At 37.2% G+C, this 230,686-nt stretch carries 215 protein-coding genes and 1 pseudogene (1 of these 216 only partly in view); 99 read left to right on the top strand and 117 right to left on the bottom strand.

Annotated features, from left to right (window positions below; all coding sequences use genetic code 11):
- Positions 1 to 2,447 carry the 3' portion of a cyclic nucleotide-binding domain-containing protein gene (locus CH354_RS12380; RefSeq protein WP_100766497.1) on the top strand. It extends 91 nt beyond the left edge of the window, so only the last 2,447 of its 2,538 coding nucleotides appear in the window; its start codon lies off the left edge, out of view; its stop codon occupies positions 2,445 to 2,447.
- Positions 2,448 to 2,485: 38 nt separating this feature from the next.
- Positions 2,486 to 3,388, top strand: a complete 903-nt coding sequence (locus CH354_RS12375) for an NAD(P)/FAD-dependent oxidoreductase (protein WP_100726982.1) — start codon at positions 2,486 to 2,488, stop codon at positions 3,386 to 3,388.
- Here the strand turns inward: CH354_RS12375 and CH354_RS12370 are convergent, their stop codons facing one another.
- Positions 3,389 to 4,075, bottom strand: coding sequence for a hypothetical protein (locus CH354_RS12370; RefSeq protein ID WP_100717704.1), 687 nt, complete (start codon positions 4,073 to 4,075; stop codon positions 3,389 to 3,391).
- Positions 4,076 to 4,158: 83 nt separating this feature from the next.
- On the opposite strand from CH354_RS12370, the gene CH354_RS12365 reads away from it, so the two are divergent.
- Both CH354_RS12365 and CH354_RS12360 read left to right on the top strand, forming a co-directional pair.
- Complete coding sequence (locus CH354_RS12365) at positions 4,159 to 4,563, top strand: hypothetical protein (protein ID WP_100717703.1); 405 nt, start codon at positions 4,159 to 4,161, stop codon at positions 4,561 to 4,563.
- Positions 4,544 to 5,059: a hypothetical protein gene (locus CH354_RS12360; protein ID WP_100726983.1), complete on the top strand. Its 516-nt coding sequence runs from the start codon at positions 4,544 to 4,546 to the stop codon at positions 5,057 to 5,059. Before CH354_RS12365 ends, CH354_RS12360 begins: the two co-directional genes overlap by 20 nt.
- Here CH354_RS12360 and CH354_RS12355 read toward each other — a convergent pair.
- The 15 genes from CH354_RS12355 to CH354_RS12285 all read right to left on the bottom strand — a co-directional run bounded on the left by CH354_RS12355 (position 5,056) and on the right by CH354_RS12285 (position 21,426).
- Positions 5,056 to 5,541 carry a tetratricopeptide repeat protein gene (locus CH354_RS12355; protein WP_100717701.1) on the bottom strand — a complete coding sequence of 162 codons (486 nt, stop codon included), beginning with the start codon at positions 5,539 to 5,541 and terminating at the stop codon, positions 5,056 to 5,058. The genes CH354_RS12360 and CH354_RS12355 overlap by 4 nt on opposite strands.
- Before the next feature lie 64 nt (positions 5,542 to 5,605).
- The gene (dxs, locus tag CH354_RS12350) at positions 5,606 to 7,495 is read right to left on the bottom strand and encodes a 1-deoxy-D-xylulose-5-phosphate synthase (RefSeq protein ID WP_100717700.1); all 1,890 of its coding nucleotides are present in this window, start codon (positions 7,493 to 7,495) and stop codon (positions 5,606 to 5,608) included.
- Positions 7,496 to 7,502: 7 nt separating this feature from the next.
- A complete protein-coding gene (locus tag CH354_RS12345; RefSeq protein ID WP_100717699.1) occupies positions 7,503 to 9,830 on the bottom strand; it encodes an adenylate/guanylate cyclase domain-containing protein in 2,328 nt (775 codons plus the stop codon).
- Between the two features lie 90 nt (positions 9,831 to 9,920).
- Entirely contained in the window at positions 9,921 to 10,721 is an 801-nt protein-coding gene (gene trpA / locus CH354_RS12340; protein WP_100726984.1) for a tryptophan synthase subunit alpha, read from the bottom strand.
- Positions 10,718 to 11,908 (bottom strand): tryptophan synthase subunit beta, encoded by a 1,191-nt coding sequence (trpB, locus tag CH354_RS12335; RefSeq protein WP_100726985.1) that lies wholly within the window; start codon positions 11,906 to 11,908, stop codon positions 10,718 to 10,720. Before trpB ends, trpA begins: the two co-directional genes overlap by 4 nt.
- A gap of 195 nt (positions 11,909 to 12,103) precedes the next feature.
- Entirely contained in the window at positions 12,104 to 13,864 is a 1,761-nt protein-coding gene (locus CH354_RS12330) for a proline--tRNA ligase (protein WP_100726986.1), read from the bottom strand.
- A 48-nt stretch (positions 13,865 to 13,912) separates the two neighbouring features.
- Positions 13,913 to 15,619 (bottom strand): site-2 protease family protein, encoded by a 1,707-nt coding sequence (locus tag CH354_RS12325; protein WP_100726987.1) that lies wholly within the window; start codon positions 15,617 to 15,619, stop codon positions 13,913 to 13,915.
- On the bottom strand, positions 15,616 to 16,776 hold the full coding sequence (gene dxr / locus CH354_RS12320) for a 1-deoxy-D-xylulose-5-phosphate reductoisomerase (protein WP_100726988.1): 1,161 nt from the start codon (positions 16,774 to 16,776) through the stop codon (positions 15,616 to 15,618). Before dxr ends, CH354_RS12325 begins: the two co-directional genes overlap by 4 nt.
- A gap of 31 nt (positions 16,777 to 16,807) precedes the next feature.
- The gene (locus tag CH354_RS12315; RefSeq protein WP_100726989.1) at positions 16,808 to 17,719 is read right to left on the bottom strand and encodes a phosphatidate cytidylyltransferase; all 912 of its coding nucleotides are present in this window, start codon (positions 17,717 to 17,719) and stop codon (positions 16,808 to 16,810) included.
- Positions 17,716 to 18,429, bottom strand: coding sequence for an isoprenyl transferase (locus CH354_RS12310; protein WP_100717692.1), 714 nt, complete (start codon positions 18,427 to 18,429; stop codon positions 17,716 to 17,718). Before CH354_RS12310 ends, CH354_RS12315 begins: the two co-directional genes overlap by 4 nt.
- Positions 18,430 to 18,435: 6 nt before the next feature.
- Entirely contained in the window at positions 18,436 to 18,987 is a 552-nt protein-coding gene (gene frr / locus CH354_RS12305; protein ID WP_012389553.1) for a ribosome recycling factor, read from the bottom strand.
- Positions 18,977 to 19,723 carry a UMP kinase gene (gene pyrH / locus CH354_RS12300; RefSeq protein WP_100717691.1) on the bottom strand — a complete coding sequence of 249 codons (747 nt, stop codon included), beginning with the start codon at positions 19,721 to 19,723 and terminating at the stop codon, positions 18,977 to 18,979. The genes frr and pyrH overlap by 11 nt, the downstream gene beginning before the upstream one ends.
- Positions 19,713 to 20,309, bottom strand: a complete 597-nt coding sequence (gene tsf / locus CH354_RS12295; protein ID WP_100717690.1) for a translation elongation factor Ts — start codon at positions 20,307 to 20,309, stop codon at positions 19,713 to 19,715. Before tsf ends, pyrH begins: the two co-directional genes overlap by 11 nt.
- Entirely contained in the window at positions 20,309 to 21,190 is an 882-nt protein-coding gene (gene rpsB, locus CH354_RS12290) for a 30S ribosomal protein S2 (RefSeq protein ID WP_100717689.1), read from the bottom strand. The genes tsf and rpsB overlap by 1 nt, the downstream gene beginning before the upstream one ends.
- Before the next feature lie 2 nt (positions 21,191 to 21,192).
- Positions 21,193 to 21,426: a hypothetical protein gene (locus tag CH354_RS12285; protein WP_100726990.1), complete on the bottom strand. Its 234-nt coding sequence runs from the start codon at positions 21,424 to 21,426 to the stop codon at positions 21,193 to 21,195.
- Positions 21,427 to 21,917: 491 nt separating this feature from the next.
- On the opposite strand from CH354_RS12285, the pseudogene CH354_RS12275 reads away from it, so the two are divergent.
- The 3 genes and pseudogenes from CH354_RS12275 to CH354_RS12265 form a co-directional block, all read left to right on the top strand.
- Positions 21,918 to 22,967, top strand: a pseudogene (locus CH354_RS12275) (adenylate/guanylate cyclase domain-containing protein); the annotation flags it as partial.
- 255 nt (positions 22,968 to 23,222) lie between these two features.
- Entirely contained in the window at positions 23,223 to 23,432 is a 210-nt protein-coding gene (locus CH354_RS12270; protein ID WP_100726992.1) for an ATP-binding protein, read from the top strand.
- Positions 23,433 to 23,613: 181 nt separating this feature from the next.
- Positions 23,614 to 24,327: a hypothetical protein gene (locus tag CH354_RS12265; protein WP_125172401.1), complete on the top strand. Its 714-nt coding sequence runs from the start codon at positions 23,614 to 23,616 to the stop codon at positions 24,325 to 24,327.
- A 33-nt stretch (positions 24,328 to 24,360) separates the two neighbouring features.
- Here the strand turns inward: CH354_RS12265 and CH354_RS12260 are convergent, their stop codons facing one another.
- From CH354_RS12260 to CH354_RS12250, 4 genes are read right to left on the bottom strand one after another with little or no spacing between them, the layout of a single operon-like run.
- Complete coding sequence (locus CH354_RS12260; protein ID WP_100726994.1) at positions 24,361 to 24,831, bottom strand: DUF3291 domain-containing protein; 471 nt, start codon at positions 24,829 to 24,831, stop codon at positions 24,361 to 24,363.
- Entirely contained in the window at positions 24,828 to 25,205 is a 378-nt protein-coding gene (locus CH354_RS18545; RefSeq protein WP_420843832.1) for an SDR family NAD(P)-dependent oxidoreductase, read from the bottom strand. Before CH354_RS18545 ends, CH354_RS12260 begins: the two co-directional genes overlap by 4 nt.
- Positions 25,160 to 25,300, bottom strand: coding sequence for an SDR family NAD(P)-dependent oxidoreductase (locus CH354_RS18475; protein ID WP_243396067.1), 141 nt, complete (start codon positions 25,298 to 25,300; stop codon positions 25,160 to 25,162). Before CH354_RS18475 ends, CH354_RS18545 begins: the two co-directional genes overlap by 46 nt.
- Positions 25,297 to 25,740: a DUF2141 domain-containing protein gene (locus CH354_RS12250; protein WP_100726996.1), complete on the bottom strand. Its 444-nt coding sequence runs from the start codon at positions 25,738 to 25,740 to the stop codon at positions 25,297 to 25,299. The genes CH354_RS18475 and CH354_RS12250 overlap by 4 nt, the downstream gene beginning before the upstream one ends.
- A gap of 261 nt (positions 25,741 to 26,001) precedes the next feature.
- Here CH354_RS12250 and CH354_RS12245 point away from each other — a divergent pair, with 261 nt between their 5' ends.
- On the top strand, positions 26,002 to 27,606 hold the full coding sequence (locus CH354_RS12245) for an LA_3751/LA_3752 family putative glycosyltransferase (RefSeq protein WP_125172403.1): 1,605 nt from the start codon (positions 26,002 to 26,004) through the stop codon (positions 27,604 to 27,606).
- 79 nt (positions 27,607 to 27,685) lie between these two features.
- Here the strand turns inward: CH354_RS12245 and CH354_RS12240 are convergent, their stop codons facing one another.
- Positions 27,686 to 28,156 carry a nuclear transport factor 2 family protein gene (locus CH354_RS12240; protein WP_100717679.1) on the bottom strand — a complete coding sequence of 157 codons (471 nt, stop codon included), beginning with the start codon at positions 28,154 to 28,156 and terminating at the stop codon, positions 27,686 to 27,688.
- Between the two features lie 98 nt (positions 28,157 to 28,254).
- On the opposite strand from CH354_RS12240, the gene CH354_RS12235 reads away from it, so the two are divergent.
- The 4 genes from CH354_RS12235 to CH354_RS12220 all read left to right on the top strand — a co-directional run bounded on the left by CH354_RS12235 (position 28,255) and on the right by CH354_RS12220 (position 32,880).
- On the top strand, positions 28,255 to 28,854 hold the full coding sequence (locus CH354_RS12235; RefSeq protein ID WP_100717678.1) for a TetR/AcrR family transcriptional regulator: 600 nt from the start codon (positions 28,255 to 28,257) through the stop codon (positions 28,852 to 28,854).
- 58 nt (positions 28,855 to 28,912) lie between these two features.
- The gene (locus tag CH354_RS12230) at positions 28,913 to 29,752 is read left to right on the top strand and encodes an SGNH/GDSL hydrolase family protein (protein ID WP_100727128.1); all 840 of its coding nucleotides are present in this window, start codon (positions 28,913 to 28,915) and stop codon (positions 29,750 to 29,752) included.
- A gap of 232 nt (positions 29,753 to 29,984) precedes the next feature.
- Positions 29,985 to 31,565 (top strand): methyl-accepting chemotaxis protein, encoded by a 1,581-nt coding sequence (locus CH354_RS12225; protein WP_100726998.1) that lies wholly within the window; start codon positions 29,985 to 29,987, stop codon positions 31,563 to 31,565.
- 112 nt (positions 31,566 to 31,677) lie between these two features.
- A complete protein-coding gene (locus CH354_RS12220; RefSeq protein ID WP_100726999.1) occupies positions 31,678 to 32,880 on the top strand; it encodes a diguanylate cyclase in 1,203 nt (400 codons plus the stop codon).
- Between the two features lie 5 nt (positions 32,881 to 32,885).
- Here CH354_RS12220 and CH354_RS12215 read toward each other — a convergent pair whose 3' ends face one another.
- Positions 32,886 to 33,239, bottom strand: coding sequence for a rhodanese-like domain-containing protein (locus CH354_RS12215; RefSeq protein WP_165780344.1), 354 nt, complete (start codon positions 33,237 to 33,239; stop codon positions 32,886 to 32,888).
- Between the two features lie 145 nt (positions 33,240 to 33,384).
- Here CH354_RS12215 and CH354_RS12210 point away from each other — a divergent pair, with 145 nt between their 5' ends.
- The 4 genes from CH354_RS12210 (at position 33,385) to msrA (ending at position 35,791) form a co-directional block, all read left to right on the top strand.
- A complete protein-coding gene (locus tag CH354_RS12210) occupies positions 33,385 to 34,101 on the top strand; it encodes an MBL fold metallo-hydrolase (RefSeq protein WP_100727000.1) in 717 nt (238 codons plus the stop codon).
- Complete coding sequence (locus tag CH354_RS12205) at positions 34,098 to 34,463, top strand: TSUP family transporter (protein WP_100717674.1); 366 nt, start codon at positions 34,098 to 34,100, stop codon at positions 34,461 to 34,463. The genes CH354_RS12210 and CH354_RS12205 overlap by 4 nt, the downstream gene beginning before the upstream one ends.
- 48 nt (positions 34,464 to 34,511) lie before the next feature.
- Entirely contained in the window at positions 34,512 to 35,033 is a 522-nt protein-coding gene (locus CH354_RS12200) for a hypothetical protein (RefSeq protein WP_100727001.1), read from the top strand.
- Between the two features lie 65 nt (positions 35,034 to 35,098).
- Positions 35,099 to 35,791, top strand: a complete 693-nt coding sequence (msrA, locus tag CH354_RS12195; protein WP_100727002.1) for a peptide-methionine (S)-S-oxide reductase MsrA — start codon at positions 35,099 to 35,101, stop codon at positions 35,789 to 35,791.
- 61 nt (positions 35,792 to 35,852) lie between these two features.
- Here msrA and CH354_RS12190 read toward each other — a convergent pair whose 3' ends face one another.
- Both CH354_RS12190 and CH354_RS12185 read right to left on the bottom strand, forming a co-directional pair.
- Positions 35,853 to 37,373, bottom strand: a complete 1,521-nt coding sequence (locus CH354_RS12190) for an HDOD domain-containing protein (RefSeq protein WP_100717671.1) — start codon at positions 37,371 to 37,373, stop codon at positions 35,853 to 35,855.
- Between the two features lie 193 nt (positions 37,374 to 37,566).
- Positions 37,567 to 38,190 (bottom strand): trimeric intracellular cation channel family protein, encoded by a 624-nt coding sequence (locus tag CH354_RS12185; RefSeq protein ID WP_100727003.1) that lies wholly within the window; start codon positions 38,188 to 38,190, stop codon positions 37,567 to 37,569.
- A gap of 173 nt (positions 38,191 to 38,363) precedes the next feature.
- On the opposite strand from CH354_RS12185, the gene CH354_RS12180 reads away from it, so the two are divergent.
- Positions 38,364 to 41,351, top strand: a complete 2,988-nt coding sequence (locus CH354_RS12180; protein ID WP_243396066.1) for a hypothetical protein — start codon at positions 38,364 to 38,366, stop codon at positions 41,349 to 41,351.
- Positions 41,352 to 41,357: 6 nt separating this feature from the next.
- Here the strand turns inward: CH354_RS12180 and CH354_RS12175 are convergent, their stop codons facing one another.
- The 17 genes from CH354_RS12175 to CH354_RS12095 form a co-directional block, all read right to left on the bottom strand.
- Positions 41,358 to 42,398: an SMP-30/gluconolactonase/LRE family protein gene (locus tag CH354_RS12175; RefSeq protein WP_100727005.1), complete on the bottom strand. Its 1,041-nt coding sequence runs from the start codon at positions 42,396 to 42,398 to the stop codon at positions 41,358 to 41,360.
- Positions 42,395 to 43,273: an acyltransferase gene (locus tag CH354_RS12170; protein WP_100717667.1), complete on the bottom strand. Its 879-nt coding sequence runs from the start codon at positions 43,271 to 43,273 to the stop codon at positions 42,395 to 42,397. Before CH354_RS12170 ends, CH354_RS12175 begins: the two co-directional genes overlap by 4 nt.
- Position 43,274: 1 nt before the next feature.
- Positions 43,275 to 44,519, bottom strand: coding sequence for a PP2C family protein-serine/threonine phosphatase (locus CH354_RS12165; RefSeq protein ID WP_100727006.1), 1,245 nt, complete (start codon positions 44,517 to 44,519; stop codon positions 43,275 to 43,277).
- Between the two features lie 38 nt (positions 44,520 to 44,557).
- A complete protein-coding gene (locus tag CH354_RS12160; protein ID WP_243396065.1) occupies positions 44,558 to 44,893 on the bottom strand; it encodes a cupin domain-containing protein in 336 nt (111 codons plus the stop codon).
- 1 nt (position 44,894) lies between these two features.
- Complete coding sequence (locus CH354_RS12155) at positions 44,895 to 45,752, bottom strand: SDR family NAD(P)-dependent oxidoreductase (RefSeq protein WP_100727007.1); 858 nt, start codon at positions 45,750 to 45,752, stop codon at positions 44,895 to 44,897.
- Positions 45,749 to 47,530 (bottom strand): sensor histidine kinase, encoded by a 1,782-nt coding sequence (locus CH354_RS12150; protein ID WP_100727008.1) that lies wholly within the window; start codon positions 47,528 to 47,530, stop codon positions 45,749 to 45,751. The genes CH354_RS12155 and CH354_RS12150 overlap by 4 nt, the downstream gene beginning before the upstream one ends.
- Before the next feature lies 1 nt (position 47,531).
- Positions 47,532 to 47,900 (bottom strand): bactofilin family protein, encoded by a 369-nt coding sequence (locus tag CH354_RS12145; RefSeq protein WP_100717662.1) that lies wholly within the window; start codon positions 47,898 to 47,900, stop codon positions 47,532 to 47,534.
- Between the two features lie 5 nt (positions 47,901 to 47,905).
- Complete coding sequence (locus CH354_RS12140) at positions 47,906 to 48,127, bottom strand: tetratricopeptide repeat protein (RefSeq protein ID WP_207762691.1); 222 nt, start codon at positions 48,125 to 48,127, stop codon at positions 47,906 to 47,908.
- On the bottom strand, positions 48,127 to 48,510 hold the full coding sequence (acpS, locus tag CH354_RS12135; RefSeq protein WP_100717660.1) for a holo-ACP synthase: 384 nt from the start codon (positions 48,508 to 48,510) through the stop codon (positions 48,127 to 48,129). Before acpS ends, CH354_RS12140 begins: the two co-directional genes overlap by 1 nt.
- 8 nt (positions 48,511 to 48,518) lie before the next feature.
- Entirely contained in the window at positions 48,519 to 54,233 is a 5,715-nt protein-coding gene (locus CH354_RS12130; RefSeq protein ID WP_100766496.1) for a protein kinase domain-containing protein, read from the bottom strand.
- Positions 54,234 to 54,242: 9 nt separating this feature from the next.
- Positions 54,243 to 55,007: an SDR family NAD(P)-dependent oxidoreductase gene (locus tag CH354_RS12125; RefSeq protein WP_100717658.1), complete on the bottom strand. Its 765-nt coding sequence runs from the start codon at positions 55,005 to 55,007 to the stop codon at positions 54,243 to 54,245.
- Entirely contained in the window at positions 55,004 to 56,263 is a 1,260-nt protein-coding gene (locus CH354_RS12120) for an AfsA-related hotdog domain-containing protein (RefSeq protein ID WP_100727130.1), read from the bottom strand. Before CH354_RS12120 ends, CH354_RS12125 begins: the two co-directional genes overlap by 4 nt.
- 102 nt (positions 56,264 to 56,365) lie before the next feature.
- Positions 56,366 to 56,797 carry a universal stress protein gene (locus CH354_RS12115; protein ID WP_100717656.1) on the bottom strand — a complete coding sequence of 144 codons (432 nt, stop codon included), beginning with the start codon at positions 56,795 to 56,797 and terminating at the stop codon, positions 56,366 to 56,368.
- Between the two features lie 130 nt (positions 56,798 to 56,927).
- Positions 56,928 to 57,731 carry an ABC transporter permease gene (locus tag CH354_RS12110; protein WP_100727012.1) on the bottom strand — a complete coding sequence of 268 codons (804 nt, stop codon included), beginning with the start codon at positions 57,729 to 57,731 and terminating at the stop codon, positions 56,928 to 56,930.
- A complete protein-coding gene (locus tag CH354_RS12105) occupies positions 57,721 to 58,638 on the bottom strand; it encodes an ABC transporter permease (RefSeq protein ID WP_100717654.1) in 918 nt (305 codons plus the stop codon). The genes CH354_RS12110 and CH354_RS12105 overlap by 11 nt, the downstream gene beginning before the upstream one ends.
- A 10-nt stretch (positions 58,639 to 58,648) precedes the next feature.
- Positions 58,649 to 59,674, bottom strand: coding sequence for an ABC transporter ATP-binding protein (locus tag CH354_RS12100; protein WP_100717653.1), 1,026 nt, complete (start codon positions 59,672 to 59,674; stop codon positions 58,649 to 58,651).
- Positions 59,675 to 59,709: 35 nt separating this feature from the next.
- Positions 59,710 to 60,879 (bottom strand): ABC transporter substrate-binding protein, encoded by a 1,170-nt coding sequence (locus tag CH354_RS12095; RefSeq protein WP_100727013.1) that lies wholly within the window; start codon positions 60,877 to 60,879, stop codon positions 59,710 to 59,712.
- Between the two features lie 138 nt (positions 60,880 to 61,017).
- Between CH354_RS12095 and CH354_RS12090 the strand changes: the two genes are divergently transcribed.
- Genes CH354_RS12090 through CH354_RS12075 form a run of 4 tightly spaced genes read left to right on the top strand, consistent with a single transcriptional unit; the run spans position 61,018 to position 66,564 of the window.
- Positions 61,018 to 62,475 (top strand): NAD-dependent succinate-semialdehyde dehydrogenase, encoded by a 1,458-nt coding sequence (locus tag CH354_RS12090; RefSeq protein ID WP_100766495.1) that lies wholly within the window; start codon positions 61,018 to 61,020, stop codon positions 62,473 to 62,475.
- On the top strand, positions 62,472 to 63,761 hold the full coding sequence (gene gabT, locus CH354_RS12085; protein ID WP_100717650.1) for a 4-aminobutyrate--2-oxoglutarate transaminase: 1,290 nt from the start codon (positions 62,472 to 62,474) through the stop codon (positions 63,759 to 63,761). The genes CH354_RS12090 and gabT overlap by 4 nt, the downstream gene beginning before the upstream one ends.
- A 7-nt stretch (positions 63,762 to 63,768) precedes the next feature.
- Entirely contained in the window at positions 63,769 to 65,214 is a 1,446-nt protein-coding gene (locus tag CH354_RS12080; RefSeq protein WP_100766494.1) for a gamma-aminobutyraldehyde dehydrogenase, read from the top strand.
- Between the two features lie 42 nt (positions 65,215 to 65,256).
- Complete coding sequence (locus tag CH354_RS12075) at positions 65,257 to 66,564, top strand: DUF389 domain-containing protein (RefSeq protein WP_100766493.1); 1,308 nt, start codon at positions 65,257 to 65,259, stop codon at positions 66,562 to 66,564.
- A 46-nt stretch (positions 66,565 to 66,610) separates the two neighbouring features.
- On the opposite strand, the gene CH354_RS12070 is transcribed toward CH354_RS12075, so the two are convergent.
- Positions 66,611 to 67,258 (bottom strand): LIC_11490 family protein, encoded by a 648-nt coding sequence (locus CH354_RS12070; RefSeq protein ID WP_100727018.1) that lies wholly within the window; start codon positions 67,256 to 67,258, stop codon positions 66,611 to 66,613.
- 85 nt (positions 67,259 to 67,343) lie between these two features.
- Between CH354_RS12070 and CH354_RS12065 the strand changes: the two genes are divergently transcribed.
- A complete protein-coding gene (locus tag CH354_RS12065) occupies positions 67,344 to 68,585 on the top strand; it encodes a hypothetical protein (RefSeq protein ID WP_100717646.1) in 1,242 nt (413 codons plus the stop codon).
- Entirely contained in the window at positions 68,585 to 69,049 is a 465-nt protein-coding gene (locus tag CH354_RS12060) for a chemotaxis protein CheX (RefSeq protein WP_015677686.1), read from the top strand. Before CH354_RS12065 ends, CH354_RS12060 begins: the two co-directional genes overlap by 1 nt.
- 42 nt (positions 69,050 to 69,091) lie before the next feature.
- On the opposite strand, the gene CH354_RS12055 is transcribed toward CH354_RS12060, so the two are convergent.
- From CH354_RS12055 to CH354_RS12045, 3 genes are read right to left on the bottom strand one after another with little or no spacing between them, the layout of a single operon-like run.
- Entirely contained in the window at positions 69,092 to 70,108 is a 1,017-nt protein-coding gene (locus tag CH354_RS12055) for a tetratricopeptide repeat protein (RefSeq protein ID WP_100766492.1), read from the bottom strand.
- The gene (locus tag CH354_RS12050; RefSeq protein WP_100717644.1) at positions 70,105 to 70,833 is read right to left on the bottom strand and encodes an LIC_11485 family protein; all 729 of its coding nucleotides are present in this window, start codon (positions 70,831 to 70,833) and stop codon (positions 70,105 to 70,107) included. The genes CH354_RS12055 and CH354_RS12050 overlap by 4 nt, the downstream gene beginning before the upstream one ends.
- Before the next feature lie 4 nt (positions 70,834 to 70,837).
- The gene (locus tag CH354_RS12045; protein ID WP_100727021.1) at positions 70,838 to 72,694 is read right to left on the bottom strand and encodes an OmpA family protein; all 1,857 of its coding nucleotides are present in this window, start codon (positions 72,692 to 72,694) and stop codon (positions 70,838 to 70,840) included.
- Between the two features lie 50 nt (positions 72,695 to 72,744).
- Between CH354_RS12045 and CH354_RS12040 the strand changes: the two genes are divergently transcribed.
- Entirely contained in the window at positions 72,745 to 74,385 is a 1,641-nt protein-coding gene (locus CH354_RS12040) for an ATP-binding cassette domain-containing protein (RefSeq protein WP_100717642.1), read from the top strand.
- Here CH354_RS12040 and CH354_RS12035 read toward each other — a convergent pair.
- The 5 genes from CH354_RS12035 to ompL47 all read right to left on the bottom strand — a co-directional run bounded on the left by CH354_RS12035 (position 74,382) and on the right by ompL47 (position 78,300).
- Positions 74,382 to 75,431, bottom strand: a complete 1,050-nt coding sequence (locus CH354_RS12035) for an Lsa36 family surface (lipo)protein (protein WP_238761548.1) — start codon at positions 75,429 to 75,431, stop codon at positions 74,382 to 74,384. The genes CH354_RS12040 and CH354_RS12035 overlap by 4 nt on opposite strands.
- A gap of 106 nt (positions 75,432 to 75,537) precedes the next feature.
- Positions 75,538 to 76,134 carry an RdgB/HAM1 family non-canonical purine NTP pyrophosphatase gene (gene rdgB, locus CH354_RS12030; RefSeq protein WP_100727022.1) on the bottom strand — a complete coding sequence of 199 codons (597 nt, stop codon included), beginning with the start codon at positions 76,132 to 76,134 and terminating at the stop codon, positions 75,538 to 75,540.
- Entirely contained in the window at positions 76,131 to 76,481 is a 351-nt protein-coding gene (locus tag CH354_RS12025; RefSeq protein ID WP_100717640.1) for an STAS domain-containing protein, read from the bottom strand. Before CH354_RS12025 ends, rdgB begins: the two co-directional genes overlap by 4 nt.
- On the bottom strand, positions 76,459 to 76,965 hold the full coding sequence (locus CH354_RS12020) for a ComF family protein (protein WP_243396062.1): 507 nt from the start codon (positions 76,963 to 76,965) through the stop codon (positions 76,459 to 76,461). Before CH354_RS12020 ends, CH354_RS12025 begins: the two co-directional genes overlap by 23 nt.
- Before the next feature lie 252 nt (positions 76,966 to 77,217).
- Positions 77,218 to 78,300: a multi-beta-barrel domain surface protein OmpL47 gene (ompL47, locus tag CH354_RS12015; RefSeq protein ID WP_100727024.1), complete on the bottom strand. Its 1,083-nt coding sequence runs from the start codon at positions 78,298 to 78,300 to the stop codon at positions 77,218 to 77,220.
- Positions 78,301 to 78,364: 64 nt separating this feature from the next.
- On the opposite strand from ompL47, the gene CH354_RS12010 reads away from it, so the two are divergent.
- Both CH354_RS12010 and CH354_RS12005 read left to right on the top strand, forming a co-directional pair.
- On the top strand, positions 78,365 to 79,006 hold the full coding sequence (locus tag CH354_RS12010; RefSeq protein ID WP_100727025.1) for a flagellar assembly protein FlaA: 642 nt from the start codon (positions 78,365 to 78,367) through the stop codon (positions 79,004 to 79,006).
- A gap of 94 nt (positions 79,007 to 79,100) precedes the next feature.
- Positions 79,101 to 79,550, top strand: coding sequence for a hypothetical protein (locus tag CH354_RS12005; protein ID WP_238761551.1), 450 nt, complete (start codon positions 79,101 to 79,103; stop codon positions 79,548 to 79,550).
- A 23-nt stretch (positions 79,551 to 79,573) separates the two neighbouring features.
- Here the strand turns inward: CH354_RS12005 and CH354_RS12000 are convergent, their stop codons facing one another.
- The 5 genes from CH354_RS12000 to CH354_RS11980 all read right to left on the bottom strand — a co-directional run bounded on the left by CH354_RS12000 (position 79,574) and on the right by CH354_RS11980 (position 85,235).
- A complete protein-coding gene (locus CH354_RS12000; RefSeq protein WP_100727026.1) occupies positions 79,574 to 81,100 on the bottom strand; it encodes a hypothetical protein in 1,527 nt (508 codons plus the stop codon).
- Positions 81,081 to 82,853 carry an apolipoprotein N-acyltransferase gene (gene lnt, locus CH354_RS11995; RefSeq protein ID WP_100727027.1) on the bottom strand — a complete coding sequence of 591 codons (1,773 nt, stop codon included), beginning with the start codon at positions 82,851 to 82,853 and terminating at the stop codon, positions 81,081 to 81,083. Before lnt ends, CH354_RS12000 begins: the two co-directional genes overlap by 20 nt.
- A 24-nt stretch (positions 82,854 to 82,877) precedes the next feature.
- Positions 82,878 to 83,915: a PIN/TRAM domain-containing protein gene (locus tag CH354_RS11990; RefSeq protein ID WP_100717634.1), complete on the bottom strand. Its 1,038-nt coding sequence runs from the start codon at positions 83,913 to 83,915 to the stop codon at positions 82,878 to 82,880.
- 40 nt (positions 83,916 to 83,955) lie between these two features.
- Entirely contained in the window at positions 83,956 to 84,537 is a 582-nt protein-coding gene (locus tag CH354_RS11985) for a CarD family transcriptional regulator (protein ID WP_004785733.1), read from the bottom strand.
- A gap of 83 nt (positions 84,538 to 84,620) precedes the next feature.
- Positions 84,621 to 85,235, bottom strand: a complete 615-nt coding sequence (locus CH354_RS11980) for a hypothetical protein (protein ID WP_100727028.1) — start codon at positions 85,233 to 85,235, stop codon at positions 84,621 to 84,623.
- Between the two features lie 319 nt (positions 85,236 to 85,554).
- Between CH354_RS11980 and CH354_RS11975 the strand changes: the two genes are divergently transcribed.
- Complete coding sequence (locus CH354_RS11975; RefSeq protein ID WP_243396061.1) at positions 85,555 to 86,088, top strand: class I SAM-dependent methyltransferase; 534 nt, start codon at positions 85,555 to 85,557, stop codon at positions 86,086 to 86,088.
- A gap of 6 nt (positions 86,089 to 86,094) precedes the next feature.
- Here CH354_RS11975 and CH354_RS11970 read toward each other — a convergent pair whose 3' ends face one another.
- The 6 genes from CH354_RS11970 to CH354_RS11945 all read right to left on the bottom strand — a co-directional run bounded on the left by CH354_RS11970 (position 86,095) and on the right by CH354_RS11945 (position 92,906).
- Complete coding sequence (locus tag CH354_RS11970; RefSeq protein ID WP_100727030.1) at positions 86,095 to 88,047, bottom strand: PP2C family protein-serine/threonine phosphatase; 1,953 nt, start codon at positions 88,045 to 88,047, stop codon at positions 86,095 to 86,097.
- A 66-nt stretch (positions 88,048 to 88,113) separates the two neighbouring features.
- Positions 88,114 to 88,710: a cytochrome C oxidase subunit IV family protein gene (locus CH354_RS11965; RefSeq protein WP_100721105.1), complete on the bottom strand. Its 597-nt coding sequence runs from the start codon at positions 88,708 to 88,710 to the stop codon at positions 88,114 to 88,116.
- A 13-nt stretch (positions 88,711 to 88,723) separates the two neighbouring features.
- The gene (locus CH354_RS11960) at positions 88,724 to 89,497 is read right to left on the bottom strand and encodes a cytochrome c oxidase subunit 3 family protein (protein ID WP_100721107.1); all 774 of its coding nucleotides are present in this window, start codon (positions 89,495 to 89,497) and stop codon (positions 88,724 to 88,726) included.
- The gene (locus tag CH354_RS11955) at positions 89,484 to 91,097 is read right to left on the bottom strand and encodes a cytochrome c oxidase subunit I (protein WP_100721109.1); all 1,614 of its coding nucleotides are present in this window, start codon (positions 91,095 to 91,097) and stop codon (positions 89,484 to 89,486) included. Before CH354_RS11955 ends, CH354_RS11960 begins: the two co-directional genes overlap by 14 nt.
- Before the next feature lie 9 nt (positions 91,098 to 91,106).
- Entirely contained in the window at positions 91,107 to 92,069 is a 963-nt protein-coding gene (coxB, locus tag CH354_RS11950; RefSeq protein ID WP_100721111.1) for a cytochrome c oxidase subunit II, read from the bottom strand.
- Positions 92,070 to 92,906, bottom strand: coding sequence for an SCO family protein (locus CH354_RS11945; RefSeq protein ID WP_100727031.1), 837 nt, complete (start codon positions 92,904 to 92,906; stop codon positions 92,070 to 92,072).
- A 294-nt stretch (positions 92,907 to 93,200) separates the two neighbouring features.
- Here CH354_RS11945 and CH354_RS11940 point away from each other — a divergent pair, with 294 nt between their 5' ends.
- The 4 genes from CH354_RS11940 to CH354_RS11925 are packed head-to-tail and all read left to right on the top strand — an operon-like array spanning position 93,201 to position 96,567.
- Entirely contained in the window at positions 93,201 to 94,082 is an 882-nt protein-coding gene (locus tag CH354_RS11940) for a COX15/CtaA family protein (protein WP_100728897.1), read from the top strand.
- The gene (gene cyoE, locus CH354_RS11935) at positions 94,082 to 94,936 is read left to right on the top strand and encodes a heme o synthase (protein ID WP_100716545.1); all 855 of its coding nucleotides are present in this window, start codon (positions 94,082 to 94,084) and stop codon (positions 94,934 to 94,936) included. Before CH354_RS11940 ends, cyoE begins: the two co-directional genes overlap by 1 nt.
- 45 nt (positions 94,937 to 94,981) lie before the next feature.
- Complete coding sequence (locus CH354_RS11930; RefSeq protein WP_239671150.1) at positions 94,982 to 95,647, top strand: TPM domain-containing protein; 666 nt, start codon at positions 94,982 to 94,984, stop codon at positions 95,645 to 95,647.
- Positions 95,647 to 96,567, top strand: coding sequence for a TPM domain-containing protein (locus CH354_RS11925; protein ID WP_100727033.1), 921 nt, complete (start codon positions 95,647 to 95,649; stop codon positions 96,565 to 96,567). Before CH354_RS11930 ends, CH354_RS11925 begins: the two co-directional genes overlap by 1 nt.
- Positions 96,568 to 96,574: 7 nt before the next feature.
- On the opposite strand, the gene CH354_RS11920 is transcribed toward CH354_RS11925, so the two are convergent.
- From CH354_RS11920 to CH354_RS11895, 6 genes are all read right to left on the bottom strand, one after another.
- Positions 96,575 to 98,599 (bottom strand): SpoIIE family protein phosphatase, encoded by a 2,025-nt coding sequence (locus CH354_RS11920; protein WP_100766501.1) that lies wholly within the window; start codon positions 98,597 to 98,599, stop codon positions 96,575 to 96,577.
- A 76-nt stretch (positions 98,600 to 98,675) separates the two neighbouring features.
- A complete protein-coding gene (locus tag CH354_RS11915) occupies positions 98,676 to 99,956 on the bottom strand; it encodes a citrate/2-methylcitrate synthase (RefSeq protein ID WP_100716548.1) in 1,281 nt (426 codons plus the stop codon).
- A gap of 56 nt (positions 99,957 to 100,012) precedes the next feature.
- A complete protein-coding gene (locus CH354_RS11910; RefSeq protein ID WP_165780345.1) occupies positions 100,013 to 100,363 on the bottom strand; it encodes an STAS domain-containing protein in 351 nt (116 codons plus the stop codon).
- Between the two features lie 42 nt (positions 100,364 to 100,405).
- Complete coding sequence (locus CH354_RS11905; RefSeq protein WP_100766491.1) at positions 100,406 to 100,627, bottom strand: hypothetical protein; 222 nt, start codon at positions 100,625 to 100,627, stop codon at positions 100,406 to 100,408.
- Between the two features lie 50 nt (positions 100,628 to 100,677).
- Positions 100,678 to 101,082: a c-type cytochrome gene (locus tag CH354_RS11900; protein WP_100716550.1), complete on the bottom strand. Its 405-nt coding sequence runs from the start codon at positions 101,080 to 101,082 to the stop codon at positions 100,678 to 100,680.
- A 63-nt stretch (positions 101,083 to 101,145) separates the two neighbouring features.
- Positions 101,146 to 102,060 (bottom strand): TIGR01777 family oxidoreductase, encoded by a 915-nt coding sequence (locus tag CH354_RS11895; RefSeq protein ID WP_100727133.1) that lies wholly within the window; start codon positions 102,058 to 102,060, stop codon positions 101,146 to 101,148.
- A 73-nt stretch (positions 102,061 to 102,133) separates the two neighbouring features.
- On the opposite strand from CH354_RS11895, the gene CH354_RS11890 reads away from it, so the two are divergent.
- Genes CH354_RS11890 through CH354_RS11860 form a run of 7 tightly spaced genes read left to right on the top strand, consistent with a single transcriptional unit; the run spans position 102,134 to position 109,836 of the window.
- On the top strand, positions 102,134 to 102,715 hold the full coding sequence (locus CH354_RS11890) for a hypothetical protein (protein WP_100716551.1): 582 nt from the start codon (positions 102,134 to 102,136) through the stop codon (positions 102,713 to 102,715).
- Entirely contained in the window at positions 102,712 to 104,289 is a 1,578-nt protein-coding gene (locus CH354_RS11885; protein WP_100727034.1) for an AAA family ATPase, read from the top strand. Before CH354_RS11890 ends, CH354_RS11885 begins: the two co-directional genes overlap by 4 nt.
- Positions 104,286 to 105,224 (top strand): hypothetical protein, encoded by a 939-nt coding sequence (locus tag CH354_RS11880; RefSeq protein ID WP_100727035.1) that lies wholly within the window; start codon positions 104,286 to 104,288, stop codon positions 105,222 to 105,224. The genes CH354_RS11885 and CH354_RS11880 overlap by 4 nt, the downstream gene beginning before the upstream one ends.
- Positions 105,225 to 106,871: a vWA domain-containing protein gene (locus CH354_RS11875; RefSeq protein ID WP_100727036.1), complete on the top strand. Its 1,647-nt coding sequence runs from the start codon at positions 105,225 to 105,227 to the stop codon at positions 106,869 to 106,871. It begins immediately after the preceding gene.
- Positions 106,846 to 107,397, top strand: coding sequence for a hypothetical protein (locus CH354_RS11870; RefSeq protein ID WP_100716555.1), 552 nt, complete (start codon positions 106,846 to 106,848; stop codon positions 107,395 to 107,397). The genes CH354_RS11875 and CH354_RS11870 overlap by 26 nt, the downstream gene beginning before the upstream one ends.
- A gap of 4 nt (positions 107,398 to 107,401) precedes the next feature.
- Positions 107,402 to 108,811, top strand: a complete 1,410-nt coding sequence (locus tag CH354_RS11865) for a phenylacetate--CoA ligase family protein (RefSeq protein WP_243396059.1) — start codon at positions 107,402 to 107,404, stop codon at positions 108,809 to 108,811.
- Complete coding sequence (locus CH354_RS11860; protein WP_100727038.1) at positions 108,808 to 109,836, top strand: AAA family ATPase; 1,029 nt, start codon at positions 108,808 to 108,810, stop codon at positions 109,834 to 109,836. The genes CH354_RS11865 and CH354_RS11860 overlap by 4 nt, the downstream gene beginning before the upstream one ends.
- On the opposite strand, the gene CH354_RS11855 is transcribed toward CH354_RS11860, so the two are convergent.
- From CH354_RS11855 to lmtA, 3 genes are read right to left on the bottom strand one after another with little or no spacing between them, the layout of a single operon-like run.
- Positions 109,799 to 110,653: a hypothetical protein gene (locus CH354_RS11855; protein ID WP_100727039.1), complete on the bottom strand. Its 855-nt coding sequence runs from the start codon at positions 110,651 to 110,653 to the stop codon at positions 109,799 to 109,801. The two genes, CH354_RS11860 and CH354_RS11855, sit on opposite strands and share 38 nt — an antisense overlap.
- A gap of 29 nt (positions 110,654 to 110,682) precedes the next feature.
- On the bottom strand, positions 110,683 to 110,937 hold the full coding sequence (locus CH354_RS11850) for a hypothetical protein (RefSeq protein ID WP_100716559.1): 255 nt from the start codon (positions 110,935 to 110,937) through the stop codon (positions 110,683 to 110,685).
- A 6-nt stretch (positions 110,938 to 110,943) separates the two neighbouring features.
- Positions 110,944 to 111,705, bottom strand: coding sequence for a lipid A Kdo2 1-phosphate O-methyltransferase (lmtA, locus tag CH354_RS11845; RefSeq protein WP_100727040.1), 762 nt, complete (start codon positions 111,703 to 111,705; stop codon positions 110,944 to 110,946).
- 47 nt (positions 111,706 to 111,752) lie between these two features.
- Between lmtA and CH354_RS11840 the strand changes: the two genes are divergently transcribed.
- The 10 genes from CH354_RS11840 to thiE all read left to right on the top strand — a co-directional run bounded on the left by CH354_RS11840 (position 111,753) and on the right by thiE (position 120,648).
- Positions 111,753 to 113,009 carry a 1-acyl-sn-glycerol-3-phosphate acyltransferase gene (locus CH354_RS11840; protein ID WP_100727041.1) on the top strand — a complete coding sequence of 419 codons (1,257 nt, stop codon included), beginning with the start codon at positions 111,753 to 111,755 and terminating at the stop codon, positions 113,007 to 113,009.
- Positions 113,009 to 113,656 carry a hypothetical protein gene (locus CH354_RS11835; RefSeq protein ID WP_100716562.1) on the top strand — a complete coding sequence of 216 codons (648 nt, stop codon included), beginning with the start codon at positions 113,009 to 113,011 and terminating at the stop codon, positions 113,654 to 113,656. Before CH354_RS11840 ends, CH354_RS11835 begins: the two co-directional genes overlap by 1 nt.
- A 31-nt stretch (positions 113,657 to 113,687) precedes the next feature.
- Positions 113,688 to 114,323 (top strand): rubrerythrin, encoded by a 636-nt coding sequence (locus CH354_RS11830; RefSeq protein ID WP_100727042.1) that lies wholly within the window; start codon positions 113,688 to 113,690, stop codon positions 114,321 to 114,323.
- A gap of 83 nt (positions 114,324 to 114,406) precedes the next feature.
- Positions 114,407 to 117,637 carry a SpiroCoCo family coiled-coil protein gene (locus CH354_RS11825; RefSeq protein ID WP_100766490.1) on the top strand — a complete coding sequence of 1,077 codons (3,231 nt, stop codon included), beginning with the start codon at positions 114,407 to 114,409 and terminating at the stop codon, positions 117,635 to 117,637.
- An 11-nt stretch (positions 117,638 to 117,648) separates the two neighbouring features.
- Entirely contained in the window at positions 117,649 to 117,852 is a 204-nt protein-coding gene (locus CH354_RS11820) for a hypothetical protein (RefSeq protein ID WP_002978419.1), read from the top strand.
- Between the two features lie 3 nt (positions 117,853 to 117,855).
- Positions 117,856 to 118,611 (top strand): type I methionyl aminopeptidase, encoded by a 756-nt coding sequence (gene map, locus CH354_RS11815; protein ID WP_100716565.1) that lies wholly within the window; start codon positions 117,856 to 117,858, stop codon positions 118,609 to 118,611.
- A gap of 58 nt (positions 118,612 to 118,669) precedes the next feature.
- Positions 118,670 to 118,801, top strand: a complete 132-nt coding sequence (locus CH354_RS18505) for a hypothetical protein (protein WP_265360421.1) — start codon at positions 118,670 to 118,672, stop codon at positions 118,799 to 118,801.
- Positions 118,802 to 118,805: 4 nt separating this feature from the next.
- Complete coding sequence (locus CH354_RS11810) at positions 118,806 to 119,201, top strand: response regulator (RefSeq protein WP_100716566.1); 396 nt, start codon at positions 118,806 to 118,808, stop codon at positions 119,199 to 119,201.
- Positions 119,202 to 119,222: 21 nt separating this feature from the next.
- Positions 119,223 to 120,026, top strand: coding sequence for a hydroxyethylthiazole kinase (gene thiM, locus CH354_RS11805; RefSeq protein WP_100727044.1), 804 nt, complete (start codon positions 119,223 to 119,225; stop codon positions 120,024 to 120,026).
- Positions 120,016 to 120,648: a thiamine phosphate synthase gene (thiE, locus tag CH354_RS11800; protein WP_100727045.1), complete on the top strand. Its 633-nt coding sequence runs from the start codon at positions 120,016 to 120,018 to the stop codon at positions 120,646 to 120,648. Before thiM ends, thiE begins: the two co-directional genes overlap by 11 nt.
- 8 nt (positions 120,649 to 120,656) lie before the next feature.
- On the opposite strand, the gene queG is transcribed toward thiE, so the two are convergent.
- Positions 120,657 to 121,622, bottom strand: a complete 966-nt coding sequence (gene queG / locus CH354_RS11795) for a tRNA epoxyqueuosine(34) reductase QueG (protein WP_100727046.1) — start codon at positions 121,620 to 121,622, stop codon at positions 120,657 to 120,659.
- Here queG and CH354_RS11790 point away from each other — a divergent pair.
- Positions 121,621 to 122,007, top strand: coding sequence for an LIC_11502 family protein (locus CH354_RS11790; RefSeq protein WP_100727047.1), 387 nt, complete (start codon positions 121,621 to 121,623; stop codon positions 122,005 to 122,007). The genes queG and CH354_RS11790 overlap by 2 nt on opposite strands.
- A 121-nt stretch (positions 122,008 to 122,128) precedes the next feature.
- Here the strand turns inward: CH354_RS11790 and CH354_RS11785 are convergent, their stop codons facing one another.
- Both CH354_RS11785 and CH354_RS11780 read right to left on the bottom strand, forming a co-directional pair.
- The gene (locus CH354_RS11785) at positions 122,129 to 122,524 is read right to left on the bottom strand and encodes an acyl-CoA thioesterase (protein ID WP_100727048.1); all 396 of its coding nucleotides are present in this window, start codon (positions 122,522 to 122,524) and stop codon (positions 122,129 to 122,131) included.
- Between the two features lie 71 nt (positions 122,525 to 122,595).
- A complete protein-coding gene (locus CH354_RS11780) occupies positions 122,596 to 122,922 on the bottom strand; it encodes an OmpA family protein (RefSeq protein WP_165780346.1) in 327 nt (108 codons plus the stop codon).
- A 222-nt stretch (positions 122,923 to 123,144) separates the two neighbouring features.
- Between CH354_RS11780 and CH354_RS11775 the strand changes: the two genes are divergently transcribed.
- Together CH354_RS11775 and CH354_RS11770 are read left to right on the top strand one after the other, a co-directional pair.
- A complete protein-coding gene (locus CH354_RS11775; RefSeq protein ID WP_100727050.1) occupies positions 123,145 to 125,445 on the top strand; it encodes a hypothetical protein in 2,301 nt (766 codons plus the stop codon).
- A 116-nt stretch (positions 125,446 to 125,561) separates the two neighbouring features.
- Positions 125,562 to 127,877, top strand: coding sequence for a hypothetical protein (locus CH354_RS11770; protein WP_100727051.1), 2,316 nt, complete (start codon positions 125,562 to 125,564; stop codon positions 127,875 to 127,877).
- A 9-nt stretch (positions 127,878 to 127,886) separates the two neighbouring features.
- Here the strand turns inward: CH354_RS11770 and CH354_RS11765 are convergent, their stop codons facing one another.
- Positions 127,887 to 128,816, bottom strand: a complete 930-nt coding sequence (locus CH354_RS11765; protein WP_100727052.1) for a patatin-like phospholipase family protein — start codon at positions 128,814 to 128,816, stop codon at positions 127,887 to 127,889.
- Between the two features lie 105 nt (positions 128,817 to 128,921).
- Between CH354_RS11765 and CH354_RS11760 the strand changes: the two genes are divergently transcribed.
- Together CH354_RS11760 and CH354_RS11755 are read left to right on the top strand one after the other, a co-directional pair.
- Positions 128,922 to 129,482, top strand: coding sequence for a hypothetical protein (locus CH354_RS11760; RefSeq protein ID WP_100727053.1), 561 nt, complete (start codon positions 128,922 to 128,924; stop codon positions 129,480 to 129,482).
- A 100-nt stretch (positions 129,483 to 129,582) separates the two neighbouring features.
- Positions 129,583 to 130,716, top strand: coding sequence for a DUF1577 domain-containing protein (locus tag CH354_RS11755; RefSeq protein WP_100727054.1), 1,134 nt, complete (start codon positions 129,583 to 129,585; stop codon positions 130,714 to 130,716).
- Positions 130,717 to 130,720: 4 nt separating this feature from the next.
- Here the strand turns inward: CH354_RS11755 and CH354_RS11750 are convergent, their stop codons facing one another.
- Positions 130,721 to 131,035: a HepT-like ribonuclease domain-containing protein gene (locus tag CH354_RS11750; protein WP_100727055.1), complete on the bottom strand. Its 315-nt coding sequence runs from the start codon at positions 131,033 to 131,035 to the stop codon at positions 130,721 to 130,723.
- 117 nt (positions 131,036 to 131,152) lie between these two features.
- On the opposite strand from CH354_RS11750, the gene CH354_RS11745 reads away from it, so the two are divergent.
- The 4 genes from CH354_RS11745 to CH354_RS11730 all read left to right on the top strand — a co-directional run bounded on the left by CH354_RS11745 (position 131,153) and on the right by CH354_RS11730 (position 133,900).
- Complete coding sequence (locus CH354_RS11745) at positions 131,153 to 131,509, top strand: FKBP-type peptidyl-prolyl cis-trans isomerase (RefSeq protein ID WP_420843831.1); 357 nt, start codon at positions 131,153 to 131,155, stop codon at positions 131,507 to 131,509.
- A 112-nt stretch (positions 131,510 to 131,621) separates the two neighbouring features.
- Positions 131,622 to 132,533, top strand: coding sequence for a YHYH protein (locus CH354_RS11740; protein ID WP_420843830.1), 912 nt, complete (start codon positions 131,622 to 131,624; stop codon positions 132,531 to 132,533).
- Positions 132,505 to 133,140, top strand: a complete 636-nt coding sequence (locus CH354_RS11735) for a toxin-antitoxin system YwqK family antitoxin (RefSeq protein WP_125226283.1) — start codon at positions 132,505 to 132,507, stop codon at positions 133,138 to 133,140. Before CH354_RS11740 ends, CH354_RS11735 begins: the two co-directional genes overlap by 29 nt.
- Positions 133,141 to 133,168: 28 nt before the next feature.
- Positions 133,169 to 133,900, top strand: coding sequence for an SCO family protein (locus CH354_RS11730; protein WP_243396058.1), 732 nt, complete (start codon positions 133,169 to 133,171; stop codon positions 133,898 to 133,900).
- Between the two features lie 53 nt (positions 133,901 to 133,953).
- Here CH354_RS11730 and CH354_RS11725 read toward each other — a convergent pair whose 3' ends face one another.
- The 3 genes from CH354_RS11725 to CH354_RS11715 are packed head-to-tail and all read right to left on the bottom strand — an operon-like array spanning position 133,954 to position 137,131.
- Positions 133,954 to 134,715 (bottom strand): ABC transporter permease, encoded by a 762-nt coding sequence (locus tag CH354_RS11725; protein WP_100727058.1) that lies wholly within the window; start codon positions 134,713 to 134,715, stop codon positions 133,954 to 133,956.
- Entirely contained in the window at positions 134,712 to 135,638 is a 927-nt protein-coding gene (locus tag CH354_RS11720) for an ABC transporter ATP-binding protein (RefSeq protein WP_100766486.1), read from the bottom strand. Before CH354_RS11720 ends, CH354_RS11725 begins: the two co-directional genes overlap by 4 nt.
- A complete protein-coding gene (locus CH354_RS11715; protein WP_100727059.1) occupies positions 135,635 to 137,131 on the bottom strand; it encodes an ABC-F family ATP-binding cassette domain-containing protein in 1,497 nt (498 codons plus the stop codon). Before CH354_RS11715 ends, CH354_RS11720 begins: the two co-directional genes overlap by 4 nt.
- 186 nt (positions 137,132 to 137,317) lie before the next feature.
- Here CH354_RS11715 and CH354_RS11710 point away from each other — a divergent pair, with 186 nt between their 5' ends.
- Complete coding sequence (locus tag CH354_RS11710) at positions 137,318 to 138,067, top strand: adhesin OmpL37 family surface protein (RefSeq protein WP_100727060.1); 750 nt, start codon at positions 137,318 to 137,320, stop codon at positions 138,065 to 138,067.
- Positions 138,068 to 138,109: 42 nt separating this feature from the next.
- Here CH354_RS11710 and purT read toward each other — a convergent pair whose 3' ends face one another.
- From purT to CH354_RS11680, 6 genes are read right to left on the bottom strand one after another with little or no spacing between them, the layout of a single operon-like run.
- On the bottom strand, positions 138,110 to 139,288 hold the full coding sequence (purT, locus tag CH354_RS11705; RefSeq protein ID WP_100727061.1) for a formate-dependent phosphoribosylglycinamide formyltransferase: 1,179 nt from the start codon (positions 139,286 to 139,288) through the stop codon (positions 138,110 to 138,112).
- Positions 139,289 to 139,333: 45 nt separating this feature from the next.
- Positions 139,334 to 139,804 (bottom strand): ankyrin repeat domain-containing protein, encoded by a 471-nt coding sequence (locus tag CH354_RS11700; RefSeq protein WP_100727135.1) that lies wholly within the window; start codon positions 139,802 to 139,804, stop codon positions 139,334 to 139,336.
- A 12-nt stretch (positions 139,805 to 139,816) separates the two neighbouring features.
- Entirely contained in the window at positions 139,817 to 140,629 is an 813-nt protein-coding gene (locus CH354_RS11695; RefSeq protein WP_100728711.1) for a helix-turn-helix domain-containing protein, read from the bottom strand.
- Between the two features lie 33 nt (positions 140,630 to 140,662).
- On the bottom strand, positions 140,663 to 142,867 hold the full coding sequence (locus CH354_RS11690; RefSeq protein WP_100728717.1) for a heavy metal translocating P-type ATPase: 2,205 nt from the start codon (positions 142,865 to 142,867) through the stop codon (positions 140,663 to 140,665).
- Positions 142,851 to 143,054, bottom strand: a complete 204-nt coding sequence (locus CH354_RS11685) for a heavy-metal-associated domain-containing protein (RefSeq protein WP_100716588.1) — start codon at positions 143,052 to 143,054, stop codon at positions 142,851 to 142,853. The genes CH354_RS11690 and CH354_RS11685 overlap by 17 nt, the downstream gene beginning before the upstream one ends.
- Complete coding sequence (locus CH354_RS11680) at positions 143,047 to 143,472, bottom strand: hypothetical protein (protein ID WP_100728712.1); 426 nt, start codon at positions 143,470 to 143,472, stop codon at positions 143,047 to 143,049. The genes CH354_RS11685 and CH354_RS11680 overlap by 8 nt, the downstream gene beginning before the upstream one ends.
- A 132-nt stretch (positions 143,473 to 143,604) precedes the next feature.
- Here CH354_RS11680 and cueR point away from each other — a divergent pair, with 132 nt between their 5' ends.
- On the top strand, positions 143,605 to 143,994 hold the full coding sequence (cueR, locus tag CH354_RS11675; protein ID WP_100728713.1) for a Cu(I)-responsive transcriptional regulator: 390 nt from the start codon (positions 143,605 to 143,607) through the stop codon (positions 143,992 to 143,994).
- Positions 143,995 to 144,004: 10 nt separating this feature from the next.
- On the opposite strand, the gene CH354_RS11670 is transcribed toward cueR, so the two are convergent.
- Positions 144,005 to 145,120: a GDSL family lipase gene (locus CH354_RS11670; RefSeq protein ID WP_100728718.1), complete on the bottom strand. Its 1,116-nt coding sequence runs from the start codon at positions 145,118 to 145,120 to the stop codon at positions 144,005 to 144,007.
- 45 nt (positions 145,121 to 145,165) lie between these two features.
- Here CH354_RS11670 and CH354_RS11665 point away from each other — a divergent pair, with 45 nt between their 5' ends.
- On the top strand, positions 145,166 to 146,584 hold the full coding sequence (locus CH354_RS11665; protein ID WP_100728714.1) for an LA_3751/LA_3752 family putative glycosyltransferase: 1,419 nt from the start codon (positions 145,166 to 145,168) through the stop codon (positions 146,582 to 146,584).
- A 52-nt stretch (positions 146,585 to 146,636) separates the two neighbouring features.
- On the top strand, positions 146,637 to 147,551 hold the full coding sequence (locus CH354_RS11660) for a hypothetical protein (protein WP_100728715.1): 915 nt from the start codon (positions 146,637 to 146,639) through the stop codon (positions 147,549 to 147,551).
- Here the strand turns inward: CH354_RS11660 and CH354_RS11655 are convergent.
- On the bottom strand, positions 147,548 to 147,853 hold the full coding sequence (locus tag CH354_RS11655; protein WP_100716592.1) for a hypothetical protein: 306 nt from the start codon (positions 147,851 to 147,853) through the stop codon (positions 147,548 to 147,550). The genes CH354_RS11660 and CH354_RS11655 overlap by 4 nt on opposite strands.
- 61 nt (positions 147,854 to 147,914) lie before the next feature.
- Between CH354_RS11655 and CH354_RS11650 the strand changes: the two genes are divergently transcribed.
- Complete coding sequence (locus CH354_RS11650) at positions 147,915 to 148,247, top strand: STAS domain-containing protein (protein WP_100716593.1); 333 nt, start codon at positions 147,915 to 147,917, stop codon at positions 148,245 to 148,247.
- Positions 148,248 to 148,338: 91 nt separating this feature from the next.
- A complete protein-coding gene (locus tag CH354_RS11645; RefSeq protein ID WP_100727067.1) occupies positions 148,339 to 149,457 on the top strand; it encodes a hypothetical protein in 1,119 nt (372 codons plus the stop codon).
- A gap of 12 nt (positions 149,458 to 149,469) precedes the next feature.
- Here CH354_RS11645 and CH354_RS11640 read toward each other — a convergent pair whose 3' ends face one another.
- The 5 genes from CH354_RS11640 to CH354_RS11620 all read right to left on the bottom strand — a co-directional run bounded on the left by CH354_RS11640 (position 149,470) and on the right by CH354_RS11620 (position 157,501).
- Positions 149,470 to 150,723 carry a hybrid sensor histidine kinase/response regulator gene (locus tag CH354_RS11640; protein ID WP_100727138.1) on the bottom strand — a complete coding sequence of 418 codons (1,254 nt, stop codon included), beginning with the start codon at positions 150,721 to 150,723 and terminating at the stop codon, positions 149,470 to 149,472.
- Between the two features lie 126 nt (positions 150,724 to 150,849).
- On the bottom strand, positions 150,850 to 153,978 hold the full coding sequence (locus CH354_RS11635; RefSeq protein ID WP_100727068.1) for an HAD-IC family P-type ATPase: 3,129 nt from the start codon (positions 153,976 to 153,978) through the stop codon (positions 150,850 to 150,852).
- A gap of 111 nt (positions 153,979 to 154,089) precedes the next feature.
- A complete protein-coding gene (locus CH354_RS11630) occupies positions 154,090 to 154,467 on the bottom strand; it encodes a hypothetical protein (RefSeq protein WP_100716662.1) in 378 nt (125 codons plus the stop codon).
- 57 nt (positions 154,468 to 154,524) lie between these two features.
- On the bottom strand, positions 154,525 to 155,322 hold the full coding sequence (locus CH354_RS11625; RefSeq protein WP_100727069.1) for an SDR family NAD(P)-dependent oxidoreductase: 798 nt from the start codon (positions 155,320 to 155,322) through the stop codon (positions 154,525 to 154,527).
- Between the two features lie 169 nt (positions 155,323 to 155,491).
- On the bottom strand, positions 155,492 to 157,501 hold the full coding sequence (locus tag CH354_RS11620; protein WP_100727070.1) for a neutral/alkaline non-lysosomal ceramidase N-terminal domain-containing protein: 2,010 nt from the start codon (positions 157,499 to 157,501) through the stop codon (positions 155,492 to 155,494).
- 223 nt (positions 157,502 to 157,724) lie between these two features.
- Between CH354_RS11620 and CH354_RS11615 the strand changes: the two genes are divergently transcribed.
- From CH354_RS11615 to CH354_RS11595, 5 genes are all read left to right on the top strand, one after another.
- Complete coding sequence (locus CH354_RS11615) at positions 157,725 to 158,048, top strand: DUF3817 domain-containing protein (protein ID WP_100727072.1); 324 nt, start codon at positions 157,725 to 157,727, stop codon at positions 158,046 to 158,048.
- A 3-nt stretch (positions 158,049 to 158,051) separates the two neighbouring features.
- A complete protein-coding gene (locus tag CH354_RS11610; protein ID WP_100727073.1) occupies positions 158,052 to 159,587 on the top strand; it encodes a lipid A deacylase LpxR family protein in 1,536 nt (511 codons plus the stop codon).
- Between the two features lie 95 nt (positions 159,588 to 159,682).
- The gene (locus CH354_RS11605) at positions 159,683 to 161,011 is read left to right on the top strand and encodes an MFS transporter (RefSeq protein ID WP_100727074.1); all 1,329 of its coding nucleotides are present in this window, start codon (positions 159,683 to 159,685) and stop codon (positions 161,009 to 161,011) included.
- A 1-nt stretch (position 161,012) separates the two neighbouring features.
- Positions 161,013 to 162,701 carry a glycoside hydrolase family 2 protein gene (locus CH354_RS11600; protein ID WP_100727075.1) on the top strand — a complete coding sequence of 563 codons (1,689 nt, stop codon included), beginning with the start codon at positions 161,013 to 161,015 and terminating at the stop codon, positions 162,699 to 162,701.
- Between the two features lie 7 nt (positions 162,702 to 162,708).
- Positions 162,709 to 163,848 carry a YheT family hydrolase gene (locus CH354_RS11595; RefSeq protein ID WP_100727076.1) on the top strand — a complete coding sequence of 380 codons (1,140 nt, stop codon included), beginning with the start codon at positions 162,709 to 162,711 and terminating at the stop codon, positions 163,846 to 163,848.
- A 26-nt stretch (positions 163,849 to 163,874) separates the two neighbouring features.
- On the opposite strand, the gene CH354_RS11590 is transcribed toward CH354_RS11595, so the two are convergent.
- The gene (locus CH354_RS11590; RefSeq protein WP_100716603.1) at positions 163,875 to 164,423 is read right to left on the bottom strand and encodes a DUF4334 domain-containing protein; all 549 of its coding nucleotides are present in this window, start codon (positions 164,421 to 164,423) and stop codon (positions 163,875 to 163,877) included.
- A gap of 272 nt (positions 164,424 to 164,695) precedes the next feature.
- Between CH354_RS11590 and CH354_RS11585 the strand changes: the two genes are divergently transcribed.
- The 3 genes from CH354_RS11585 (at position 164,696) to CH354_RS11575 (ending at position 168,220) form a co-directional block, all read left to right on the top strand.
- On the top strand, positions 164,696 to 165,106 hold the full coding sequence (locus tag CH354_RS11585) for a CoA-binding protein (protein WP_100727139.1): 411 nt from the start codon (positions 164,696 to 164,698) through the stop codon (positions 165,104 to 165,106).
- A gap of 155 nt (positions 165,107 to 165,261) precedes the next feature.
- Positions 165,262 to 167,640, top strand: a complete 2,379-nt coding sequence (locus CH354_RS11580) for a TonB-dependent receptor (RefSeq protein ID WP_100727077.1) — start codon at positions 165,262 to 165,264, stop codon at positions 167,638 to 167,640.
- A gap of 16 nt (positions 167,641 to 167,656) precedes the next feature.
- Entirely contained in the window at positions 167,657 to 168,220 is a 564-nt protein-coding gene (locus CH354_RS11575) for an LIC_11695 family lipoprotein (protein ID WP_100727078.1), read from the top strand.
- A gap of 33 nt (positions 168,221 to 168,253) precedes the next feature.
- On the opposite strand, the gene CH354_RS11570 is transcribed toward CH354_RS11575, so the two are convergent.
- Positions 168,254 to 169,339 (bottom strand): PepSY-associated TM helix domain-containing protein, encoded by a 1,086-nt coding sequence (locus tag CH354_RS11570; RefSeq protein ID WP_100727079.1) that lies wholly within the window; start codon positions 169,337 to 169,339, stop codon positions 168,254 to 168,256.
- A gap of 155 nt (positions 169,340 to 169,494) precedes the next feature.
- On the opposite strand from CH354_RS11570, the gene CH354_RS11565 reads away from it, so the two are divergent.
- Positions 169,495 to 170,688, top strand: coding sequence for a putative sulfate/molybdate transporter (locus tag CH354_RS11565; protein ID WP_100727080.1), 1,194 nt, complete (start codon positions 169,495 to 169,497; stop codon positions 170,686 to 170,688).
- A gap of 16 nt (positions 170,689 to 170,704) precedes the next feature.
- On the opposite strand, the gene CH354_RS11560 is transcribed toward CH354_RS11565, so the two are convergent.
- Positions 170,705 to 174,214 carry a nitrate reductase gene (locus CH354_RS11560; protein ID WP_100727081.1) on the bottom strand — a complete coding sequence of 1,170 codons (3,510 nt, stop codon included), beginning with the start codon at positions 174,212 to 174,214 and terminating at the stop codon, positions 170,705 to 170,707.
- Between the two features lie 419 nt (positions 174,215 to 174,633).
- Between CH354_RS11560 and nirB the strand changes: the two genes are divergently transcribed.
- The 7 genes from nirB to CH354_RS11525 all read left to right on the top strand — a co-directional run bounded on the left by nirB (position 174,634) and on the right by CH354_RS11525 (position 184,252).
- On the top strand, positions 174,634 to 177,153 hold the full coding sequence (nirB, locus tag CH354_RS11555; protein WP_100727082.1) for a nitrite reductase large subunit NirB: 2,520 nt from the start codon (positions 174,634 to 174,636) through the stop codon (positions 177,151 to 177,153).
- Positions 177,154 to 177,166: 13 nt separating this feature from the next.
- The gene (nirD, locus tag CH354_RS11550) at positions 177,167 to 177,547 is read left to right on the top strand and encodes a nitrite reductase small subunit NirD (RefSeq protein ID WP_100727083.1); all 381 of its coding nucleotides are present in this window, start codon (positions 177,167 to 177,169) and stop codon (positions 177,545 to 177,547) included.
- Positions 177,544 to 178,335 carry a uroporphyrinogen-III C-methyltransferase gene (gene cobA, locus CH354_RS11545; RefSeq protein ID WP_100716611.1) on the top strand — a complete coding sequence of 264 codons (792 nt, stop codon included), beginning with the start codon at positions 177,544 to 177,546 and terminating at the stop codon, positions 178,333 to 178,335. Before nirD ends, cobA begins: the two co-directional genes overlap by 4 nt.
- 9 nt (positions 178,336 to 178,344) lie before the next feature.
- Entirely contained in the window at positions 178,345 to 179,259 is a 915-nt protein-coding gene (moaCB, locus tag CH354_RS11540; protein WP_100716612.1) for a bifunctional molybdenum cofactor biosynthesis protein MoaC/MoaB, read from the top strand.
- Positions 179,256 to 180,446: a molybdopterin molybdotransferase MoeA gene (locus CH354_RS11535; RefSeq protein ID WP_100727084.1), complete on the top strand. Its 1,191-nt coding sequence runs from the start codon at positions 179,256 to 179,258 to the stop codon at positions 180,444 to 180,446. The genes moaCB and CH354_RS11535 overlap by 4 nt, the downstream gene beginning before the upstream one ends.
- Before the next feature lie 200 nt (positions 180,447 to 180,646).
- On the top strand, positions 180,647 to 182,002 hold the full coding sequence (locus CH354_RS11530; RefSeq protein WP_207764242.1) for an MFS transporter: 1,356 nt from the start codon (positions 180,647 to 180,649) through the stop codon (positions 182,000 to 182,002).
- Between the two features lie 93 nt (positions 182,003 to 182,095).
- On the top strand, positions 182,096 to 184,252 hold the full coding sequence (locus CH354_RS11525; protein ID WP_100728442.1) for a molybdopterin-dependent oxidoreductase: 2,157 nt from the start codon (positions 182,096 to 182,098) through the stop codon (positions 184,250 to 184,252).
- On the opposite strand, the gene CH354_RS11520 is transcribed toward CH354_RS11525, so the two are convergent.
- Positions 184,249 to 185,325, bottom strand: a complete 1,077-nt coding sequence (locus CH354_RS11520) for a HesA/MoeB/ThiF family protein (RefSeq protein WP_100728443.1) — start codon at positions 185,323 to 185,325, stop codon at positions 184,249 to 184,251. The two genes, CH354_RS11525 and CH354_RS11520, sit on opposite strands and share 4 nt — an antisense overlap.
- Positions 185,326 to 185,451: 126 nt before the next feature.
- Between CH354_RS11520 and CH354_RS11515 the strand changes: the two genes are divergently transcribed.
- The 5 genes from CH354_RS11515 to CH354_RS11495 are packed head-to-tail and all read left to right on the top strand — an operon-like array spanning position 185,452 to position 188,273.
- Positions 185,452 to 186,393: a GTP 3',8-cyclase MoaA gene (locus tag CH354_RS11515; RefSeq protein ID WP_100766485.1), complete on the top strand. Its 942-nt coding sequence runs from the start codon at positions 185,452 to 185,454 to the stop codon at positions 186,391 to 186,393.
- Positions 186,394 to 186,636 carry a MoaD/ThiS family protein gene (locus CH354_RS11510; RefSeq protein WP_100728445.1) on the top strand — a complete coding sequence of 81 codons (243 nt, stop codon included), beginning with the start codon at positions 186,394 to 186,396 and terminating at the stop codon, positions 186,634 to 186,636. It begins immediately after the preceding gene.
- An 11-nt stretch (positions 186,637 to 186,647) separates the two neighbouring features.
- Positions 186,648 to 187,073, top strand: coding sequence for a molybdenum cofactor biosynthesis protein MoaE (locus CH354_RS11505; RefSeq protein WP_100727088.1), 426 nt, complete (start codon positions 186,648 to 186,650; stop codon positions 187,071 to 187,073).
- On the top strand, positions 187,054 to 187,686 hold the full coding sequence (gene mobA / locus CH354_RS11500) for a molybdenum cofactor guanylyltransferase (protein ID WP_100727089.1): 633 nt from the start codon (positions 187,054 to 187,056) through the stop codon (positions 187,684 to 187,686). The genes CH354_RS11505 and mobA overlap by 20 nt, the downstream gene beginning before the upstream one ends.
- 35 nt (positions 187,687 to 187,721) lie before the next feature.
- Positions 187,722 to 188,273 carry an HAD family hydrolase gene (locus CH354_RS11495; RefSeq protein ID WP_338092388.1) on the top strand — a complete coding sequence of 184 codons (552 nt, stop codon included), beginning with the start codon at positions 187,722 to 187,724 and terminating at the stop codon, positions 188,271 to 188,273.
- Positions 188,274 to 188,279: 6 nt separating this feature from the next.
- On the opposite strand, the gene CH354_RS11490 is transcribed toward CH354_RS11495, so the two are convergent.
- Positions 188,280 to 189,218, bottom strand: a complete 939-nt coding sequence (locus CH354_RS11490; RefSeq protein WP_100728447.1) for a sensor histidine kinase — start codon at positions 189,216 to 189,218, stop codon at positions 188,280 to 188,282.
- A 369-nt stretch (positions 189,219 to 189,587) separates the two neighbouring features.
- Positions 189,588 to 190,577 carry a M14 family zinc carboxypeptidase gene (locus CH354_RS11480; protein ID WP_100728449.1) on the bottom strand — a complete coding sequence of 330 codons (990 nt, stop codon included), beginning with the start codon at positions 190,575 to 190,577 and terminating at the stop codon, positions 189,588 to 189,590.
- 183 nt (positions 190,578 to 190,760) lie between these two features.
- On the opposite strand from CH354_RS11480, the gene CH354_RS11475 reads away from it, so the two are divergent.
- Positions 190,761 to 191,789: an alpha/beta hydrolase gene (locus CH354_RS11475; protein ID WP_338092387.1), complete on the top strand. Its 1,029-nt coding sequence runs from the start codon at positions 190,761 to 190,763 to the stop codon at positions 191,787 to 191,789.
- Between the two features lie 81 nt (positions 191,790 to 191,870).
- On the opposite strand, the gene CH354_RS11470 is transcribed toward CH354_RS11475, so the two are convergent.
- Positions 191,871 to 192,251 (bottom strand): nuclear transport factor 2 family protein, encoded by a 381-nt coding sequence (locus tag CH354_RS11470; RefSeq protein ID WP_100716625.1) that lies wholly within the window; start codon positions 192,249 to 192,251, stop codon positions 191,871 to 191,873.
- A gap of 77 nt (positions 192,252 to 192,328) precedes the next feature.
- Positions 192,329 to 192,766, bottom strand: a complete 438-nt coding sequence (locus CH354_RS11465) for a MarR family winged helix-turn-helix transcriptional regulator (RefSeq protein WP_100728450.1) — start codon at positions 192,764 to 192,766, stop codon at positions 192,329 to 192,331.
- 242 nt (positions 192,767 to 193,008) lie between these two features.
- On the opposite strand from CH354_RS11465, the gene rnk reads away from it, so the two are divergent.
- The gene (gene rnk / locus CH354_RS11460; RefSeq protein WP_100727094.1) at positions 193,009 to 193,425 is read left to right on the top strand and encodes a nucleoside diphosphate kinase regulator; all 417 of its coding nucleotides are present in this window, start codon (positions 193,009 to 193,011) and stop codon (positions 193,423 to 193,425) included.
- A gap of 36 nt (positions 193,426 to 193,461) precedes the next feature.
- Here rnk and CH354_RS11455 read toward each other — a convergent pair whose 3' ends face one another.
- Entirely contained in the window at positions 193,462 to 194,082 is a 621-nt protein-coding gene (locus CH354_RS11455; RefSeq protein ID WP_100728451.1) for a glycosyltransferase family protein, read from the bottom strand.
- A 41-nt stretch (positions 194,083 to 194,123) separates the two neighbouring features.
- Positions 194,124 to 194,894 (bottom strand): OmpA family protein, encoded by a 771-nt coding sequence (locus tag CH354_RS11450; protein WP_100728452.1) that lies wholly within the window; start codon positions 194,892 to 194,894, stop codon positions 194,124 to 194,126.
- 174 nt (positions 194,895 to 195,068) lie between these two features.
- Here CH354_RS11450 and CH354_RS11445 point away from each other — a divergent pair, with 174 nt between their 5' ends.
- From CH354_RS11445 to CH354_RS11430, 4 genes are all read left to right on the top strand, one after another.
- The gene (locus CH354_RS11445) at positions 195,069 to 197,312 is read left to right on the top strand and encodes a hypothetical protein (RefSeq protein WP_100728453.1); all 2,244 of its coding nucleotides are present in this window, start codon (positions 195,069 to 195,071) and stop codon (positions 197,310 to 197,312) included.
- A 119-nt stretch (positions 197,313 to 197,431) separates the two neighbouring features.
- Positions 197,432 to 198,643 carry an NAD(P)/FAD-dependent oxidoreductase gene (locus CH354_RS11440; protein ID WP_100728461.1) on the top strand — a complete coding sequence of 404 codons (1,212 nt, stop codon included), beginning with the start codon at positions 197,432 to 197,434 and terminating at the stop codon, positions 198,641 to 198,643.
- Positions 198,644 to 198,739: 96 nt separating this feature from the next.
- The gene (locus tag CH354_RS11435) at positions 198,740 to 200,761 is read left to right on the top strand and encodes a sensor histidine kinase (RefSeq protein ID WP_100728454.1); all 2,022 of its coding nucleotides are present in this window, start codon (positions 198,740 to 198,742) and stop codon (positions 200,759 to 200,761) included.
- Between the two features lie 57 nt (positions 200,762 to 200,818).
- Entirely contained in the window at positions 200,819 to 204,511 is a 3,693-nt protein-coding gene (locus CH354_RS11430; RefSeq protein WP_100728455.1) for a LamG-like jellyroll fold domain-containing protein, read from the top strand.
- Positions 204,512 to 204,561: 50 nt separating this feature from the next.
- Here CH354_RS11430 and CH354_RS11425 read toward each other — a convergent pair whose 3' ends face one another.
- Both CH354_RS11425 and CH354_RS11420 read right to left on the bottom strand, forming a co-directional pair.
- Positions 204,562 to 205,287 (bottom strand): DUF4386 domain-containing protein, encoded by a 726-nt coding sequence (locus CH354_RS11425; protein WP_100728456.1) that lies wholly within the window; start codon positions 205,285 to 205,287, stop codon positions 204,562 to 204,564.
- 9 nt (positions 205,288 to 205,296) lie between these two features.
- Positions 205,297 to 205,779 carry a hypothetical protein gene (locus tag CH354_RS11420; protein ID WP_100728457.1) on the bottom strand — a complete coding sequence of 161 codons (483 nt, stop codon included), beginning with the start codon at positions 205,777 to 205,779 and terminating at the stop codon, positions 205,297 to 205,299.
- A gap of 51 nt (positions 205,780 to 205,830) precedes the next feature.
- Between CH354_RS11420 and CH354_RS11415 the strand changes: the two genes are divergently transcribed.
- Positions 205,831 to 206,988, top strand: coding sequence for a helix-turn-helix domain-containing protein (locus tag CH354_RS11415; RefSeq protein ID WP_243396056.1), 1,158 nt, complete (start codon positions 205,831 to 205,833; stop codon positions 206,986 to 206,988).
- A gap of 58 nt (positions 206,989 to 207,046) precedes the next feature.
- Here the strand turns inward: CH354_RS11415 and CH354_RS11410 are convergent, their stop codons facing one another.
- Together CH354_RS11410 and CH354_RS11405 are read right to left on the bottom strand one after the other, a co-directional pair.
- Positions 207,047 to 208,183 (bottom strand): MFS transporter, encoded by a 1,137-nt coding sequence (locus CH354_RS11410; RefSeq protein ID WP_100727102.1) that lies wholly within the window; start codon positions 208,181 to 208,183, stop codon positions 207,047 to 207,049.
- A gap of 18 nt (positions 208,184 to 208,201) precedes the next feature.
- Entirely contained in the window at positions 208,202 to 208,702 is a 501-nt protein-coding gene (locus CH354_RS11405) for a DUF2938 domain-containing protein (RefSeq protein WP_100727103.1), read from the bottom strand.
- A gap of 155 nt (positions 208,703 to 208,857) precedes the next feature.
- Here CH354_RS11405 and CH354_RS11400 point away from each other — a divergent pair, with 155 nt between their 5' ends.
- Positions 208,858 to 209,451 carry an ArsR/SmtB family transcription factor gene (locus CH354_RS11400; protein WP_100716668.1) on the top strand — a complete coding sequence of 198 codons (594 nt, stop codon included), beginning with the start codon at positions 208,858 to 208,860 and terminating at the stop codon, positions 209,449 to 209,451.
- Between the two features lie 75 nt (positions 209,452 to 209,526).
- Here the strand turns inward: CH354_RS11400 and CH354_RS11395 are convergent, their stop codons facing one another.
- The 4 genes from CH354_RS11395 to CH354_RS11380 all read right to left on the bottom strand — a co-directional run bounded on the left by CH354_RS11395 (position 209,527) and on the right by CH354_RS11380 (position 216,224).
- Positions 209,527 to 209,790: an RNA recognition motif domain-containing protein gene (locus CH354_RS11395; protein WP_100716636.1), complete on the bottom strand. Its 264-nt coding sequence runs from the start codon at positions 209,788 to 209,790 to the stop codon at positions 209,527 to 209,529.
- A gap of 257 nt (positions 209,791 to 210,047) precedes the next feature.
- Positions 210,048 to 211,964, bottom strand: a complete 1,917-nt coding sequence (locus CH354_RS11390) for a 7TM-DISM domain-containing protein (RefSeq protein WP_100727104.1) — start codon at positions 211,962 to 211,964, stop codon at positions 210,048 to 210,050.
- Positions 211,964 to 212,623, bottom strand: a complete 660-nt coding sequence (locus CH354_RS11385; protein ID WP_100727105.1) for a response regulator transcription factor — start codon at positions 212,621 to 212,623, stop codon at positions 211,964 to 211,966. The genes CH354_RS11390 and CH354_RS11385 overlap by 1 nt, the downstream gene beginning before the upstream one ends.
- Positions 212,613 to 216,224 (bottom strand): adenylate/guanylate cyclase domain-containing protein, encoded by a 3,612-nt coding sequence (locus CH354_RS11380; RefSeq protein WP_100728458.1) that lies wholly within the window; start codon positions 216,222 to 216,224, stop codon positions 212,613 to 212,615. The genes CH354_RS11385 and CH354_RS11380 overlap by 11 nt, the downstream gene beginning before the upstream one ends.
- Before the next feature lie 319 nt (positions 216,225 to 216,543).
- On the opposite strand from CH354_RS11380, the gene CH354_RS11375 reads away from it, so the two are divergent.
- Both CH354_RS11375 and CH354_RS11370 read left to right on the top strand, forming a co-directional pair.
- Entirely contained in the window at positions 216,544 to 216,732 is a 189-nt protein-coding gene (locus tag CH354_RS11375; RefSeq protein ID WP_100727107.1) for a hypothetical protein, read from the top strand.
- 122 nt (positions 216,733 to 216,854) lie between these two features.
- Positions 216,855 to 219,122: a fatty acid desaturase gene (locus tag CH354_RS11370; protein ID WP_100727108.1), complete on the top strand. Its 2,268-nt coding sequence runs from the start codon at positions 216,855 to 216,857 to the stop codon at positions 219,120 to 219,122.
- A 23-nt stretch (positions 219,123 to 219,145) separates the two neighbouring features.
- On the opposite strand, the gene CH354_RS11365 is transcribed toward CH354_RS11370, so the two are convergent.
- Positions 219,146 to 219,712 carry a TetR/AcrR family transcriptional regulator gene (locus CH354_RS11365; RefSeq protein WP_100716642.1) on the bottom strand — a complete coding sequence of 189 codons (567 nt, stop codon included), beginning with the start codon at positions 219,710 to 219,712 and terminating at the stop codon, positions 219,146 to 219,148.
- Positions 219,713 to 220,021: 309 nt separating this feature from the next.
- Between CH354_RS11365 and CH354_RS11360 the strand changes: the two genes are divergently transcribed.
- A complete protein-coding gene (locus CH354_RS11360; RefSeq protein WP_243396055.1) occupies positions 220,022 to 221,506 on the top strand; it encodes an NADP-dependent isocitrate dehydrogenase in 1,485 nt (494 codons plus the stop codon).
- Between the two features lie 71 nt (positions 221,507 to 221,577).
- Here the strand turns inward: CH354_RS11360 and CH354_RS11355 are convergent, their stop codons facing one another.
- The gene (locus CH354_RS11355; protein WP_100727144.1) at positions 221,578 to 222,177 is read right to left on the bottom strand and encodes a hypothetical protein; all 600 of its coding nucleotides are present in this window, start codon (positions 222,175 to 222,177) and stop codon (positions 221,578 to 221,580) included.
- A 167-nt stretch (positions 222,178 to 222,344) separates the two neighbouring features.
- On the opposite strand from CH354_RS11355, the gene CH354_RS11350 reads away from it, so the two are divergent.
- Positions 222,345 to 223,562, top strand: coding sequence for an FAD-binding domain-containing protein (locus CH354_RS11350; RefSeq protein ID WP_100727109.1), 1,218 nt, complete (start codon positions 222,345 to 222,347; stop codon positions 223,560 to 223,562).
- Between the two features lie 3 nt (positions 223,563 to 223,565).
- On the opposite strand, the gene lsa20 is transcribed toward CH354_RS11350, so the two are convergent.
- The 3 genes from lsa20 to CH354_RS11335 all read right to left on the bottom strand — a co-directional run bounded on the left by lsa20 (position 223,566) and on the right by CH354_RS11335 (position 226,645).
- On the bottom strand, positions 223,566 to 224,174 hold the full coding sequence (gene lsa20, locus CH354_RS11345) for an LIC11469 family lipoprotein adhesin Lsa20 (protein WP_100727110.1): 609 nt from the start codon (positions 224,172 to 224,174) through the stop codon (positions 223,566 to 223,568).
- A gap of 22 nt (positions 224,175 to 224,196) precedes the next feature.
- Positions 224,197 to 225,669 carry an NADase-type glycan-binding domain-containing protein gene (locus CH354_RS11340; protein WP_100727111.1) on the bottom strand — a complete coding sequence of 491 codons (1,473 nt, stop codon included), beginning with the start codon at positions 225,667 to 225,669 and terminating at the stop codon, positions 224,197 to 224,199.
- A gap of 64 nt (positions 225,670 to 225,733) precedes the next feature.
- Positions 225,734 to 226,645, bottom strand: coding sequence for a thioredoxin domain-containing protein (locus tag CH354_RS11335; protein ID WP_100727112.1), 912 nt, complete (start codon positions 226,643 to 226,645; stop codon positions 225,734 to 225,736).
- A 102-nt stretch (positions 226,646 to 226,747) separates the two neighbouring features.
- Between CH354_RS11335 and CH354_RS11330 the strand changes: the two genes are divergently transcribed.
- The 3 genes from CH354_RS11330 (at position 226,748) to CH354_RS11320 (ending at position 228,767) form a co-directional block, all read left to right on the top strand.
- Positions 226,748 to 227,212, top strand: a complete 465-nt coding sequence (locus CH354_RS11330; RefSeq protein WP_100727113.1) for a DUF3592 domain-containing protein — start codon at positions 226,748 to 226,750, stop codon at positions 227,210 to 227,212.
- Between the two features lie 139 nt (positions 227,213 to 227,351).
- The gene (locus tag CH354_RS11325; protein ID WP_243396054.1) at positions 227,352 to 228,176 is read left to right on the top strand and encodes an ankyrin repeat domain-containing protein; all 825 of its coding nucleotides are present in this window, start codon (positions 227,352 to 227,354) and stop codon (positions 228,174 to 228,176) included.
- Between the two features lie 207 nt (positions 228,177 to 228,383).
- A complete protein-coding gene (locus CH354_RS11320) occupies positions 228,384 to 228,767 on the top strand; it encodes a hypothetical protein (RefSeq protein WP_100727115.1) in 384 nt (127 codons plus the stop codon).
- An 82-nt stretch (positions 228,768 to 228,849) separates the two neighbouring features.
- On the opposite strand, the gene CH354_RS11315 is transcribed toward CH354_RS11320, so the two are convergent.
- The 3 genes from CH354_RS11315 to CH354_RS11305 form a co-directional block, all read right to left on the bottom strand.
- Positions 228,850 to 229,518, bottom strand: coding sequence for a DUF2461 domain-containing protein (locus tag CH354_RS11315; protein ID WP_100716651.1), 669 nt, complete (start codon positions 229,516 to 229,518; stop codon positions 228,850 to 228,852).
- Between the two features lie 294 nt (positions 229,519 to 229,812).
- Positions 229,813 to 230,148, bottom strand: coding sequence for a hypothetical protein (locus CH354_RS11310; protein ID WP_100727116.1), 336 nt, complete (start codon positions 230,146 to 230,148; stop codon positions 229,813 to 229,815).
- A 21-nt stretch (positions 230,149 to 230,169) separates the two neighbouring features.
- Positions 230,170 to 230,439 (bottom strand): hypothetical protein, encoded by a 270-nt coding sequence (locus CH354_RS11305; RefSeq protein WP_100727117.1) that lies wholly within the window; start codon positions 230,437 to 230,439, stop codon positions 230,170 to 230,172.
- Between the last annotated feature and the right edge of the window lie 247 nt (positions 230,440 to 230,686).

Below are 230,686 nucleotides of genomic sequence, written 5' to 3'. Positions count from 1 at the left end.
ACATCCTCCATGAGGGTTCGGTGCGAATCGAGACCACACTCGGCGACACAAGCATTGTTTTGTACAGTTTGGAAGGAGCCAATTTAACACCAGGCATCTTTGCTTTACTCGAAGGAACACCCTACCCTTATACCATTCGCGCTAAAACTTCATGTGTTGTATCCACGTATGTCATGAACCAAGCCAATGCCAAAAAAACACTCACATCAAAAGTATCTGTTGGAGTCATGGCCGTTCGAACCCTACTGAAAGAAATTGGTGAACTCTACAAACGGGTATTATCTATCAAAGGGCTTTCTTCTAAGTTTGAACAAACGATGGATAACTTGGGTGCTGTGTATTATATTTTGAATCCATCTATCTTTTCTGATGTCACACCAGGAGCGATGATCACTCGAGATGAAAACATCATTGATCCTGTAATGAAACTGATTCGAAATAATTTGGCTGGTTTCCAAGAACACGGCGGGATGTTACCTGACAAACCAACTATCAACTTTTTAGAAGAAGACCACGGTGAATTTTTTGAAAAAGATTATAGTGAATCCATCGAATGGAATGATGCAGAATTCCATTTCATACGAAAAATTTTATCTGTGAATCCGAAAATTTCACAAGCCTTGTTTGAAGCCGATCCAACTCTTTTACAAAGTGCTGCTGAAAGTTACGTAAAAACTTACCGCGAATTATTTGAACTCCTTAGCAAAGAAACATATGATTTATCAGAAATGATGAATTCCATGTTTGTTGGAGAAAATGCACTACTTGAGAAATTTAATCTTACATTAGATTTATTTAACACTGGTTATTCCACAATTCCTTCCACAGTTTTACTTCCCATTACCGAGTGGGCATTAAAAAAATCCAAATCTCTTCTGGATGAATACAAACAAATTTTTGGAACTAATTATGCAAGTGTTGGCAATAGTTTGGACAAACTCGAATCCAAACAATCGGAACTGACTGCTAAGTATGGACATGAACTAACTGCTCAGAAAAACAAAGAGGAAGCGATTGCACAAGGTGGAGATCCAATCCGAGCTGGCATTGATACCAAAGCGCTTAAAGTGGAACTTCTTAACTCTGCGAGCCAAATCCTAAACTACTCACAAGCAGATCCAGAAGCAGTCAAAGAGTTTTCAACCTTAATGGTAAAACTAAAGTCCTTCAAAAACCCACTTGATCCAGAACCAGACAATCGAAAAATCCGAAGGACCATTGCGAAAACATATTGGGATGTTTATAAAAAATCCTTCACAAAATGGTTACAATCAGGGAAACAGGCCCCCAAAGCCGTTGAACTCATGTTACGTTATGGTTACTTTGACGAAACCTTACTAGACGACGGTCATATCGTAGAACTAGTAGGTAGATTGTACCAACCGGGTGGAAATCCAAGTGCACCTATCCACCACGGTACCGATTGGTTAGAAAAAATTTACTCACGGGAAGTTCCCACTTCAGTAGACGAACTTGGACAGACATTTTTTGAAAAATTAAAAATGGATCTCAAAGATTCAGGGATCAAATCCGAAAAAGACATCCCACCAGACTATGATACTGGGGATGCTAGACTTGGTTCTGAAATTTCTTCCATGTATGAACCTAACGTACGTTTAACTTCTGGGAATATTGCGAGCCATTTCCCAATTCTCACAAAATACCACATTACCATCCCTCTTGAAAAATGTTTTGTTTCCAAAGATGATGTAGAAAAAGCACTACAATACATATTAGGGATTGATTATACTGCCTTCAATCGTGAGGTCATTTACAGAAACGAAGATATTGGAATCAAAAACGAGTTTATCCAAAGGTCAATCATTCCTGATTTTATCCTCGTTCCATCGATTGGTCCCAAAATCATGATGTGGCAAGACCTTTCCATTTTCCGTGGAGCGGGATCAAAAGAATCAAGAGGTAGGATTTGTATCCCACATTTTGTAACTGGTGACCTCAAAACCTTTATGTTGGAAGCAATCGCTGCTTTCCGTTGGGAACTTTGTAAAAATATCCTGGGACCAGACTGGAATAACGTTGGGATTCCATCGATCACAGCCGATTACACCGATTATGTGCAGTTTTATAAGAAAAGTAAGGACCTATCTCCTGAGCTCAAAGAAAAAATTTCATCCGAGTTCAAACGGTTCCGTACTGACCGTGATAAATTTGCCTATGATTATTCTTTATGGATCCGGTATGAAGCAGAAGGGGTACAACGTGTCAACCGAGTGGTACGTTCTATTTTTTACCGTCATATCCCATTTCATAAAAATATTCGGGAAAAAATATCATCACAACCTGCGTATGCAGAACTCCATAACCGCTTCAAAAACATCCGCACACGCCAACACAAAGAATTTGAAAACAAGTACAAAAAGTACATGGATACCAGTGGTAACTTACCAAAAGAACTGTATGAAAATTTAACTTTCTACGAAGTTTAATCCTTGTCAGATTTCATAAATGCAACATAATTGCATTTATGAAATCCATTCAATCCTTTGAAATTGCCATTATTGGAGGGAGTTTTTCTGGACTCTCCGCTGCCCTATCCCTTGTCCGTTCCCTTAGAAATATAGTCGTCATCGACTCTGGAAATCCTTGTAATCAAAATACACCTGCATCGCATAACTTCATTACACATGACGGAACGAATCCAAAGTTAATCCGTGAAAAAACCATTTACGATTTATCGAAGTATCCCAATTTCCATTCCATATATGGTGAAGTGAATTCCATTGAAAAATCTGACAAAGGGTTTTTATTAAAAGGGAATGGGATTCCCCTTCTCCAAGCTGATAAAATTATTTTTGCTACTGGACTTAAGGATGTATTACCTGAAATACCTGGTTTTGCAGAATCTTGGGGCAAATCGATACTTCACTGTCCTTATTGTCATGGATATGAAGTTGTAGGTAAAACGACAGGGTTATGGATGAATGAAAACGGCGTATTCGAACATGCTAAATTTCTTAAACATTGGGCAAAAGAAATAAAAGTTTATACAAATGGTCCGATTCAATTTTCGGAGGAAGAAGAAGTAAAATTAAAAAAGGAAGGAGTCAGTTTTATAACAGAAAAAGTCAAAACACTCATTCATGATAAAGGTCAGTTAACATCAATTCAGTTTGTATCAGGTAAGGAAACTCCTCTCGATGTTCTTTATGCGCGTGTCCCAATGGTACAACATTCATCATTACCAGAATCTTTAGGTTGTAAAATATTACCGAGTGGTCATTTGGAAGTTTCCAATTTTTATGAAACTAATCTTCCAGGAGTTTATGCAGTTGGTGATATGGCATCTATATTTCGATCAGTGGCACATGCTGTCCATTCAGGGAACATTGCAGGTGCCATGTTAAATCGAGCTATGATTTTGTCTTAATTACACTTCTTCGACAAAATAAGGTCTTGTGTATTCGCGGACGATCTCTACCACGAATCGTCCCCAAGATTTTGGATCTTCTTGTGAGATGTTCACTTGTTTGATTTTGGGAAAATAAGCGGTTGGTTTGAAAACGGAATGGGTGAGTTCCAATGCCCGAAGGTAATTGTCCAATCGTTTTACTTTCACAAAATTGATGATTTCGGTTTGGATTTTTTCTTTTGGCAAATACCCAACAATGATCATTCGGGGGAATAGGTTTTTTTTGAGAAGGCCAATGAAGTCTTCAAAACTATCCACTCGGTCAATGAAACCTTCATAAGCACCACCACCCAAGTTCATGATTTGGGTCACGATGTCCATGGAAAAGGATACTCCTTCCATGGTAGACATATCAGAAATGATCACAAGACCCTCGTCTGGTTGGAACACTTTGAACATATCAGCACCTTTGAAGTGCCTTCTGAGCAGTTTGGCTGCAGAAACATCAATTTCCTGTGCCTTAGCGAGTAACACCTTTCCCTGTGGGTCTAAAATGGGGTCTCGGGTGATGAGATACCGCTTTTTCACGGCATTTTGGTTCATAACTCGAAAGGCCTTTACTTTTTCCTCAATTTCATCTAAGGTAGAGTAACCAATTTTGAGTACATTTTCCCGTTTGCGTTTCCCGATGTCTGTTTCTTCCATGAAAGCTTGGTGCCTAAATCTTTGTATTGCTTATCCTATGGCAATTCTACCAATGTATAGCATATTTTTGTCTAAGGTATAAAATGCGGTTCAATTTTTACCCAATCCTATTCCTCGTCGTGTTTTTGGGATGTTCGTCCGTGGATTTTATCCCAGAACCTGATTTTCGTCCAAATGATCATCGTTATAAGGTATCTTCCTGGCAAGATGTGGAAATCCTAAGAGAAAGGCCCAAAAAACTCTTTAAAATCGTGGGAGAAGTCATCATTCGTAATACCGAAGACTTAACATGGGAAGAGTATGAACCTAGGCTTAAAAAAGATATGTATGCTAGAAAAATTGATGGTGTGTGGATGACAGAAAAGAACCAAACCTCCATTGATACACTTTCCGTTCAAACGATGGACCAAAAAGGAAGGACTACGCACTCTTACCTCCAACAATCTAACTTACCGTATTGGAAAGGGTATGCCTTTCGGTATCGATAAACATATGCCAAGAAAATTTGATTCTGAAATCTATATATCACCAGCCGACGAATGGATTTTTCGCGGAAACCCAATTGATAAAGAAGAAATCCTCACCTACTTTCGCAATAATCTCCATGGGAATGAAAAAGGTGTCTACATTGAAAATACCTTTGGCGAACTTTCAGAACATGGGTATATCAAAATTGATGGTTTCCCTTGCCATGTCTTACACGTTGAGGTTACCAAAGAAGAAATTCTATTCCTCACCGATGATGGTAGGAGTTATCCATTTGGTGCATTCGAAATTTATGAAACGAAGGATGGTGGAATCTTAGGTCTTAGGTCACTTGAGGAAAGGATCAAATACCGTTTCACTTGGAATGCTGCAAAAGAACTTTCTGATCTTCTAATAGAGGAAGATGGAGTCACTTATTTAGATTGGAAAGGGGTTAAAATGCAAATTCCAATGTATGAGGGAGAGGTAACGGTTCCCCTCCCCACTGACTACAATTAATTGGAAGGAGCTTCTTCGTCCGCTTTTAACTCTCGCCAAAGTTCATTTGCTTCTAAAAAATCTTTTTTTAATGAAAGAGCTTTGTGCAAATATTGAAGGGATCTTTCTGGACGGTTCCAGAGTTTATACAAAGTTGCTAGGTTAAAATAAGAAATGTGTGGTGCATCGTTTCGTTCACATCGTACTGATTTTTTTAACCAATACACTGCTTCTTTGTCATTGCCCATACGAAGTAGTAAAACACCAATTTCGTTACATGGATTTCCATATTCATGGTCCAAACTAACGGCTTTGTAATACGAAGCCAAGGCATCACTCCAGGATCCAAGAGCGTTTTGGACAAGTCCCAAGTAAAAATAGGCTTCCTCTGATTCTTCCAATTCTAAACTGGAACGAAGGTGGAATTCGGCACGGTCTAAATCACCGATTTTAAAATGGTCTTTTGCTAAATCTAAAGAAAGTTGGAAAGAACTTGAAGACAAAGAGATCCTCACCTGTTTTCTTTCATTTTCGGAAACCTTAAAAATCTCCTTGAAAACTTATTTTTTATTTTTGCAAACTAGGCAATAAATCATCAACAATTTGAGACGCAGTCAATCGGTAATGCTCTAAAATTTGGTTCCTTTCCCCGTGGTGGATCGGTTCTAAAGGAAGGGCAAATGTTTTTAAGAACTTACCTATGAGATGGTTTGGAATTTCGTTCAAAAGATAACCTGATGCACCTGCGTGCAGGTAACTTTCGTCCAAAATCACAAATTGTTTGGTAGATTCGATACATTTGTGGACCAATTCTGAATCATAAGGACGTAACCAAAAAAGATCAATCACAGTTGTTGTGATCCCTTTTGATTGAAGGATTTCAGCTACTTGTTTGGCAATGGGTAACATAAATCCAAGTGATAAAATGAGTAAATCTTTTCCTTCGGAGACAAGCCTTGCTTTGCCTTTTTTGACTTGGTTTGGTGCCTCAAACTTTAACTCTCGTAAGTCGCCATTGTCTTTAGGGAATCGAATCGCAATCGGATGTTCGGTATAGTCTTTCATAAAATGAAGACTATCAATGATATCCTGCGCCGAACTTGGAACCATAATGTCCATATTGGGAAGACCAGCTAAATAACCTAAGTCAGACAAACCTTGGTGGGTCTCACCATCGGGCCCCACAATCCCTGCTCGGTCGATAACAAACCGCACGGGTAAGTTCATAAGGGATACATCTTCCACCAATTGGTCCATTGCTCTAGTTAAAAACGTAGAATAAATGCACATAAAGGGAATCGCACCACCGTTTGTCATCGCTCCCGCAAAGGCAACAGAGTGTTGTTCGGCGATACCTACATCAAAAGTATGGTTTGGATACGTTTCTTGATAATCACGTAAGCCCGAACCTTCAATCATTGCAGGGGTAATCACTGCAATCCGTTTGTCCTTGTTCGTTAAATCGATAAGAGTTTTTCCAACGATTTTGGAGAGACCTATTTTATTGGCATCTGCAGACGCCATTTTACCAGACTCTTTGTTAAATGGTGTCACACCATGATATTTGATCGGATCGGCTTCAGCAGGTTTGTATCCTTTTCCTTTTTGTGTGAGAACGTGGAGAAGGATTGGCCCTTGGATTTTGGAAAGGTTTTGTAACATTTGGACCACTCGGTTCACATCATGACCATCGATGGGGCCAAAGTAAGTAAACCCAAGGTCTTCAAATAACCCACCTGGTCGCATCATAAAATGTTTAAACGAAGTTTCCATATTATGAGCTAATGCCTGTAAGGCTGGGCCAATCAAAGGGATCCATTTTAAGAAACCATAAAATGCAGTTTTCCCACGATTGTATACTTGAGATGAGATAATCCGATTGAGATAATTAGAAATAGAACCAACATTTTTGGAAATGGACATATAATTGTCATTTAAGATGACAAGCATATTCGGTTTGATGTGACCACCATGGTTCATAGCTTCGAGTGCCATACCTGTTGCTATCGACGCATCGCCAATGACAGCGGCAACTTTGTAATTCTCACCCATAAGATCACGTGCACATGCTTCTCCTAACGCTTGGGAAATGGATGTACCTGCATGTCCTGTGTTGTATAAATCGTATTCGGATTCTTCACGTTTCGGAAATCCAGAGAGCCCTAACCATTTGCGGACTGTGGGTAGTTCTTTTTTTCGACCAGTGAGGATTTTATGAGGGTAAGTTTGGTGGCCAACATCCCAAATGATTTTGTCTTTGGGAGTTTGGAAGACGTAGTGAAGGGCTACTGTGAGTTCCACTACCCCGAGGTTACTTGCAAAATGCCCTCCCACGTCAGAGAGGGTGTCGATGATGTATTCCCTGACGTCTTGGCAGACGGCAGGGAGGTCTGTTTCCTTTAGGTTTCTAAGGTCTTCGGGGAAATTGATTTTGTCGAGATATGGGTACGATGGCATTGAAACTTCATGTTGCCGCCTTTTGGAGTGGCCGCTTCATTTTCTCCATATCTTCTGGGTTTGTGATTCCAAGCAATTCGTAAATCCGAACAGGTTGGGTTTTTCCTTTTACACGCACCAAATCAAGTTCTCTTGTCACAACTCGGTCTTTCACTTTTTCATAGGTGTATTCCGAGATGATGATATTTGTGGTGTACATCTTATTGGAACCTTCCAAACGGGATCCTAAGTTGATTGTATCACCCATACAAGTGTATTCCATCCTATGAGATGATCCCATGTTTCCGACAACAGCAGGGCCTGAATTGAGACCACAACCGATGTCGATCACTGGAACATTCCGTTCTGCCCATTTTTGTTGGAGCACCTTTAAATGATCGAGTTGTGCAAGGGCTGCCACACAAGCATAATAAGCATGGTCTTCCAAAGGAACGGGAGCACCCCAGAATGCCATGATTGCATCTCCCATGTATTTATCGATGGTTCCTTTGTATTCGATGATGATGTCTGTCATGGCAGAAAGATACTCATTGAGTAACTTCACCAAATCTTCAGGTCCCAATTGTTCAGAGATGGTTGTAAACCCACGGACGTCCGAGAAAAAGATGGTGATTTCTCGTTTGGATCCACCGAGTGCTAAATTGTCAGGGTGTTTGAGGAGTTCATCCACAACATCTTTGGATACGAATTTGGAGAAAGTTTGACGAATGTATTTTACGTTCTCTTCCTCTGTTAAAATTCTAAATCCAATGATGGCCACAAAAACAACAATTTGTTCGATAGTTACAGATGGTAAGACTGTAATGAGGTTAAAAGTTTGGAAAATATAAAGTGCTGCAATCACATACAATAACAACTGCGTTAACATAATTGCAAAACCAATGTGAGTTTTAACACGTGGTTGCAAAAATCCAATCATCACACCAAGTCCAACATAAATCAAAAAGATTCCCCAGTTTGGCATTGTGGACAAAAAGTCCTGGTTTAAGATTGTATTAACTGCGTGAGCGTGGTGTTCAATTCCCGACATATCACCAAACGGAGATAAGTGGGAGTCTTTCGATGCTCCACGACCAGTTGCATAGTACATCGCAACTAGGAAAATTTTATTGTTAATTTGGTTTGCTTCGAGTAATTCTGGATTCCAATCATTTGTGACTTCAAAGATTTCATTTTGTTTGAATGAGTATCTTCCTCCCACATAATTGATTTCCATTTGACCTTCCCAATCAATTGGGATGACTACTTCTCTTTTTTCGTTTGGAATGTGCATTACATCACGTTCTTCAAACTTACGAGCTTTCACATTGAATTCGCGGATGATTTTGTTTGGGATATTTTTTAATTTTACGTAATGTCCCATGTTCACTTCTACATCATTTTGAACATTGATACCATAGTATTGGCAAACAATGAGTAAGTCAATGGATGGGAAGTATTCTGTTTCTCTATCTCGTCCTGAATTATAAACTTTCACCACAAGAGGCATTTTGCGGTTTAATCCTGATTCATCTTTTTTGACATTCGCAAAACCGAGACCAGCCGATAATTCACCGATTGGTTCGATTGGAGGTTGCGGAAATTTTACCCAGGATATTCCACCATCATTTTCATCGATGACATTCTTTAATTGAAACTTACGTAAGATATCAATCCGTTTTTCTAGATTGAGAACTGCTTCCTTGGATTCCGCACTGACTTCCATAGGGTAGTCAAATAAAACATTGCGATTCTTTTGCAATGCAGTGACCATCTCTTCTGTTTGGCCGGGTTTGTAATCCACGAAGAAAATATCGAACATGAGAATGTTGTTGGAGTCTTTAAATGTTTCGATGATATCAGCATAATAACTCCAAGGAAGTGGCCAAGTACCTTGTAATTTTTCAAGTGATTCAGTTGTGATACCAATGATGTTGATATCCTTTCTTGCTTTTGCAGGAGGGTTGTACTGAATGTATTCAATTCGGCCAGTATCTCCCTCACTTTCTGTTTTTGTATTGGATCCACGTAAAAACTGGAAACGAAATGAAATGGAATTTTCTTCTAACTCTTTGAGAGGTTGGAATGTATTTACCATCGTATACATAAAGATGGCAATTACATAGGATAACCAGATGGCGCCTGACTTTTGTTTGTCTTTGGAAACCTTTTCAATGATTTTGTAAACAAAATAGGAAGAAGTGAGGAGTAAAAGCATCCCACCAATCAGGAAGGAATATTCATATACCCATCCTGTCATGACAACAGATACGATCACACCGAGTGACCCAAGGGTGGCAACAGCAATGCTGAGGTAATCCAAAATCGAAAGCGATTTTGATTCTTTGTCGGACATAGAGCCTCTTTATTCGTTTAGGAATTTCCGACCATTTTCTCGGATTTTTTAAAGAGACTCAAATGTTTTTGAGTGATTTGTGAAAAAAATTTAGGGAATGGCAACCCGAATCTTGGCTATGTAATCTGCCAAAGCTTGTTTGGCCTTGGGAAATTCATGTCCATTTTCTTCAATGATCCTTTGGATGGCAGATCCGATGATGATTCCATCCGCATAGCCAGAAATTTGACCTGCTTGGTCTGGCGTGGAGATACCAAACCCAGCACAAATTGGCAATTGAATGGTTTCCTTTAGAAACCGAATCCTTTCTTTCAAATCGACAGAGAACTCGCGACGTTCACCAGTCACACCAAAGGAAGTAACATAGTAAATAAAACCAGTAGAAGTTTTTTTCAATGCTTCAATTCGTTTTTTAGTCGAAGCTGGTGTGACTAAGTGGATTAAATCCATATCTCTTTTTCTAAGTTCTTGGAATAAAAATTCACTTTCTTTGGTATCAAAAGGTAAATCAGGGATCACAAGGCCAACAATCCCAGAATCTTTTGCTTGGTTTAAAAACTCTTCGATCCCGCAGTGAAAGATTGGATTGAAGTAAGTTAAGTAAACAAGAGGCACTTCTTTTTTGTGTAAGTGAATTTCTTTCGTCACTCGAAAGATTTCGGAGAAGGAAAATTTATTTTTCAAAGATCTTGCAACTGCTCTTTGGATTACAGGGCCATCTGCGACTGGATCAGAAAAGGGAATCCCCAATTCTAAGATATCAGCACCATTGTCTAAAATTGTTTTCCCAAATTCGATGGAATCGTTATAATTTGGGTCTCCTAACGTAAAGTAGGGAATAAACGCAGATTTAATTTTTCCACTTTCAAAAAGATCTTTTATTTTACTCATTTACTCTTTTCACCTAACAAACGGAGTACTTCCGTAACATCTTTATCACCACGACCCGATAGACAAATGATAAGATCTTTCTTTTTTCCTAAATCTTTAGCTACGTCTCTTGCGACATGAAACGCATGTGCTGTTTCGAGAGCAGGTATAATCCCTTCAATCCTTGTCACTTCCAAAAAACAATCTAATGCCTGTTCATCGGTAACCATTCGATAATCCACTCGTTTTGATTGAGACAAAAAAGCATGTTCGGGACCAACACCAGGATAGTCTAAACCGGCTGATACAGAATGTGCGGGTACAATTTGACCTGCATCATCTTGGATGATAAGAGTTTTTGTTCCATGTAAAAACCCAGTTTTACCATAGGTTAAAGTGGCAGAATGTTCACCAGGATTTGGACCAAGTCCTCCTGCTTCTGCACCATAAATGGCTACATGTTTGTCTTTTAAAAATGCAGTGAACATCCCGATCGCATTTGATCCACCTCCAACACAGGCAACAATTGCATGAGGGAGTTTATGATTCTGTTTTTTAAATTGTGACCTAGCTTCCTTTCCAATCACAGCTTGTAAATCACGTACGATTGTAGGGAATGGATGAGGACCAATCGCAGATCCAACAATATAATGAGTTGTTGAAACATTGAGTGCCCAATCACGCATGGCTTCGCTTGTGGCTTCTTTGAGAGTGGCTTCCCCAGCAGTAACTGGCAATATTTTAGCACCTAACATCTCAATCTTTTTGGCATTCAGATTTTGTCTTTCGACATCAACTGCTCCCATATACACAACTGTTTCCATACCAAACATAGCACCAACAGTAGCTGTAGCAAGGCCATGTTGACCAGCGCCAGTCTCTGCAATGATTCGTTTTTTGCCCATGAATTTTGCAATTAACGCTTGTCCGATGGCATTATTAATTTTATGAGCACCAGTATGATTTAGATCTTCACGTTTTAACCAAATACGTGCACCTCCCCAATGTTTGGTGAGACGTTCTGCAAAAGTTAAAGGACTAGGTCTTCCGACGTAATTGCTTAAGTAAAATTCCAATTCTTTTTTGAACTTTTTACTTTTCTTTAACTTGTGATAGGTGGATTCAAGCTCTTCAAGAGCTTCTGTTAGAATTTCTGGTGCGTATCGACCGCCAAATTCTCCAAAATATCCAGGTTGGTTTTTGCCCATATATCCTAAGATAGAGGGATAGGTGGAAATGAAAACTGCTTCTTATAGGGGAGGTGGGGGATTTTTTGGTAGAGATCCCCGCCCGTATCGAACTGGGTGGGGTTATCCACCCGCCACCCAATGGCCTCTGTTTATCACAAAGGCCTTTTTTATCGATAAAATCCGGAGATCCTCAAAAAAATTCTTAGGAAAAGTTCATGTTCCCGCTTGCGTAACGTCCTTTTGGATGGATTCTTCAAGGATTGCGATTTTTTTCTGTAGGTTCTTGACGAGATCTTCGTTTGTCGTAAAAGGAATGGTCTCTTCCGCCATTGATTTACGATCCAGAATCGTGATTTCATTTTTTTCCAAGAACCCTTTTCCTAAAGTGATTCGAATGGGGAATCCGATGAGTTCCGAATCTTTGAATTTGAATCCAGGGCCGAGGTCACGGTCATCCCACAACACTTCAATTCCAGAAGCAACAAGCGCTTTGTAAATGGATTCAATTTTAGCAATGTCTTCTGGATTTTTTGCAATACTCACCAAACAAACAGTAAATGGTGCGATAGAGACAGGCCAAAAAATCCCTTTGTCATCATTACATTGTTCGATAACAGTGGCCATACAACGATTCACACCAATCCCGTAACAACCCATGGTAGTGGTAGTTGCCTTTCCTTTGTCATTGAGAACTGTTATATCAAATGCTTTGGAATACTTTTGGCCTAATTTAAAAATATGACCGACTTCAATCCCCTTCTCTGCGGTGAGTCCAGTTCCGCACGAAGGACAAGGGTCTCCTACTTTTGCTTGCGAAACATCAATCTTAGTCACTTCCTCTTCTTGGAAATAAGATGTGAGCTGAACGCCCGCTATGTGGTGATCCATCTCGTTTGCACCAGCAATATAGGTAAAATTCCAATCGATAAGAGCATCAATGTAAATTTTAAGTGATTCTGATTTTGGAAAACCTGGCCCGATGAATCCAGGAACAAGACCTAGTTTTTCCATTTCCGCTGGGCCCATCGGTCTAAGTTCATTACAACCCAAATGGTTTTTTAATTTATTTTCGTTTAGTTCCCGATCCCCTTCTAAAAAAACGAGGACATACTGTCCATCGGCAACAAGTGCCACTGCTTTTAAAAGGTTCTCTTCTTTTGTGTTTAAAAACTCTGCGACTTCTGTGATGGATTTTTTTGCAGGAGTATGTAATTTACCGTTGCCATTGAACGCTTGTTTGGCTGTCTTTTTTTTGGCGATCACAGGAGTTTTTTCAATATTCCCTGAATAATGGCAGGAAGGACAAATTGTGAGTGTTTCTTCCCCAATCGGTGACACGACCATAAACTCTTCTGATGCCGAACCACCCATATTGCCAGAGTCTGCTTGCACGGGAATCGTTGAGAGGCCCATGCCTGCAAAAATCCTACGATAGGTTTTACGCATCGTTTGGTAGGTTTTGTCTAAAGACTCATCATCTAGATGAAAGGAATATGCATCTTTCATTGTAAATTCACGAGAGCGAATCACACCAAAGCGTGGGCGGATTTCATCACGGAACTTTGTGTGAATTTGGTATATATTGATCGGAAGGTCTTTATAAGAGCGAACCATTGGTTTTACAAGCACACAAAACGATTCTTCATGTGTGGGACCAAGGCAACTTTCGTTGTCATGGCGGTCTTTCAAACGAAACATCTCTTTTCCCATTTTGTCCCAACGACCTGATTCTTTCCAAATTTCACTCGGAGTTAGAATCGGAAGTTGGAATTCCAAGGCACCAGCCGCATCCATTTCTTTTCTGACAATACCTTCAATCTTACGAAGTACTCGTAACCCAAGTGGTAAATAGGAATACAGTCCCGCAGCTGATTTACGAATAAGGCCTGCACGCATCATTAATTTATGTGAAGCAACTACCGCATCTTGTGGGTCTTCTTTCGCAGTAGGGATTAAATAGGAACTAGCTTTCATTTCATTTTTCTCTTTATGGTTAACAATCTAATAATACAAAGTTTGATTTTAAAAAATACGCATCACATCATTGAAGGAAACATAAAGCCCAAGTCCAATGAGAAAGAAAAATCCCAAACGGAAGATAGCTTCAATTGCCTTTCTTGGAAGTGGCCTTCCTGTAATTGCTTCATATGCATAGAGTACAATATGTCCACCATCTGCCATAGGAATGGGAAGTAAGTTCATCACCATAAGAGCGAGTGATATCTTAGCAACAAAGTCAAGGTAAGTAACCCATCCATACTCCAAACTAATCCCTGCGATCTGTACAATCCCAATGGGACCAGAGAGATTTTCCTTTGGAGAGAGTAGTCCCGAAAACAACATGCCTATCCCTTTTAAGGTAGTGGAAACATTCTCATACACTTTGTTCCCAGCGCCCAAAAGCGAAGAATACACTGTGGTTTCTTTTTGTAATTTTTCGGCTTCAAATTTCATCGAAGCACGAAACCCGAGGAGACCAATGGGTTTCAAATTCACATCAGCAAAGTATTTCATATTGCCGATCCAGATTTCTTTTTTGCCCGCATTTGTTTTCAAATAGGAGGTAAAAGCATCCGCTGTTTCAAAAGATTGGTTCTCTATTTTTAAATTGGAAAGTCGATTTTCAATTTCTGCATCATAACTATCCAATCGAAAATAAGGAATTCCTAATTCAGGGAATTTGGGGTGTTCGATGTTCCAAAATTCAAATACATTGGCACCTAACACAGGAATTTGGATGGTTACTTTTTCCGTTGCCCAAGGTGTGAGAAGTGGATAGGTTTTACGTTCCACTTCGACAGGAATGGTTTTTCCTTGGTGTTTTCCAAGTTCCGTTTGTAATTCAGGAACGGTATGAACATCCACACCTGCAACAGTTAAAATCATATCTCCATCTTTCAAAAAAGAGAGAGCACGTCGTCTGAGTGATTTTTCCCGTTCTGCAATTTCATGTTGTTTCAGAAGTTCTTCTGGAATTTCTTCTTTTCGTTCTTCAATTTTTTCTTGGAAGTAAACGGAAGATTTATCTTCTTTATCTAAAACATTTGCCATAAAGTGACTGATCTGTTCTCCGTATGTAAACGTGGCAACCACTCTTCTCTCGCCGTATGGCATGACCCCAATCGTAGGATGCCCACCAGCAGAGTATAAGTTGGGAACAATTTCGACTGTCTTAGTTTCGTTTTCCCGTTTGTAAGTCACTTGGATCGGATCACCAGAAGTTAAACTCACATTAGTAAAAATATCTTCGAAACTTTCAGTGGGTTTTCCATTGATGGATAGAATTTTGTCACCGGTGCGGAGACCTGCATTGTAAGCAGGGCTTGATACTTTATTTGCATCTTCAATAAAGATGCGGTTCGATGAGGGACTATCTCCCGATAGTTCCAAAACAAATAATAACAAAAACCCTAACACTAAATTGGCGAATGGACCTCCAAGGACTGGAACCATACGACGAAGTGGTGGAGTCGCAAGTAAATCGCCTTGTTTTGGCTTTTTAGTTTTGCTATAATCATCACCACGAAATAAAACATAACCACCGATGGGTATGGCTGTGATTTGGTAGATGGTTTTGCCAATCCGTTTTTTCCAAATCCCTTTCCCATAACCTAACGAAAAAATACGTGCTTCCACACCTACCAATTTCCCACATAAGAGGTGCCCCAATTCATGGATAAAAATCGATACAGCTAACATGAATACAGCGCCGAGTATTAATACGATCATGTAGTCACTCCCCCTTTTAAAAATTCAGATTGGATCAAATTACGTGTTTCCTTGTCTTTTTCCAAATACCCTTCTAAGGTATCTGGAAATTCATTTTTGACATGGTTTAAGGCAGACTCAATGAGCCTAGGAATTGTAGTAAAAGATATTTTTTCTTCTAAAAATAACGCCACAGCTTCTTCGTTTGCTGCATTAAAAATACAAGGTGCCACACCACCTGCTTTTCCTGCTTGGTATGCAAGAGTCAGTCCCGGATAACGTTTGGTATCTGGTGGAAAAAATTCCAAGGTTTTCCAAGTGGAAGGTTTTCGTTCGATGAGCATTTGCGGTGTTGGATTTGGATAAAATAAGGAATGTGCAATGGGATACACCATATCGGGGTGGCTTGTGTATTGCAAACAAGCGCCGTCTCTCGTTTCAATGATGCCATGAGTGAGAGACTGCGGATGGATCACCACCTCAATCTCGTCATACGAAAACCCAAAGAGAAAATGCGCTTCGATGACTTCGAGACCCTTATTGATAAGCCCTGCCGAGTCCACAGTGATTTTCGGACCCATCGACCATGTAGGATGGTTTAGCGCCTGTTTCACGGAAACATGTTCCAACTCTTCGATGGGAAGTGTGCGAAAACTCCCGCCCGATGCAGTGAGGGTAATTGCTCGGATATTGGAACGGGTTTCCCTTTCAATGAGTTGGAAGAGTGCATTGTGTTCGGAATCCACGGGAACCATTAAGGTTTTGTGTTTTGCCACCAAACGATTAATGAGAGGGCCAAAGGTAACGAGTGTTTCTTTATTGGCAATGGCAATTTTTTTGCCAGCTTCAATGGCCGCGATGGTAGGAAGGACTCCCCTTGCCCCAACCACTGCGGTAACTACCACATCCACTGATGGCAATTTGACTAAGTCAGTAAGAGTATTGTCTCCATATAAAATCTTTGTGGAACCAAAACGATCCCCAAACTGACCCACTAACTTGGGATCGGTGAGACAAACCACTTCGGGAGAAAATTCAGCAATAAGGACCTTCGCCGTTTCCCAATTGGAGTGAACCGAAAAACTACGTAACGAAAATTGGTCTCGGAATTGCCGGAGCACCTTCACGGTGGAAGACCCAACAGAACCTGAAATTCCTAATACCGAGACACCTACCATATACTGTTTAGACAGATCCTTAGTCGAATGATCAGACAGGGAATCCGAGGAAACCTTTGAAAAGAAAGTAATAATAGATGGCAGGCACTGTGAAAAGAAGTGCATCCGCTAGATCCAATACCCCACCATGACCAGGGATGAGACTTCCAGAATCTTTGATTTTGGCATCACGTTTCATCGCAGACTCAGCCAAATCTCCCATCACAGAAATCACAGAGATCACGAAGGATAAAACAATAGTTTCCACAATTCCCACCGGCAATTTCACACCACTAAAGTGTTCCCACACCACATTGAGAACTTGCGCTCCGATGACAGCCGTTAGGTTCCCTGTTACATATCCTTCCCAAGTTTTTTTCGGAGAGATTTTTAAACCTGCTGGGTGTTTTCCAAACCATCTACCACCGAAATACGCACCCGCATCACTCATAAACGTGATCACAGAAACGAGGAAAATATAGTAAGTTCCAAACGGAAGGGCAAGGAGGAGTAAAAAATGACCAATCGGGATGGCGATGTAGATGGGACCAAGCATGGTTCCACCGACGGAAAACAAAGCTCCATCTAACGGGCGTTTTAGAATTTGCAAAATCCAAACGGTGATAGAAAGTGCCACGAGTAAAAAAGGAATAGGATGGAATCCTTCTCGGAAAAGTTTCGAAAGTTCCAAAACAAAACCAGGAGGTGTCACTTCAAATTGTAATCCCAAAAATTGGATGTAATAGACTGTAAAAATCAAAAGAGAAAAAAGTAACCCTGTCCCAAAAAATGGTTTTGATTCTTCGGTTTTGCAAAAGGCATACAACTCTTTTAGTCCAAGGTAAATCATCACTACACCAAAAAGATAAAATTCGATGAAATACCATGAGCTATGAAAGATCATGAAGACATAGATAAAAGACAAAACAATTGCAGACAAAATACGGAGTGTCGTTTCACTCATAACAAACCACCAAATTTTCGTTTTCGGGAATCAAAAAACTGAAGAGCTTCCTCAAGTGAGGTCCTTCCAAAGTCCGGCCAAAGTGTACTCGTAAAATACATTTCTGCGTATGCACTTTGCCATAATAGAAAGTTTGAAATCCTTTGTTCTCCCGCAGTTCTGATCAATAAATCTACGGGTGGCAAAGGTGATGTATACAAATATTTTTCAAATTCTTTGGAGGAAATGGCTTTGTCCAAAGGTTCTTTTTTGGCCTTACGTGCTGCCATCACACGCGAAAAATTACTTAAAATCTCTTCGTGTCCACCATAGTTCAAACAAAAGTTAGCTGTGAGTTTTTTATTTTTTTTAGTCACGGCCATGGCGTGGTCAATTTTGGATAAAACTGTTTTGGAAAGTTTGTTCCTTGCCCCACTATGGTGGATACGAATTCCTTTCTCGTGGATCGTATCAAGGCGAGTTTCGATAAACTCGACTAACAGACCAAAGATGGCTTGGATTTCCGTGATGGGACGTTTCCAGTTTTCTGTAGAGAAAGCATAGAGGGAGATGTTTGGGATTTTGTATTCCAAAGCCACATCCAAAAGGCGATCAATTGCATTTGCCCCTTCTCTGTGGCCTTCGGTTCTTTTTTTCCCTTGGTTTTCCGCCCACCTACCATTTCCGTCCATGATGACAGCAATGTGGGAAGGGATGGTATTCAACTTCATAGGAAATTAAAGAGTAGTGATCTCTTTTTCTTTTTCCTTTTCTAAATCTCCCAATTTTGCAATATAAGAATCCGTAATTTTTTGGATTTTATCTTGATGGCCTTTGACTTCATCTTGGGACATTTCTGATTGGTGTTTTTTTAATTCATCATTGGCATCACGGCGGATGTTACGAATCGCAACTTTTTTTTCCTCCGCTTTTTGTTTGACCACTTTTGCCAGTTCTTTTCGTCTTTCCCCTGTTAGTTCAGGGATATTGATCCGAATGCTTGAACCGTCGTTATTTGGTGTGAGCCCAAGACTTGCTGCAAAAATTGCTTTTTCAATGTCTTTTAACATTCCTTTTTCAAAAGGAGTGATGAGAATCACACGTGGCTCTGGACAGGCAATTTTCCCAAGTTGATTTAAGGGAGTGAGGGTTCCATAGTAGTCCACTCTTACATCTTCCACCATCATCGGATTTGCTTTTCCCGTACGAATGGTTCCAAAGTCTTTTTTTAATGCATCAACCGTTTTGTCCATTTTGGACTGCATGGATTTTATAATTTCATCTACCATCTAGAATCACTTCCTCTGTATTGGAAATCAATGTACCAATTGGTTCCCCATCGATTAATTTTCTTAAATTACCAGCTTTAAAAATATCAAACACTATGATCGGCATATTATTATCCATACATAGACTGAGTGCTGTTGAATCCATCACCTTTAACCTGTGTTTAATGGACTCCATAAAAGAAACTTGTAAATACCTTTGTGCGTTTGGATCTTTTTTTGGATCCGCAGTGTAAACACCATCCACTTTGGTTGCCTTAAGAATGACTTCGCAACCTACTTCTACAGCGCGTAACGATGCAGTTGTATCTGTCGTGAAATAAGGATTCCCAGTTCCACCAGCAAAAATAATCACGCGATTTTTTTCTAAATGGCGAACGGCACGTCTTCGAATATAAGGTTCTGCAACGGATTTCATTTCGATGGCGGAAAGAACTCGGGTAAACATCCCTTGTTTTTCGCATGCATCTTGTAAGGCGAGTCCATTCATAATGGTACCAAGCATACCCATATAATCGGCAGTGGCACGGTCCATTCCAGATTTTGCTAAGGTTTCGCCACGGATCATATTCCCACCGCCAACAACCACAGCCACTTCTAGACCTAAGTCATGAACTTCTTTGATTTGTCCGGCAAGTGAGAATGTTTTATTGGTATCAATACCAAGTTCACCCTCACCGGCGAGAGCCTCGCCGGAGATTTTAATGAGGATACGTTTAAAACGCGGACTAGTTCCCACCTACTTGGAACCTCGAGAACCTACCAACAGTAATGTTCTCTCCAAATTTTGCAATGGCTTCTTGGAGAAGGTCATTGATGGTTTTGGAGTTGTCACGAATTGATTTTTGGTGGATGAGACAAATCTCTTCGTAGAACTTTTTCATTTTACCAGGAAGGATTTTTTCGATTTGATCCGCTTTTTTCCCTTCTTTTTCAAGAAGAGCTTTTTGTACGTTCATTTCGTTCTCAATTTCAGATTTAGGAATGGATTCTTCGTTTACATACAAAGGATTCATCGCAGTGATTTGAAGAGCGATCTCTTTTCCAAGAGCTTCAAACGCTTCGTTGTTTGCAACGAAATCAGTTTCACAGTTGAGCTCAACAAGAACTCCTGTTTTTCCTGTTCCGTGAACATAAGCGATGATTTTTCCTTCACCAGTTTCGCGACCTGCACGTTTTGCAGCTTTCGCTAAACCTTTTTCTCTGAGATATGTAACTGCTTTTTCAATGTCGCCACCCTTTTCTTCGAGGGCTTTTTTGCAGTCCATCATCCCCGCGCCTGTACGTTCGCGGAGGTCTTTGATTTGTTCGGAGCTAACTGCCATTACTCTTTACCTTCTGTAGCTTCAACTTTTACTTCTGCTTTTTTTGCTGCATCAGCATCCACAGGGATGTCTTTTGCGACTGGAGGAAGTTCATCGTCCATAATGAATTTTCCGGACTCATCGTACTCACCTTGGTATTCAAGTGCAAGTTGTTCTGCGTCCATATCTTCCGCAAAATTAGTTTGGATGACTTCGCCACCAGTTCCTTCAAGAACTGCATTTGCCATAGTATCAAGGAATAAAGAAATTGCACGAATCGCATCATCATTACCTGGAATTGGGTAATCGATTGGCTCTGGATCACAGTTTGTATCAATCACAGCGAACACTTTTAAACCAAGTTTTTTCGCTTCTTTGACAGCAATTTCTTCTTTTTTAGGATCGATCACAAAAAGGATCTCAGGCACAACTGCCATATCCTTAATCCCACCAAGTGTTTGGCGGAGTTTTTCTAACTCACGTTTGAGTGATAATGCTTCTTTTTTTGTACGAGCTTCTTGTTCGAAAGAGTTGTTCTCTTCCATTTGCTCAAGTCGTTTCAAACGAGCAATTGACTTCTTAACTGTGTTCCAGTTTGTGAGAAGTCCACCTAACCAACGGTTAGATACATAGTACATACTGCACGCCTGTGCTGCTCTTTCGATGGCACCGCGAGCTTGTTTTTTAGTTCCTACAAAGAGAACTTTTTTTCCTTGGCCAGTTAACTTTTTTAAAGCATCATAAGCTTCTTTTGTTTTTTGAACTGTCTTTTGGAGGTCGATGATGTGGATCCCGTTACGAGCCGTATAAACATAAGGACTCATTTTTGGGTTCCAACGACGTGTTTGGTGACCGAAGTGTACGCCTGCTTCTAGCAGACTTTTCATGGAAATTACTGACATACTTACCCCTTTTTTAGTGCGAGATATCCAGACGCTACAAGACCAACGATACTTGCAGGGGTTAGCTGGAACTCGACTTTAATTATATAAAGCTCAAACGATACTGGTGATTCGAACAAAAACCGAGAGAGAGTGTTTGTGCCAAAGAGGCGATCTAAGACCACTCCTGCCACAGCTCCCGCCATCAGTCCCAAAAAAAGCACCAAAAGCAGGTTCCCCATCTGGGTTTTGTTCATCCAAAAGCACCTTTATCAAGCTTTCCTGTCAGAATTTGGAATTTGGGCAGATTGTCAAGGGGAAAGGAAAAGCACGGGCGCACATTTCCGGCTCTCCCTCGGCGAGGGCGCTCAGTCGATCCGGTGCGCAGGAAAAAAGTTTGTAATCCAGTCATTTGCCTTCTAACCAATGACATTTGCTTCTGCCTCCCATCATTTCCCCCTAAATACTCGTATTGGAATCATTTACATGATCATACTATTGTATATTGCCATATAAGTCCGAAATTCTATTGACATCACTTCCATTTTACTCTCATTTTCCTGAAATGAAATTCTTGAAACAATTTTGGACAAAGATTCTAAACATTGGAGTCACGAATGATTTAAAAGAAAAGGATGCCAAATTCATTCGTTTGACGAACGCTTTGTCCATTATTGTCGGGGTATGGCTTTTTTCAATTATCCCGTCTCTACTTCCCTATTATCCTTCGAGCCAATATATCATTTTTAATTCTATTTTTTTCCCAGTCCTTTGGTTATTTGTCTTATACTTTAACTACAAAGGATGGTATACATTTGCAAAATTATTCTTCTTATACACTGCGATGTTGTGTGTTGTATTCAATTCATTACAAGCAGGTAGGGAGTCCGACAATCATCTTTTTTTGTTACTTATCAGCATCATGGCTTTTTATACTTTCCCTCCAAAACAGCTACGTTATATCACTCGTGTATCAATATCTGCTCTTATCTTATTTATCTCTGTAGAATTTTATTTAACAAATAAAGGTCCAATCATCCAAGCTCCCCCAGAATTTTTTCAACTAGGGAGACTGATCACTCTTGTTGCTTTATGCATATTAGTATACATAGTCACATTATTTAATTACAAAACTCTTCACAAAGCACAAGACTTACTGGAATTAGAACACCAAAAATCGGAAAGCCTTCTCCTTAATATTCTTCCCGCCTCGATTGCGGATCGCCTCAAATCAAAAAATGAGATTATTGCAGATAAATCCAGTGAAGCAACAATTCTATTCGCTGATATTGTGGACTTTACAGTTTTGTCTCAAACTATGGAACCAGAAAAGATTGTTTCCATTCTAAATGAAATATTTTCAGAATTTGATACCATCGTCCAAAACCATAATTTAGAAAAAATTAAAACCATTGGTGATGCTTATATGGTGGCTTCCGGAATCCCTGAGGCAAGAGAAGATCACTGCGAAGCTGTTGCTTTATGTGCACTTGACATGTTATCATCCATTGAGAATGGTATTACACAAGATTCAAAACCTTTCAAAATTCGAATCGGAATCCACACAGGTCCTGTAGTTGCGGGAGTCATTGGGAAAAGTAAATTTATTTATGACCTTTGGGGGGATAGTGTCAACACAGCAAGTCGAATGGAATCCCATGGAACCGAAGGAAAAATTCATGTCTCCAAAGAAGTATACCAAAAATTAAAATCAAATTTTACTTTTGAAACAAAACGTGAAATCCAAGTCAAAGGGAAAGGAATCATGGAAACCTATTTTTTAGTCAAAAAAAACTAAAGAACAAATTCGGTAGGAGATAGCAGAACTTAAAAAAGTACCTCTCCAAGGTATAAACCCAAATCCTTTTCCATTCTCAACTAAGATTTATCGATTCAAATTTTTCATAAAATTTCAATGCAGTGACACTTGTTATACTACACTTTAGAGACCTTCTTTTCGACTCAAGATTCAATCACCTAAAATAAAATCATATATCCACATTACGCAAAAGGTCAAACCAACATATGGATAATATCTGATGGAACCAATTAGATCAGTGTACTGATTGAAGATACAGGTTGTGGGATCAAAGAAGAAATAAAAGATAGGATATTCGAACCATTTTTCACCACAAGAGAGTTAGGTGAGGCTAGCGGATTAGGACTCGACATTGTAAAACGAGTGATCTTCAAACACAATGGGCAAGTTATTGTTGATTCCATACCTGGCAAAACAACTTTTAAAGTTTCTCTTCCAATATAAAAATTGAGAAATCTTTCAAAATTTAGATTGAAATCGATAAAATTCTCATAAACTCCTTTGCACAATGTTGCATTTTCTTCTCAGCTTACTCCCATGGACAAAAAAAGAATGGTCTGATTTTTTTGCCGATTTAGCTCCTCTTCTGGGTTTATTTATTTTTTCATCAGAACCTAGAAATATCATGATCGCACTATATCCCGAACTTTATTTTGTTTTTGGTTTTGGAATGTTAAGACTCATTTCCTGCGCTATTTTTGCTGCCATCCAACAGGGTAAAGAAGCAGGTTTACAAGATTTGGAAATCCCAAAACCAGTCATTGGGAAAATTTTTTATTTTATCTTTATACCATTTTTTGGTGCCATCTTATTCATTGCACTCCTCTGCATGATTAGTTTACTCATTGGTTTTAATTTTTTCTTTTATATGATGATTGAACTCTTTTTGAGTGTCGCAACCACAGGTGCATTGGAAACTAATTTTAATTTTTTAACTCTTTACCAATCACTCAACGCCAAAGAGCAGTATTATATTTGGGGGATCTTTTTATTTACATTGTATCGTTATTTACCAAAACTTTTTGATTTTTTTGAATCAAAAGCATATAAAAAATACAATGAATCTTGGGCTTGGGTGGTGATGGGTACTCCTAAAATTCCAAAACATAACCAATTCCAAAAAATGTTACAATCATTCAGAGTATTAATAGGTGCAGATAAAAATCCATCTGAAATTTGGGAATATACACCTTTGTTCTATTTTGGATTCTTATTTTTTTATTTCGGTGCACTCATTCTAATGATCAAACTTCCAGTATCAGGCCCAATTATCACACTCGTGATCAAAGCATTTGTTGAGATGTATTTTTTCCGCTTATTTAAAGAAATTCCAAACTAAAAAATTTGAATGGATTTCACTATAAATAATGATTCACTCGGTTCTACCTTCTTCATCAATTAACTTTTCTGCTCTCTCCCATGAAATGGGAAGTTCTTTCCATTTCACAAACCCTCTATAAAATTTACTTTTTTTTACAGCCGGCCCACCTTCTTTCATTGCTCTTTCATGTTCTTTGGAATAAACAAATTGATCCAATGCACTTTCATTTTTCCAAACTGTCATCGTCCAAGCTCTATTTCCAAATATTTCTCTACGGATTGCCCCACCCAAATACCCTTCATTTTGATTCAATTTTGATCGAACTGATGATACACGATTCCAAAAAATTGAACGAAGAGAATACGATCCTGATATTTCAACTTCCGTGATTGCGATTACAACTTCGGTTTCATTCTCATATAAATCTTTATTTACTGACTCATTCCTTTGGAATGGAGTTGCAATCTTACAATGAATTAACCAACTAAACAAAATCATTATCATTGTATTTGTTTGATTCATTTTTTGTCTCCAAATATCATCTTACCCATAATTTGTTTTAAAAGTAAGGTTCGCAAATATCTAGGTAAGAGTATAAGTGAATAACCCAGAAATTTTGATAAAAACCCAGGCCTTATCGTTATAGATTTACCAAGATTTTTTAATACTTTTTTCGCAATCCCCCGAGTTTCCTGTGCGTTTCCCATTAACATTCCAGCGCGTTCACCAAAACCTGATTGAACAGGTCCAGGAGCAACTGATATTACATCAACCCCACTCTTTTTATATTCCCAATAGAGTCCTTCCGCAAAACTTTGAATAAATGCTTTTGTAGCAGCATATGTCTGATCTAATTTAACTTTTGCAAATCCCTTGCAACTAGATAGAGAGAAAATCCATTTTTGACCAATCCATAGGCAAAATCTTTTCCAATTCCACTGCTTGCACCTGTAACCAATGCTAAATGATTGTATTGTAAATAGGGATTCATCTTGAATCCTTATGATTGAGTTTGATTTGGATCAAAAGTTTTGATTTTACGTTCACGACCGCCTCATCGAAAGAAGGTGGTCCAAACGCATGCATAGGTGGGTTCCTAGATACCCCCCAAGGTTCTTTTGGTAAACCAATGAAGGTTGTATCCATCTTACCATTTCGATTTAGATCCTCTAATACAGAAACTGCATACTGTTTATCAGGGATTCCTTTAAAGAGGCAGGTTGTTTTCTGATGGTTTGTTTCCACTCCCACAATCTTATAACTTGCCTGTTTTTCATCGGAAAGGAATCCATTTGCAGTTTCATACAGTGCACACAAAATCACTGATTGATTGGATTTACGATTGAGTATCTCCACTTCCAAATCACCTGCGATTAACGAAAAAAAAGGGAAAAAGAAAAATATCCCCAATAATCCTTTGACCAACTGCATTCCATCACCCCTTTGTTGCCAGTGACAACATTGTTTACATTGCCAACATTGAGGGTGCAGCCATATCCCCGTCAAACTTTTTTTTACATTTTTTTCGTTTTAAGGTTAGAATTTGCCAGGATTCAAATCCTCGTACCAATCCATAGAGGAACGCCAGTTAATCACCATATCTGTTTCAATTGACTCAGATTGGTTACAGAATGATGAGAATTCGTTACACCAAACTAAAGTCATCTTCCTTTTTATTACGTCGATGTTTTGGTGAAAACAATCAATGAACTAAGCATCTTTGGGACAATTACCAATTGGGCTTATGGGTATTTTTCATTATTGCATTTTTTTTTATTAACATTTACATTCGTTTTAATGAAAAGTATCCTCCGCTCAAATTTTGTGCTTCTTTTTTTACTTCTATTTTTAGTTTTCTTTCAATACATCATCAACATTCGTACTTTTTTTGTATCAGATCCATTAATCAAAATGATCCAAGTCATGTCATTATGGGAAAATAAATGGTCGACTGAGGGGATTATTTATCCAGCAATTTCAATTGATCCAGATTTCCTATTAAGTCCGTTTAACGATGGATTCATATTTAAGAATAATGATCGATTGATTGGGAATTATCCAATTGCATTTACTTTTTTGTATTCTTTAATTGGTTTTATTCCATTTACATTCCTGCCCTACTTCAATGTGCTATTTTTGTTTTTATTTATCCTCTTACTTTATAAAAACAACATTCAAGTTAAATCTATTGTTATCATTGTACTAGGTTCAGTCATTTTCCCACTTCTGTTAGATTTTTCTGAAAATGGATTCTTTTTAGTTCTAGGAAGTTATGGATATGTATTTTTATGGAAAGCCTTTCAAAAAGAAAAAACGAGTGATTGGATATTAGGAAATTTATTGCTCGGATTGTCGTTATGGTTCCGATTAGAAGGAATTTTATTTTTTGCATCGATCCATATTACTATCCTATTTCTTGAACTCAAAAACAAAAGTTTTCAGATAAAAAACTTATTTAGAATAGAAAGATATATTGTTTTCACATTGTTATTAATTTTATTTTTGTCATGGAATCAATACAGTTACTCTCATCCTTTAGGCCCACGTTATCTAGCAACTTACTCTAATACTGGAAAGTCTATTTTCACACAACTTCCAATCTTTTTATCAATGATTTTCACTTACCCAAGGGAAAATGGATTTTCGGTAGGCTTTTTTTTGATTAGCCCCATACTTCTATTTTCTTTGCTGTATTCATTCAAAAATAAATTCAAAGAAGTTAATATTTCTTTTCATTCCATGGTTACTTGCATCTTTTTTTTCATTGTTGGAATGACTTCCCCGAATGATGGAATCACTTTAACGGGAAGATACTTTTTACTATCTCTCACTCCTCTCGCATTCATCTTAAACGAAAAGTTGATCGAACTGGAACAAAAAAAAATCACATATTATATCCTGTTATTTTGGAATGTTTTGGCAACTATCATTGTATTAGCAATATTTTATTTCACAAGCAAAGAACTGAGAAAAGTACAAGCTGATGTCAAAAAAATCGAATCTCCACTTGTTGTTACCACAAATGAATTTATATCTGGAGCGTTTGGTTTAAAACTGATTGAATCAAAAGTAGTCTGTATCCGAAATCAAAATTTAGTTAATTATTTTTTTGAAAATTCTAAAACAAATTCTGTTCGAGAATTTTCAGTTCTAACGGTAGCTAAATCTACAAAATACATTGAAAACGAACATGATATTTATCAGGAAATTTTAAAAGTAGCAAATCAGTTTGATTTTCAATGTGAAAATGCGGAGATCATTGGAAAAATCATGAGCAACCGATGCAAACTTAAATGAGAAAGGTTAAATCTGAATACCAACCACTAAAATGTGTTCAATTCACAGGTGAGGGGTTGGTATTTCCATTCATAGATTCTTATTTTTTAGAAGCCAAAACATAGGAAGCACTGTCTTCATAAAAGTGATAGGAAATAATTTTTCCATCTTTTAATTCAACCTTTAGTGCCCAATCACTTTGAAATGGTTTACCGGTTTCTTTTATGATATGAAGGAATGATCCACTAGCATATGCGACATTCCCTTTTCCAACAATGTGTTCTACTTGGAATTGTTTTGTATCAAATTCTTTTCCCATATTGGAAAGAAAATCTTCCACACCTTTTAATCCTTCGTATGATCCATATAACTGACCATCGTTTCGACTTCCATTCCGAACCGCTGTGATGACAGCATTCTCATGAAAACAAGCGATCACTCCTGCCATATTTCCTTTCCCAAACTCGTTAAAAAACGTTCCCAAGACTTTATCACTGGAAATTCGACTTGTTTTAGCGAATACCCCTACACTCCCTAACACCAATGTTGCCAACAACAATACAGGTTTCATACATACCCCTCTATTTACGATACTACTAGTATCGTATATGAATACTGATAGTATCGAAATAGAATTGACGTCAATCTATTTTTTTATAATATTTCCCTATGGTTCAGAAAAAAAATTCATTCAAATCCCAAGGTAGACCCAGATCGGAAGATTTGGAGCCAATCGTTTTAAAAGTTACCTATGAAATGTTAGCAAAAAAAGGGTATTATGGTTTTTCTTTAGATGAAATTGTCGCAACAACTGGCATAGCAAAAACTACCATTTACAGAAGATGGCCGAATAAGGCAAAATTAGCAATGAGTTCTGTATCTCATCTCATCTCACCTTTTTTAGAATTTCCTACAAACGAACCATTTAACAAAGCCCTTATCAACCAAATGGAATCCTTATCGAATTTATTTAATGGAAAATTTGGAAAAGTAATCTCAACTTTGATAGGTGCGGGACAACAAGATCATGAACTTTCTGAGTCCGTCCTAAAAGAATATTTATTACCAAGAAGATTGGCTGCAAAAGTTTTTTTTGAAAATGCAATTAAAACAAAACAAATTAGGCCATTAAGCGATGAAGACATAGAAGTTTGTATGGACATACTCTATGGTACTTTGTACTTCCGCCTTTTGCTGAAACACAAAAAACCTATTTTTACTGATCTTAGACCATGGTTAGAGTTGTTTTTAGAAACACTTAAGAAATAACATTGATTCAATGATTTTCTTCTTTTTATTTTTGAATTTTTCAGGTATCATCGTAATCATGAAACATTTTCGATTTATTGTTATATTCTCTTTTCTTGTCTTCCAATCATGTGTTGTTTTCCAAGCAACCAAGGTACCTTCTAATAATCTAAAAGGAACATTAGAGGGAGATGTTTCTAAATCTCCCAAAATTGTTTTTTTAGGTGATAGTATTACCCATGGACGAGTGAGTTATGACTATGTCGAATCAATCCGAAAGAACCCAAAATTGACAAATGCGTTAGTTGTCAATGAAGGGATCAACAGTCGATTGACGGTACAAATCCTTGAGCAGTTGGATTCCGTAATCAAATTACAACCAGATTATGTTTTTATCATGATTGGGACCAATGATTTAAAAGCAACATTATCGAAAGAAGAATATGAACAGTATGCAAATTTATGGAAACTAAAGGAACCAGTCACTGAAAATAGTTTTGTTCAAAATCTTACAACCATAGTTCGTAGGATTCAAAATGAAACCAAAACAAAGATCATTCTTTTTTCTCCTCCCATTTTAGGAGAAGATCCAAATTCCATTCCATTTCTAAGATCCAAACGTTTTGCAGAACTTACCAAAGAAGTCGCAACAAAACAAAAAGTGATTTATAAACCACTCCATGAAACCCTAACAACTGGTTTGTTATCGAATCAAAATCTTCCGAAAACACCTTATGTTAAAAATACTTGGAAGATGTATTGGACAATTTTGAAGTATTATTCCACTACTTCGACTTGGAATGATTTAGGAGAGGCTAACGGATATTATTATCTCACTGATGCTATCCATTTGAATGAACGTGGTGGCCAAGTAGTCGAAACAATGGTTTTAGAAACTTTGTTTTCACAAGGAATATAAAATTCTACTCATACATTCTTTACGAACCTCCAGGAGATTTATGTCGGAAATCCCTGGATTCATTTTGAATCCGCAAAAAAAAGGAAGTCTTCACTCGAAATTTCAGGAGTACTACGAAGCATTTTAGGCATCGTAATCTTTTCTTTCTGGACAGAATTTCATTTCCACCTGTACAAACAAAGGGATCTCAGAATTCTACGTTAATTTTCGTCTCTTACATTGAGGAAGGAACATGGCTATAGAAACAGATGAAATTCAGAAATTTGAAAGAACGTTATTCCGAAAAGGTGTTTCACTCATCGTTTTTACTAAGTATGGGTTAGGAATTATTTTCCTTTTAGGTGTCGCCTCTAATTATGCGACTAAAAGTTTTTTACCTAATTTGATAGGATCCCTAATTTATTTAGTCAATGCCATCATACCAGGTTATTTACTCAAAAAAGAAAAAGAAATTTCAAAACGAATGGCGGCATCCGTAGTATTTATCGATTTGATCATCATCGTGTGTTTTTTCTATTTAGATATTTATAATAATTATACAAAAGCAGATGCTAGTAATACATTAAGTACGGGAATATTTTACATTATCTTCATCTTTATCGCTATCTATTCCAGCTTTTTATTTGATACTAAATTGGTGATGACGATCGGTATACTATCAACTTTTTTGTATATCGGTGGGATTTATTTGTCCCATTCATTAGGTTCTGTTTTTATTCCAAAACCATTCCCTGAAATGTTACGAGCAAATCATATCATTGTCACCACCGAAGTTCAGAAGATTATTTTCTATTTTGGCGTTATTTTTAGTTTACGTTTTGTTGTTTCTTTGATGAGAGAAATGCAAAATGATCTAAAATCTAAGTTAAAAGAAAGTTTAGACAAACAATCAATCATCACAAACAAATCACATCAGTTAGAAAAATCAGCAAACACTCTCGCCTTGTCCGTTGGAAAATTACAGTCCATGTCTGACGAACTCCACAACCAATCGCAAAACCAAGCAGCATCAGTGGAAGAAATTTCCGCATCCGTTGAAGAACTTTCTTCATCGGCGATCAGTTCTGCAAACTTGGTGGAAGACCAAGTCACACGTGTCAAAATTGTGGATCAAAACTTTTTATCACTCCAAAATATAAGTGAGAGTGTGAAAACAAAAACAATGCAAATTGCAAAGGATGTCAGTATTTCTGCTGATTATAGTAAAAAAGTAAAAATTTCTTCAGAAGAATTAAACAGCATCTATTCAGAACTCAACCAAGCATTTTCGAAAGTGGAAGAAATCAACCAAATGATGTCAGAAATTGCAGATCAAACCAACTTACTAGCGCTAAACGCTTCAATAGAAGCTGCACGTGCAGGGGAACATGGTAGAGGTTTCGCCGTTGTTGCTCAAGAAGTCGCAAAATTAGCCGAACGTTCGCAATCCAATGCAGGAACAATTGCAAAAATCGTAAAGGACGCTGGATTAAAAATTAACGAAGGCACTCGATTTTCCAAAGAAGTGAAATCACAAGTGGAAAATCAAAACAATGAATTGTTAAGGATTGAAAGTGAAATTTTAGGTTTAGAAGGACATGTAACAGAACAAGAAGTCCTGAACCTAAAACTCAGAAACACATTCTCAGAACTCCATGTTCTATCCGAACAAATTGGAATCATTGCCCAGGAACAAATGACCGGTAGTAAAGAGATCAACCGTGCGATTTCTGTCATCGATGAAACGACACAAAAACTTGCAGATTCTGTTGAACTCCTCTATGAAGAGATCAATGAAATCCACACACAGGCAAAACAATTGAATTTGGTTTAGGGATTTAGATGAATTGAATTCAGTTCGTAACTAAAACCTGTCTTTACAACTTCGAATCCTTCTAGATTTTTGGGATATTGGCAATATATTTCTCGCAGAAGTGAAATCGGAAATGATCAAATCCCATACATCCCTTAGACCTAGGAGTGGCCAACGTATCGAAGATACGATAATGGACCTTCTCGAAGAAGATCCATATAATGAAGAATTACTCATTCAAATTTTACAAAAAAACCAATTCCAAAATAAAGACCAATCGCAGATTTACTCTGCTGTTTTGAAAGTGTTAACCTCTCTGGACATTCCAGAATCGGATTCTAAAAAAATTTGGAACGAAGTTTTAGAAAACAAAAACAAACTCTCAAACTGTTTAAAACGTCCTGTTGGATTCCGAGTTGCACTACTCGATTATTTTATCAATCAGAACCATAAAATTAAAAATCCAAAAATCATCGAACTTCGTTTATTTGCTGAAACTGAAAAGCTCATCCTAGTGGATGAATTAACAAGGTTATACAATCGCCGTCATTTTGAAACCGCACTCGTTCGCGAATTCAAACAATCCACACGTTACAATCAAAATCTTTCCTTACTCGTGATTGATATTGACGATTTCAAAAAAATCAATGATACATATGGTCATTTGATGGGAGATGAAATCCTGAAACAAGTTGCCAATAAAATTGCAACGAGTTTACGAATGGAAGATACAGCTTGTCGTATCGGTGGTGAGGAGTTTGCAATCATATTCCCACAATCAAATGAATCGCAAGCAATGATTGCTTCCGAAAAATTATTAGAAGCATGCAGAACCATTCAAATCAGCGGTAAACCTGTTACCATCAGCGGTGGGCTTGTTTCTTTTCCTGAAAAAGTCAAACGATGTGAAGATATGTATGATTTTGCTGATAGAGCATTGTATACAGCTAAAGAATCCGGAAAAAATCAAATTGTTGTTTATTCCAATGAAAAAAGAAGTAGTTTACGATTTGAAGCAAACTTGGAATTGTTTTGTGTTTTACCGAATAGAACCATCCGTTCTATTTCAAAAAATATTTCAATTACAGGAATTGCTTTTGAAACTGAAGATGATCTACTTATCAATGAACCCATCTCCGTATTTTTACGTGAGTCCGATTCCAAACATGAAATCAGCGCAAAAATCAAAGTAGTTCGTAAACAAAAAATCGGTGAAAACAATTACAGTGTTGGAGCAGAATTTATCGATTTATCAAATGAATCACAATCGAAATTAGCAGATCTTTATTCACTACACCAATTTAAAGCAAAAAGCCCAATTGGTGTAGGTACTTAAAGTAATTAACGTGAGTTAGGCATATCTGATAATCCGCCTGCATTGATGACAGAGGGAAATCCACTCGCCGATAATATTTGTTTTGCTCTTTCACTTCTTGCACCAGATCGACAATAAACAACAATTTTAGATTGTTTGTTTTTGAAAGTACCTAGTTCCATAGGTAATACATCAACAGGTATATTGATAGCTCCTGGGAAATGACCTTCTGCAAATTCAGACTTAGTCCTTACATCAACAACCACTGCCCCTTCCTGAATCCATTCTTGCACCATTTGTTTATCTCCTTTTGATTGAATTTTTTTTACAAAAACGAAGAGGAATCCAATGATCACTCCTACGATTACAAATCCCTTCATAATTACCTCTTTTTTCCATTTTTTAGTTGCCATGGTTTGAGTCAAGAAAAACTATATACCATAGGGGGTATGGTATTACCCCTGACAACCATCTCCTTCCAAAAATTGGAGTTGAACGAACGATCAGAGTGAGGATAATCAAACCATGGTGACTACTGACTTGAATAATGAAATTGAAATCAAACCACTTTATGATATAGAATCAGGGACTTGGACTTATTTATTACTCGACAAGTCTACGAAGCAAGCTGTCCTCATTGACCCAGTTCTTGAGAAGTTAGGAAGAGATTTAGATTATTTAGTTTCGATGGGATTCCAATTGGTTGCGACCATCGAGACACATATGCATGCAGACCATATAACGGCTGCAGGTGAATTACGGGAAAAAACTGGTTGTGAAGCCTATGCTCCCCACTTGTCTGGTGCTGAATGTGCGACTCATTTTTTAAAGGACAAAGATTTGTTACAAATTGGGAAACTCCATCTAGAAGTGATCCACACTCCAGGTCATACACCTTGTTCCATTTCATTACTCCTGAATGGAAAATATGTTTTTACTGGAGATGCTCTCTTTGTTAGAGGGTGTGGTCGAACAGATTTCCAAGGTGGAAGCGCAGAAGAATTATACAATTCGATTACCAATAAATTATTCCAACTGCCGAATGATACCATTGTATTTCCTGGACATGATTACAAAGGGTTTGTTTCCACAACAATTGGTGAGGAAAAAAATTGGAATCCTAGAATCGCAAAAAAATCGTTAGAGGAATTTAAATCAATTATGGACAATTTGAATTTACCAGAACCAAAAAAAATTCACGAAGCAGTACCTGCCAATCGTGCTTGTGGGAAAGTTGTATGAGTATCGGAATCTTATTTTTACTATTAGGGATTGGTGCGGGCGTTCTCGGAGGACTCGTTGGAATTGGTGGTGGTATTTTACTAGTTCCGGCACTAGTTTATTTTTTTGACTTCAATCAAAAATTAGCACAAGGGACAACGCTAGCAGCGATGGTACCACCAATTGGTATAGTTGCAGCTTACATATATTATACGAGAGGAGAAACAAATTTATTTGCAGCAGCTCTCATTAGTGTTGGATTTATATTAGGGAGTATCTTTGGTGCAGGAGCTGCTTCAAAAATTGATACGAGTGTACTTTCTCGATTTTTTGGAATCTTCACAGTGATTGTTGGGCTTAAAATGGTATTTTTCCCGAAATAAAATTCATAAAATATCGTTGCAGGAAGATCTGAATCTATTTTTCATTCAATGGTGTTCGGATTTTATATTGCACTTTTTTGGTTCTTAATTCGATTTCTTTTTTATGGAATTAGTTTTCCTGAAGTGTTCATCCCACCCATTACATTTCTGTTTTGGTGGAATTTGGTATTCACTTCCCTTTGGCTCTTATTAATTCTGATTGTGGTGATTGGCTTTTTGGGAGTCTTACTTCGAATTCCCATTTTAGGAATCCTCGTACAGGGCATACGAAACCAAGTAGCAGAAATTGGTTGGATTTCTTTTTTAAAGAACCGAACTTTCATTTGGCTTCTGAGCCAAACATTCGTTTTAGTTGGATCCTTTTATTTTCTCCATTCCAAAGACAATGACCAAACGATTCTTTTCTTCTGTTTAAGTCTTATTCTTTTAGGTTATTATCTAAAACAAAAATTCCACAAACCCTTGGCACAATTCTCAGGAAACAATCGAATTTTCATTTATCAAAATGGAATGGATTCACCAAATTCCAGAGACAATTTCCCATATGAAAAAGATGTCACACCTCCCTAATACTCATTCAGTCGGCTTTTGAAAAGATTTTACGACTAAATTCCAATGGGAACCATCTAACCAATATGTCCTTCCTTGTTCCCAATCGATCCATCCATCCTTTCCGATACTTCCACATTCTTGTTTTGGTAGCTTTTTATTTGTTTTGTGGTCCTGTCACTGAAACTGCGAAGGTAGAGTCAGTACCACTGGTCACAAAACCAGGCCAAAAAATTGCCGTTTTTGCGGAAGGTTGTTTTTGGTGTTCAGAACATATTTTTGAATCCATTCCTGGTGTCATCGATGTGACTTCAGGTTATGCAGGTGGACACACAAACAACCCAACCTACGAATCTGTGAATACAGAGACAACAGGTCATGCGGAATCTGTACTCGTCGTATATGATCCCACAAAAGTAAGTTATGCGGAATTATGCAGGGTATTTTTTCTCTCACATGACCCAACAACAAAAGACAGGCAAGGCCCAGATATTGGTTCTTCTTACCGTTCCATACTTTTTTATTCCAATGATGAAGAATTCAAAACAGCAAAGGAAATCCAAAAAGAGATCCAATCTAAGAACATTTGGAAAGGAAATTTTGTAACAGAATTTCAAATGTTAAAACATTTTTATCGTGCCGAAGGTTATCACCAAGATTTTATTCAAAACAATCCGAACCAATCTTATGTTTTGGCAGTATCCATTCCAAGATTTAATGAATTTGAAAAACGATACCAAAATTATCAAAAAACTTTGAAGGTGAATCCTTTACCATAAGTAACTCTAAGGATCGTTTCTTTATAAAATAAAACTTTTTTGGTATTAGAATTCTACTTTTTTAGTCTGCAGAGTATTGTTCTTTAATTTTTGTACGAAACGAATCAAACTCTGATTTTGATTGGAACTTACATACCTTGAGAATTTCCGCAGGTATTTCAGAGGACTTAGCTTCCTTTGCATTGATAGCGATCATCATATCACTTAGATAAATTGGATAAATAATATCAATATACACATCATCTACCAGTAGTGGTCGATGGTGGTATTCCATCGCTTTTGTATAAAGGATAGGGAAACCCCATTTTTCACCAACCATTGCACCTAATTTAGAATGAGTAATCCCAATGGCAGACTCTTCCATACTAATTGTAGAAGCAATTTCACGTGTTGTTGAAAATGTTTTGATTTTGTTCATGTGGTGTTTGTCAAACGATAACAATAAAATTTCACCAATGTCATGAAGGAGTGATGCAGCAATTAAGTTACTAAGATCAGACTTGTTTAAATCCATCCTTTGGCCAATTGACTTACAATAAAATGCTGATTCATTTGATTTTTCCCAGATAGCAGTGAACGCAGGGAACTTATCTTCTAACATTTGTTTCGTTGCCAAACTATATAAAAGAGTTTGAAGTTCTTTTAGACCAATCAACTGAATAGCACGATCTAAACTTTCTACTCTTCCTCCTCTTCTGAAAGCAGCTGAATTGGAGAGTTTTAAAATATTTGCAGATAAAGCAATATCACGTTTGATCATTTCAGCAATGGTTCCAATGCTTGAATTTGGTTTGTCGATTGCATCCTGAATGTCTTTGATTGATTTTGGAAACGTGGGAAGATTGTCGATTTGAGAAACTATATGATCTATTTTTTCTAACTGCTGATTCTCCTTGGAGACTTTCGCAGGAATATCGATCATAAATACTGTTTTGTTTTCGCCAGATTCGAACTTAAATGCTGATTCACCAAGCCCATCATTTTTTAACATCATAAGTGTCATGATAAGACCAAGGCCTGCACCTTCCTGATCGTTTGACATATCCATAAAGGCATCCGCTAAATCATTATACGTTTTTGCCTTAGAGATTCTTTCTTTGATTCTCTCAGCTTCGATAGGTGTTAACTGTACATTATTCATAATTCGAATGCGCATTAAACTTCTATTATGAATGAAAGATACGAATACACCGTAATTGTTTTTTTGAAGTGATTCTTCTATTTCATCTCTGTTTTCAATATAAGTAGATTTGAATTCATTGATAATAGATTCGTATTCCTTTTCGTCTGTAATGTCTGTTGAGTTATTTTTAAAAAATACTCGTTTAGCATTCGCTTTGATAGCATTGGTAACAGTTTCTTTCATTGCTGCGAGAACAGAATCTCTAACAATGATTAGGTCTAATTGTAACAAAAATCGATCAAGAGTTTGGTATAAAGTATTTTCTACTTCATCTGTGATTTGGAAAAATTTAAAATGAAACGGAGTATTTTCAACTATAGGATGATTGATATCTTCAATATTGGTATGAAGGCCCAATTCACGTTTGAATTCTAATGAAACAGCTTTTGGACTAGCCATAAAACCTCTTGAAACAGGGACGTAGGGAATCCCCTAATCCTCTCAGAACTGTATATGTTCCCTCTCCATCGAATGCAATGATTTTAGAAAAGCAAGCGTTTAACAGGAAAAAGATGGTGCTCCTATATTTGTGACAAGTACTGAAAAAAAGATTCGTTCCTTCACTAAAATTGCTACATTTTTGGGCAGTGATTCAAAAAATTTTAATCTTAGGTAACCCTAGATTATATTTCACTGCAATGATTCGGATGATCACCACTACACTTGCAGAAATACTTAAATTAAGATTACCATCAAATTGGAATGAATGTAAAATAAGATATAAGATGGCTCCCGCCAAACAAGCAGTAGCGTATATTTCTTTTCGGAAAATAAATGGCACTTCGTTCATGAGTGTGTCTCGAATCACTCCACCAAAGATTGCCGATATCATTCCGAGTAAAGCGGAGGCAAAAAAATTCACACCATGGTCTAGAGCAATTCTTGTTCCAAGCACAGTATAAATTCCAATTCCTAAGGTATCAAATAAAAAGAGTTCACTTCGGAGTTTGGTCAATCGTTTTGGAAAAAAGATAACGAGTAAAAAACCTAGAAAAATTGCCCACAAAATGTTCTCATCTTTTACCCAAGAAACGGGATAATTTCCGAGTGTGATGTCTCGTAACGTCCCTCCACCGATTGCAGTGATAAAACCTGTAAAAAATACGCTAAAAACATCATGGTGGTGTTCTTTGTGTTCTAAGGCGGCAACTGCTCCGGATATCGCAAAAACCATGATACCTGCAAGTCCAATGTAATAAGAAAAGCTAAAATCCATAAAAATAATCTAATTTTCTCATTTTAGACGGAAATAAAATGACAATCAGTTACCCTCTCAATTGTTATCATTAGTAGAGTATCCTTTTTATGATTTGCAAATCCTTTAGGAAATCTGTTTTCATTCTATTTTTCCTTTTCCAAGCTTGTATCCCTACAATTTCCAAAAGTATCATGCAGTCAGTTTCTGACTATTTGCAACTCAAAAGCATTTTAAACACGGGACCTTACACTATCTCTGTCAAAGTATCGGGACTGCTTGGTTCAGGACTTACACTTTCTCTGAATTCAGGACAAGCAACCATCACAGTCAATTCGGATGGTGACTACCAGTTTGGACCTAAATTACTCACTGGTGAAAATTTTAATGTTACGATCACTAACCAACCAATATTACCAAACCAAACTTGTTCCATCAATGGTGGAATGGGAGTTGTAGGTTTTGGAAACATCGCAACTATCATCGTTAATTGTGATCCACTTCGGTACAGTATAGGTGGAACCATCTCTGGTCTTGATGGAGTTACAGGTTTAGTTCTCACAAATTCATTTGATGGGTCTACATTGTCTGTTGCAGTTGCTTCTGGAACATTTGCTTTCACACAAACGTATGTTAGCGGGAGTACTTACAATGTATCAGTGACAACACAACCAAACCATCCAGTACAGAATTGTGTAGTGACAAATCCTTCAGGCACCATCGCTTCGGCAAATATCACAAATATTGCCATCAGTTGCACTTCGACTGCTTACCCAATTGAAATCACTTCCTTTGGTATAGGTTCTGGTACTTTGATTTTAAGTAATAATGGAAGTGAAACTATATCGATTACAACCAATGGTATAAATCGATTTGCAACTGATTTACCACCTAGTAGTACATACAACTTACAAATTGTATCCGTTCCAACAAACCACCAATGTGTGTTATCCTCAACATCTGGAACCGTTGCAGGTACCGTTTCCATACAAGCTAATTGTTTTAGTGTATTAGATTATACTCCTCGTAATGGTGGTATCTTGCAGACAACGGAATCCTTACGATTGGTTTTTTCTGCAGAGGTGAATACAGGAAGTTGTGCGGGTTCTTCGGGGACACTCAACACCAATTTGTCATTTCCCATCAATTTTGCACTCGCAACTACCAATTTTACAAACGACACTCTCGTAGTGACTCCTGCACCAACAGATAGTTGGGTAACAGGCAATCGGTCATTAGTCCTAAATTGCCTTTCCAATGTCGGTTCCAATCCACTTTCAACAAGCGTAACCCTAACCTATTTAGTTCCATCTACCTTACGTTATGTTTCAGATGCGAGTGGAAACGATTTAAACGATGGATTAACTCCAGCAACTCCCAAAAGGAATATCCAACCGGCAATAGATAGTTTTGGAGGATGCCCTTCAAATGATTGCGCCGTACTTGTCACACAAGGCTCCTATGACCCTGCAGCAGTCAGCGCAAGAATCCAATTGGTATCTGGAATTTCCCTCTTTGGAAGTTATGAACCAGGATTTACACAATGGAAACCAACTGACAAAGATTCGACGATCCTAATGGATATGGTCCCTGCTTTTTGTGCTACAGCAAATAGTATCAATCCTTGTGCTTCGATTGCTGCTGATTCTTCGGTGACAGCGACAACAATCATTTCTGGCTTTAAAATTTTATCGGGTGATAATGCTCCTTATATGACAGGAGTGTTCCTGGATTCCACAAATAGTGTTCGGATCATCGATAATACTATTAATGGTGGTACTGGCACGAGTGTATCCAGTGGTATCTATGCGATCAATAGTACACCCATTTTAATACGAAATCAAATTGAAGGTGGGATTTGTACCGCAAATAATTGTAACTCTTCAGGTGTGTATATGACATCTGCTGCCTTAATCGCTCCCTTTATTGTAGGAAATACAATTGATAGTGGAAAAGGTGCGGGTACACAAGTCACTTCGCGTGGTATTTTTTATAATGGAAGTGTAGGTTTAGATGTCACCAATATCCGACTTAACCAGATTACATCTTTACCATTGGAAAATGCCATTCCTGGAGTTACGACTTTATCCATCGCTTTTGACATTTCATCGTTAAGTAATTCGTCCACAGGAGTTTTCGCTGGGAATCAATTGGTTGCTGGTACAGCCAATACTTCCATTGGAATTCGAATCCAATCACCTACAGGAATTCAGATTGGCTCTGCTGTTCAGGGAAATAGTATCACGACTGGTTCTGCAGCATCGTTTAAGTCGAATGGTATGTTATTAAATTCAGGACACACCATTCGTAACAATTATATCTACCTTGGTTCCGCAACGAATGCAAGTTTTCCAACCGCAACCAATGGTATCGAAATTTCTTCAGGTGGTGTCACAGCAATCATTGAACGTAATACTATTATTGGAGGAAATGCAACAAGCGGTGCAAAGGCAACTTTGTATGGTATCAATGCAACTTCATTCACTGCCACTTCATCCATTTCTGGAAATTACATTCGATTGGGAAGTGCGAATGGAACAGGTGCATCGATGGTTTCCGGAATTTACCTCCAGTCTCCGAATGGATTCTTAATTGCAAATAATTGGATCCAAAATGGTTCAAGCAATGTGTATGCTAGGGGGATCGATATCACGGGAGTATTTAGTCCACTGAAAATTTATCATAATACTGTGAGTAGTGGAACATCTTCTGTTTCTGGAAATGAAGCTGTACTACAAATTAACTCAAACTCATCTGTGTTAGTTGAAAATAATATATTTTTACTTAATGATAATGCGGGAAATAATGCATGCATCGTAGACCTTGTTGGCCCACAAACCTCTATTAGGTTCAATGTATTGTATAATTGTTCCAACCTTGTTTACAAAACTCCGTTGTATTATACAGATTTGTGTGCAGGAGGAGTACCTGGAAGTTTGGGTTGTATCACTCCATTAGGACTGAGTTCTAATTTTGGAGACAATTTGACCTTGGATCCAAATTTAGGATTAAATTTTGGTGTCGTTGCGAATTATATCCCAACAACTGCGACTTCTTGCCTCATTACAAAATCTACGAACAACATTATTGCTGATAGTTATAATGGAGTTGGGACAAGGCCAGGAGGAGACGGATTTGTCTCCTTAGGTGCTATTGAATACAATTTAACTTGCACACCATAGTTTTCACTAAGGTAGTACGTAAATTCCCACTCGATCATTGTACAAACTTCCAATGTACAATTGGCGTTTCTTTTCAATGACACTTGTTACATCTTTTAAATGGTCACCAGTAGGATCTTGGACGGTCATTAAAACTTTTCCATTCCCGTCTATCTTCATTGCGTAACCATATGGTTGGGCTTTGGGCCATAAAAATTTCGGCAAAAAATAAATCATTTTTTTCACAACAGGAGATGGGTGCATATTGTCCATTCTGTCATTCCTTACTGTAAACAATGCAACCCAGAACTCTCCGTTTTCGTTTCGAGTGATGTTATCTGGGAAACCAGGTAAATTTTCAATGATTACTTCTGAAGTTCCTTTCTTAGGACCCTTTAACCAAAGTTTAGTGATGCGATACCGATATGTTTCATTCACCAAAAGGAAATCTTCATTTTTTGACAAAGTAATCCCATTTGCAAAATACAAATCTTGGAGTAATAACTGTGTTTCCTTTGTTTTTGGATCATAAACAAAAACACGACCATAAGGTCTTGCTTCTAGTAAATCGTATAGGTATTCTTTCTGTTCGTAAATTGATGCATCTGTAAAATAAATTTTTCCGTCTTGTGCAATATCCAAATCGTCTGTAAACTTGAAAGGGACTCCTTTGTACTCGGAAACTAAAGTAGTAATTTTACCGGACTTATCCATTGATAATAATCCTTTATAAGCATCTGCAATGATTAAGTTTCCTGCTTTATCAAATTGAACTCCGAGAGGTCTACCTGAAGTTTTCGCAATCGCTTTGATTTCCCCTTTGAGAGTTATTCTGATGATGCGACCATCTTTGTCTCCACCATAAATATTCCCATCAGAGTCAACATCTAATGACTCAAGTCCTTTCACTTTTCCAATGGCGAGAAGAATTGCTTTTTGTAACTCTGTATTTGGCTCATAAATCCCAACTGGTTCTGGTTTGATGGGCGGTTCATACGCCACAGGAGAAAAAGTACGGCAGGAAATAAATCCCAACAAAAATATAATTTTGATTTGTAATAGTTTCATTTAGAACTCATCTCCTTTTCAATCAAAGCATCCTTTAATGCCCAACGTTCATCTACCCAACGTTTCATTTTCTTCGACATAGGTGCAAATTGTTCGTTTTCTTCGATGGGCACTTGTTCTCGTGGAATCACATCAATAAAAACTTTTAACTTTCGAATTTTACCAGACATCAAATCCAAAAAACTTGGGTTTTCAGTAGGATAAACAATAGTTAAATCAATAAAAGCATCAAGCGAATTTCTTAATGAAGTGGAAACAACTGAAATCCCACCACTATGCGGACGAAGTAAATGTTTATAAGGATTTTTCTTCAATAACTTTGCCATACGCTCAGGTGTGCGCCTGTGTCCTTCCAAAAAGTTCAAAATCGAAAAAGGCATTCCATTGAACTTTTCACAAACTTTTTTAACATTCTCCAAATCTTTTGTGGCTAGTTCTGGATTTTTTTTCAATTGTTCACGGCTACTTCGTTTGACAAAAGGAAAATCTAATGCAAGCCATGCGTGCCCGAGAACAGGAACATATTTTAAAGAATCTTTGATGAAAAAACGAATGAGGGGGATTTTCCTGTTTAAAACTGATTGAATGATATAAATATCCGACCAAGATTGGTGGTTACAAATGATCATATAACTTCCGTTTGGTTTCAAGCTTTGAAAATTTTCACCAACTACTTCGAATTGGACACCATATAAAAAACGAGAGATTCGGTAATTATTTTCGATCCAAGCCTCTCCTACTTTCACAAGCAGACGATCCCCAAATCTTCTTACAGATCCAGAGGTCAATAGTTTCCAAATATAAAGCGGATACATTGTAGGAATGATCCACAGTAAATTTAATAGAAACAAAATGTATGCAATGATTAATCCCAATTTAAACTCCTAAATCAAACGAAGTGCCGATGCCCAAAATGGTAACATCATCCATCATAGGGGTATTTCCCCTAAAGTTATGAAAATGTTCCATCAGCAAATTTACAGTATCGACTAAACTTAATCCCAAACTCCTAGCAGTTAAAAAACTGGAAAGCAATTTGGATTCTCCGAGAAAATTTCCAACTTCATTTTCTTGTTCCAAATACCCATCAGAAATCATAAACAATCGATCTCCAAGCCCAAATGGCACTGAATTGTCTGTATATTCTACATCCTTTTCGAGACCTAACATTAAACCAGATTCACTTAATGCCAATATCTCTGATTGATTGAGAACATATGGTTCGTTATGACCAGCTGAGGAATAAACAAGTTTACTTTCTTCCAAATTCAAATCAACAATGACAGCAGTAAATTGATTCGATTTTTTTCCGTAACGATCAATGAAAATCTGGTTCAATGCATACAATACATCGGATGGGTTTGAAACATTGTGTTTGATATGATCATACTCTGCTTTGATTGCCATCGTAATCAGTGCTGCTTGCACTCCATGCCCAATCGCATCAGCCAAAAACAATCTGATTTTGGATTTTTCCAAACGAATGACATCAAATATGTCTCCACCTACCTCAGCCATCGGCTCAAACTTTGAGGCAAAATCTAAATGTGCGATGTGTCTTAAGCCAAGTGGTAGAATATTTCGCTGAATGGTTTTGGCAGTTTCTAAATCTTCTTGGATGATTTTTAACGATTGAGTGAGTTTAGCAGTTCTTTCTTTAACCATCATCTCCAATGTTTCATTTTGTAAACGTAACTCTTTATTTTTCTGAATGAGAACTTGGTTTTCCCTTTGTTCCGCATTACGTATTCTTGCAGTTAATAACTTTAGAAGAGTTAAAGTCATTTCTGGACTTGTTTGGATCAGTCTGTGAAAATCCACACGAGTTAAGGTGTATAAAGTAGATTTTTCTTTTGTTGTTATGTTTACTGTCCTAGGAGCAGAATCGATGAGTGAAATCTCTCCAAAATAATCACCGGCGTTCAAATCCCCTATTACTAAAATTTCTTGTTTCGTTTCGTCTAAGTATTTCCAAACCTCTACTCGTCCAGATTCAATAAAATAAAATGAATCACCTAACGAATATTGTTCGATCACCAAAGTATCAGGCCCAAACTCTACTTTTTTCATTTCCTTCTTTAGGAAACTTAAATCGACATTTGGTTTTTCTTCAGGACTCATACAATTCGAGTTCTATTCTTCTTCTCGATTGACAGCTTCTATGGTAAAAGCAGGTTACAAAGAGACCAATACTCTGCATCTTCCGAAAATGGATTTGAATAACGAACTCTTGATCCTTTTTGGATCAAGATTGATTCCCCAGCTGATAAAATTAATACTTCGCCATCAACTTCAATTTGTTTTTTACCTCTTACCATCAGTGTCCACTCATCGAAGTTAGGTGTCTGGAAGGGTTCACCCCAACCAGGAGGTGCAATCATATGTGCAATGGATACTTCCTTAGTATTTGTAGATGGGATTCCAAAATGTTCCTCAATTGTTTTATTCCCAGGGACAGGGATAATCATTGGATTTTTTTGATGAAAATAACCCATACTAATTTCCAGGGAACCGAAAGGAAAATTTATGTTTCAGAAGGTCTTCTGTATAAGTCCACAAATTCCTTCTGATTGTTTTATCATAGGAAACAGGAGAACTATTCTTTGCCTTCTTTTTTACAAAGTACTTCCCTGAAACATTACTTATACTTGGTTCTGTTGCAAGGTAAATGGAAGTTTCTGCACCTTTCTCTTCCGAAATAGCAAAAATATTCTGTGCAAAGGTGATTAGCACTTTCGCAAGCCCTTCATTATTTTGTCCAAATTTTGTTTTCACAAAACCAGGGTGCAAACAGTTCACTTTAATTTTTGTTTGGTTTAGTCTTTCGGCTAGTTCATACGTGAAATAAATATTCATCAATTTGGATCTTTGGTATTGTTTCCATCCAGAATAGTTGGATTCACCAAATATATCTTTAAAATCTAAGGTTACACCTTCATGAGCACGAGAGGCAACATTGATAATACGTGCTTGGCTTGCATTCTTAAGTGAAGGCAATAATCCAAGAGCCATGATAAAATAATTTAAGTGGTTTAAAGCAAAAGTGGATTCCAATCCTTCGTTAGTGACAGTTCTTTTATCAAAATACGCTCCTGCATTATTGAGTAAAACATCTATTTTAGGATGATTGTTTCGTATTTTTTCAGTCAAAACAAAAGTTTCTTTTGCCAGAGACAAATCACAAACATAGGAATGAACTTTCACACCATGAACTTGTAGACTATATACGAGAGCTGATAATTTTTCTGGATTTCGACCAACCAATATCAATTCATTCTGAGATTTTGCAAATGAATGTGCACAAACTCTACCGATTCCATCGGTTGCACCTGTTACTAAAATAATTTGACTCATATAAGAATTTCCTCGTTTTCCTTTTTTGGGAGACTAAATTGAAAAATAGACCCTGACATTCCATCACTATCAGCTGTTAATGTACCACCATTCACCGTTACAAATTCCGAACACAAGAGAAGTCCAATACCATTCCCAGTTTCTCCTTGTGTCCCAACTGATTTAATCACTTCGCCAGGTTTAAATAATTTATCGATCGTAGTTTTAGACATTCCAACACCAAAATCTTTAACAGAAACCATCCAATGGTATCCGGTATCAATTGCAGAAATCTCAATTTTACCATTTTGATGACTAAATTTCAATGCATTGGAGATTAAATTTCGAATCACAGTGATGATCATTCGATCATCACAATACACCATCGCATGATTTGGGATTTTGGTCTCAAAATGAATGTCTTTATTTTTTGCACTTAAAGCAAACAAATCAAGGCATTCTAAAACGATTGAATCCAATCGGTAAAAATTTGGTCTAAATTCTTCTTGTCCTCGTTGTAACTTAGACCATTCTAAAAGATTTTCCAAGAGAGAAAAAACAGATTCTGTTGCATCAAGTAAAGACTGTGTCATACCTGCTAACGCATCTTCTTTTTTCTTCATATCCTCGTTTAATACTTTGAGTAACATTTTTATGCCAGCCAAAGGACCACGTAAATCATGTGAGATGATCGATAAAAATCGATCTTTGGTTCCATTGGCAACAAGAAGCTCACGGTTCACGTTTGCCATTTGTTTTTCTAAATTTCTTTGCTCTGTATTATCACGGAATACAAGAACCATACCGATTTTTTTCCGATTCGAATCTCGAATCTGTTTTGCTGTGACTTCCCAATACTTCGAATCTTTTTCCCATATCCATTTGGTGATTGTCTTTTTAATGGATAAATTGTCCAATTTTGTAATGAGTTCTGGTGTATGATGGAAAAAAGCTTGGTGAGGGAGTAAGGCTACATTCTTATCTTTTACACAAAATAAATTTTCAGCCGAACTATTCCAATCGACTACGCGATGATTAAAATCTAAAATGACAACTGCTTCATCAAGTTCATCTACAATTTCACTTCTCACAAGTGGTACCAAATCAAACATTCGATAGTATCCAATTGCAAAGAATATCATGATTGCCTGCATTGTGCACATAACGCCCGTTATATTCATTCCAGGCAAAGGACGAATCCCCATTTTATGTAAAGCTGCTGCGATCCAAATAAACAAAAAGGAAACAAGAATTAGTAAGTAACGGTTACGTTCTGTCGATTTGGATTGAAAAATCCCTCTAATGAGGAGTAATGCGACAAATACTGACCAAAAAAAAGAAAGTAAATAAGAGGCAATGAAACCACCTATATTTGTTTCTTGAATCCATTGGATACGGCCTCCCACATTAATGAGATAGGTATCGAGTGTTAAAGTTTTAAAGATAGGATCTAATACACATACAGCCACAGTAAATAGAGGCTGAAGAAATAATAGTACCCAGAAACGTTTTGTGAGTAAATGTTGGTTGTTTGTAAACTCAATTGAGACTAATACCATACCAACATTGGCAATGGCAACACCTATGTACAACAAACTAATGAATGTTCGGTGTAAGTTTGTACTGATGTAAACAAAATCAAGTCCATAGAATCCAGTCCAAATCATAGAACCGAAAACCAAGATTAATAAATATTTAACTAAATTGAGTCGAAAGGATTTTAATACAAATAGCCCCAATCCAAGATTGAAGCCAAATGCTAGGAAAAGAAGTACACTATATGGATGGAATTGCCACAAACTAAGTCTCGTCGTTACTCAACATTTCGCAGTTACCATCAAAAATAACTCCATCTGCTATTTGTAATTTTGCAGTGCGAATGTTGCCTTGGACTTTTCCTGTTGATAACATCTCTAATCTTTGAGTTGCCGTCACATTTCCAATGATGGTTCCACCAACAACAACGGTTCCCGCTTTGATGTTTGCTTTTACACGAGCACCTTCGCTGATCACCAAGTATCCATCTGAAATGATTTCACCAGTGAAATCACCAGAAATTTGAAGTGGTTTTTTAAAAGCTAAGGTTCCGCTAAAAGCAGTTTCCTTTCCTAAGATGGTGGCAATGACTCCGTGTTCTGTGATGGTAGGTTGCATTTCTTTTTTTGACATAGTTCCTATTTTGTTTTCATGTTATACACCCCATCCCAATCTTCAGGAGGAGGATCTGCGATGTAATCATCACAACGTTCAATATAAAGTTTGGAAGGACCGTCTCCAGGATGGATCGCTAATGCTTTTTTGAATTCTTCTTTTGCTTCTGCAAATTTACGAGATTTGTACAAAGTAAGTCCTTGGTTATAATGTACAAGCACTGACTTCATTTTATCACTAACGATCATTTGAGCTCCTTATAGAATACGACAACGGCGGTTGAATAGTGGTCAGCATGGCTAATGGACACCGAACTACCTGTAAATCCTTTCTCACGGAAAAACTTCTCAGTTTTCCCATGGATGACTAGCGTTTTTTTCCCAAAATTGGTTCCAGCTAGCTCAATCTCGCGCATATCGGCAACCTCACCAGGTTCCAAGTTCAGGGCTTTGATGACCGCTTCTTTGCACGCAAATCTTCCAGCTAAAAAAGGCACCGGGTCTTTGTGTTTGTGACAATATTCGACCTCATCATCGGTGAAAACTCGTTTCAAAAACCGATCCCCATGTTTTTGTAATAATTCTCGAATTCGTTCGTTTTCGACAATGTCGTTCCCGACTGATAACATAAGTAGATTTATTTACGCCGAAGTTCCATGAGTCGAGCAAATAATCGGTTGTTTTCCTTGTGGTAAGGCCGTCTCAACTTCACTCGCTCCGAATAATCAAAGGCAGCCCCAAAATCACCATTGGCAAATAAGGCTTCGGCGATATAAAACAAAGTCAAACTATCAGATGGATTTTTTTGGATGTATGTAACTGCAAACTGTAGTGGGAAAACAGACATCCTATGCTCTGTGTATAGATAGATTTTTTGAAAGGAGAGCGGGGCTTCGTGGATATTTGGATAATGAGATGAAATCATTTTTTCAACTTCGACCCAAAGTTTTTGTTTATACAAAGTCAGAGCTCGCAAATAAACAATGTGTTTTGGATGGGATTTTGGTATGTTAATTTCTGAACCGACGCCAGTATACTCTACACGTATCAATGAAAGGTCGTCGATTAACTCTCCTTGTTTTTTAATCGCATCTCGAATTAAATTTAAATCCCCCATCCCTTCTTTGGCAGTTTTTAGAAATAATTCATCATCTTCATTCACTTCCATTTCTTGTTCAGAGCCAATGAGAATATCATCTCTTCCGTCTGAGCCAATGAGCAGGATATCTCCCTTTTCCATTTGGAAAGTATTGATTTGAAGATTTTTCTTTGAAGCAAGTAAGCCAAGTTTCGCACATACATAGTTATGTGGGAGGAAAAACGTTTTATCATTTCTATAGATAACTGGACGAGGGTGTTCCGCGTTCAAAAAATAGAAAAATCCTGTTTCATCATCAATCAAACAAAGAAACATCGAGATCAACATGGAACCATCAAACGTTACTAAGGTATTGTGCAATTCAAAGTAAGCACTACTCACCCACTTTTCAGGAGTCATATCCTTTGATTCTTCAGATTGTCCATTTCGTTTGATGATTGCTTCAAATACTGAACCAATGACAAGGGCACCACTTGCTCCCTGCATAGACTTGCCCATTGCATCTCCGTTCAAAACAACGATGTATTTTTTATTTTGCAATTGAATGGAAGAAGAGACACATAAATCCCCGCCAATTTCAGAATTCCATTGTTTATAACTAAACTTTTTCTTTTGTTCCGTTAAGAACTGGATATTCATATTCGAAGATTCAGCATGATTTTGTGTCAAAGGTTCAATCAACAAAGAAGCAAGAAAATAATCACCATCCTGCTGTTCTTTTAACCCCTTAACTTCCGTTAAAGCAGAGTTTAGCTCTTTTGTCCTTTCATCAACTTTTTGCTCCAAGTTGGTGTAAAGTAAAGAGTTCTCAATAGAAACCGCAATTTGCGAAGAAAGAATTTTTAGAATTTCTACTCTCCCTGGCGTAAATGCATCCGTAGTTAAATTATTTTCTAGATATACAATTCCAACTACAGTGCCATGACTCAAAATTGGATAACATAATAAAGATTTTGGTAAATATGATTTCACATATGGATCATTTTTAAATTCCCCTTCTCTGGCTGCATCACCACAAATGACAACAACCCCCGTACGAACCACATAACCAATGATTTGTGTTGGAATTTTATTTTCGTGAATTGTTGTAATCGCTTGAGAAAAATCCAATTCAAATGGAGAATCCGAATAAACAGAAACTGATTCTGTTTCTAAATTGGATTCGGCAATCACTTGCCATTTTGAATCAAAATTCAGAATAAAATACCCACGTTCTGCACCAGCATTCTCAAGGATAATCTTCATCATTTTTTCTAGTAAACGATTCAATTGTATTTCACCTGAAATCGTTTGAGATGCTTTGATGACTGTATTGATATCTAAATTTGATCCACCATCTCCAAAAATATCTTTTGTTGTACTAAACAAGGAAACATTATCCGTAGAATCTGTTCTAAAATTCCTTCCAATGTATTTCTTTAAAGAGATATGATCTGCTTCTAACTGTTTTACCTTAGAAATAAAACCGTATTTGCCATAACGATAATGTGCTTCCACAAGGTGTAGATTACTATATTGATCAAAACCAGTTTCTCTCCACATTCGGACCAAAATCTCATTTGCAATTGCTTCTTCTAGAATATATGCAGATTCTCTTGCCGAAGTAATTGCTGCTTTACAAGCAACAACAGCTTCCGATTTTTTATTTCTCAAATATAATTCAATTGCAGAAATAATCTCATATTTATGACCAAAATTATCTGGAGAATTTTTTGCCCAAACCTTCAATCGTTTTGAAAATGTATTTAGGCGTTTCAATAAATCTTTTCGGTTGATTGATTCCGTGTATTTTGGATTTGATAACAATTCGTAAACGACGAGTGCTCCAAAAAAAACATGTTCAGGAAAAAACATCATTGCAAAAACCCCACCCTCTAATCCATCTAATTTGAGAGAAAATTGATATGCTTTTTGTATATCTCCTAAAAAGTATTCTAACCTCAGTTTACATAAATAATAATCAAATAAAGCATTTGCGTTACCATATGTTTCCCATTCTTTAACGTTTTCTGATTCTAAAAAATATCGACCTTCCAAACTCAAAGGATCAGATGTTTCACCTCGCATATTTTCAACAATTTGCATATTCAAACGATGAACTTGGTAAGCATGGTGTTGCCTCAAACTTAGGAGTGAGGCATCATAACGAAGTTGGCTTTTGTATAAATCATCCAAGTTTTCTCGGTATAATAATCCTTGGAAATGGATGTTATTTAAAGAATAAGATGCATATTGTAGATCACCTGTTTCCATGCCCGCAAGGAAACTATCCCAAAAAATACTTTTACCTTCTTTTGCATGATTTTTCCAAGGAAGAATCATACAAGCATACATAAATAAGGTTCTACATTTGAATGATTTGGCATCCAGTACATCAATTAATTTGATTCCTAACTTACCAAACTTATACCCAGAATCATAATCACCAAGCCCAGATCCTTGGATCATGCCCATCGCTGAAAAACCAAATGCACTTAGTTCACAAAGCCCATATAACAATGTATAATTGACCATTTTGAGAACAATCACTGGGAATAGGTTTGGATCTGCTAAAAAAGATGGTGCGATACAAGCATTGAGTAACCGCATGATTGCCAGATATTTTGGGTCTGTTGCAATTGGCAAAAATTCCAATTCTTCAATTGGTTTTCTTCCTAATCGAAATTTGAATTTTACGATTTCTTTTAATGGTGACAGTGCAGAAGCATTTTTCGGCAACCTAACACCCAATAATCGAAGCGCTTGCTTCAATGTAACCAATACTTCTTTCATTTTGTTTTGAGTGACAAGCATTGAAGTTTGTAACTCATAAACTAAAATTTTATCTAAATCTGTTTTTGCATGTTTCACAATATGATTGAAACTATTTTCAGCTTTTTCAAAATTTTTAGACAGATAAGCTGATCTTGCATAAGCTAAATGAAGTTTGAGTGTGTTTTCGTATTGATGATTCCACTCATCTTCTAACATCAATCCAACCATACGTTCAAAAAAACTGAATGCTGCATCATATGCAGATGAATTGAGTGCTTTAAAACCTGCTCTTTCGTTTAAGGTGCGCAATTGGACCAACTCTTGATCTTGTGTAATTTCTGAAGCACCTAAATTGAGTTGGTTTACAATCGTGAATATATGATCGTCTAATTTGAATTTATAAAGTATTGATAAATACGTTTTTCCAATTTTATAATGTAACTTCGATTTTTCTTCCGGAGAAATGATTTTATAAATCGCTTCTCTGATTTTATCATGAGTAAAATTGGCATCATCTAAACCTAATATCAGGAATTCTTCGTTTGCTAATGCAACCAAATCCATCGATGCCAAATGAAAAGGTCTCTCCGCAATCGTCGCATAAATATCATGTCGAAACCAGTTTCCTATACATGCAGTTAATTTTAATGCTTCGATTAATTCTGGTGGTTGCAGGTAAATTTTATCGATGATCAAATCAATTACATTCTCAGAAATATTGACTGTATTGATTTTTTCCTTATCCCAAACCCATCGATTTTCAGAAAATTGGATATAAGATCTTTCATAAAGATTCTTAAACATTTCATTTACGTGGAAAGGATTTCCCTTTGTTTTTTTCCAAATGATTTCAGAAATCCCTTTAATTTCTGATTCAGGTAATGACAATGTATCGGAAACAAGTATCGAAATATCAGATTCTGTTAGTGGTTCTAATCGAATTTCAGTGATGGAAGTTTTTGTTTCCCGAAGTTCTTCCAACATTCGAAAAAATGGATCCGTGGGACTTACTTCATTATCTCGGTACGATAAGATGATAAAAAAATACGAGATTTCAGGATCGGTGATTGCTTCTTTTAATAAAAGTATACTAGAAGAATCTGCCCACTGTAAATCATCTAAAAACATCACCACAGGATGTTCCTTTGTACACACTGTTCGCAAAAATTTTCTAAAAACCAAATGAAATCGATTTTCTGTTTCTACCGTATCCAATTCTGGTGGAGTTTCTACGTCTCCCAATAATTGAGCAAGCTCAGGCACTACATCGATGATTAACTTAGCGTTTGCACCTAAGGTTTGGGTTAGGATTTTTTTCCATTCTTTTACAGAAGTTTCATTTTCAGATAACAACTGTTTCACCAATCCTTGTAATGCAAGATTGATGGCACGATAAGGAATCGATTTTTTATATAAATCAAATTTACCTGTCGTAAAGTAAGCACGTTCTATTGTAACTGGTTTTTGGATTTCGTTTATTAAAGCCGACTTTCCAATCCCTGAACGTCCTGAAATTAAGAAGGTTTCTATTTTACCTTCCGTTGCATTTAGAAATTTTTCTTCAAAAGTTTTAAGTTGTGACTCCCTACCATATAACTTTTTTGGAATTTGGAAACGAGAAGATTTATCATTTTTTGCCAACTCCATTTGAAAGGAATCTAAATCTTCTTTTCCATTTTCTAACAAGACAGATTGAATTGTGATTAAATCAGAAAGTAATCCAGTCGCAGTTTGGTAACGATCTTCTGGATTTTTTTCCAAAAGTTTCATGATTAGATCTGATAAGATTTTTGGAGCATTACTCCTTTCCTTTGGAGGTAATGGGATTCTAGCCAAATGTGCATGGACCATTTCCAAACTATCAGTGTATAAAAATGGAAGTTCACCAGTGATGAGTTGGTATAAGGTTACACCTAACGAATAAAAGTCTGTGCGGTAATCAACAGTCCGGTTCATTCTCCCAGTTTGTTCTGGAGAAATATGTGCCAGTGTTCCTGTTAAATTTTGGTTCATCGGAAGATAAAAACTTCTATGAGTTAACATCGTTGCGGAACCAAAATCAATAATCTTCAATTCGCCAGTTTCAGGATGATATATGATATTCTGTGCTTTGATATCGTTATGAACCACTTTCGCTTTATGAATGTCTGAAAGTGCACGACAAATCTCGATTGAGATATTTAAAAATGTATGGAGATTGCTATATTTTCCACTTAATTGAAGTTTAGCGAGATCAGTGTATTCGATATGAGGAAAAACGATTGCAACTGTGTTTTGGTAAGATTCAAAACTTAAAGGTTTTAAGGTGTAGTTTGAATCTATTGATTTAAGAATTTCAAATTCATTTTTAAATTTTGTAATTTCGTGATTATCCGGATAATCTCTATTTAATAGTTTCACAACAACTGGAGATTTTTTATCATCTTCTCCAATATAAACAGAACTCCTTTTTCCTAAATGGAGTTCTTTTGTTACTTTGTATTTTCCAATCGTAAACAAATAAAATCCTTATCTAGCCGTTTTTCCGCCATCTACTGGGATGACAGCACCAGTGATGAAAGCAGCTCCATCACCAGACAACCATACACAAGTTTTAGCAACTTCCTCAGGAGTAGCCATCCGACCTAAGGCATAAGATTTCATTCTTTCTTTTTTAACTTCTTCTGGATTTGGTACATTGGCATAAAATACATCATCCATTTCAGTTTGAATTCCGCCTGGACAAAGCGCAATGACTCGAATTCCTTGGGCACCATATTCTAAAGCTGCAGATTTAGTCAGTCCTATGATTCCATGTTTTGACATCGAATAAGGGCCTGCTTTTTCTTTTCCACGTAAACCCAATGCAGAAGAAACATTGATGATCACACCACCATTTCCTTGTTTGATAAACTGTTTTAATTCAAATTGCATTGATAAAAAAGTACCTTTCAGATTTACATCCATTACAGAATCAAAAATATCTAATGGATAATCAGCTGTCGTTTTAAGGACTCCTGAAATTCCTGCATTATTGACTGCTACATCGATTTGGCCATATTTTTCTATGATAGTTTCTACAAAATTACGAACTGCTTCCGATTGTGTGACATCACATTTGAAAAAGATACCTTCCCCACCTTGTTTTTCCAGTAAGGCGAGAGTATCTTCCCCTTCTTGTTTTCTGCGACCACAAAAACCAACCACATAACCAGCGTTTGCATATTCTAAAACAATCGCTCTACCTAATCCGGAAGTTCCACCAGTAACTAAGGCAACTTTTTTCTTTTTCATTGGATTTCCCTATCTTCTATCAATCTTCCATACCGATTGATTGCTTCCTTTACATTTGCCCTGTCTAGATCAGATATTTCTTCAAAACGAAATCCAGCAAAAAACATGTCTTCATTATTATCGTCTTCTTTTACCCATAATAAAATACAAGTTCCGTGTACGAAACCAACAATATCAAAATGCATGAAAAATTCTAGTTGTTGCTCTGTGGACAATGTTCCCGGATGGGTTCCTGAGCAGCGCACCATAAAGCCAGAATTTGATATATTTTCGATTGTTGAGACAATATTCCTTCCATTTTCTCGAATGGAAATGTTGTTCTTAAAACGATCCAAAATCCGAAACCTTGGATCAATTTCATATACTTCTTCCTGTGTGCTTTTTAAGCGTTTGTATACCTTTAGAGGCAAAATACTCGCGGCCATTTCAATTTTCGTAATTTCTTGGTTCTCTTGGTAGGCTGTAATGGCGAGTTTTGAGTAGTTCCAATACCCAGATTTACTATATTTAACTTCTTTTGCTTTCACCCTAAGTTTGATGGGCATATTCATTTTTGCATATTGCAAAAATTCAGAATTTAAATATAACAATAAAAAGGTGATATCTTCGAAAGGGACTTTCCCAAACATATGATTACATGCAATTCCCAATTGCCTTGCTGCTTCTACAATCTGCATACCTGAAATGTGTTTTAAATTGGGTGGTGAATAATATTTATGAGTTGAAGGGACATACAAATTTGCAAAAAATGTGTCCCTCTTTGGAATCTCTGGGAATCTTTCAAAGATGGCAGAGATCATCGATTTTTCTACATTGCCTACATAATAATCTCTACGTTTGACAAGTTGTAAGATTTTAATCTCATCAGCTTCTGTCACTTGGTCATTGAGTACATATTGTTCGATTTCTGTATCAAAATGATAAAATTGGCTTAAGAATTCTCTACCTGAATCATCTATATTCGCTTCATTTAAAATACGATCTGCAGATTCTTTGCGAATCCTAGAAGGAATTGTTTTTAATTGATAATAACTTCCGGACGCATCACTTCTTTTTATATAATAGAATAAAAGAAATTCCTTTTCTTCATCTTTCAGTTTTGGTAAAACAACATTTTCCATGAGATCTGCCAAAATCATCCGTGGCAGTGCTCTTCTTATATTGGAAACAAAACTATCTTCTTGGTAATAAGTGCGAGTGTAACGTTTATCGAGAGGTAAAACAGTGGGGAGTTCTTCTTTTTCGGAAACCTTCATTTGTATCAACCAGGAATCTACTTTAGGATTAGTCCGTAGATTCCAATGGGATACCTTTCAAGGCAAGTAATTTAACATCGATTTGTCAAAATTATGGCAATTTCACCTAACGACAGTTACGGAACATGGTGCGTAATGTACAACTCGATCAGAGACACTTCCCATGATGAATCTGCCTAAAATTCCATGGCCACGGCTTCCAATCACAATCAAATCAACTTTTTCTTTTTCTGCTAATTTGCAAATTTCTTCAGCAGGGTATCCTTCTAATACAACACGATTCCATTTTACAGTTGTCTCGTCTAAAATTGGATGGATTTTTTCAAATCGTTGTTCCGAAATCCATTTGACTCGATCCTTTCCCGGCGGTGCTGCATCGTAATAACCAGGGAGTGGTCCGAAATCCTCGATGACTTCTACTACATAACAGATTGCATTACTAGCCTTGGCTAATGCCAATCCAAATTCTAAAGCCTTTGCCGAACTTGGTGAACCATCGATGGGGATGATCAGTTTTTGTATTAATTTTTCCATACGTAAATCCTACCACGATCCGTGAAGATAAGAAAGAGAAATTCCTTTGATAATTATCATATCGATATGTGTGTTCCTTCAGAACTCGAGAATCATATCGCATAGAACATCCAATTCGAAAAGAGTGAAATTATTTTTTCCGACCGTCATCTTCTTTTGTGAGATAATAAGCAACGAGGATGGGAATGGTTGTGACTAAAATCACAAACACAGCCACCACATTGGTCACTGGCCTTTGCCTTGGACGAATGAACTCAGTTAACATCCAAATGGGGACAGTGGATTGTTGGCCTGCTGTAAACGTTGTTACAATTACTTCATCAAATGACAACGCAAAGGATAACATCCCTCCCGCAAGTAATGCAGTTGCGATATTTGGAAGTATCACAAAACGAAACGTTTGCCATGGATTTGCACCTAAATCCATAGATGCTTCCACCATAGAATGAGAACTCCTTCGTAATCTTGCTAGAACATTATTATAAACAGTTACGATACAAAAGGTAGCATGTGCAATGACAATCGTCCAAGTGCTAAATGGAATTCCAAAGAGAGACATAGCCGACCGAAGGGAAATTCCTGTCACAATGCCTGGGAGAGCAATAGGTAAAATCACAAGAAAGGAAATGATTTCTTTTCCAAAAAATTGGCTTCGGTAGACTGCAAGGCTTGCCAGTGTTCCTAGTAAAATTGCAATGAATGTTGAAATTAAGGCAACTTGGGAAGAGAGTATGATTGCTTCCCAGATATCATTACGTTCCCATGCAACACCAAACCACTTCGTCGTGAATCCTGGTAGAGGAAATTGAAACGTTTTTTCATCCGTCGAAAATGCATACATGATGATGATGAGAATCGGTATATGAATGAATAAAAAACCGAAGATAGTTGCTGTTTTTAATCCAATTGATCCTAAGTTCCATTTAGAGCGCATCAAAAGCTCCTAACCGTTTAGCGATTGTTAAATACACCATCATAATTACAATGGGAACTACAGAAAATGCAGCGGCAAGTGGAATGTTCCCCGCAGTTCCTTGGTGGGTGTAAACAGCCATCCCGATAAAATAACTCGAATTCCCAATAATTGTAGGAATGATATAATCACCGAGTGTTAATGAAAACGTAAAAATAGAGCCTGCAACGACTCCAGGAAATGCCAAAGGTAAAATGACTTTTCGAAAGGTTTGTGCCGGCCCTCCTCCTAAATCAGAAGAAGCTTCTAATAGTGTTTTTGGAATTCTTTCTAAAGATGCCTGAATGGGTAAAATCATGTACGGTAACCAAATGTATACGAATACCAAAAACATTCCTATATAAGAGAATGATAAGGAACTGCCTCCGATAACAGGGATGGAAAGCACAACATCTAACAAGTGTAATAATCCCAGTTGGTCCAAACACCATGTAAGGATACCTTCTTTGGCCATAATCAGTTTCCACGAATACACTTTTACAAGGTAACTGGACCATAAAGGCAACATAACACCCAAATATAAAATTGGTTTTAATTTGGGTCCTGCATTCATTGCCATATAATAAGCAATTGGGAAAGCAATGATCGCACTTACAACAGTGACTGTAAATGCCATTGTTGTTGTCCGAATGATAATATCCCAATTGGTACTTTGCCGGAATAAATCATAATAGGATTCTAATGTAAATTCTCGTTTGATGACACCCGAGAATGAATCAACAGAGAAAAAACTTTGGATGAGGAGTGTAAACAAAGAACCTAAGTATACTACACCAAGCCAAATAAGTAGAGGTGATAATAACAAAAAAAGTGCCAAACTCTTCCTGTAAAACAAAAAGGTGACGAATCTATCAATAACATTTGTCATTTTGATTCCCTTATAACAAATGCATGTCGGAATCTTTCCAACCTACTAAAACTTCTGAACCAACTGCAATATGGTCTGCAGAAATTTTTAAGTTTTGAGTGGATGCAATGATCCGAGATCCATTAGGAGTTTCAAAGTGCATTTTGGAAGTTGCACCAGAGTACACTTGGCTTTTTAAAATTGCTTTAAAGGTTCTATATCCAGAAGAATGGTTATCTTCTTTTGCATTTGCAAAAACATGGACTCGTTCTGGACGGATCATCATCTTACCTTCATGGCCTGTGAGTCGTTTTGTTTCCTCTAATGATAAGATATTCGAAGTTCCAACAAAGTTGGCAACAAACTCCGTTTTAGGGCGGTTGTACAATTCTTCAGGAGTTGCAATTTGCTCCACCTTACCTTTGTTAAAGACAGCGATACGATCTGACATCGAAAGTGCTTCTTCTTGGTCGTGGGTCACAAAAATAAATGTGATACCTACTTCTTTTTGAATGGCTTTAAGCTCCAACTGCATTTCTTCCCGCAGTTTTAGATCAAGAGCTCCCAATGGTTCATCGAGTAACAATACACCTGGTCGGTTGATGAGTGCCCTTGCGAGTGCAATCCTCTGTCTCTGACCTCCCGATAATTCTGATGGTTTTCGATTTCCGACATCGGGGAGGCGAACCATCGCGAGCATTTCAGAAACACGTTTTGTTATCTCGGCACTTGGAAGTTTTTTAATTTTTAAACCATACCCCACGTTTTCCGCAACAGACATATGTGGGAACAAAGCATAATCTTGGAAGACTGTATTGACATTTCTTTTGTAAGGAGGGATGCCCGTGACATCAACTCCTTCCAAAAGAACCCTTCCTGAACTAGTATCTTGAAAACCCGCCACCATTCGAAGGCAGGTTGTTTTACCAGACCCAGAAGGGCCTAACATCGAAAAAAACTCACCTTTTTTAATCCCAAAGGAGACATCATCTACCGCTATGAATTGGTCGAATTTCCTTGTTACATTTTGAAACTCAACATCGTAAACTTGGTCCATTCTATCTCCTTTAGAACTCTTATGATGTTAGGATTTTATTTACTTCCAATAATGGAAATATAATCTTCTGCCCATTTTTTATAAGGCACACATTTTCTTCCACCGGAACAATCTTCTTTTGGAGTTCTCCAAAAAGAGATTTTTTCAAAGTTATTGAATCCATTCACTGCACAACCAGTGTCCCCAAGTAAAGCATTTCCTTTACAAGCAGCAGGAACAGAAGGAACAGATCCAAACCAAGATGCTAAATCACCTTGCACTTTTGGAGAAAGAGAGTGTTCCATCCATTTATAAGCACAGTTTACATGTTTAGAATCTTTATGTAACATTGTACTATCTGCCCAACCAGTAGCCCCTTCCACAGGAACGATGGATGATACAGGTTGTTTTTCACTCACTAGTAAATTGACTTGGAATGGCCATGTGGAAGAAGCAACTAAACCTTCTTTTTTGAAATCATCCACTTGGACCATTGCATCGTGCCAGTATTTTGGAACGAGTTGTCTTTGTTTTTTTAATAACTCAATGACAGCTGTATATTGTTTTTCATCCAATTCGTAAGGATCTTGGATTCCGAGTTCTGGTTTTGCTACTTTTAAATAGAGTGCAGCGTCAGCGATGTAAATTGGACCATCAAATGCTTGTACTCTTCCTTTGTTAGACTTTCCATCAGGTAAAACTTGTTCTTCAAATACAACATTCCAACTTGTTGGAGCTTTTTTGAAAACTTTTGTGTTGTACATAAGTACGTTTGGTCCCCATTGGTAAGGAACGCCGAAATGTTTACCATCTACAGTATGCCAAGGAGCATTTTGTAAACGTGAGTCTACGTTTTTCCAACTTGGGATCAAATCAATGTTAATCTCTTGGACTTTTCCACCTGCAACTAATCGAAGTGATGCGTCACCTGAAGCAGTTACCAAGTCAAATCCACCTTCATTCATAAGTGCTACCATCTCATCAGATGTAGCGGCAGTTTTTACATTTACTTTACAGCCTGTATTTTTTTCAAATTCAGTGACCCAGTCATATCCTTTGTCTGTCTCACCACGTTCAATGTAACCTGGCCAAGCAACGATGGAAACTTCTCCCTCGCCTTGTCCAATTTCTGAAACCTTTGTTTCTTTTTTACCGCAGGTTACCGCTAAAGCGATCGAAAGAACTGCTGTAAAAAAAACCACTCGTTTGTATGAATCGAATTTCATAAACCTATGTGCTCCTGGTTTTACTTATGTCAGGCATTAGATACCAAAAATTCAAAATTAAGCAACCAATTCTGAAGTTTTCAAAAAAAAGGTAGGAATTTTTATGAGGCACGGTTTCTGTGAAAGCGTAGGTTTCTCATGAAATACATCAAAGACAAAGACCTTTTTCGCCAGGAAAATTTCATCGGTGGGGTTTGGTGCCCTGCAGAAAACAAAAAAGAAATTTTAGTACATAACCCTGCCACAGGGGAAACCATCGGGAACATCCCACATGCGACAGAAAAAGACACGGTTCTCGCAATTCGTTCAGCCAAAGATGCGTTTGTTGATTGGAGAACGAGACCTGCCAAAGAACGTGCTGGGATCCTCCGCAAATGGTTCCAACTCATGATGGACCACCAAGAAGACCTAGCTCTCATAATGACACAAGAACAAGGAAAACCTCTAACGGAAGCTAGGGGAGAAATTGCTTATGCAGCCTCGTACATTGAATGGTTCGGTGAAGAAGCAAAACGTTCTTATGGAGATCTGATCCCTTCTCACAGAAGGGATACAAGGATACTTGTACTCAAAGAACCGATTGGAGTTGTGGGAACTATCACACCTTGGAATTTTCCTGCGGCAATGCTTGCAAGGAAAGTGGCTCCAGCACTAGCCGCAGGTTGTACGGTTGTCTCAAAACCATCAGAACTCACTCCCTATTCAGCTCTCGCAATGGCAGTTCTTGCAGAACGAGCAGGACTCCCAAAAGGAGTATGGAATGTGTTAGTTGGGGATCCTATCCTCATTGGCAAAACGATTTTGGAAAGTAAAGAGGTTCGAAAACTTAGTTTTACTGGTTCCACAAAAACAGGCATTTATTTAATGGAAAAATCGGCCGCCACATTAAAAAAGCTTTCACTTGAGTTAGGTGGTAATGCTCCTTTTATCGTTTTTGAAGACGCAGACTTAGATGAAGCAGTGAAAGGTGCTATGTTATCCAAATACAGAAATACAGGACAAACCTGTGTTTGTGTGAATCGTTTTTTAGTGCATTCATCTGTTGCAGAGTCATTTTCGAAAAAACTTGCTGAAAAAACAAAAGAGTTGGTTGTTGCCAACGGTATGGAACCTAACGCAAGCCAAGGCCCACTTATCAATGAAGCCGCAGTGGAAAAAGTAAAAACTCATATCCAAGATGCAGTCAACAAAGGTGCAAAAGTTTTGATCGGAGGGAACACACACCAATTAGGTGGAAACTTTTTTGAGCCAACCGTTTTGTATCCAGTGAACTCATCCATGATGGTGACTAAGGAAGAAACTTTTGGCCCAGTATCTTGTATCCAAACCTTCCAAACAGAAGAAGAAGCCATCAAACTCGCAAACGACACAGACTTTGGCCTCGCATCCTATTTTTACACGAAAGACATGGCCCGTATTTTTAGAGTCGCCGAACAGCTAGAATATGGAATGGTAGGCATTAACGAAGGGATCATTTCCTCAGAACAAGTCCCTTTTGGGGGAGTCAAATTCTCAGGTATGGGACGAGAAGGCTCCAAATACGGTCTCGATGATTATACAGTAACCAAATATCTCTGCCTTGGAGGAATCAAATGACGGGCAATCAAAAACAAACAAACAAAACTCTATGGGAAAGAAGATTAAAAAACGTTCCTCGAGGAGTCACTACCGCCTACCCTGTGTTTGCTGAAAAAGCAAAAAATGCAGAAATTTGGGATATTGAAGGGAAACGATTCATTGATTTTGGTGGTGGGATTGGAGTTCAAAATACGGGGCATTGCCATCCAAAAGTAGTCTCTGCCATCCACAAACAAGTGGACAAGGTGCTCCACACTGCGTTTCAAATTATGCCATATGAACCGTACATTGATCTCTGTGAAAAACTAAATGCCAAAGCTCCGATTGAAGGAGAAGCGAAAACGATTTTGTTTTCATCTGGTGCGGAAGCATTAGAAAATGCGGTCAAAATTGCAAGGGCAGCTACAGGAAGACCAGGGATCATTAGTTTTCTCGGAGGATTTCATGGTAGAACAATGATGGCTCTTGCCTTAACAGGAAAAGTAGTTCCCTATAAAAAAGGATTTGGACCTTTCTCGAGTGATGTGTATCACATTCCTTTCCCCATGGAATACCATGGAGTCACAGAAGACGATTCCATCAAAGCTCTGAACAATTTATTCAAAGCAGACATTGACCCGTCCCGCGTAGCAGCCATTGCCATTGAACCAGTGCAAGGTGAAGGTGGATTTTACATTGCATCTCCTGGTTTTTTAAAAAAACTTAGAGCGATTTGTGATGAACACGGAATTTTACTGATTGCCGATGAGGTGCAGTCAGGTTTTGCAAGGACAGGGAAACTTTTTGCCATCGAACATTCGGGTGTTAAACCAGACCTCATCACAACCGCCAAATCTCTTGCAGCGGGTATGCCACTCTCAGCTGTGATTGGAAAAACATCCATTATGGATTCTGTAGAACCAGGTGGACTTGGCGGAACCTATGCCGGAAATCCGGTCGCATGTGCAGCAGGAATTGCGGTCATGGACCTCATCGAAGAAGAAGGGATTTTGGAAAAATCAACTCAATTGGGATCCATGTTAGTGAAGGAACTAAATGAAATTAAAAAATCCAACACAAACATTGGCGAAATACGTGGATTAGGTGGGATGGTTGCCTTTGAACTTGTTGAAAACGGTGATGCCAATAAACCTTCTGCTGATATGGCAAAAAAATTAACAACAAAAGCCTTAGAACATGGACTTGTTTTACTTTCTTGTGGTGTTTACGGAAACGTAATTCGAATTTTAGTTCCCATCACAGCAGAGGAATCAGTCGTGAAAGAAGGTCTAAACATCATAGCAAAATCATTAAAGGAAATCTAACCCAGGTATGAAACAGTATAAACTTTGGATTGATGGGAAATGGGCAAACTCTACTGGCGGAAAACCAATGGATATCGAAGATCCTGCCACTGGAAAAAAAATAGCAACTGTAATTGATGCAAGTGTGTCCGATGTAGACAAAGCAGTTAAGGCCGCACACAAAGCCTTTTATGACGGCAGATGGTCTGGACTGACACCAAGTGAACGTTCCAAGGCAATTTGGAAATTGGCAGACCTTTTGGAAGAAAAAACAAAAGAGTTTGCAAAATGGGAATCTCTCAACGCTGGAAAACCATACAAAAACTTAAGTTTGGCGGGAGACATTCCTTTTGCCATTGATAACATTCGTTTTTTTGCAACCGCTGCACGTGATGTTCATGGAAGCCGTGCTAATGAATACCAACCTGGTTATACATCCATTTTACGTAGAGAACCAGTAGGTGTTGTCGGCCAAATTGCTCCTTGGAACTACCCACTCCTTATGGCTGTTTGGAAGTTTGGCCCAGCACTTGCCGCAGGTTGTACCCTCATCTTAAAACCGGCACCAGGAACTCCGATCACAACACTTATGTTAGCTGAACTAACCAAAAAAGCAGGGATTCCTGATGGTGTATTCAACGTAGTAACAGGTGGTAATGCCACTGGCCAAGCCATCGTGGACCACCCACTTGTTCGTATGGTATCTCTTACAGGTTCCACAGGCACTGGGAAAAACATCATGAAGTCTGCTTCGGATTCCTTAAAACGAGTGCACTTAGAACTCGGGGGAAAAGCACCACTAGTTGTGTTTGATGATGTTGATGTCAATTTGTTTGCCGCAAAAGCAACGTTTGGTGCAACTTGTAACTCTGGCCAAGACTGCACTGCCGCTACAAGGATCCTTGTTCCCAAAACACTCCAAAAAAAGATCACGGATGCGGTAGTGGAAACTATGAAAGCAGTGAAAGTGGGTGATCCCTTCAACGACAAAACAGAAATGGGACCACTCATTTCAGCCATTCATAGAGAACGTGTGATGGGATTTATGGACAGGGCCAAAAAACAAGGTGCTAAAATCCTCACGGGTGGCGGAATTCCAAAAGGATTAGACAAAGGATACTTTTTTGAGCCAACAGTTGTAACAGATGTGAAACAAAACTTTGATATCGTACAAAATGAAATTTTTGGACCAGTCCTCACCATCCAATCTTATGACAAAGAAGAAGAAGCAATCAAACTTGCCAATGATGTCAATTATGGTCTTGCTTCTTCCATTTGGACAAAAGATGTAGCGCGTGCTATGCGAGTTGCAAAACAATTAGAGTTTGGAACGGTATGGGTGAATGATCACCTACCGCTTGCATCCGAAACTCCTCATGGTGGTTTCAAACAATCAGGATTTGGTAAAGATCTATCGATTGAATCGGTAGGTGATTACCTCATCACAAAACATGTGATGGTAGGAGGAGTCTAAAAACTCTATCCAAATTTCCATTCTTTGGATGTCTAATACGTCATGGCATCCAAAGAAAATCCTATAGTCACTTTTTTCCAATGGTTAACTCCCCGATTCCACCTCCTCGATGACTTAGACAAACCAGGTACAATCGAATCCATCCAAAAAGGTGCGGAACTTGTTGGTTCTAATCTTTGGACACTCATCTTTGCGATTCTCATTGCAAGTATAGGACTCAATGTGAATTCCACAGCGGTAATCATTGGAGCTATGCTCATCTCCCCTCTGATGGGTCCAATTGTTGGGGTTGGATTTGCAGCAGCGACAAATGACTTCAACCAATTGAAACGGTTTTTACGAACCCTTACCATTGCAACGATTGTGAGTATCATCACTTCCTTTATCTATTTTTCTCTATCTCCGATTAGCGAAGCACAGTCGGAACTCTTAGCACGCACAACGCCAACGATATATGATGCACTCATTGCTCTCTTTGGTGGTGCCACAGGGATAATTGCGAATACGAGAAAAGAAAAAGGAACTGCAATCGCTGGAGTTGCGATTGCCACTGCCCTCATGCCACCTCTGTGTACTGCAGGATTTGGACTTTCTCAAGGAAATTGGTACTATTTTTTTGGAGCCATTTATTTATACCTCATCAATTCTATCTTCATTGCAATCGCTACCTTCATATTCGTTCGTTACATGGAATTTCCAAAAGTGGATTGGGGTTTGTACAAAGAAAAAGAAACCAAGGTGAAAGTTTATTTATCAGTATTTGCCTTTATTGTCATCATCTCTTCTGTATTGACTGCTTACCAAATTGTTCGTTCCTCGTTTTTTAAAGGTAAGGCTGAAGAATTCATTCGTAGAGAAATCATTACAAATGGAAGAAGGGTTTTGGAAAAGAACATTGTGTACGGGAATCAATCCAAAATTGAAATCACACTGCTCGGTTCTAAAATTGACCAATCCCAAGAAGACGAGCTCAAAAACAAATTAAAATACTATTCCCTAGAAGGAACAGAACTTGTATTACTGCAAGATCTTTCGACAACAGGATTGGATAAATTAAAATTCGAAATCCTTTCCGAGATTTACCAAAACCAAATGGACATTGGCAATGTAAATACTGAGAAAATTGCAAAGGAATTAAAAATATTTTTCCCAAATTTGCTTACGGCAAGTTTTGCCAAAACAAAAAAGTTTGATATGAATGAGAACGTTTATAAAGACACAAATCTATTTGATTCCGAATGGAAAAAACTCCCAACCAAGGACGAACTCGAAAAACTAGAAGCCTATATCCGATTGCGTTCTGGAGAAAAAGAAATGGAATTGATTACAAGACTTAAGATTGAGAAGTAAAACTTGGAACTACGGAAAAAACAGGCATCTCAAATTGTTACTTGGATTAGGTGAGTGCAGCTTGTTTTAAAAATTCTTTAAATGTATCAATTTCCTTGGTAAAAAAGACAGGCCTTGGTGATTTAGATTCTTTTAATATAAAAACAATCCCTTGGTTGTGTAAGACCACTTGGTCAAGTTCTTCAGGAGTGTACGTATACGTTACGTTCCCTGAGTGGAATAAAAACTTACCGTTTTCTTCTCTTAAATTTCCATTTCCCACTCGTTTGAAATTGCGAAGTCCATCTTCCATCACATCCAAATCAATTGAATCCTCACCGAACGACAGTTTCCCAGAATGATCCAAATACAATGTACCTTCAATCTCAAAAAGACTCTCTTTTGAAGGAATGGGCTCTGATTCTAAGTTTCCTAATTCGTTTGGCCGAAGAACCTCTGATTTTTCTACAACAGATGGAGTGTGTTCTTCCTTTTTTGAAAAAGAAAGATGACGGTCTTCCAAAATCGTACGTTCTCTTCGGATTCGTTCATCAAGTTCCGGTGGGACTTGTGGCCTTTCTGGCATCCGAAATTGCCCTTGGTTTAGGGGTTTTCGAGGTTGGTAGGTTGTTTGTTTCGATTTCCCAGGAGACAGGGCTACGTAAATAAAGCACAGAACTCCCACGAGAATCATTGCGAATGCGGCAAACAACATACTACCTATATTATCTTGCCAAAGTACAAATCCCTTGATTACATTTTTTCTTTACAAGGGTTTTAGAAACGGAAACCTTTCCTTTATGTTCGAAGATGAACCCTCTACTCTCAAAGAAAAAATTTATCGTACCATCATTGCTCTCTTTTTATTCGTCTTGGTAGGAACTCTTATCATCACTTTTTTACCAGGTGATGCAGAACAAAGCCTCATCGGAGCCATAACAGGTCAAAATTCCACAAAAGCTGGCTCAATTGCAGGACGTAGTATCCCTGTGGACTATTTCAATGCTGCAAAACGTGATTGTTATTACCGTTACCAACAGTACGGAAGAGAAACCGCTCAAAATCCGGAACTTCTCAATTCCTGTGCCTATTCCACTGTGCGAGAAATTTACATTGCCAATGACATCGCATCAGCAGTTGGGTTCCAAGTTTCAGAAATCAGCATCAAACGAGAAATGTCCAAACAAGCCCGAGAAATCCATAAAGAATCGGTAAGCCAGGCAGGTTACGGAGAAGAGGATTCTCGCTCTCTCACTGAAATTTACCAACAGATTTACCGTTCCGCACCCATGAACTACCGAATTGATTCGGCAACTGGGTTTGCTTTGTTTCCTAATTTTTTAGACCAACCTCTCACTCCTTCCGAAAACGAAGCGGAGATTGAAAGTGAAGCCAAACGTGCGAAAATTTCATTCCGTTTGGTAGCAATTTCTGAAGTCAATTTACTCAATGCTGTTGAGTCCAAAATCAACATCACTGATGCTGAATTACAAAAGGAATATGAGAAAGAAAAAAAAGAAGGTACTCTTTCCAAAGACCCTTCTGGGAATTTTGTTAGCTTCGAAGTGAGAAAACCACTCCTCCTTTCCAAACTCAAATTTGACCGCAAACGGAAAGAAGCGGAAGTATGGAAAACCCGTATCAGTCAAAAAATTTCTGAACCAAATGCGCTGGATGCCATTGCGAGTGAATCAGGCCAACCCATCGAAACAGTGACGGCAGTATCTTTGTCGGATTTAAAACTCGTCACATCGAACCGTGGGAACAGTTACCGATTGGCAAACTCAAGCAAATTTTGGGAGTCTCTAGCAAACGACCCATTTAGCAAGAAGACAGTTGTGGGACCTTTTTCTGACAATGACAAACAAGTGTATGTGGAATTTAGTGCCTTAACCTACGGACAACCCACAGCTACGCCAGCAAAAGACCAAGCGACAGATTTTTTGAAACAAAGACAACTTCTAAGCTTTTTTCTTGAAATAAACCAGTCCTTAGCAGCAGAATACAACGTAGAGAAAAAAGGCCTTCTCTCTTTAGAATAATGCAAATCAAAGCCGACTTCATCAACCCTTTCCTGGAAGCAGCCACCATCGTATTCCGCGATGTTTTACAACAGGACCTAATCCGTGGAAAAATTGGGATCAAAGATTCCCCAGCTCCGAGCCATGAAATCGCCATAGTGATTGGAGTTGTTGGATCCTTCAGTGGTGAAGTCGTTTACAGTATGAATTATGATGCGGCTTATAAAATTTCACGCAAACTCGTGCCAGGTTTGTCAGATGAAGATGTAAAAAACGAATACAAAGACATCCTCGGTGAGATTGCGAACATGACAACAGGGAATGCGATGAACATCTTTACTTCTGCTGGTCAATCGGTGGAGATCACAACACCAAATATCCAAGAAACACAAAGTACATCTGTTCGATTCAACAAAAAGCCCACTCTTTCCATCAACTTATACTCCAAGTTTGGAAGGATCGAAGTAAACGTTGCCATCGCATGATGGCAAAACATCTCTAATTTTCTTTAAATTAAGTCACTCTGATTAAATAGAAGAACCAAGGACTCGCAGTCTTTCTCGGGTTTCCTTTCGAAAGTCATAACCAGGTTTTGGATTTTTCCCTTCGATCCCATTTAAATACAATTGGTAGTATTTTAAGGAACGTTCCAAATCTCTTTCTTCCCAACTACTCTCGTAAATTTTACCCAAATAATAATGTGATGGCAGAAATTCTTCAGACTCTTTGAAGTTTTTGATCACATTCACCAATTGATGGGCAGCTGATCGAAATTCTTTTTTACGAATTAGTAAAATCGCCATCGCATAATGTGCCCTAGGTGTGAGTTCTGGGTGTTTTGGAAAATCAGTCACCAACTTCAAATATTCTTTGTAAGCTTTTTCTTCGGATTCTGGATTTCCAATTCGATCCAAAGATCTGGCTAACTCAAATTGAGTTTTAATTTTTAAATCGGGATCTTCTTGTTTTTCGACTAAAGTGGAAGATTCTTTATCTTTTCCATCTAACCCAAATAAGTTGGTATTCTCAGTGCGAGAGTATTTTGCAGAATCACCTTCTTTATTATAAGAATCAGCGAATTCTTGTTCTGCTGATTTTTTCTGATCTCTGGAAAGGTATGCCTTCCCTTTTTGATACGAAGCTTTGGAAGGATCGATCACTTCTTTCTTTTTTTTCTTTTTGTCTGAAACCTTAGTATTTTGAATTGGTCCAGATGTTGGTAAGGAAGTGTCTATGGAAACTTGGTCTTTGGGATTGGAAAGAACCACACCCGTATTTGTGGGAGTTTGTGTATTGTTTCCATTTTGCTCAGATGGAGTCAGAGAATCTTTTGATTTTGTCTGAAGGCTAACAGTAGCTGGTACCGTATTTCCTTCTATAACACTAGGATTTGTTTCTTTCCAAGTTTCAGGGAAAGGTAAAAAGATCTCAGGCGTTTCTGCCGTGATTGTTTGAAAAAAACAAAGAGGATAAAGGAAGAATGGTATGGTCAAAACAAACCATCGTTTTGCAATCCAGTCAAAAGTTTTGGTGAGATGATTCATCGGAGGTCTTTTGGAATCCGTTCTAAACTTCTTGGTTTTCCCAAACCTTCTTTTGATTCAGGTGGTTTTGGGAGTTTCAAAGTTTCTAAATTTTTCTCTTCGTTTTTTTCCTTCACTTTTTTTTCCAATTCAGAAACACGAGTTAACATTTTTTGCATCCGAACTTCATCATCAGAGCCTTGCGATGGTTCCATCGTATCTTTTGGAGATACGGGTTGTACATCAATAGGCGAAGGGATTAAACCATCACCTGACGGAGTATAAATGGGAGGGACTGATGTATCTTCCGATTTTCGATTTCGAAAATCATATTCTTTGCCAAGGAATTCTTGTTCTTCGGGAATGGTATCGTGTGTGTATCCATTTGATTCTCTTTCACTGAGAAAATCAAATTGCATCCGGCGATTGGATTCATATTTTAAATCTTCAGGGTCAGACATACGAACATCTTTCCGTTTGCGATTGTAATCCCTTTCAATTTCCATGATGAACAAACTGCGAGTGTCTTGTGCTAACTGTTGTCCTTGTGGTTTGGCATTTTCCCATCCGTGGGACCATCCAATGTAAATCGCCATGATCAGAAAAAAAACAAAAAGAGCAATGGCGATTTTTTTGAGTAAATCTTGGACTTGCGGGGGGATTTTATCCACTAGGCCATCGACAGCCCCCATCATTTTTTGTGTGTCTACATTGACTTTGGGTATATTGATATTCTTGATGTCCACAAATTCACTCTTCCAATATTTTAAAAACTACCCGTCGGTTTACCGCTCGGCCTTCTTCCGTTGTATTGTCTGCTATGGGGGCACTCGGCCCGAGACCAACCACAGAAATCCGCGCTTCTTCTATTTTATGTTTAGACTTCAAATAAACTGCAACTGAATTTGCACGTTCCATGGATAACTTTTGGTTAGCGACTTTTGTACCAACATTATCCGTATGGCCTTCGATGAGTACCTTTAAATTGGAAGTTTTTTTCAATATTCCTGCCAATCTGTCAAGTTCGGGTTCGGACTCTTTGGCGAAGTCAGCAGAACGAAAGGCAAAAAACAAATTGTTCATCACAATTTGATTTCCCTTCCTTAGTTTCGGTAAAACAAGTAGTACGGTTTTTTCCTTATCTTCCTTTTCTTTTCCCACCAAATTTAGGTTTTGTGAAACAGGTAAATAACCTTCTTTTTCACCGTAAAATCCATAATTTTCATCATAAGGTAAAATCAGACTAAACTCTCCAGTTGTTGGATCGCTGATGGTGGAACCAATGGTTTTTTTCTTTAAAAGTGATTCGTATTGGACAAATGCAGAAAGTGGTTTTCCCTCTTCATCAACAACTTTCCCTTTGATCACCATAACAGGATCTGGTTGGAAATGTTGTGGGATTGCTGCCATAAACAACTCACCTTCTCTAGAAACATAGGCCCAGTTCCCAACAGCTGGGATACTAAAAAAGTTAACACCTCTTAGGTTAGGTGACAATTCCTGTGGTTCTGACCATGATGTCCAAGAATCACCATTTCTCCTTGCTATAAAAATGGAAATCCCTTCTTTTCTTCCGGAGGACGAGAAATACAATGTACGATCATCGGGTGCAAGAAAAGGAGCCATTTCCTCTTCTCCCGTATTCAATGTACTTCCTAAATTCATTCCTTCTTCAAAAATTCCCGCTTCATTTTGTAAACTTACATATAAATCGAGTTTACCATAATTTTTCTTTTGTTGTGCAGAATAAATTACAGTCCTTCCACTAGATGACAATGCTGATCCACCAAATACTTGTTGGTTGGGATTATCTGCCTTTTTATACCAATTATAAAAACTTGGGAAATGAATTGGACTTGGTAAAGACCAACCTGTTTCCGTTTTACGTGTTTTATACAAGGGAGCTCTATTTTGGATTTTTTCGGAACGTTCTTTGTATTCGTTTTCTAATTTAGTGAGTACAATATGAAATTCTTTGGCATTGGCTGCTTCTCTTGTTGCTAGTTGTGATTTTTGGGTCATCTCACGTTTGAGCTGATCGAGTAACTCATCTTCACCAAAGTTTCCAAACACAAAAAGTTCATTCCCACCTGGCAATGCGGAAATCACAGCAGAAGGATAACGGTTGTTTAATGGTGATGGCAATTGTTCTCCTGCCATCCAAAACCCAAATTGGTCTCGTTTCGATGCCCAAATTTTCTGAGTGGACCTTCCCCCTTCCCTCACAAGGGCAGTCCAAAATAGAATTTTCCCATCAGAAGTACATTGAGGATTAAAGGAGAACAAACCTTGTGTGACATACCTAGGGATTTTTTTTAAGGTCCAATCAGGAGTTTTTCCCGTTTCAAATGGTTCTATTTCATAACGAATGGGAGAACATCCGTCCCCTTGTACATCGCATAACATCCGTACCTTTTTCCCACTCAAATAAGCGAGTTCTTCTTGTAAGGTTGAACCTGTGATACGGAATACTTGTTTTTCTGTTCGCAAAAGATGGCCAGTATTGATGAGGTCTCCCTCCAAAACCTGGATTCCATTTTTTATACTTTGCGAACTGGTGAGTCCGCTCCCAAAAAGGAAGAGAATGATGAGTAGAATCCGTGCCATACCATACGAAATGTCGGTTGAAACCTCTGATTCCCTTAGAAAATTGACCTATGATCCAAGCTAGCGGCATTACAGTCTCCTTCGGGAAAAAACCCCTTTTTGAAAACGTTTCCATTAAATTCAAACCGGAGTGCCGTTATGGGCTGATTGGAGCCAATGGTTCGGGAAAATCGACCTTTATGAAGGTTCTTGCGGGCATTCTACAACCCTCTGCAGGCACTGTGGTCCTCGACAAGGACGTAAAAGTGGGGTATTTGAAGCAGGACCACTATGAATACGAAAATGAGACCGTACTTGGCACTGTTTTACGAGGGAATCCTGAACTTTGGAACCTAATGGCAGAACGAGACGCCATTTATGCCAAAGAGGACATGACAGACGAAGAAGGGATCCGGATCTCCGAAATTGAAGAATTATTTGCTGATATGGGTGGGTACGAAGCCGAATCGGTTGCTGGGGAACTTTTGGAAGGTCTTGGAATCCCTACCACCGCTCACAACCGTCCACTTAACTTTTTAACAGGTGGATTCAAATTACGAGTTCTCCTTGCCCAAGTATTATTTTTAAAACCAGATGTCCTTCTCCTAGACGAACCAACAAACCACTTAGATATCAAAACCATCCATTGGTTAGAAGAACTTCTCATCAATTATGAAGGTGTGGTCATTGTGATTTCCCACGACCGTCACTTTATCAACTCCGTTGCCACGCATATCGCTGACCTTGACTATAATACCATTCGAGTTTTCCCAGGAAACTACGATGACTTTATGATCGCTGCTGAACAAACCCGCGAACAACTTGTAAGTGATAGCAAACGAGCAAAAGAAAAAATTGCCGATTTACAGGAGTTTGTTTCTAGATTCTCCGCAAACGCTAGTAAATCAAAACAAGCTACCTCTCGCCAAAAGATGATCGAAAAAATCAAAGCAGATATGGTAGAAGTAAAACCTTCTTCAAGAGTTGCACCTTACATCCGTTTCAAAGCAAAACGTGTGTTAGGAAAAGATGTATTTGAAGCAATCAATATCTCTAAATCATACGATGGAAAACCTGTGATCAAGGACTTTAGTATTTCCATTACGAAAGGTGAGAAGGTAGGAATTGTTGGAACAAACGGTGTTGGTAAAACGACTCTCCTTAAAATGTTATTAAAAAAGTTGGAACCAGATTCTGGTCAAGTGAAATGGGGTGACTCTGTCGAAACATCATTTTTCCCACAAGACCATAGAGAAGCAATGGAACCAGATGCAGATACTCTCGTCGAATGGTTACTTCGTAACTCTCCTCAAGGCACAGAAGTGCAAGAGATACGTGCGATTTTGGGTAGGATGCTTTTTTCAGGTGATATGGCAAACAAATCCACTACTGTGTTATCGGGTGGTGAAAAATCTCGAATGATCATTGGAAAAATGATCTTAGCTTGTGACAACGTCATTGCACTTGACGAACCAACAAACCACTTGGACTTAGAAACGATCGAAGCATTGAACTACGCCTTGTCATTGTTTGATGGAACAGTGATATTAGTTTCACATGATAGGGAGTTTATTTCCTCACTTTGTACTAGAATTATTGAAGTAACTCCAGAAGGAATCAATGATTTCAAAGGAAATTACGAAGAATTTTTGGAACGAGAAGGAAACGATTTTTACAAACGACTTACTGGTGGAGCAATCCTTACCACTTAAAATTGGTAATTTAAGGAGAGATTTGCAGATTGCATCTCTCTCCCTGCCATGAGTTCAGTTGTCACACTAAAACTTCCCTGTCCGAAACGTAAGCCCAAACTTCCATATCCAAAACTGGAAACATGATCATAACGAGTTGCAAGTCGAATCCCGATAGCGCTTGGATAAGTCGAAAAATCATCGGGATTTGCTCGAGTTGAAATCAGTGCATACCGACTCACTTGAATCGAAGTATAACCTTCATTGTATACGCATCCAATACCAGGTGTGATTGATAAAATTCCAATGGTCCAATTGTATTTCACATCAAAAGAAAAGGAAGAGATCCTTGATTGGTAATACAAATCATTGATTCCCAACCACCTTCGTTTTTCTCCGTCGATTCGAAACTGCGTGGTCCTACGATCGTATGAACTTAAGTATAGGTCTTGGTTCGTTTGAAAAAAACCAAATCCAAAAGAAAAACCAGAAGATTCTGGGAAATAGCGGAACAAAATCCCATAATTTTGTATCTTGCCCCTAACGTCCGTATTACGAATTTTTACAAATGGAATATTTGCCTCTGTAAATTCATAAGGAAAAAAATGGGTAGTGACATTCCAACGACTGGCATAAGGAGTTTGGAAGATTTGGCTAAGGTTGGCAGTAAAATTGATAGAAGGAGACGCAGCGACACCTTCTTTTGGCAAATTTCTAAGTTCAGAATTTTCATAATAAAAATCTCGTGCCTTTGCCTGTCCCCTTGCGATCGTATACCCCAAACCCAATCGATAGGAAGGAACATTTTGGCCACCTGATTGGTTTGCATTCAGATTTTGTAGTACTGCATTTTCTCCCATGGACCGAAGAAAACCATTCGTATAAATGCGATCCAAAACAGGTCCTGCAAAATTCCCGAGCAGTTGGTATTCAGAAGGAATGTTCGAACATTCAACTCCTCCGCAAATGACTTGTGCTTCTAATGGAAAACCTAATCCCAAAAATGTTGGAACGAAGAAAAATACAGTGAAATATTGAAAGGTGGTGCGAATCATCGAGAGTTTCATACTTCAACATTTTGAATCAAAAGGGAAATTGGTTTCATGAAGATACTACGGAATCCATTCGGAATCAAAAGTTAAGTAAATTTGACCTAACTTAACATAACTTCCGTTACTGGATATTTTGAAACCATTCCAAAAATAGTTCCATCGCTATTTTTCGGTGTGATACTTTGTTTTTTTCTTCTTCTGGGACTTCTGAAAACCGTTTTCCGAAATTCGGATAATAAAAAATGGGATCATAACCAAATCCATACGGTCCAATTTCATCATAATCAGAGGTGATGACCCCTTCTACCTTTCCTTCAAAGGAAATTTGGTGAATCGCATCTACATAACTCACAACACAGCTGTAATGTGCTTTTCGATTCGGATTCTCTCCTAATTTTTTGAGTAAATAAAGAGCACGTTCTTTATCGGAAAGACCTGGTCCACCAAATCGAGCGGAATACACTCCTGGTTCTCCACCTAGAGCATCCACACAGATCCCAGAATCATCAGCAAATGAAGGAAGACCTGTTAGGCGAAAGAGTTCTTTTGATTTGATAAATGAATTTCCCACAAACGTGGATTCCGATTCTTCTGGATTGAAACTAATCCCTAAAGTTTTTGGTGTGACCACCTCATAACCCAAAGGAGAGAGTAACATTTGCATTTCTTTACGTTTGTGATCACTTCCAGATGCAAATGCTAATGTCTTTTTTGTCAGTGTGAATCTTCCTCGTCTAACTGGAAACCTTCCATCGCAGAAGCCAAGTCAGGAAAAATTTCAAAAACTTTATCTAACATTGTAATTTCAAATAATTGGATTAAATCTTCATCAACCACAATCACCTTGATATCCCCATTCAAAGGCTTTAACTTGCGTTTTGTGGCGACAAAAATCCCTAAAGCAGTTGAACAAATATGATGAACTTTCGTTAAATCTAGAATGATTTTTTTAACAGAACCTTGAGTGAGTTTTGACAATTCTTTTTCAATTTCGTCGGAATCCACTTTCAAAATGGCTCCAGAAAATTTGATAATCCTTATGTCATCCTTGACTTGAACATCCATTCGATTCAATCACCCCACTTAACAAGAAAACTACGCAAGTTACCTTCCTTACTCCTCTCAGTTTGTACAACCGAGCGATTTCATTCAGTGAGGCACCTGTCGTAAATATATCATCTACGAGTAGAACATGAAGTCCTTCTATGATTCTATCACTTTTTGTGAATGCAAATGCCTTTTTTGCATGAAAAAATCGGTCTTCAAACCGTTTCTCTGACTGTTTGTCCTTTGAAACCTTACGAAGACTCGTATCTTCCCGTATATTCAGACATCGTAAAAGCCGATTTCGTAAGGACCAAGCCACATGGTACGGTTTTGGCCCTGGTTTGGGTTTGGAAGGAACCATCACAAAACAATCGGGTGGGTCAAGTTTCCAAAGTTTTGCCAACTCTCTCCATCCTAAACAGAAGTAGTTGGAGATTTGTTTTTCATTTTGGAATTTTAAAGAAAGGAAAAGATCTTTGGCGATGAGGTCTCTCTTTTGCAAAGAGTAAGCTTCCTCATAAAATACGAAACGATCCACTGGATTCGGAATGGGGAAAGGTGCATTCCAAACACGTTGCGAGCGGAGACAAAATTTTGTGCAAACTTTGCACAAACCCAAAATGTCTGCGAATGAATCGTGATGTCCACAGCGGATACAATACTTTGGAAATAAAAATGACAGTAGTGAAAAAAAAACCCCTCTCATATGGAAAGGGGTTTTTTTGGTAAGAGTTTGGTCTTACTTTTTTAGAAATTACTTAGCAGGAGTTGTCGCTTGCGGAGCAGGTGCCGCTTCTACTTTTGGCTCATCACTTGCTTTTTGGATTGTTGAAGTTGGAGGAGTTAGGTCAACAGTAAGTTTCACTTCGACTACATCCGATTGGTTTCCAACGTTATCAACAGCCATAGCTTTGATCACATGATCCCCTTGAGTTTCAATTGCAATTGCTTCTACATATGGTTTGAATTCTTCTTCGTCAACTTTAACTAAGATTTTTTTCACACCAGATTCTTTATCAGTTGCATTCACATAGAATACGTTTCCTTTTCTTTGGAAATTTTTTCCATTGATGTCCACTAAAGGAAAAGAAGGAACAATTTCAATTGTAGGTTTTACATCGTCAACAGTGATGATCATAGAAGACTCTGGAGAAGAGTTTCCAGATTTATCAGTTGCAGAATACTTAATTGTATTTGCGCCACCAACTTCTAATTTGATTGGATCAGCATAAACTTTAGAAGCTTCTTGGTTGATGCTAAATTGAACTTTTTCTACACCTGTTTGGCGATCTTCCGCAACAATTGTGTATGTATTGTTTTTAGAAGCAAAAGGAACTCCGTCTAAAACAAACAATTGTTCTTGTGGAACAAGGCTCACACGTGGAGCAGTATTGTCTACATTGACAACAAGGATTTTTGGAGTTTCTGTGTTTCCAACTTTATCAACAGAACGGTAATAAATTTCAGTTAGTCCTTCTTCCGAAATACGAATTGGTTGAGTGAATCTTCGATACTCACCATTTTTTGGTTTCCATTCGATGAAATCGATCATAGAAGAATCATCTTTTGCGTCTAAGGAGAAAGAAGTTTTGCTAGTGATAAAAAGAGCGGGTGCATCACTTGTAGAAGCTCCAGCTTCTTTTTTGTCTCCCAAAATGTCTTTTACAGTTGTCTCAACTTTGTTCACACCATCTTTGGCTTGTGTAGACGTGGATTCAGTTTTTTGAATTGCCTTGTCTTTGGTGGAAGTAGTGGCTTTTGGGTCAGCAACCTGTGCTGAGATTTGGCCTGCGAAAAAAATTGTCAAAACGGCCAAAAGGTATTTGTGCGCCTGCATTAGTATATGTCTCCTTTTTACAGATAAAACATATATATCCTCTTTGTAAGGAAATATTGTCAACATGATTGCTTTAAGAAACACCATAATCCTAACACTTTTTCTCACTTCTCCATTCCATTCCGAAATCTACGGAGAGAGTGGCATTTGGAGGGAAATCCTTCTCGAAAATTTTGAACTCTCGAATTTCAATGCGAGTCACCTGCGCACAAAATTAGAAAAAGGTACGAAACTCCCCGAAATCTCCTTATCAAACAATTTTACAGCACCCATCCCAGGTTCCAAACAAGCTCTAGTGCTTCGGATTCCAAAAGATGCCAATTTACCGTTTTCATTGTACTTTCCGAAACCCATTGAGGTAAATGCCTTCATTAAAGAAATATCCATTCCCATATACTCTTCTTTATCCAGCGGGAACCTAACATTGATCATAGAAACTCAAGATGCAGAAGTGAGACAATTAAACTTAACTTCTCTCAACTATCGTGGTTGGAAAACCATCACGGTTTCCATTTCAAAAAATTTTGACCAAAACGATCGAGTTTTTTTACAAAAAAGTTCCATTCGTATTTTAGGATTCTTTTATTTACCGTATGAAAACAACGATCCTAATCAGGAAGTACTCATCGCGATAGATGATATAACTGCCATTGTGCGAGATAAGTATAGACCTCTCCGAAACAAAGAAATCTTGTTAGAGGATTGAGTTTTTATGGTTTTTTCCAGGATTTCTCCTCGGAAGTCTCTGAAAAAAACTCTTTTCTTCCCAACCTAGTAACCAATCCTGATCCTAAATGGAAATGGAACTCTCCTTAGAACAATACGAAACCCTGCTAAAATTAGTATATATGGGAGATTGGGTCATTTCCACATTACAAGCCAAAGACAGATCGGATGATGAACCCGATTCTGACTCTCGATTTGCAGACGTTGTGCGCCATGTTTTCTCACAGGCAGAACATGCAGGTTTAGGTAATATTGTCCAAATCGACCAAAACAATGGAGAACCATACCTTACTCGTGAATTTGAGGAAGAAAGTGGTCTTGTTGATATTTTGGAAGACTATGAAGACGAAGTATTTTGGCAAGCTCTCATAGAACGTTTGGCACACCGTGATTTCCTCCGCCATTACGGCGAAACTGCCATTTCCCAAATGGCCATTGAAGAACGAATCGAAAAAGAAACTCCTTTTCATGACAAATGGGCAACTGAATTCCATGAAAATGGATTAGAAAATATTAAAACTTAAAAAAACCAAACACTCCAAACAAACTATTTGTTTTTAGGCCAAAGAAGTCGATCTTCCCTTAGTTTTTTCTTCGACATCGCATCATCAAGTCTTGTTCTCAAAGCATATTCGATTTGGTTTTTTGATTGTTGCGATAATCCATTCGCATCAGTTGGATCGCCAACATCACGTAACAACAGTTGAATGGTATCAAAAGTTTCCTGATTTAAAAAATCTCCATTTTTTGGAATTTTTGGGATTTGGTACCAAAGTTTCAGAGCATCTGATTGGAGTTTGGAATCTTGTTTCCATTGCCCATGTTCCCAAAGGATTTTTGCCTTCTCAAACAATCCATCCTTTGTTCTGTAAAATTTTGGTGTGTGAGTGAGAAGAGTATCAAGGATATCGATTCTTTTTTTCACATAAGCTTCTTCGGCATCCATTACATTCAGAATCTTTTTTTCTTTCAAAAGATTTTTGTATTTTGCTTCGACTTGCCGGAGAGTTTCATACCGAAGAGTTTGTTTTTGTTCGGGTGAAGAATTTTTTAGATAATCTTTCACTCGAAAATATTGTTCGAGAGCTTTTCCCTGGATATAATAGATATTTTCAATCGTGAATAAAATTTCAGTTCCAGTATTGGTTCCCAATTGAGCTGACAAAGCCGCCATCATTTGTCTCAAAAAATCTTCTTTATTAAGATTTTCTTGGAAGTAATCGATAGCAAAATAACTCATATCGTTACTAAAAGGGTATGCTAACCTTTGTAAGTTTTCGTAATACAAATCTCTTACAAATAAATTCAAATCTCCTTTATTGGGATCATATCCCATAAACCTTGTAATAAATTCATCCAGTTGTTTTTCTTTTTTTTGTTTTAATGTCCGATCTAAGTATTTGTTTCGATCCTCTTTTGGCATCGATAAAGGAGATTTTGGTGGAAGTTCTCCTTCTTTTGATAATTTCATTGTAATTGGTGATGTTGATTCCTCACCTTTTCGGAATTCTTCTATGATACGGTTTCTTTCTTTGTGTAAGTATAAATTGTCTTCAGCGGAATCAATATCCACTTTAAATGGATCTCTGATATTTTTTAAAGTGGGAAGAACATCTTTAACAATAATGTCTTCAAAATCTCGATGTCTTTTGATATAAGAATCAGCAACTCCTAAGTTTTCATTAATTTGATCATAATCATTTCGGAATTGTTTTCTTAAGTTTGAAGTTCCTTCTAAATTTTGAACTAAATCTTCCCACTGGCTTCCCTTATATTTCCCTTTAGAAAAACCTTCTTTGCCTTCTCCCTCACCTTCCTCTTGACCCTCACCAGGCTCTTCATTTGATTCAGAATTTCCTGATTCACCCATATTTTTACCAAAACTCATCTCAAAGGAGAGTTCTTTCTCATCTTCGGTGGCATAAATCCATGCTGGCCCACAAAGAGTTTTTTGGTAAATGGAGTCTGAATGATTAAAGGAATATATAATAAATGTTATGTGAGAGACAACGGAAATATAGAATGCTATGTAAAAACGATTCTCAAATAAAACATTACGAATTCCTTTTAGCATAAACAAAAAACACAAGTCCTACGATTCCCATAAACAAATAAGACAATAAGTTTCCATAAAGTCGATAAAATGTCATTTCACCTGGGATAACAGAAACCTTCTTTCGGATGGTTGCCGTAGTTTCAATTGGTGTAAAATCGTTATCAATATTACGACCTAAATGATCTGTAAAAACAGAAGTTCCTGAATTTGTAGAACGAACGATCCATTTTCGAAATTCAATCGCACGCAAACGACCCAAAGTATGGTGTTGGTAGGATTCAACTGAATTTCCATACCACTTATCATTGGTTACATTTACAATAAAATCTGGATCTCCCTCAAATTTACGCACAAACTCCGAGATGATCACTTCATAACAAATCAAAGGTAAAAAAGACCCAATTGTATTTTCTTCAATTTGATTTGCACGGTAATGTTCTCTTACCGAATCTGGACTCATCCCAAATGTATCTTCCCAATGTAATTCTTTCGTTACCTTCGATGGAGTTTTACGACGTTCATAATAAGGGATAAGATCCAATTTTGTTCCAGGTGCAAACTGACCCGTTTGTCCAGACAAAGCATACATCCATTCAAATGGCATGTATTCTCCAAATATGAGTAAAAATACTTTTTGATAACTGTTTTTCCTTTCCCCATTTGGATTCATGAGTACTGACGAATTGTAAGTACGAATCTCACTGCGGACGATCCGCGAAGACCCATTTCCTCCAGGAATGTCTGCATCCAATTCATTAAAAAACAAATTGGCTCCATGTCTCAAACTGATGATGGCCATTAGAGACTCAAATTGGTGCCAATAGATGCGTATTGTCCTTGTTACTTCTGAATCATGAGTGGTAAAAAATGGAACCCCAGATTCTGGCAATACTACCAAATCCACAGGTTTCTCTTTTAATTCAGATTCCACCATACGGTCGATGCGAGTCATTAAATTTCGAATTTCTTCTGCAGGGTTTCTACCATCTCGAAACTCTAATGGAGCATTCGGTTGGACAATGAGAACCTCACGTTCTGCGATTGGTTTGATATTTTCCCATTTATGGAACAAATAAAGACCATTCCCAAAAAATAAAACCAAAACAACCAAAAGAGAAACTAGACCCACCAACATTTGTTTGGCGATTTTTTGGTGTTTTGTGATCACTGATCGAACCAAAGAAAGAAAATGGAGGATTTTTTTTGGATTTTTAAGATAAAACAAATAATAAGAAACAAAAAATAAAAAAGCAGATAATCCATAGGCGCTCGTATACTCTGCGTTTTGTGCTAAAATTTGATTTTCAGCCACTACGTTGCCGAAGTACCAAGGGAAAACTTGAGGCGTAAAAAATTCAGCAAACAGTATCGAAAACGATGCAATCAATGGAAAAAATTTCCCCACTTTTTTTACCAAAAAAGAGAAAAGAAGTAAGTATACTGGAAATTTGAAATTTAACAAAATAGCAGATCCAATAAAAATAGGAACGGCTAAATACCAATCAAATCCCCCAAAAACAGTTGTCATATGGTAGACCCAATGGAAGGACACCAAATAAAACAAAATGGCAAAACCAAATCCGTGGTAGATCAGTTTTTTCCATTCACCTCGGTTTCTTTTTTCGATGATAAAGAGTCCGAAAGGAGCAAACCAAACAAAGATAGGCAAATTAAGAGGAGCAAAAGAGAGGAAGGAAAATACGGCTGTTACCGTATAACAAAGAACGGATATGAACCCTTCGCGTGACATTAAAAAACGAGCCAGTTTCATATCCGTTAGACTACAAAAAATAGATTACGATTTGTTGTAGTTATTATTACCGTTTTGTACTTTTGTGAAAATCATTTTGCCAGCAGCCGTTTGAATGATACTTGTAACGACTACACGTACATCTTTTCCAACTAAATGACCACCATTTTCGATCACAACCATGGTTCCATCTTCCAAGTAACCAATTCCTTGGTTTTCATCTTTTCCCTCTTTGATGACGGAAATTTGAAACTCTTCACCAGGTAACACAACAGGTTTTAATGCATTGGCAAGGTTGTTTAAGTTGAGAACTCGAACTCCTTGTAATTCAGCAACTTTGTTTAGGTTAAAGTCATTGGTAACAACAGCACCACCAGTATCACGAGCAAGTTTGACTAGTTTTGCATCCACTTCTCGAGTATCAGAATAATCAGTATAAGTGATTTTTACTTCAATCGATCCTTTTCTTTGGAGTTTGTTTAACATCTCAAGACCACGACGACCACGAGCACGTTTGATCGGATCAGATGAATCAGAAATCAATTGGATTTCACGTAATACAAAGTTAGGGAGGATGAGAGGACCATCTAGGAAGTGTGTGTCAGCAATGTCCAAAATCCTTCCGTCGATTACAACAGATGTATCTAGGATTTTGTCTTTGATTTGTGTTGTTCCACCTTCTAGTCCTGGAATGGAAAAACTAGAACCAGGTGCACCAGTGCCGCCGCCAAAAATGGAAAGGCCAGGTTTTTTGGAAAACGACACACCTGCCTTTACTCCTGTTAGGAAAAAAAGCACAGCAACAAAAATGGAAACTGATTTGTATCCATAATCGTTCAGCAAACTGACAGGGAATGCGACTATGGAGAGTCCAAGTAGTGCACCAACACTTGCACAAAGAACAACATCTGCTTTAATTTCTGGGAATAATTTTCTCTCACCGAGAATTAGAACCAAAGAATAAACCAGAACAACGCCAGCAAGAACCCCCGCCAAAACGATGTTTTGCGATTCTGAATGTATAAAGAAAAACGATACCGAAGTGACAAGAAGTGCCCCAATGGTTGAAAGTAAATGTTTCATAACTCAATCCTTGTAAAAGAGTTTGAGCAAAAACGGAAGTTTATTCTAAGTCTAGATCATCATCCAATTCTTTTGGAGGTGGTGGTGGAGCCATACCTTGCACTGAAGCTGCCAGCACATCGGAAACAATGTTTCCTGCTTCTTCTTGGGGTACACCCTTACTCAATGCAATTTCCATCTTTACTAAATTATAGGCGCTCTCGTAGAGCTTTCTCTCCATAATGGAGAGTTCTTTGCCATAGGCACGTCTGTAAAGATTACGGCACACATCAGCCACTTCGAAAATAGAACCAGACTTGATCTTGTTCATATTGTTCTGGTAACGGACTTTCCAGTCCTCTTCCGTGTCGACCTCATCCTTTTTTAGGAGAGTGAGAACTTTTTTGATCTCTTTTTTATCAATGATCGACCGGATACCCACATCCATTGCGCGATCCACAGGGATAGAGACCTTCATTTTGGAACCTTGAATTTCCAAACTGTAACAGTCTTTTTTCTTCCCCAGAATCAGCTTTTTAGCAACTTCTGTGACTTCACCTACTCCATGGATCGGGTATACAACGTAATCCCCAACCTTGAATTTAGGCTCTTTAGTTTTTTCGTTTAGTTTTTTTGTAGCCAAGTAAGTATAATAACTTCCGTAAATACTCTTGCCTAGAGTATACCTCAAAAATGGCCAATGTCAAGGAAGTTGGTAAAAATAGTTCAGAATCGAATGGTTTTTACTTCTGCACCGGTCAATTGGGGCAATTTACCTTTCACGATGTCCAAGGTTTCCTTTGCGTCTTCCAATCGGTAAAAATAACCTGCGAATAATTTCCCTGTTGAAGTGCGAAAAATCCTACCTCTTAAATTTGGCTGGGATTCTATCAGCTGTTTGCCGATGGAAACGGCTTCTTCTGGGCTAAAATCACCAATTTGCACCATATAATTGATTTGGTCATTTTTTGGTGGGAATTTTAACGTAGATGGAAAAGGAGAGGAACCATTCTGTTCGGAAGACGATTTTTCTGTTTCGTTTGTTTCATCCGATCCTCTTTGGGTAGGGGATGGAATGGAGGAAGACTGAGATTTTGTCCCTACGTTCGAAAATGAAGTTTCAGCGTTTTCCTTAAATTTACTTTCTTTTTGACCCAATTGGATACCAACCACCATTCCTGATGTAAAGAGCAAAATACCTCCAATGAGGAGGATGAACGCTGATTTTGGTTTAGCGCTGACTTGAGAATAAGAAGGAGTCTGGAAAGGAGAATAGTTTGCATTCTCCCCATCGTAGGGTCGGCCGGACCGAAGCTTTCTGGAATAATCTATATTTTGCATGGGCGTTCCGATTTCTCTATTACCACAATTATCGGTAAGGAAAGGCAAAAAATAGACTGGTTTTTTAGGAATCAATTTTGGAGAAAAATGAATTCTAAGAACTGATCTGAGGAAGTTTTGAATTTCTTAAGTAGTTTTTATAGAAATCGAGTACCAACATTAACATTTGCTAATGGAATATTCATTGTAAGGGAATTGATTCAAAAGAAACTGGAATACGATTCTTATGAATTGCCCTCTTTGCCATTCTCCATCAACTCCCTTTTATCAAAACAAATTTAGGACTTACCATCGGTGCACAAACTGTTTGTCCATCTTTATGGATCAATTTTTTTTCCCTTCCGTTGAGGATGAAAAAAAAAGATACCTAGAACATAACAATGATATCCACGATATTCAGTACCAAAATTTTTTAAAGCCCATTGTAGAAAAAGTCCTTACACATCAAAAGTCAGAGGATTTTGGTTTGGATTATGGTGCTGGCCCTGGACCAGTTGTTGAATATTTACTCAAAGAAAAAGGATATCAGATCAATTTATTTGATCCTTTTTTTCACCCTTATCCAGAAAATCTAACGCAACAATACGATTATATCATTTTAACAGAAGTGGTGGAACATTTCCATCATCCAAATTTAGAATTTCAGAAACTTTGGTCACTACTCAAAAAAAATGGAATGTTATATATCCTAACACACCCGTATGAAGACTCCATTTCCTTTGATCGTTGGTATTATAAAAATGACCAAACACATACCTTCTTTTACACAAATGAGGCATTTGAATGGATCAAGGAATTTTATGGATTCAAACGAATGGAAATCGAGAACAGAATCATTATGTTACAAAAATAACTTTAATTATAACAAACGAATCAATTCTACTAGTTTTTTATTCTCAGGTGATAGTTTCTTTAGTATCTGAACCAGGAAACTTGTGCGGTCTTTATCTTCCAACAACCTACAAACATCTGCTAAATGAATTAAGTTCCGTATGTTATTTGGTTGTCGAAGGCGCACTCTCTCACTTAACTCTTGTGATTCAAACAAAAATGATTGGGATTTATAGATGGAATAAAGTCTTTTATACAAAACCGATGTATGGAACATCCAACTTGTATCCGATGGAAAGTTTTCTAAAGCTAAACTTGCATATTCCATTGCTTTCAAAAGATCGCCCTCTTTTTCATACAATTTTGTAATGATTTTTAGTTCCAAAATGGATGTATCCAATGCGGAAGGGTAAGACAAAAGTAATTCTAATGCTTTTGCATTTTGCCTTTCTTTGATTAATCTTTTTGCATCTTTCCAATATTTTCCTGGTTTGCTTATAGCTTCCAAGTTATATTCCAGGGAAATTAAACTCAAATCATCCGAATACTTTCCTTTTGTTTCAAGAACGGATACAAGCTTTTGCAATTCACCGTTTGATTTTTCAATACAATCTAATATCAAGTTTTGGTCTTCGTTGATGTCGCGGTATTTCCCAGAATGAGAGATGACCAAATCATCTTTCCCATCAGAACCGCAGAAAATTTTATCTCCCTTTTTCATTTGAAAAATAGAAATAAAACGATTGGAAGGGACTTCCATTACACCCAATTTATAATAATGAATTTCTTCTTCAATGAATGATGCTTTTCCATCTCGATATAAAATCACCCAAGGATGTTCCAAGTTAATGAAATAAAGTGTACCTGTTGACTCTTCCAATAACCCAATTACCGCGGACACGAGCATTGCTCCATCAAATGTTTCGAATATTTTCTGAAGGTCTAAGTAACAATCATGTAACCATCTTTCCGGGGAACGGTTTGAAGATGTAGGATCCATTTTGGAACGAATGATAATGGAATTGTAAACCGCTCCCAGTACAATAGCACCACCTGCACCTTGAATGGATTTACCCATTGCGTCTCCATTCAGAAATGCCTTGTATCGTTTTCCTTGCAGAATCAGATTATATACAGAAAGATAATCTCCACCTAACTGGTATTCCTTATTTCGAAAGTGGAATTTTTTATACTGATTTAAGACTGTATCGATAGTAACTGCATTACCATCTAATTCTTTACCAATAAGAGGATCAAACAACAAGGTAGTTAGAAAATAATCCCCGTCTTGTTGTGACTTTAATGCCTGCAAAGCTTCCGCAGCCTTAGTTACTTCTTCATTTTTTTTAGTGATACGAAGGTGGTTTAAAAATGAGTGGAATCTGTATCTTTCAATGATAAGTCCACTAAAAACTCCCAAGATATAACTTAAAATTAAGTTTTGCATGGAATAATCAGTGGCAGGTGTATTTAAACTTGGTTTGTAGATAATAACAGCTGTTAAGAATATAAAAATCGAAATTGGATAGTATATAAAAAGTGTTTTTCTAGGAAGTGGTAAAAAGGAAAGAATGATGACTACCATTTGTAATCCGGATACATAAGGAGCATCATCGGCAATTCTTCCCGTAAAAAACGATGTAGTAAACAGCACATAACCATATACAACATAACCCCAAGTTAAACCCTCCAATCTAGACTGAATGTTCCGAGAATGATTGAATAAATTTAGGAAAATATAAAAAACACAAAGGATGGTAAATCCAATGCGGAAGTAAAACATCTCCGGAAATTCTGGGTGGAGTTTTGCATCAGTATCAAAGGCAAAACCAAGTAATGCTATGCTCCCAATTAAACTTCCAGGGAATTGGATGATTCTTGCTTGGCGATCTAACTCTTTACAATATTCTAAATTATAAATTTTCCTTTCAGGAATTAAATCAAAAAATCTAGAAACGATCGTCTGGAAATGCTGATACACAATGCCTAATTAGACGAAAAAACCCGCACGAAGGCGGGTTTCTCCAAAATCTACTTTCTAAATTTTTTAGAAAAAAGTTTTTACTGGGGTATCAGTAGTTGGTGCAATTCTCGAAATGATATCGCCAAAAGAGAAAGCGAATAATAATGCAAGGAATGCAAACGCTGAGAGGAAAATCACTCGGTTTAGCATATTGTCATACTTTAAATGCATGAAGTAAGCTAAGACAAAGAACGCCTTACATGTTGCAACAGCCATTGCCACAATCATATTCCATTTCCCTAAGTCGTATTGAGCAACCCAAACAGTTATGAAGGTTCCAAAGAAAAGAGCAAGTAATACAAACACATATGTTTTGATAGAAATCACATGGTGGTCATGTTCTTCTTCCTCTTCACCATCCTCTACCCACATAGAAGCAGAAGCGTGATCTTCTTTGTGATCTTCATCACCCATAACAAATTTCAACAATTTGTTGTCCTTGTTTTCGGATGTGAATTTTGCAAAACGATCTGTTTGGAAAAATTGACCAAACCAGTTTACAATAAATCCGAGGATCGTAGCAGTTGCAATCCCTGGAGCAAAAATTCCAAACCCTAAAACAGGTGTAAAAACAGCTGCGAGTGCAATGAAGTATAGTCCGTAATTGATTACGTATTCCATTTTATAATCCCTTTTATCCTACCAAGTATAGAAGTGGGAAGAGGTAAATCCATACCAAGTCCACTACGTGCCAAAATAGACCTACACCTTCAACAGGAGTGTAATATTCAGGTCCAACTTTTCTTCTTAGAGTTTTGATGAAAATCCAGAAGATCAGAAGAGCTCCTGCTACTACGTGGATCCCGTGAAGACCAGTCATCACAAAGTAAAAACCGTAGAACATTTCCCATTTTGGTTGGGAGATCACAGCTTTTAAGCGAGTGACTTCTTCCGCACTTACATGGTTTTTTTCAAGTTCTGCAGGATTTTTGAGGAGAGCGGCAATTTTAGATTCACAAGTTGCGCGTTTTCCACCCGCTGCACAAGAAGGGTCAACTAACGAAAATTTGCCGGGAACAGTTCCGACATGGAACTTATGGCTATATTCGAAGTATTTAATGACCATAAATGCTGCTGCACATGCGATTGTTAACGCAAGCATAATCGCAGCAATTTTATGAAGACCACGTTGCACATAATTAATGGCAGCAGCCATTGTGAACGAACTCACAAGTAACACAACCGTGTTAACTGCACCCATTTTCCAATCCAATGTTTCGGAACCGTTTTTAAATACGGTAGGATACAAAGAATGGTAGATAAGGTAACCTACGAATAGGCCACCAAACATAAGGATCTCTGTGCAAAGGAATAACCAAATTCCTTGTTTGGAAGAGGCATACTGGTGGTCTGCACTCTTAAAATGGTGTTGGTGGTGAAATTCACTTGAAGAACTAACGGAAGTCATATGGCCCTGCAGTTACTGTTGGAGTTGTAGTAAAGTTTTCGTGTGGAGGTGGAGAAGACGTTTGCCATTCGAGTGTTTTTGCACCCCAAGGGTTATCAGACGCTTTTTCTCCTTTGAAAATTCCATGAATGATAGTGATGAGTCCTACCAAAAATCCGAGACCAATGAGCCAAGATCCCACTGTAGAGATTTGGTTGAGGTTTGTGTATTCTGGAAGGTAGTCAAAATAACGTCTTGGCATTCCCATAGCCCCGAGTACGAATTGTGGGAAAAAAGTTACGTTAAACCCAGTGAAGATAAGAACCCAAGAGATCCTTCCACCAAGGTCAGAAGTCATCCTTCCAAACATCTTAGGGAACCAGTAAAAAATTCCACCCATAAGAGCCATCAGAGTTCCCCCTACCATTACGTAATGGAAGTGAGCCACAACAAAGTAAGTGTCATGGAAGTGAACGTCCATACCAGTTGATGCAAGGAATACCCCTGTCAAACCACCGATGGTAAAAAGAAACATAAACCCTAAAGCAAAAAGCATTGGTGCTTCAAAGGTAACAGTTCCGCGATACATCGTAGAAATCCAGTTGAAGAGTTTGATGGCAGTCGGAACCCCAACAAACATAGTGATGATGGAGAAAATGATACCAGCAAGTGTTGACTGACCAGACACAAACATATGGTGTCCCCAAACAAGGAAGGATACTGCAGCAATTGCTACTGATGAATAGGCAATCGCTCGGTAACCAAAAATTGTTTTTTTGGAGAACGCAGTGATGAGTTCAGAAATCACACCCATCGCAGGTAGGATCATGATGTACACCGCAGGGTGAGAATAGAACCAGAAGAAGTGTTGGAAAAGAACTGGGTCTCCACCAAGATCTGGGTCAAAAATTCCCACTCCAAGAGTTTTCTCAGCTCCAATGAGGAGAAGAGTGATCGCAAGGATTGGTGTCGCCAAGATTTGGATGATAGAAGTGGAATACAAAGCCCAGATCATGAGTGGGATGCGGTCCATGGTCATTCCAGGTGCTCTAAGTTTATGAGTGGTTACGATGAAGTTCAGTCCCGTTAAGATGGAAGAAAATCCCATTGTAAAGGCACCCATCACTAACAAAATCACACCATTGGATGTTTTTGCAGTCGAGTAAGGAGTGTAAAATGTCCATCCTGTATCCACTTGGTTGAAGATCATGGAAGAAGCTGCCAGTGCTGCTCCAGCGATGAATATGTAGTAGGATGCAAGGTTTAACCTAGGGAAAGCAACGTCTTTCGCACCGAGTTGGATCGGCAGGACAAAGTTTCCTAGGAAGGCAGGAATTCCAGGAATGATCACCATAAATACCATGATGGCACCATGGAAGGTCATAAACTTGTTATAAGTATCTGGAGACAAAAGTGGTTCTGCACCAAATTTTGCTAAGTGCAGTCGGATTCCCAATGCAAAGAAACCACCAATTAAGAAAAGGGTAGCAACCGTTGCAAAGTACATCAGTCCAATGCGTTTGTGGTCTAGAGTGGTCATCCAAGACCAGATTCCAGATCCGTGGTTCAGGTAATTATGGTCAGTGTGACCATGTTCGGTTTTTGTATGTGCTGAACTCATCTCTCTTCCTTATTTAATGGATTTGATATATTCAATTAAGTTGGCAACGTCTGCATCAGACAATTGGCCTTGGAATACCGGCATCGCAGGTGGATACCCTTCTACAATCTTTGCAGATGATACAAGGATGGATTCACGAAGGTAATTTTCATCAGCCTTTGTTTGGCTTCCATCAGCAAACTTTCTGTTCGATCCAAAAAGACCTTTCATTGTTGGTCCAACAATTCGTGATCCGTCAAGGGAATGGCAAGAAGCACAAGCTTTTTGCGCAAACAAAACCTTACCAAGGTCAGCAGGAGTGTCAGCGCCTTTTTTCTCGGCGTGGTACCATGCTGCATATTCTTCCGATGGAATTGCTTTGATTTTGATCATCATTCCAGAGTGTTTGGTTCCACAATATTCAGTACAAAATACGATGTATTCCCCTGGTTGTTTTGGTTCAAACCAAAGTTGTGTGAGTTTTCCTGGAACCGCATCTTGTTTGGTTCGGAAAGCTGGCACATAAAAACTATGGATCACATCTTTTGAAGTGAGGATGAGTTTCGTTGCTTTGCCTGCTGGTACAATCATTGGATCGTTTCCAGAGCTATAGAACTCTTTTCCATTCGCATAACGGTAAGTCCATGCCCACTGCTCTGCAGTCACATGAATCTCGGCCGCAATGTCTTCTGGTGGGGTTCTCAATTTTTCGAAAATCACCATCCCCCAGTAGAAAATTCCCATCATGATGACGAGAGGGATAAAAGACCAAAGAAACTCTGCAAAATTATTGTGAGTAATGTATGCTGATTTCTGGTCTAAGCTTGTACGTTTGAACTTGATGAGGAACCATGTCATTCCACCAATCAAGATGACAAACGAAACAAGGCTTGCAATGATCAGAAACGCATAGAGAAGATCGACTTCTTTTGCGATTTCAGTGGCCTGGATAGGCATGAACGAGGTCGCTGGAATGAGACTGCTCCAAGACATCTATGTGACTCCTTGACGGTTGTTATTTGTTATTTTTCGCCAGTTTATGTATAAAAACGCACCGAGAAGGAGTAAGGTGACCGCCCCCCCGAATTGCATCATCCTGTATGCGTATATCGTATATTTATTTTTTCTAGGATCAAATTGAAAGCAAAATAAAGCAAACTTATCTACAAAACTCCCAATCTTACCTGAAGATGCCTCAACAAAGGCAAATTTTAAATCCCTAGGTTCGAGTTGGATGCCTTGGAAGATACGAGACACTCTCCCATCAGGAGTCAAAACATACACACCACTGGCATGGATGTATTGTTTTGCTTCTGCGTCCCACGCGTAACGGAAATCCAATTGTTTGGTGAGTGCCGTGATGGATTCCTGTGTGCCCGTGAGTAAGTGGAGACCAGTTTCTGCCCCTACCCTGTCATAATCCTTCAAATAGGCACCTTTTTTGGGAAACGACACCGCTTCATTTTCCTTCGGGTCAATGGATACCGCAATGTATTGGTATTCTTTTCCCAAAGTCCAATCGAGATCCTTTAAACTTTTGAACACACCATTCAGGTGGAAGTTACATAAAGTGGGGCATTTGAAGTAAACAGGAGAGAGAAGGACAGGTTTCCCTTGTGAAAGAAAATCGGAAAAAAGAACTTCTTTTCCTTGTTCATCACGAAAGGGAATGTCTAGCTTGAGGGTTTTGCCCGTAACATCCGAAAATCCAATGTTTTCTAATTCTTTAGGAAGTTTGTTTTCCCTTGTTAAGTTTGAGTGAGGGTCATAGGCAGACACAGACCCAAAGGAAACGAGAATACAGATACAAATGAGAAGACGGATGTTCACGTAATTTGGTTGTTACCCTATTTGGATTGAGAGCTAGGGTTCGACATTCCTGGGTTCTCGGGAGTTCCCGGATGAATGAAGGAAATGTACACGAAGAATAGAATGTTGAGTACGAGTGTGACAAGGAAAGTCCAATAGCCACCCTTGTTGTAAAGGTCTTTGTTTTGCATAATCTTACCTGATATAGTCTATACGAAAAACTGCTCTTTTTATCCAACAATTTTTAAAAGATGCAAGATTAATTTTATTTTCCCCAAACTTGAATCACAAAACCTGGAGGAAACAGATAGACGTATGACACTCAAACGTTTTTACACCATCCTTTCCGCAATGATCCTTCTCAACTTACTCTATGGCCCCCTAGTTCGGGCTACAGATTCTGGACTCGCATGCCCTGATTGGCCTTTATGCCATGGGAAATTTGTCCCAGAGTTTACATTCCAAATTTTTATGGAAGTTGGGCATCGGTATTACTCAGGGATTTTAGGAATCCTTGTTGGGATTGGGTTCGTTTGGATTCTAAAAAATCCAGAAACCAGAAAACCGTTGGGAATCCCGGCAATCCTCTCACTCCTATTTCTCATTTCACAAGTCATTCTTGGTGGATTAACCGTCACAAAGCTTCTTCACCCAACAACTGTTAACTTGCATTTACTCAATGCAGTCCTTTTGTTATCATCTTGTATTACGATTCGTTTGTTGATTCCAGAAGGAAAAAATTCAAGTTTTGATACAAACAAAAGAGGGAAATACTATTTTGCGATTGTACTCATTGTTGTGTTGTACCAATTATTTTTAGGTGGGAAAGTAAGTTCTCATTATGCAGGATTAGCTTGTCCTGACTTTCCTACATGCCATGGGGAATGGTTCCCTCAAATGGTAGGAACAATCAAATTCCATATGGAACATCGCCTTTTTGGTTATTTAACAGCATTACTTGTGCTTTCTTTATCTGCGTATGGGATCCTCACTTTAGAAAACCCAAAAGTGAAACAATTCTTAAAACTAGCGGCTTATTTAGTATCGATCCAAATCTTTTTAGGTGCGATGAATGTATTGTATCATTTACCAAAATTGATCACTGGCCTTCATACATTAAATGGAGTCCTTGTCTTTTTATGTTGCTTCATTGCCTCTTTTTATCATTTTAGAACCTATAAAGAAGAGGCACTTTGATGTTCCGTTTGTGGAACCAACTGACAAAACCAAGAGTGACAGTACTTGTACTGGCCACAGTACTACCAGGAATGTATCTCGGAACAACTGGATACCCTAGTTTTAGTGCCGTTCTGATTACTTTATTTGGAACCTATTTAATGAGCTCTGCATCTTTTATCCTCAACCAATACATTGAGAGAGAAAGAGACGCAATCATGTATAGAACAAAACAAAGGCCAATCCCTGCTGGCGAAATTTCTCCCACAAATGCTTTATTACTTGGGATTTTTGTTGCTGTCTTCGCTTTTGTGATCTTAACATATTTCGTTAACCTACTAACAGCTGTTTGCGCCCTTTCTGCTTTATTATTATATGTGTTTTTGTATACAATTTGGTTAAAACCAAGAACAGAACAAAATATTGTGATTGGTGGGATCTCAGGTTGTATTGGGCCACTCATCGGATATGCAGCGATGGCAAATGCACTACCCATCCAAGCGTGGATCATGTTCCTCATGATTTTCCTTTGGACCCCTGCTCATTTTTGGGCCCTTGCCATTTTTCTCAAAGATGATTATGAATTTGCGGGTATTCCAATGATGCCTGTCGTTTCTGGAATTCAAAAAACTGTGAACCAAATTTTTATCTATGCCATCGCCTATTCAGTTTCAGTCATTGGATTTTATTTTGTCGATGATCGGATGGGGTATTTGTTTTTATTGTCTGCCATTGTACTCACAATTTTAATCCTTACATTTGCTTTTCGATTAAAACAGTCTATGGACAAAGTCCTTGCAAAACGTTTTTTCTTTTTTAGTATTTTACACTTATTTCTCGTGAGCATTGTCATCGTAATCGATTCTAAAATTTAGGTTTTTTGATTGATTTGGGCAGGGAATTCTGTTTTCCTTTTGCCCATGAGTGTACTTGCGCGTTATTTCTCAAAATCAGATTTGGATGAAATCAAATCCGCTGTTGGTGAAGCAGAATCAAAAACTTCAGCTGAAATTGTACCATTTTTTGCTGAATCTTCCCATCACTACAAAGAGTGGTCATGGTTTGGTGCTTTTTTAACTGGTGGCATAACAGGCATTAGTTTTTATACTGCTCAAAATGTTTATGGCCTGGTATGGGGAAATGAATCCATGTTTGCGATTCTTTCCGTTTGGGCAGGAGCCATCATTGGGCTTGGTGTTTTCACATTTTTCCCAAAACTTCGTTTCCTCCTTGTTCCTAAAAATTCGAAACAATACTTCGTTGAGTTAAGGGCTAAGGAAGCATTTTTAGAGGAAGAAGTTTTTCGAACTAAAAATCGAACCGGAATTCTCATTTATATTTCCCTCTACGAACATTTTGTACGCGTGTATCCAGATAAAGAAATCGCAAGAGTTGTCCCAAAATCAGAATGGAATGAGGCAGTAAGGCTCATCATCGAAGGAATGAAATCAGGAAAAAAGAAAGAAGGAATTGTTTCGAGTATTCTCTTCTGTGGCGATTTACTTAAAAAATATAATATCAAAATCGAAAAAGATGATAAAAACGAAATTTCCAATGAAATCCGTGATGGTGGGAATTTGATGTGATGGAATCCAAAACAGAAAATTTTTATCCAAGTATCCAAAAGTGGAATCGATTTCGTATTTTTAGTTTTGTATTGTTTTGTTTTTTCCCAGTTGTTACCTTCAGTTACCCAGTTCCAAAATTGGAAAGAAGGGTGATGGACCATGCTGGGATTTTATCACAGTCCACTGTTGACCAATTAGAATCAAATTTAAAACAATTTGAAGCAGAGACAAGTAACCAAATCGCCGTGTACACAACACCGAGCCTTCATGATGAAACCATAGAAGAAGTTGCGAATGAAATTTTTGACGAATGGAAATTAGGTCAAAAATCGAAAAATAATGGAGTTCTCCTGATCATTGCACCTAACGAACGCAAAATGAGAATTGCAGTTGGCCGAGGACTTGAAGGTGCACTCACAGACTTACAAGCAAAACAAATCATTCGAAATGAACTTCGTCCCAGTTTTAAATCAGGTGATATGGATGCAGGTGTAACCGCTGGAGTGAATGCAATTATGGCAGCCATTCGCGGGGAGTATGCACCGAGTGAGGATGATGTTCAAACTTCAGGAAGGCAAACCACTGCTGATGTAATTCCGTCTGGCATTGTGGGAGGAATTTTCACTTTCATATCGATCTTTATCCCATCTTTTGGCGGAGTGATCTTCACCATCATTGGGTTAATATCGATGGTACCGTTTTTATTCTTATTCCTTGGAAGTACGTTCGGACTCATTGTTGCCATTGTTTTATTTATCATAGTGATGTACATCAGGCGTAAACTTGGTTTCAACCAAGGTGGTGGCGGATCAGACGGGGGTGGTTATTACGGAGGTTGGTCTTCTGGTGGGGATTCATGGTCTTCGAGTGATTCAAGTGACAGTTGGTCTGGTGGAGGTGGAGATTCCGCAGGTGGTGGTTCTTCTGGAGACTGGTAATCTTTAGTTAGGTGATTTCAATGAAAATCAGAGTGGAATCATCTTTCCAACTCGATTTATTCATTTTTTGATACAACATTGTTTGAATGGACGAGATGACTTCCTGGAAAGGTAAGTCACTCGTACTTTGGATTACAGACAATAACTCATCCCAAGCTTCCATACCATCTGCTTCGTTTAATTCTTCAAACAAACCGTCGGTAAACAGAAAAATTCGATCCCCCGATTCCACTTTTGTTTCAAATATTCCGTATCGGTAGTGTTCCAAAATACCAATGATGGGGCCTGTATTTTCCAAAATTACAGGTTCTGATTTTTTTCTAAGAATGATTTGGTTTTGAACACCACCGCCCGCATAACGCAGGATACTCTGGTGGAAATCAAAATCCATAACAAGAGCGGGAAAATAAATTTGTAAATCAGCATTTTTATCATAAAAATGTTGGTTCATATAAAACAATAGATCGTTAGGACGCATCGCAACAGCAGAAACCCTTTCAAATTCTGATTGGATCATCATAGAATACAAAGCCGCTTGTAATCCATGTCCCGTTGCATCTCCCAAAAAAAATCGATAATAAAAATCTTGAATTCTTTTGACAAAGAAAATATCCCCACCTACATCTGCAGTGGGTTTGTACAAAATGTCCACTTTGATGTGTGGATCCATATCAGGAACTTTCGTAACACTTTGGATGATAGACTTTGCAAGTTTCATATCCTTTGTGATTTGGTCTAATTTACTTTGTAATTCGATTGTTTTGTCTTTAACTCTGGTTTCTAACCGTTCATTTAAAATGGTAATTTGGTTTTGTACTTTTTGTAGTGTTTGGTTTTTTTCTGATAATTCAATAGCAAGGTTTTCAGCGTCTACAAATCCCTTTGAAAAATTTCGAGCTATGTAAATCGATTGTACAAAAAACATCATAAAAATCCCAAAGTGGATTGTAAGCGGAGAATTAATGATGAGATTGTTTACGAGGATATCGTTTACAAAACTTGTCACAAAAACTAGAAAACTAAAAAGAAATATAACGGAACCTGGTAAAGAATCTCGTATCGCTCTTGTTAAAACCAAAACAGTATACAATGCTCCAAATAGAGTAAATATCTGAAAAGGCACCATTAAATAGGTGTAAAACGAAGAACGTGTTACAAGCACTATGAAACAAAATGCAAAACCTAAGTATTTAAGAAGTTCATATACCCTTCGTGAAAAATATGGTTTAAATAATAAATAAACATACTTTGCAAATATGGGTGTGATAAAGAAAAAACTTAAGTAACTGAGTTTTAAGTGAATTTCCCAAGGAAGGTTCGGATACAATTGTACAAGGTATTTGTTTCCAGTGATGAAAACACGCAATGCAACAAGGATACAAGTAAGAGCAAACCAATAGGTAAATGGATCTTTTTTGCGATTCCAATATAGAAAAATATGATACAACCCCATAAATAGGATGCTACCAACTAGCAACATATCTCTAAGGATTTCAAATTCATATTGTTTGTGAATGTCTGAGGTTCTACCCAATGTGATGACTTGAGCTGGGCCACCTTTCCTGTGATGGTAATTCGAAATTTGGATTAAAAAGGAAGTTTGGTTTTCTTTCGGTATAAAGTCGATAATTTGAGGTCTATATTCAGGTATGCCCGTTTGGTAAGATGTAGAAACAAATCCATTAGAAGATAATCGCTCCCCATCAACAAACAATGTATAAGCGGATTCCATCTCAGGTACCTTTATAGACAATGGAATTCCTTTTAGACCATGGACCAATTCCAAATGAAAAGTAGCATATCCATCTCCAGCTAAAAATCCTTTGTCAAGAAATGACTTTGTCCAAACTCCAGGTACTTTAAAATAATGGGGCTCTCGGATGGATTTAAGTTCTGGTAGTTCCGCAGGAGAAAATAATAGTCCTGGGTAATATTCCCACTCCCCTGTGAGTTGAATTGTTTTGTGAGGTTGCGATAAATAGGAATCAGCCGTTAGATGGCCTTTCCAAGCAGAAGGAGGTACTTCTATCATGGAACATGACAAAAGTACCAAACTCCAAAGGAAACAGATCCAACGGAGATAAAGTTTCACTTGGTCCCTGGTTTCCTTAGAGCCGGTTGGCGATTGGGATGTACTTTCTTTGGTTTTCGCCCACATAGATTTGTTTTGGACGAACTTTTGAGAAATCTCCTTTCATCCTTTGTTCTCTCCAGTGCGCTAGCCAACCTGGAAGCCTTCCAATCACTTGCATGACAGAAAACATATTTTTCGGAATTCCCAATGTATGGAACACCAATCCAGAATAGTATTCTAAATTAGGGTACAAAAGATTTTCCATAAAGTAAGAATCGTTCCAGACAACTTCATCAATTTGTAAAGCAATGTCTTCTACGGCACTGAGTTTGCGGTTTTTGTAAAATTCTTTGATGATCTCTCTTGCGACCTGTGCTCTTGGACTTACCACATCATATGCCTTTTGTCCAAATCCATTCGTACGGATGGTGAGTCCTCCACGTTTGAATCTTTCAAAATAATCTTTCACAGGAGTTTTTGTTTTGATGATGTCTTCAATGAGACCAATCGCAGCAGTAGGCCTTCCCCCTTCTCTTGCCCCCCATTGTGCCATAATCCCTGCAGAGATCGATGCAAAGAGATTCGCTTGTGTGGAACCTACTACTTGTACGGCGGTATTCGATACATTTTGTTCGTGGTCTGCATGTAGAATCCACATTTGGTTTAGGATACGATCAAATTCTTCAGGGACATTATAATTGTCTGCTGGGAGTTTGTGCATCATATACAAAAAGTTTGTGCAATATGGATTTTTATCGAGTGGGTATACAAATGGATGACCCACTGCGTGTTTGTAAGTAAAAGCAGCAATGGTACGAATTTTAGCAAGTAAACGAGCTATCAAATCCACACCCATATCTAATTTTTCTTCGTATTCTTCTAAGTAGTAACTCGATAAAGAAGTTACCATCACAGAAAGTACAGCAAGAGGGTTTGCTACACCAGGGAATCCATCAAACAGATTTAACATATCTTCATGGATCATAGAGTGTTTGGAGAGGCGACTTGAAAAGTCATTTAACTCTTGTTTTGTGGGAAGGTTTCCATAAATTAATAAAAATGAAGTTTCAACAAAAGTAGATTGGTATGCTAATTCTTTTAAGTCATAACCACGGTAAGTGAGTTCCCCTTTTTCGGGATCCCTTCTAGAAACCTTTGATAAACCAAGGGCAGTATTAAAAAGTCCAGGGTCTACAGTGACAAGCCCTGTTTTTCGGTAAAAGTCAGTAAGGTCGATACCTTCTTTTCCATCAGTTCCAGTGATCACTGGAAGTTTATATGTTTTGCCTTTGATGTGGATTTCCACTTCACTCATGAAAAGACCTCTCTCCCTCCTATCTTACCAAACGTAAGTTAGGAATCTAGAAGAATTTACACTTGGGCGAGTGCAGAATTGAGAGAATCGTGGATGAGAACAAAATCAGTTAAACCCACAATGTCCATCACCTTTCGGAAGTGGGTGTTAAGACCTGCGAATTCAATTTTACCTTGGTTCTCAGAAGATTTTGTGATGAGACTGATGAGAGTGGCGATGCCAGCTGAGTTGATGTACGAGGTTTCGGAAAAATTGAGGATCACTCGTGTGCGTTTGTCTTGTGGAATCGATTCGTAAGATTGCACAATTTCTTCTTCCGCTTCGGATGTGATTTCGCCAGAAATGTGGATCACAGGGAGGTTTCCACCATTCTCAAAACCCAATCGAATCTTAAACTCTTCCATCATTAGCCTCCAGGGAATTCCACTAAGAACGCGGGTCAACAAAAATTAGGATTTCGATTTTCTTTCTTCTTTTGTCAACCGACCGAAGGGTTGTTTGCATTTCCGGCAAACAAAGTAAACATCCGTTGGTGTAGCAGATATCCCGACAAGTCCCATGGCAATTAGTCCCCAAGTGGAATATTTTACAACCTTACGTGCGTTTTCATCTTCGCGAGTGGTTCCACAATCACAAGTGGGTAGGTCAGCTTTTTTAATGATTTGGCTCATATAGGAAGGATTTCGGTTCCGCCAAAAAAACGGAACCGAAATAAGGCAATTTAATTTTTAGAAAGGTGTTCTACGTATTTTGCAAGGATTTTGATGTTGTCATCACCCAAATGGCCATAAGCTACCATTGGAGATCCTTTGATTCCTTCTTTCAAAGTTTTAGTGATTCCTGCGATTGTGTTTCCATTTTTCCACTCAGAAGCAGGAGCTTTGTAGTTACGTGGTTTTGGATTGAGTGCAGCTGCAGCAGCTCCGTCACCAGCCCCTTTTTCACCGTGGCAAGAAGAACAGTTTTGGAGGTATAGTTCTTCCCCTTTCGCTAAATCAGGATCAGCACTGGCACTGGTTTCTTGCACTGCAGGTGCTTCTTCTTTTGGTTTGGAGTCGCCACAAGCCACCATCACAAATGCGAAGGAGACAGCGAGTAGAGAGACTAATACTTTTTTTGAGTTCATTTCTTACTCCGAGATAAGGATGGCTCCAGTCTCCTACCCTTCTCATCTTTTGAAAAGAAGAAATCAGTTTTTTTCTAAAAGATTTGAGAGTGCCTCATGTAAATTTTGAAACTGAAACTCATATCCCGATTGTAACAATCGTTCTGGCAGAACATACTGCCCTTTTGTCACGACGACACTGCCTTCTCCAAATAACGCTTGTATAGCGAAACTAGGTACCTTAAAAAGATTTGGGCGTTTTAATGTTTTTGCCAATTGTTTGGAAAACTCTGCATTACTTGTGGGATTTGGTGAAACTAAATTATAAGCTCCATTTGTTTGTTCATTTGTCATTAGGTGAATCGTTGCATTGATAAAATCGGAAATATGAATCCAACTCATCCCTTGGTTTCCGGAAGCAATCGCACCTCCCACTCCTAATAAAAATGGTGGGAGCATCTTTTCTAAGGCACCACCTTTTGGAGAAAGTACAATCCCTGTTCGGAGTAATACCGTTCGGATTCCATTCACTTTCAGAGGGTTTGTTTGGTTTTCCCATTCAACACAAAGTTTTGCTAAAAAATCATCGCCTGGTGGAGAGGATTCTGTGTAAGCTGGGTGTTCTGTCTCTGACATTCCATAATAACCTACTGCACTTGCATTCAAAAATACTTTGGGAGGTTGTTTTAGATCTAAGATACGAGCAACAAGCCCACGAGTAAATTCGATTCTTGAGGTACTAATTAACTGTTTTCTTTCCTCTGTCCACCTAACGCCCGCAATCGGCTCGCCAACTAAATTCATGATTGCATCGAGTCCTTCTAAATCTGAGGATTGAGGAAGAAGGCAGGTTACAAATTCGATCCCAGAGAAGGAGGAAAGAGATTTGGGTATGGTTTTTTGACGAGAAAAAACACGAAATTGATGGCCGTTTTGGATCGCGGTGGAGATAAATGATGTTCCAATTAAGCCCGTTCCACCTAAAATTCCTATTTTCATAAAGACTCCAACAGTTGGTGTAAATAAAAAAAGAAGTAGCCCATTTTCGCATTCAGTATCATTTTTTCTTTCTATGAGACCTGTAATCGTAATCCCAATTTTCTCTGCCATCGTATTTGTATTGTTTGGAAATTATTATTTAGTTTCCGGAACAAACAAAAAGATAGAAGGCTACAAAGAAAATCCACCATTTCGCATTGAGGATGCAACTGCTTCCAACGGTCTTTCGCTTTTATTAGACAAAAATCCTTCCACAGTTTGGAGAAAGATTCGAAACTCGCCACTCGATTTTGATTTTTTCTTAGAAATGAAACTTTCCCATGTTTGGGATGGAGAAGTGTTCCAACCAAGAACATTCCAATCCTTAGAAGTAAAAGCCTGCCCTGGCGAAACCATTCCTCCCTTCACATTACGTTTTTTACTACGAGAAAGTATCAATGTGGATAAAGAATTAAGAATGCCAAAAGATAAAACTGCATTTGTTTATCCTTTTCAAGAAAAAGGGATAAAACAAATTTCCATTCCTTTAGACAAACTTCCGAAGTTTCAAATAGAAAAAGACTACCCGAATCAAATTTTTATCCTAACTCCAGAATTCAAAATTGAATCACAAAATGGGTGTTTGGCAGAAGTAACTCTAAAGGAAAAACTATGACTTCTACTCCAAATAAACTTTCTGCATCCCCTACAATCCCACAAAACAAGGGTAAGGAGAAAAAATTCGACATCTCCGATATTCTTGAAGATGGCCCAATCCCGATGGATAAAGGGGATACACAAAATCTTGATTTGGATGAAAAATTAAGAAAGGCATATTTTTGGATCACCAATTTTGCCATCATCAATCCATTTTATGACATTGAATACAATGACACACCACCATTAAGATTTTCGATTGGTGATTCTAAATCCACAATCACTCTCCCAACTGCACAAAGTTATTCGAGTTTTGTTTTACTCCCTCTATTATCACTGATTGTAAAAGGAAAATGTTTGTTAGTTGGTGGTCCAGGGAGAGGGAAAACAGCATCTGCAATCCTTATGGGAGTTCTTGCTGGATACTCCATCAAAGAAATCAAACGAGCCATCCAACATGGCCAACCACAAATGACTATTACAGATTTACTCGGAAACCCACTTCCAAGTGATATGATGCAAGCCAAATCAATGGATGAAATCAAAATTGCTTGGAGGAAATGGCTTGGGATGCAAGTAAAAATTATAGATGAATACAATCGAATTCCCACAAGGACTCAATCTGCTCTTCTCACCATCATGGGAGACAACTATGCTGAAATTTATGACCAAATTTATGAATGCCCAGATGCAGCATGGTATTTAACTGCAAATGATGATGCAGGTGGTGGTACTTACCAAGTCATTGAAGCACTAAAAGATCGGATTGATGTGGTTGTAAAGGCCCCACACTTTAATACTCGTTTTATCAAAGAACTCATCCAAAGAGTCGAAGAAGGTTATAAACCCGAATCCCTCGTACCCAAAGAAATCATTTTTTCGGAGGAAGAAATGAAAAATATTGGGGAACAAATCAAACAGGTAAACTTCCCACCAGGTCTTCGCCGTCGCATGGAATTTTTTGCCTCACAATTTGAATTTATGGAATATGCAGGAGAACAATTGGAATACAAAACCAAGGACACTGCAAAATTGAGTGCCACTGATTTTAGCCGTTTGTCTTCTTTGGAAACAGGGAAAGATAAAATCAAGGACATCGGTTCTCAAACAAAAAACGGATTGAGTGTTCGAGCCATTTTCACTTGTATCAATTATGCAAAAGCACTCTCTTATTTTAGAGGACTTAGTGAAGTAACACTCGATGACCTAAGCCATGTATTACCCTTTGTTTTGCATGATAAATTGGTTCAAAATATAGACTCACCTTTTTTTGAAGAAGCTGACAACCAAATTTACCGCAGTGATCGCGTGAGTTGGATTCGAAAATTGTTTACATTATCACTCAGCGAATACGAACGACTAGGTTTGGATAAAAACGATAAAATCGCAAAACTTTCGGAAACATTCGAAATGGGATTGGAAGGTTTGTCAGTCAAAGAAACCAAACAAAGGCTTGTAGATATCGAAAAGGAAATTGAATCAATTTCCAAACAACGGAAGTTATACGGACATATGTTTGATGATTTGTTAAATTTAAAGTATTTACACCAAAGGTATACGAATTATCTAAAGTGGGCGGAATCTAATGTATGAGTCCTACTTCTTGGAAGGATATTTTAATAAAAGAAAAAGAAGTTTGTAACCAAATCATTTTTACCGCAAGGAAACTAAATCCACAATTCACAGAAGATGATGTATCCCATCATTTGGTTCTTTTTTTTGACTCACTGTATACCAATCTTACTTGGCAGTGGGAAGAAGGAGAGGTGGTATCTCTTTTTGAAACATTTGTTAGGTTACTTTCAAAACAGTTTTTACAACGACTTGGGAATTTTGTACCTTTATATTACCAAATCATCAGAGAATGCCATCCAAACTTAAAACAAAGTCCCAATAGATTCATTCCGTATCTTTCGAATGCCATCTCAAAAGTAGAGGATGGAAAAAAGGAATTATATTTAAAACGCGGCCTTTCACTCCTTCCAAAAATACAAACCTTGGAAGAATTCAAAATTGTTTTGGGTGTGTTATATTGGGCGAGTGGAAAACCAGAATACCGCGAAGTGGTTAAGTCTTTGTTCCCACTACTCGGAGATGATTTAAAAACAGAGTGTAAAAAAATACTCGGGATCGATGAAACTTCGATCCAATCTCCCTTTGTTCCCACTACTCAAAACCAAACTCCCAAAGGGAGTTTTCACTTTCGTTCCATACCTGGATACACTTTGTTTGGTGGTACTTTCACAACTGTTCCCAAACTTTATGGTAATCTTGGGAATGTATTGGTATCATCTGGGGAATCTTGGTACCAACTATTTGTGGATGAGTTTGGTACAAGTTTGTATTCAATTGAACCTCCCATGTCCCCTACCATCACAAGTTCACCAACATCGAATATTTGGAAACAAATCCTCACACAAAAATTAGATCCAAATTCAATCTCCTCTTCGATTGAAAAGGAATCTTATGCTCTTTACACGTTAAAACATTCGTATCAGTTATATTTATTTTATATGGGGAGAACCTAAGTGGATTTTGTCAAGGTTTGGGAATCAATATGGGAAGATGCTCTCAAACTTTGGAGTGATTATGTAAAACTATCACCTGCAAAATTTTTATTCACCGAACAAGATGAAAAAGCAGAAGGTCTCACTACTTCCTTTGCTGCCATTCGCTTAAAAGACCACAGAGTATTACTTTCCGTTAACCAAATCAAAACCTATCAACTCGAGGATTTTGCTTTGGAAATTTTAGGCCATGAAATCGGACACCATGTATATTGCCCAGGAGATTTGGCTGACCAAGCAAAACTTGTTTATATTTCAAACGTTGCTATGCCAAGGCTAAACCACCTAACACCAATGATAGTGAATATCTACGAAGATTTGTTTATCAACGACCATCTTAAAAGACAAAATCACTTAAGAATGGAGGAAGTGTACCAAAAGTTAGGAAAACAAAAGGATCCTTTTTGGAATTTTTACATGCGTACTTATGAGTTGTTGTGGGCACTTCCCACTGGTACTCTCACCGAGGGAACGTTAAGTGACCAAATCCAATCTGATGCTGCCTTAGTTTCTCGTATGATTCGCAATTTCCCCAATGATTGGGCAAAAGGTATGTTTGATTTTGCCAGTATTTGTTTTCCTTATTTTTTTGAAGGGGAAAAAGAATCCGAATCAAAACAGTTAAAATCTTTGTTAGACACACTTGATGCAGGAAAAGGGATGAGTCCACCTTCTGGATTGTCAGATGTAGAGATATCATCTGAATTGTTTCCTTTAGAAGGTGTCACAGGTTCCAAAAAGTCACTTACTCCTTCAGATTATTCAACCATTTGTAAGAGTATGGGCATTGATGCTGATATTTCAGAAATCACATATAGATATTATAAAGATAAAGCATTACCATACCTTGTTCCCTTTCCCGAACGGAGAACCCCAGGAGCAAAAGAAGAAATTTTGGAAGGAAATGATTTATGGGATCCAGGTTCTCCAATCGAAAAAATCAATTGGTTGGAATCCACGATCAAAAGTCCAATCATCATCCCTGGTTACACAACTGTGGAAGATGTTTATGGTGAAACGTCATCGAATGAAATAAAGATTAACCCAATCGACTTAGACTTGTTTGTTGATTGTTCTGGTTCAATGCCGAATCCACAACAAGATTTATCCTACTTAACTTTGGCTGGTGCTATTATAGCGCTGTCTGCTCTGAAAACAGGGAGTTCCGTGAGAGTTACACTTTGGTCAGGGGAAAGGGAATTTTTAACCACCGATGGATTCATTCAGAATGAAAAGGACATCTTAAAAGTACTGACTGGTTATTTTGGTGGAGGGACTTGTTTCCCTCTGGAACTCTTGGAAGACGAATACAAAGAAGCTCCCAAAAGAAAACGTCACATATTAGTGATATCTGATGATGGGATCGATACAATGTTCACGCAAAACTACCCAAGAGATCCAAGGTCCATCGTTAAGAATGCCCTCGAACAAGCACAAGGTGGAGGTTCTATGGTTTTACAACTCTACCAACCAAACCAAAATCCTGTGGTAAAAGAATTAGAACAAAGTGGATGGGACATTTATCCGATTCAAAATTGGACAGACCTAATTCAGTTTAGTAAAGATTTTGTAGAAAAAAATTATGTTAGAAATCAGACATTACATTAAACAAATACTCAATACTCCCTTTCACCAAGTGGACTTGTCCTCAGTATCGTTAGATGCTATATGGTTTGATGTATTTTTTTCTCGCACAAACCAAGGGAAGTTGTTCCCGTTTCCAAAATCATTTGATGCCATAACCAACCTCAATCTCAAGGCAATTCATATCATTTTGGCCAATGTATTGTATGATAAAGAATCGCAAATCCCTGAATTTGCGTTACAATCTTTTTACGAATACCTCTCAAACACCTTACCTAAATTATGTGAACTAGTTCCAGACTATAATTCTTGGACAACCGATGCTGAACGAGCAGAAGAACTCATCAGAAGTTTATTTGATGCGATTCAGATTCTGCCTGCAAATGAAACAAAGGAATACTTTACGGATCGGTATCGTTCCATCGATTCAAGAGAGAGAGTTCGAATTTTGGAGGAAACCAAAAAAGCCCAAGAAAGAGCCAAAGAAATCTTAAGGCAATTAAGGCAAAAAGAAGAGGAAGAAGCTGCCTCTAAGTACAACCGTGAATAAAGTTTTGGATTCAAAAAGAACACCACTTTTACGAGAGGAATGGAATCTCGAAATCCAAAAAATGTTCGAGTCACATTTTGCTCCCCAATGGAACGCAAACATCGGGGATCGAATTGGCGAAGAGGAATTTCAGTTTGTAAAGTGTTTCCAAAAAGATTTAGAGTTTGCGAAAGAACATTCTCTTTATCAAACAAAGGAATCGATATTATCCTTTATTGAAACCTACCAAAGTACATCTACATTTTTTAGAAATCAATTGGAAGGGATCCATTGGAAACAAAACTTTGAGTCCATTCCTTTTACAAGTCGTGATGACTTACAATCAAAAATCACAGACATCATCCCAAACGATACAAACTTAAATGAGATGGTGATCAATCCCACTTCTGGTACGACAGGAAAACCAATCCTTGCACCAAACCATCCAAAGGCGATTGGATGTTATGTGCCTCTTATCGAATACAGTGTAAAAAAGTATGGAGTAACTCCCGTCCATTCTCCAAAGTCCACCTTTGCGATTCAACTTTGTTACCAAGAAAATACAATTGTATATGCCACCTGCCATAGTTTGGCGGGAGGTGCCAAATTTGCAAAAATTAATATCCATCCCAATTCATGGAAAAATCCCTCTGATTTACAAAACTTTCTAATAGAATTTTCTCCACAAATTTTAACAGGTGACCCATATGCTTTTGAATCGACAATGAAAATGGGTATCAAATACAAACCAGAAGCCATTCATTCTACTGCTTTAGAATTAACACCTGCTTTACGAAAAAATCTTTCTGAATACTTCCAATGCCCCGTCATCAACTTTTATTCACTGAATGAAACCGGTCCCATTGCTTATTCTTGCCCTAAAAATCCAGAATGGATGCACCTTCTACCACATGATTTGTATGTAGAGGTGATCTCCAATGAAACATTTACTCCACTACCCACTGGCAATATAGGTGAGATTGTCCTTACAGGTGGAAGGAATCCTTACTTACCTCTCCTTAGGTATAGGACTGGTGACCAAGGAGAAATCCAATACGGAACTTGTGAATGTGGCGACCATTTCCCTCGTTTACGCCTGTTATCTGGTAGAAAACCTGTCTACTTCCAGAAACCAAACGGGGAAACAGTAAATCCAATTGATGTCGCAAGGATTCTTAGAAAAAATCCTTTCATTTACCAATTCCAAGTGGAACAAGTCACGGAAGTTAGATGGGAATGTAGGTTATCACTTTCTGACACAATCGAAATGAGTGAATCCAGTTTGGAAAAAGAAAAAACAAAAATCAAAGAGGAACTGGAATCCCTTTTTGGCGAAGGATCCCATGTTTGTATTAGCACCAATTTTCCGTTAGATGGAAAAAAACAAATAGTTTTTATCAATTCCTATCTTTCCCAAAAGGAATCAAAATCATGAATCATGGGCTCATCCTCGGTAAGTTTTATCCCCCACACAAAGGTCATTTGCATTTGGTTCAGGAAGCAAAAAAACACTGTGATGTACTGACAGTCCTTGTTTGTTCCCTGGAGAAGGAAATCATTCCCGGTGAACTTCGATTTGAATGGATGAAAGAACTCCTACCGAATCAAAACATAAATGTTATTTGGGTAAAGGATGAAAATCCACAGTTTCCAGAAGACCATGCTCATTTTTGGCAAATTTGGAAACGAACCATTGAGTCCCATTCCCCTTACCCGATCCATTCCCTCTTTACGTCTGAAAACTATGGAGACCCCCTAGCATCTGTTCTTGGGTGCAAACACTCTCCCATCGATATCGATAGAAACGTAATCCCTATTTCAGCAACAAAAATCCGTGAATCCCCACTGAAGTATTGGGAATACATTCCAGAACCGATCAGACCTTATTTTGTAAAAAAAATTGTACTCACGGGGAGTGAATCGGTGGGGAAAACGACACTTTCCAAAAAACTAGCAGAATGGTTCCAAACCAATTGGGTCCCTGAATTTGCAAGAGAGTATCTAGAGAAGAAACCAAGCCCAATGGAAGAATCTGATTTTTTACCTATCGCAAAAGGACATTTAGTATCAGAGGTGGAAACAACCAAATCCTCAAACGGACTCTTATTTTTAGATACGGATTTACTTACGACAAAAGTATATTTGGAACGGTATTACGGGTCAGAAATCCCTTGGCTCACCGAACGAGCGCTTGGTTTAAAATACGATGGTTCTCTTTTTTTAGACATCGACATCCCTTGGGAAAGGGACAAATTACGGGACTTAGGTGATGAAAGAGAGGAGATGAAAACAAAATTTTTAAATGCGATGGAAGAGGCAAAAAGAGATTATTTTTTGGTGAAAGGAAATTATTTAGAAAGAGAAAAACTCGCAATACATTATGTGAACCAAATCAAAGAGCAACCTATCAATCCCTTTTCATTCACAAAAGAGCAGATCCTTTTACGTAAGATTGAATGATCTCAGTAGGTAAAATACCACCAGACATTAGGTGTTTCATTTCGTACAGTGTGGTACCTTGGGATTGATTATCCACGTTTTTTGGTCCTATATGAGCTTTCGTATGTTCACCAATGACAAGCCGTACTTCCAAACTAAATCGAGAACACCCTTGTGTATTATCATTTGTTCCGTGTAAGTGGTGTGATGCGAAGATAAAATAATCTCCAAAATCACCATATACAGAAAGTGGGTTTGGATCTTTTACTTCCAGTGAAGGTTTTGGAAAAACTTTTTCGCTAATACGCGGGTGAGTCATACTCGTTTGGAAACCACCCGTTTTTTTCCAGTGTTCATACTCAAACAAAGACGAATTATTTTGAATGGGTTTTCCAAAATAAGATGGATATAAGGAAAATCCGGAACCTAACTCCACTTTTGTGATTGGTATCCAAAGGTTAATTTGGTTTTGGGGATTAGCATACCATGGGTCACGGTGGATGTACTGAACAGACTTTGCACCTTCTAAGGTATGAAATCCATTGGGAACACAACGGAGTCGAAATAAATCCACATAAACATCATTTGTATCCACTTTCCATTCTTCTAAAATGGGGAACAAAAACCCTTTGATTGAAACATTCTCGTAAATCCTGGAACGTATTTTTGCCATAGAAGATTGTAATTCAGGATATGAAATTTCTGAACTGACTAAGGTTGGAATACCATTTGAAAATTCTTCTTTGATGTAGTTGTGAATGGGGTTTAAAAAAGATTTTGATTCGTTAGATAGGGAACCCTGATAGGTATTACCTTCATAAAGGGATAAAATGTCCATGTCTTAACTTTGTGACTGTTTTACCACCATCAAACTTTAGTTTGTTTTTTGATTTCTTCTTTTAGTTCGATGATACTCATGTAGAGATTTGCAAATGTGGTGAGTTGGTTCATCGCATCTTGTAAACCAGCTTTGAAAAGTAAGCCGTTGTCCATATGTTCCCGAAAGATGGTCAGTGGATTTTCAGCTTCCATACTTTCTACTGTTTTTTGGTAGGATTCCAAAAGTTCCTTTTTGTCTTCTAAAGACTCAGGAACTTTCCATCCATTGGACAAACGGCTCATTAAAATCTAACGTCCTTCGACTTCTAAAAGTTTGGTGGTCTTTACGATGAGACGTGTAACAACATAAAACACAAGTCCAAACCCAAAAAACCAAGTGTGAAATGGTTTCCAGATTCCAACCATGTCAACTGCTCGTAAGTTTGGTTCTTGGAAATAAATCTGGATTAGGTCAAACACTGTAAATACAACGATGATTCCAAACAAACTTGGGTATTCTCGTTTCCAAATATTACGAAATGAAAAATCCAAATTCGGTTTTACATAACCCGACAAACGAGGGATAAATGCGGGAGTTTTGTCTGCCCATTTTAAATAAGCATCTTTGAATTTACCACGAAGGAAATATTCTTCAGCAAAGATAATCCTTTCGTAATATAGGTAAAAGAACATGATGTAAACCAATGCAAACGCAAAGTCCCGTAAGATAAGCACAGGCCCCAAATACAGTAAAAAGTTTCCCACATAAAGGGGATGTCTCACAAGAGAGTAAATCCCTGATTGGTTGACGACATCTGCAACTTGTTGTTTTGTATTTCGACCAGATGTATTTTTGGGAGTGTAACCAATGGTAAAACATCTTACGAAAAGACCTGCTAAACTAACTACAAATGCAGCAGTTAACCAATACAAATTGGACATATAATTCCCTTGGAAATAAGGAACATACGGTAGATACAGTAAGGAAAGGAACAAAATGACTCCTGGAATGTAGGAGCGCCATCGGAAGAGAAAATTGCCTTGTTGGTTGAGTTCTTCTATAAGTGCCATGTTAAATCGTACTTGCTTCCTTTGATTAAGCTGTCAGCATTCGTCCTATGTCAATCAAATCCTTCATTCCTGCAAAGTTCAATCTCCCTGCTCTTTGGTTTACCGATCTGACACTACCTCTACTGAACAAATTGGTTCACAATATCGATTCGATTGAAATCTCTGAAAATGACATAAAAACTTTAAAATCCTTACAAAAGGAACGTTTGGTTTACATTTCCAACCACCCCACAACCAAAGAACCAGGTGTGGCCTTCCATGTTGCAAACATTATGGGTTCTCGTTTTCATTATATGGCAGCAAGGGAGGTATTCGAATGGGGGTATGGGTTTGTTGGTGATTTTATACAGTCAATTGGAGCCTACTCCGTGTTAGCTGGTGCACCTGACCGTGAATCCTTAAAAGCTTCAAGATCCATCCTCGCAAACAATGCAGGCAAATTGGCACTTTTCCCCGAGGGGGAACCTACCAGTGGAATGAATGATACCTTACTCCCCTTCCAACCAGGAGTGGCACAACTCGGGATTTGGGGTTTAGAAGACGCACTGAGAAACGATCCAAATGCTACTATCTGGGTCCTTCCTACTTTCATCAAATATAGGATGACGAGTTCGATCCAAACCATGCAACGAGACATCGACCAAAGTTTGACAAGAATGGAAGAAAAACTCGGAATTTCCAAATCGGGAAAAGACATTGTCCATCGTTTTTTATCAGTGGGAAAACGAATGATGGAACGGGAAGAAAAAGAATATGGTGTCCCGGTAGAGGAAAGTAAGGTCGATGATTTTGATTACCGATTGGGTCGGATGAGACATGCTATGTTAGATAATATCGCAAGAAAAGCAAACATCCCAAAATGGGACGGAGATGCCAATGCGATCGAAAAACTTAGAAAGATACTAAGTGTACTCGAAATGGTATCTGTAGGGATGCCTGACCCCAATGGAGAACTCCCTAGTTTGGAAATGGCAAGGTGGGCAAGAAATGCCGCCACAAAAGCTTATGATTTTATCTCCATACAAACTTCTTATATCAAAGAATTACCGAGCCCAGAACGTTTGTATGAATTTTTATACCGTTATGAAAATGAAATTTTGGGTGAAACCAAATCCAGACCTCACAAAGCAGTCGTTAGGCTAGGAAAACCATTTAAGATCAATGACTATCTTGGTTCTTATAAGGAAGACAAAAAGAAAACGATAGACACGATTACGGAACGTCTAAGAGATGAGTTACAATCTATGTTAGTAGATGAAAAGTCCAAATCAAATCCACTTTTCCCGAGTCAGTATATTTTTTAATGGAACGAATGTTGCCATCTCAAATTGAGGACTGGTTAAAAACACCTGGTCCTTTGGAATTTTCGGCATTCGGTGCTTCCAAAAATTTAGATGAAAATTTAGTGCAAATACTTGATTCATTAACGAATCAATACAAAATAGAAAACCTATCTGCTATACTTTTTACCATTGTCAAAGATTTGATCCTCAATGGATTCAAAGCTAATTTTAAACGATTATTTTTCCAAGAGAACCTGCTTGATATCCAATCTCCCGCCGACTACGAATTAGGTGTTCGGATGTATAAAAGCCTAATCCTTTCCGGAAGAGGGAATAGTTTTGAGCCTCTCGCTCGCGAAAAAAATCTATATGTCCATGTCAAAATCGAACATAACGACACCCAAATTAAATTTGATATCCGCAACAATTCAATGTTAGTGCGCGGGGAAATGCAAAAAATCAGGAACTCCCTTCTGCATGCACAAAACTACAACGACATTATGGAATACTATATCGAAAGGGGTGATAATTCCGAAGGGGAAGGAATTGGGATTGCTCTTTGTATCATCCTACTCAAAGGGGAGGGACTTCCCACTGACCAGTTCCGCATCTACCATGAAGACGGCGAAACCATCGCCCAACTCACGATTCCTCTCAAGAAAGGCTAGCAGAGAATCCCTGGTTTTCCAACTTGGATGTATGGGCCAAGTGACAGAGACAAAAAACGATTCGATCCCACATGTTTTACAAGCCATCATCCAGAATGAAACAAACCATGCTCTTTGGCTAAACACACTTTCCCTTCTCGAACACATTGGATCCCGCAAAATCCTACTCACACAATCGAGTGAAGATACCTCTGAAATGATTCTACGCCATGCCACAGAAGAAGCAAGGCATGCCCTTTTTTTCAAAAAAGCGGCAAGGACCATCCAACCTGAGTTTCGGTCTGGGTACCAAAACTCCTCTTTGGTTCGAGGGACGGCCGCAAGAATTTATTTCGCAAAACTAGACACCCTTGTCCGTAGGAATCTTAGGAAAGTTTTCCTAGAGGAAAAAACCTTCACCTACCTTGCCTACTTGTACACCACAACCGTGATTGAAAAAAGAGCCATGGTCATCTACACAGCGTACGATGAAATTTTGAACCAGAATGGTTCTCCCATCCGCCTAACCAACCTCATCCTAGAAGAAGAAGGCCATTTGTCCGAAATGAGTGCGGAAATGTACCGTTTGGACCCAAATGCTTCCGAAAGGCTTGCGCAATTGGAAGCAGAAGAAGCGAAAATTTTCGCCCGTTTTTGGCGCCAAATCAGCGAATTCTCCCTAAATTAAAAAAGGCTTGCGAAAAAAATCCGAGACTGGTTTCCTTCAACCATCTTCATGCGACATAATACTATTATTGGATCTTTGAGAAAATGGGATTAGAAGTCTTTTTATTGCCTTTTTTGGCGAGTGTAGCCGTGACCATCGGACTCCGTCGTTTGGACAAATCCAATACCAAACTGTCCCAATTAAAGAGGTATGCCTCCAAACTCACAGAAGAAATGCAAGGTGTTGCCTTACAAAAAATCCAAATGGTTAAAGATGCCGGGATCGATTTGGACATCCTTGTCAAACAATCACGAAAAGTCGCAGAAGACATCCAATCTTTAAGTGCCGAATCAAGAGACCTCTTCGAAAAAATCAGAGCCAGTAAAGATTACCTCTCTTCTCTTTCGGGAGAGATGGAACAAATCCAAGATTTGAGTAACCAAGTCCGCCGTGAAAAACAGTACATGGAAGAAGGACTCTCCCAAATCAATACCCACAAACGTGAGTTACGTGAAGTATCAGAAGACATGGAAGCACTTCATAATGAATCCATTTCAATGCTCGATACCTTCCAAAACAAATTGAACTTACGAAGTGATGAAATTTTACAATCCGTCGCACAAAAGATGGTGGAACTCGAAAGCCTACTCGAAACCAAATCAGATTTCTTAGACAATTCCCTTTCTAAAATTGCAGAGACCGCTAGAGAAAAATTATTAACCCATGCCGATGTCATGGTGAATGAAACTGCGGGCCGTCTTGATCATGCACGGAAAGAAATGGATTTACTGCTCGAATCCATGAAGTATGCGCAAGGTGATTTAGATGTACGGCTTACAAAGTTTGAAGATACATCTTCTCTTCTCTCCGACAAAGTTGATAAGTTTGATGAAAGACTAGAAGAAAAATACCAAAGGGCAACATCGAAAGTCGAAGAAAAGGTATCACTCCTCGAGAAAAAAATCCAAGAACGTTTTGAATCCATCGTAGACCAAGTAAGTAATACCAAAGATTCCTTTATGAAGGGTCTAAGCCAAGAAACGGATGCGATCAAACGTGAGATTGAAGATCTTTCTCTCGAAACACTTTCCAAACGAGATGACATCATCAATGAAACAAGAAGACAAGCGGATGGTATTAACCAAACCATCATCCAATTCCAAGAAAAATACTTAGAAGCAGAGAATAAACTCCTCCGCCAAGCAGACATCCGCAAACAAGAACTTATCCGCGAGATCGAAGCCTTCTCCGAAGAATTCCATAGAATTTCAGAAGAACTGAGAGAAGAAGCAAACACTCTTAAAAAAAGCGCATTACAAGAGTTAAAAGAATTTGATCGCGAACTCGAAACCGTTCGTTCCGGCCAAGAGATGGTGATTAAAACCTCTCTTTTTGATTTGAAAAAAGAATTAGAAGAAAGAATGCATTCTGATTTCAAAATCCAAAAACATGAAATGGAATCAGACTTAAGCTCCATCCAATCACAAGTGAGAGAACTGAATGAAACCATCACAACTCAAACCAAAGATGTAGATGAATATGTAGAAGAATTGAAGTCAGCACTCCGCGAATCCGCTCACGAAATCTTAGAAACAGCAGAAGAAAAAGCAAAAGAATCCGAAGAGATTGTCACAGAAAAGATACGTATCGCCAATGCGAATTTAGAACAATTTGTAAGCAAATGGGAAGAAGAACTCGGTAAGATCCGCGAAGACCAGAATTATAGTATCGAAAAACTCCAGGATCGCTTAAAAGAAATCCATGTGGAAGGTGCAGATTTACTTGGTGAATTCCAAAACCAATTCCAAAAAGCAAAAGCCAATTTGGAAACTGTGGCGGAAACTAAAACCAAAGAAAGTATCTCTAGGTTGGAAGACGAGGCGAAACTTGCCCGTAGTGAAGTGGAACGAATCCTCAAACATTTAGAAGAGTCAGGTGAATCCTTTTTCAATTTACAAGAAGAGAAGATGGATCGATTGAACGAAACCATCGATTCCAAAATCTCGCACCAACTCACAAAACTTCTCGACAAAGGGAATGTACAACTTGGCCAACTAGAAGAAAAAATTTCGAGCCACCTAAGTACCGTTCGTCGCAATTTAGAAGAAAGTATCAAACGTTCCAAAGACGAATCAAAAAAACAAATTGAGACCTACCAAAGAGATTACGAAAAATCCTTCAAAGAAATTGCGAAAGAAAGCCAAGATTTCTTAAAAGACAGCCTTAACCGTTTCCATGATCTCAAATTTGAAATCCAAAATGGTTTAGAATCTCTAAACGAAACAAAAGAAGAAACTTTGTCTGGTTTCCAAAACGAACTGGAATCTCTCAAAGAAGAAATCTTAACACTTTCGAGTGAACTCGAGACAGTCAAAGAACACTCTGATTTATTTGCGTCCGCCAAACAAATTGCAGACGAATCGAACAAAGCTGTGGAAGAAATTTCAGAAGCTTTACGTTCATTGGAAAAAGGAAAACCAGATTTGGAACTTGTCCAATCGGCAATCTCTGAATTTAGTGAAATGAGATCTCAAATTGCAAACGAACTGGAATCTCTAAAAGAAGCACAGTTCCAAACAGAAGACATCGACAAACAAATCCAAATCCTTGCTTCCAACTTAGTCCATGTATCCGAAACCATGGAAGGATTTGAACAGAGCCTAACAGAAATTACATCCATAGAATCTCGTGTGTCGAATCTTACTAAAGAACAAATCAAAATCGAATCCTTTTTATCCTCACTCCAAGAGTCGCAAGATTCTGTTTTCCATTTGGTGGAAAACCTGGAAGGACAAAAACACAATGCACGGGAGTTGCAAGCTCGCCTCGACATCCTCGACCGCGAAATCGATGTGGTAGAGGCGAGAGAAAAAGAACTCACCGAAACCATCCGCCAAGCGGAAAACCGCACGTCCTTCCTTGTGGAACGAGAAGCACAAATTGATTCCGTGGAACGTAAGTTTGACAAAATCGAAGAACTGCTAGGTGACCTTTCCGACCGCCACCGCCAAATCCTCACCCTGCAAAAACGATTGGAAGACCTCAAAGAATCCACAAAGGACACCAAGGACGATTTGGAATCTCTCCTCGGGGAGGCAGACGAAACTTTCGAAAAACTCTCCCAATTTTTGGACATTGTCCAAGGAGCGATGCAAAATCCTTCCGCTTCCCCCAAAATGGACCGCAAAAATTCGGGAAATCCCTTGGTCGAGCGAAAAAGAGCGACCATCCAGAGCCTGCACGACAACTACCAGTGGTCTTCCGAGGCAATTAGTGAAAAATTAAATATTGAAAAATCCCTCGTGGATACCATCCTCGGAGTTAGAAAGAAATAACCGAGGTATCCATGTCCGAAGAACAAACAGAAACAACGTCGAAAGAATCCCTTATTGTCACTTCTAAAGTGAAAGCTTACATCAAAAGTAAGGGTTTTATGACTTCCGGGGATGCCATTGACGGTATCAACGAAGAAATTTACCGTCTCATCGACAAAGCTCTTGAAAGAACTTCTGCCAACAAAAGAACAACGGTTCGGTCGACTGATTTCTAATCCGTGATTTATATCAAAAACAAATCAGAAATTGAAAAGATGAGGAAGGCGGGTAAATTTGCCGCCGAACTCCTCGTGTATTTGGAACCCTTTGTGAAATCGGGAGTCTCCACTTTGGAACTCAACGATATCGCAGAAACCTATACCAAAAAGAACGGACACCGTTCTGCCCCACTCGGTTACAAAGGATTCCCTAAATCCATTTGTACTTCCATCAACCAGGTGGTCTGCCATGGGATTCCCAAAAAGGAAGATGTTTTACAAGACGGTGACATTGTGAATTTAGATGTTTCTCCCATCGTGGATGGTTACATCGGAGACACTTCCAAAACCTTTATCGTGGGTGGAAAAACCACTCCCGAAGCAGAAAAACTGGTAGCTGACACCGAAAAAGCCATGTGGATTGGAATCGAACAAATCAAACCAGGGAACCGCATTGATGATATCGGGAACGCCATTGATGATTTTTTAACCCCAATGGGGTATGGAATCGTTCGTGATCTGATGGGCCATGGAGTCGGACGAAATTTCCATGAAGAACCGCAAGTGCCCCACTTTCGTTCCCCCCGAAAATTAGCCAAAATGGAAACGGGAATGATTTTTACCGTGGAACCGATGGTCAATTTGGGAACTTGGGAAGTGAATTTTGATCGTTCTGACAAATGGACGGTCCGCACCAAAGACGGGAAATTATCGGCGCAGTTCGAACATACCATCCTTGTCACAGACAAAGGGTATGAAATTCTAACAAAAGTTTGAAGAAAAGGTTCTTGCTTTCCCAAACTAATCGTCGTCTAATCAAAATAGAGGTAGTTATATGAAGTTAACAGTTGGTTTACTCAGCATTCTATTATTCGCAACATCCGCATTTGCCATTTGCCCAGGAAAAGAAAAACGTTCCTGCCCTGGTCATGACAAATTGGTTGAGTGCCCACACGACGGAAAATAATCCAATGGGCCGTGCCATCCTCTTCGTCGATGACGAACAAATCATTTTGATGAGTTTGAAATCTCAGCTGAAAAAACATTTTGGGAACGAGTATCGTTATGAGACAGCCCAAAATACAGAAGAGGCATGGTCAATCATTGAAGAATTAGCAGAAGAAGGGATCAACATCCTCATCATCATTTCCGATTGGCTTATGCCCAACCAACGTGGTGATGAGTTCTTACGAGAAGTACATAAAACCTACCCTAAAATCAAAAAAATAATTATTTCCGGACATATTGATGAACATTCCCTCAACCAATTAAAAGGGGAAGTGGACCTTCATAGTTTCTTAAACAAACCTTGGTCGGAATCGGATTTAATCAAAAAAGTAGAAGACGCAATAACGAAGATTGCCTAGGTTTTCCTAGGAAACCTCCGTATGTCCCAAAACATTTTAAAAAATACAATCGAAGATTTAGAACTCTTACGTTCGACAGTCCCTTTAGTTCATAATATTACCAACTACGTTGTGATGAATAACACAGCCAATGCACTTCTTGCCATTGGTGCCTCTCCCATTATGGCTCATGCCATTGAAGAAGTGGAAGAAATGGTTACAATCTGTTCGGCAACTGTCATCAATATTGGAACACTATCCGAACCTTGGATCCAAAGTATGGAAAAAGCTGCAAAAAAAGCTGTCTCTATTGGAAAACCACTAGTCTTAGATCCAGTTGGTGCTGGAGCATCTAACATTCGCAATACGGCAATTCGAAGGATCCTAGATGCTGGAAACCCAAGTATCATTCGAGGCAATGCATCAGAAATCTTATCTACACTTTCTTCTTCTGGTAAAACAAAAGGTGTGGATGCAACAGATTCATCCGAATCGGCTGTGGATACTGGAAAGTCACTTTCCAATGTCACTGGTGGAGTGGTTGTCATCAGTGGTGCCACTGATTATATCTTAAAAGGTACAGACCAATCTCAAATCTCCAATGGAGATGCACTCATGACAAAGGTAACTGGCCTTGGTTGTACGGCATCTGCCCTTTGTGGTGCTTTTGCCGCGGTACAAAAAGACCAGTTCCGTGCGGCAACTTCTGCGATGGTCGTGATGGGAATTGCTGGTGAAATGGCAAAAACCAAAACTTCTAGCCCAGGCAGTTTCCAAGTGGCATTCCTTGATGCTTTGTACGAACTGAATGCAGACACCATTAAACAAAAGTTAAATGCAAAATAAAATCAAAGGGGTGTATCTGGTAACAGATAGACCCCTTTGCCTCCATCACACACTAGAAGAAGTTGTAAGACTTTCTGCGACTGGTGGAGTATCCCTTGTCCAACTCCGGGAAAAAGAAACCTCTTCCCGAGAATTTTTAGAACTTGCCATCCATTTAAAACAGATCCTCACACCCTTCCAAATCCCTCTCCTCATCAATGACCGAGTGGATATTTGTTTGGCATCGGGAGCTGATGGTGTCCATCTAGGCCAAACGGACCTACCTTGGTTCGAAGCGAGGAAACTTCTTGGTGAAAAAGCCATCATTGGTCTTTCCATCGAAACCAAAGAAGACTGGGAAAATTTACAAAAAGAACATCCAAATCCAAACCTCGATTACCTTGCAGTTTCACCAGTTTTCGATACAAAAACGAAAACCAATACCAAACCCGCATGGGGCCTAGCAGGCGTTCGTTGGCTTAGAGAAAACACCACTCTCCCCATTGTGGCCATCGGTGGGATCCACTTAGACAATGCGAAAGAAGTGATCGAGGCAGGTGCCAATTCACTTGCTGTTGTGAGTGCAATCTGTTCGGCAAACGATCCAAAAGAAGCAACGATTGCGTTAAAAAATATGTTTTGAAAACCAATTCATTTTTCCACTTGGTTTCGGTTCCAAATCGAAACCCCAATTCGTTCAATTGGTGAATCTTGGAAGTAAGTTTGGAACTCTTCTTCCGATAACTTCTGTTTTTTTTGGAAGGCTGGATCCTTCCAAAATTCTCGTGGTAAAAAACTAGTTTCGATCGTTTCCACCTGGTTTCGTTTGGCGATCCCTTCATTCCAAGGGCAAACCTCTTGGCAAAGGTCACAACCATACACCCAACCTTTTTTTTCCCATTGTAAAAAAGAACCTGTTACTTCTGTATGAGTCCTATCTTCGATGGTGAGATACGAGATACATTTGGATGCATCCAGTTGGTAGGGCTCCAAGGCATTTGTAGGGCATACATCCAGACAACGTCTGCAACTACCACAATGATCGGTTGTCGATTCCAGTGGATTTGTATCACCTAACTCTAAATCGGTGAGGATGATAGAGAGAAAAAAATAAGAACCTAATTTTGGATGGATGAGGTTTGTATGTTTTCCTTGCCAAACGATCTTTGATTCCCTTGTGAGAATTTTTTCAGCGATGGGCAAACTATCAACCGATTGGCGGAAATGATTTTGTGGGTAGAGTGCCTTTAATTCTTTTAGGATTTGGTTTCCTTTTTTTCGCAGAACAATATGATAATCGGTGCCAAGGGCATAACGAGATACCTTCCTTTGCATTTGGGCTAAAAGGCCTTCCCCTTCACTCGATCGGTAGACAAATCCCAAACAAATGGCCGACAAGGGTTTAAATCCCAAATTTTCAAATCGATTGCGAATGGAAAGGGCATGGTCTTTGGCAAACCAGTCCATATTACCGTGTTTTTTTTCGGCGATCCAATTTTCCAAATACGCTAGGTCTTTTTCTGGGATTTCCGCTTTTGTAAATCCAACAAAGGAAAATCCTTCTTTTTCACAAAGGGACTTGATTTGAGATTGGATGGGAAGGTGAGATAGTGCCATGGCAAATGAAGAGAATGAAGTGTATCTTACAAAAATCCAAAACCTTTTGCCAAGCCATTTGTTGGTTCAGGTTCCAAAACTCATCCCTCATTTCCAAAAACTAGAAGCCCTTGTTCCTTTGCCAAAAGAATTACCGGAACTCTTAAAAAAAGGGATCTATTTTGCCCTCTTACAATCGGTGGTCCGCCTTTTAAACAGGGAAACAGATCCCCTCTTACCAGAAATCGTTCCCGAATACAAAGAACTCGTCCGAACGATTATTGAAACGTATGAATCACTGGAACCCGAAGCGGAATCAAATTGGTTAGACGAATGTATACAGTTTGGAGATAAGTCCGCCTACCATTGGGAATGGAAACATTTTGATTCCAAAGAATTGTTTTGAAATGAGTGGAATGATACTCGTCACAAACCTTTCCATTGGATTGTGATCTATTTTTCTTTCTTGTAAGTCATTTGACTTATAGTATCCATCACCCATCCCAATTGGTAAGGAATGCCTCGAATCACAACATTTCTTTTTCTAACGAAGTACGAAACTCTTTCGGAATGGGTAATTTTTTCTTTTCTCTGTAATCAAAATACACTTGGACTGTTTTTGCTTTCACATACAAAACATCCGTTTTTTGATTTTTGATTTCATATGAAAATTCCCAAGAACTGTTGCCTATCTGAGAAACCCATGTATTCACATAAATGGAATCCCCAGGGAGAACAGACGAAACTAAATCCATCTCCACACGCGCTAAGACAAATGGAATGTCTTCAATTGTTGTAACAGATAAGTAGCGATTACAAAAATCGAGTCGTGCCAACTCTAAATATGCCGAATAACTTGCGTTATTCACCCTGCGCATCGGGTCCATATCATTAAATCGAATTTGAATTTCTGTTCGGATCATCTCTTGAACAAAAGTTTCAGATCGTCTTTGGTTGTCATCTTTATCCTAAAGTAAGATTCTGATTTCTACTCTTATTCTGAAATTGAGAGTTTGATTCCAACAGACCGAAATAATTTTCTTTCCTCTGCTGTTCTCCCAAAAATCGGCTCCAAAGATTCGGATTGGAGCACTTGGGAATCAATTCCAAGTGAGAGTAATACTTGGCGGATGTTCTGAATCCTCTCTTTTACCAATTTTCGATTTTTTGCTAAATTCCCAGATCTGTCTGCTGAACCCACAAGTAGAACAGAATCTAAGTTTTGATTTAGAAAAGGACTCATCCATTCTTTCAATTTTAGTATTTGATGATGTTCCAATTTAGATTCTCCCGCTTGGAAGTAGACGACACTTTCTACCATTTTGGATATAGGTTCTGTTGTATGTGATTGGGACAGATTGTACGAATGAAGAACACGATTTTGATTCAGTCTGTTTTTTTTTGGCCAAAGCCAATAGAGAAAAAGGAACAAACTAACCAAGATTAGGGAAATCCAAAACATACACCAATTAGACTAAAAAAGTAAGGCAAGAAATGAACAAACCGCTAGACAATTGATTCCCGATTTGGTAAAATCCTACATATGGATGCGACACGATCAAAAATTCTAACCATTGTTTTGTTCTGTGTTCTACTCTTCCAATGCAAACCCCCAGAACTTTCCAATGCATGTGATGGAAAATCAAAAGGTTATGCACTTGGATCACTCATCCGTTTTGTCACTGGGGATCGATCTCCTTCTTGCCTTCCCTCATTTGATTTCCAAGACCTATGGGGAGTTTTCCAAGCTCCTTCAGGTGATGTGGGAGTGAATGCCATGGCAAGTTATCGTGACCAAATCATCATCGGTGGAAATTTTCAGTTGATGGGACCTTCCACGGGTAGTGCGGCCTACTTACAAACATCAAATGGGAAAGTTGTTCCAAGCCGGTATTGTCGTTATCTAAAAATTGTTGGTACTACCTCAATTGCCATCCCCGATGGAGGTGGTGGATTTTATATCGGTGGAGAATTTTATTCGGTCCAAGGGGAAAATCGATACTCTGTTGCCCATATCTTACCAGGTTGCCAAGTGGATCGTGTGTTTAAAGTACCTCGTGATATAGCTGATGCAAGGGTAATCTATTCATTGGCACTAAATGGTGATCATTTGTATGTGGGAGGTAATTTTACTTCTTGGGGGGATACAAGTCAAAAATACCTCATTCGATTGAATCGTTATACGGGAGATATTGATACATCGTTTTCAGTACAAAACATTGATAATTCCGTATTCGATTTAGAAACACAATTTAATTCTCTTTTTGTTTGTGGTGAATTTTCACAAATAGCTGGAATTGCCAAACGAGGGATTGCAAAAGTTTCTCTCACAAATGGGACTCTTGATACATCGTTTAACACAGTGATTACGACAGGGACTTGTCTTGATTTGTCTTTGGGAACCGATTCCCAAGGTAGCCCAAACCTCTTTATCGTCGGCGACTTCACTGCACCTAGCAGAAGTTATGCTCTTTCGGTCACACCTGATGGCACATTGACAAATTGGAACCCCAATCCAAATGCACAGGTTAACTCGGTTCAACAATACCAAAACAAAATATTTTTAGGTGGGGCGTTCACAACGATAAACGGTGGAACCGTTTCCTCTTATCTGGCTGCTGTAAACCAAGATACTGGTACTCTTGTTACCAATAATTATGCCCTCAATGCCTACGTTGCCTCTTTACAAGTCATCGAAAACAATTTGTACATGAGTGGACAGTTTACAATCGTGAAAGGAATTCCTAGAATTTCGATGGCTTCCCTCAATCTTGCAGATGAATCTGTGACTCTATTTAATCCAAATTTTGAAGGTGTTATCAGTAACCCAGGATCTTCTTTTTTACAAGCAGGCAATGGGGTTGTGTTTGTTACCTTTGATCGTTCGACTGTGAATGTTGTTCCTAGAAATCATTTTGCCGTCATTGATGAATACACGGGAGCACCAATCGAAGGAACACCTAACTTTGATTTTCCGATCAAATCGATGAATGTGAATGGCAATCGATTGTTTGTGGGAGGGACGTTTACAAACATTGGAGGCCAATCCAGAACTTCTTTTGCCATTTTAGATTTGCCCCATTACCAAGTGAGCTCCACAAATGTTGTACTCTCGGGTTCCCCTGAAATCCGAACCATTACAAGTGATGAATCAAAAGTATATGCAGGTGGGATCAGTTTAGGCACTGTGAATGGCCAAACCAGAAATGGAGTGTTTGCATTAAACTTATCTGACCTCTCCTTAAGCAATTGGAATCCAGATTTAGGTGTTGGAAGTAGTGGAGAAAGTATCCTTGTTGTAAACGATCTTGTTTTCATTGGAGGAAGTTTTACCCAAATCAACGGAGTTGGTGGTTACCAAAATTTACAAGCGGTCGACAAACTCAATGGATTGAGAATGGATATTCCAAGTTCTTCTACCTTACCTGGTGGTCTTGTCTACAGTCTCGCGTACGCAAATTCCAAAATCTATATTGGTGGATTTTTTTCGAACATCACAGGGGTTGGATCCGTTGGGAATGCCGCCGTTTACGATTTAGGTTCACGCACGTTTCTACAACCAAATCCAGTCACAGCAGAAAATATGGTAAACTATGTGGCAACCTATCCAGATGGGAATGTGTTTTATGGAGGATCATTCGCAAACATCAATGGAGATACCAAGTACAATACCTTTGGAGTGTACCAATCTTATACCAATTCAATGAGCACTTGGAATGCAGGTTTTACGAATGTAGTGTACACATCCATGTTTAAAAATGGGAAGTATTACTTGGGTGGAATCTTTAGCGTCGCTTTACGGGAACTCAATGGAGGGATTGTTCGAAGCAGTTTATACGAATGAAAACAATTTCTTGTTAGTTGGACATTTGTCTCCAAAATCATCTGTGGTTGATCCCATTACAAATCTTTCCAAACCAAAACAGTCGACAAGGAGAGACCATTTTTAGAATGGAGTGAATGGTGCGATTTTTCCAAGTGTCACTTCGTCTTTTGATTTTATTCTCTGTCTATCTATCGCTTTGTTTATGTAAACCACCATCCTTAGAAAGCACTTGTGATGTAGAATCCAAATCATTTTTTCTATCATCCCTTATGAGATATGCCACAGGTGATAAATCTCCCTCTTGCCTTCCCGCCTTTCCATTTTTTGAAGAGTTTGGTTTGTATGGGGGAGTGTTTGGCCCACCCGCAAAAGTCTATGCAATGACATCTTACAGAAATCATCTTTTGATTGCCGGTGATTTTACATTCGCTGGACTCGCGACAGGAAGTGTATCTGTAATCCATCCACAATCGGGAGCCGCCGTTCCCAGCCGTTTTTGTCCATTTTTAAAAGTGAAAGGAGCCACCTATACTGCCGTAGCGGATGGCAGTGGAGGATTTTATATCGGAGGGGAATTCACCCATGTGCAAGGGTTCGCTAGAAGCCAAGTCGCCCATATCCTACCCGGTTGCCAATTGGATCCCAATTTTAATCCAGTTTCGGATCCTTCGCGTTCCATATACGCCTTACATGTACTAGGTGATAATTTATATGTAGGTGGTTTTTTTGGCTCTTGGGGATCTGGAACACAAAGTAATCTTGCTTCTTTAAATCGATACACTGGCCAATTGAATAACGGTTTTAATGCAGGGACTATCGATAACTTTGTTTATGCGATCACATCCTTTGGGTCTTCTCTTTTTGTGGGAGGTAGTTTTCAAACCGTCAATTCTATCTCCAAATCGGGAATCGTAAAACTCTCAGCTTCCACGGGTAGTATTGATTCTAGTTTTACAAGCCAACTCTCTGCCTCTGGATCGGCATTTGATTTGGTTATGGGTACGGATTTCCAAGGAAGTCCGATTTTGTATGTGGGGGGAAGTTTTACAACTCCTAGAAATAACGCAGTAGCCTTTTATCCAGATGGAACATTGACTTCTTGGAACCCAAATCCAAATGCTACTGTGGAATCCATCCAACAGAATGAAAACCAAGTTTATCTAGGTGGATCGTTTACATCTGTGACGGGAGCGGCCACAACTAACGGCCTTGTTGCAGTGGACAACCAATCGGGAACCGCCACAAATAACACATTTGGACTAAACCAATCTGTATCTACCTTACAAATCATCGGAAACCAATTGTATGCACTTGGCCAATTCACAGATGTGAAAGGGGTTCCCAGAAATTATGCAGCAGGTTTTGATCTACCAAGTGGAAATCTCACCAATTGGAATCCTTCCCTGGAAGAAGCAGTCACAAATCCTGGTGGTGCAGTGATCCCGTATGGAGGTGCACTGGCCCTAACATATGCTAAATCATCAGTGAATGTCCAAACAAAACGAAATTTTGTTGTGATAGATGAAGCATCTGGTGCACCCATTGATGGAACTCCACAATTTGATTATCCCATTAAATCCATTCACGTAAAAGACAATCATCTCTTCCTAGGGGGAAGTTTTGAAACCATCAATGGAATTGCGAGGAGAGGATTTGCGGTTCTCAATTTACCAAATTACGATTTAAATCCAACAAACTTACAAATCACAGACCCTTCGATTGAAATCAGAACCATCACAAGTGCCAATGGCCAAATTTTCTTTGGGGGAACAGGGATGACCACAGTTGCTGGTCAAACACGAAATGGTGTTGCTGCCATTTCATCGGAAACACTCCAACTCACCAATTGGAATCCAAACATTGGGGCAAATAGTGCCACTTCCATGCTTGTGATCGGTGATGCACTCTTTTTAGGTGGGCTCTACACAACCTTAAATGGAGACAATACCATCAGCAATTATCGTGCAGTGGATTTGGTGAATGGAACGACTATCTCCTTACCCTCCTCTACCAATTATCCATCGAGTGATGTGACAACACAAAGCCTATATGAAGGGAAAATTTATTTGGGTGGGATCTTCACATCCATTTCAGGCATAGGGAGTTTTCCAAACATCGCCATTTTTGACTTAGGCACACAATCTTACGTAAACCCATCTCCAATTTATGCAAATGGATTTGTGAATACCATTACTCCCAGTTTGGATGGGAGATTTTTTCTAGGTGGATCGTTTACGGGACTCAACGGGTCAACAACTTCCAATTATGCGGGAGCATTCCAATCAAAAACCAATACAATCATAAATTGGGCACCAAACCCTGATAATACGGTATTTTCAAGTATGTACAGAAATGGGAAATGGTATGTTGGTGGTGAATTTATCCATGCCTTCAACAAACCTTACGGTGGTATCTTTTTAACCGATTTAACGGAACCACCAAACAATTAAGAAAGTTATTTATTTTGTTTTTTTCTTACGTTTGAGAATGAACTGAATGGCTTCCTCACCTTTTTTGACACCTAGTAAAGCCGTTTTATAGAGTTTTGTGCGAATGGTGGTTGTGAGTTTGACAGGGAGAGGTTCGTCAGGAGCCACTGTGATGATCTTTACCCCTCTCGGTGGTTTCACCACAATTTCTCTCGCTAAATTAAAATGAAAATGGTGGAGTTTACGCATCATCCTTCGGATGGTTCTGTGTTTTGGGAATGCAAGTAAACTGGTTAGGCGAGTGAGCGGGCCTGATATATGCCGAATCGGAGAATTCATGATCACAACAATTTCTTTGTAACCTGCTTCAATGATATCTTGGATGGGAAGTGGATTGAGGATGGCTGCATCCGAATACAATTTCCCGTTTAACATGTGTTTTCCTCTGGTTGCAATTGGTAAAGAGGTTGCTGCTTTTAATAAATCAAAAACATTGCTGGATGTTGCTTTGATGTACTCGATGGAATGTGTGTGTAAATTGCTGACCGCTATCACAAAATGAGGCAATTTTTTGGAATCCAATGTTTCAGATTCCAAACGAACTTTTTTACGGATGATAAAATCGATAAGGTATTCTTGGTTTAAGAATGTTTTCCCTTGGAATGGGTGGAAGTAGGAAATCAGTTTTCGTCCAGAGAGGTCTCTGTACCAAACCCCAAGTGCTTTTTCACTTTTCACAGGTTCCACTTTCGGCATGGAAACATAATAAGCTGCCGCACAAGCCCCAGAAGAGACACCCACCACCAAATCAAAGTAATTTGGCCTAAGGAAGCGGTTCCAAGCGTAAAGCACTCCACCCGAAAAGGCACCCTTCATCCCACCACCTTCTACGAGAAGGGCCCGTTTTGTCCCTTTTGCCTTGGGAATTTTGGGAGTTTGGTATGGATTTTGTTCAGTCATAGGTCTCTACAAACCAGAGTCTTCCTACCCAGAATTGGTTGCAAAAACGATTCAAAAAAAATGAAAAGAGGACAATAAAAATCGCTACGAAGGCAATTGATTTGTATGCTCGGAATTCGTACCATTGAGATCGAAGTCGAAGGTTTAACCGTCAAGGGAACCTTACAATGGTCGACCCATTCCTTTTACCAATTGGAATTGTATGTCCCCTACTCTGGACCTGTGTATACATTTACGTTTCCAAAATTATTCCCACCCTTCCGAGATGAATCTCTTCTCGAAATTGAACAAAATGCGAAAAGCCATCTCCGTACTTTGTATTATAAATGTGAAGGCATAAAGAAGGAAATCCCTAAGATTGAAAGGACTCTCAAAGAGTTTTGGACAGAGATCCAATCAATCCCCGTACTTTCCCCAAGTGAGTGGAAACAAAAAAATGAATTTTTAAAAGAGGCAATGCTTGCAGGTTATATGGACAAAGCCATATACGAAAAAACAATTTATGATCTAACAACTGTCATGGAAAAAAAACAAAATGAACGTGAGAAACGTTGCGAATCATTTTTAATTCAGTACCTTCCCGAGTTTTCTCACTTACAAAATCATTTTTCGTGGATTCGATTCTGTTATGAATTCACAGAAAAAAAACACTTACTGCTTCTTTAAAAAATCCTTTTTCTTGCCAAAGAGATGCGGATGGGCTTTACTTTCCAATAGATGGGAAATTTATTTCCCGTTACAATAGAATAGAACTTGGAAATTAGCTATGCGACCAATGGACCAAATCACAGGCAAAGAACAAAAAAACCATGTGATCTTACACTATTTAATGAACCAGGAAATGAAAGCCAATTGGAATGGTCAGGTGCAAACCATGACGGTTTTACAAGAAGTGCCTGGTGGCGAAGAAATCATTGTACAATGGGCAGAAGTTTGGCCTATCGGTGAAGGATCGACTGTTGTTCTTTCCAAGTTACTTGCTCGTTATTTAGAACTCCATTGTACCTTTGTCAAACAATTGGCCCCACATAAAATCCAATTAAAGGTCGAAAAAGTACTCATTGCTAAAAAAGAAAGGTTAAACCCTCGATTTACCATCACCGAAGAAGGAATGGTCAATGTAACCAACATCGTCAGTTCCAAAACCATCATCGAAGCTAATATGTTTAATATCCCAACACTTGTACGTGTGAACTTTGAAGACTATCGCAAACGTATGATGGTTCGTTCTGGTGAAGCTGGGATTATGGATATTTTTAAATCAGGCATGGAACGTAAGTTTGATGTAGTGAAATCAACACAAAAGATTTTGTTCATCAAAGATGCAACCAATCCTGAAAGTTACCGAATGGACGCAGAAGGTTTTTTAAATTACGAAGATGATATCGAAGAGAATGTCGACAAACTCGCGTTTGTCGCTCGTGATAAAAAAATCAAATCCGAACTTATTTTACCAATTTTGTACAAAAACGAATTAGAAGAAATCATTCCGATTGGATATTACTTCTTACAAACCAAAGACAAAACTGTCACTGATGACGATTTAAAGTTTTACCAAACACAAATTGCAGAAATGATCGAAAGGATCAAAGATGCAAACCTAATGACAACTGTTGAAAAATTTCCTGTCATCGATTTATCTGCGACTGGTCTCAAACTTCGAATCACAAACAGTAGTTTGGTGGAAACACTTCCCAAACAAAAAGGAATTTTATTAGAATTGGTATTCAAACTACAAACACCATTCCGCTTTTTTGGAAAAATTGCTTGGTCTCATAAAGAAGAATCAGGTGATTTGCTTGTGGGTGTGGAATTTTCTGGAAAACGAACCTATGCTGAAAAAGTTCGTTTTGAAGAGAACATTGAAATCATCAAAAATAACGGTAGAACTGCCGCCTAAGTTTTTAACGAATTTCTAATTTGATCGTTTTTGTGAATTTGGGAATTTCGTAAGCACAAACATAGTATAACATCTTTAAGTCGATGTAATCGTAGGCTCTAGCCAAATCCTTTTGCCACATGGTATCCATTTTTTCCCAAGGAAGATTTGGGTACTTTTGTTTTTCCGTTGTGGGTATTTTTAAGGATTCCGATTGGATGGTTTTTAACATTTCTTCTGCAAAAAAACTATCGTGTTCCCCTTCTTTGAATTCTTGGATTTGATTTCGGAAAATAAAAGCTTCCAACTCTTTGCAATAAAAGACCAATTCATGAAACATGGTTTCAACTAAAAATTGAGAACTTAGTTAAGCTAGTTTTTTTCATTGGCAAAGTTCTGCCGTTTCTTTACCCTTTCGAAAGATATGAAACCATTCCTTTCCCTTTTGATTTCGATCATGTTTCTTTTGGTTCTCCCCATCGCGTCTGCAGAAAAAGATTTCCAGATCATTGACCTTGTCATTGGCAAAGGGGAGGAAGCGTTTTCCGGCTCTTATGTAACTGTTCATTATGTAGGCAAATTGCAAAACGGAACCAAATTTGATAGTTCCCGTGACCGCAACCGTCCTTTTGAATTCAATTTAGGGGCAGGGGAAGTAGTGAAGGGATGGGACAAGGGCATCAAAGGAATGCGTGTCGGTGGCAAACGAAAACTCATCATCCCACCAGAACTTGGGTATGGAAGTAAACGTGTGGGAAACATCCCTCCTGATTCCACTCTCATCTTTGAAGTCGAACTGTTAAAGATCTATTAGTACAAAGACTTAACTAGTTTCGAAGATTCGAAAGAAAGGAATTTCGATTGGGGAAATTCCTTGACAAGACCTAGAATCATTCTATGCTGTTTCCTCTATGGAAAGGAAACAAATTTTAGCGACCACCTCTCTTCTCGTACTCTTCGTACTTCTCCTCACAAACTGCAAACCCAAATCAGACTCTGATGAAGAAACCTTACTTTTGTTAGCGGCGGCTGCAAGCATTCGCACTTGTGCCAATACAGCATATACAGGAACCACTGTTGTGAACTCCACTGCCACCTTGGATACCAATACAGATTGTATCACTGGTATGACCTCTTCTATGTCAGCAGACTTACCTGCCTGGATCCGAAACAATTTTAAATGTGCCGTAGGTTCTGTTTCGGGAAGTAATTATGTATTCCGTTCGCAAAATATCCCGAATAACAAAAGTTTTTATTTTGGTTCCACATCTCCCATGTATGAAGCACTTGCCAGTGGTCAAAAATCTGCTGGGAATAACCAAATTTCGTCTCAGTGTTTGGTGTATACCATCCCAAGTTCTCCTTCTGAAAAACTCACTAACAAAACAGGTACCCAAAGTGGGTATGCTTCCGTTGGGATCACTGTGAATGGACTTGCCATTTTTAATAATGCAGCAGCTGCCCCTGATACATTATCGACAGAAGCCCAAACCTTTGATAAGTACAATGGCCACCCACAAAATGCAGGGATCTACCACCACCATTCTCAACCATTGAATGTTACAAACGACAATGCAAATTTGATTGGGATGTTAATCGATGGATACCCAGTTTATGGGCTTAAATGTGATAATGGTACTTCTGGAACTGGCGATGACGGCAACCCAGGTACGGTAGGACCAGCTCTTGACTCAAATCACGGTCATACAGCAGTTACAGTCCATTTCCCGTCAGGCGGAGGAATTTACCATTACCATTATGCGTATGATTCAACTGCGACAATCAATACCCTAATTGGTTCTTATTTCCATGGAACACCAGGAACGGTTTCCAACTAACAAGGTCTTGTTGTTCCCACTTCAATTTGTCTTTGTTTCTGTTTTGTTTTTCCTTTCTTTGTCTTGTGGCAAAGAAACGGTCAAACAAGGAGACAAAGACCTTTCGGAAGACCAAAACCATTTTCTTTTGTACAAGGGAAAACCATTCAATGGGTTTTACGTGGCTGAAAATGCCGTACTAACCGAAACTTATGAAACCGAATTTTACAAAGGTGTACCTCATGGAAGTTATACGGTAAAATCCTTTTCTGGTGTCTTACTCGAATCTCGGCACATTCGGTATGGACAAAAACATGGAACCCAAACCTTGTACTTCCCATCGGGAAAGGTCCGCCAATCTTCGGAATATGATATGGGAGTCCCAATCGGCGAACATTTGGAATACTTTGACAATGGGCAATTGGCAACCTACCAAACCTTTTTCCCTTCTGGGAAACCAAAGGTGGTGAAAAAATGGAACAAACGGGGGCAAATTTATTTGAACCAAGTGTTTTTGGAATCGGGAGAAAGTTTTGGCCGACCAGGGAGTAAACTCTGTGATCCCATCCCGGAAGGAATAGAGAACCCAACTGGTATGATCCCACAAAATACTTCCACCAAACTATGATAATACGATAAAAAGAAAGAGTCCCTTTTTGCAAATCTTTGAAACAAAACCAAGTCCGAATGGAATGAAACCAAATCTCTATTTTGGGAAATCTTTTTCCAAATCCACTTCCCTCTTTCTATTCTGTTTCTTTTTTTCGTTTGTATTGGGTACTTGTAAGGAGTACCAATCTTCTCCGGAAACGGATTCTTTGCCCTATTTTTTAGGAAAAGACTTTGATCCCATTTGGACAAAAGCTCCAAACGAAACCTCTGACTTACACCAAATCCCCGAAGGGTTCAAACTCACAAACCATTTGGGAAAACAAATTTTACTCAGAGAACATTCACCTAAAATCAGTTTGGTTGTTTTCTTTTATGCAACCTGCCGTGGGATTTGTCCGATGATCACTAAAAATATCATCCAAATCGAACCACAGTTATCCGAATTCAAAGACTTAGAAATTAGTTCCATCTCCATCAATCCCAAAGAAGACACACCTGCAGTCCTTTCCAAGTACCGCACTCTCTACAAAATCCAAAATCCAAACTGGAATTTTTATACAGGGGAACCTGAAATCATTGAATCGTTTGCCAAAACCACATGTGGGGCGGAAGTAGAAGGATTTTCTGTGGAAAAAAACAAATATGAATTTGTTCATACAGAAAATATTTTTTTATTTGATGGGAAAAAATACCTTCGTGGGATTTACCGCGCCAAAGGAACTGGCGACATACAGAGATTAGTTGCTGACCTTAGGATCCTCACCAAACAAAAATAGTGGATGGGGTTCCTAAGGGAGAAAGAGAGAAAGAATCGAAAGGATTAGGGTTCTTAATTTTTGATTTTATACCCAGTGCGAAAGATGAGCCATGTGACTGCCAAACAAACCGAAAGGAACACAAGGATCATCCCAATACTCACAGACAAAGCCACATCCGCTCGTTCAAAAAAACTATAACGAAACCCACTCACCAAATACAAAACTGGGTTAAACATACTGATTTTTTGCCAAAAACTTGGTAACATTTGGATCGAATAAAAACTCCCCCCGAGAAATACAAGAGGTGTGATCACAAGCATCGGAATCATTTGTAATTTTTCAAAACTGTCTGCCCATATCCCAATCACAAACCCAAACAAACTAAAACTAATGCAGGTGAGTAAGAGAAAAAATACCATCAGGAATGGATGGTCAATGCGAATGGGAACAAAAAAGGAAGCGGTAATGAGCATAAGAATTCCCAACATGAGAGACTTGGTTGCCGCAGCTCCCACATACCCAATCACAACTTCCCACATCGTCACAGGTGCCGAAAGGATTTCATAAATGGTTCCATTGAACTTGGGAAAATAAATCCCAAAGGATGCATTGGAAATACTTTCCGTGAGGAGGGATAACATCACAAGGCCCGGCACAATAAAACTTCCATAATGGATTCCGTCAATTTCTTGGATCCGAGACCCAATGGCAGATCCAAACACAATGAAGTACAAAGATGTGGAAAGAACTGGAGAGGCTATACTTTGTAATAGAGTACGAAATGTACGAGCCATTTCAAATCGATAAATTGCTTGGATGGCATGGAAATTCATACGGTCTCCTGTAATAACTGAACAAAAATTTCTTCTAAGCTACTTTGTTTTGTGCTCAAATCACTGAATTGGATTTTTTCTTTTTTGAGATCATCCAAAAGTTTGGTCATCACACTACTATCATCCGAACGGTCATACGTGAAAACAAAGGTGGTATTGTTATCAGAAAGTTCGAGTTTGTACTTTGATAACGACTTTGGAATCGATTTGATTGATTTTTTCAATTCAATTCGCAATTGTTTGGTTCCCAATTGTTTCATGAGTTTGTCTTTGTTTTCGGTGAGGAAAATTTCACCCTTTCGGATCACAGAGATTCGGTCTGCAATTAACTCTGCCTCTTCGATATAGTGAGTTGTGAGGATGATCGTGACTCCATTGTTACGAAGGGATTCTACAATTTTCCACATATCCTTACGGAGTTCCACATCCACACCAGCACTTGGTTCATCCAAAAACAAAATTTTTGGTTCGTGTGACAATGCTTTGGCGATGAGCACCCGGCGTTTCATTCCACCAGATAAAGTCATAATCCTTTGGTCTTTTTTGTCCCAAAGGGAAAGTGATTTTAATACTTCTTCGATGTATTTTGGATTAGCCGGTTTTCCATACAACCCCCGTGTAAAACTCACACTCGCCCAAACGGTTTCAAACGCATGGACACTGAGCTCTTGTGGGACAAGACCAATCAGAGATCTTGTTTTTTTAAATTCTTGGATGATATCATGCCCATCCACTTTCACCTCACCGGCACTAGGTGAGACAATGCCACAGATCAAATTGATCAGAGTGGTTTTCCCGGCACCATTCGGTCCAAGTAGGGCATGGATTTCTCCCTCGCCCACTTCCCAATTTACGGTTTTCAGTGCTTGGAATCCATTGTCATAGGACTTGGAAACTTGTTTTACAGTTAGGATTGGTTTCAAACGGTTTCATCCTTCCAGCCAATGTCACTGAGGAAGTCGTCATAACCACCATCATAGACAAAAACTCGGTCATCATCGAATACAATGAGTTTTGTGGCTACAGCGCGCAAGTGCATTTCGTTGTGGGTGACCATGATGACAGATCCATCAAAGTTATCAATCGCCTCAATGAGGGAGTCACAGGATTGCATATCCAAGTGGTTTGTTGGCTCATCTAAGTAAAGTAAGTGGCATGGGGTCACAAGGATTTTTCCAAGTAAAACTCGGCTCTTTTCACCCCCAGAAAGCACTTTGATTTTCTTCAGTGCGAGGTCTTCTGAAAACATCAAACCACCGGCAATGTTACGAGCTTTCCCTTCTGAACAGTTGGGGTCAGCACTCATGATCTCTTGGACAACCGTATTACTTTCGTTCATATTCAATTTGTTAGTCTGTCCAAAGTATCCTTCTTTTAAGATGGGGTGTTTTTTTACACTTCCCGTTACAGGAGTGAGTTCACCTGCAATCAATTTTAGAAGGGTTGATTTTCCTTTCCCGTTTTTTCCGATGATACAAATCCGATCTTCAGGCCCAACACTGATGGAAAAATTTTCAAATAAATACGGAGATTTTCCATCATAGGAAAATGATACATCCTCTACGCTTAACATTTGGTTGGCGGAAAAAGGTGCACTGTTAAAATACAATTCCATATCTTCGATGGTATCGAGTGCCTTCATCTCACCTTGTTTTTCTAATTTTTTGACACGTGATTGTGTGCGACTTGCAAAACTCGCTTTTGCTTTAAACTTCGCGATGAACATCTCTTCTTGTTTGCGTTTTTTTGCCTCGTTCAGTCGAGTTTTTTCATAAATTTCTTCAGCTTGGTTGATTTGTGTGTATAACTTTTCTGTATCACCTTGCACTTTGATTGCCTTTGTGCGGTGGATAGCCACTGTATGAGTCACAACACTGTCCATAAAACTTCTGTCGTGAGTGATGAGAATGATTTCTCCTTCCCATTCTCGAAGGAATTCCTCTAACCAACGTATGGTGACAATGTCCAAGTAGTTGTTTGGTTCATCTAATATGAGCATGTCGGGTGCAGATACTAAAAGTTTTGCCAAGTTCATACGGATTTGGTACCCACCCGAAAATTCATCGGGGCTACGTTCCATGTCTTTTTCGGAGAACCCAAGTCCAAATAAAATCCTCTCGACTTTCCAAGTTTCGTACTCATCCCCTTCTGGTAAACCTAGTGCACATTCTTCGAGTACGGTTGGTTTGGTGAAGACCAAATGTTGTTCTAAATGGCCAATGCGGTATCCCTTGGGGATGGTGATGTTTCCCGAATCGGGTTCTGTTTTTCCTTGGATGATTTGGACAAGGGTTGATTTTCCATGTCCGTTACGCCCGACGAGGCCCACCCTTTCCCCGCGATTCACACTGAATTGTAAGTCATCAAATAAAACGTTTCCATTGAATTGTTTGTTTAAGCCAGATATTTTGATCATATAATTTCCGAAGGGAGAGTAGAGATAAAACCAAGATGCAAAAAGTATCCGAAAGGACGAGTAGAAAGAACTGGAATTAACTGTGTTTTTTAAGGATTTGGTGAAAAATTTCTGACATAATTACAAAGGAACAAACGTTTGAAATTATGAACTTTTTTTGACCACTGAAGAAGCCGAAACTCTACTGTGCGAACTTATCTTTTGTGTATATTAGGAGGCCTTTGTTTATTCGGAGTGGACTCGTCTTACTCCAATGGAAACTTACAGGTGGCCTTTGGCGCAGAAGAAAACTACCTCCTCGTTCGTTCCCTCGATTCCAGTATCATCCATTTAGGTGATGCAGAAGATAAATTGGAATACCGATCCATTATCGATGAATACTTACGTTTCAAAAGCCTTCATATCCAAGGAAATTATGGAGAAGCCTACCTTGCCGTTCGTTCCACTCAATACAAACTCATACAACTCTACGACAAAATTCTTACAAAAAACATAACACTTGTTCGCAGTGAACTTGAGATACTCGGTAGAAAAGCAAGAGACAAAGAAAAAGCACAAACAAAGGCTTTTTTACGTTTGGCGTTACGTGACGTAAGTGAAGCGGAACAAAAATTGGTGATGGCAAGGAACATGCGTCCCTATTTGTATCTTTTGAAACTGCGAGAAATGTTATTTGCTCTGAAGATTTTAAAACATTCAGGGAAGTTTGTTATTTTTTTGAATTTACTCCATGATGGCCAGTACATGGATTCCATAGAGTTTTATGATTTTGATACCATTGAATCAGAACTCATCCGTGGTTTTGGTTCGAGTTCCAAATACCTCGCCATCCATTACGACAATGCCTTTCTCCCTTTTCGAGAAGAAAGTATTTATGAAGACAAAATGACAAATTTCAAAACCCAAACCATCAACCAAAACGAAACACTGAAATAAAATCTGTGTTGGCTAATCGATTTATCGTTAATGGTAACCCGATTAGGAAGTTTTTAATTGGATGTAGTCCCTTGCACGATTCGCTTTTTCTTTTGCTTCCTCAATGGATTTGCCGAGAGCTAAACTAACACCCATTCGGCGTTTCCCAATCACTTCTGGTTTTCCGAAGATACGAATGTCAACTCCTGGAATCGACAAAGCTTCTTTTAAACCCACGTATTCTGGTGACTTGGTATCCCCTTCGAGCAAAATCGCAGAACTAGCAGCAGGTGTTTGGAAGATGAGTTCAGGGATTGGTAGGCCAAGAAGTGCTCTCGCATGTAACGAAAATTCAGAAATATTTTGAGAGATGAGGGTGACAAGGCCTGTATCATGTGGTCTTGGAGAAACCTCACTAAAGTACACTTCGTCCCCTTTGACAAAAAGTTCCACACCAAAAATTCCGAAACCACCAAGCCCTGTGGTGACTTTTTCAGCAATTTGTTTTGCGGATTCTAATGCTAAATTTGACATAGGTTGGGGCATCCAAGACTCCACATAATCCCCGTTTACTTGTCTATGCCCGATTGGTGGTAAAAAACTTGTGCCACCAATGTGACGGATAGTGAGTAAGGTAATTTCAAAATCAAAAGGAATAAATTCTTCGATGATCATCTTTCCTTTGCCTGTACGACCACCCGTTTGGCCATACTCCCATGCTTTGTGGATGTCGGATTCTGTTTTGATGAGACTCTGTCCTTTACCAGAAGAACTCATGATGGGTTTTACCACACAAGGAAATCCTATCGTATGGATGGCTTTTGTAAAATCATCTTCTGTGTCTGCAAAAAGATAAGCAGATGTTTTTAAACCTAATTCTTTTGCTACGAAGTTTCGAATTCCCTCACGGTTCATTGTGAGGTTAACTGCTTTGGCACTGGGAATGATTTTAAATCCTTCGGATTCCAAACGGACTAAAGTTTCTGTATGGATGGCTTCTATTTCAGGCACAACATAATTTGGCTTTAACTCGCGTATGGTGGCTTCTAATTCTTTCGGATCGAGCATATTGATGACACGAGATTCTTGTGCCACAAGCATTGCAGGTGCATTTGGATAACGATCCACAGCGATGACATGGACACCCAATCGATTGGCTTCAATCGCTACCTCCTTTCCTAATTCTCCTGAACCAAGAAGGAGGAGTTTTGTTGCCTGTTTCGTAAATGGTGTTCCTATCATAATCGTAAAGATTTCGATACCTAGTTGTACGACAAGAACGAATCGTTACATCAGATAACGTTTTCCGAGTTTGTCTCTTTGGTAAATATTGGCACCCATGCGGATGAGTAAGTCAGACAATTCTCCGAGACCATCAAAACTATTGGCAATGTGAAGTGCAGTGACACCACTCGGATCTGCTGCATTGGGGTTTGCGCCTGCATATAATAATGTTTCCACTGCTTCGATATTTCCTGATTCAGCTGCTTTATGAATTGGATACAAACCCATGTTATCTGGTTCGTCTGGGTTCAGACCAATGGCGAGTAATCGTTTTAAAAAATAGAGATCGGATACCTCAACCACTGCAAGCCCAAGTAACAAAGCCGACTCAGTTAAACAAATTTTTTTTAATTCTACATCGGATAACAATAAATCAAAACTATCTCTGTCACCCCTAGTGATAGCAGAACACAAACTGCGAAGTCGAATATTGGATTTTGATTTCAATGCGAAATCGATTATGTTTTGGATCATACCCATATCGTATCACTTTTCCTTGTTTGTTTGCTTGTAAAAATGAGACATTTTTTCATATTCTGCAAACCAATCTTTTGGGATCGTACCCGAATTTCGTTTAAAATCATGGTTAAAATGGGACTGGTCTGCATATTCAAAATTCTGCGCGATATCAGTTAGACGAAGATTCGGATTGTTTGTTTGGTAATGTTCGGGATTCCTTACAAGAGTTAAAACACGATGGACAGAACGGTATTCGGATGGATTGAGTCCAATAACTTCCTGGAATTTTCGTTCCAATTGTTTCCTGGAGATGCCTAATTTTTTTGCAAGGGAATTGATACTAGTTTTGGGTTGGTTCAGTTCCATCAGTGCAAATCGAACATAGGTTGGAACTTCTGTTTGTTTCCCTGGAAAGTTTTTTAAATACTCAGACAAGGATTGGATGATATCCGTTTCTTCTACGTTTACTCTTTGGAAAATTATCTCCAATTCAGAGTTAGGTGGTATTTCAGGGAATTGATTTTTTAGAGGCAAACCTTGTTTGGAAAATAGCGCATACAAAGATGCCACATAAAAACGGATGGAAACCAAGTTTAATTGGGAAGGTGAAAGAACACGCCACCTTCTTGTTTGTGGACCAACCAAATGGGATTTTGGCAATAAAAAGGTCTCACCCGATTCTGTTTCTACCATAGGTGGTTCTCCCAAATGAAACACCATCTCACATTCGTAAGACGGTATGATCCAAGGGAGTTCATTTGATTTTACCTCCCTCCAAATCCAAAACTCTTTGATAAAAGTTTCCCATTCAAAAGGAGGTTTTAAAAACAAAATATCCACAAAAAGGTTCCTAGTGTTTCTCTCTTTTTTTAGTTATTTCCATCGACTCATGCGAAGGGCATTGAAGACAACAGAGACAGAACTAAACGCCATTGCAGCACCACTCACCCATGGAGCAAGTAAACCGGAAGCAGCAATCGGAATTCCGAGTAAATTATACCCCAAAGCCCAACCAAAATTTTGGCGGATATTAAGAACCGTATCCTTTCCGATTTTGATCAAATCCACAATCCTTTGGATATCACCATTCACAAGTACAACATCCGCAGTGCTGATTGCAATGTCAGATCCAGTTCCCATCGCAATTCCTACACCAGCAGAAGCAAGAGCAGGAGCATCATTGATCCCATCTCCCACCATGGCACTATGGATATTGGAATCCTTCAGTTGTTTTATGATTTTTGCTTTTTCTTCGGGTAACAAACTGGAATATACTGCAGTGATGCCCACAAGTTTGGCGACTTTGTTTGCAGCGATTGGATTGTCTCCTGTTAAAAGGACGGGTTCTACTCCAATAGAACGTAAGTCGTCAATCGCTTGTTTTGCGGATTCACGAACTTGGTCTTCGATGCGAAAAACAATCATCCCATCGATCTTCCCTTTGATTCCAACAAATACCAAACTCACACCTTCACTAATCCACTCTTCGACACCAGTTTTGATATCGAGTGGAATCAAAAACCCCTTCTCTTCCGCAAACAATTGTTTGCCGGCATAATACAAATTGCCTTCGATTTCAGTTTGGATTCCCCCACCAGGAGAAGTGTTAGTTTTTACAATCCCAAGATCACTAGAATAAAAGTTTTTCTCTTTTCCAAAGTCCAAAATGGCTTTTGCCAAAGGGTGATCGGATGTTTCTTCCATTGCAAGCACATGACCAAATACCAAGGATTTTTGATCTTCCGAAACACCAGTGGCGAGAACACCTGTTACTTTAGGTTTTCCTTCTGTGAGAGTCCCCGTTTTATCAAAGAAGATCATATTGATCTTTGCAACTGATTCCAATGCCTCTGCACTACGAAAGAGTATCCCTCGTTTGGCAGCCCGTCCCGTTCCAACAAGGAGTGAGATCGGAGTTGCAAGTCCAAGTGCACAAGGACATGCAATCACAAGGATGGCGATACTTGTTTCGATCGCATTTGTAATGTCACCTGGTGTTAGAACAAAGTACCAAACGATAAAGTCTAGGACACTAAGGGCAATGACAACAGGTACAAAGTATGCTGATATCTGGTCTGCAATTCTTTGGATCGGGGCTTTGGTTCCAAGAGATTCCTCTACTGATTTAATGATATGGGATAAAGTGGTATCATTCCCTACTTTCATGGCTTTCACAACCAGTGATCCGTTCCCATTCACTGTTCCACCGAGGATTTTATCTCCTAGTTTTTTTTCCACTGGCATACTCTCACCAGTTAACATGGATTCATCGGCAAAACTCTCTCCTTCTGCAACAATTCCATCCATTGGAAATCTTTCGAGTGCCTTAACAAGAACCAAGTCACCTTGTTTTAAGTATTCATTGGGGACTTCTGTCCAAACACCATTCGATTTTACTGTTGCAGTTTCTGGACGAAGCGAAAGTAATGCTTTTATCCCATCACTACTTTTCCCTTTAGCCATATGTTCAATCCACTTACCACCTAATATAAATGTGATGAGGACGACTGAGGTTTCAAAATATAAGTCTTTTCCAAAGATGCTATATCCAAAAGCTGCTGTTGTTCCAATCACCACTAGTACATCCATATTGGCTGTCCCATTGCGAAGTGCACGATAGGCAGATTGATAAAAAGGAAACCCTATCAAAAATTGAACAGGAGTTGCAATGATCATCTGCACCCATCGGTCCATCAAAATATGGGGCATCGGTAAAAAGGATAAAAATTGGAAATGTGTTACCATCCCATAAAACAAAGGAAGAGAAAATAAAGTCGAAAGGATAAATCGAATTTTTAAAACTCGAATGTGATCTTTCTGTTTTTTTTCTGTTTCTGATTGTTTGTTTGGATCATGTTCCGTTGCTTGGTAACCAAGTGACTCCACTGTTTTTAAGAGTGTATCAACTGGTATTTGTTCTTCTGCTCTAAGGAAAACAGATTCACGAGCAAAATTAACTCTTACTTCCGATACACCTGGGAGTTTAGAAAGGCCCTTCTCAATTCGAAGGGCACAATTCGCACAGGTCATACCAAAAAGATCTAACGTATGTTCTGTGGTTTTATTTGGCGTTTCCAAGGGTATAACCATCCTCACTCAAACGGTTTCGGAGTTTTTCCAACTCCTCTTCTGTCAGAGTCTCATTCACTGATACAATTTCATAATCTACATCAGCAGTTGCTTTTTTACCATTTTCAGCAAAAATTTTTTCTACAGTCATCTTACAATGATTACAAGTCATTCCTTCAATTTCATACTTAACCATGATGGTGCTCCTTCTTCTCTTCTTTCATTTCATTTAATGGCAGTTTGTATTTTACCTCTGCCCCTTTTTGCCCTTTCCAAACAGGAGAAAGACGTAACTCTCCTTCTGTTAGTGTCATCCCTTTGGGTAATTCACAGTAAAAGTGATCTGGATGACCAGTGCACTTCAGGCTAACTTCTTTGCCGGCATTCACAATACTAGCACTGACATTCGAATTTTTGGAAGTCGGATTTTCAAAGTTGATATCCAAAAGATACACTTTAAAGCCGAGATTCTGGTAGGCTAAAACTTCTGTGTGAAATGCGCCTGGCATCCTGATCACACCTCCATTTGGACCCGGTTTGTGTTCTCCATGCGCGGCAATGGGTTGGATTGCGAGAAACGCAGAAAAAGCAGTGATTTGAATTAGATTTTTCATTGTTTTATGTTAACTCCTTTGTTATCATGAATCCCAGTGTAAACCTTCCAATCGTTGGAAGGTCTATAGGCGATTTCTTTTTTTTTACGTTTTTTTTTTCATTTTTTTAAAAAAAATTTTAGGAGGAAAATTGTGAATATTGGGGAACTTTCCAAATCTTCCGGAGTTGGAGCAAAACTCATCCGTCATTACGAAAGTATTGGCCTGATCCCAGAGACAAGAAGGAATGACAATGGTTATCGATTGTATTCAGAAGAAGACGTACACTATGTACGGTTTATCAAACGATCAAGAGAACTTGGATTTTCGCTAGAAGACATCAAAAGTTTGTTAGGACTTTGGAAAAACAAATCCAGAAGTAGCAAACAAGTGAAACAACTTGCCGAAAAACACCTCGAAGATCTCAATTTAAAATTAAAACAAATCAAAGATATGGCAGATACCTTAAAACATTTGGTCCACAATTGCCATGGTGACCATAGGCCTGATTGTCCTATCCTAAAAAAATTAGAAATGGAATAGAAAAAAAAAGTTACATGGATTGTTTGATCACATCTGCAATCAATCGATTTGCTTTTTCATTGAAGTGGATGTCTTCTTTTTGCAAAAGTTGTTTCTGATTTCTAAAACTTTCACGCATATCGATCAAATTTACATGGTTTGATTTACTAAAGATTCGTAACTCCTGAATGAATTCTGAATCTCCAACTAACCAATTTGGATCCATCGGAAATCCTATTTTTTTGTACACAGAAAATCGTTTTGGATCAAATTCCACATCCAGCGGAATGTAAATCATTGTGAACTTCTTATGATTAGCATTTAAGTCAGAAAACAAACTTAATAATACACGTTGCCATCTTTTGAAATTCTGATTGGATACTGAATTCACATCCAAGGATTCTTTGAAATAATTTGGACTTATGGAATACAAAGTTTGAAAGGGAACAAATGTTTCCTCACCAGTTTCTTCTTTCTCAGAAGGCGGGGTACTGGGACTAGTTTGGTAGTTGGTATTTGCAAACTTTTGAATCTCAACTTCCATTCTCTTTTGGACGGAATCAAAATATTGTTTTTTCAAAACATACCAAGTGTAATTGGGAAGAAAAAATCCCAAAACTTTCGTGTACCATTTTTGTTTGTCTACGAAGTGGATATAATCAGGAGTCTCCCCTGATTCATAAATATCATTGCCATACACAACTAAGTACACATGTTCAAAAGGAATATGATTTTTGATCTCTTGAAAGATTGCATATTCATTTTCCAAGGTAAATCCAGGCATACTTACATTTGTCCATTGGCAATTTGTTTCTTCATTTAAGATTTCAGAAAATGTATCCTTCCAAAAAATACCAGAACCAAACGTTTGTGAGTCTCCTAAAAATAGAGAGTGGCAATTTGGTTTGTTTTTTACAGTTGATTCACGAATTCCAAATTTCCCAATTTTACCAGGTTCCGGTACACCTTTCCTAAAAAATGGAATTGTTTGCTCTTTGGGATAATGAAAATATCCATAAGGCAAATTGTATTGGAATTGATGTTGGTCACACCACCGTAGTCCAAAAAAAAGTGTTACCATCACAGAAAGGAATAATCCCAGTTTTAACCATGAACTCGATTTTGATTGTAAAACTACTTTTTTCATTGATGGTACTTTGATTTGATTTAATTGTGTTAGTTTCGATTGCAAATGATCCATTCTAAAAAAGCAATAGGTTTCTTTTATTGTGTTGGTTTTTTAGCCATCCTTTTTTTTTCCTACAAAACAATTCCAACCGTATCTTTCTCTGATTTTTCATTGTTTGAATGGCAACTAAAACTAGTTTTGAAAGGGTCTTTACATTTACCTTATTCCTTTCTCACTACAGATCCCAATTTAGAATTTTTCCCATTACCAAATGTTTTCTTTCACCTAACAAAAACTAACATCGATTCAACATTTCCAAATTTGTATCCTATTTTATTTTCTCCCTTTTATTGGATCGGAGGAAAATTGGGGATACAATTGATCCAATTTTTACTTTTCTTTTTGTCTATATGGCTCTTTTTTTTAATCAAACGAGACCATCTACTCTCTCTTATCCTTTTATTTGGATCTTTGATTCCCATTTATACCAATTTAATCCATGATACTATTTTTATCTTTTTCTTAGAAGTTCTCTTATTTTATAACCTCCATAAACAATACCCATTCTTTGTTTCCTTACTCAGTTTATCTTTAGTATGGATGAGACCCGAATTTGTTTTTGTGATTTGTTTACTTCCTTTTTATTTTGAATGGAAAAACATTTGGAAACAATACCTGATGTGGTTTGGATTCTTTCTTTTTCTTTTTATCACCACCAATTTTATTTTCTTTTCTACCGTTTTCCCGCTTCGTCTGCTCAAAAATTCAACTTACCACTGGAACCCAGAAATCGTGGTATATCTATTTCGATTGTTAATCGAACAAATCCCGGCATTCACTTTATTTTTAGTTTTAGTTGTCATAGGTGTTTTCCAAAAAAAATTCAAATTACAGTTTCTCATTTTAATCTTCTTTACTTGTTTGATCCTTGTATTCTCACCAAACACAGGTGGTCACAATACACCTAGATATTTATTTTGTTTAGTTCCTTTTTACGTTCTCTCATTCCATTCCAATCTTTTGGAAACATTACACCGAAAGAATTTTACAATGATTCTTGTGGTAGTACTCACAATCTATTCTGTTTACCAGTGGCAATACCAAACAAAGGAATTGCTTAAAATTTCAAAATTCCAATCCAATACATTGGCTTCATTAAACCAAATCCCAGAACAAACAATTGTATTTAATAATTCTGATTTTTCCTTTGTTGCCCTACCACTCATCGAACAAAACAAAAACCTATTTTTACTAAGGGAAAATCCTGAAAAGAATGCCTTTAGCACATTTTTGGTAAGTAACCACATCAATTCCTTTGTGTTTGTCGAATTACCTCCGTCTCCCTACGCAATCCCCAACCCACTAGTAATTCCCAATTGTGACAAGGATTGCCAATTCCACCTTGTAGACCAATCAACCTTGCCAAACGCAATGTTGCCGATTATGGTAACTCGTTACAATCGCTCATTCCCAAGAAATTAATTTCTCGCTTGATTTCTGAAATGATTGCATCCATCCTTTGCCAGGTAAAAAAATGACTCAATCAAAACAATGCCCAAGTTGTGGTAGCACCAATATATACCAAGAATCTGCAACCGTATACCGGTGTTCTGATTGTTTCGACAAACTGCCATCAGGTGCCATTTACGACACACCACCTCCCAAAGTTTATGGAACACAAAAAAATTCAGATCCCAATCAATTTACAAAATACAAATACATTATTTTGTCTGTCGTGATTGGTTGGATGATCCTGGGGAGTACATTCACCGCATTATTCCAAAACATCACAACTACATCCACACAAGTAGACGAAAGTCAAAACACCATTATTGATCCAAACAACAATCTATCCGAAATTCATCCTGAAGGGGATTTTTATTACACGAATGAATTACCTGATAGTATTGGAAATTCTTACTTTGTAGGAACATTTACAAATACGAGTGGATCTGATTTACTCATGCCAAAATTCACTGTAACCTTATTCAATGAAGATGGGTCAAGCATTGGTTCCAGTGATGGGTATGGAGAAAAAAATCTAGTCACAAATAATGAATCTGTTATATTTGAAGTTTTGTGGTCCAAAATTCCGAAATACCATCATTACGAAATTTCAGTTACCGCAACAACTCACGAGGGAGATTTAAATCGACCCGATTTGGTTTTAAAATCAATAGAACTAAAAAAAATTAAAAACAAAGGCACTATGCTAATTGGGAAAATCCAAAACCAAGGGACTACCATTGCCAACTTTACTCGCATCAAATGTTTGATCATTGGAAGTGATAATTTAGTGAGTGATTACGGAACTATTGTTTTAGAGAAAGAAGATTTTTTACCAAAGGAAACACAAAAGTTTTCCTTTGAGTTTTACCGTACAAATGAATTTCCAACTTTATACTATTGTGAAACTGATGGTATGAATAAAGAAACAAATACAAACTAATCCCATTGTTTGTGTAGGACTTGGTAAAAGTTTTCGATGGATTTGTCTAAATTATGGGATCGCCAATAAGGATTATTTTCTAGAGAGATTTGTACATGTTTCACTACACTCCGAATGAAACTGGTTCTGTCGATTTTTGATCCACTTTCAAGTTTTTCGAAAGTAGTTTGTCTAGCCGATAACTCTTTTTTCAGTGCAGAAGAAATCACCAAAACCGCATCATCTGTTGTTAGGCGGTGTTCCATTACAAGCAACTCCGCTGCTTCCTTGATCAATTTCAGTTGGCGATCACTTACGGACATAGTTGAGAAACTATTCGTACGATTTGAATCCTAAAAAACAAGACAGAATTTGTATTTTGTCATGAAAAATTCTTTCAAATTTTCCAATACGGAAAAAAAAGAGAGAACATTGGCAGTAGTGATTCAAATCAAAAACGAGGACATTTCCTTCGATGGGTTGAGTGGGTTTCGAGAAAGGATTATGTCTACCATTCAAAATTCAAAAGAAGATGTACAACTCGATTTTTCGGAGATCACGATGTCCTTGGATAGTGCAACGATTGGTGAATTGATGAAATACCATGCCGCACTTGAATCTCAAAATCTTCAGTTAAAACTATCGGGTGTGAATAAATTGATTCGAACAGTCTTTCGACTCAACAAACTCGATACCATTTTGCATCTAATCGATTAATCTACGGAAACGTACGAATTGAACTGATTCCTTCTTCCTTAGTCCCAATCCAACTTGTAAGGGTATGAAATTTGATTTCGTCGTACCTGTTATGAAGCGAACATTTTTCCTGTACCTAGTATCCATTCTACTCTTCAGCAGTTGTGAAAAAAAAGAACAAACCTCTTATTTATGGGTTTTGGCTCTTCTGGGATCAAACTCATCTCAAAACACAAATTCCATTCCGGAAACTCCAAATCCCATCCAAGACCCCACGGTTCCCACAACAATCCATCTTACCATACTCGATCCACCATCTACAGACGAGTTTTGTCCTCTGTATGGCGGAGTGTTTATCCAATACAAAAAAGGATATCTGATTACTTGTCCTCCTCATACAATGAATGCAGACTGTGTTACATTTCTTTATCACGCAGATGGATCCATAAGAACAGCTGATCCAAGAAGTTTTGTTGGTCTCTCTATGGCCGAAGATATAGAGGTCCCTGTGGAAACTTATCCATCAAACTCCAAATCAAATTTGATATGTTTTCGCCAACCATTTCCAAAAGACAAAGAACATGTCGAAATGTATAGTTTCCAACTACAAACGAATAAATTTAAAAACATCCAATGTGATTCAAGTTGGAGTGAAAATCAATGTATTGATTCTTTTCCCATTTTTGGAAAAGCAGAATTTCTAATGCCAAAGGAATTTCCAATCCTTCCTAACGATGGTGATGGACATGCAGGGTCTCATACTCTCTTGTTAAAATTTGTAACAGAAGATTCTTTTTTTACAACGTGTACATTCTTTGGAAATGAACATCGTAAATTGGAAGGTTATACAGAGAATGCATATATAGCAGGTAACCTTCAAAATGGTAGTGATCTTGGGAGTTGCAAACAATGTGAGACCAATTATTGTGGAACCACAAATCCAAACACAGGCCAACTTTATGATAATACACCAATCAATGTATTTCCTATCCCAGTTGGTACTTTGGTTACCGTACAAAAGGAAATAATTTTACAAGTGGTGAAAGGACAGGGCCCAGGCAAACATAGTGTTCGATGGAATATCAATGGATTCAACCAATATATACTTTCGAATCAAATGCCTATCTTCTTATCAAATAGTAATGTATTAATTGCATTTTTATTACCGATTTTCATCACAATGTTTGTGGTTGTATTAAAATTACAAAAACGCCGTCGACATAAACACTAAAAAGTTTCCGACTTATGATTTGTTCATAAGTTGGATCGGTAAAGCAATTTGAAAGGCTACTTTGGTTTTTGGATTCCCGTTCCAATCCAGATGGTCTTTCACATTAAAAATTGAAATTTTGCCATCATGTTTTTTGATGCACGTATCGACATAACTCAAACCTAAGCCGAAGTCTAATGTTCCATAACGTTCAAAAACATTTTTTGACAAACGATAAAATGGCTCAAAAATTAAATGCTCATATTGAATTGGAATACCAATTGTTCCATCAAAATTAGGTATTGGTTCGTTGTACACAGCACATTTAAACCAATCTTGTTCCACTTTTATAATGACAGTAATCGTAGAATTCGGAACAGAGAATTTACAAGCATTTGTCATAATCTCTATAAATGATTTTTTAAAACAGATTTCATTCACTAATAATATTTTTACAGAATGGTTTTGATTGATATCACTGATTACAACTTTGTGATTCTGAACATTGAGAATATGTGAAATTTCATCAAGCCAAGTTTTTAATTCCTGATAAAACTCTTGGATTGTGTATTTTTTTAGTGATACATCTGAGCTTATCAAAGAATCAATTTCCGCAAACTGATTTAATGACTTCTCTGCCATATCAGCGTTTGTTTGTACTAACTCCATTAACTCTGATTCAATCTTATAAAATTTTCCATCAAACTCACAGGTATCTCGAATCATTTTTAAAATGGAAACCAAAGCACCAAATCCAGCTCCTTGGCAAAAACTATGTTTTAAACTTTCAAAGAGATTTTGGTTCTGTCTTTTGAATTTCCCTACAGAACTCATCTTTTCTTTCCATTGGATCCATTCCAACTGGCCTTCTAATCTCAATTGTTGTTCTTTGCGAGAGATTGTTTCAACACGTTTCATTCCATAAAACTCTAGTGCACGTTTTACTTTGATTGCGATTTCAAAATCTTGAATTGGTTTTATGATATAATCAAAAATCCCTAATTTCATTACCTTTACTATGAATTTTGGATCAGTATTGCCAGTGATCATCATGATAACAGGCTCTACATCAAATGCATTTAAAGCGGTGATCAATTCTTCGCCATTCAAACCTGGCATTTCATAATCTGTAATGACAACAGGATATGGATATTCTCGAAAATACTCTAAGGCAAGTTTGCCGTCTTTTGCATGTACTACTTGGTAACCAAGTTCAGTAAGTTGTTTTTTTAAATAATAACCTAAGACTGCATCATCTTCTGCAACTAATATACGATTCCCTTCCAAAATGGATCCTTTTCCCAACGCGATCCAATGGATCGGTTAAGAGTCTATGAAAGTTACTTGGACCAGCATTTTATCATTGAAAGCAATAAACTCGTACATTAACTAGTGTAATGCCTAAGAATGATTCTAAGTATACATTAGTTTTTTTCTTCTAAAGTATTTTACAATTTCTGAATACAGTAACAAAACCACTGTTCCGTGAAAGGAAAATAAGTAAACATGAAACGGAAGAGGAGCAAAATAATAAATAGAACTGAGTTCTGTATAAAAAAATAAATAACATAATAAGAATGAAAATCCAATTCCAAACCATATGATTTGATTGGAAAATAAATTCATTTGAAACACCGACTCAGTTCTCGACCTTTTACTTAATACATTGGCAATTTGCACAGTAATTGTAGGAAAGAAGAAAGCAGTTAAGGATTGTAAATATTCAGGACTTGCTTTTGTCATATTCAATCCTTCTGGTGAAGAAGGCATCACACCACCACACTCGGTATATACAAAGTAAAAATAAGTACTAATACAGGCACCAAATAAGATCATTCCTTCTTTTAAATATGATCTGAGTATAAATCCTAAAGAAATTAATTTTTCATTTCGATTTCTAGGTGCTCGGTTCATAATTCCTTTTTCTGGAGGTTCAGATCCGAGTCCCATAGCAGGGATTAAGTCAGTCCCTACATCCACAGCAAGGACACCCATCACAGTCATTAATAAGGGAAAACCAGGGAACATTGCCCAAAGTAAAAATGGAATCAATTCTTGCGGGTTAGAATTTAGAACATAAGCAGAGAATTTTCTTATATTATCAAATACCCCTCTACCTTCTTCAATTGCAGATACAATGGTTGCAAAATCATCATCCACAATGATCATCCTTGCTGCTTCCTTAGCAACTTCTGTTCCTCTTTTCCCCATTGCAATTCCAATGTCAGCTTTTTTCAAAGCGGGTCCATCGTTGACTCCATCTCCAGTGACGGCAACAATTTCACCTAATTCTTGCAGTATGGTGACTATTCTTAGCTTTTGTGAAGGAGAGACACGTGCAAAAATAGGTTCCCCTTTTCTCACCCACTCCCTCAAACTTGTATCGGACATTTGATCCAACTGGACCCCTGTAATCACAACAGGTTTTTCACCGCCAATTCCAATAGAATGACCAACAGATTCCGCAGTTAAAGGATGATCTCCTGTGATCATAAGGATCCGAATCCCAGCTGTATGGCATTTTTTTATGGCTTCTGGCACCTTAGGTCGGATTGGATCCGCCAAACAACAATGTCCTAAATACACCATATTGGATTCAACATCCGATTCTGTGATCGAATTCAAAGAATCATTTTTATTTGTGTACAGTTTATAAGAAAAAGCTAATATTCTATTGCCTAATCTCGCCGAAGCATCAGAAGCATTTTGTAACTTTTTCCTTCTTTCTTCATCTAAAGGTATTACACTTCCATTTTCATACACATGAGAACAAATTGAGAGAATTTCTCCTGGTCCACCTTTTGCAAAGGCAGTTGTAAAATTTTCCTTTGTTAGGATCACACTCATTCGTTTCCGAACAGAATCAAATCCATTGGTTAAAATTCTTTTTCCTGATGTATTCACTATCCGCCCTGATGCTAAATACAACAAAGCTAACTCAGTGGGGTCTCCTAAAGGATTTGGTTCAAGCGAAGCATTATTACAATAATAACCACATTCAATTAATAACTGACTTCCTTCTAGTTTTGTTAACTCATCCGGAGAAACATTCTTCGAATCAAAATAAACTTCTACAACACGCATTTGATTCTGAGTGAGTGTACCGGTTTTATCTGAACAAATCACTGTTGTACAACCCAATGTTTCCACACTAGACAAATCTTTTAGAATCGCATTTCGTTTTGCCATTCTTGAGACACCCAAAGCAAGAGACAAAGTCACAGTAGGAAGTAATCCTTCGGGAACGTTTGCAACGAAGATTCCAATAAAAAATAAAAATGCTTGGACGAAACTAAGTCCAGCAACCCAATAACCTAGGATTAAAAAGATCACTCCAATACTAAATGCAAATAATGAAATCGATATCACAGTTTGACGTAATTGGATTTGAAGAGGACTTTCGACTCTCTTTATTTTAGAAGTGAGTCCTGCGATTTGACCAATTTCAGTCGTTTGGCCTGTACCAAATACCACAGCTTTTGTTTTGCCTTTGATCAGTGAACTTCCGGCAAAAAGAATATTTGGCATCTCTAACCACAAAAACTTTCCTTCTAATACGATTTCACTTTCCGATTTGTACCGCCTCGCAGAAGTGGATTCTCCTGTTAAGGAAGAATTGTCTACCTCAACATCTTCTGATTCAATGATACGACAATCTGCAGGTACGATATCACCTTCTGCCAATACAATTACATCACCTGGTACAATTTCATCAGCAGGAATCGTCACAATCTTCCCATCACGAATCACTGGACATTCATTTGCCAATAACTTACGTAAGGCTTCAACTGCATGATCAGATTTTGATTCCTGGAAAAATGAAAAAATACCATTGATGAGTACAACGATAAAAATAGCGACACCTAACTCTGGCATGTCGACTCCGGGAACAAAACAAAGCCCAGTTGCTACCCATAATAAAACAGCAAAAAGATTAAAAAAACTTTTTATAAATTTCCAAATCATCGGAACAGACTTTTCTTTTTCGATTACATTTTTACCAAATGTTTGGAGTCGAATCTTTGCTTCCTTTTCACTTAAGCCCAATTCTATGTCGGTTTGTAATTCAAAAGCAATTTGTGCTTGGTTCAAGTTTTTGTAACTTGGTTTCATGTTCACTTCACCGCGTTGTACGACATCTAGAACTTCTGCTTCTTTTTTGCAGACCATTAGTTCGTCAAAGATCTGAGGTAATAGTGAAGAAAGACCATGTAACAATCTCAGATGAAGAGATGGTAAGTTTTCAGGTATCATTTGGAATAATACCAACCTGATTTTCTGTTCCCCTACAGAGATTCCTTTTGGGATTACAAACAAAAACAATTCGGGAGTTTTGATTTTTTTAGAACGAAAATGAGGAATAAGAATACTTTGTCCAATGGATTCAAACGTTTGGTTCGGAATCGAATGAAAATGGAATTGGATTTCTTCTTGGATTTCCAATTCTCTAATTTTACTTAATAATGCGGTGTGAACATCTTCCCAAGTTTTTGAATCATTCAAAATTTGAATGGAATCAACATTTAAGTATTCCAGTAACATGGATCTATTGGGACCTTAAAGGAACAAATTTCTATCCATTTTTTGATTTCAAAGTTTTGAAGTCAAAAAAAGTAAAATTACCAAGGGATTTGCAATTTTACTGACAATTGTTTATTCTTGGAAAATTTCCTTTGGTGCTTTTGGATAACGTTGTTGGATTCCGTCCCACCAAACATCTGTACTAAATGCTGCTGATTCCGATATTTGCCATTTCCCATTATTTTTTTTGTATAATGCTTCTACATGACAACAATCATATGCTATATCTTCTGTGAGTTCGATTTCTTTTCCATCTTTTCGTTTTGCCGTTCCACGAAACCAAGCATAATCTCCAGAAACTTTAAAGTGTTCGACTACAAAGATAAATTCTTGTTTGAATTTGTTGGACATTCTCGCTCGCAGTAAATCAAGTAAATAGGTTCTTTCTATTTCATTACTTTTTGACTTTGTTTTGTAATCCAAAACAACACTTTGTGAATAAAGATTCATACTCAAAATAACTACAATGAATGGGTAAAATAATTTCTGTTTCAAAACTCAAATCTCCTATCTTACTTTTACGTTCTGGATCATTTTAAAAAACAAAGAAGGAAAAATCGTTTGTAAAAACAAACCAAACTTTTCTTTGATTCCGGCAATTACAACTTCACGTTGTTTGTTGGCGACCGCGTGCAGGATTCGATGTGCACATAATTGTACAGGTAATCCAGATTCAATCACTGAGTCCATTTTTCCCGTGGAAGATCCATCACCCTGTAATGCATTTTTTGAAATATTGGTTTGGATAAATCCTGGATAAACCATAGTTACAAATAATCCTGATTTTTCTTCTTCCGCTCGTAACGAGTGGAAAAAACCCACAAGAGCAAATTTGGATGCAGAATAGGCAGAACGCAAAGGACTTCCCATTTTGCCAGCGACACTTGAAATCACAGCAAAATGAATCGGTTTCTTAACTTCTAGCAGTATAGCACGCGTTAATTCAACAGCACCATAGAAGTTGGTATTCATAATTTTTTCGATCGTCGTTAAATTGGTTTCCCTTGTATAAGACCTTTGGCTAATCCCACCGTTATGGATGACTACCTTTGGTACTCCATATTTTTTAAGACATCGTTTAGTAAAAATAGAAACTTGTTTATAGTTTTCGAGATCCAATCTTTCAATTGCATATCTCCCTTTTTCTAGTCCTAATTCTTTGGTTATCTGTTCCAAATCTTTTGTTTTTCGGGAGGCAAGTAAAAGTTTCGCATTTTGTGCAGATGCTTGTTTCACTAATTCTTTCCCTATCCCAGAAGAGGCACCTGTGATCCAAACCCATTCATCTCGGTAAAATTCGTTCATAGATTCCCCTTATTCCGAAAAAATAAATCTGAGAAAATTTTATACGTTAGGTATTTTTCACAACTTGTTTTTCTAAGAGTGAATAGATTGTAGACACAAGGTTGGAAGTATTAGGTATCGGATGGTCTCTTCTTTGAATAAAGAACAGACACATCCTTTTGATTTGCGATTATTGTAATCGGAAGGAAGGGCACTCCACTCGGTAAGGATTTTTTTTCAAATCGCTTGGTAAGTAAATTCCTTCATGTACCAAACGATATTCTCCTTCCGTATCCGTATCACTGGATTCCCAGATAAGATCTAGTTTTCCTATGCCTTTGTCAAAATATCCAGGTTTGTGGAACACAAATTTTGTATCAAAATCAGCATCTGATTTCACACGATTCCAATCGGTTCCTACTTTTTTTTCGAGCCATAGGTAAGAAGTGACCTTTGGGTAACCAATATTGGGGCTCACCGCATTCACCTGACATACCACTTGGTCCCCCTTTTTATAAACACCTACATTTTGCTTTAACACCTGTTTTGGTTTCTCAGATACAATTTCTGAATCTGGAAGTTTTAAAGGATGGATTCGATCCGATAAATCGAGAGGCATTGGATTCGAAACTGATGATTTCGAAAACTCTATTCCTCTTACTAGATCTGAAGCCATTCTAAAAAATTCTTGTCGTAATGCATTTAAACTTTGTGATCCATGTAAGGTGTGTCCACCTTCATAATTTTGTGTAGAATATTCTTCTGGTGTTGTAATGTAACCGGAAAAATCATTTGTTAATCCAGATAAAACAATTTCAGAAATTTTATCTTTCATAACAACTTGCACTTCTTTTTTTAATCTACGACTTGACATTGTTGTAACTTCATGAGGTAAAACTAGTATAGACAAATCACCAACTAACACAATTCCATATGGCAATATTTGTGGAAGGCTAGGAAGAGGTTTAGTTTCACCCATAGGAAATAAAACTGCTTTTGGTTTTTGACACTCCCTGAGTTCTTCGGAAGGTGACTGTAACATAAATTTGGCGATCCAATCGATATAAAATTTTCGATTTTTCTCCGTCATTCCTTCATGGAATAACCAGTGACCACCACCTTCTTCTGTTGATCCAGCAGCAAATGCATATCCGTAGGCAGAAGGACATGTATATTCTGTTTTCCCAGTACCTGAGAATTCACTTCTAACAGGATGTTTACTCATATCGATGAATGTATGAGCAAATTGTAATCCACCTTTTAAAGTTTTACCATTCGATTTTAAAATCTCCTGGCTTGCTAAAAACTGTCGTTTCCCAATGATAAAACTACTATCATAGATATCCTTTCCAGGTCCCGTATTGTCCAAATTTAAATTTGGTGATACATCTCCTTCATTAGCTTGCGCAAAAATAGCAACAAATGATGGATCTCCATTTTTGAATGCTTCTTTTTCTGCTAGTAGAGATGCGATCCCTTTATTGTCTGAAGAAATCAATCGATTATCAAATGTTATGTTCGTCGGATGTACTCCATACCAATTCACAAATCCAATTGGTTTTCCACCCACAAATACATTCAGTTGGACCATCTCTTTATCTATATTGTCTGGATATAAATTCCTTTCCGATTCTGGATTTGCCATATAAGCAGACAAACTTCGGTTCACACCTGCATCTTTCACATATGTTTTACCAATTTTTAATTCGGCAGGTTTTCTTTTTTGATACGCTTCTTTGATGGCTTCGAAAATTCCATCGCGTAACACAACATAGGAGTCACCATAAAACTGTGTGGAATAAAAAGAAATTTCAGAATAATGAAAATGACCCGCAGGCCCACTATGGGTATGAGATGCATTTAATAAAACATTCCCCAAATGAAAATTTGGATCTACTTCCTTTTGTAATTTAGATACAACTTCTCTTTGGATTTCGAAAGGAATCCCTCCCACTTCTGCAGTGACATAGGCAAAGGGTTTTTGTGTCGCTTTATCTTCGATTACCAATGCACGTGCATATTGTCTGGTTTGGATTCCCATACCTGTTTGGTCCTCGCGGGCATAACCCCAAAACATAACTCCCACTGGAGGGCCTGTGATGTCTTTTTTGGCCATCCCAGCTAAAAACGACCCTGACTCATTTGCCAATAAAGGAAGGGTAAAAAAAAGAAAGAAGGAAAGGTAGTTCCGAATTTTCATCCTTCTCGTTTTATGTGGTTCCGAGAAAATGTCAATCCCGAACAATTGTCGACTAATCAGAACAAAATGAAATTCTGGGAGAGGAATTTTTTTCGTTCAAAAAAGAACAAATGGAGGAAGATTTGGTTTTTTAGAGAACCACTCCGACCTTTGGTCGCAAAGAATGTACGGACGAATTCCAGGTCACCAGGTAGTCTGGTGATACTAAAAAATAGGGAGTTTTATGATCACTCTAGTGAAAACCAAATTAGGTAGGTTCCGAATCTTGGCATTTTTGGAAGGAGTTTCCTTTTTAACCATTCTATTGGTAACAATGCCTCTTAAGTATCTCTACCAGAACCCAGAACCAAATAAAGTGGTGGGACTTGTGCATGGTCTCTTGTTTCTTTTATACCTAGTTGAATTATTCCAAGTGAAAGTAGAACTGAATTGGAAAATGAAAAAAACTATTCTCGCAGCAATTGCATCTGTAGTTCCATTTGGAACGTTTTGGGCCGAAAAATATTTATACTTAAAACCAGACGATGACCAAAACAATCAAAACTAAAACATGAAAACAATAAAGATTCTCCTACCAATCTTCATATACATTTTGTTAGTTGATTTGTCATATGCACAATCAAAACAAAATAAAAAACAATCTTTGATCAAACCAGTTGTTGAACCACCTATCGAAGTAGAAAGGACTACACCAAACAATCCTGATCAGTACCAACTTCGTTTGATCATGGAAAATGATGCATTTGGTGGTTTTTCAGATCGATACTACACAAATGGATCTAGATTAGAATTTCATATGAGTGCGGGGGAATCGAATCCTACGAGAAGAGTATTCAGTTATTGGAATGATTTATTTATCACACCAAACGAAAAAACAAGATACCTTCAAGGATTTGCAGTAGGACAGGAATTTTATACACCTACAAACATCAAAAAGGCGGATGTATCCTACGGAGATAGGCCATATTCCAGTAGAGGTTATTTTACAAATTCATTAACAACTTTTACTGAAGATACAAGTATCACCACAGAACTTGAATTAGGTATGATAGGACCATCCGTTGGTGGGAAATCAGCACAAATTAATTTTCATAACTTCATAGGTTCCCCTACTCCACAAGGTTGGGACACACAAATACCAGATTCGTATTCTGTTGCTTTAAAGACTGACATCAGAAAATTTTACCATCGATTTTTTGGAACACAGTACAATGTAAATTTAGGAAATATCCAAACAGACGTATCTTTTGGACTTATTTTTCGTTTCGGTAATGTGGATAAAACACCAGGGCCAGGTAGTTCCGCACTCCAACCAGGGTCTCCCATCCTCCACGAAGATGGAAAAGGGTATTGGTATTTTTATGTGAATCCAGGTGGCACCTTACAAGCATATAATGCAACAATCCAAGGGCAAATGGGTTCAGATAAAGCTTATAAATCTCAAAACAGAAGTTCGGCGTTTAGTAATTGGGATAGTTTTTTAAACAATCCAACTCCTGATGTGGGGGAAAAAGAATTACAATATAGAATGTTATCGGAAGATAATGGTAAGAATACTTTACAACGTTATATCTTGTTTAATGAATTTTTGGTCAATGGCACCACAAATCCTTATAATATAGGATTAAATTATTTAATTTTTAACAATATTTTTAATGGTGCTGAGGAAATTGAACGTACAACTCGTCTGTTTTTATTATCAAATTTATCGGCACAATGGGACCAAATTCCAACAAATGCAAGAGCATTGGCCATTTATTCGATCTTTAGACCTGAAGGAGGAAAACTCCCTCCTATTGTTCGATACTATTCCTATGAAGTTCTCTCTCAATTCATTTTGGATCCGAAACAAAGAGAAACACTATTACAGTTGTTACGTGAAGAAGCTGAGTATAGAGACAACAAAACCTATATTGCTGACTTAAAACGTGCTGTTGGATTTATCCGTGCAGGATTTGTTTCGGTTTCCAATGCAGGATTTTTATTTGGCCTTCATTACAATTACCAAACCATTGATTTCCAAGCAGCAAAAGGATTACCCCAACAACACCAATGGGTTGGTTTCCAACTCGGGAAGGTCTTTTAAGGAACAAAGGGGTATTTGAATTTGCCTAAAGTTTTGAACCAAATTCAAAAATAAGAGTCGCCAAACAGACTCAGTGTTAGGAAAACTGTGCGATCATGAAAAATCACAGTTTGAGTGGACGCCTTTGGTTTGTTCTCATTTTATTCGGTCTTGTTGGCCAAATCGCTTGGTCTGTAGAAAACATTTACTTCAATTTATTTATCTACAATACAATTTCAAAAAGTACTTCATCCGTAACTCTTATGGTACAATTGAGCGGAATTGTTGCGACTTTTATCACTTTGTTCGCTGGAATTTTATCTGATCGACTTGGGAATCGAAAGTATTTTATCTCTCTTGGATATTTGTTTTGGGGATTTCTAACCTTATCGTTTGCCTTCGTTTCTAAAGAAAACACAAGCCTATGGTTTGGGATCACAGACGAAACACAAATCATTCAACTCACAATCGCCATTGTGATTACTCTTGACTGTATCATGACAGCATTTGGATCCACTGCAAATGATGCAGCATTTAATGCCTATGTAACCGATAATACGGGTAATGCTCGAAGTTTAGCAGAAGGTGTTTTATCGGCAATGCCACTTCTTGCAATGTTAATTGTTGCAGGAGGTTTTGGTATGATCGTCATTGCTTTAGGATATCCAGGACTCTTCATTGCGGTTGGAACTTTGATGTCGTTATCTGGTGTGATTGGCTTATGGTTTATCAAAGATCATCCCAATCTGAAAGCACAAAGATCAGATTTTATTTCAGATATCTTATACGGTTTTAGGACTTCAGTGATTCTAAATCATAAACGATTGTATTTGTATTTTATTGCTATGGGAATTTATGGGATTGCAAGTCAGATTTATATGCCCTATCTCATCATATTTATGCAAGAGTATCTTAGTTTTAATGCAATCCAATATTCAATCGTACTCGCTGGTGTGATATTAGGTGCAAGTGTCATTACCATACTCCTTGGAAAACAATTTGATGGAAAAGACAAAGACAAACTTCTCTTACAATTTTCTTCTATTTATATTTTTGGTATGGCATCATTGTATGTAGTCGCAAAAACTTTAAAAGGATACGATTCTACAATTTTAATGGTCTCTGTTGGTTTTACTAGTTTGGTTTTAATTACAGGATTTGTTCAAGTGTTAGCACTTCTGGGAGCACAAATCAGAGATTATACTCCAAATGAAAATACAGGAAAATTACAAGGAATCCGTATGATTTTCTTTGTATTAATTCCAATGTTCATTGGACCAATGATTGGACAAAAAATTAACGAATCTACGAATTTAACCTATATAGATCCAGCAAACGGAAGCCTAGCGCATGTTCCATCTCCAGAGATTTTCATTACAGGAGCCATCTTTTGTTTGTTTATCTTTTATCCATTAATGCTAATTAGACGAGGAAATCAAAACTAGAATGAAAATACCTCATTCAGAATACCCAAGGCCACAACTCCAAAGGGACAGTTATCTAAATTTAAATGGAGAATGGTTTTTAGGGCATGTAAAACAAGGTGAAAGTCTCGAATACCAACACAAAATCATTGTTCCATTTTCGCCAGAGTCAAAAGCGAGTGGACTCGGTAATTTGATTCTAAAACCAAATGAAGTTTTGTTTTACAAAAGAGAATTTGAAATCAGTTCTGAATTTTTAAGGGATATTACATTTTTACATTTTGGAGCTGTTGATTATTCCTGTATTTGTTATATCAATGGAGTTGAAGTTGGATACCATCAAGGAGGTTTTTTACCATTCTTTTTTAATGTATCAAAAGCCATTAAAATTGGTAAAAACGAGATAAGACTTACTGTGACAGACCCAACTGATACAGGTACGCAATCAAGGGGCAAACAAAAACTAAAACGTGGTGGCATTTGGTACACACCTCAATCTGGCATTTGGCAAACTGTTTGGTTGGAAAGTGTTTCAGAAGATTATATCCAAAACATAAAGATAACACCTAACATAGAAACAAAATCAGTAGAATTAGAAATCAATTCTGATACTGATGTGATCACAATTCAAATTCTAGATGGAAATGAAGTGATTGCAGAAAGTTCCAAAAAAACATGCACAGTGCCAATCCCAAATATGATTTTATGGTCTCCAGAAAATCCCAAATTATATGACATAAGGATCAAAACCAAAAATGATGAGGTGACATCTTATTTTGGCATGCGTAAATTTTCCATTGGATATGATGGAAAATTCAAGAGATTATACCTTAACAACAAACCATATTTTCATAACGGACTTTTAGACCAAGGATATTGGTCAGAAGGACTTTTGACTCCGCCTGACGACGAATCGATGATCAATGAAATTCGCTTAATGAAGGAAATGGGATTTAATACATTAAGAAAACATATCAAAGTTGAGCCATTACGGTGGTACTATCATTGTGATCGTTTGGGAATGTTGGTTTGGCAAGACTTTGTTTGTGGAGGAGGTCCGTATGAAACTTGGAAAGTCGCCTATCTACCGTTTATTGGCTGGAAAACCGATGATACAAAACATCGTTTTTTAAATCGTACGGATGAAAAAGGAAAAAAGGAATTTATAGAAGAAATGAACCAAACTGTAAATCTACTTTATAATACTGTTTCCTTATCTGTATGGGTTCTATTCAATGAAGGATGGGGACAATTTGATAGCGTAAACCTCACTAAAAAATTAAAAAACCTGGATTCCACTCGGACCATTGATAGTGTAAGTGGATGGTATGACCAAGGTAAAAATAGCAGTGATCTAAAAAGCCTACACCTATACTACCAAAAGTTAAAAGTTCCCAAAAAAGAAGATAGAGTCATCGTACTATCTGAGTTTGGCGGATATTCTCTAAAAACAGAAGGACATGTTTATGATGACAAAAAACTATTTGGTTATAAAATCCTTCCCAACAAAGAAACATTACACTATGAATATAAAAAATTAATAGAAAATGAACTGATTCCATTAATCCCAAAAGGACTTAGTGCCTCAATTTACACTCAGGTGAGCGATGTGGAAGAAGAAATTAATGGAATTGTTACTTATGACAGAAAAGTTGTTAAATTTGACATTCCTTTCATGCAAGAACTGAATTCAAAATTAAAGTACGACTAATATTAGAATGATATTTGGAAATATTTATATCACAATCAGTCTGATACTGGTCTTTGTTTTTTTAATTCATTATTTCATCAATGTTGTTGAATCTCCAACACTTCGATTCATTGATACAGAATTATCTTCAAAAATTATTTCAGAAACACCCAAGTTATTAAAGCGGTATATCCCAACAATTTGGTGTTATAACCCCCATTTCATGTTGTTTCTTCTGATGTTTCGCGAATCAAAAACAAAAGAGTTTCTTTATGATAAAATTGAACATTTAGAAATGAAAGATGGTGGCACAACTGGTCTTGCATGGTCAGGAATTCAATCTGTCAATCACAAAGACAATACACCAATTGTTGTAGTATTTCACACTATCAGTGGAGATGAACAAGACATTAAATCAACTGTTTCTCATATCAGAGAGACATTGAATTGGATTGTGGTAGTTTGTGTCCGAAGAGGACATGGTAACCTTCCACTTACAAAACCAATCATCAATACAATGGGATCAACTTCCGATTTAAAGGAACAATTAAATCACATTCGGAAACAATTCCCAAGTAAACCGTTATTTGGTGTTGGTATCTCAGCTGGTTCTGGTCTTTTAGCACGTTATTTAGGGGAAGCTGGCCCAAAAAGTTTATTCCAAGCTGCGGTTGCAGTATCACCTGCATATGATATCGAAAAAGCATTCCATAGAGTTCACCCAGTTTACAGTAAAGTGATGGGCCAAAGAATGATTAACTACTTTCTAAAGCGCCATTACAAAAGTTTTGCAAATGTTAGAGGAACTGAAGATTTATTGAATGTTAAAACACTTGGAGAATTTCAGGACAAACTACATTCAATTTCTGGTTATAAAGATAAAGACTCCTATTATCAGAATTCAAACCCCATACTGGTTGCAAATCAAATCAAAACACCCCTCTTAGTTTTAAATGCTGCAGATGATCCTATATGCGTAAATTTGAATGTTTTAGAAAACTTACATTGGCTTGAAAATCTCAAAAATACGATTCATGTACACACCAAAAGAGGTAGTCATATTGCATTTTATGAAGGATTATTTGCCAAATCTTGGTCGAATCAATTGATTGGAGAATATTTTCTGTCAGTATTTAATTGGATCTCTACAAAAAGTGCTAATAAATAAAAATCAAATTTTATACTGACTTCAAATCAATCACGCTCTAATACAAAGAAAAAAGGTTGTTTCATTCCTTTATAATCCATACATCCAAACAAAGTGTTTTCATTTACTTTGCGAAAAACGTCATGGATGGGAAGATTATCATAGATCATTGCAGATGAAACTTTCCCTCTAAACTCAATTTGTCTCACACGAGCTTTGGAATGTTTCGTTTGGAACAAAAATCGAACTAACAGAAAAAGGTAACGTAATGGCCATAGTTTTGTAGAAGGAATGAGTGTCGCTAACCTGACAGGCATTAACGATGGATTTACTTTAAACAATGTTTTTCCAAACGATTTAAAAACCAATGGATGAACATTTTCAGGATCAACAAATTCCTTACCATACCAATTGAATGTTTCTAAAGCACCATCCATCGTATGACCTGTATGAAATCCTGATCCATGCCAACGCCCCATCATCTCATTCAATGGAACTACATCCAATGCATCATAGAGTGCGAATGAATCCTCAACAGAGTTGTTCTTTTTAGCACGCATCTCGTGAAATCTTGTTTCAAGCTTTTTGTCTTTCATATAAAAATAACTTATACCTGTTTTTGCAATCCTCCTTTTTTAGGAAATATTTATCCAGATGAGATCCGATTTTTTAGAATGCGAAAGGAGAACAAATTGATCTTGTTTTCGTTGTTTATGAATGATTTAAAGTTCTTCGATTCCTTTTTCTTGAAACAGAAATGGATTTGAGTAAGTCAAAGGAATTCTATTAAGTGATTTAAATCTAATTGGAATATCCTTTTTACTATGACGATCCTTGCAATTTTCCTAAAACAGAATATAATCTCTGTATGAATGTTCCAGATTCTGAAATTAAATCCTTACTCCAATCTTATCCAACAATCACAGTATATGGTTTAAGCCAAGATCCTGCAAAACCTAGTCATTATGTCCCTGTTTTCATTCGTGAAAAAGGTTGGAATGTCATCGGAACCTATCCCAAAGAACATACAATAGGCGGATTTCAGATCTACAAAAGTTTAAAGGACATCCCAAAAGAAAATCGAAAGTTCATCGATGTATTCAGAAGTTCTGACAAAATTCCAGAAGTTGTAGATGAAATTCTAATGTTAGGTGGAACTGAAGTTTTATGGTTACAATTGGGAATTTCGCACCCAGAAGCAGAAAAAAAAGCAGAAAACGCAGGGATCAAAGTTGTTTCCAACCGTTGCCTCATCATAGAATACAAAAAATATTTCTAAATCCCTCCTCTCCCCTGAACCTTTAATCCACAAAAACAAGTGCCCCAACCTCCTAAAATAGCGACATTCGGGAGGGATCTTGGGGTTATTTTATGATTTCGCGTCTCATTCTCATTTATGTTTGACAAAATAAAGCCTGCGCCAAACATGCCGGTATGTCCTTTTTATTTGAGATTAATTCTCAATTAAAGCCCAAACCAAAAATCGAACCAAGATGGCGACTGGTAAATCGTTCTGACTTGGTTTTAGTGTACTTCGCCTGCCTCTGTTTGACGCCACTTCCGGTTTCTTATGTCAGAGCCGAAACAATCGAACCCAAGACAAAACAAAATACCAACTCACAATCGAAAAATGAATCAGAAAACCCAAAACCAGAAAACGGAATCCGTGTTACTGGGAAAAAAGACCAAAGGGATCGTGAAATCTTAAGAACACCTAACAGTATCAGTCGACTGAATGAACAAGAAATCCAAGATGCTGGGATCAACAGAACAGGTGATATCGACAAACAAGTTCCAAATTTTTCCATCATTGATTCAGGATCTCGTAACTTCACATACTTTAATATACGAGGTATGAGAAGTATTGCCTTTAGTGAACCAGCTGTCGGACTAATTTTAGATGGAATTCCCTTAAATGATAATGTAGCTCTTAACACCGAGTTATACGGTCTAGAAAGTATCGAAGTTTATAGAGGAAGCCAAGCTACTCTTTTTGGTAAAAATTTCCAAGGTGGTGTGGTTGAAATCAAAACAAAAAAACCAACCAATTTATCTGAGGGAAAAATCACATTTGATATAGGAAACTATAAAAAACAAGAAACATCAGTATATTATAATTCTCCAATTATATATGACAAACTATATTTTGGAGTCGCAGGTAAAACAACCGAAAGAGAGGGATACTTGTCTAATGTGACTGGATTCTATTATCCTAATAATAGACCATATGAACTCCCTGTTGAAATCTATAAAACACACCCCGATGGAAGAAAAGGTCAGGCAGGTAGATTTCGATTGTATTTTACACCAAATCAAATCTTTGAAGCCGACTTACAAATTAGTGCTGAAAGTTTCGATGATGGATCACTTAACCTTGTTAATTATCTAGGCGCCAAATCAGAAAGAGAAAAAGCTCTGCTCCAAGGATGCGTAGCGGCACCCACCAATTGTTCGAAGTTATACGGCACATATATCAATCGAGTGAATGGAGATAGAAAAGTATATTGGGATTACGAAGGAAAAAGTAATGTTACAGGAAATACATATTCACTATCGACAACTACCAAATTACCAAACTCTAACTTAAAAACAGCAATAGCGTTACGTAAAATGGACATTGATCCCATTACGGCTGATTCCGATTTCACAAAAGTTGACCAAAATCGTTCCATCTATATTGAAAAATCAACTACGTTTCTCAATGATATTTACCTAGAATCGAAAGACAAACTAAATCCATTTCAATTCAAACTAGGGATTTATACTTCCAATAAAATTACGAATATAGACCAAGCGAAAGAACATCGAGTTCCACTCTATGTGATCAATGATTTCCCTGGTTTAAATGCACCTACCCAAGAAAAAAATATTTCTAGAATAAACGACAAAAATGTAAGCCTTTACACACATAATAGTTACACCTTCTTTGAAACATTTACGATTACGTTAGGCGCTAGACTCGAAAGACAAGACAGTCGATTATCACATTCAGAAATTGCTGTCGGACCTTCAAATTCAAATCCTGCAGGTGATACCCTTCTTTTATCCGATCCCTATTCAATCCAAAATCGGTACAACTACAACGTATCTAGAATCATTTTTGATTATAAACCAATCGAAAATCTTATGTTTTTTATCGGTGTGAGCAGAGGATACAAAAACGCTGGTTATAGTACGGTTGTCAACATACCCTCCAAAGCAAATTTTAAACCCGAAATTAACGATACGATTGAAGCAGGTATCAAATCAGAATTTTTTAAAAACAAATTTGGACTGAAGTATACACAGTTCTACACAGAAACTCAAGACTTCCATGTTATCAGAGCAATCAACCTCTCTCAATATGTAAATCTTAATGCTGAGTTAGTAACAATCAGAGGTTATGAACTTGAGACTTTTGTAAAACCACAAAAAGATACCAAAATAGGATTAACAGCTGGATATACAGAAGGGATATTCAATCGGTTTCAAGACACAGTTCTCAATCGAAATTTTAATGGTAAGTGGGTCCACTTTATACCAAAATACGACATTCTCAGTTACCTTCAATATAGAAATGACTTAGGAATTTTTTTTAGAGGAGAATTCCAAGCCGTTGGCCAAATGTACTTCGCAGCAGATAACACTGTGTATAGCGATCCATATTATGTATTAAATGCAAGAGTTGGTTATGAAAAAGAAAATCTCTCTGCCTACCTCTATGCAAACAATCTCAATGATCGATACTATTTCACCTCATACATAGACGGAACATTCCAAGCAGTTCCTGGTGCACCAAAAACATATGGATTTGTATTAACCTATAAAATCTAAATTCGCGGAGAACAATATGAAAACAAAAATTAAAATTCTATTTCTATCTTTTTTCATTGGATTAAACACTTTCCAATGCGAACTTTTTGACCCAAAATCAAAAATAACAAACAATGAATTGGTGGAAATTGTAACATTGCAACAGTTAAATGCAAATAGCATGAGTGAAGGTCAAAAACTCGGTCTAACGATTGCTTATAGCCATAGATTTAGTATAAAAAATGGCCCCCAATTATTTTGTCGCGAATACTCCACCGCTTACCTAGAAAAAAAAGCAGAGTGGGAATTAAATATTGAGCAAACATATGCTACGATTGGAAATGCCATTGGAATTGATATAGTGGTAGAACGTTTCAATGGACCTTGCGCCATCAATAATAAAATTAGCGCATGCCATTATGATGGAGTAGATGGTATCAATGATTTAATTCCTTATGCTTACTCTACAGAAGGTGAACACAAATATTTGATCCCTGCTTACATTTATTATGGCATCAACAATCTAAAAAATGCAAAAGAAGCATGTGAAGGTTATAACGGAACTTATGTTTGTTATGATCCAACAAAGTGTTGGCAATAATCGATCAATTTGCTAGTTACAAAAAACCCAATTTTAGGATTGGGTTCTTTGTTTTAGAACTTTTCTTTTGTTTTTACGCTTCTCATAAAAAATCAGTATCCCACTCACAGATAAAATTGCCGGTGTTAAACCACAAAGTATCCAGATCACTTTACTAAAATGATTTGCAAAGGTTCCAAAATGGAGAGGTCGGAAAGAATCTAAAAATTGATTTAGATTGGATTCTTTTGAAATGTCGACAATACGAAGAATTTTCCTAGTCCTTGTATCAAATTGTAGATAAGATCCATATCGACTTTCCCATCCAGATGAATCATGTCGATTTCCATAAAAGCCAATTGGTTCATTTTGGTCATGATGTGGGAAGGAAATGTATCCCAAATGAAAGTTTGGAATTTGTCTAATCGATTCATCAATCAATTCATCAATGGAACTTCGATTGTTCCAAAGGTGATGGATAATGATCTCTTCAGGTTCATTCCGAATGATTGTATCGCGTATACTCCACCAACCGCCAGTGATTGCCAAAATTAAATGGAACCAAACAGCATTAATTCCAACAAATTTGTGTAAGTCGGAAAATAAGATTTGGAGACTCTCTCGTAAACGTAGCCGAAACAAAGAAATCCAGAATCGTTTGTATAATTTTAAGCCAGTGAATACGAGTAATAAATATACGATGGCAAAACATCCAGTGATGAAGTATCCAATTCCGCCCATAAATAAGCTGTAATGTAATACTAAGAGGAATCCATAAAAACTATCGCTCCTATCTTCTTTCAACGAACCTATGATCTTTCCATTGTAAGGGTTAAGTAAATACACAGTTTCCTTACTGGGTGTGTTTGTATCATGAAACCATATTTGGTCGGGTTGGTCTAAAAGATCGGAAACCAACCAACCAGCAATACTCCCCTCCGGTAGTTGCTGCACAACTCCTCGGTACAAACCATCATATGGAAGTCGATTCACTTGCAATGGAATTTGGATGGGTGTGAGGATTGACTGTATCTCTTTCCCATAAACAAGTAAGGAACCCGTAATCCCTAACACGAATAAAAAACTAGATCCAAAAATTCCGAGAACCAAATGGAGTTGGTACCAACGTTTTGCCTTCAATTGTGTTTCCTATTTTCTGATATCTCCAATTATTTGAGAATAGGTCTCATTATCAAGTATCTTCTTGCCAGCGAATTTTGATCATTTCACTTTTTTAACAAACCATAAAAATACACTTTCTGATCTAGGATGAGACAAACAGCTTACACATAATTATGTGGAAACAAAAGGATTTTGCCTTCAATCGGAACGAAATTGCAGGAGCTTTTGGAGATATTGGAACAGATTTTCCGATTCTGATCGCGATGATCTTAGCGGCGGGTCTTCATGCTCCCAGTGTTTTTCTCATATTTGGTTGTATGCAAATACTAACAGGCATTATCTATAAAAGACCAATGCCCGTGCAACCACTGAAAGCAATGGCAACCATTGTGATAACAGGAAAAATTGCAGGTCCTATCGTGTTAGGTGGAGGACTTAGCATTGGAATCCTAATGTTGTTTTTTTCAACAACGGGAATACTCGAAAAAATTGCGAAACTTGTTCCCAAGTCAGTTGTCAGAGGGTTACAACTTGGTTTAGGGATTAGTTTGAGTATGCTTGCTTTTAAGGAATATATCCCTTCAGATAGTACCAAAGGTTATATCCTATCGGCAATATCGTTTTTGTTTATCATTCTACTAATCGATAACCGAAAGATTCCTGCGTCCTTAGTTGTTATCATTTTTGGTTTTGTGTTTTCTTTATTTTTTCATTTTGAAACATACTCAAAATTTTCAAATTTTGAAACAAATCTACCAAAAATATACGTACCAAATCTTGAAATGATTTTAAAAGGGTTTATATTACTAACGCTTCCTCAAATTCCTTTGTCTATTGGAAATTCTATTCTTGCCACAAAACAAATATCAGATGATTTATTTCCAAACAGAAAACCAATTTCAATTAAACAGATTGGATTGTCTTATTCTATAATGAATTTGATCTCACCATTTTTTAGTGGGATACCCTGTTGTCATGGTGCAGGCGGAATGGTCGGTCATTATACCTTTGGAGGTAGAACAGGTGTTTCTGTCTTATTGTATGGTATGTTTTATCTCTTATCTGGATTGTTTATAGGGAATGGATTAGATATTTTGATAAAGGCATTTCCATTACCTATCTTAGGTACATTACTTTTTTTTGAAGCTTTATCACTCATTTTATTAACCAAAGATTCATTTCAAAATAGCAAAGAATTTATCATTGTGATTATGACAGGTTTACTTGCAAGTGGATTACCCTATGGATTTCTGATTGCTATGATTGTCGGAACGAGTATCCACTATGCATCCATTGGATTTAAAACTTTTACTTCCATTGGTGGCGGAAATAAAAATTTAGATCCAATCAAAGAAACGATTGAATGAAATTTTTATTAGAAAATCATTTTGAGATCAGATTTTTTATGATCTGATTCACTTCAGGTCTGCAACTTCCACAACCAGTCCCTGCTCCAGTTTTTTCCATCACTTCTGTCAAATTTTTGGCGCCACAAAGAATTTCATCCTCGATATTACCTTTTCCAACACCATTACAGGAGCAAACCAAAGCACCTTTCGGCGGTTTGGCGGATGATATGCTAGATAAAAGTTGGTTTCGTTTCTCTCCTAACTCTAAACCTGAAGCGATCAGATTTTTATATTCTACAAATTCCGATTTATCTCCAACAAGAATGGCGCCAACTAGTTTGTCACCTTTTACGATACATTTTTTGTATTTATGCTTTTTTCGATCGAGGAAAACGATTTCTTCATATTCATCTGTCAAATTCTCAAATTGAATGCCTGGTAAACGGAGGGAAACAAGTTCTAAACCTGGAATTTTTAATAAATTCGAATGTAAAGATCCAGAATATATTTGGAACTGGTAACCATAAATGTGGTTTGCTGCTACTTTTGCCTGTTCTTCGGCGGCAAGCACAGTTCCATAAACACCTGATGTATGTTCGGCGACTTCACCAATTGCATAAATATCAGGATCTGATGTTTGTAAAAATTCGTTTACTTTGATACCTTCTCCAATGTCGATACCCATCTCTTTTGCTAAAACCAAATTTGGACTTGTTCCCATTGCATAAACAATTCCATCAGGATAAAGTTTTTTACCATCTTTTAATTCAACATAAGATACTCGATCGTATCCATGAACTTTTTTGATTTCTGAATTGAATATAACTTCTATTCCACGGCTCTCAATTTCCTCTTTCAAAATCTCACAAGCAACGGCATCCAGTTGTTTGGACATCAATCGATTTGTTCTGACTAGAACTGACACTTTGACACCTAGTGACTTAAGCGCAGAAGCAAGTTCTAATCCAAGTAATCCACCCCCAACAATTAAGGCGTATGAATCAGGGACAAAAAAACCTTTGATTTTATCAGCATCCGTTTTTGCTCTTAAACTAAACACACCCACCATTGATTGGGAAATCGATTTTGGAATTTGAGGACTACTTCCTGTTGCGATGATGAGTTTGTTATAGGAATGAACATTTCCCAATGAATCCTTAACAATTTTAGCTTCTGGTAAAATTTCTGTTACAGTGGTTGAAGTATGTAACTCAATCTCCCAATTTTCTACTTCTTCTACACTAACACTTGCCAACTCTATAAATTCTTTTTCACCGCTGATAAAGTCTGGTAATAAAATTCGATTGTATAGCGGATTTTCTTCCTTACATAAAACAGTGATTTCATCATCTGGGCAAAGCTCTTTGTAATGTTTGATAAAGGCGGAGGTACTATTGCCACCGCCAATGATCAGAATTTTTTCTCTTTCTTTTGCATATGGAATTACCTTAACTGCTGAAATCTTGAACCCAGGTTGTTTAGAAAAAGGGTCATACTCTTTGTTCGTTAAATTATTAGCTCTGAAGGCATCATTTTTATTTTTTTTCCCCCAATGCATCGGTAAAAATACAGTTCCTTTTTTGATGGAATCTGTGAGTTTCGCCTTCACACGAACACTTCCTCTATCATTCAGAACTTCAACAATACCACCATCAATCACACCTACAACATTCGCATCTGTTGGATGGATTTCAAGGTAAGGCTCTGATTTGTGTTCCATGAGTTTTCGCACTTTTCCTGTTCGAGTCATGGTATGCCACTGGTCTCTGATTCTACCTGTAGTGAGGATCAAAGGATATGCTTCGGATGTTTTTTCTGATGTATCTTCTGGTATGACATCAAAAATCTTAGCTTTGCCATTTGGACGATAAAAAATATGATCAGTAAATAATCGAGGAGTTCCATCTACACTATTTTTAGGGAATGGCCATTGTACTGATCTCTTTTTTTGTAATATCGAATAATCTAATCCACTAATATCTATTTTTGTTCCTTCCGTTAGTGCACAATGTTCTAAAAATACATCTTCTTCTGATTTGTATGAGAAAAAAGAACCAAAACCCATTCTGGTTGCAAACTTTTGGATGATCCAAGTATCAGCCATCGCTTCCCCTGGAGGTTCCATAATTTTAGATAAGTAAGTCACTCTGCGATCTGAGTTTGTCATTGTACCTTGTTTTTCAGCCCAACCTGCTGCCGGTAATACATAATCAGCATAGGGGATAGCTGCAGAACTCATGGAAATATCCTGTACAATTACAAGTTCTGACTCACGTAACCCTTGTTCTACCATCCTCGCATCCGGCAAACTCGTAGTGGGATTCGTACATATGATCCAAATTGCTTTCATTTTTCCAGATTTTAGATTTTCAAACATTTCAACCGCAGTATACCCTGGTTTACTCTGTATTGTATCTTCAGTAATGTTCCAAAATCTTTCTACTTCCTTGCGATGATTTGGATTACTCAGGTCACGGTGCGCAGGCAATAAATTACAAAGCCCACCAACTTCCCTTCCACCCATTGCATTTGGTTGGCCAGTCAAAGAAAAAGGTCCAGATCCTGGTTTTCCAATTTTGCCTGTAATCAGAGATAAATTGAGCAACGCTAAATTTTTATTCACACCAATCACACTTTGGTTCAATCCCATTGCCCATAATGACAAAAATCCTTTTGCCTCATGGATGTATTTGGCTGCTAACTCGATCTCATATAAAGGAATACCACAGATATTGGCAGCTTCCTGTAAATCAAACGTCCTCAGAAAGACATTTAAACCTTCAAAACCTTCTGTATGAGATTCGATAAACTCGTTATCGATCCAATTGTGATCGATTAAAATTTTGGCAATTGCATGGAAGAGATAAATGTCAGTTCCAGGATGGATTTGTAAATGTAAATCTGCATCCTCGCATGTATCTGTTTTTCTTGGATCTACAACAATGAGTTTTGTATTGGGAAAATTCTTCTTTTGTGCTTCTATCCTTCTAAATAAAATAGGATGGCACCAAGCTGGATTTGCACCCGCAATGAGGAAACAATCAGCAAGTTCAATGTCCTCGTAAGAAATGGGAACACTATCTTCACCTAACGCCATCTTGTACCCCACAACTGCAGAACTCATACAAAGTCTAGAGTTGGTATCGATGTTATTACTTCCGATAAAACCTTTGATTAATTTATTGATAATATAATATTCTTCTGTTAATAATTGACCTGATACATAAAATCCAACAGAATCTGGACCATGTGTTCTGATAATTTGTTTAAACCTATCACTAATTCCATCAAGAGCCTCATCCCACGAAATTCTTGAAAGATCCGAAGTTCTATTTACCCTTTGCATCGGAAACAAAATCCGGTCGCTTCGATCCATCACAGTATAGTGTAGGTTTCTCCCTTTCGAGCAAAGTAAACCCAAATTGGCTGGGTGGTCTTTGTCCCCTTCGATTCGAATTTCATTTTTTTCTAATTTTTCGACAAGGACACCACAACCAACACCACAATAAGAGCACGTAGAAGGATAGGTTTCTGTAGTTTGCACAAAAGAAAGTCAGCAATATTTATGCCAAATGCGTAAAATTTCATAAAAATGCTTACACAAAGAGGAATATTCTTAAAAACTCAATAAAATCCAACCAATTGTAACAATCCTTTCAGAGACAAACGATCATTTCGTACGTATTGTACACATTTTGCTGCTAGATTCACAAAACGAAACAACTCCAAATCCGAACCAACCGAAAGAATTGTTTAACCAAGATGTTTCTTTTTCTCTTTTTTATAAAGGATTTCGAATATTCTAACAAATATTGGACATTTTGTACAAATATCCTACGGATCTTTTCTGAATAAGACCTTTTTTTAAACTAGATGCCTTTCATAGGTACACTTCGTGCATAAAACAATAGAAAGTTATCGCGACTGGTAACTTTAGTTTCGATTTCTGGGTTAGGTAAAGTCATGATCAAGCGGAAGTTAGTTGTTATTGGAAATGGTATGGTGGGTCACAGGTTCTGTGAAAAACTCGTAGAATACGGTGGGACTGACAAATTTGAAATCACGGTCCTCGGTGAAGAACCAAGACGCGCTTATGACCGCGTACATCTTTCAGAATATTTTGCCAATCGCTCTGCTGATTCATTATACCTTTCTTCCCCTGATTGGTATCGAAGTAACGGAATCAAATTATTATTATCAGAACCTGCTGTATCGTTAGATACTGTACGGAGAAAACTAGTCACAAGTTTAGGTACAGAATTAGAATTTGATGAATTGATTTTTGCAACAGGTTCATCTCCTTTTATCCCACCTCTTGAAGGTTTAGACAAAGAAGGAGTTTTTGTATACAGAACCATTGAAGATTTAGAAGAAACATTAGAATATAGTAAAAAAATAAAAAAGGCAGCAGTGCTTGGTGGAGGTTTACTTGGATTAGAAGCAGCGAAGGCACTTGTTGATTTAGGGAAAGAAACCCATGTCATTGAATTTGCACCTAGACTGATGCCTCGCCAATTGGACGATGGTGGAGCTGCCATCTTAAAATCAAAAATTGAAGAAATTGGTGTTGAAATCCATTTAAACAAACAAACAGAAAGAGTTTTAGGTGAGAAAAAAATAGAAGGTTTTGCCTTTAAAGATGGTGGGACCTTAGATTTCGATTTATTAATTGTATCAGCGGGGATTCGCCCAAGAGATGAATTGGCAAAAGAAGCAGGTATCTCCGTTGGTGAACGTGGTGGTATCATTGTTGATGATGGCATGGGAACCAATGTTTATGGAATTTATGCTATTGGTGAAGTAGCACTCCACAGAAATTTTATTTACGGTCTTGTAGCTCCCGGTTACGAGATGGCAGAAACATTAGCGTTTAATCTTTGTAGCCCAGGGAATAAACCAAAGGTATATTCTGGATCTGATCTATCCACTAAGCTAAAGTTAATTGGTGTAGAGGTCGCCTCTTTTGGAGATGCACTAGGACAAAATGAACATATACCTATCGTTTTTAAAAATCCAAGAAGTGGAGTTTATAAAAAACTTGTCATATCTCCAGATGGAAAGTATTTACTCGGTGGAATCCTTGTTGGGGATGCAAAGGCTTATGGTAATCTATTGTCTTTTTACCTCAACAAAATGGAATTACCAGAGGAACCAGAAACATTAATTGTTGGGTCTGTTTCTTCTGAAAATCTTTTTGGAGCAGATACTCTTCCAGATGAAGCAAAAATTTGTTCCTGCAATAATGTTTCTAAAGGCGATATCTTAACAGCCATCCGAGAGAAGGAATGTTCTGATATCACAAGTCTTAAAAATTGTTCAAAGGCAGGGAGTGGATGTGGTGGGTGTTTACCTCAAGTTAATTCTATACTCAAAGCAGAACTAAAAACACAGGGGAAAGTGGTCACTGAACACCTTTGCGAACACTTTAAATTTTCAAGAAAAGAACTTTACCAAGTAATCAAAGTTAAATCATTAAAAACGTTTCCAGATGTGATCAAAGAAATAGGGAAAGGAAATGGTTGTGAGATTTGTAAACCTGCAGTTGCTTCCATCATTGCAAGTATTTGGAATGAACCAATTTTAAAACATAGAGAAATCCAAGACACAAACGATAAGTATTTAGCCAACATCCAAAGAGGAGGCACATATTCAGTAGTGCCAAGGATTCCAGGCGGAGAAATCACTCCGGATAAACTCATTGTCATCGGTGATGTAGCAAAAAAGTACAATCTGTACTGTAAAATCACAGGTGGACAACGCATTGATTTGTTAGGTGCTAGGATTGACCAACTTCCATCTATCTGGAAGGATTTGGTGGAACATGGTTTCGAAAGTGGACATGCTTACGGAAAATCAATGCGAACAGTCAAAAGTTGTGTTGGTTCTACTTGGTGTCGATTCGGTGTACAGGACAGTACCTCATTTGCCATCAAACTAGAGGAACGTTATAAAGGAATACGTGCTCCTCATAAATTAAAGTGTGGTGTATCTGGTTGTATTCGTGAATGCGCAGAAGCTCGTGGTAAGGATTTTGGTATCATCGCAACCGAAAGAGGATGGAATTTATACATCGGTGGAAATGGTGGCGTCAATCCAAAACATGCGATTCTTTTCGCTGAAGATTTGGATGAAGATACATGCATCAAGTATATTGATCGTTATATGATGTTTTATATCAGAACAGCTGATAAATTGATGAGGACTTCTACATGGCTTGAGCAGTTAGAAGGTGGAATTGAGTATTTGAAAGATGTTGTGATCAATGATCGCCTTGGAATCAATTCACAGTTAGATGAAGAAATGAAACATCTAGTAAATACTTATCATTGTGAATGGAAAGATGTTGTCGAAGATCCTGAAAAACAAAAAAAATTCAAACACTTTGTCAATAGTAACGAAACAGATCCTAACATTCAATTCACAGAGGAACGTGGTCAAATTAGGCCAGTGGATTGGGTTGAAAAAGACCTAGTTAAAACATAAAGGAGATATGATCATGTTATCGAATCAAAATACAAAAGAAAAAGTATTGATTGGCCCAGTTTCAGACTTTGAAAAAGAAGGTGGTGTTAGTGCAAAAATCGGAAACAAACAAATTGCCATTTTTTACTTTGAGTCTAGAAATGAATGGTATGCATGTGATAACGCATGCCCCCACACAGGTGATATGGTTTTATCTCGAGGTATACTTGGAGATAATAATGGGGAACCAAAAGTAGTTTGTCCTCTTCATAAACGAAACTTTTCACTTCAATCGGGTGAGTGTTTGAATGACGATAACCTAAAAGTAAATTTATATACTGTCATCGTAGAAAATGGTTCTGTTTATTTAGAAATTGAATCAAACTTACTTCGTCAACTAGGTGTCTCACCATGAATGCCACTTTTACAAATGAAAAACGAGGGAAAGTATTCCTTGTGGGCGCAGGACCTGGAGACCCAGAGTTACTCACCATCAAAGCATTAAAAATACTGAGAAAAGCAGATATTGTTTTTTATGATGATTTAGTTTCTCCTCGGATCCTAGGAGTGTGTAGGAAAAGGATTCAAATGGTATATGTAGGGAAACGATTGGGAATTCATAGTTGTCTACAAGATGAAATCAATCAAAAACTCATCCAAGCAACACATGAGCATCATACAGTAGTTAGATTAAAAGGTGGAGATCCTTCAATTTTTGGTAGAGTCGGCGAAGAAGTTTTATCCCTTCTCCGAGACGGAATCCAATGTGAAATTGTTGCAGGAATCACAACAGCTTCGGGTGTTGCCGCTTCACTTGGCTCTCCATTAACACATAGAGATTATGCAAGGGAAATATTATTTTTATCAGGCCACAAAAAAGACGGCGTAAACTCTGATTCTTTTCAGAACTTAAACTGTATCGGAAAAACCATTATCATTTATATGGGTTTAAATTCGCTTGGACCGATAGTTTCCGAACTTATCAATTCAGGGAATTCAAAAGATACAAAAATGGCTGTGATTCAAAACGCCACCTTAGAATCGGAACGTGTTTTTACAGGGAATCTGGAAACAATTGAGTCCATTGTAGAAGAAAACAAAGTCAAGTCACCTGCAATCATCGTCATTGGCGAGATTGTTCGATTTTATGAAGAAATAAAATCATTAAAAAATGGCTGTGCTTCCATTCTATCTCCAATATAAGGGATAGGAATGAATGATATCACGGGAAAAAGAACCACTCTCCGGTATGCAGAAGCGGAAGGTTTTGTCTACTGCCAAAAAGAAACCATAGAAAGGATCAAATCAAATACTTTACCAAAAGGTGATTTGTTTGAAGTGGCAAAAGCAGCGGCCCTGTTAGGTGCAAAAAAAACATCCGACCTTATTCCGCATTGCCATCCAGTTCCCATTGATTCCTTTTCGATTCAATTTGAAATCATGGAAGACAAAAATGCCGTTCGTATCACTACCCAAGCAAAATCCATAGGAAAAACAGGAATCGAAATGGAAGCATTAACAGGTGTGACTGTAGCTACACTTGTCATTTATGATCTTTTAAAACCAATTGATAAATCATTGGAAATTTCAAATGTTCGGCTCTTAGAGAAAAAAGGTGGAAAAACAGATAAACAAATAACAAAATTTGCAGAAGGATCAACTGCAAAAATATTGGTTTGTTCGGACTCATGTTTTGATGGCAAAAAAGAAGATGGATCTGGCAAAATCATCGCCGAACTTCTAACCAACGAAAGTGTTCAAGTTTTAGAAATCAAAATTGTACCCGATGAACCTAAAGAAATTGAACAAACTATACTTACTTGGACAAAAGAAAAAATAGACATTATCATAACAACTGGCGGAACAGGTCTTGGCCCAAGAGATAACACAACGGATACCATCAAACCGTTGTTTGATAAAGAAATTCCAGGTATTGCTGAAACCATGAGATCATTCGGTCAAGATAGAACTCCATTTGCGATGTTATCAAGATCAGTTGCAGGTAGTATTGGAAAAACGATAATCATTGTTGTACCTGGGAGTAGCAACGGAGCACGAGAGAGTTTAACTGCGATTTTACCAGCTGTTTTCCATGCAAAAAAAATGATGAGGGGTGAAGGTCATTGATCTCCTATTCGGAAGCAATCGATTTAATACTCAATGAATCAAAATCATATGGTTCAGAACTTATCCCACTTAACTATGCATTAGGTAGAGTACTGTCTGAAGAAATTTTTGCAGATCGAGATTACCCACCATTTCATCGTTCTGCGATGGATGGATTTGCAATTTCTTACAATGAATATTTGAAAGGGAAACAATTTCAGTATGAAAGAGAACTTCATGCAGGTTTTACCCTTACGAAACTTCCAAATGAGTCTGTGATTCGTATCATGACAGGTGCCCCGGTCCCAGAAGGATTCGATGTCGTAATCAAAATTGAAGATGCCATACTTTCAGAAAGAGATGGAATTCGATATGTCTCCTTTCCTATGGAGCAAGTATTACAATGGCAAAATATCGCAAAACAAGGTGAAGATGCAAAAAAAGGAGATTCACTGCTACCGATAGGAACTAAACTTCGTCTTTCTGAAATTTCATTACTCGCTAGCTTAGGTAAGTCTACAGTTTCTGTGTTTTCATTCCCTAAGGTACGTATCATTTCAACAGGGAATGAAGTTATTCCAATCCATGAAAATCCTCTTCCACATCAAATCCGCGATTCAAATTCTGTAACGATTTCTACCTCACTATTAAAATTTGGAATTATACCCGATCAAATTACACATGTACCAGATGATCAAATACAAATGGAAAATATCGTAAAACATGGATTAGACTGCGATATATTGATTTTATCTGGTGGTGTATCGATGGGAGAAAAAGATTTAGTTCCCAATATACTTTCAAAGTTAGGAGTAAAGAAAATCTTTCATAAAACAGCCATTAAACCAGGAAAACCAATTTGGTTTGGTAAAAAAGAAAATACGATTGTTTTTGGGCTTCCTGGAAATCCCTTTAGCGTACAAATATGTTTCCGAATCTTTATCGATCCGTATTTAAGATCCTCCCTTTCTTTAAAACGTGAATCTAGTTTGAAATTGCCAATCCTCGGTTCGAAAAAGAAAAAGCATGACCTAACAGAGTTTTTCCCAGTTCAATTGGTCACTAAAGAAAAAACATATTTGGTTTCAATTCCCTTTAATGGAAGTGGAGATATCAAAGCTGGTAGATACTCAGATGGACTTGGTATCTTTCCAAGTGAATCCAAACAATTGGATTCCGAACAAGTGATCGAGTTTTTACCTTGGTAAAATAATTTTCATCAATTTGTACGTTCCGTACACATATATTTCGTATTTTATACAATTCTTATTTTCTTAAGTGAATCAGCTTTTTTTACAATCGTATTGATTGAAAAACAGCTGTTTTTAGGCCTTCTACGAGCTAAAAAACGACAAGGACAAATGGTACGCTTTTTGCATCTTAATTTTGCATAAGGAGAATCATTCCCGTGACGATTACACCTCATGCGAAAGCAACTAAGATCGATTTATTCAGTTTCAAAACTCCCCAAATGAGGACATTCCACCTCACTTGGATTGCATTTTTTCTTTGTTTTTTTGGATGGTTTGGTATTGCTCCACTCATGGTTTATGTAAGAGAAGAACTTTCTCTAACAAAAGCACAAATCGGAAATATCATCATTGCATCAGTAGCGATAACAATATTTATGCGACTTCTAATAGGTTGGTTATGTGATAAAATTGGACCAAGGATAGCGTATACCTTCTTGTTGATTCTCGGATCAATTCCAGTTATGTGTATTGGACTTGCTGATAATTATTTATCATTTTTACTTTTACGTTTGGCTATCGGAGCAATTGGAGCTTCATTTGTAATCACTCAGTACCATACATCTGTTATGTTTGCACCGAACATCATTGGTACAGCCAACGCAACAACAGCTGGTTGGGGCAATTTAGGCGGTGGAGTGACTCAGATGGTAATGCCTATTATATTTGGATTCTTTGTCGCATTTGGTTTCACAACTGGTGTCTCATGGAGACTTGCCATGGTAGTTCCAGGAATTGCTTTATTTTTAATGGGTATAATTTACTACTTCGGAACCCAAGATACACCAGGTGGAAATTTTAAAGACATTAAAGAAACGTACCCTACATTCCAAGGTGGTAAAAAGAATACACTATCTAACTTTCTTTTGGTGATAAAAGACTCCAGAGTATGGTTATTATTTTTAGCATATGGAGCATGTTTCGGAATTGAACTAACAATCAATAACATTGCTGCACTTTATTACGTAGACCAGTTCAAGTTAAAGCCAGCAACCGCAGGTCTTATTGCTGGACTTTTTGGTTTGATGAATCTCTTTGCACGGACATTAGGTGGTGTTTTTGGAGATAAATTCGGAATAATTTGGGGGTTACGTGGGCGAGTGATCTGGTTATCTGCAGCTCTTGCTGGTGAAGGAATTTGTTTGATCTTGTTTTCTCAAATGACATCACTTATCCTTGCAATCTCATCAATGATTGTATTTAGTTTGTTTGTGCAAATGTCAGAAGGTGCAACTTTTTCTGTAGTTCCTTTTGTTAACAAAAAAGCAATCGGTGCTGTATCTGGTATTGTTGGAGCTGGAGGCAACGCTGGCGCCGTTTCAGCTGGATTTTTGTTCCGCGGTGAGGTGACTTATCAAAATGCACTCTTAATCATAGGAGTGATCGTAACAGTTTCTGCTTTCTTTGCATTATTAGTTCGATTCTCAATGGAAGAAGAGAATGAAGTTGGCGAAGAAATGAAACAAATCATACCACAAAGCGAGAAAAAAGCAGAATTGGCGACCGCAAACTAATCTCAAAAGCGAATCCAATTTTTGCTTGAGAGACAATTTTAAACTTGTCTCTCAAAAATTTCTTTTCTAAACTTCTTGTCTTAGGAGAGAAAAATGGATCAAACACATTATCGTTCATGTAATTTATGTGAGGCCATGTGTGGACTCCAAATCGAAGTCAAAAATGGGACCATTCAAAATTTTAAGGGAGACATCCTCGATCAGTTCAGCAGAGGTCATATTTGTCCAAAAGGTCCAGAACTAAAAAGTTTATACGAAGATCCAGATCGAATCAAATTTCCAATCAAAAGAACGAATTCAGGTTGGGAAAAAGTTTCTTGGGTGGAAGCACTCTCCGATATCGCAAAACAAATTGTAGATTTACAAACTAAGTATGGGAATGACGTTGTTGCCATCTATAATGGAAATCCAAATGTTCATAATTATGGGTCGATGTTATATGGGCAAAGATTTACAAGCCGGATCAAAACTAAAAATAATTTCTCGGCAACTTCCGTAGACCAACTACCCCACCAACTTCTTTCTTATTTGATGTTCGGTCACCAATTACTCGTCCCAATCCCAGACATTGATCGCACTACGTACTTTCTTATATTGGGTGGGAATCCATTTGCATCTAATGGTAGTTTAATGACCGTTCCAGATGTTAAAAAAAGATTAAAAGCGATCCAAGACAGAGGTGGGAAGTATGTAGTAATTGATCCAAGAAAAACAGAAACAGCGGAACATGCAAACGAACATATTTTTATCAAACCAGGAACCGATGTTTTTTTCTTACTCTCACTTTTAAATGTAATATTTGAAAAAAAACGAAACAAACCAAACTCATTGGTAAATGAAGAAGATTTAAATTCAATTCAAAGATTAACTAACGAATTCCATCCGACTGTTGTTTCAAAAATCACTGGGATTCCGATGGATACAATTGAACGCATTGCCATGGAATTTGTGAATGCTCCATCTGCTGTTTGTTATGGAAGAGTTGGTGTATCTACACAAGAATTTGGAGCTTTGTGCCAATGGCTTATCAATGTGATCAATATTGTCACAGGAAATTTAGACAAAGAAGGTGGTGCCATGTTCACTTTACCTGCCGTTGATTTGGTAGGAGAAGGTTCTACAATGAGATCATCACCTGGAAGTTTTAATACATATCAATCTCGAGTGAGAAAACTACCAGAATTCAATGATGAATTGCCTGTCTCTGCATTAGCGGAAGAAATCTTAACTGACGGCGAAGGACAAATTCGAGTTTTAGCAACATCTGCCGGGAATCCTGTTTTATCCACACCAAACGGATCCAAACTTGAAAAAGCTTTATCTCAACTAGATCTAATGATTAGTTTTGATTTTTATCTAAATGAAACGACAAAACATGCCCATTATATTTTGCCACCAACTTCAACTTTAGAACATGATCATTACGATTTAATATTCAATGTATTTGCTGTCAGAAATACATCTCGTTATAACCAACCTTTATTCCAACCTGAAGAAGGAATGTTACATGATTGGGAAATTTTTTCAGATTTAACAAAACGAATTGAATTAGTACGATCTGGCAAGGAATTACCAAGTGAGTTGATAAGAACAAAACTAACACCCGCTAGTATCATCGACCATGCTTTAAAATCAGGACCTTATGGAAGCAAACATAATACTGAAATTCAGATGAGTTTGGAACTGCTAAAAAATAGTCCTCATGGAATCGATTTAGGTCCACTCAAAAAATCATTTCCAGAGAGACTTTACACTAAAGATAAAAAAATCCAACTGTTTCCTACTTTGTTACAGAATGATATTCCTAGATTAAAAACAAAATTCAATGAACACTTGAATAGTGGTCATTCAAATTTTCCATATCTATTAATAGGAAGAAGGCATTTACGTAATAATAATTCATGGATGCATAATTTACCCAAACTGATGACAGGTAAACCAAGGTGTACGATGATGGTTCATCCTGATGATGCAAGATTATTGGGAATCTCAAATCATGAAGAAGTAATCGTTGAATCAAAAGTTGGAAAATTACGAATACCAGTTGAAATCACAGATGAGTTAATGAAAGGAGTTGTGAGTATCCCACATGGTTTTGGACACAATCGAAGTGGCACAAATCAAAAGGTTGCAACTCAATTTTCCGGTGTTAGTATCAATGACCTAACAGATGATCAGTCGATTGATGAATTTTCAGGAAATGCTGCGTTTAGTGGGATTCAGGTAAAAATTTTAAAAATTTCAGACTAGAATATCTTATTATCATCCAAATATTGAAAAAATACTTTGCGACCACCTAACAAAGAGTATTTACTCTTAAAATTGGATAGATAAGTAAGTGCTTTGTTGGAACGAAACCCTGTTTCACAGACACAAACAATCGATTGATCATAATCCAAATCTGGTAATTTCCCTTTTTCTAATTCAGAAAGGGGAAAACAAAATGTATCAGGTATGGGAGATTGAATGGTCTCTTCTTTTTCTCTTACATCGAGTAATGTAACAGAAGTATTTAACTTCAGTTTCAAAAAACCTTCCACATCTATTTCTTGTGTCATACTTTTGTTTAGGATTTGTTTATGATGACTGCCACAAGCTTTACAATCTGGATTTTTTTCCACCTTTGATTGGTAAAAAGAAAGTGGATTCCATTCTAAAAAATAAACAGAATCGAGGTCAATTTGATTCGGATTTAACAAATACTGCAATGTCAAAGAAGCTTGGTAGGTTCCGGCTAATGTTGCTTGTATTCCCAAAACACCTCCTTCATTACAACTCAGAGTATCCCCTTCATTTAAATCTGGAAACAAACAACGATAACATGGTTTCCCATCTCCAGAAAAAATTGCAAACTGAGCACTTGATTTAAAAACAGATGCAGTAACAAGAGGGATCTTTTTTGTTAAACAAATATCGTTGATTGTATACTTTGATAGGATGGTATCTGTACAATCCAAAACTACATCCCAATTTTCCAAAAAATCAACGTTAGTGTTCAAACTCAAAAATTCTGAAAATATCTCTATTTGTATCCAAGGAACATGATTTTTAATTACTTCCGCTGCTACCTCTACTTTTTTTCGACCAATATCTTTCCATGTAAACAATGTTTGTCGGTGCAAATTTGAGACATCAACAACATCAAAATCCATTAGACCAATTCGACCAATCCCAGACAAAGCAAGTTGCAATGCAGAAGGACATCCTAAACCGCCAACTCCAATGATCAGGACTGAAGCTTCATTCCATTTTTTTTGACCTTCTAATCCAATTTCAGGCACTAAAGTTTGTCGCTGGAAATACTTTTCTTTATCTGTAGTCATAAAAAATTTGTGCTATAACAAGAGGAAACTTAAGAAATATATTTTATCAAAATTTGGTTTGGATTTACGGAAAAAAATCAATTTTTGTTTCCAACTGATAATTCATGTATAAAATCGTTTATAACGATGTCCCTGGATACTAGAAAATTTGAAGTTTTGAGAATTAGTATCTTATCCCTTTGTAATTTTGCATGTGTATATTGTGCACCAAAAGAAAAAGAAAATCACAGTCCAATAAAAACATACAACCAATACCTTACACCAGAACTTCTAAACACAAATCTAACACGATTACTTCCACATATCAATATTAAAGAAGTACATTTAACTGGAGGAGAGCCTACCCTCCACAAGGATCTTATCCAATTAATCCAAATTGTAAAACAACATTCCATAGAACAGATTGCTCTCACTTCAAATGGAAATTTTGACAAAGCACTTTTAGAAAAAATGAAGTCCGCAGGACTTACTAGAATGAATTTTTCATTGGATAGCATATCCCAGAAAGGTTTTGAGACTTTAAGTGATCGAAAAAATCCAGTATTCCAAATTTTAGACCAAATTGAAACAGCCCAAAAAATTGGATTCGATATCAAAATTAATTCCACTATCTTACGTGGATTCAATGAATCTGAAATTTTGGATTTATTGGAATGGGCAGGCAAACGATCAATACCCATTCGATTTTTAGAATTTATGAAAATGGGTCCGCTCCACAAAGAACATCCATTGTATTTTTATTCAGCAGAAGAAATTCGAAACCAAATTAAAACAAGATACCAAATTAAAAATTATCCAACGCCACAAGACTCAACCGCGCAATATTTTGTAACTGGGGAAGGATATATATTTGGCATGATTGCCAATCATACAGAACCTTTTTGTGAAGGTTGTAATCGATTACGAATGGACAGTCAGGGTAGAATTTATGGATGTCTGAGTGATGAAACTTCCTTTGAATTGCCAGACTCTAGTGATGAAATCCAAAATACATTAAACCAAGCTATGTTAACAAAAAAAACGAAATTCATTGGTTCGGAATTATCAATGAAATATATTGGAGGTTAGATGAAGGCAGAAATATTATTTTTTGCAGCTTTAAAGGATTTTTTTACAGCGAAACAAATAACAGATATTGAGGAACATATTAATGTTTCTCAATTAAAGGAATTTTTGTGTAAACAAAAACCGAATGCATCGAAAATTATAAATGTTAGTAGGGTTTCAATCAACCAGAGAATTGCAAATGATTTTGAAGTGATTCCTAATAACGCGATCATCGCAATTTTACCTCCATCGAGTGGAGGATAATCAATCTATCGATGGAACACATAACAAATAACAAAATTGAATTAACGAATATCGTACCATCGATTCCCAATATGGGGGGCTATGTGCTTTTTACTGGAATCGTACGTAATATCAATGAAGGTAAAATCGTAACACATTTAGAATATGAAGCATATTCAGAATTGGCAAATCAAATGATCAATTCCATATTACAAGATTGTAGAGGGAAATGGGATCTTCAATTTGCAAATTGTTTACATCGACTAGGAACCTTAATCGTTGGCGAAATTGCTGTAATCGTTTCCACTGGTTCAGTCCATCGAGACGAAGCTTACCAAGCAAACCGATATATTATTGATAGAGTGAAACATGAAGTACCTATCTGGAAAAAGGAATACTTCCAAGATGGTAGTTCCGAGTGGTCAAAGGGATGTCTTCATGACTCAAACCACGAGTGATATTATTTTTTTACTTTTGGTTGGCGGGAAAAGTTCCAGGATGGGTGAAGATAAAGCATTTTTACCTTTTGGTAAGGTATCAACTTTCATAAAAATTCTCATTAAAAAAATTTCATTTTTCAAACTCAATTTCTTTTTATCACTTCGAAAAGAACAACTGCCTCGCTATGAATTAATGGTCCCAAAAAAATGTTTCATTTTTGACCAATTTGAGAACATACAAGGACCACTATGTGGATTAATGTCTTCTCATCATTTTCTTACGTCTAATTACATTCAATACAAAGCAATTTTCACATTAGCAGTGGACAATCCCTCCATAAAATTGAAATCAATCAAACGACTGATAGATAGATACCAAGAAAATCCAAATGTATCTGGTCTCTTCTATCGTACGAAAAATGGAATAGAACCATTCTGTGCAATATATAACAAATCAACATTAGAGGAATGGATTCAATCATACTACCAAAATCCTTCGATTGAATTTTCTTTACAAAAAAGAATTTTGGCTTTAGAAAAAACAACAGTCCTTATCAATTTACCAATGGAAGAAGAATTTTTTTTCCAGAATATTAATTCCAAAAAAGATTTCGAATTGTATCATCGATGAAACTACACCAAAGGAAACAATTTTGGATTTTTGACATGGATGGCACATTAACCATTGCCCAACATGATTTTTTAGCAATCAAACAAGAACTAGGCATTCCAGTAAATGTTGATATATTAACATCACTTTCATCTCTTCCACCTAATATAAAAAAGCAAAAAAATAAAGAACTAGATAAAATCGAATACAAAATTGCAAAATTGGCAAAAGCATCACATGGTTGTTTTGAGTTTTTACAAGCGATTCACTCGCAAACAAAAACATTAGGTATATTAACCCGAAATAATTTTGTTAATTCTCTTGAAACACTTAATGCTGCAGGGATTTCCAATTTTTTCCCAGAACAAAATATTATTTGCCGAGATCGCGCCATTCCAAAGCCAAACCCAGACGGAATATTGTATCTGATGAAACAATGGAATGCAAAACCAGAAGAAACGATTATGATAGGAGACTATCTATATGATTTAGAAGCTGGCAAAAGAGCAAATGTAGAAACTATCTACATTGACCCAACAGGTTCGTTTCCTTTTCAAAAGGAAGCCAGTTATAAAGTTACGAAATTAGAAGAAATCTTGTATTTATAATTTTGTTTAGATTTTTAAGGGATTCAAATTTTTGATTGGAAATCTAATTTCGAATGTTAACCCTTTTTGAGTTCCAATCAAAATTGTTCCTTGCAATTGTTTTACTAAATTTCTGACTAACATCAACCCTATCCCTTTTTCCTCCGAGTCAACATCCATTCCTATTCCATTATCTCTAACGACTAAAACAAATTCCTCTTCTAGTTTTCCTAAGCTGACTTCAATGATTCCTTTATGTTCAATTTTAAATGCATGACGAAAACAATTGGAAACCAATTCATTTAAGATCAACCCAATCGGAATTGCACGATCTAGATTCATTTCCAATCCTTCTTCCACCAGTTCTCGCAATTCTATATCTACATTTTCTTTCAAATAGGTAATTTTTAAGTTACTTAAGATTAAAGTAAATATTTGATTCAAATTCACATAAAGCAAGTTTGGTGAACCATAAATAATCTTATGAACTGATGCAATAGCTTGAATTCGATTTTGTATCAGGTTTAGGGATGATGTCAACTTTGCATCTTTTTCGGATTCAATTTGTAAGGACATAAGCCCAGATATGATTTGTAAGTTATTATTCACTCTATGGTGTATTTCGGTTAGAAGTTTTGACTTTAATTTTAAGTCTGATTTAATTTGGTGTTCATGAAGAGCTCTCGTTTTTTGCTCCTTTTTGATGGAACTGATATACAGAAAAATCAAAAGAATCATTGCATACAAATCTTTAAAAAAACCTTCATACTCATCAAAATAATCAATTAACAAACCATGTTCAAAAATGTTGGATATGTTTACGTAACATGGAATCAATGCCAACAAAATCAGAAATGTCCCTTCCCCACGGAATGATGGCCTTTTTATAAAATAAATAACAATAAAGCAAAAAGCCACCAAACAAAAGAATAGCGATAAAACATTTAACAAAACGATTAGATTCATATCAATGATGGCTAACCAAGATTTCCCTTTTTACGCTGATTAAAAAACTAACTGATGATAAAAAATAAAATGAATGTTCTAAAATATTAAAAAAATCATGAAAGTAATATCCTTCAATAACCGTAAATACATTACTGAACCAAACCAAAAGAAAAGCTAAGAATAAAAAATTATATTTCGGAATTAGTTGAAGGATCAATAGTCTTGCTATAATTAAAATACCAATGCTATCAAAAATCAGATTTAGTACTTCACTTAGTTGAAACATTGGATTCACCCTAAGAAATTAATTTCCTTAGATGGGTAAATTTAGCAGAAAAACAAAAAAAGGTAAAGTGAATATTTACAAAAATCGGAACATAATTTTATCTAGTAGATGTCCGAAGGATTCATTTTTGCAAGTCGTATAACATCGGATAAAAATTTTCGATGGCTAATGATTGATTTTTGTTTTAGTTCGCGGGATGGATTGAAGATCCCTCTTTTGCGAAAAATTTTCAATGGATCTAAATTGATATCGGACCAAGTTCCAATTTCCAAAGTTAGGGGGAGAAAATGCCTAGAGATGGGAGAATGTATCTCTTTTATATTTGATTGGAATTGATCATACAATCGATCCCAAAGATCACCATGGGTTGTATATGTTTCACTTTGTGGACCAAATCGATATAGGAAATGATTTAAATGATTTGTAAAATTTGATCCAATTTTCTGAAATAATTCTTCATCAGCACATGGTTCATGTGTACTTGCGTATGGCCACCAAACATGATCCACAGTACCAAAACCAGAATGAATGTCTACAACTGGGATGAATTGATTTTCGGCTTGGAGGAAATATTCTTTAAAGTATCGATCCAAAACTCTTGACTCAGTTTGTAACACCTTACCACGATAATACGGAAAGAAATTTGAATACTTATGCCCTCCAAAAAAAAATGGAGCTTTTACCGCTTCTACCCCAGAGTTTCGCATCAAATCTACACCCTTTGGGTTCGAACGTCTTTTTAAAGCAACCCCACCTGGATTTAGTATGGGAATACAAACAATTCCAACTTCACCATTTTTGATTTCATGATACAAAACAGAATTTTTACGGGCAAAAAGATCATCCAAAAAATCTAATAACACTCGAATGCCAATTGTCTCTAAACCATGAACACCAGCAATAAGACCAGAAGCATTACTTTTAATGGCTTTGGGTTTTCCAATTTCCAAAACATAAATTGGGAACCTAAATCCTTCTTCCGTTTTAGAAGAAAAGCCATATTGTTTTAATCTAACAAGTTTACCACCTAACTTTACTATTTTTAGTATTCTGTTTTCATAACGATTTAATCTTTTGATACCACGTAACATGAATTTTTTGCCTCGAATCAAATCAAATGAATTGGAAAACCAAACCTAATTTGTATCTTTGATTCAACTTTTTACAAGGTCTCCATTTCTAAAATTCGAATATTACGACTACTGTTACAATTTGATTACAAATTTTCGATTCCATCGTTGTGATAGCAAAATTAAGGAAATTAAAACATTGAAATGAAATTTGGTCCGCCAAATTCTTTGATAGAGAATCAGGTTTCATCCAAATCAAATATGTCAAAAAAAAATACCAACCAAAATGGTAGCCAAAATAAACAAAAAAAATTTCTGGAGGAGTATGTCCGAACGAATCATTCTACCATTCACGTCGGAGTTTGGCCGGGAAGAAAAAAAACGGTTATTTGTTTACATGGTTTGTCTGGAAATCTACATTCCATGGAGTCCTTCGCAAACTTACTTTCGAAAGCAGGTCATAAAGTAATCTCTTACGACTTAAGGGGTAGAGGTCATTCTGAAAAACCCGCTACCGGTTATGGTTTTATGAATCATATTGAAGACTTAAATCAATTGGTCCAACATTACAAATTAAAGGATTTTATACTCTTAGGACATTCCTTTGGATGTATGATTGCACTTCGTTATGCACTTAAATTCCCAAATAAAATCAGTGGTATGATACTAATGGATGGAGGTGGTCTTCTAACAGTCAAAAAGAGAATTCAAATCCTAAAGGTACTCAAACAATCATTTGATCGATTGGATGTTGTCTATAGCAGTCAAACTGATTATTTTAATTTGGTAAAAAATTCTCCTTTAGTACCAAAGTGGACAAAGGAAATCCAAGATTACTTTGGAAAGGAATTACACCCAATTCAAAATGGTTATGTTTGCCATATGCCAAAATATGTTATGGAAGAAGAACTAAAAGAGATGGGTGGTGCCATTGATTTGAAAACTGTAATGTTACAATTTTTAACTCATCCAATAAAAATGGGCAAAAGAATGGTACACAATAAAAAATTGGATTTCGAATCGATTCGTACCCCTACTCTCATCATGAGAGCGACAAAAATGAACTTATTTCCTAACGATGATTTATTACCAAAAGAATCTTTTGATGAAATGGTAAGAAGGATTCCCAATGCAAAAGGAATTGAAATTGAATCCAATCATTATGGAATTCTATTTGATCAGATTAAAGAAAGAGATAATTCGATTCTCAAGTTCATTCAAAAACTGAATTAACGAACCAAACCTCATCGTCATAAGGAATTAAAGTTTGATTCGTTGAGTTCAATTTCCAACTCGAAAGGAAACAACAAAGTCTTATATTTTTTCAGCCGATACTAAAGCATGAATGACTTTCCAATCCCCTTGGTTCCACAAAAAAGAATATTGGGTGCGAAAATTCATCACCTTACTTTGTAAGTTTGCTTTCACAACACCAAAATTATCGACAAGGTCGATCGAATTGATTTGAACCTTCCTTTCGACACCACCTAACTTTCCATCTTTTAAGGATTGAAGGTATTTTTCCTTGTTGGATACCAAAATATCCTCCATACCACTCACACTTACATGGTCAGTAAATTGGTCATGAAATGTCTTTTCTAAGGAAGAAACATCCCTCGCATCGATATTACTGATGAAAGTTTTAAACACCTTCTCCAGACTTTCTTTTGTATTCTCATTTTGATTTGTATTCATATATCCCCCTGAAATAAAAATCCGTATTCTTCAATTGTCATATTTGTTACTATAGCAACAAATATCCAAAAAAAATTTTAACCAACTGATTGATCATATATTTCATCAATGATTCGTTTGAAGTTATAAAAGTCCTGTTTTGTTAATTTTTTGAACATTCTACTTCTTTCCTTTTCAATTTCAGGGACCAAGCTGGTATAAAGTTCGATTCCTTTTTTAGTTGGAAACACTTTATGTTTCCTTCTATCGTCAGGATCTGGAATGATTTTGATCCAAGCTTTTTTTTCCATATTCCGAAGTGCACGAGCCATAGATGGACGATCATCAAAATCTCTTCCCAAATCAGATTGGCTACAACCAGGTTGTTTGATGATCTTGACCAATACAAACCACTGTTCTGGGAATAATTCAAGCCCCTGCTCCATTGCAAGCCTCATAAACTGTTTTCTTAAAGCACGAACAGTGCGATAAATTAAGTAGGCATATGAGTTTTCTAATTCGAAATCATTTTCCATTTGTTGCTATAGCAACATTATGCAGTTCCAAAACCATGTCTAGCAAATTTTTCTACTAGTTGGAGTCTTTAGACGGTTTTTTAAAATAGAAATCGAACTTAATAACGAATATAAATTCAATCGGATATGAATTGTTTTTACGATTTGTTTGATTGAATACAATTGAATTCAGGGAACCTGTTGACAGAACGGAACTCTTTTATAAACTGAAAGTTTTTTTGCACAATACAAGGAGAATGGTTATGAAAACCCAAAAGAAACTTTCGATTACAAATTTTGACTATATTCGATTAAAGAATATGATTACCGAGTATTCAAAACGAAACAAAACAAATGTGAATATCGAAGATTTATTAGGAGAAATCGAAAGAGCTCAAAAAGTAGATTCGACAAAAATTCCCGCGAATGTTGTTACAATGAATTCAATTATCGAAATCCGAAACGTAAATGAACTAGATTTTGATGAATTCCAATTGGTTTTCCCTGAAGCAGCTAATTCATCTGAAAGGAAAATTTCTATTTTGGCACCTATTGCAACAGCTTGTTTAGGATATAAAGTTGGAGATATCATCCAATGGAAAGTTCCTCACGGAGTTCAACAATTCCAAATCACTGATGTCAAGTACCAACCAGAAGCGAATGGTCACTATCATCTATAATGAAAGCTGAATTTTAATTTGAAATAAAAATTGCGACTACTTCTGGTATATGGAAAACAATAACGAAGAAGGTAGTCGTAATTTATATCCAATTTTCAAAAGAAGATTCATCACCATTTGACTAAAAATTCCATGTTTTAAAAATCGATGGGCAGAGGTTAAACTAACATGAGGAAGTAAAATTGGCTTTTGGATTTTCTTAAATTTTTGACTTAGTTCTGTATCTTCGAATAAATATTGGATTGTAAGGTCAGATGTCCAAAGTTCACGAGAGAAAAAAATACAATGATCCAAATATACGATCCCTTTCCATCGAACACGAATGAAATTTGAATACCATGAAATCCATCTTAAAAAAATATGCTGTCGATCAAACTGGTGTGTGAAACCGCCCCACATAATAGATTTCTCTTTTTTTTCACTTTCATGAATCAAAAATTCAATGGCATCACTCGTTAACAAACTTCTTGGATGATGGAATAAAATCATCTCACCATGGGAAAGATGAAAACCAATATTAAGTCTCTCTGCGCGAGTAAATGCCTCTTCCTGGTGAACGAAAATGATTTCGACATCATCTCTATTTTGAAAGTTTTGTATAGACTGTCTATAATAAATATTCGCAGCTATATCAACTGGAATAATAATACTCAACATTTGAACGAATCAAATCTAATCATCAATTTATAAATTCAAAATCAATCCTTTACCAAATAAATTGAGATCGTTGAATGAGATTCCGCTTGTTTTTCAGGATTCGAAATTTTAATGTTTCCATCAGCGATAAGCGTTTGAATTCTACTTTCATCAATCGATTCTTTTGCCAAGATTTGTCGGATTTCATCAAATCTACGTTTGACTAACCTTGTTTGGTAAGCGATATCTCCTGACGTATTTGATTTCCCAACCAAAACAATTTTAAAACTAATCTCCGATTTAAGAACTTCTCTTGTAAAAGAAATTAAAATTTCTTTGGATTCTTCAGTTAAGGTATGGTCATCAGGTGGGAAGTTAATGGAGTGGATTGGATTTGGACTTCCATTTGAATTCCAAAATGGTAATCTGGGTGGAGTACCAGGATAGTTACCTTGAGATTGCAGAGTCTCAAAAACTACCTTTTTCGGGCAAATTACTAATTTATCTGTAGATGAGTTGAATGAAACCAAAAATCCCAAAGTAGTAAAAATTATATCCCAAGGTTTGGCAAAAGAATTAGTTTCAACTACAAAAAAGTCTGAAGGATTGGATTCACTTTCTTTGTTTAGATTGTGTTCGAAAATCGGTAACAAAAATAACACGCGATATGTTCTAATTTCGGTATGAATATCACACCCATTTGGTGGGGAGATAGGGATGTGTTTTCGTTTTTCGAGCGGGATTCCGTGCCAAGCACAAGACATAAAAAACAAGCATATAACGATAGAACTAATAAGGATTTTGAAATTCGCTTTTTTGAAAAGTTTCATCATACAGGAAACTTTCCATATCGCAAACTTATTGAAAACAATTTTAATACAATCTTGGTTAGTATCTTATATATTTTTGATTTAAAATTAGAAAAATCCCTCATGAAGTATGCTCACAGTTTTTAAAAAAAATAATTTAATGTGGAAATAAATTGACTGATATACAAAAATTGTTCCATGCGTATTCAATTATTTTTTCTGTTTTTACCAATATTCTTATTTTGTAAACCAGCTGAACTTTCGAATGGATGTGATCCCAAATCCAAATCCTATTTGTTAGGAAGTATTATTCGTTATGCCATTTCTGATACATCTCCTTCCTGTTTACCTTCTTTTTTACCGTTCGATGTTGATTATTGGGGGGTTTTTGGTGGGAGTGCCACTGTCAATTCTATGGAAATTTACGGCAACGAACTCATACTAGGTGGTTCGTTTACTGCACTTGGACCTAATGTTGGCTCCACATACTATTTGGATACAAATTCCGGAAAAATCATTTCAAATGTTGAATGTCCCTTTTTAAAACTAAACGATATAGCTAAGGCTGTAGTTTCCGACGGAAGTGGAGGTTATTATATTGCTGGCAATTTCACATATGCCAGAGGTTTTCAATTTCAAAATGTTGTACATATGTTACCAAATTGCAAATTGGATTTTAATTTTCGACCGAATCCAATTACACCACCTAATATTTATTCCATGGCAATCTTTGGAGACAAACTCTATATAGGTGGTGTCATTTCATCATGGGATGGAAATACGCGAAATAATTTTGTCGTCCTCAATCGATATAGCGGTGCTTTAGATTCAATGGTAGTGGATGTTAATTCAGCCGTAGAGAAACTTTTGGTATACAATCAAAAACTTTACATCGCGGGTCAATTTGCAACAGTGAATGGATCTGGGCGTGACCGAATCGCAAGGATTGACTTACTCACTTCCTCTCTAGATTCATGGGTAGCATCTAGTACACAAAATAGTACGATACGCGCTCTCGCTATTGGTTCGATTTCTGGTGCCCCTGCACTCATCGTTGGAGGTGCGTTTACAACTCCCAGAAACTATGCATTTGCATTAGACTTAAATGGAACATTATTAGCATGGAATCCAAATTTTAACGGGATTGTTGATGCAATCGCTACTACGGGATCCAAAATTTATGTCGGAGGCTCATTTACAACAGTGAATGGAGGAACAGCAAGGAGTAACTTTGCCGTTGTTGATTCCAATACTGGAACAGAGCTAGGGCTAAATTATGGAGTAAACGGAAACGTCCACCAGGTGATTGAAAACAATGGTCAAATCTATTTGTTTGGTTCGTTTACATCTGTATTGGGTGAAACGAGAAATTATGGTGCCAGTATTGATGCGAATACAAACATCATGAGAGAATGGAATCCCAATTTTTTCAATCAATTCTCTTATCCATCTGCGGCCGCAGCCTTTTCGTTAGATGGAAGTAGAATGATGATTCCAGGAAGTATCAGCACCGTAAATTATGTAAACCGCTCTAACATTGCTTCCGTCTATTTAGATTCTGGTTTACCTTCCAATTGGTCACCTTCCATTGACAACGAAGTAAGTGTTCTCCATATCAAACGAAATTTTCTCTTTTTAGGCGGATCCTTTACATCCATCAGTGGACAAAGTAGACCTCGCTTAGCTGCGTTTCGATTACCAAATTATGATTTATCATCCTTTAACCCAAATGTAAACAGTGGAGTTGTCACAAATTTAATATCTGATGAAACGAATTTTTATTTTGGTGGCACTTTCACAAATGTAAATGGATCAACTCGAAATAATGTTGCCTCGTTTTCACTCGATAGTTTTAATCTTACCAGTTGGAATCCAAATGCAAATAACCAAGTAAGTGCTTTGTTTGATTTAAATGACTCTATTTTGTTAGGTGGTCTTTTTACCAATGCTGGTGGCTCAATCTCTACTTATATCCGAGCCGTAAACAAAACTGACGGTACGGCACTCAATATTCCAACAACGTTTCCAAATGCCGATGTTTCTGGATTTGCTTCTTATAATGGAAAAATTTATGTTGGTGGTACTTTTACGACCGTTGGCGGATTTTCCAATCAAAATTTAGCAAGTTTCCAGAAAGACACGGGAGCGTTTGAAACAAACCGTTTTCAATTGAATGGTGGCGCTTTTTACAATATGTTTGTTACTAACGATGGATTGATGGTTTTACATGGAGGGTTTTCCTCTATCAATTCCACAACTGCACAAGGAACTGCATTTATCAATTTGAATACAAACCAAGTGACTCCATGGAACATATCACAAACAGGCGTTACATTTCATCAAAAACAATATGGGAAATATTTATTCATTGCTGGAAATATCACAGAACGTGGCTATGAACCCTTTAGTGGCTACCATCGCATTGATTTACCAAAATTATAATGAGTCTAATTATTAAATATAATTAGAAATTGATTTAAATTTAGAACTAAAACTTATATTTCTCTCGAATTTTAAGTCATATAGGATACCCTGTATTCTATATGACAAGAGGAGAGGATATGAAACGGATCGTAGTATTAGGTAGTAATTTTGCAGGAGTAACTGCAGCAATCTCAACAAAAAGAAAACTTGGCAATTCGGTCGAAGTGATTGTCATTTCACCTGCTATCAATTTTTTATATGTTCCTTCTCTGATTTGGGTTCCCTTCGGAGTCCGAAAAGTAAAAGACATTACGTTTCCCGTAGAACCTATGTTAGCAAAAAAAGGGGTACAATTTATTCATGATCGAGGAACAAAAGTAATTCCAGATCGAAATGTTGTTCTCACTGAAAAACACGGTGAAATCACATATGACTATTTAGTCGTTGCAACAGGTGCTTCACTTAACTTCGATATTTTGCCAAATCTAAATCCCAAGGAGAATATGATACAATGTATTGTCACTCCTGAACTTGCAGAAAAATCTGCGCTAGCTTTTGAAGAAATCGTACAAAATCCAGGCCCAGTGGTAGTTGCTGCCACCCAAGGTGCAAGTTGTATGGGAGCAGCATATGAATATTTGTTCAATTTAGATAAGTATCTTAGGAAAAGAGGAGTTCGAAAACAAGTTGAAATCACCTGGGTAACTCCTGAACCATTTTTAGGCCATTTTGGAATTGGTGGTATTGTAGGTGGTCAAAAAATGTTAGAATTATTTATGAAATTATATGGCATCAAATGGGTCACCAATGCTACGATTCAAAAAATTGAAAAGGAAAAAATTACGTTAGGTGATTCAACAGAGATTCCATACAAAATGTCGATGATGATACCTCCATTTTTAGGAGCAGATGTCATGAAAAATTCTCCTGAACTTGTAGATGAAAAAGGATTCGTAATTACGAATGAGGGATACCAACATATCAAATATAAAAATGTTTATGCAGCAGGTCTTGCTGTTGAAGTCATTGCACCATTTAAAAAATGTGCAGCACCATTCGGTGTACCAAAGACGGGTTTTCCTTCAGATGTTATGGGGAAAATTGTCGCAGAAAATATTAAGAATGATATCCTCGGAACTGGAAAATTTAAAACAATGCCTTTCGGTAAAATCCCAGGTATTTGTATCATGGATGCTGGAAAAAAAGAAGTATGGATTCTCACCAATCACCTGTTTAAACCCAGACAATTTGAATTGATGATACCCAATATGTTTTACAATATCGGGAAAATTATCTTAGAAAAATATATGTTATGGAAAAACAAAAAAGGATTAGTGCAACTTCCATAAGTTTGAGTATAAATATTCCTTTGAAAGGAAAGAACATAAGCAAAAGTGGTCTAGAGAAATCTTTTCTAGACCAAAATGCAATTGAAAATTGGATTTATGCTTTTATGTTTTTTTTGTTTGTTTTCTTGTCAGGACAATGAAAGGCAAAGTGAGATCCCTCAAGTTCAAAATGGTATTATCAATCTAACTAACGTTAAATTCGAAAATCACACAATCCTAACCTTATCAGGAGATTGGGATTTTTTTTGGCAAAAATTAATCACTCCTACCTCATCCACGGACTTGGTTCCGTCTGTTATTCCGATCCAAAACAACAATTCCGAAAACAAAACTACTTTTATGAAAATTGGGAAACGGTGGAAAGATATCCATTCGGGGACCGGGTTTGCAACCTACCAAGTCAAAATGATTTTGCCCGATACATCAATGGAAGAACCATTTGCGATTCGTTTTTTACAAACAGGTGGTGCTGCCATAAAAGTATTTGTTGATGGAAATCTATCTCTTTCCTTAGGAAAAGTGGGAAAAACAAAAGAGGCAATGATACCAACTAGAAGTTCAGGTATCATCGTTCTTCCATATGGACAAAAACAAATCAATCTAACAGTCCATATTTCCAATTATTACCATGATGATGGATCATTTTGGTATCCTCCAAAATTAGGAAAATATCGCGACATTCAAAATGAATATGTAAAAGAGATCACATTTGATTCCCTCTTAACAGGTGCCTTGTTTTTTATGGCATTTTATCATTTCCTATTATTTTTTTTCAGAAGGAATCGGTCTTTGATTTTGTTTTTTGGATTGTTTAGCCTCACCACTGCTCTTCATTCCATTTCATTAAATGGAGACATCTTATACCATTTGATTCCCAATGTTCCATATCGAATCGCTTTTTCCTTATCACTTATCTTTTATTTGGCAATGCCATTTTATCTTTCCTTCTTAGCACAACTATACCCAAATCAATTTTCCAAAAAATTCATTCAGATATTTTCTTCTATTTGTTTCTTATTGTATTTAGCTGTGGTTTTGTTGCCAACAGAACTCGGCTCTCAAACCACATTTTTTGGAATCTTTTTTACAATCTCAGGATTACTTTACTCTATTGTATCTTTAACCAGATCTGCGATCAAAAAACAAGAATTAGCCCTTAGTTTATTAATTATCCAAGTGTTTATATTGATTAGTGCAATTAACGATACATTAAATTTATATGGACTATTCCAACATATACTCGTTTTAAAATATTCCTATTTATCTACAGTTTTATTCCAATCTCTAATCCTTGCTTCTTTTTTCACAAAAACATTTATTAAAAATGAGACATTAAAAAATGAACTTACAAAATTAAATGAATCTCTAGAGCAAGTAGTTGTCGCCCGAACCAAAGAATATCGAGAAGCAAAACAAATTGCAGAAGAAGCAAATCAATGGAAAGATAAATTTATTTCACTGGTAGCACATGACTTACGATCACCGTTGAGCACTGTATACTCTGCACTTACATTAACTTACGACGAAGACACGCCAAAAGAAGAAAAGGATCATATTTCAAAACAAATATTTGTCATTTTGGAAAATGCGATGTCTACCGTTGAACATTTATTAAATTTAAATAGATTTCAATTGGATAAAGGACAAATCCATTTGGATTTAACTGAAAACAATGTAGCCGAATCAGTTAAGCAAGTCATCGAAACATTTGCATTGGAACTTCAGAAAAAATCCATTCAAATTGAAATTACAGTTTCCGATTCTGCACAAATATACGCTGACAAATCGATTCTAAACGAAATCATTAGGAATCTAATTGCAAACGCCATCAAATTCAGTCATCCAAATGGGAAAATCGTTGTTAGTTTTTCTGAAACTGTAGCTGAATCTACCATTTCCATACGAGATTACGGAACAGGAATTTCGCTTGAACAAAAATCACGAATATTCACCGATCCAATACCTTCACAAGGAACTTTTGGAGAAAAAGGATTTGGCATTGGTTTAAAACTTTGTTACGAATTAATGAGGCTACAGAATGGAAATATCAGGGTTGAATCAGAGATAACACAAGGGAGTCTCTTTTTACTCGAATTTCCAAAAAGAAATCCAAGCTGATAAAGTCTTGATTATTTGTCGTGGCTTAGGATTCTTTTCTAGAACAGGAGAAAACAAATGAGACGTATTATTGTATTACCGTTTCTTTTCTCTCTCCTCACCTGTTCATTTCCTCAAATATCAAGAAGTCCCTTAGACTATTTGGCTTTCCTTCGTGTTTTCACGGGTTTGGGTCAAACTTTAGGGGGTGTTGTTTCGGGACTTAGGTCTGGCACTTCGGTAACACTCACCAATGGGAATGATTCAATTACTATTTCTGCTGATGGAAATTTTACATTCCCCACACGATTAACCTCTGGCCAAAGTTATGATGTTGGTTTAACAACAAACGGAGTTGGTATCACATGTTCTATTTCCAATGCAAAGGGAGTTGCCCAAAACTCTCCAATAACAAACGTTAGTGTTACTTGTGGGATTGGCGTCGGATTCTATGAAGTTGGAGTCAACGTTTCAGGGATCAGTGGTTCCATTTCAGTCCAAAATAATGCCGCAGAAACTCTAACGATTTCCTCCAATGGACTTACTAAATTTTCTACTGTGCAATCAACTGGATCCAATTATGCAGTCACGATCACATCGCAACCAGCAGGTACGGTTTGTACTTTTGATAATCCATTACTAGCCTCCGGTACCATTGCAGCAGTGAACGTAACCATTTTTATCACTTGTGTCAACGGTTACATTGTTGGTGGAAATTTGTTTTCTTCGACTAGCAGCGATTTAGGAACAAATTTAATCAATCGAAAGGCATACATCAGAACCTTTGTTGGCTCTTTCCCAACTAACAATGGTGGTACGGGAGCTGTTGCAGGCGCAGCTGTAGCTTCAGCTTCACCAACAGTTGCTAGATTCACGAATCCGAGTATGTTAGCAAGCGATGTTAGTTTCCTTTATGTTGCTGATACTGGGAATGGGGTGATCCGTAAAATTGATAAATCCACAGGTGTTACTACCATTCTTGCAGGAGGAAACACTGGTGGAGGAATCACTTGTCCTGGGACTGTCACAACGAATTGTTTGGACGGAGTTGGAACTGCCGCTCAGTTTAACGGAATTGTTGGGATCACTACAAACGGAAATAATTTATTCTTATTAGAATTAAACGGAAATCGTATTCGAATCGTAAACTTAGCAACATCTGTTGTTTCCACCTTTGCTGGTTCTGGTGTTACAGGTGCAGCAGATAATACGTCTGGAATTTTAGCTTCATTTTCCAATCCAACTTGGCTCACCCTGCATAATGGAATTTTTTATATCGTCGACAGGGGAAACTGTACAATCCGTACGGTAGATCCAAACACTTCTTCTGTGGGAACAATTGCCGGAGGTGCTGGTTCTTGTAATTTTGCCAATAATCCAGTTGGTACAAGTGCAAGATTTGTATCACCGATTGCCATTGTAGGATTAGGAAGTTACCTCTATGTAACTGATGTAGGCGCGGGTGGTGGTTATAAAATCAGAAGGATTGCACTCACAGGTTCAAATGCTGTTGATACCTTGGCAGGAGATGGAGTACAAGCATCCACTGATGGTTTTGGAACTTCCGCTCAATTTAACGACCCACATGGAATCACAACAGATGGAACCAATTTGTTTTTATCAGAATGGCTTGGACATAGAATTCGCCATATAAACTTGAGTGATAATAAAGTCACAACACTCGTTGGAAGTGCATCAGGATATTCTGATAATGCGACAGGGAATGGTTTACTCAATTTCCCAGGGTACATCACGACGGATGGACAAAAAGTTTACATCGCCGACCAAGGAAACCACGCCATTCGTTTTTTAGAACCATCCGAATTAATCCAATATTCATTCGATGGAAATGCTAACGATTCGATCGGAACCAATCACGGTTCCTTGATTGGTTCTCCGACTCTTACTTCAGATGAAAATGGACTTGCCAACGGTGCTTATGAATTGAATGGAACATCTGATTACATTGTTTCATCAGGACCATTAATCCAAAACACAGATAACATCACGTTCTCTGCTTGGGTACATTCCTCTGTGAATGATGCCAACCAATTCATTCTATACAATGGACTCGGTCTCAGCAATGGATATGGTCTTATGTTGGATAATACTGGAAGTTTGAGAATCGACTTAACAGGAACGCAGAGCCCACCTACTGCAATGAAATTACCACTAAATCGATGGGCACATGTCGCAGTACGTCGGTTATCCACTAATTGGCAAATTTTCATCAATGGAAGATCGACAGGAATTGTTTTTTCAACAAGCCCTATCCAACCAAATCCAACGACTACATTTAAAATTGGAGATGCTGGGATTGGTAATTTCTTTAGAGGTAAAATTTCCAATGTCCATTTTTTCAATGGTGCGTTAGACGATGATTCCATTCAAAAATTAGCCGTACAAGTTCCATCAGGTTTGATTTCCTATTATCCATTGAATGGAAATGGAAAAGATTATGGCAATTTCATGAATGACCTCACCAATTATGGAGCCGCCATTACAACAGATCGTTTTGGCATACCCAATTCAGCGTATTATTTTAATGGAGTTTCCTACTTCCAAAAACCAAATCCAAATGGATTGCCAATAGGTAGTGCAAGTCGTACCATCTGCGCTTGGTTTAATACTTCTACTACCATTGGACAATATATCATCAGTTATGGAACACCTGTCGACACAACTGGTAATGGACTTGCTTTGGCCTCTCCTACACTAGGTATGTTCGGTTGGAATGATGATGCTAATATTACGCATGAAGAGTTTTTAAATCAGTGGATTCACTTATGTGGTGTTTATGACGGTGTGACAAGGTTCGCCCATATATATGAAAATGGTACTCTTAGATTTTCAATCTTAAAGCCTTCTTGGTCTACTGGTACGAGTGCAAATCTAGATATAGGAAGATTAATCACTGCTACAGGGTATTATTCCGGGGATCTTGATGACATTCGAATTTATGATCGAACCTTATCAGTTTCGGAAATTCGTGCAATTTCAGGACCTTATCCGACACAAGTTAGTTCATGGAGCCAAACGGTTGCTAGCAGTAGTTTAAAGTTTTTTTTGTTACCTGAAAGTGCAAATTTTGGTCCTGGTGGTTGTCTTGGCAGTGTCAATTGTGTTTCCGCTTGGAATGATCGAAGTGGGAACAATATCCATGTTTCCCAAGGATTAGCCGTTGCACAGCCAGTGTACAATGCAACAGGAATGAATGGAGTCCCTGCCATTCGTTTTAATGATGCTTCTGCAAATTATTTATCTACTTCCTGTTCTACAGAACTCTTATCCACTTCCAATACAATCTTTGCCATTTACAATGACATTGGAATGGTAGGCAGTGATGGAATTTTCCACAATGGTGAAAAACTTCTCTATTTACCAGACATTACAACGAACAATCTCTTAAGTTTTTTTGATCTACAACTCAATAATCCAAAATTAATTTCAACGGGTGCATATAACATTCCTTCAGAAAATATCCTTATGTCTTTAGATTTTAATGGGACAACGGGCTCTATTTATAAATTTGGATCCCCCGTTGCTTCCTCATCTATTCCGACTGCTAGTTTTACTTGTGGAGTTTATGACTTAAGTATCGGTAGGTTCTTATGGAATTCGGGAATTTACCCAACCAATGGGGATTATCTCAATGGTTATATTGGAGATCTTATCTACTTCAATCAGGTTCTTTCCACAAGTGACAGAGAAGTGGTTGAATGTTATTTATCAGGCAAATATAGAATGAAAGTTGGACATAGATGCCCTTGATGCACCAAATAAGTTAACTCCCATTTGGTGCAATAAACCGATAATTGATTTTAAGATATGACGATCGATTTACGTTTTAACATTTGTATTCCTAGTGCCATCATCCAAACCAACCAACACAAACTTCCGACTAACCCTGCGAAGGGGATCTCCTTCACTTCAGGAATGACAAGTGAAAATAATTCAAATTGAGCAAGTAGATATAAAAAGGCAGATATCATTCCAAAATTGGAGATCCAATTGGGAAATATTTGATTTTTACGAAAAACAATTGATACAAGGAACATCCATAAAATTGTAAAAAGTTGGCCTAAGTGTTCACCAATTAAAACCCCAAATAGATGGTGAATTGTTTGGAAATTGATGAGAACTGCTTGTTTCATAATCTCGGATGATTGTGGGTCAAAATATAAATTTGAAAGTATTGGCACAACAAATACCCAACGTAAGAGTCCAATCAACTGAAAAAACAAAGATGCAACTCCAAATATAACCGCCGTTAAAGATAACAACAGACTATTTTCTTTTGTATTCTGATACAAATGTATAAATGCAAAAAAAAGAGGGAGCCCTGAAATTCCAAAAAACCACCATGTCCACACTAAGGAAGAACCACCTTTCTGGAATTCTGACAAAATCAAGTCTGTTGGTTGTCTCAATATATCTGGATATTGAAAATTCATAATTAAAAGTGTATAAGGAATTTGTATAAGAATGGGTATAATGATTAACACTAGCCCAATATACGGATTCCATTTCATTGTTTCATTTTTCATTTTTTACCTCTAAAAAAATTCTGAATAACTAATTCCTGGTGTAGGATTGAGCTCAGTTGCGACTCCTTCCGCGGAAAGAACGATTAAACCAAATCGAAAACTAAGTCCTCTCCAAATCATAAATCGATACCCAAGTTCAAACATAATTGTATCTTTCCTTTGGTATTCCAAATTCACTCCTTTACCATAGGATACATATGTGTAAAAAGAGGAAGGTTGGATTGAATCCGATCCAAGATCCATTGGCAAAAACCAATAACCAACCCCTATTTTATAAAACTCTATTGTGATACCTGGATCAAAATTGGTTACATAATAACCAGCATGTACTGAATATTGGCCCTTTCTATATTCTCCACCGATGGAAGGTGCGCGAAAAAAGTTAATGGAAAATTCCTCATTGGAGAATTTTGAATTTGCTAAGATTGTATCTGTGAAAAGGAAAAACAAACATAGGTAATTCAAAATTTTAATTTTGAAGATTCGAATCATTTCTCTCTTATTGTAAGCGAATTAGGTAACTTTGTCGTCTCACCCCATTGGATGGAACTTCTCTTTTTCAAAAAATCGGTATATCCAAATGAAACGTATTATGATAAGATTTACCAATCAATGATTGGATCGATTTTATTAAGTGCAGGGTTCATCCAATCCTTGTTTTTGGGCTTGTATTTTTTTTTCCAAGGCGAGGGTAAAAAAGAGTACAGTCGGTATTTAGCATTTTTCTTTTTTTTTCTTTCCCTCAGCATGGCCTGCAACCTAATCTATTACTCAGGAAATTTAAATGAATTCCCACATTTAATCAATTTGGGATATTTTTTCGGATTCTGCATCGCTCCGCTTTTTTCATTTGTCGTAACTCGGTATTTTCTGATTCCAAAGGAACGTATTGATTGGGAAGGATTCACATTAGGAATTCCTGTTGTGTTTTTACTCTACCAAGCTCCTTTTTTCCTATTAAGCGGAGAAGACAAAATTTTATCTCTTACGAAGATTCAATCGAATGAAAGATTCAGTGAGACAAATATATATCAGATTTTAATCTTATTTTTTTCATTCTTCGTTTTCTTAAGAACATACATTCGCTTTCAAATGGAAATGGGTCAATTTTCAAAAGATCTCTATTGGGAAGGCAGAATATTTGCAAATTATCTTTTTTTATTACTCATTTGGCTTTGTTTCTGTATTTTGATTTGTTTCATTTTACCAGGTAAAATCTCTGAATCGATTTCGAATTTAGGGTTTTCCATTTGGATCCTTGGCTTTGCTTGGCATAGGGTTTATTTGGATAAAAAAGAATCACATGATCTTCCAAATTACCAATCTGAATCAGTAAAATACCAAAAGTCATATCTACCTGAAATTCAAATGATGGAACTTGGAAAACAATTAGAGATTTTACTTGATGACAAAGAATTTTTGTTAGATGGTGATTTAAATCTTTCATTCATTGCCAATAAACTTGGAATTTCTTCTCACACTACATCTCAGGTATGTAACCGATACTTTGGTAAAAGTTTGATCGAAATCATCCAAGAAAAAAGAATTGAACATGCAAAATATGCATTAAAACATTCAGATGAAACAATATTAAGAATTGGATTTGATGTTGGTTTTAATTCGAAAAATTCATTTATCAGAGTGTTTAAAGAACTAACTCAACTTACTCCATCAGAGTATCGTAAAAAACATAGATCTTAGCCGAAAGAATTTTGAAATAAATACTATCATTTCGACTAAGAAATACAATTGCGAATGCTTAATTCTTTGATTCCTTCAAACTGAATGCAATGGAAAAGGAGAAAATACAAGCGATCATTCCAAATGCAAACACAGCCGCATATCCAAAATGATCAGCAACAAATCCAGCAAGTGGCCCAGTCACTCCCAAGGCAAGATCGAAGAAAGCAACATAAGCTCCTAAGGCGACTCCCCGAAATTGTGGTTCCATGTTTTTAACTGCTTCCACACCGAATGCAGGGAAAACAAGTGAATAACCAAAACCTGTCAATGCAGCGCCTATAAACGCTATATAAGCGTGATTTGCTTGCCATAATAATATCTGTCCTATAATGGCGACAAATGAAAAAATGAGAGCAATTTTTTTCCCACCATATACATCTACAGTTCCAGCAAAAAAGATTCGAGATAGAACATAAGCAGTTCCAAATATCGCCATCACCCACTGTGCGTTTTCCCATCCCCTCTCTTTAAAGAGTAAGGTACTAAATCCAGCTATCCCAGCAAAAGATACAGCAGCAAATAGTAATCCAAAACCATGTTTCCATACTTTAGGAATTACTTGGTAAAAGGGAATTCTTACTTTACTTGCAGGAGGGATGGCAGGAACGGAAATGGAAATGATCCCAGCGATGACAGGAAAAAGAATCGCTAACATAACTCCACCTTGGAATCCTAATTGTTGAACCATAAAATATCCTAAAGGGGCAGAAATTGCAATTGCTCCATACATTGCCATGCCACTCCAAGCCATCACACGACCTGCGTTAGCTGGTCCAACCAAACCAACTCCCCATGAAAGAGCACCGGTGATTAGTAAACTTTCTGAGTAACCTAAAATAATTCTACCAAACAAAAGTGTGACAAGCCCCATATCTCCTGGTATCAAAAGAGGACCTAAATTGACAATACCAGAAATAACTGCAAAGAATAAACCTCGTTTGACTGCGACTTTGGGTCCTTTTAAATCCGAGATGGTACCGGAATGGTGACGAAAGAGTAAAGTTACAATTGATTGGGTACCAAGTATAATTCCGAGCCAAACATCACTATACCCTAAACTATTTCTGATAAAACCTGGAAGTGTTGCAATTGGAATTCCCACAGAGAAAAAACCAAAGAGCACTATGGACGCGATGATGATAATATATTTCATATACATTCCTTAAATTTTTTAATGTAAATAAACATGTGTTAAAAGAGCAGTTCCGTATAAACCAAGTCCATAAACAGTATGGATGGCAATATTTCGAATTCTAACTTGAAACGGTTTTGGAGTTTTTGATGCTGCTATCCCAATTCCCATAGCAGGTTGCATCAAAAACCAAGGTGCAATTATGGTCGATAGTCCTAAAAAAAAGGGCTCTCCGATGGAAGGATTTTCTAACCAATTTACTCCCCAGATAATGGGCAACAAACTAGCAAAAAAAATACCAATTGAATAATGTGAGATCCAACCAATGATACTCTCTCCTGGTATCACCGAAGATTTCGCAATTGGTGAGTGGAAGAATTTACCTTTTGCACAATGCCCAACCCATCTACCCAATAGGCCGAGATCTAAGGAGTTCACTTTAAATGTCTTTTGTAAAAAAAACCTCCATAGATCCATCGCCATCGTAGCGCCAATTCCAATTAAAATTGTCTGAATTGTTATACTTACCAAGTGATCCATGACAACCTCCTAATCAATAAATCATTCTATCATTCAATTGTTTTATTGAATGATAGAATGTCTATAGTTTTTTACAAAAAACTAAAAACTCTTGCCAGATAGGGAATCATTGATTTTCTAAGATTGGTATGAGAAGTTTGGAAACAATTCCCCGTATGAGCGAAATCGCGAATATGCTTGGAAACGAATCACGTTTAATTTTGCTTCAACTTCTGGCAGAAGGGGAAAAATCTGTAGAAACTCTTTCCGAAGAATCGGGAATCCCGGTTGCTAACACTTCTCAACACCTACAAGCGCTAAAAAAAGCAAATCTTGTCATCACAAGGAGAGATGGAAAGAGGATCTTATATCGCTGGGAATTAGGTCCGATGAAGGAACTTTTTTTGGCACTAGAAAAATTTGCAATTTATAGCACTGCCCAAGATGACCATTCAAACCTAAAATCAAAAGGCAGAAACTCCGACTTATCAACCTCTGAATTACAAAAAAAAATGAAAAAAGGAGGAATCCTCCTGATTGACGTCCGCTCGAAAGAAGAGTACAAAAAAGGGCATATACCAGAAGCTGTGAACATTCCTTATAATGAATTGGAAACATATAAATTTCCCAAAAACAAAGAGTTGATTGTTTACTGCAGAGGACCTTTGTGTTTATTATCGGTGAATGCTTTGAATTTTTTGAAAGCTCGTGAACTTAGTGTTACACGATATGGTGGAGGTTATCGAAATTGGGAATCTGGAGATATATAAAAGGAACAAATTTATAAATCATTTTCTAAAAATAGAAATTTTATTATAAACTTGTTCCGTTTCGTTATACTGGAATTAGTTCCAGTTGTTAGTTTTCGGTTTTGCAATATTCACTTTCATTTCACGATTGAGAATATTTTTTCCGTTTAAATCGCTGATAGCTTTGTCAGCTTCATTACGATCTTTCATTTCGATAAAACCAAAACCTTTTGATCCGCCAGTGTACTGGTCAGTGATGATTTTAGCAGAAGAAACAGAACCATGAACTGAAAAAAGTTCGTTAAGTTTTGATTCCGTCATTTCGTAAGAGAGGTTACCTACATAGATATTTGTTGACATGTGATGTCCTTATTAGTTTTATTTGACTCTGAAATTTTAATGGATTAGAAACAACTTTCCTGTAAGGAAATTAGGTAAAAACACAACGAAAATGCAGGGGAAAACTAATAAAAGAGATCAGAATGCAAAAAAGTGAGGACTACTTAGTGGTTAAAAAAACGATAATATTTTGAATCTGTTACCAAATTAATATTGGAGCCAATTTATAGCAACCTTATTAAACTTTTTTTCATTTAACAAAAGTTTTTTGAGTCTTTTTAATACTGATTGGAACGATTTTGAAGGCTTTCGGCTGGAAAATGAATCTTAAGATGATAAAACTCATCCAAAATTTCGACTGTAAGATTTCCTTTTAATTGGTTTAATCTTTGTTTGATACTTTTTAACTCTAACTTTTCATTAGGTGGTAAGATCGATTGATTTAGTACATTTCTTTGGTGAATATGGAATTCACCTCCATTCAGATCCAAATTCCAAATTGAATCACCCATCCCATATTTAATGTCATTTGTGCAAACTTCATATAACAAATAAAAAAGATTCAGAAAAGAATTTTGATTATTCCCAATAATCTTTACCTGATTAAAATAATTGGTAAACTCATCGGATGTTGAAAAATCAAATTCTCTTCCTACATCCGAATACCTTCTTAACAAAGTTAAGTGTAACCCAGTTACAAAATTTTCAAATATCAGACTAAGATCCTCAATATAAAGAAGTTGATTTCGGAGTGAATAAATAGTGGATACCACTCGATTGTATACTACATCTAATTCGGAGTTGATTTCTGTTTGTGTCTGAGTTAAATTTCTTTTTTTCTCCAAATATACTTTTAAATCAGTTAGATTTGCTCCCAATTGGTCGTGAACCATTAGCTGTAACTCGGCTCGTTGTTTAGACAATGCATTGATTGACTCTTCATATAAATGCCTTTCAATATTTGCTCTCGATTCTATCGCAAAAGCAAAATATTTGCTCAAAGAAGCAGATTGGAAACCTACATATAACAAATAACCGCTTATCAAATACAATCCGCCCTGAACTCCATAGTAATTAAAAAATATAGCCAAAAAACAAAATATGCCAAGAGCAAATAATGCAAGTGCCATAAAATAAAGACCTTGGGCCTCCTTTCTAAAACGATATAACAAATAAATTGAATAACCCATAAACAAAGAAAGATACACAAGAATATATACAAAATTTAGATAAGTTTGAATCGTTCTCGGTGCCAAAGGTGTGAATAGAGCAATCAGTGCACCAATATAAAAAGTATAATTGATAATCAAATTTCGATATGATTTGAAAAGTTCATTTAAGAACATCATCGAAAACAAAAAAGTAATTATATTGATATAATGTAACAAAATCGATTGGAATAAAAAACTTTGAACAGGAATAAAATATTCATATAACTTAGAATTTAAAAAAGGAATTCTAATTAAAAATGAAAAACAAACAACAGAAAAGTATAGAAATGCAAATTGTTTTGTATTCTGAAAATAAAAAAACAAATGGTATAAGGCGGATGCAAATATCAAACCAAACACAAATATTTCCGCCATCAAATTCTTATTTTTGAATATTTGCATTTGTTTAGGGGATGCGATTAAAAATTCACTCCTAGGTCCTCCATGGTAAAAATCTTGGTTCGCAATTTGTAATACAATGTCCAATTCAAGATTGTTAGTGATAATATCAATCGTAGAGTTGGTACGATCAGGAATCACCTCCTTTGGATTTGCAGAAACCTTCCCTTTTTCTTGTACTAAGTTGCCATTGATAAAAACTTTAGAAGATGTATGTAAATGAGAAAAATATATAACCAAATGTTTTGAAGTCGTTTCTTTCTGAATTTTAATTCGTTTTCGATAAGTAGCATAACCCTTTTCAGAGAATGTTTGGTTACCGAAACGTAAGTTAGTCCATGGCCGAAAATCAACAATGTAGGGCTTTAATATAGTTTGATTGGAATCAAAATCGTTTGGATCCAGTAACTGATTCCAATAAAATTCCCAACTGGACGATAAATTAATGGGAATTGAATTTTCCCAATCGGTTCCTGACAAATCAACATAAGAATCAAACTGATTTTTCTGTGGCAGTTTTTGATAACAATTCAATTGTATTGCTATCACTAAAAGTAGTATAAACCATCTTATAATCTTTATCATTATAAAATAGAATATTCTTGCACTTTCATAGCCAATTCAGATCGATTATGAACTTGTAGTTTTCGATAAATTGATTTCACATAACCTTGGACTGTGTGTTCACTTAGGTTTAAAAATTTTGAAACAAGAGGAATTGTTTTCCCTTTTACCAATAATTCTAAAATTTGTTTTTCACGATCAGTTAAATAAACCTTTGGTTTATCGAGTGGTTTTCTAAAGCTGGAAAAAACTCTTAAGGCAATTGTAGGAGTGATATAAGCACCTCCCTCTAACAAAACATCAATGATACTTTGGATTTGTCCCAGCTCTGATTTTAATAGATATCCCAAAGCTCCGTTTTTGATGGAATTAAAAATCATTTCATCGGAATTCATATTCGTTAACATAATCACTTTAATGTTTTCGTTTTTTTCCGATAGAATCTTAACAACTTCGATCCCATTGATCCCAGGCAACATGATATCTAAAAACAAAATATCAATACTTTTGAGTCGAGGATCCCTTAGTAAAATTTCTCCAGTTTGCCAAGTTAGAATTTCAGAAACGTTTTTTAATTCAGAAATTCGATCTTTTAATTCACCTAAAAAGTATTCGTCATTTTCTAAGATTCCAATTTTGATTTGATTTTTATCTTCAGGCAAATCCGATTTATGCGACATTCTCTGTAGTCCCTGCTAATGCTTCATAATACTTCCAAAATTGTTCATTGGGAGTTCTTTGGTCTTCTGAAAGTGAGAATTCTTTCTTTAAGCCGATTACATAAAACATTTCCACCTCCCCTTTATTTTTGGCATTGACCTTTCCTCTATATTCGCATTCAAAAACTTCCTTGATCATATCATATGTTGTTCCGCTGACATTAATTTTTCCTGGTGTTCCGGAAGATTCCATTCGAGAGGCCGTGTTGACTGTATCACCCCAAACGTCATATGCAAATTTTTTTTCGCCGATCACACCAGCAACAAGTGGACCAGAATGGATACCCAAACGCAATTCCCAGAATGGAAGCCCTTGGTCGGCTTTAATTTGTTTCATTAAATTCATAAACGCTTGGATTTCCAATGCAGCGAGTACGGAATCAATTGCATGTGTTTGATTTTGTTTCGGAATGCCACCAGCACACATATAACTATCGCCAATCGTTTTTAATTTTTCAAGTTTGTAACGCTCTGTGATTTTATCAAACTGAACAAAACAAGCATCCAAATCACGAATCAGTTCCTGCGGTGACAACACTTCTGCAATTTGAGTAAATCCCTTAAAATCAGTAAACATCACACTTACATTTTCATATAATACTGGTTCGGTGGCACCTTTCTCTTTTAATTCTTGTGCAATATCGTGAGGCAATATATTAAGAAGTAACTTTTCGTTTTTCCTTCTTTCTTCCTCAGCAATATTTTTTGAAACTTCCAGTTCTTTAAATAGAGTAGAACCATAGATAATCCCTGCCAATTGTTCAGCAAGAATTGATAACTTAGATATGTCTTCGACACTCAAATCAAGTTTTGTTTCTGAATTTGATAAATCCAGAATTCCCACTACTTCACCATTTAAAATCATAGGAATAAAAATAAATGAACGAATGTTACAAATTTCTTGGACCCACTTGTCATCTTCCGAAAGCCAACGTTCAAAACTTCCTATTCGATCCGGTATATAAATTGGTTTTTTTCTTCTAAGGGCTAATTCATGTGCACCTTGCCCTCCCTTAACAGGAATTTTCATCTCATAGATGCGTTTCTTTTGGAATTCAGTGACATTATCAGGAACTTCCATGTCAACGAAACGCAGATATTTTTTTTCTCCATCAGCAACTAACAAAGAATAATACATGATGTTAAAATTTTCTTTAACATACTTATGTACTTTTTTCATGATCAAATGAATATCCATTTTTTCATTCAAATTTTTGATCAAATCGTTGAGAGCAAGGATATCTCTTCTTTGTTTTTCGGTTTCCCTAAGTAGATGTACCCTTTGGATCACACCAGCTACCTGAGCGCAAAGTCTTTCGATAGATCTAGCTTCAGATTTTGAGATATTCAATCGATCCATAAAGTTAGAAAACAATATGATGCCGATGGTTTCATTATTCAAAACTAAAGGAACGTGCAAAAACGAATTTGCTTTTGCTTTTTCTCCAATTCGTCTATCAATTTCAAATTCGAATCGTTTGACTTGAGGAAGTAACATGCTTTTCTTTCGTTTCCAGACTAGATATGCAACTCCTCCAGATACATTCAATGGAATTCGTAAATCATTTACAAAGTTTCGCTGTTCTTCTGAAGTCTCAATGAATGCCTCAGCATACACACTTTTGATTTCCTCATTTTTTTCATCTAATAATAGCAACCAAGTTGCTAAAATCCCATATTTTTGATGTACATAATTTGCAATCGCATTGATGATTTTGGGTAACTCAGATTCAGAGTTAATTAAATTTGTTAGATGATTAATAGCTTCAGTTTCTTTTTTTGCATTTTCGGATTTGAGTAATGCATCATCTGTTTTAATTTTTTCTTCTGCTAGTGCTGCTATTGTTCTGTCCAACCTCACTGCCGTAGAACGTAAAAAAACGAAAGAAACAAGATAAAAGGCTAAAGCAATCGGAGATGCCACAAAAAATGCATGGTATATCGCAGCACTTAAAGGAAATTCATGCACAAGATTTAATACATAAAAGGACATCGATATTGGTATGAAAAATAGGATCATAAGAGAGACTCGATTTCCAATCAATGTGGCTTGACCTGAGGTTGGGATAGCTCCGAGTTTGATGATAAACAACGCAATCATTAGTGCGGGAATGAATTGTAATTCTCCAAATGTATATATTGGGATGCCCATTGTTGCAGGTAAATTGAGTATGATAAGTAAGTCTCCAAAAAGTAAAGATGCCACTATGAAGTTTGCCATCTTACTGTGCCTTTCCTTACGAATTTGTGTCCAATCCTTCAGAAATATGGCGATTCCCAAAAAACCTAAAATCCCAAATAAATTAAGGCCGATTCCGCCTGCAGAAATCCTTGTAAAGGGATGTTCATAAAACCCACTAAAAAAATAGGGAGTCCAAACAATTACGGATAAAACTAAAGATACTAGATCGACGACTCTAACTATCTTGGGTGATTTTTTATTATATAACGCATAACAAAAACGCAAATGAATTCCAGGTGTAAAGATGAAAAGAGTGTAAAAGATTTGTTCAATTCTTCTTGAGACAACTAGTGGTATGTCAAATTTAATGATCACCATTACGATGGTAAACGTTCCTGCTAAAAAGAAGGATATTGAAGCCAACATATTTAATTTTTGATCTGGGTTACTGCCTGCAATATAAATCGCCAAAGCAAATACAACTACACTAGAAAGAAGTGGGACTAAAAAATATGGACGGCTATAAGCTGTTAACTGAACATTGGGATGGAAATAAAAAGAAACAAGATATGCAATCAAAATGAGGACAGTCGTGATAAATCCTGACAAAAAATAAAATAATCCTCTTTGTTTGAATAACAGGTCGTTCAAATTCAAAAAATCTGATCGAAAAATTCCATATCCTAAAATTGATAGTGGAATAAATGCAAAACTACTTAGTGGGAATACCGAATAACCAACTAAACTAGGTAAGTTGGTGATTACAAGTAATCCACAGATATGTAAACCTAAGAATAATATTTTATTTTCTTGGAAATCGGATCTATGTTTTAACCAAAAATGGATCGATGCTGGACCAAAAGCAAAAAGATAGTTGATAGCAGAAAATAGTCCCCATACTTTTAGAGGAGTTTCAGCTATCGGATACTTTCCAAAAGAATAAATAAACCATTTTTCACTAAAATCGTAATGAGTTAATAATCCATAAATTGCAAAACTGACAGTGAGGATTGATATGATCCCGGTAAAAAATAAAATGCGATAGTTTTTATTCGTTAAAAAATAAGTTAAAAAAGAAGCAGCAGGCGATAACAATACCACTCCAACATAACCTATACGATTCCAAAACAATATGGTGGATTGATCTTGGACAACAGCTCGCATAAGTAATGCAAAACCCAATGAAACAAATGAAAAAGTAAAAATAATAAACGAATAAAGTAGAGGACGATTGTTCGTTCTCTTGATGGCAAGAATTCCAAGTATTGTAATTGCTAATCCAACAAACATTGTAAAAAAATTGGGAACAGCCCATGGAAGTTTATACCAAAAGTATTCAATGGCTGAGGGATGATTGGATAGTTCAGGAAGGGGGATCATGAAAGCCTCAATGGTATTATCAGTTTTGCCCGCAAAACAATTGTATTTGCGAAGAATCTGTCAGAGCCTTTCAAAAATGATTCCTTTGGAAATTAATATTTTATCAAATGATCCCCCCTATTTAGGGGGTTTTTGTTCATTGGATTTTTAGAAACTACTGATTTCAATTGTGCCATCCATTGTTATTTTGGTATTAGGAAAACAAAACGACTTACTTGGTTCCTGGTGATACCATCACTCATTTCACTAACAGCCATTATACCTTAATCGAATCATCCTGTATCTTCAGAGACGGAAGATACAGGAACAAGTTGGCCAAGTGTTCGAATTTCTAATCGATGCCAGCGACCATCCCGATCCAGAAGTTGTTCTTCTTCCCCTCTTCAATGGACCCAGTGTTCCTTCCCGAGGCCATTGGGAGTATGAGAAACCCATTGTTATCCCGTTACAGAAAGTAGGATCCGCCAATGGAATTGAAAAACGATCGGGATTCTCTGGAAAAATCTGAAATTTAATATTTGACACAATTGACTCAGTTTATTTATAACGAACGTGCGATATAAAATGTGAGCTTCCCCCAAGTGGTAAAATTGGCATTTGGATCCCATCACATGGAAAAAGGAGTTGGATATGTTTCTCTTAAACCGAATGGGCAAACAAAAGAAAGGGGTTACTCGTGAACCTTCCTCCAATACCAAACACATAACAATCAATGGAACCAGAATTGAAGCCCTTCGGAATGAAAACATTCTGAGTGCAGCACTACGGCTAGAAATCAATTTTCCAAATAGTTGCCGGGTAGGAGGATGTGCAACTTGTAAGTGTCAACTTATGGATGGGAAGGTGAAAGAACTCACCGAAACTGGGTATTTATTATCAGATGAAGAATTGGATAAACGTTATATCCTTGCTTGCCAAAGTATCCCCCAAACCGATGTTAGTGTACGAGTAGAAAACAAAACTTCTTATTCAGGAACAGTCATACAACAAAAGATTTTAACTGATGAAATCTGCGAAATCTCAATCCAATTGGATACAAAACTTTCTTTCAAAGCAGGCCAATATGTTTCCCTGTCGATTGAAGGTATGGACGCAGAAAGAAATTACTCCATCGCAAATGCACCCAACCAGAAACAGATTGTTAAGTTTATTGTACGTAAAGTTCCCAATGGAAAATTATCAAATTACATTTTGAATGAAAATTTACTGGGAAAAAAAGCAAAACTCAAAGGACCATTTGGCAATTTTTATCTTAGAGATTCCAAAAAACCAATTCTAATGGTTGTTGGAGGTAGTGGACTTGCGCCAATCCTTGCTATGTTAGAGGAAGGAATTTTGAAAGGCACCAAACGGCCGCTCACCTTACTTTTTGGCGCTCGTAAAAAAGAGGATTTATACAAGATCAGTGAAATCAAAAAAATTCAAAAAGTTTGGAAAGGGAAATTTACTTTTGTTCCTATACTTTCTGAAGAACCAGCTGGTAAAAGTTGGAAAGGGGAAAGAGGTCTTGTCACATCAAAAATCAAAGACCATCTAACAAAATCTTCTGAAATTTATTTATGTGGACCTCCACCAATGGTTGATTCTGCGACAAATGAATTGCTAAAACTGGGAATTCAAAAACAATCAATCTATGCCGATCGATTTACAACCATCGATCATAGTCTAAGTTTGCAGATCGATGACAAAAATAGTAGATACAAAGCTGGTTTGTTTGATTATCTAAAATTCTTTTTGTTTCATGTTGTAGGACTCTCATCGGTTGTTAGTATCCTAATGGGAGGTTATTATACTACCATTGGATTTTTTTCCTTACTCTTGTTTTATCTTGTTGGAGATGCAATTTCAGGTGATGACAAAAATACTCCCAATTATACAAAACCTGAAATTCTAACCTTCCAACTTTGGATGGCATTACCTATCTTAACTCTTATCTTTTTTTGTTCCATTTGGACTGTGAGTCCCACTGATACTTTTGGTTTTGGAGCTTGGTTAACACAAATAATCGGATACGATTTTAATTTTGCAAAATTGAATACATCTTCCCTTGTCCATGTTTATGCGATCATTTTTACTGGTTTGATGATCGGACTCGTTGGAACCATTACTGCACATGAATTAACCCATCGAACTTGGGACCCAATTTCCATGTTCATTGGCCGTTGGTTATTGGCATTCAGTTTTGATACCATCTTTTCGATTGAACATGTGTATGGTCACCATCGTTATGTTTCCACTACAGAAGACCCTGCCACTGCTCCTCGCGGTAGGAATGTATATTACCATATCCTTGTTTCCACCATCAAAGGCAATATCAGTGCTTGGAAAATTGAAGTTAAACGTTTGAAACGTAAAAATGTTTGTACATTATCATACCACAATGTTTTTCTAAGAGGGCATCTGATGAGTGTTTGTTTGGTTGTGTTAGCGTATTCACTTGGCGGAACCCCTGGTATGTTCTTTTTTATCCTTTCTGGATTATTTGGGAAAAGCCTTCTTGAAATTGTAAATTATATGGAACATTATGGAATGGTTCGATTGCCAGAAGAGCCCGTACAACCAAGACACTCTTGGAATACAAACAAACGAATTAGTTCTTGGACAATGTTTAATTTAACACGCCACAGCCACCACCACGCACAAGGAGAAGTTCCTTACCAAGATTTAAGACCGTATCCCAATGCACCTATGATGATCAGTGGTTATTTGACAACGATTGTAATCGCGCTCATACCACCTTTATGGAATTATCTGATGATACCAAAGGTTAAGGAATGGGACCAAAAGTTTGCAAGCTCCGAAGAATTGGAACTGATAAAAATTGCAAATCGTAACAGTGGAAACTCAGAGTTTCTAAACTCAAATCACAATCAATCACTCTTACAATCGAAAGGATGAGATAGTAAAAAAATTAAAATGAATTACGATTGTTTGGAATCCCAAGTGAGTAAATCACCCAAATACCTTAATCCTTCAAACAGATCAATCCAAGGAGTGTGTTCGTCCCCTTTGGATTTTAAAAATAAAACTCCGACAAAAAAAGCAAGGAAGGCTTTACCACCCTTGCCTTCTGTTTCTTTTGGAAAAAATCGATTGAGTGCACTTTCATAAGCAATAAAAGAATCTTCTACCAATTGTATTAATTCTTTAGATTCGGAATGTTGTCTTTTGATATCAACAGCAAGTAACATCAAATTCAAAAAATGTCCTTCTTTTCCTGAAACAAAATTCACGATATCGATAATACTCGTCGTTTCTTCCGATAACTTTTGGATTGCCTCTGCATCTGTAGTCACTAGATGTTTTGCCATTGAAGAAAACAAGGCTTCTTTTGTTGGAAAATAATGATACAACGTTCCCGTTGAAACACCCAGTTCTTTTGCAAGTTCTCTCATCGAAACAGAAGCTACCCCTTTGGAGACAAAGATTGGTAGGGATTTGGAAAGTAACTCCATTCGATACAAATTATGATCTACAATCTTTGGCATAAAGACCACCTAAGCTAATCTCAGAATCGATTTTCCATTGAGATAAATCCATTTCCAATGGCCTTTAAAAATCGACGAGACAACAGGGTTATTTTAATTCTACGCCAAAGAACATCAAGCGAGAATCTTCTCTTAAAAAATTACCACTTACACTCACTTCGTTCCGCATAAAGTCACATTCAAATTGGATTATGGTACCATTTCTTTCAAAACTTAATTTCCAGAAATTTTTTTAGCAACTTTTGATGCTGAAACTGTCTAATATACGAACCATAATTCACGTATTTAACTACATATCAGGAGCAGAATATGCCTACAACGATGAAAGAATCAAATACAAACAAAGCGGAAGAGAACAAAGAAGCTGTTGTTACTCTGATTGAAGGAGATGGAATTGGACCTGAGATCATCCAACAAACAATCCGCATTTTGAATGAAGCAAAATCTTGCCTACAATTTGAAAAAGTAGAAGCTGGTTCATCGGTTTATTTATCAGGCATACTCTCTGGAATTGCTGAAAATGCTTGGGATACGATTCGCAAGTATCCAACTATTTTAAAGGGTCCGATCACCACTCCCAGAGGGAAAGGATATAAAAGTTTAAATGTTACCATTCGTAAAACATTAGGATTATATGCAAATGTTAGACATGCCAAAACATATGATCCCTTCATCGCAACGAATCATCCCAATACCGATATAGTCATCATTCGTGAAAATGAAGAAGATACATATGCAGGAATTGAGCACCGCCAAACACTTGAAGTTACACAATGTTTAAAATTGATCACAGTCCCTGGTACTGAAAAAATTGTGCGTTATGCATTTGAGTTCGCAAGATCAAATGGAAGAAAAAAAATCACATGTATGGTAAAAGACAACATCATGAAAATTACAGATGGGTTGTTTGCCAATATCTTCCAAACTGTCGCGAAAGAATACCCTGAAATTGAAGCAGAAAGTATGATCATTGATATAGGCGCAGCATTACTCGCCAATCGACCCCAAAAATTTGATGTGATTCTTGCTCCGAATTTATACGGTGATATCCTTTCGGATATTGCAGCAGAGGTTACAGGTTCTGTTGGTATGTGCGGATCAGCAAATATAGGAGATTTTGTGTCGATGTTCGAAGCTGTTCATGGCAGTGCACCTGATATAGCAGGCAAGAATATTGCAAATCCAACTGCCGTGATTAAAGCTACCGTCATGATGTTAACACATTTAGGCAAAACGGAAAAAGCAAAACTCATTAGGAATGCAGTCTTAAAAACAATTGAAGATGGTTACCGAACTGCTGATGTATTTCAAAATCAAAAAAATACAACACTTGTTGGAACAAAAGAGTATGGAGACGCAATCATTGATAGGCTTGGAAAAAATCCGGAAATACTTTCTGCAAGTGAACTTGTAAAACCAAAATCATTCACTCTCAGTTTACCTACTCAAAAAGAAAAAAAAGAATTAGTGGGAGTTGATATTTTCTTAGATATACCTAGTGATCGTGATCCAGATGTTTTAGGAAAAAACATTGAGGTCATCACCGAAAACTTTTTACATTTAAAAATGATCACAAACCGAGGAGTAAAAGTTTATCCAAAAGGACAAAAAGAAACATTTTTAACTGATCATTTTCGATGTCGATTCATATCACCTAACGGTGGAAAAATCCAACATAAAGATATTACAGCCGTTCTAACCTTACTCGAATCAAAAGGATATGATTTTATCAAAACAGAAAATTTGTATGAGTTTGATGGAGTTCCTGGTTATTCCTTGGGACAAGGAGAATAAGTAGTATTACGTTTCACAATGAAACCTTAAGTCACAAATCATCTGGTGACTTAAGGTTTGGGAATTTTCTACTATTTTGACTCAAAAAGTTTTTCTAAAGGTAAAAATACATCACGACTGATTCCTAAAGGCATATAAAACTCAATGTGATCTACAAATTTAGCGGAACCACCATACACTTCAATTGCAACTGATGTTTTCCCAGATCCATTTGTTAGCATTTCCTGAAACTTCGGATAAACTTTTGTAGGGGCAAGGAAGTAAGAGAATACATTCTTAAATGGAAACGTGGTCGTTAGACAATCAGATTGTGGAATTTGGAAGGTAACAAATTTTGATTGAATTGATTTGATTTGGTTTTCAGTAATTCCTGACATACGACATCCCAAAATTGATCTTAAGTTTTCAGGAGGAGTGCCTGGTGGATCCAAATAAATTGCCAAACTATTACATTCAGTAATCCCAATTGATTCCCATTCCTTTTGGAATTTTTCCCAACTCTGGTTTAAATTTTGATATGGACCTTTATGAGTGTAAATAAAGACCTCTACTGGTCCGAAGGATTGGTCTTTCACTTCAATAGTTTTAAATCCACCCATATATGCATAAAAAGAAATACCGATAAAGATAAGTATTCCCAATACAATGCCAATTGTTTTCATCAATTTCATTTGATTCCCTTTTTTATTCCGATGATTTTTTGCAAATGAGACGGAGATTGCAAAAGTTGATCTTGTGTTTTTTTTCTTTTTTGTCAATAAATTTTGAAATCCAATTTGTTAGCTCTGTCTAAACAATATTCGTATCTCTGATTGAATTTCGGGAATCCAGTAACCTTTTGAAAGTTTCCTTTCCAACAGATCCAATTTCCATTCAAAAAAGAATCCAATCAATCGATCCAGTCAAGTATGGTAGTTCAAGAAACTATATTGATGGAGAAGTTTCATTATTATCACCTTACATTGCGAGAGGATATATCTCCACCAAACAGATCTTCGAACATGTATCTTCCTTGGAATACAAACCATATCAAATTACAAAATTTGTTCAAGAATTAGCCTGGCGCGATTATTTTCAGCAAGTTTGGCGAAATAAAGGAGAACACTTATTTCAAGATTTAAAACAAACACAACCAGGAATAAGGCACTACAAAATTCCGAAATCAATTTTAAGAGATCATGTTCAAACTGGAATCCCAGGGATTAACAGAGAGTTAAACGATTTTTACGAAACTGGTTATCTTCACAATCATGTAAGAATGTATATTGCCTCACTTGTGTGTAATATTGGTGGTGCCTACTGGAAAAAACCTTCAGAATGGATGTATTATCATTTGTTAGATGCAGATGTAGCAAGTAACACTTGTAGTTGGCAGTGGGTTTCTGGTTCATTTAGTTCAAAAAAATATGTAGCCAACCAAGAAAACATCAACAAATACCTAAAAACGAATGACCATGTTACTTATTTAGATCGTAGTTATGAAGAAATCCTTGAATTCAATATTTATCCCAAAGAACTGGAGGAATTATTTGATTGGGACTTAACGTCTGTTTACCGAGAAACTGAAAATTGGATCGAATCAAAAATTTGGAACCCAAATCCAGATGAACACATATATTCCAACTCAAATCCAAACTTCCCTTTGGATTTGGATCCTTCGTTACCAGTGTTAATATATGATTTTTACAATCTTGATCCGAATTGGAAAAAAGACATTCTAGCAAATCGTATTTTTATGTTACGCCCTCATTTTTTTAGAAAGTTTCCTTCGTCTCCCAAAACTATGGATTTTGTATTTGCTCTCGCAAAGAATATACCAAAAATCCAATTTTTTTGGGGTGAATGGGAGGATCTACTACGCCAATTAAATTCAAAACGGCCGGAAATCTATTGGAAAGAACACCCAACTAACAAAGAATATATCGGTAAAGAAGAGGAAAGAGATTGGATTTTTTCTGAAGTTACAGGATACTATCCTTCCTTTTTTGCCTATTGGAAAAAATGTGAAAAAATTTGGGATCGTAAAAATTTACCGAACCAACCAAATTTGTTTTAAAAATCAATCCATCTCACTTGGGAGAGATTTACTTGCACTTTTCTCAAACTGTAACATTCTTTCTTTCGTAATGCCAATTAAGTTATGAGTTAAGACCAATGTATCTCCCAAAAAGTCAGGTGCAAGACGGATTTCAACGACTCGGTACCAAGTTTCTTTTGGTGGTATCGAAAACGCATGGTTTACACATAAACATTTGAATTTAAATCCAAAACTATGTTCCACTGGCATCGCGGAGTGTGGTGCTGCAAAAAAATAAACAGGGTTTTCTGTTGGATTCTTCATCACCAATAAAAATTGTTTTTTTGAACCGGGTTTTAAGACCAATTGTCCATTCGGAATTGGGTCACCAAAGGGAGCGCGTTTTCCATCTTGTACAGTACCAGTTGTCCAGAGTGCTAAAGTTTGTGCTCCTCCAGGTTCTCTAATTTCCATTTCCAAAGGTAAGGAAGTGTATGCCCACCTAACATCAATTTTCACTTTGTTAGATGGGATGGGATTGGTAACAACAACTTCGTTGTGTTCATGAATCGCTGGATCTACTTTTTCCTCACAGGAATGAAACAAAAGTATCAAACCAAAAACAAAACAAAGTATAAGTCGTTGTTTCATCCTAATCAAACCGAAATCCTTACTACTCTAAATTTAATTCCAATGTTGAGAAATCTAGATTATCTGTTTTTTTAGAATTGATTAGATAAAACTGTTTCCCTTTCACTTGTAAGGTAACAAATTCTTGGAAAATTTTCTCAGTATTATTTGGATCGGGATTTTTCACTAAGTTACAATCCCTTCCACACCCGTTACAATCTCCGCCACCATAATCTAAGAAGTTTGTAAACGTTTGTTTTCGTAAAAACCCAAAGATACGAAGTTGGATTTTTCCAGGATTCATCTCTTTCACTTCATAATTTCCTAAACCATAAAACCGATTTGAACTTTCCTCTCCGGCATCATAATTTGTCCTAGCTGTTGAACCTTCTAAAAAGAATGTCCCATCCGAACGCAATCGAATTGTCCAATCAGAAGAAGTAGGAGGATCCATATTCTCTTCCATCGCTACTTGGTTTTCTGCACCTGCAGGTTGGTCGACAACTGCTTCATCACCTGAAACTGCATAAACTTCTCTACCTGTTAAACCTCGATTCAAAACCATACGAAGTGAAGATTTTGAAAATGAATCAAAATTCTTTGCAGCAGTGTCTTTGGATTTTGGAAGAGTATCCATGGCAAACCAATCACCATCATGACCAAAACGAAGTTCTGATAACACAATTCCTTTCTCTGTCAAACCAGGATAAATCTCTTCCACTTTCATTGTTAGTTTTTTACCTTTAAAAGTTGAAGGCAGTTGGATTTCTTGGCTACCCATTGTATCTTCTACATTGATTTTAGCGGAATAACCATCGTCACCAGTTAATAAAAATGTTTTGACTCTACCATTTTTGATACAATGGACATCGGACCTTTGGTAACCATTCCAAACTTTAATGACAGAAATCTTTTTTGTATCCGCAAAATCAAAGTTAAATGTTACGCCAACTCCACCTTTGACTGATGCATATCCATTTTCATATTTCGAATCAAATAGATTCATTACAGAATATGTTGGCTCAGGTGATGCAGTTTCTGATGCAGTTACTGTTCCCGAAACAATTTCTGGTGTATAAGTTCGATATGCTTTTTTGGCATCATCGTAAAATTTGACTGCCTTTAGGCATATATTTTGGTTTCTTTGAAAATTCAAAGTCACCGATCTTGCTTGTACAACTGGATCAAAAATAACTTCCGAGTTCGATTTTTCGATGTCCGTACTTGCATACACTTCATCAAAGTTTACATAAGCAGCCACTCGGTCTTTAAATTGTCCATTACAAGATTCGATGGATACTTTCGTTAATGGGAATGCATTGTCTGCGTAAAAATGCAATTTAACAAATTCTGCACCTGGCTCAGCCTTCCATTCTTTGCCATCTAACACCAAAAAGGGGAGACCATTCTCCATAGATGTGGATGTCACCATTGAAAAATGGAGTTTTTTCCCACAATTGACAGCGAATGTCACCATTAGAATCAAAACAAAAAATAGACTGGATTTGAGTTTCATTATTGGTCCTTTGAAAATGTGGATTTAAAAGAACCCATTGTACGGAAAAAAGGCAAGAAATTTTTTATGGGGACGTATCTTTTAGAACCCTTTCCCAAGTATCTTGGTTTAATGCACCAACAACCCATTTACCATTCACCCAAAATGTAGGGATTGAAGTGACTCCAAGTTTTTTTGCTTCTTCCAAGTCCTTTTTGACTAGGTCTAGGTATTTTTTTGTTTCTCTTCGTGAATCACATTCAGACCAAATACTCGATTGGTTGGGTATTGGAACTTCAGACTTGATCATCGTTTTTGCATTGGCATAAAGGTTTTGCATATGTTCTGTAAAATGAACTGGATCATTTTCCCACAAACAACGTGACACAACGAGTGGTGCTAAACTTTGGTCTGTATCACCATCCAATGGAAAATCTTTATGGATATAATGAATTTGATTTTTGTATTTTGTTAGAAGTTTTTTCGTATGAGGGAAGGTTTCTTTACAAAAACTACATAAATAATCGCTCCACTCGATAATCACCCATTTTGAATTGGGTTGGCCAAATTGAGGTGAGAATGAAAGATTTATTTTGGAAAGTAAACTTGCTCTTGATTGGTCAAAAGGTTTTTGTTTTATACTTATATTCGTTTTTTGAAAGATACGACTCCAAACAATGCGGATACGAATCATTTCGCGCAAGCGATCAATTGCATCTGTATCCTGTATCGAACTTCGTAACTGTTTTTTCTCCGAACCCCAATAACGATTGATGTCCATTTCAGAAACAAGTTTTTTCTCAGTCTCCTTCCATTCTTGTAATGTATATTCAAGGCTCTTCGCTTTCTCATTCAATTGGTTTAAATGAATTTCTGAAGAAAGTGTTTCCTTAATCAACTCTTCAGAAGGTAAGGATTCTGGTAGATACCGATTTTCCGATATGGTTTCAGAACAAGAAAAAAAGAAGAAACATAAAATGACTATGGGCACAATCATAATCCTAAGATCTGTAGTAAATAGTCTCAAGTATTTTTGTATGCTGAAGATTGTTTTTTTGATTGAAAGGGGTAATTGTATCCATTCTGATGAGTCTCTTGTATGAAAATAAAAATCCTATCGCGCTTAGTGCAGTTGTTTGCTCTGTATCTCTTCTTTACTTCGCTTTATGTTAGTTTAGGCAAAATCATCACCATTCAAACTGGAACCAAAATATTTGGTAAAGTTATATCATCTTACAAAGAAACAGATTATTCTACACAAACAGGTAACAAACGTTACGGTTCGACCCACTACATCCTAAGACCAATTATCAAATACCAAGTGAATGGAGAAATATATGAATTTCATGGCAAAATTTTAGGGGAAGTGGGCAATCATTACCAAATCGGACAACCAGTTCCTTTATATCTCTCTGCAGACAACCCAGATTATGCCATTATCAATTCTTTTTACGAATTATGGTATGAGCCTTTAAGGAATTTACTCTTTAGCATTGTCTTGTTTTTAATAGGAAATTTTTTTGCCAAAATCCTTTCCAAAATAAAAGATACGATTGTAAATTGATTCAATCCAGAAACCCATTTGCATCGATTTTAAGGATCTGATACTTTCAAAAATGTTACCATTTAAAAATTTTCAAATCGGATTGGCAATTCTACTCTTTTGTTTCCTACCCAATTCAATTTTTTGCCAAAGCAAAGATATGGTTAAATTAGAATGGTATCATTATATCATCCTTTCTCCTGTTCTTGTCATCGACGCAGTTAAGAAAGGTTACCATAGTATTGAAAACCAAATCGACAACTTCCGCGAATTCCAAAGTTTACCTGAATTACACAAAGCAGTCATACAATCCGATCTAGATAAAATAAAAAAAATTGTTACTGCAGGTGCCAACCTAGAAGCAAAGGACAAAAACGGGGAAACTGCTCTATTCTATGCTCTCGATAGAAACCGAGTGAATATCGCACGTTATTTAATTCAAAATAAAGCAAATGTAAATGTTTTTAATATTCATGGACGCCACTTAATCCATCCTGCCATCAAAAACAATCAATATGATTTAATCAAACTTATGTTAGATTATGGATTAAAGCCAAATTTTGATGGGAGTGGACCTACGACCTTAACTCTCACAACAAATCTTAATCCTAACAATTTTAAACTCATTCGACTCTTTGTAGAACAAGGAGTAAATATCAATGCAATTGATAAAAACCACTACTCAGCCCTCATGTATTTAACATTAATTGAAAATCCAAATCTAGAAATTGTTTCCTACATGATGAAGAAAAAAGCGGATGTGAACGCCGAAGATAGTTCAGGCAGATCAATCCTTCGTTTACTCATTGAAAGAAGATCTCAGAATTTAAATTTAGTCAAAATCCTAATCAAAAATGGTGCAAACGTCCATTCCAAAGATAAAGAAGGACAATCAATTTTCGATTTTATCAACCAATACTATGATGATCCCAAAACCAATGAAATCGTTCTATATTTAAAAACATATAAAAAAGGAAGTCGATAGCACTCAATTAAATTGATCGATTCACCCATAGTGAATTCATAAGACAATCTAACTTTAAATTGGTGGATTAAAGATACTTACTTTTTCTGATCCATTTGAGAACGAATTTTTCCAAAGTTCATTTTAATAAAAAATCTTCTTAGGTTTCGCAAAAAATATTCTCGCTAAATAAAATAAGTATGCTCTCTTTGGTCCGAGGTATTTCTAATGAAATTGATTTTTTCAAATATCAAATGGATCATGTTAGTCTCTGGACTCATCACATGTTCAATGATTTTATCTGCATTACATCCTAACCTGGGTCTAACATTGACTTTTGGAGAAACAATGGATGGAAATTTAGCAAACATCATCGTTCGCAATTGGGGAGCACTTATTGCCATCGTAGGTGGTATGTTAGTGTATGGAGCATATCATGAACCAAATCGTAATTTAGTTCTAGTTGTTGCTTCTATTAGTAAAAGTATTTTTATACTTTTAAATTTAGTTTATGGACAAGCTTATTTAGCGAAATCAAGTCCCGCTTTGGTTTTTGACTCTTTATTGGTGATTATCTTCGTTTCCTATTTAGTTTCTAAATCGTCAAAATAATCATCCATCAGACTCAATAATTTTCTTTGCAAAAAAACGTGGATCATAGTGCCTCATGCTCATTAATGAGCACCTTGATCCTTTATTTTCGATTCATAGCTTGGTCCAAAAATTGATTCAGTGGATACACAAACCGAAACAATTTTACAAGATCCTCACTGCTCAGTTTAGAAGTTAAATCTCCATTCTTTAAATTTTTTGCCACTGCAAACCCCTTATACTTTAGGGTCTCAATCATAGGATGATCTTTGGCAAAACCTCTTGGAACCGTTTTTACCTTCTCTGCATAAAATTCTTTTCCAAATGTATCATAAAATTTCGCATCATTTATAATTTTTAGAAATCCTTTTGAATCGTTAGCAATTCGATCTCGAATTTTATATAATGATTGTGCATCGGGTTGGTAACAACCTCCGCCTAACAAAGAACCATCAGGTTCTATATGGAGATAATACCCAGTTCCATCTATCTTTCGATTCCCACCTCTCATAAAAATCCCAAAGTGAGTTTTATAAGGACTTTTATCTTTGGAAAAACGTACATCTTTATAAATTCGAAAGATACAAGATTTTGGATCTATACCTTTCACAGAACTATCAAATTTTTCTATCCCAGATAATAAGGCACCAGTATAGGATAATAATTCTTTTTGTATCTCGTCAAATCTAGATTTATTCTCTAAAAACCAATCTCTCTTATTATTTTTTTTAAGATCCGATAAAAATTGAATAACTTCAATACTTAATTTCATATCTATCAATTCCCTTACATAAATTTATTATTGGAATCAAATCCAAAATAATGAACTGAGACAAACTGTATCCTCTATTCTATGCAATGGAAAGAGGATCCCCTTTCCACTTCAAGTAAAACATAGAGTAATTAGTTTTCGAATTTCTCAATTGATTAAAAAAAGATTATTGTGGAAACACTACAATACAGAGGGTTTTGAAAAGGTAGAGATATAAATAAAAGAAAAAAAATTTGCCAAGTATTTAAAAAGGAAATTCACATAGGGAAAATTCCCTATGCAAAAGAAGTTAATTTACTTTTTCTTTCCAGCTGCTTTTTCAACAACGGGAGTTCCTTCTACATAAACACAATTCAAGAAAAGAAAAACTCCATGTTTTCCCTTGATTGTTACGTCTTTCAAACCAGTAGCACCCGGAGCATAACTCAAAGCATCACGCGCTGCTGCTGCAATATTTTGATTGTACCAAGTATTATTAAAAAGTGAAAAACCACATTCACGACCTTCTACTGTACCTGTTCCAACAACTTCTAGATTTGATGGAGCTTCTAAAGATACTTCTTTAAAATTTCCAACTTTATAGGAACAATTAACAACAAAAGCGACTGCTAAGATAGATAACCATTTCATATTCATATTTTTCCTTACCTATTATTTAAGCTTTCTAAGTTGTGCGCAAGCGGAAGTAAATCCTGATTCCCACTTTAAACCAACATTCTGATTTTTGACATTCCCTTTTGCTTTTGCATCTGCAAAAACATCGTCATAAATCCCGATGATTATCGTTCCACATTTTTCACCTAACACTGTATCCGATAATTCTGCTGAATCATTTTCTGCTGGTACTAAGTAACCTACTTTTCCAGCAGTCACACAATTTGACAGTAAAACGAGTATTCCAAATAGAAATATTTTTTTCATTTTTGTTCTCCTTAATTTCGTTATATGGGGTTATTATCTAAATCATGTAAAGAAAATAAATTAAGTATCTGAATTTCTTCCAGAGTGATTCCAATATTCGAAACTAACTTAGAAACAAAGGGTCAAAACTAACAATGATTTGCACATTGATAAGGTGAATCATGTTCTGAACGAACTGTCTCGATTCGCCTCACGTTCTCATCACACGAATAAAAAACAACTTTAGGCCTCAAAAGTAACAGAATTT

It is taken from the genome of Leptospira levettii (assembly GCF_002812085.1).
Taxonomy (GTDB): domain Bacteria; phylum Spirochaetota; class Leptospiria; order Leptospirales; family Leptospiraceae; genus Leptospira_A; species Leptospira_A levettii.
Note: the sequence above shows the minus strand (reverse complement) of the source record. Positions and strands in the feature narration are given on the sequence as shown.

What these genes read in the sequence shown, in the direction of transcription:
- CH354_RS12040 (WP_100717642.1), top strand. Translation starts at nt 72,745, where the DNA reads ATGATCCAAGCTAGCGGCATTACAGTCTCCTTCGGGAAAAAACCCCTT.
- CH354_RS11580 (WP_100727077.1), top strand. Translation starts at nt 165,262, where the DNA reads ATGTCCTTTTTATTTGAGATTAATTCTCAATTAAAGCCCAAACCAAAA.
- CH354_RS12260 (WP_100726994.1), bottom strand. Translation starts at nt 24,831, where the DNA reads ATGAATCAAACAAATACAATGATAATGATTTTGTTTAGTTGGTTAATT.
- CH354_RS11525 (WP_100728442.1), top strand. Translation starts at nt 182,096, where the DNA reads ATGGATCAAACACATTATCGTTCATGTAATTTATGTGAGGCCATGTGT.
- acpS (WP_100717660.1), bottom strand. Translation starts at nt 48,510, where the DNA reads ATGTTATCAGTCGGGAACGACATTGTCGAAAACGAACGAATTCGAGAA.
- CH354_RS11900 (WP_100716550.1), bottom strand. Translation starts at nt 101,082, where the DNA reads ATGAACTCAAAAAAAGTATTAGTCTCTCTACTCGCTGTCTCCTTCGCA.
- CH354_RS11905 (WP_100766491.1), bottom strand. Translation starts at nt 100,627, where the DNA reads ATGAGCCAAATCATTAAAAAAGCTGACCTACCCACTTGTGATTGTGGA.
- dxr (WP_100726988.1), bottom strand. Translation starts at nt 16,776, where the DNA reads ATGGTAGGTGTCTCGGTATTAGGAATTTCAGGTTCTGTTGGGTCTTCC.
- CH354_RS11320 (WP_100727115.1), top strand. Translation starts at nt 228,384, where the DNA reads ATGAAATTGATTTTTTCAAATATCAAATGGATCATGTTAGTCTCTGGA.
- CH354_RS11820 (WP_002978419.1), top strand. Translation starts at nt 117,649, where the DNA reads ATGTCCGAAGAACAAACAGAAACAACGTCGAAAGAATCCCTTATTGTC.
- CH354_RS11600 (WP_100727075.1), top strand. Translation starts at nt 161,013, where the DNA reads ATGAAAATACCTCATTCAGAATACCCAAGGCCACAACTCCAAAGGGAC.
- CH354_RS12175 (WP_100727005.1), bottom strand. Translation starts at nt 42,398, where the DNA reads ATGAAACTATTACAAATCAAAATTATATTTTTGTTGGGATTTATTTCC.
- CH354_RS11510 (WP_100728445.1), top strand. Translation starts at nt 186,394, where the DNA reads ATGAAGGCAGAAATATTATTTTTTGCAGCTTTAAAGGATTTTTTTACA.
- CH354_RS11735 (WP_125226283.1), top strand. Translation starts at nt 132,505, where the DNA reads ATGGAACACCAGGAACGGTTTCCAACTAACAAGGTCTTGTTGTTCCCA.
- msrA (WP_100727002.1), top strand. Translation starts at nt 35,099, where the DNA reads ATGTCCTTCCTTGTTCCCAATCGATCCATCCATCCTTTCCGATACTTC.
- gabT (WP_100717650.1), top strand. Translation starts at nt 62,472, where the DNA reads ATGACGGGCAATCAAAAACAAACAAACAAAACTCTATGGGAAAGAAGA.
- CH354_RS11645 (WP_100727067.1), top strand. Translation starts at nt 148,339, where the DNA reads ATGAAGCGAACATTTTTCCTGTACCTAGTATCCATTCTACTCTTCAGC.
- CH354_RS11680 (WP_100728712.1), bottom strand. Translation starts at nt 143,472, where the DNA reads ATGAAAAATCTAATTCAAATCACTGCTTTTTCTGCGTTTCTCGCAATC.
- CH354_RS11615 (WP_100727072.1), top strand. Translation starts at nt 157,725, where the DNA reads ATGATCACTCTAGTGAAAACCAAATTAGGTAGGTTCCGAATCTTGGCA.
- CH354_RS12095 (WP_100727013.1), bottom strand. Translation starts at nt 60,879, where the DNA reads ATGAAATTCGATTCATACAAACGAGTGGTTTTTTTTACAGCAGTTCTT.
- CH354_RS11575 (WP_100727078.1), top strand. Translation starts at nt 167,657, where the DNA reads ATGAAAACAAAAATTAAAATTCTATTTCTATCTTTTTTCATTGGATTA.
- CH354_RS11365 (WP_100716642.1), bottom strand. Translation starts at nt 219,712, where the DNA reads ATGCCAAAGATTGTAGATCATAATTTGTATCGAATGGAGTTACTTTCC.
- CH354_RS12145 (WP_100717662.1), bottom strand. Translation starts at nt 47,900, where the DNA reads ATGTCAAAAAAAGAAATGCAACCTACCATCACAGAACACGGAGTCATT.
- CH354_RS11650 (WP_100716593.1), top strand. Translation starts at nt 147,915, where the DNA reads ATGAAAAATTCTTTCAAATTTTCCAATACGGAAAAAAAAGAGAGAACA.
- CH354_RS11860 (WP_100727038.1), top strand. Translation starts at nt 108,808, where the DNA reads ATGAATCATGGGCTCATCCTCGGTAAGTTTTATCCCCCACACAAAGGT.
- CH354_RS18505 (WP_265360421.1), top strand. Translation starts at nt 118,670, where the DNA reads ATGAAGTTAACAGTTGGTTTACTCAGCATTCTATTATTCGCAACATCC.
- CH354_RS12265 (WP_125172401.1), top strand. Translation starts at nt 23,614, where the DNA reads ATGATCGCACTATATCCCGAACTTTATTTTGTTTTTGGTTTTGGAATG.
- CH354_RS11505 (WP_100727088.1), top strand. Translation starts at nt 186,648, where the DNA reads ATGGAACACATAACAAATAACAAAATTGAATTAACGAATATCGTACCA.
- CH354_RS12325 (WP_100726987.1), bottom strand. Translation starts at nt 15,619, where the DNA reads ATGATCGTATTAATACTCGGCGCTGTATTCATGTTAGCTGTATCGATT.
- CH354_RS12045 (WP_100727021.1), bottom strand. Translation starts at nt 72,694, where the DNA reads ATGGCACGGATTCTACTCATCATTCTCTTCCTTTTTGGGAGCGGACTC.
- CH354_RS11520 (WP_100728443.1), bottom strand. Translation starts at nt 185,325, where the DNA reads ATGACTACAGATAAAGAAAAGTATTTCCAGCGACAAACTTTAGTGCCT.
- CH354_RS12115 (WP_100717656.1), bottom strand. Translation starts at nt 56,797, where the DNA reads ATGGAAAAATTAATACAAAAACTGATCATCCCCATCGATGGTTCACCA.
- CH354_RS11450 (WP_100728452.1), bottom strand. Translation starts at nt 194,894, where the DNA reads ATGATGAAACTTTTCAAAAAAGCGAATTTCAAAATCCTTATTAGTTCT.
- CH354_RS12125 (WP_100717658.1), bottom strand. Translation starts at nt 55,007, where the DNA reads ATGAAAAAGAAAAAAGTTGCCTTAGTTACTGGTGGAACTTCCGGATTA.
- CH354_RS18475 (WP_243396067.1), bottom strand. Translation starts at nt 25,300, where the DNA reads ATGAATCCCTATTTACAATACAATCATTTAGCATTGGTTACAGGTGCA.
- CH354_RS12330 (WP_100726986.1), bottom strand. Translation starts at nt 13,864, where the DNA reads ATGAAAGCTAGTTCCTATTTAATCCCTACTGCGAAAGAAGACCCACAA.
- CH354_RS11385 (WP_100727105.1), bottom strand. Translation starts at nt 212,623, where the DNA reads ATGTCGCATAAATCGGATTTGCCTGAAGATAAAAATCAAATCAAAATT.
- CH354_RS11475 (WP_338092387.1), top strand. Translation starts at nt 190,761, where the DNA reads ATGAAATTTGGTCCGCCAAATTCTTTGATAGAGAATCAGGTTTCATCC.
- frr (WP_012389553.1), bottom strand. Translation starts at nt 18,987, where the DNA reads ATGGTAGATGAAATTATAAAATCCATGCAGTCCAAAATGGACAAAACG.
- CH354_RS11585 (WP_100727139.1), top strand. Translation starts at nt 164,696, where the DNA reads ATGAATGTTCCAGATTCTGAAATTAAATCCTTACTCCAATCTTATCCA.
- CH354_RS11435 (WP_100728454.1), top strand. Translation starts at nt 198,740, where the DNA reads ATGCTTTTATGTTTTTTTTGTTTGTTTTCTTGTCAGGACAATGAAAGG.
- CH354_RS11360 (WP_243396055.1), top strand. Translation starts at nt 220,022, where the DNA reads ATGCCTACAACGATGAAAGAATCAAATACAAACAAAGCGGAAGAGAAC.
- CH354_RS12065 (WP_100717646.1), top strand. Translation starts at nt 67,344, where the DNA reads ATGTTCGAAGATGAACCCTCTACTCTCAAAGAAAAAATTTATCGTACC.
- lnt (WP_100727027.1), bottom strand. Translation starts at nt 82,853, where the DNA reads ATGAAACTGGCTCGTTTTTTAATGTCACGCGAAGGGTTCATATCCGTT.
- CH354_RS11395 (WP_100716636.1), bottom strand. Translation starts at nt 209,790, where the DNA reads ATGTCAACAAATATCTATGTAGGTAACCTCTCTTACGAAATGACGGAA.
- CH354_RS11455 (WP_100728451.1), bottom strand. Translation starts at nt 194,082, where the DNA reads ATGTTGAGTATTATTATTCCAGTTGATATAGCTGCGAATATTTATTAT.
- CH354_RS11685 (WP_100716588.1), bottom strand. Translation starts at nt 143,054, where the DNA reads ATGGTTAAGTATGAAATTGAAGGAATGACTTGTAATCATTGTAAGATG.
- CH354_RS11325 (WP_243396054.1), top strand. Translation starts at nt 227,352, where the DNA reads ATGGTTAAATTAGAATGGTATCATTATATCATCCTTTCTCCTGTTCTT.
- CH354_RS11330 (WP_100727113.1), top strand. Translation starts at nt 226,748, where the DNA reads ATGAAAATAAAAATCCTATCGCGCTTAGTGCAGTTGTTTGCTCTGTAT.
- ompL47 (WP_100727024.1), bottom strand. Translation starts at nt 78,300, where the DNA reads ATGCAGGCGCACAAATACCTTTTGGCCGTTTTGACAATTTTTTTCGCA.
- CH354_RS11420 (WP_100728457.1), bottom strand. Translation starts at nt 205,779, where the DNA reads ATGATTCGAATCTTCAAAATTAAAATTTTGAATTACCTATGTTTGTTT.
- CH354_RS11665 (WP_100728714.1), top strand. Translation starts at nt 145,166, where the DNA reads ATGATCCATTCTAAAAAAGCAATAGGTTTCTTTTATTGTGTTGGTTTT.
- CH354_RS11990 (WP_100717634.1), bottom strand. Translation starts at nt 83,915, where the DNA reads ATGAAACATTTACTTTCAACCATTGGGGCACTTCTTGTCACTTCGGTA.
- purT (WP_100727061.1), bottom strand. Translation starts at nt 139,288, where the DNA reads ATGATAGGAACACCATTTACGAAACAGGCAACAAAACTCCTCCTTCTT.
- CH354_RS11660 (WP_100728715.1), top strand. Translation starts at nt 146,637, where the DNA reads ATGACTCAATCAAAACAATGCCCAAGTTGTGGTAGCACCAATATATAC.
- CH354_RS12225 (WP_100726998.1), top strand. Translation starts at nt 29,985, where the DNA reads ATGGCTATAGAAACAGATGAAATTCAGAAATTTGAAAGAACGTTATTC.
- CH354_RS12180 (WP_243396066.1), top strand. Translation starts at nt 38,364, where the DNA reads ATGCAGTCAGTTTCTGACTATTTGCAACTCAAAAGCATTTTAAACACG.
- CH354_RS11470 (WP_100716625.1), bottom strand. Translation starts at nt 192,251, where the DNA reads ATGAATACAAATCAAAATGAGAATACAAAAGAAAGTCTGGAGAAGGTG.
- CH354_RS11840 (WP_100727041.1), top strand. Translation starts at nt 111,753, where the DNA reads ATGTCAATCAAATCCTTCATTCCTGCAAAGTTCAATCTCCCTGCTCTT.
- CH354_RS11750 (WP_100727055.1), bottom strand. Translation starts at nt 131,035, where the DNA reads ATGTTTCATGAATTGGTCTTTTATTGCAAAGAGTTGGAAGCTTTTATT.
- tsf (WP_100717690.1), bottom strand. Translation starts at nt 20,309, where the DNA reads ATGGCAGTTAGCTCCGAACAAATCAAAGACCTCCGCGAACGTACAGGC.
- CH354_RS11770 (WP_100727051.1), top strand. Translation starts at nt 125,562, where the DNA reads ATGGTGCGATTTTTCCAAGTGTCACTTCGTCTTTTGATTTTATTCTCT.
- CH354_RS11405 (WP_100727103.1), bottom strand. Translation starts at nt 208,702, where the DNA reads ATGGATCACTTGGTAAGTATAACAATTCAGACAATTTTAATTGGAATT.
- CH354_RS12315 (WP_100726989.1), bottom strand. Translation starts at nt 17,719, where the DNA reads ATGAGTGAAACGACACTCCGTATTTTGTCTGCAATTGTTTTGTCTTTT.
- CH354_RS11370 (WP_100727108.1), top strand. Translation starts at nt 216,855, where the DNA reads ATGTTTCTCTTAAACCGAATGGGCAAACAAAAGAAAGGGGTTACTCGT.
- CH354_RS11930 (WP_239671150.1), top strand. Translation starts at nt 94,982, where the DNA reads ATGAGTGTACTTGCGCGTTATTTCTCAAAATCAGATTTGGATGAAATC.
- CH354_RS11700 (WP_100727135.1), bottom strand. Translation starts at nt 139,804, where the DNA reads ATGATCCAAAACATAATCGATTTCGCATTGAAATCAAAATCCAATATT.
- CH354_RS12075 (WP_100766493.1), top strand. Translation starts at nt 65,257, where the DNA reads ATGGCATCCAAAGAAAATCCTATAGTCACTTTTTTCCAATGGTTAACT.
- CH354_RS12155 (WP_100727007.1), bottom strand. Translation starts at nt 45,752, where the DNA reads ATGAGTCAAATTATTTTAGTAACAGGTGCAACCGATGGAATCGGTAGA.
- CH354_RS12160 (WP_243396065.1), bottom strand. Translation starts at nt 44,893, where the DNA reads ATGGGTTATTTTCATCAAAAAAATCCAATGATTATCCCTGTCCCTGGG.
- CH354_RS11890 (WP_100716551.1), top strand. Translation starts at nt 102,134, where the DNA reads ATGAGACCTGTAATCGTAATCCCAATTTTCTCTGCCATCGTATTTGTA.
- CH354_RS11410 (WP_100727102.1), bottom strand. Translation starts at nt 208,183, where the DNA reads ATGAAATATATTATCATCATCGCGTCCATAGTGCTCTTTGGTTTTTTC.
- CH354_RS11835 (WP_100716562.1), top strand. Translation starts at nt 113,009, where the DNA reads ATGGAACGAATGTTGCCATCTCAAATTGAGGACTGGTTAAAAACACCT.
- CH354_RS11850 (WP_100716559.1), bottom strand. Translation starts at nt 110,937, where the DNA reads ATGAGCCGTTTGTCCAATGGATGGAAAGTTCCTGAGTCTTTAGAAGAC.
- CH354_RS11960 (WP_100721107.1), bottom strand. Translation starts at nt 89,497, where the DNA reads ATGACTTCCGTTAGTTCTTCAAGTGAATTTCACCACCAACACCATTTT.
- CH354_RS11655 (WP_100716592.1), bottom strand. Translation starts at nt 147,853, where the DNA reads ATGTCCGTAAGTGATCGCCAACTGAAATTGATCAAGGAAGCAGCGGAG.
- CH354_RS11965 (WP_100721105.1), bottom strand. Translation starts at nt 88,710, where the DNA reads ATGGAATACGTAATCAATTACGGACTATACTTCATTGCACTCGCAGCT.
- CH354_RS11445 (WP_100728453.1), top strand. Translation starts at nt 195,069, where the DNA reads ATGCGTATTCAATTATTTTTTCTGTTTTTACCAATATTCTTATTTTGT.
- CH354_RS12105 (WP_100717654.1), bottom strand. Translation starts at nt 58,638, where the DNA reads ATGACAAATGTTATTGATAGATTCGTCACCTTTTTGTTTTACAGGAAG.
- trpA (WP_100726984.1), bottom strand. Translation starts at nt 10,721, where the DNA reads ATGAGTAAAATAAAAGATCTTTTTGAAAGTGGAAAAATTAAATCTGCG.
- CH354_RS11590 (WP_100716603.1), bottom strand. Translation starts at nt 164,423, where the DNA reads ATGAAAGACAAAAAGCTTGAAACAAGATTTCACGAGATGCGTGCTAAA.
- CH354_RS11780 (WP_165780346.1), bottom strand. Translation starts at nt 122,922, where the DNA reads ATGGTAGAAAGTGTCGTCTACTTCCAAGCGGGAGAATCTAAATTGGAA.
- CH354_RS11670 (WP_100728718.1), bottom strand. Translation starts at nt 145,120, where the DNA reads ATGAAAAAAGTAGTTTTACAATCAAAATCGAGTTCATGGTTAAAACTG.
- CH354_RS11355 (WP_100727144.1), bottom strand. Translation starts at nt 222,177, where the DNA reads ATGAAATTGATGAAAACAATTGGCATTGTATTGGGAATACTTATCTTT.
- CH354_RS11490 (WP_100728447.1), bottom strand. Translation starts at nt 189,218, where the DNA reads ATGAATCTAATCGTTTTGTTAAATGTTTTATCGCTATTCTTTTGTTTG.
- CH354_RS11430 (WP_100728455.1), top strand. Translation starts at nt 200,819, where the DNA reads ATGAGACGTATTATTGTATTACCGTTTCTTTTCTCTCTCCTCACCTGT.
- CH354_RS11940 (WP_100728897.1), top strand. Translation starts at nt 93,201, where the DNA reads ATGACACTCAAACGTTTTTACACCATCCTTTCCGCAATGATCCTTCTC.
- coxB (WP_100721111.1), bottom strand. Translation starts at nt 92,069, where the DNA reads ATGTCTTGGAGCAGTCTCATTCCAGCGACCTCGTTCATGCCTATCCAG.
- CH354_RS12190 (WP_100717671.1), bottom strand. Translation starts at nt 37,373, where the DNA reads ATGGCTAGTCCAAAAGCTGTTTCATTAGAATTCAAACGTGAATTGGGC.
- CH354_RS12090 (WP_100766495.1), top strand. Translation starts at nt 61,018, where the DNA reads ATGAAATACATCAAAGACAAAGACCTTTTTCGCCAGGAAAATTTCATC.
- CH354_RS11895 (WP_100727133.1), bottom strand. Translation starts at nt 102,060, where the DNA reads ATGAAAATAGGAATTTTAGGTGGAACGGGCTTAATTGGAACATCATTT.
- CH354_RS11825 (WP_100766490.1), top strand. Translation starts at nt 114,407, where the DNA reads ATGGGATTAGAAGTCTTTTTATTGCCTTTTTTGGCGAGTGTAGCCGTG.
- CH354_RS11315 (WP_100716651.1), bottom strand. Translation starts at nt 229,518, where the DNA reads ATGAAATTAAGTATTGAAGTTATTCAATTTTTATCGGATCTTAAAAAA.
- CH354_RS12220 (WP_100726999.1), top strand. Translation starts at nt 31,678, where the DNA reads ATGATCAAATCCCATACATCCCTTAGACCTAGGAGTGGCCAACGTATC.
- CH354_RS11855 (WP_100727039.1), bottom strand. Translation starts at nt 110,653, where the DNA reads ATGGACATTTTATCCCTTTATGAAGGTAATACCTATCAGGGTTCCCTA.
- CH354_RS11775 (WP_100727050.1), top strand. Translation starts at nt 123,145, where the DNA reads ATGGATGCGACACGATCAAAAATTCTAACCATTGTTTTGTTCTGTGTT.
- CH354_RS11755 (WP_100727054.1), top strand. Translation starts at nt 129,583, where the DNA reads ATGCGACCAATGGACCAAATCACAGGCAAAGAACAAAAAAACCATGTG.
- rnk (WP_100727094.1), top strand. Translation starts at nt 193,009, where the DNA reads ATGAAAACCCAAAAGAAACTTTCGATTACAAATTTTGACTATATTCGA.
- lmtA (WP_100727040.1), bottom strand. Translation starts at nt 111,705, where the DNA reads ATGGCACTTATAGAAGAACTCAACCAACAAGGCAATTTTCTCTTCCGA.
- rpsB (WP_100717689.1), bottom strand. Translation starts at nt 21,190, where the DNA reads ATGTCAGTAATTTCCATGAAAAGTCTGCTAGAAGCAGGCGTACACTTC.
- CH354_RS11980 (WP_100727028.1), bottom strand. Translation starts at nt 85,235, where the DNA reads ATGCAAAATATAGATTATTCCAGAAAGCTTCGGTCCGGCCGACCCTAC.
- CH354_RS12240 (WP_100717679.1), bottom strand. Translation starts at nt 28,156, where the DNA reads ATGAAACCTGTATTGTTGTTGGCAACATTGGTGTTAGGGAGTGTAGGG.
- CH354_RS11480 (WP_100728449.1), bottom strand. Translation starts at nt 190,577, where the DNA reads ATGTTACGTGGTATCAAAAGATTAAATCGTTATGAAAACAGAATACTA.
- CH354_RS12375 (WP_100726982.1), top strand. Translation starts at nt 2,486, where the DNA reads ATGAAATCCATTCAATCCTTTGAAATTGCCATTATTGGAGGGAGTTTT.
- CH354_RS12055 (WP_100766492.1), bottom strand. Translation starts at nt 70,108, where the DNA reads ATGAATCATCTCACCAAAACTTTTGACTGGATTGCAAAACGATGGTTT.
- CH354_RS11885 (WP_100727034.1), top strand. Translation starts at nt 102,712, where the DNA reads ATGACTTCTACTCCAAATAAACTTTCTGCATCCCCTACAATCCCACAA.
- CH354_RS11785 (WP_100727048.1), bottom strand. Translation starts at nt 122,524, where the DNA reads ATGATCCGAACAGAAATTCAAATTCGATTTAATGATATGGACCCGATG.
- CH354_RS11390 (WP_100727104.1), bottom strand. Translation starts at nt 211,964, where the DNA reads ATGATAAAGATTATAAGATGGTTTATACTACTTTTAGTGATAGCAATA.
- CH354_RS12035 (WP_238761548.1), bottom strand. Translation starts at nt 75,431, where the DNA reads ATGAAACTCTCGATGATTCGCACCACCTTTCAATATTTCACTGTATTT.
- CH354_RS12230 (WP_100727128.1), top strand. Translation starts at nt 28,913, where the DNA reads ATGAAACATTTTCGATTTATTGTTATATTCTCTTTTCTTGTCTTCCAA.
- CH354_RS11910 (WP_165780345.1), bottom strand. Translation starts at nt 100,363, where the DNA reads ATGATGGAAGAGTTTAAGATTCGATTGGGTTTTGAGAATGGTGGAAAC.
- CH354_RS11465 (WP_100728450.1), bottom strand. Translation starts at nt 192,766, where the DNA reads ATGGAAAATGATTTCGAATTAGAAAACTCATATGCCTACTTAATTTAT.
- CH354_RS11400 (WP_100716668.1), top strand. Translation starts at nt 208,858, where the DNA reads ATGAGCGAAATCGCGAATATGCTTGGAAACGAATCACGTTTAATTTTG.
- CH354_RS11925 (WP_100727033.1), top strand. Translation starts at nt 95,647, where the DNA reads ATGGAATCCAAAACAGAAAATTTTTATCCAAGTATCCAAAAGTGGAAT.
- CH354_RS11310 (WP_100727116.1), bottom strand. Translation starts at nt 230,148, where the DNA reads ATGAAATGGTTATCTATCTTAGCAGTCGCTTTTGTTGTTAATTGTTCC.
- cobA (WP_100716611.1), top strand. Translation starts at nt 177,544, where the DNA reads ATGAATGCCACTTTTACAAATGAAAAACGAGGGAAAGTATTCCTTGTG.
- CH354_RS11595 (WP_100727076.1), top strand. Translation starts at nt 162,709, where the DNA reads ATGATATTTGGAAATATTTATATCACAATCAGTCTGATACTGGTCTTT.
- CH354_RS11340 (WP_100727111.1), bottom strand. Translation starts at nt 225,669, where the DNA reads ATGAAACTCAAATCCAGTCTATTTTTTGTTTTGATTCTAATGGTGACA.
- cyoE (WP_100716545.1), top strand. Translation starts at nt 94,082, where the DNA reads ATGTTCCGTTTGTGGAACCAACTGACAAAACCAAGAGTGACAGTACTT.
- CH354_RS11790 (WP_100727047.1), top strand. Translation starts at nt 121,621, where the DNA reads ATGGCAAATGAAGAGAATGAAGTGTATCTTACAAAAATCCAAAACCTT.
- CH354_RS11725 (WP_100727058.1), bottom strand. Translation starts at nt 134,715, where the DNA reads ATGAATTTCCATGCCATCCAAGCAATTTATCGATTTGAAATGGCTCGT.
- CH354_RS11920 (WP_100766501.1), bottom strand. Translation starts at nt 98,599, where the DNA reads ATGATAGAAGTACCTCCTTCTGCTTGGAAAGGCCATCTAACGGCTGAT.
- CH354_RS12205 (WP_100717674.1), top strand. Translation starts at nt 34,098, where the DNA reads ATGAGTATCGGAATCTTATTTTTACTATTAGGGATTGGTGCGGGCGTT.
- CH354_RS11610 (WP_100727073.1), top strand. Translation starts at nt 158,052, where the DNA reads ATGAAAACAATAAAGATTCTCCTACCAATCTTCATATACATTTTGTTA.
- CH354_RS11620 (WP_100727070.1), bottom strand. Translation starts at nt 157,501, where the DNA reads ATGAAAATTCGGAACTACCTTTCCTTCTTTCTTTTTTTTACCCTTCCT.
- CH354_RS12070 (WP_100727018.1), bottom strand. Translation starts at nt 67,258, where the DNA reads ATGTTGTTTGCCGCATTCGCAATGATTCTCGTGGGAGTTCTGTGCTTT.
- CH354_RS11495 (WP_338092388.1), top strand. Translation starts at nt 187,722, where the DNA reads ATGGATGGCACATTAACCATTGCCCAACATGATTTTTTAGCAATCAAA.
- CH354_RS11380 (WP_100728458.1), bottom strand. Translation starts at nt 216,224, where the DNA reads ATGATCCCCCTTCCTGAACTATCCAATCATCCCTCAGCCATTGAATAC.
- trpB (WP_100726985.1), bottom strand. Translation starts at nt 11,908, where the DNA reads ATGGGCAAAAACCAACCTGGATATTTTGGAGAATTTGGCGGTCGATAC.
- CH354_RS11745 (WP_420843831.1), top strand. Translation starts at nt 131,153, where the DNA reads ATGTTTCTTTTGGTTCTCCCCATCGCGTCTGCAGAAAAAGATTTCCAG.
- CH354_RS12165 (WP_100727006.1), bottom strand. Translation starts at nt 44,519, where the DNA reads ATGAGTCCTGAAGAAAAACCAAATGTCGATTTAAGTTTCCTAAAGAAG.
- lsa20 (WP_100727110.1), bottom strand. Translation starts at nt 224,174, where the DNA reads ATGAAACAACGACTTATACTTTGTTTTGTTTTTGGTTTGATACTTTTG.
- CH354_RS12000 (WP_100727026.1), bottom strand. Translation starts at nt 81,100, where the DNA reads ATGCTAAAAGGAATTCGTAATGTTTTATTTGAGAATCGTTTTTACATA.
- dxs (WP_100717700.1), bottom strand. Translation starts at nt 7,495, where the DNA reads ATGCCATCGTACCCATATCTCGACAAAATCAATTTCCCCGAAGACCTT.
- CH354_RS12100 (WP_100717653.1), bottom strand. Translation starts at nt 59,674, where the DNA reads ATGGACCAAGTTTACGATGTTGAGTTTCAAAATGTAACAAGGAAATTC.
- CH354_RS12235 (WP_100717678.1), top strand. Translation starts at nt 28,255, where the DNA reads ATGGTTCAGAAAAAAAATTCATTCAAATCCCAAGGTAGACCCAGATCG.
- CH354_RS11715 (WP_100727059.1), bottom strand. Translation starts at nt 137,131, where the DNA reads ATGATCAAAATATCTGGCTTAAACAAACAATTCAATGGAAACGTTTTA.
- CH354_RS12060 (WP_015677686.1), top strand. Translation starts at nt 68,585, where the DNA reads ATGCAAATCAAAGCCGACTTCATCAACCCTTTCCTGGAAGCAGCCACC.
- CH354_RS12210 (WP_100727000.1), top strand. Translation starts at nt 33,385, where the DNA reads ATGGTGACTACTGACTTGAATAATGAAATTGAAATCAAACCACTTTAT.
- CH354_RS11760 (WP_100727053.1), top strand. Translation starts at nt 128,922, where the DNA reads ATGCTCGGAATTCGTACCATTGAGATCGAAGTCGAAGGTTTAACCGTC.
- CH354_RS12025 (WP_100717640.1), bottom strand. Translation starts at nt 76,481, where the DNA reads ATGGATGTTCAAGTCAAGGATGACATAAGGATTATCAAATTTTCTGGA.
- CH354_RS12005 (WP_238761551.1), top strand. Translation starts at nt 79,101, where the DNA reads ATGGAACTCTCCTTAGAACAATACGAAACCCTGCTAAAATTAGTATAT.
- CH354_RS11955 (WP_100721109.1), bottom strand. Translation starts at nt 91,097, where the DNA reads ATGAGTTCAGCACATACAAAAACCGAACATGGTCACACTGACCATAAT.
- CH354_RS11915 (WP_100716548.1), bottom strand. Translation starts at nt 99,956, where the DNA reads ATGAGTGAAGTGGAAATCCACATCAAAGGCAAAACATATAAACTTCCA.
- CH354_RS11515 (WP_100766485.1), top strand. Translation starts at nt 185,452, where the DNA reads ATGTCCCTGGATACTAGAAAATTTGAAGTTTTGAGAATTAGTATCTTA.
- CH354_RS11440 (WP_100728461.1), top strand. Translation starts at nt 197,432, where the DNA reads ATGAAACGGATCGTAGTATTAGGTAGTAATTTTGCAGGAGTAACTGCA.
- CH354_RS11605 (WP_100727074.1), top strand. Translation starts at nt 159,683, where the DNA reads ATGAAAAATCACAGTTTGAGTGGACGCCTTTGGTTTGTTCTCATTTTA.
- CH354_RS12250 (WP_100726996.1), bottom strand. Translation starts at nt 25,740, where the DNA reads ATGCAGTTGGTCAAAGGATTATTGGGGATATTTTTCTTTTTCCCTTTT.
- CH354_RS11425 (WP_100728456.1), bottom strand. Translation starts at nt 205,287, where the DNA reads ATGAAAAATGAAACAATGAAATGGAATCCGTATATTGGGCTAGTGTTA.
- moaCB (WP_100716612.1), top strand. Translation starts at nt 178,345, where the DNA reads ATGAATGATATCACGGGAAAAAGAACCACTCTCCGGTATGCAGAAGCG.
- CH354_RS12185 (WP_100727003.1), bottom strand. Translation starts at nt 38,190, where the DNA reads ATGGATTTTAGCTTTTCTTATTACATTGGACTTGCAGGTATCATGGTT.
- thiM (WP_100727044.1), top strand. Translation starts at nt 119,223, where the DNA reads ATGTCCCAAAACATTTTAAAAAATACAATCGAAGATTTAGAACTCTTA.
- mobA (WP_100727089.1), top strand. Translation starts at nt 187,054, where the DNA reads ATGACTCAAACCACGAGTGATATTATTTTTTTACTTTTGGTTGGCGGG.
- CH354_RS12120 (WP_100727130.1), bottom strand. Translation starts at nt 56,263, where the DNA reads ATGAAGGTTTCCGAAAAAGAAGAACTCCCCACTGTTTTACCTCTCGAT.
- CH354_RS11415 (WP_243396056.1), top strand. Translation starts at nt 205,831, where the DNA reads ATGGAACTTCTCTTTTTCAAAAAATCGGTATATCCAAATGAAACGTAT.
- CH354_RS11810 (WP_100716566.1), top strand. Translation starts at nt 118,806, where the DNA reads ATGGGCCGTGCCATCCTCTTCGTCGATGACGAACAAATCATTTTGATG.
- CH354_RS12200 (WP_100727001.1), top strand. Translation starts at nt 34,512, where the DNA reads ATGGTGTTCGGATTTTATATTGCACTTTTTTGGTTCTTAATTCGATTT.
- CH354_RS12365 (WP_100717703.1), top strand. Translation starts at nt 4,159, where the DNA reads ATGCGGTTCAATTTTTACCCAATCCTATTCCTCGTCGTGTTTTTGGGA.
- CH354_RS12345 (WP_100717699.1), bottom strand. Translation starts at nt 9,830, where the DNA reads ATGTCCGACAAAGAATCAAAATCGCTTTCGATTTTGGATTACCTCAGC.
- CH354_RS11335 (WP_100727112.1), bottom strand. Translation starts at nt 226,645, where the DNA reads ATGATTGTGCCCATAGTCATTTTATGTTTCTTCTTTTTTTCTTGTTCT.
- CH354_RS12360 (WP_100726983.1), top strand. Translation starts at nt 4,544, where the DNA reads ATGCCTTTCGGTATCGATAAACATATGCCAAGAAAATTTGATTCTGAA.
- CH354_RS12010 (WP_100727025.1), top strand. Translation starts at nt 78,365, where the DNA reads ATGATTGCTTTAAGAAACACCATAATCCTAACACTTTTTCTCACTTCT.
- CH354_RS12110 (WP_100727012.1), bottom strand. Translation starts at nt 57,731, where the DNA reads ATGCGCTCTAAATGGAACTTAGGATCAATTGGATTAAAAACAGCAACT.
- CH354_RS12310 (WP_100717692.1), bottom strand. Translation starts at nt 18,429, where the DNA reads ATGAAGTTGAATACCATCCCTTCCCACATTGCTGTCATCATGGACGGA.
- nirB (WP_100727082.1), top strand. Translation starts at nt 174,634, where the DNA reads ATGATCAAGCGGAAGTTAGTTGTTATTGGAAATGGTATGGTGGGTCAC.
- CH354_RS11870 (WP_100716555.1), top strand. Translation starts at nt 106,846, where the DNA reads ATGTTAGAAATCAGACATTACATTAAACAAATACTCAATACTCCCTTT.
- CH354_RS11975 (WP_243396061.1), top strand. Translation starts at nt 85,555, where the DNA reads ATGGATCAATTTTTTTTCCCTTCCGTTGAGGATGAAAAAAAAAGATAC.
- CH354_RS11830 (WP_100727042.1), top strand. Translation starts at nt 113,688, where the DNA reads ATGGGCCAAGTGACAGAGACAAAAAACGATTCGATCCCACATGTTTTA.
- thiE (WP_100727045.1), top strand. Translation starts at nt 120,016, where the DNA reads ATGCAAAATAAAATCAAAGGGGTGTATCTGGTAACAGATAGACCCCTT.
- CH354_RS11635 (WP_100727068.1), bottom strand. Translation starts at nt 153,978, where the DNA reads ATGTTACTGGAATACTTAAATGTTGATTCCATTCAAATTTTGAATGAT.
- queG (WP_100727046.1), bottom strand. Translation starts at nt 121,622, where the DNA reads ATGGCACTATCTCACCTTCCCATCCAATCTCAAATCAAGTCCCTTTGT.
- CH354_RS12215 (WP_165780344.1), bottom strand. Translation starts at nt 33,239, where the DNA reads ATGAAGGGATTTGTAATCGTAGGAGTGATCATTGGATTCCTCTTCGTT.
- CH354_RS12285 (WP_100726990.1), bottom strand. Translation starts at nt 21,426, where the DNA reads ATGAACAAAACCCAGATGGGGAACCTGCTTTTGGTGCTTTTTTTGGGA.
- CH354_RS11625 (WP_100727069.1), bottom strand. Translation starts at nt 155,322, where the DNA reads ATGAACGAATTTTACCGAGATGAATGGGTTTGGATCACAGGTGCCTCT.
- CH354_RS11630 (WP_100716662.1), bottom strand. Translation starts at nt 154,467, where the DNA reads ATGAATCTTTATTCACAAAGTGTTGTTTTGGATTACAAAACAAAGTCA.
- CH354_RS12080 (WP_100766494.1), top strand. Translation starts at nt 63,769, where the DNA reads ATGAAACAGTATAAACTTTGGATTGATGGGAAATGGGCAAACTCTACT.
- CH354_RS12370 (WP_100717704.1), bottom strand. Translation starts at nt 4,075, where the DNA reads ATGGAAGAAACAGACATCGGGAAACGCAAACGGGAAAATGTACTCAAA.
- CH354_RS11565 (WP_100727080.1), top strand. Translation starts at nt 169,495, where the DNA reads ATGTGGAAACAAAAGGATTTTGCCTTCAATCGGAACGAAATTGCAGGA.
- CH354_RS11305 (WP_100727117.1), bottom strand. Translation starts at nt 230,439, where the DNA reads ATGAAAAAAATATTTCTATTTGGAATACTCGTTTTACTGTCAAATTGT.
- nirD (WP_100727083.1), top strand. Translation starts at nt 177,167, where the DNA reads ATGTTATCGAATCAAAATACAAAAGAAAAAGTATTGATTGGCCCAGTT.
- CH354_RS11880 (WP_100727035.1), top strand. Translation starts at nt 104,286, where the DNA reads ATGAGTCCTACTTCTTGGAAGGATATTTTAATAAAAGAAAAAGAAGTT.
- CH354_RS11765 (WP_100727052.1), bottom strand. Translation starts at nt 128,816, where the DNA reads ATGACTGAACAAAATCCATACCAAACTCCCAAAATTCCCAAGGCAAAA.